Origin of the sequence: Streptomyces sp. ML-6, from assembly GCF_030116705.1 — a bacterium.
Lineage (GTDB): Bacteria > Actinomycetota > Actinomycetes > Streptomycetales > Streptomycetaceae > Streptomyces.
The window spans coordinates 2,478,077-2,708,762 of record NZ_JAOTIK010000001.1 but is presented as its reverse complement, the minus strand read 5'-3'; the positions used below and the strand labels follow the sequence as shown (position 1 = coordinate 2,708,762).

The 230,686-nt window shown below is 71.5% G+C and carries 194 protein-coding genes, 5 tRNA genes, 7 pseudogenes, 1 CRISPR repeat array and 1 riboswitch (2 of these 208 cut by a window edge); of the genes and pseudogenes, 104 read left to right on the top strand and 102 right to left on the bottom strand.

Annotation, left to right across the window (positions count from 1 at the left end; translation table 11 throughout):
* The 4 genes from OCT49_RS11755 to OCT49_RS11740 form a co-directional block, all read left to right on the top strand.
* Positions 1-301 carry the end of a WxL domain-containing protein gene (locus tag OCT49_RS11755; protein ID WP_283851832.1) on the top strand. 1,322 nt of this gene lie to the left of the window's left edge, so 301 of the gene's 1,623 nt are visible here — the last part of the coding sequence; its start codon lies off the left edge, out of view; it ends in the stop codon at positions 299-301.
* Positions 302-518: 217 nt separating this feature from the next.
* Positions 519-2,489: a hypothetical protein gene (locus OCT49_RS11750; protein WP_283851831.1), complete on the top strand. Its 1,971-nt coding sequence runs from the start codon at positions 519-521 to the stop codon at positions 2,487-2,489.
* A gap of 339 nt (positions 2,490-2,828) precedes the next feature.
* Positions 2,829-3,470 carry an IclR family transcriptional regulator gene (locus OCT49_RS11745; RefSeq protein WP_283851830.1) on the top strand — a complete coding sequence of 214 codons (642 nt, stop codon included), beginning with the start codon at positions 2,829-2,831 and terminating at the stop codon, positions 3,468-3,470.
* Positions 3,471-3,619: 149 nt separating this feature from the next.
* Positions 3,620-4,408 (top strand): YlbL family protein, encoded by a 789-nt coding sequence (locus OCT49_RS11740; protein ID WP_283851829.1) that lies wholly within the window; start codon positions 3,620-3,622, stop codon positions 4,406-4,408.
* Here the strand turns inward: OCT49_RS11740 and OCT49_RS11735 are convergent.
* From OCT49_RS11735 to OCT49_RS11700, 8 genes are all read right to left on the bottom strand, one after another.
* Positions 4,338-5,699 (bottom strand): MFS transporter, encoded by a 1,362-nt coding sequence (locus OCT49_RS11735; RefSeq protein ID WP_283855760.1) that lies wholly within the window; start codon positions 5,697-5,699, stop codon positions 4,338-4,340. The two genes, OCT49_RS11740 and OCT49_RS11735, sit on opposite strands and share 71 nt — an antisense overlap.
* Positions 5,700-5,725: 26 nt before the next feature.
* Entirely contained in the window at positions 5,726-5,956 is a 231-nt protein-coding gene (locus tag OCT49_RS11730; protein WP_283851828.1) for a hypothetical protein, read from the bottom strand.
* A 53-nt stretch (positions 5,957-6,009) separates the two neighbouring features.
* A complete protein-coding gene (locus OCT49_RS11725; RefSeq protein ID WP_283851827.1) occupies positions 6,010-6,618 on the bottom strand; it encodes an ArsR/SmtB family transcription factor in 609 nt (202 codons plus the stop codon).
* A gap of 116 nt (positions 6,619-6,734) precedes the next feature.
* The gene (locus tag OCT49_RS11720; protein ID WP_283851826.1) at positions 6,735-7,754 is read right to left on the bottom strand and encodes a glycine betaine ABC transporter substrate-binding protein; all 1,020 of its coding nucleotides are present in this window, start codon (positions 7,752-7,754) and stop codon (positions 6,735-6,737) included.
* On the bottom strand, positions 7,754-8,602 hold the full coding sequence (locus OCT49_RS11715; RefSeq protein ID WP_283851825.1) for an ABC transporter permease: 849 nt from the start codon (positions 8,600-8,602) through the stop codon (positions 7,754-7,756). The genes OCT49_RS11720 and OCT49_RS11715 overlap by 1 nt, the downstream gene beginning before the upstream one ends.
* A gap of 95 nt (positions 8,603-8,697) precedes the next feature.
* Positions 8,698-9,897 (bottom strand): ABC transporter ATP-binding protein, encoded by a 1,200-nt coding sequence (locus tag OCT49_RS11710; protein WP_283855759.1) that lies wholly within the window; start codon positions 9,895-9,897, stop codon positions 8,698-8,700.
* Between the two features lie 97 nt (positions 9,898-9,994).
* Positions 9,995-10,642: an ABC transporter permease gene (locus OCT49_RS11705; RefSeq protein ID WP_283851824.1), complete on the bottom strand. Its 648-nt coding sequence runs from the start codon at positions 10,640-10,642 to the stop codon at positions 9,995-9,997.
* Positions 10,643-10,657: 15 nt separating this feature from the next.
* Complete coding sequence (locus OCT49_RS11700) at positions 10,658-11,131, bottom strand: Lrp/AsnC family transcriptional regulator (protein ID WP_283851823.1); 474 nt, start codon at positions 11,129-11,131, stop codon at positions 10,658-10,660.
* Between the two features lie 135 nt (positions 11,132-11,266).
* Between OCT49_RS11700 and hppD the strand changes: the two genes are divergently transcribed.
* On the top strand, positions 11,267-12,412 hold the full coding sequence (gene hppD, locus OCT49_RS11695) for a 4-hydroxyphenylpyruvate dioxygenase (RefSeq protein WP_148838206.1): 1,146 nt from the start codon (positions 11,267-11,269) through the stop codon (positions 12,410-12,412).
* Positions 12,413-12,532: 120 nt separating this feature from the next.
* Here hppD and OCT49_RS11690 read toward each other — a convergent pair whose 3' ends face one another.
* The 3 genes from OCT49_RS11690 to OCT49_RS11680 all read right to left on the bottom strand — a co-directional run bounded on the left by OCT49_RS11690 (position 12,533) and on the right by OCT49_RS11680 (position 16,149).
* Positions 12,533-13,771 (bottom strand): MFS transporter, encoded by a 1,239-nt coding sequence (locus tag OCT49_RS11690; RefSeq protein ID WP_283851822.1) that lies wholly within the window; start codon positions 13,769-13,771, stop codon positions 12,533-12,535.
* 168 nt (positions 13,772-13,939) lie between these two features.
* Positions 13,940-14,560, bottom strand: coding sequence for a TetR/AcrR family transcriptional regulator (locus OCT49_RS11685; protein ID WP_283851821.1), 621 nt, complete (start codon positions 14,558-14,560; stop codon positions 13,940-13,942).
* Positions 14,561-14,673: 113 nt separating this feature from the next.
* A complete protein-coding gene (locus OCT49_RS11680) occupies positions 14,674-16,149 on the bottom strand; it encodes a tetratricopeptide repeat protein (protein ID WP_502963361.1) in 1,476 nt (491 codons plus the stop codon).
* A 97-nt stretch (positions 16,150-16,246) separates the two neighbouring features.
* On the opposite strand from OCT49_RS11680, the gene OCT49_RS11675 reads away from it, so the two are divergent.
* Positions 16,247-17,614, top strand: coding sequence for an FAD-binding oxidoreductase (locus OCT49_RS11675; RefSeq protein ID WP_283851820.1), 1,368 nt, complete (start codon positions 16,247-16,249; stop codon positions 17,612-17,614).
* A gap of 190 nt (positions 17,615-17,804) precedes the next feature.
* On the opposite strand, the gene OCT49_RS11670 is transcribed toward OCT49_RS11675, so the two are convergent.
* Positions 17,805-18,281: an SsgA family sporulation/cell division regulator gene (locus OCT49_RS11670; RefSeq protein ID WP_283851819.1), complete on the bottom strand. Its 477-nt coding sequence runs from the start codon at positions 18,279-18,281 to the stop codon at positions 17,805-17,807.
* Positions 18,282-18,492: 211 nt separating this feature from the next.
* On the opposite strand from OCT49_RS11670, the gene OCT49_RS11665 reads away from it, so the two are divergent.
* The gene (locus tag OCT49_RS11665; protein WP_283851818.1) at positions 18,493-20,325 is read left to right on the top strand and encodes an RDD family protein; all 1,833 of its coding nucleotides are present in this window, start codon (positions 18,493-18,495) and stop codon (positions 20,323-20,325) included.
* Between the two features lie 143 nt (positions 20,326-20,468).
* Positions 20,469-21,107, top strand: a complete 639-nt coding sequence (locus OCT49_RS11660) for an RDD family protein (RefSeq protein ID WP_283851817.1) — start codon at positions 20,469-20,471, stop codon at positions 21,105-21,107.
* Between the two features lie 189 nt (positions 21,108-21,296).
* Here the strand turns inward: OCT49_RS11660 and OCT49_RS11655 are convergent, their stop codons facing one another.
* Complete coding sequence (locus OCT49_RS11655) at positions 21,297-21,662, bottom strand: hypothetical protein (protein WP_283851816.1); 366 nt, start codon at positions 21,660-21,662, stop codon at positions 21,297-21,299.
* 368 nt (positions 21,663-22,030) lie between these two features.
* Between OCT49_RS11655 and OCT49_RS11650 the strand changes: the two genes are divergently transcribed.
* Entirely contained in the window at positions 22,031-24,430 is a 2,400-nt protein-coding gene (locus OCT49_RS11650) for an immune inhibitor A domain-containing protein (RefSeq protein WP_283851815.1), read from the top strand.
* A gap of 124 nt (positions 24,431-24,554) precedes the next feature.
* The gene (locus OCT49_RS11645) at positions 24,555-24,890 is read left to right on the top strand and encodes a hypothetical protein (RefSeq protein ID WP_283851814.1); all 336 of its coding nucleotides are present in this window, start codon (positions 24,555-24,557) and stop codon (positions 24,888-24,890) included.
* A 162-nt stretch (positions 24,891-25,052) separates the two neighbouring features.
* Here OCT49_RS11645 and OCT49_RS11640 read toward each other — a convergent pair whose 3' ends face one another.
* A complete protein-coding gene (locus OCT49_RS11640) occupies positions 25,053-25,637 on the bottom strand; it encodes a nicotinamidase (protein WP_283851813.1) in 585 nt (194 codons plus the stop codon).
* 267 nt (positions 25,638-25,904) lie between these two features.
* Positions 25,905-27,233, bottom strand: a complete 1,329-nt coding sequence (locus OCT49_RS11635) for a nicotinate phosphoribosyltransferase (protein WP_283851812.1) — start codon at positions 27,231-27,233, stop codon at positions 25,905-25,907.
* Positions 27,234-27,311: 78 nt separating this feature from the next.
* Between OCT49_RS11635 and clpS the strand changes: the two genes are divergently transcribed.
* From clpS to OCT49_RS11600, 7 genes are all read left to right on the top strand, one after another.
* On the top strand, positions 27,312-27,626 hold the full coding sequence (gene clpS, locus OCT49_RS11630; RefSeq protein WP_283851811.1) for an ATP-dependent Clp protease adapter ClpS: 315 nt from the start codon (positions 27,312-27,314) through the stop codon (positions 27,624-27,626).
* A 149-nt stretch (positions 27,627-27,775) separates the two neighbouring features.
* Complete coding sequence (locus OCT49_RS11625; protein WP_283851810.1) at positions 27,776-28,363, top strand: DUF2017 domain-containing protein; 588 nt, start codon at positions 27,776-27,778, stop codon at positions 28,361-28,363.
* 180 nt (positions 28,364-28,543) lie between these two features.
* The gene (locus tag OCT49_RS11620) at positions 28,544-30,046 is read left to right on the top strand and encodes an amino acid permease (protein WP_283851809.1); all 1,503 of its coding nucleotides are present in this window, start codon (positions 28,544-28,546) and stop codon (positions 30,044-30,046) included.
* 80 nt (positions 30,047-30,126) lie between these two features.
* Positions 30,127-30,558, top strand: a complete 432-nt coding sequence (locus OCT49_RS11615; protein WP_283851808.1) for a M67 family metallopeptidase — start codon at positions 30,127-30,129, stop codon at positions 30,556-30,558.
* 145 nt (positions 30,559-30,703) lie between these two features.
* Positions 30,704-30,829, top strand: a complete 126-nt coding sequence (locus OCT49_RS11610) for a putative leader peptide (protein ID WP_283856036.1) — start codon at positions 30,704-30,706, stop codon at positions 30,827-30,829.
* A 102-nt stretch (positions 30,830-30,931) separates the two neighbouring features.
* Positions 30,932-31,210, top strand: coding sequence for a MoaD family protein (locus OCT49_RS11605; protein ID WP_283851807.1), 279 nt, complete (start codon positions 30,932-30,934; stop codon positions 31,208-31,210).
* A complete protein-coding gene (locus OCT49_RS11600; RefSeq protein ID WP_283851806.1) occupies positions 31,210-32,160 on the top strand; it encodes a PLP-dependent cysteine synthase family protein in 951 nt (316 codons plus the stop codon). The genes OCT49_RS11605 and OCT49_RS11600 overlap by 1 nt, the downstream gene beginning before the upstream one ends.
* Positions 32,161-32,437: 277 nt before the next feature.
* Here OCT49_RS11600 and OCT49_RS11595 read toward each other — a convergent pair whose 3' ends face one another.
* Positions 32,438-32,944 (bottom strand): type II toxin-antitoxin system PemK/MazF family toxin, encoded by a 507-nt coding sequence (locus OCT49_RS11595; protein WP_502963460.1) that lies wholly within the window; start codon positions 32,942-32,944, stop codon positions 32,438-32,440.
* 183 nt (positions 32,945-33,127) lie between these two features.
* Between OCT49_RS11595 and OCT49_RS11590 the strand changes: the two genes are divergently transcribed.
* Positions 33,128-33,880: an MBL fold metallo-hydrolase gene (locus OCT49_RS11590; RefSeq protein WP_283851804.1), complete on the top strand. Its 753-nt coding sequence runs from the start codon at positions 33,128-33,130 to the stop codon at positions 33,878-33,880.
* 153 nt (positions 33,881-34,033) lie between these two features.
* On the opposite strand, the gene OCT49_RS11585 is transcribed toward OCT49_RS11590, so the two are convergent.
* Entirely contained in the window at positions 34,034-35,299 is a 1,266-nt protein-coding gene (locus OCT49_RS11585) for a PTS transporter subunit EIIC (RefSeq protein ID WP_283851803.1), read from the bottom strand.
* A gap of 259 nt (positions 35,300-35,558) precedes the next feature.
* Positions 35,559-36,869 (bottom strand): PTS transporter subunit EIIC, encoded by a 1,311-nt coding sequence (locus tag OCT49_RS11580; RefSeq protein ID WP_283851802.1) that lies wholly within the window; start codon positions 36,867-36,869, stop codon positions 35,559-35,561.
* A 153-nt stretch (positions 36,870-37,022) separates the two neighbouring features.
* Between OCT49_RS11580 and OCT49_RS11575 the strand changes: the two genes are divergently transcribed.
* The 4 genes from OCT49_RS11575 (at position 37,023) to rdgB (ending at position 39,442) form a co-directional block, all read left to right on the top strand.
* Positions 37,023-37,325 (top strand): PTS sugar transporter subunit IIB, encoded by a 303-nt coding sequence (locus OCT49_RS11575; RefSeq protein WP_283851801.1) that lies wholly within the window; start codon positions 37,023-37,025, stop codon positions 37,323-37,325.
* A 233-nt stretch (positions 37,326-37,558) separates the two neighbouring features.
* Positions 37,559-38,296: a ribonuclease PH gene (gene rph / locus OCT49_RS11570; RefSeq protein WP_283851800.1), complete on the top strand. Its 738-nt coding sequence runs from the start codon at positions 37,559-37,561 to the stop codon at positions 38,294-38,296.
* A gap of 102 nt (positions 38,297-38,398) precedes the next feature.
* Positions 38,399-38,794 (top strand): DUF8711 family protein, encoded by a 396-nt coding sequence (locus OCT49_RS11565; protein ID WP_283851799.1) that lies wholly within the window; start codon positions 38,399-38,401, stop codon positions 38,792-38,794.
* A gap of 45 nt (positions 38,795-38,839) precedes the next feature.
* A complete protein-coding gene (rdgB, locus tag OCT49_RS11560; RefSeq protein ID WP_283851798.1) occupies positions 38,840-39,442 on the top strand; it encodes an RdgB/HAM1 family non-canonical purine NTP pyrophosphatase in 603 nt (200 codons plus the stop codon).
* A 53-nt stretch (positions 39,443-39,495) separates the two neighbouring features.
* Here rdgB and OCT49_RS11555 read toward each other — a convergent pair.
* From OCT49_RS11555 to bcp, 5 genes are all read right to left on the bottom strand, one after another.
* Positions 39,496-39,571, bottom strand: a tRNA-Leu gene (locus tag OCT49_RS11555).
* A 12-nt stretch (positions 39,572-39,583) separates the two neighbouring features.
* Entirely contained in the window at positions 39,584-40,423 is an 840-nt protein-coding gene (locus tag OCT49_RS11550; RefSeq protein WP_283851797.1) for an HNH endonuclease, read from the bottom strand.
* Entirely contained in the window at positions 40,420-41,046 is a 627-nt protein-coding gene (locus tag OCT49_RS11545) for an HNH endonuclease signature motif containing protein (RefSeq protein ID WP_283851796.1), read from the bottom strand. Before OCT49_RS11545 ends, OCT49_RS11550 begins: the two co-directional genes overlap by 4 nt.
* A gap of 205 nt (positions 41,047-41,251) precedes the next feature.
* Positions 41,252-42,748, bottom strand: coding sequence for a glycine betaine/L-proline transporter ProP (proP, locus tag OCT49_RS11540; RefSeq protein ID WP_283851795.1), 1,497 nt, complete (start codon positions 42,746-42,748; stop codon positions 41,252-41,254).
* Positions 42,749-42,832: 84 nt separating this feature from the next.
* Positions 42,833-43,300 carry a thioredoxin-dependent thiol peroxidase gene (gene bcp / locus OCT49_RS11535; RefSeq protein ID WP_283851794.1) on the bottom strand — a complete coding sequence of 156 codons (468 nt, stop codon included), beginning with the start codon at positions 43,298-43,300 and terminating at the stop codon, positions 42,833-42,835.
* 143 nt (positions 43,301-43,443) lie between these two features.
* On the opposite strand from bcp, the gene OCT49_RS11530 reads away from it, so the two are divergent.
* From OCT49_RS11530 to OCT49_RS11520, 3 genes are all read left to right on the top strand, one after another.
* Positions 43,444-43,764, top strand: coding sequence for a DUF3618 domain-containing protein (locus tag OCT49_RS11530; RefSeq protein WP_283851793.1), 321 nt, complete (start codon positions 43,444-43,446; stop codon positions 43,762-43,764).
* A gap of 61 nt (positions 43,765-43,825) precedes the next feature.
* The gene (locus tag OCT49_RS11525) at positions 43,826-44,164 is read left to right on the top strand and encodes a GroES family chaperonin (protein WP_030923137.1); all 339 of its coding nucleotides are present in this window, start codon (positions 43,826-43,828) and stop codon (positions 44,162-44,164) included.
* 216 nt (positions 44,165-44,380) lie between these two features.
* A riboswitch (guanidine-III (ykkC-III) riboswitch) is annotated at positions 44,381-44,445 on the top strand.
* A gap of 39 nt (positions 44,446-44,484) precedes the next feature.
* Entirely contained in the window at positions 44,485-44,805 is a 321-nt protein-coding gene (locus OCT49_RS11520; RefSeq protein WP_124723313.1) for a DMT family transporter, read from the top strand.
* Here OCT49_RS11520 and OCT49_RS11515 read toward each other — a convergent pair.
* Positions 44,799-47,423, bottom strand: coding sequence for a transglycosylase domain-containing protein (locus tag OCT49_RS11515; protein ID WP_283851792.1), 2,625 nt, complete (start codon positions 47,421-47,423; stop codon positions 44,799-44,801). The two genes, OCT49_RS11520 and OCT49_RS11515, sit on opposite strands and share 7 nt — an antisense overlap.
* A gap of 172 nt (positions 47,424-47,595) precedes the next feature.
* On the opposite strand from OCT49_RS11515, the gene OCT49_RS11510 reads away from it, so the two are divergent.
* The 4 genes from OCT49_RS11510 (at position 47,596) to OCT49_RS11495 (ending at position 51,296) form a co-directional block, all read left to right on the top strand.
* Positions 47,596-48,396, top strand: coding sequence for an ABC transporter permease (locus tag OCT49_RS11510; protein WP_283851791.1), 801 nt, complete (start codon positions 47,596-47,598; stop codon positions 48,394-48,396).
* 97 nt (positions 48,397-48,493) lie between these two features.
* Positions 48,494-49,321, top strand: a complete 828-nt coding sequence (locus OCT49_RS11505; protein ID WP_283855758.1) for an ABC transporter permease — start codon at positions 48,494-48,496, stop codon at positions 49,319-49,321.
* Between the two features lie 32 nt (positions 49,322-49,353).
* The gene (locus OCT49_RS11500) at positions 49,354-50,427 is read left to right on the top strand and encodes an ABC transporter ATP-binding protein (protein WP_502963360.1); all 1,074 of its coding nucleotides are present in this window, start codon (positions 49,354-49,356) and stop codon (positions 50,425-50,427) included.
* 149 nt (positions 50,428-50,576) lie between these two features.
* Complete coding sequence (locus tag OCT49_RS11495; RefSeq protein ID WP_283855757.1) at positions 50,577-51,296, top strand: DUF1707 SHOCT-like domain-containing protein; 720 nt, start codon at positions 50,577-50,579, stop codon at positions 51,294-51,296.
* Positions 51,297-51,427: 131 nt separating this feature from the next.
* On the opposite strand, the gene OCT49_RS11490 is transcribed toward OCT49_RS11495, so the two are convergent.
* Positions 51,428-52,678 (bottom strand): SGNH/GDSL hydrolase family protein, encoded by a 1,251-nt coding sequence (locus OCT49_RS11490; RefSeq protein WP_283851789.1) that lies wholly within the window; start codon positions 52,676-52,678, stop codon positions 51,428-51,430.
* A gap of 147 nt (positions 52,679-52,825) precedes the next feature.
* On the opposite strand from OCT49_RS11490, the gene OCT49_RS11485 reads away from it, so the two are divergent.
* Positions 52,826-54,280: a DUF445 domain-containing protein gene (locus OCT49_RS11485; protein WP_283851788.1), complete on the top strand. Its 1,455-nt coding sequence runs from the start codon at positions 52,826-52,828 to the stop codon at positions 54,278-54,280.
* Positions 54,281-54,440: 160 nt separating this feature from the next.
* Here OCT49_RS11485 and OCT49_RS11480 read toward each other — a convergent pair whose 3' ends face one another.
* Positions 54,441-54,755, bottom strand: a complete 315-nt coding sequence (locus OCT49_RS11480; protein ID WP_283855756.1) for a hypothetical protein — start codon at positions 54,753-54,755, stop codon at positions 54,441-54,443.
* 230 nt (positions 54,756-54,985) lie between these two features.
* On the opposite strand from OCT49_RS11480, the gene OCT49_RS11475 reads away from it, so the two are divergent.
* Positions 54,986-55,564 (top strand): hypothetical protein, encoded by a 579-nt coding sequence (locus tag OCT49_RS11475; protein ID WP_283851787.1) that lies wholly within the window; start codon positions 54,986-54,988, stop codon positions 55,562-55,564.
* Between the two features lie 190 nt (positions 55,565-55,754).
* On the top strand, positions 55,755-56,567 hold the full coding sequence (locus OCT49_RS11470; protein ID WP_283851786.1) for an alpha/beta fold hydrolase: 813 nt from the start codon (positions 55,755-55,757) through the stop codon (positions 56,565-56,567).
* Between the two features lie 181 nt (positions 56,568-56,748).
* Here OCT49_RS11470 and OCT49_RS11465 read toward each other — a convergent pair whose 3' ends face one another.
* Positions 56,749-57,096 carry a hypothetical protein gene (locus tag OCT49_RS11465; protein ID WP_283851785.1) on the bottom strand — a complete coding sequence of 116 codons (348 nt, stop codon included), beginning with the start codon at positions 57,094-57,096 and terminating at the stop codon, positions 56,749-56,751.
* A gap of 212 nt (positions 57,097-57,308) precedes the next feature.
* Here OCT49_RS11465 and cpt point away from each other — a divergent pair, with 212 nt between their 5' ends.
* A complete protein-coding gene (cpt, locus tag OCT49_RS11460) occupies positions 57,309-57,842 on the top strand; it encodes a chloramphenicol phosphotransferase CPT (protein ID WP_283851784.1) in 534 nt (177 codons plus the stop codon).
* A 295-nt stretch (positions 57,843-58,137) separates the two neighbouring features.
* Here the strand turns inward: cpt and OCT49_RS11455 are convergent, their stop codons facing one another.
* From OCT49_RS11455 to OCT49_RS11420, 8 genes and pseudogenes are all read right to left on the bottom strand, one after another.
* Complete coding sequence (locus OCT49_RS11455) at positions 58,138-58,614, bottom strand: GNAT family N-acetyltransferase (RefSeq protein ID WP_283851783.1); 477 nt, start codon at positions 58,612-58,614, stop codon at positions 58,138-58,140.
* A gap of 106 nt (positions 58,615-58,720) precedes the next feature.
* Positions 58,721-59,692: a prolipoprotein diacylglyceryl transferase gene (locus OCT49_RS11450; RefSeq protein WP_283851782.1), complete on the bottom strand. Its 972-nt coding sequence runs from the start codon at positions 59,690-59,692 to the stop codon at positions 58,721-58,723.
* Between the two features lie 239 nt (positions 59,693-59,931).
* A complete protein-coding gene (locus OCT49_RS11445) occupies positions 59,932-60,072 on the bottom strand; it encodes a hypothetical protein (RefSeq protein ID WP_283851781.1) in 141 nt (46 codons plus the stop codon).
* 68 nt (positions 60,073-60,140) lie between these two features.
* Positions 60,141-61,430 carry an MFS transporter gene (locus tag OCT49_RS11440; RefSeq protein ID WP_283851780.1) on the bottom strand — a complete coding sequence of 430 codons (1,290 nt, stop codon included), beginning with the start codon at positions 61,428-61,430 and terminating at the stop codon, positions 60,141-60,143.
* A gap of 89 nt (positions 61,431-61,519) precedes the next feature.
* Entirely contained in the window at positions 61,520-61,831 is a 312-nt protein-coding gene (locus tag OCT49_RS11435; protein WP_283851779.1) for an ArsR/SmtB family transcription factor, read from the bottom strand.
* Positions 61,832-62,301: 470 nt separating this feature from the next.
* Positions 62,302-62,496, bottom strand: coding sequence for a DUF397 domain-containing protein (locus OCT49_RS11430; protein WP_283851778.1), 195 nt, complete (start codon positions 62,494-62,496; stop codon positions 62,302-62,304).
* Positions 62,497-62,603: 107 nt separating this feature from the next.
* Positions 62,604-62,774: pseudogene (locus OCT49_RS11425) on the bottom strand (DUF397 domain-containing protein); the annotation flags it as partial.
* 16 nt (positions 62,775-62,790) lie between these two features.
* Positions 62,791-63,203 (bottom strand): annotated as a pseudogene (locus OCT49_RS11420) (RNA-guided endonuclease InsQ/TnpB family protein); the annotation flags it as partial.
* Between the two features lie 540 nt (positions 63,204-63,743).
* On the opposite strand from OCT49_RS11420, the gene OCT49_RS11415 reads away from it, so the two are divergent.
* The gene (locus tag OCT49_RS11415) at positions 63,744-64,496 is read left to right on the top strand and encodes an LPXTG cell wall anchor domain-containing protein (RefSeq protein ID WP_283851777.1); all 753 of its coding nucleotides are present in this window, start codon (positions 63,744-63,746) and stop codon (positions 64,494-64,496) included.
* A 773-nt stretch (positions 64,497-65,269) separates the two neighbouring features.
* Here the strand turns inward: OCT49_RS11415 and OCT49_RS11405 are convergent.
* Entirely contained in the window at positions 65,270-65,458 is a 189-nt protein-coding gene (locus tag OCT49_RS11405; RefSeq protein ID WP_283851776.1) for a DUF397 domain-containing protein, read from the bottom strand.
* On the bottom strand, positions 65,458-66,303 hold the full coding sequence (locus OCT49_RS11400; RefSeq protein WP_283851775.1) for a helix-turn-helix domain-containing protein: 846 nt from the start codon (positions 66,301-66,303) through the stop codon (positions 65,458-65,460). Before OCT49_RS11400 ends, OCT49_RS11405 begins: the two co-directional genes overlap by 1 nt.
* Before the next feature lie 285 nt (positions 66,304-66,588).
* Between OCT49_RS11400 and OCT49_RS40085 the strand changes: the two are divergent.
* Positions 66,589-66,786: pseudogene (locus OCT49_RS40085) on the top strand (ATP-binding protein); the annotation flags it as partial.
* A 30-nt stretch (positions 66,787-66,816) separates the two neighbouring features.
* Positions 66,817-67,140: a hypothetical protein gene (locus OCT49_RS40080; protein ID WP_502963497.1), complete on the top strand. Its 324-nt coding sequence runs from the start codon at positions 66,817-66,819 to the stop codon at positions 67,138-67,140.
* A 68-nt stretch (positions 67,141-67,208) separates the two neighbouring features.
* Here OCT49_RS40080 and OCT49_RS11390 read toward each other — a convergent pair whose 3' ends face one another.
* Both OCT49_RS11390 and OCT49_RS11385 read right to left on the bottom strand, forming a co-directional pair.
* Entirely contained in the window at positions 67,209-70,268 is a 3,060-nt protein-coding gene (locus tag OCT49_RS11390; RefSeq protein WP_502963459.1) for a DEAD/DEAH box helicase, read from the bottom strand.
* Positions 70,269-70,436: 168 nt separating this feature from the next.
* Entirely contained in the window at positions 70,437-70,931 is a 495-nt protein-coding gene (locus OCT49_RS11385; RefSeq protein ID WP_283851773.1) for a GNAT family N-acetyltransferase, read from the bottom strand.
* A 257-nt stretch (positions 70,932-71,188) separates the two neighbouring features.
* On the opposite strand from OCT49_RS11385, the gene OCT49_RS11380 reads away from it, so the two are divergent.
* Together OCT49_RS11380 and OCT49_RS11375 are read left to right on the top strand one after the other, a co-directional pair.
* Positions 71,189-74,752, top strand: coding sequence for a hypothetical protein (locus OCT49_RS11380; protein ID WP_283851772.1), 3,564 nt, complete (start codon positions 71,189-71,191; stop codon positions 74,750-74,752).
* Between the two features lie 238 nt (positions 74,753-74,990).
* Complete coding sequence (locus OCT49_RS11375) at positions 74,991-75,173, top strand: hypothetical protein (RefSeq protein WP_283851771.1); 183 nt, start codon at positions 74,991-74,993, stop codon at positions 75,171-75,173.
* A 46-nt stretch (positions 75,174-75,219) separates the two neighbouring features.
* Here the strand turns inward: OCT49_RS11375 and OCT49_RS11370 are convergent, their stop codons facing one another.
* Complete coding sequence (locus OCT49_RS11370) at positions 75,220-76,221, bottom strand: SEC-C domain-containing protein (protein ID WP_283851770.1); 1,002 nt, start codon at positions 76,219-76,221, stop codon at positions 75,220-75,222.
* A 78-nt stretch (positions 76,222-76,299) separates the two neighbouring features.
* On the opposite strand from OCT49_RS11370, the gene OCT49_RS11365 reads away from it, so the two are divergent.
* From OCT49_RS11365 to OCT49_RS11340, 6 genes are all read left to right on the top strand, one after another.
* On the top strand, positions 76,300-77,097 hold the full coding sequence (locus OCT49_RS11365) for a class E sortase (RefSeq protein ID WP_502963359.1): 798 nt from the start codon (positions 76,300-76,302) through the stop codon (positions 77,095-77,097).
* 136 nt (positions 77,098-77,233) lie between these two features.
* Positions 77,234-77,392, top strand: coding sequence for a DUF3311 domain-containing protein (locus OCT49_RS11360; protein WP_349632825.1), 159 nt, complete (start codon positions 77,234-77,236; stop codon positions 77,390-77,392).
* Positions 77,389-79,023 (top strand): sodium:solute symporter family protein, encoded by a 1,635-nt coding sequence (locus OCT49_RS11355; protein ID WP_283851767.1) that lies wholly within the window; start codon positions 77,389-77,391, stop codon positions 79,021-79,023. The genes OCT49_RS11360 and OCT49_RS11355 overlap by 4 nt, the downstream gene beginning before the upstream one ends.
* A gap of 134 nt (positions 79,024-79,157) precedes the next feature.
* The gene (locus OCT49_RS11350; RefSeq protein WP_283851766.1) at positions 79,158-79,490 is read left to right on the top strand and encodes a DUF6412 domain-containing protein; all 333 of its coding nucleotides are present in this window, start codon (positions 79,158-79,160) and stop codon (positions 79,488-79,490) included.
* Between the two features lie 122 nt (positions 79,491-79,612).
* The gene (locus OCT49_RS11345) at positions 79,613-80,383 is read left to right on the top strand and encodes a YidC/Oxa1 family membrane protein insertase (RefSeq protein ID WP_283851765.1); all 771 of its coding nucleotides are present in this window, start codon (positions 79,613-79,615) and stop codon (positions 80,381-80,383) included.
* Between the two features lie 207 nt (positions 80,384-80,590).
* A complete protein-coding gene (locus tag OCT49_RS11340) occupies positions 80,591-81,451 on the top strand; it encodes a fumarylacetoacetate hydrolase family protein (protein WP_283851764.1) in 861 nt (286 codons plus the stop codon).
* A 123-nt stretch (positions 81,452-81,574) separates the two neighbouring features.
* On the opposite strand, the gene OCT49_RS11335 is transcribed toward OCT49_RS11340, so the two are convergent.
* Both OCT49_RS11335 and OCT49_RS11330 read right to left on the bottom strand, forming a co-directional pair.
* A complete protein-coding gene (locus tag OCT49_RS11335; protein WP_283851763.1) occupies positions 81,575-82,054 on the bottom strand; it encodes a heme-degrading domain-containing protein in 480 nt (159 codons plus the stop codon).
* Between the two features lie 81 nt (positions 82,055-82,135).
* Positions 82,136-83,257 carry a Gfo/Idh/MocA family oxidoreductase gene (locus OCT49_RS11330; RefSeq protein ID WP_283851762.1) on the bottom strand — a complete coding sequence of 374 codons (1,122 nt, stop codon included), beginning with the start codon at positions 83,255-83,257 and terminating at the stop codon, positions 82,136-82,138.
* A gap of 130 nt (positions 83,258-83,387) precedes the next feature.
* Between OCT49_RS11330 and OCT49_RS11325 the strand changes: the two genes are divergently transcribed.
* From OCT49_RS11325 to OCT49_RS11270, 12 genes are all read left to right on the top strand, one after another.
* Entirely contained in the window at positions 83,388-84,683 is a 1,296-nt protein-coding gene (locus OCT49_RS11325) for an ROK family transcriptional regulator (protein ID WP_283855754.1), read from the top strand.
* 737 nt (positions 84,684-85,420) lie between these two features.
* On the top strand, positions 85,421-86,506 hold the full coding sequence (locus OCT49_RS11320; protein ID WP_283851761.1) for an LAVTG motif-containing sortase-dependent surface protein: 1,086 nt from the start codon (positions 85,421-85,423) through the stop codon (positions 86,504-86,506).
* Positions 86,507-86,655: 149 nt separating this feature from the next.
* Positions 86,656-87,426, top strand: a complete 771-nt coding sequence (locus tag OCT49_RS11315) for a GntR family transcriptional regulator (protein WP_283851760.1) — start codon at positions 86,656-86,658, stop codon at positions 87,424-87,426.
* Positions 87,427-87,620: 194 nt separating this feature from the next.
* Positions 87,621-88,745 (top strand): TIGR03364 family FAD-dependent oxidoreductase, encoded by a 1,125-nt coding sequence (locus tag OCT49_RS11310; RefSeq protein WP_283851759.1) that lies wholly within the window; start codon positions 87,621-87,623, stop codon positions 88,743-88,745.
* 68 nt (positions 88,746-88,813) lie between these two features.
* On the top strand, positions 88,814-89,524 hold the full coding sequence (locus OCT49_RS11305) for a phosphonatase-like hydrolase (protein WP_283855753.1): 711 nt from the start codon (positions 88,814-88,816) through the stop codon (positions 89,522-89,524).
* A complete protein-coding gene (locus OCT49_RS11300) occupies positions 89,521-90,741 on the top strand; it encodes an ABC transporter ATP-binding protein (RefSeq protein WP_283851758.1) in 1,221 nt (406 codons plus the stop codon). The genes OCT49_RS11305 and OCT49_RS11300 overlap by 4 nt, the downstream gene beginning before the upstream one ends.
* Complete coding sequence (locus OCT49_RS11295) at positions 90,734-91,696, top strand: 2-aminoethylphosphonate ABC transporter permease subunit (RefSeq protein ID WP_283851757.1); 963 nt, start codon at positions 90,734-90,736, stop codon at positions 91,694-91,696. The genes OCT49_RS11300 and OCT49_RS11295 overlap by 8 nt, the downstream gene beginning before the upstream one ends.
* Positions 91,683-92,480 (top strand): ABC transporter permease, encoded by a 798-nt coding sequence (locus OCT49_RS11290; RefSeq protein WP_283851756.1) that lies wholly within the window; start codon positions 91,683-91,685, stop codon positions 92,478-92,480. The genes OCT49_RS11295 and OCT49_RS11290 overlap by 14 nt, the downstream gene beginning before the upstream one ends.
* Before the next feature lie 193 nt (positions 92,481-92,673).
* Positions 92,674-93,735 carry a 2-aminoethylphosphonate ABC transporter substrate-binding protein gene (locus tag OCT49_RS11285; protein ID WP_283851755.1) on the top strand — a complete coding sequence of 354 codons (1,062 nt, stop codon included), beginning with the start codon at positions 92,674-92,676 and terminating at the stop codon, positions 93,733-93,735.
* A gap of 219 nt (positions 93,736-93,954) precedes the next feature.
* Positions 93,955-94,743 carry an HAD-IIA family hydrolase gene (locus OCT49_RS11280; protein WP_283851754.1) on the top strand — a complete coding sequence of 263 codons (789 nt, stop codon included), beginning with the start codon at positions 93,955-93,957 and terminating at the stop codon, positions 94,741-94,743.
* Positions 94,744-94,898: 155 nt separating this feature from the next.
* Positions 94,899-95,465 (top strand): hypothetical protein, encoded by a 567-nt coding sequence (locus OCT49_RS11275; RefSeq protein ID WP_283851753.1) that lies wholly within the window; start codon positions 94,899-94,901, stop codon positions 95,463-95,465.
* Complete coding sequence (locus tag OCT49_RS11270; protein ID WP_349632783.1) at positions 95,462-95,662, top strand: sortase family protein; 201 nt, start codon at positions 95,462-95,464, stop codon at positions 95,660-95,662. The genes OCT49_RS11275 and OCT49_RS11270 overlap by 4 nt, the downstream gene beginning before the upstream one ends.
* 378 nt (positions 95,663-96,040) lie before the next feature.
* On the opposite strand, the gene OCT49_RS11265 is transcribed toward OCT49_RS11270, so the two are convergent.
* Positions 96,041-96,114 (bottom strand) — tRNA-Lys (locus OCT49_RS11265).
* A gap of 184 nt (positions 96,115-96,298) precedes the next feature.
* Between OCT49_RS11265 and OCT49_RS11260 the strand changes: the two genes are divergently transcribed.
* The 5 genes and pseudogenes from OCT49_RS11260 (at position 96,299) to OCT49_RS11240 (ending at position 103,934) form a co-directional block, all read left to right on the top strand.
* Entirely contained in the window at positions 96,299-97,738 is a 1,440-nt protein-coding gene (locus OCT49_RS11260) for a peptidoglycan-binding protein (protein ID WP_283851752.1), read from the top strand.
* Positions 97,739-97,763: 25 nt separating this feature from the next.
* Positions 97,764-99,349: pseudogene (locus OCT49_RS40075) on the top strand (SPFH domain-containing protein).
* Positions 99,350-99,508: 159 nt separating this feature from the next.
* Entirely contained in the window at positions 99,509-100,099 is a 591-nt protein-coding gene (locus OCT49_RS11250; protein ID WP_283851750.1) for a lytic polysaccharide monooxygenase auxiliary activity family 9 protein, read from the top strand.
* 219 nt (positions 100,100-100,318) lie between these two features.
* On the top strand, positions 100,319-102,931 hold the full coding sequence (locus OCT49_RS11245) for a S8 family serine peptidase (protein ID WP_283851749.1): 2,613 nt from the start codon (positions 100,319-100,321) through the stop codon (positions 102,929-102,931).
* Between the two features lie 61 nt (positions 102,932-102,992).
* Positions 102,993-103,934 (top strand): helix-turn-helix domain-containing protein, encoded by a 942-nt coding sequence (locus tag OCT49_RS11240; protein ID WP_283851748.1) that lies wholly within the window; start codon positions 102,993-102,995, stop codon positions 103,932-103,934.
* A 149-nt stretch (positions 103,935-104,083) separates the two neighbouring features.
* Here OCT49_RS11240 and OCT49_RS11235 read toward each other — a convergent pair.
* From OCT49_RS11235 to OCT49_RS11205, 7 genes are all read right to left on the bottom strand, one after another.
* Positions 104,084-104,157 (bottom strand) — tRNA-Lys (locus OCT49_RS11235).
* A gap of 96 nt (positions 104,158-104,253) precedes the next feature.
* Positions 104,254-105,012: an IclR family transcriptional regulator gene (locus OCT49_RS11230; RefSeq protein ID WP_283851747.1), complete on the bottom strand. Its 759-nt coding sequence runs from the start codon at positions 105,010-105,012 to the stop codon at positions 104,254-104,256.
* Between the two features lie 167 nt (positions 105,013-105,179).
* Positions 105,180-106,022 carry an ectoine/hydroxyectoine ABC transporter ATP-binding protein EhuA gene (gene ehuA / locus OCT49_RS11225; protein WP_283851746.1) on the bottom strand — a complete coding sequence of 281 codons (843 nt, stop codon included), beginning with the start codon at positions 106,020-106,022 and terminating at the stop codon, positions 105,180-105,182.
* Entirely contained in the window at positions 106,012-106,653 is a 642-nt protein-coding gene (gene ehuD / locus OCT49_RS11220) for an ectoine/hydroxyectoine ABC transporter permease subunit EhuD (RefSeq protein WP_283851745.1), read from the bottom strand. Before ehuD ends, ehuA begins: the two co-directional genes overlap by 11 nt.
* Complete coding sequence (gene ehuC, locus OCT49_RS11215) at positions 106,650-107,390, bottom strand: ectoine/hydroxyectoine ABC transporter permease subunit EhuC (RefSeq protein ID WP_283851744.1); 741 nt, start codon at positions 107,388-107,390, stop codon at positions 106,650-106,652. The genes ehuD and ehuC overlap by 4 nt, the downstream gene beginning before the upstream one ends.
* 19 nt (positions 107,391-107,409) lie before the next feature.
* Positions 107,410-108,312 (bottom strand): ectoine/hydroxyectoine ABC transporter substrate-binding protein EhuB, encoded by a 903-nt coding sequence (ehuB, locus tag OCT49_RS11210; protein ID WP_283851743.1) that lies wholly within the window; start codon positions 108,310-108,312, stop codon positions 107,410-107,412.
* A 253-nt stretch (positions 108,313-108,565) separates the two neighbouring features.
* Entirely contained in the window at positions 108,566-109,525 is a 960-nt protein-coding gene (locus tag OCT49_RS11205) for a D-2-hydroxyacid dehydrogenase (RefSeq protein ID WP_283851742.1), read from the bottom strand.
* 229 nt (positions 109,526-109,754) lie between these two features.
* Between OCT49_RS11205 and OCT49_RS11200 the strand changes: the two genes are divergently transcribed.
* Both OCT49_RS11200 and OCT49_RS11195 read left to right on the top strand, forming a co-directional pair.
* Positions 109,755-110,549: a maleate cis-trans isomerase family protein gene (locus OCT49_RS11200; protein ID WP_283855752.1), complete on the top strand. Its 795-nt coding sequence runs from the start codon at positions 109,755-109,757 to the stop codon at positions 110,547-110,549.
* Positions 110,550-110,742: 193 nt separating this feature from the next.
* Positions 110,743-111,843, top strand: a complete 1,101-nt coding sequence (locus OCT49_RS11195) for an LLM class flavin-dependent oxidoreductase (protein WP_283851741.1) — start codon at positions 110,743-110,745, stop codon at positions 111,841-111,843.
* A 64-nt stretch (positions 111,844-111,907) separates the two neighbouring features.
* Here OCT49_RS11195 and OCT49_RS11190 read toward each other — a convergent pair whose 3' ends face one another.
* Positions 111,908-113,800, bottom strand: a complete 1,893-nt coding sequence (locus OCT49_RS11190; protein WP_283851740.1) for a putative bifunctional diguanylate cyclase/phosphodiesterase — start codon at positions 113,798-113,800, stop codon at positions 111,908-111,910.
* Between the two features lie 383 nt (positions 113,801-114,183).
* Here OCT49_RS11190 and OCT49_RS11185 point away from each other — a divergent pair, with 383 nt between their 5' ends.
* Positions 114,184-115,425 (top strand): M6 family metalloprotease domain-containing protein, encoded by a 1,242-nt coding sequence (locus OCT49_RS11185; RefSeq protein WP_283851739.1) that lies wholly within the window; start codon positions 114,184-114,186, stop codon positions 115,423-115,425.
* An 88-nt stretch (positions 115,426-115,513) separates the two neighbouring features.
* On the opposite strand, the gene OCT49_RS11180 is transcribed toward OCT49_RS11185, so the two are convergent.
* From OCT49_RS11180 to OCT49_RS11145, 8 genes are all read right to left on the bottom strand, one after another.
* Positions 115,514-115,587, bottom strand: a tRNA-Lys gene (locus OCT49_RS11180).
* The gene (locus OCT49_RS11175; RefSeq protein ID WP_283851738.1) at positions 115,578-116,333 is read right to left on the bottom strand and encodes a hypothetical protein; all 756 of its coding nucleotides are present in this window, start codon (positions 116,331-116,333) and stop codon (positions 115,578-115,580) included. The genes OCT49_RS11180 and OCT49_RS11175 overlap by 10 nt, the downstream gene beginning before the upstream one ends.
* A 130-nt stretch (positions 116,334-116,463) precedes the next feature.
* Positions 116,464-116,805, bottom strand: coding sequence for a DUF8844 domain-containing protein (locus tag OCT49_RS11170; RefSeq protein ID WP_283851737.1), 342 nt, complete (start codon positions 116,803-116,805; stop codon positions 116,464-116,466).
* 125 nt (positions 116,806-116,930) lie between these two features.
* Positions 116,931-117,545, bottom strand: a complete 615-nt coding sequence (locus OCT49_RS11165; RefSeq protein WP_283855751.1) for a CatB-related O-acetyltransferase — start codon at positions 117,543-117,545, stop codon at positions 116,931-116,933.
* Positions 117,546-117,673: 128 nt separating this feature from the next.
* Positions 117,674-119,008 (bottom strand): AAA domain-containing protein, encoded by a 1,335-nt coding sequence (locus OCT49_RS11160; protein WP_283851736.1) that lies wholly within the window; start codon positions 119,006-119,008, stop codon positions 117,674-117,676.
* On the bottom strand, positions 119,005-120,615 hold the full coding sequence (locus tag OCT49_RS11155) for a hypothetical protein (protein WP_283851735.1): 1,611 nt from the start codon (positions 120,613-120,615) through the stop codon (positions 119,005-119,007). Before OCT49_RS11155 ends, OCT49_RS11160 begins: the two co-directional genes overlap by 4 nt.
* Positions 120,606-121,703, bottom strand: a complete 1,098-nt coding sequence (locus OCT49_RS11150; RefSeq protein ID WP_283851734.1) for a hypothetical protein — start codon at positions 121,701-121,703, stop codon at positions 120,606-120,608. The genes OCT49_RS11155 and OCT49_RS11150 overlap by 10 nt, the downstream gene beginning before the upstream one ends.
* On the bottom strand, positions 121,678-122,670 hold the full coding sequence (locus tag OCT49_RS11145; RefSeq protein ID WP_283851733.1) for a phosphatase PAP2 family protein: 993 nt from the start codon (positions 122,668-122,670) through the stop codon (positions 121,678-121,680). The genes OCT49_RS11150 and OCT49_RS11145 overlap by 26 nt, the downstream gene beginning before the upstream one ends.
* A gap of 242 nt (positions 122,671-122,912) precedes the next feature.
* Here OCT49_RS11145 and OCT49_RS11140 point away from each other — a divergent pair, with 242 nt between their 5' ends.
* The gene (locus OCT49_RS11140) at positions 122,913-123,509 is read left to right on the top strand and encodes a histidine phosphatase family protein (RefSeq protein WP_283851732.1); all 597 of its coding nucleotides are present in this window, start codon (positions 122,913-122,915) and stop codon (positions 123,507-123,509) included.
* Between the two features lie 76 nt (positions 123,510-123,585).
* Here OCT49_RS11140 and OCT49_RS11135 read toward each other — a convergent pair whose 3' ends face one another.
* Positions 123,586-124,950 (bottom strand): NsdA family TPR-like regulatory protein, encoded by a 1,365-nt coding sequence (locus tag OCT49_RS11135; protein ID WP_283851731.1) that lies wholly within the window; start codon positions 124,948-124,950, stop codon positions 123,586-123,588.
* 254 nt (positions 124,951-125,204) lie between these two features.
* Here OCT49_RS11135 and OCT49_RS11130 point away from each other — a divergent pair, with 254 nt between their 5' ends.
* Together OCT49_RS11130 and OCT49_RS11125 are read left to right on the top strand one after the other, a co-directional pair.
* Positions 125,205-125,648, top strand: a complete 444-nt coding sequence (locus OCT49_RS11130; protein WP_283851730.1) for a hypothetical protein — start codon at positions 125,205-125,207, stop codon at positions 125,646-125,648.
* Between the two features lie 220 nt (positions 125,649-125,868).
* Positions 125,869-126,903: a spermidine synthase gene (locus OCT49_RS11125; protein WP_283851729.1), complete on the top strand. Its 1,035-nt coding sequence runs from the start codon at positions 125,869-125,871 to the stop codon at positions 126,901-126,903.
* A gap of 22 nt (positions 126,904-126,925) precedes the next feature.
* Here the strand turns inward: OCT49_RS11125 and leuA are convergent, their stop codons facing one another.
* Positions 126,926-128,713, bottom strand: coding sequence for a 2-isopropylmalate synthase (gene leuA, locus OCT49_RS11120; RefSeq protein WP_283851728.1), 1,788 nt, complete (start codon positions 128,711-128,713; stop codon positions 126,926-126,928).
* Between the two features lie 174 nt (positions 128,714-128,887).
* On the opposite strand from leuA, the gene OCT49_RS11115 reads away from it, so the two are divergent.
* Complete coding sequence (locus tag OCT49_RS11115) at positions 128,888-129,580, top strand: FadR/GntR family transcriptional regulator (protein WP_283851727.1); 693 nt, start codon at positions 128,888-128,890, stop codon at positions 129,578-129,580.
* Between the two features lie 75 nt (positions 129,581-129,655).
* On the opposite strand, the gene OCT49_RS11110 is transcribed toward OCT49_RS11115, so the two are convergent.
* From OCT49_RS11110 to OCT49_RS11100, 3 genes are all read right to left on the bottom strand, one after another.
* Positions 129,656-129,728, bottom strand: a tRNA-His gene (locus OCT49_RS11110).
* A 126-nt stretch (positions 129,729-129,854) separates the two neighbouring features.
* Positions 129,855-130,457 (bottom strand): oligoribonuclease, encoded by a 603-nt coding sequence (orn, locus tag OCT49_RS11105; protein ID WP_283851726.1) that lies wholly within the window; start codon positions 130,455-130,457, stop codon positions 129,855-129,857.
* Positions 130,458-130,466: 9 nt separating this feature from the next.
* The gene (locus OCT49_RS11100) at positions 130,467-131,702 is read right to left on the bottom strand and encodes a helix-turn-helix domain-containing protein (RefSeq protein ID WP_283851725.1); all 1,236 of its coding nucleotides are present in this window, start codon (positions 131,700-131,702) and stop codon (positions 130,467-130,469) included.
* A gap of 1,000 nt (positions 131,703-132,702) precedes the next feature.
* On the opposite strand from OCT49_RS11100, the gene OCT49_RS11095 reads away from it, so the two are divergent.
* A complete protein-coding gene (locus OCT49_RS11095; RefSeq protein ID WP_148835546.1) occupies positions 132,703-133,224 on the top strand; it encodes a universal stress protein in 522 nt (173 codons plus the stop codon).
* A gap of 656 nt (positions 133,225-133,880) precedes the next feature.
* On the opposite strand, the gene glmS is transcribed toward OCT49_RS11095, so the two are convergent.
* The 3 genes from glmS to OCT49_RS11080 all read right to left on the bottom strand — a co-directional run bounded on the left by glmS (position 133,881) and on the right by OCT49_RS11080 (position 137,289).
* On the bottom strand, positions 133,881-135,710 hold the full coding sequence (gene glmS, locus OCT49_RS11090; protein WP_283851724.1) for a glutamine--fructose-6-phosphate transaminase (isomerizing): 1,830 nt from the start codon (positions 135,708-135,710) through the stop codon (positions 133,881-133,883).
* Positions 135,711-135,838: 128 nt separating this feature from the next.
* The gene (locus OCT49_RS11085) at positions 135,839-136,114 is read right to left on the bottom strand and encodes a hypothetical protein (RefSeq protein ID WP_283851723.1); all 276 of its coding nucleotides are present in this window, start codon (positions 136,112-136,114) and stop codon (positions 135,839-135,841) included.
* Positions 136,115-136,338: 224 nt separating this feature from the next.
* Positions 136,339-137,289 carry a DUF4429 domain-containing protein gene (locus tag OCT49_RS11080; protein WP_283851722.1) on the bottom strand — a complete coding sequence of 317 codons (951 nt, stop codon included), beginning with the start codon at positions 137,287-137,289 and terminating at the stop codon, positions 136,339-136,341.
* Positions 137,290-137,434: 145 nt separating this feature from the next.
* Between OCT49_RS11080 and OCT49_RS11075 the strand changes: the two genes are divergently transcribed.
* Positions 137,435-139,066, top strand: a complete 1,632-nt coding sequence (locus OCT49_RS11075; protein WP_283851721.1) for a beta-N-acetylhexosaminidase — start codon at positions 137,435-137,437, stop codon at positions 139,064-139,066.
* A 160-nt stretch (positions 139,067-139,226) separates the two neighbouring features.
* Here the strand turns inward: OCT49_RS11075 and OCT49_RS11070 are convergent, their stop codons facing one another.
* Positions 139,227-139,682 (bottom strand): MarR family winged helix-turn-helix transcriptional regulator, encoded by a 456-nt coding sequence (locus OCT49_RS11070; RefSeq protein WP_283851720.1) that lies wholly within the window; start codon positions 139,680-139,682, stop codon positions 139,227-139,229.
* A gap of 156 nt (positions 139,683-139,838) precedes the next feature.
* Here OCT49_RS11070 and OCT49_RS11065 point away from each other — a divergent pair, with 156 nt between their 5' ends.
* Complete coding sequence (locus tag OCT49_RS11065; RefSeq protein ID WP_283851719.1) at positions 139,839-141,296, top strand: MFS transporter; 1,458 nt, start codon at positions 139,839-139,841, stop codon at positions 141,294-141,296.
* Positions 141,297-141,579: 283 nt separating this feature from the next.
* Here the strand turns inward: OCT49_RS11065 and OCT49_RS11060 are convergent, their stop codons facing one another.
* The 4 genes from OCT49_RS11060 to OCT49_RS11045 are packed head-to-tail and all read right to left on the bottom strand — an operon-like array spanning position 141,580 to position 147,450.
* A complete protein-coding gene (locus tag OCT49_RS11060) occupies positions 141,580-142,746 on the bottom strand; it encodes an acyl-CoA dehydrogenase family protein (protein WP_148835539.1) in 1,167 nt (388 codons plus the stop codon).
* Positions 142,747-142,776: 30 nt separating this feature from the next.
* Entirely contained in the window at positions 142,777-143,718 is a 942-nt protein-coding gene (locus OCT49_RS11055) for a hydroxymethylglutaryl-CoA lyase (protein WP_283851718.1), read from the bottom strand.
* Positions 143,715-145,829, bottom strand: a complete 2,115-nt coding sequence (locus OCT49_RS11050) for an acetyl-CoA carboxylase biotin carboxylase subunit (protein ID WP_283855750.1) — start codon at positions 145,827-145,829, stop codon at positions 143,715-143,717. The genes OCT49_RS11055 and OCT49_RS11050 overlap by 4 nt, the downstream gene beginning before the upstream one ends.
* 13 nt (positions 145,830-145,842) lie before the next feature.
* Positions 145,843-147,450, bottom strand: coding sequence for a carboxyl transferase domain-containing protein (locus OCT49_RS11045; protein WP_283851717.1), 1,608 nt, complete (start codon positions 147,448-147,450; stop codon positions 145,843-145,845).
* 190 nt (positions 147,451-147,640) lie between these two features.
* On the opposite strand from OCT49_RS11045, the gene OCT49_RS11040 reads away from it, so the two are divergent.
* The 4 genes from OCT49_RS11040 to OCT49_RS11025 all read left to right on the top strand — a co-directional run bounded on the left by OCT49_RS11040 (position 147,641) and on the right by OCT49_RS11025 (position 151,893).
* Positions 147,641-148,249 (top strand): SACE_7040 family transcriptional regulator, encoded by a 609-nt coding sequence (locus OCT49_RS11040; protein WP_283851716.1) that lies wholly within the window; start codon positions 147,641-147,643, stop codon positions 148,247-148,249.
* 165 nt (positions 148,250-148,414) lie between these two features.
* Positions 148,415-149,449 carry a glycosyltransferase family 2 protein gene (locus OCT49_RS11035; protein WP_283851715.1) on the top strand — a complete coding sequence of 345 codons (1,035 nt, stop codon included), beginning with the start codon at positions 148,415-148,417 and terminating at the stop codon, positions 149,447-149,449.
* On the top strand, positions 149,446-151,002 hold the full coding sequence (locus OCT49_RS11030; protein WP_283851714.1) for a DUF6056 family protein: 1,557 nt from the start codon (positions 149,446-149,448) through the stop codon (positions 151,000-151,002). The genes OCT49_RS11035 and OCT49_RS11030 overlap by 4 nt, the downstream gene beginning before the upstream one ends.
* Before the next feature lie 105 nt (positions 151,003-151,107).
* Positions 151,108-151,893 carry a phosphatase gene (locus OCT49_RS11025; protein ID WP_283851713.1) on the top strand — a complete coding sequence of 262 codons (786 nt, stop codon included), beginning with the start codon at positions 151,108-151,110 and terminating at the stop codon, positions 151,891-151,893.
* 78 nt (positions 151,894-151,971) lie between these two features.
* On the opposite strand, the gene OCT49_RS11020 is transcribed toward OCT49_RS11025, so the two are convergent.
* From OCT49_RS11020 to OCT49_RS11010, 3 genes are all read right to left on the bottom strand, one after another.
* Complete coding sequence (locus OCT49_RS11020) at positions 151,972-152,886, bottom strand: acyl-CoA thioesterase (protein WP_283851712.1); 915 nt, start codon at positions 152,884-152,886, stop codon at positions 151,972-151,974.
* A 19-nt stretch (positions 152,887-152,905) separates the two neighbouring features.
* Positions 152,906-154,063 (bottom strand): acyl-CoA dehydrogenase family protein, encoded by a 1,158-nt coding sequence (locus OCT49_RS11015; RefSeq protein WP_283851711.1) that lies wholly within the window; start codon positions 154,061-154,063, stop codon positions 152,906-152,908.
* Positions 154,064-154,296: 233 nt separating this feature from the next.
* Positions 154,297-154,719, bottom strand: a complete 423-nt coding sequence (locus tag OCT49_RS11010) for a peptidase inhibitor family I36 protein (protein WP_283851710.1) — start codon at positions 154,717-154,719, stop codon at positions 154,297-154,299.
* A 658-nt stretch (positions 154,720-155,377) separates the two neighbouring features.
* Between OCT49_RS11010 and OCT49_RS11005 the strand changes: the two genes are divergently transcribed.
* The 8 genes from OCT49_RS11005 to OCT49_RS10970 all read left to right on the top strand — a co-directional run bounded on the left by OCT49_RS11005 (position 155,378) and on the right by OCT49_RS10970 (position 166,967).
* The gene (locus tag OCT49_RS11005) at positions 155,378-156,313 is read left to right on the top strand and encodes a thiopeptide-type bacteriocin biosynthesis protein (protein ID WP_283851709.1); all 936 of its coding nucleotides are present in this window, start codon (positions 155,378-155,380) and stop codon (positions 156,311-156,313) included.
* Between the two features lies 1 nt (position 156,314).
* Positions 156,315-158,951: a lantibiotic dehydratase family protein gene (locus OCT49_RS11000; protein ID WP_283851708.1), complete on the top strand. Its 2,637-nt coding sequence runs from the start codon at positions 156,315-156,317 to the stop codon at positions 158,949-158,951.
* Between the two features lie 11 nt (positions 158,952-158,962).
* On the top strand, positions 158,963-159,124 hold the full coding sequence (locus tag OCT49_RS10995) for a hypothetical protein (protein ID WP_283851707.1): 162 nt from the start codon (positions 158,963-158,965) through the stop codon (positions 159,122-159,124).
* A 153-nt stretch (positions 159,125-159,277) separates the two neighbouring features.
* Positions 159,278-160,507 carry a lanthionine synthetase LanC family protein gene (locus tag OCT49_RS10990; protein WP_283851706.1) on the top strand — a complete coding sequence of 410 codons (1,230 nt, stop codon included), beginning with the start codon at positions 159,278-159,280 and terminating at the stop codon, positions 160,505-160,507.
* A gap of 171 nt (positions 160,508-160,678) precedes the next feature.
* Entirely contained in the window at positions 160,679-161,188 is a 510-nt protein-coding gene (locus OCT49_RS10985; protein WP_283851705.1) for an SseB family protein, read from the top strand.
* Positions 161,185-161,793, top strand: coding sequence for a hypothetical protein (locus OCT49_RS10980; RefSeq protein WP_502963358.1), 609 nt, complete (start codon positions 161,185-161,187; stop codon positions 161,791-161,793). Before OCT49_RS10985 ends, OCT49_RS10980 begins: the two co-directional genes overlap by 4 nt.
* Positions 161,793-166,538, top strand: a complete 4,746-nt coding sequence (locus tag OCT49_RS10975; protein ID WP_283851703.1) for a putative T7SS-secreted protein — start codon at positions 161,793-161,795, stop codon at positions 166,536-166,538. Before OCT49_RS10980 ends, OCT49_RS10975 begins: the two co-directional genes overlap by 1 nt.
* 6 nt (positions 166,539-166,544) lie before the next feature.
* Positions 166,545-166,967, top strand: a complete 423-nt coding sequence (locus OCT49_RS10970; protein WP_283851702.1) for a DUF7919 family protein — start codon at positions 166,545-166,547, stop codon at positions 166,965-166,967.
* Between the two features lie 274 nt (positions 166,968-167,241).
* Here the strand turns inward: OCT49_RS10970 and OCT49_RS10965 are convergent, their stop codons facing one another.
* Positions 167,242-168,714, bottom strand: a complete 1,473-nt coding sequence (locus OCT49_RS10965) for a PucR family transcriptional regulator (protein ID WP_502963357.1) — start codon at positions 168,712-168,714, stop codon at positions 167,242-167,244.
* A 131-nt stretch (positions 168,715-168,845) separates the two neighbouring features.
* On the opposite strand from OCT49_RS10965, the gene speB reads away from it, so the two are divergent.
* Positions 168,846-169,814 carry an agmatinase gene (gene speB, locus OCT49_RS10960; protein ID WP_283851700.1) on the top strand — a complete coding sequence of 323 codons (969 nt, stop codon included), beginning with the start codon at positions 168,846-168,848 and terminating at the stop codon, positions 169,812-169,814.
* Between the two features lie 207 nt (positions 169,815-170,021).
* On the opposite strand, the gene OCT49_RS10955 is transcribed toward speB, so the two are convergent.
* A complete protein-coding gene (locus OCT49_RS10955) occupies positions 170,022-170,396 on the bottom strand; it encodes a type I-C CRISPR-associated protein Cas8c/Csd1 (protein ID WP_283851699.1) in 375 nt (124 codons plus the stop codon).
* 217 nt (positions 170,397-170,613) lie between these two features.
* On the opposite strand from OCT49_RS10955, the gene OCT49_RS10950 reads away from it, so the two are divergent.
* Positions 170,614-171,585, top strand: a complete 972-nt coding sequence (locus OCT49_RS10950) for a serine hydrolase (protein WP_283851698.1) — start codon at positions 170,614-170,616, stop codon at positions 171,583-171,585.
* Positions 171,586-171,824: 239 nt separating this feature from the next.
* Entirely contained in the window at positions 171,825-175,574 is a 3,750-nt protein-coding gene (locus OCT49_RS10945; protein WP_283851697.1) for an ABC transporter ATP-binding protein, read from the top strand.
* A 131-nt stretch (positions 175,575-175,705) separates the two neighbouring features.
* Here the strand turns inward: OCT49_RS10945 and OCT49_RS10940 are convergent, their stop codons facing one another.
* Positions 175,706-176,263 (bottom strand): hypothetical protein, encoded by a 558-nt coding sequence (locus tag OCT49_RS10940; protein ID WP_283851696.1) that lies wholly within the window; start codon positions 176,261-176,263, stop codon positions 175,706-175,708.
* Positions 176,264-176,583: 320 nt separating this feature from the next.
* On the opposite strand from OCT49_RS10940, the gene OCT49_RS10935 reads away from it, so the two are divergent.
* Entirely contained in the window at positions 176,584-176,910 is a 327-nt protein-coding gene (locus tag OCT49_RS10935; RefSeq protein ID WP_502963458.1) for a hypothetical protein, read from the top strand.
* A gap of 101 nt (positions 176,911-177,011) precedes the next feature.
* Positions 177,012-178,496 carry a S28 family serine protease gene (locus tag OCT49_RS10930; RefSeq protein ID WP_283851694.1) on the top strand — a complete coding sequence of 495 codons (1,485 nt, stop codon included), beginning with the start codon at positions 177,012-177,014 and terminating at the stop codon, positions 178,494-178,496.
* Positions 178,497-178,642: 146 nt separating this feature from the next.
* Here OCT49_RS10930 and OCT49_RS10925 read toward each other — a convergent pair whose 3' ends face one another.
* Complete coding sequence (locus OCT49_RS10925; protein WP_283851693.1) at positions 178,643-180,505, bottom strand: glycoside hydrolase family 3 protein; 1,863 nt, start codon at positions 180,503-180,505, stop codon at positions 178,643-178,645.
* 301 nt (positions 180,506-180,806) lie between these two features.
* Positions 180,807-181,730: a LysR family transcriptional regulator gene (locus OCT49_RS10920; RefSeq protein ID WP_283851692.1), complete on the bottom strand. Its 924-nt coding sequence runs from the start codon at positions 181,728-181,730 to the stop codon at positions 180,807-180,809.
* Between the two features lie 157 nt (positions 181,731-181,887).
* On the opposite strand from OCT49_RS10920, the gene OCT49_RS10915 reads away from it, so the two are divergent.
* On the top strand, positions 181,888-182,826 hold the full coding sequence (locus OCT49_RS10915; RefSeq protein ID WP_283851691.1) for an EamA family transporter: 939 nt from the start codon (positions 181,888-181,890) through the stop codon (positions 182,824-182,826).
* Between the two features lie 15 nt (positions 182,827-182,841).
* Here the strand turns inward: OCT49_RS10915 and OCT49_RS10910 are convergent, their stop codons facing one another.
* From OCT49_RS10910 to OCT49_RS10875, 8 genes are all read right to left on the bottom strand, one after another.
* On the bottom strand, positions 182,842-183,348 hold the full coding sequence (locus OCT49_RS10910; RefSeq protein WP_283851690.1) for a type II toxin-antitoxin system Phd/YefM family antitoxin: 507 nt from the start codon (positions 183,346-183,348) through the stop codon (positions 182,842-182,844).
* 790 nt (positions 183,349-184,138) lie between these two features.
* On the bottom strand, positions 184,139-184,585 hold the full coding sequence (locus tag OCT49_RS10905) for an NUDIX hydrolase (RefSeq protein WP_283851689.1): 447 nt from the start codon (positions 184,583-184,585) through the stop codon (positions 184,139-184,141).
* On the bottom strand, positions 184,582-185,229 hold the full coding sequence (tmk, locus tag OCT49_RS10900) for a dTMP kinase (protein ID WP_283851688.1): 648 nt from the start codon (positions 185,227-185,229) through the stop codon (positions 184,582-184,584). The genes OCT49_RS10905 and tmk overlap by 4 nt, the downstream gene beginning before the upstream one ends.
* Complete coding sequence (locus tag OCT49_RS10895; protein WP_283851687.1) at positions 185,226-186,767, bottom strand: B12-binding domain-containing radical SAM protein; 1,542 nt, start codon at positions 186,765-186,767, stop codon at positions 185,226-185,228. The genes tmk and OCT49_RS10895 overlap by 4 nt, the downstream gene beginning before the upstream one ends.
* A 15-nt stretch (positions 186,768-186,782) precedes the next feature.
* A complete protein-coding gene (locus tag OCT49_RS10890) occupies positions 186,783-187,583 on the bottom strand; it encodes a DNA glycosylase family protein (RefSeq protein WP_283851686.1) in 801 nt (266 codons plus the stop codon).
* A gap of 215 nt (positions 187,584-187,798) precedes the next feature.
* Positions 187,799-188,296 carry an exonuclease/endonuclease/phosphatase family protein gene (locus OCT49_RS10885; RefSeq protein WP_283851685.1) on the bottom strand — a complete coding sequence of 166 codons (498 nt, stop codon included), beginning with the start codon at positions 188,294-188,296 and terminating at the stop codon, positions 187,799-187,801.
* A 96-nt stretch (positions 188,297-188,392) separates the two neighbouring features.
* The gene (locus OCT49_RS10880; protein ID WP_283851684.1) at positions 188,393-188,782 is read right to left on the bottom strand and encodes a DUF6415 family natural product biosynthesis protein; all 390 of its coding nucleotides are present in this window, start codon (positions 188,780-188,782) and stop codon (positions 188,393-188,395) included.
* 204 nt (positions 188,783-188,986) lie between these two features.
* Complete coding sequence (locus OCT49_RS10875) at positions 188,987-189,574, bottom strand: hypothetical protein (protein ID WP_283851683.1); 588 nt, start codon at positions 189,572-189,574, stop codon at positions 188,987-188,989.
* A 235-nt stretch (positions 189,575-189,809) separates the two neighbouring features.
* Here OCT49_RS10875 and OCT49_RS10870 point away from each other — a divergent pair, with 235 nt between their 5' ends.
* Together OCT49_RS10870 and OCT49_RS10865 are read left to right on the top strand one after the other, a co-directional pair.
* The gene (locus OCT49_RS10870) at positions 189,810-191,090 is read left to right on the top strand and encodes an NsdA family TPR-like regulatory protein (RefSeq protein ID WP_283851682.1); all 1,281 of its coding nucleotides are present in this window, start codon (positions 189,810-189,812) and stop codon (positions 191,088-191,090) included.
* The gene (locus tag OCT49_RS10865; protein ID WP_283851681.1) at positions 191,087-191,629 is read left to right on the top strand and encodes a GNAT family N-acetyltransferase; all 543 of its coding nucleotides are present in this window, start codon (positions 191,087-191,089) and stop codon (positions 191,627-191,629) included. The genes OCT49_RS10870 and OCT49_RS10865 overlap by 4 nt, the downstream gene beginning before the upstream one ends.
* A 121-nt stretch (positions 191,630-191,750) precedes the next feature.
* Positions 191,751-193,249: a CRISPR direct-repeat array (repeat unit 29 nt; unit sequence GGGACCACCCCCGCACGCGCGGGGAACAC).
* A gap of 264 nt (positions 193,250-193,513) precedes the next feature.
* Here the strand turns inward: OCT49_RS10865 and OCT49_RS10860 are convergent.
* The 7 genes from OCT49_RS10860 to OCT49_RS10830 all read right to left on the bottom strand — a co-directional run bounded on the left by OCT49_RS10860 (position 193,514) and on the right by OCT49_RS10830 (position 201,527).
* Positions 193,514-194,305, bottom strand: a complete 792-nt coding sequence (locus OCT49_RS10860) for a sugar phosphate isomerase/epimerase family protein (RefSeq protein ID WP_283851680.1) — start codon at positions 194,303-194,305, stop codon at positions 193,514-193,516.
* A 40-nt stretch (positions 194,306-194,345) separates the two neighbouring features.
* Complete coding sequence (locus OCT49_RS10855) at positions 194,346-194,960, bottom strand: GAF domain-containing protein (protein WP_283851679.1); 615 nt, start codon at positions 194,958-194,960, stop codon at positions 194,346-194,348.
* Positions 194,944-195,822, bottom strand: coding sequence for a S8 family peptidase (locus OCT49_RS10850; protein ID WP_283851678.1), 879 nt, complete (start codon positions 195,820-195,822; stop codon positions 194,944-194,946). The genes OCT49_RS10855 and OCT49_RS10850 overlap by 17 nt, the downstream gene beginning before the upstream one ends.
* A gap of 2 nt (positions 195,823-195,824) precedes the next feature.
* The gene (locus OCT49_RS10845; RefSeq protein WP_283851677.1) at positions 195,825-199,127 is read right to left on the bottom strand and encodes an adenylate/guanylate cyclase domain-containing protein; all 3,303 of its coding nucleotides are present in this window, start codon (positions 199,125-199,127) and stop codon (positions 195,825-195,827) included.
* Between the two features lie 149 nt (positions 199,128-199,276).
* Entirely contained in the window at positions 199,277-199,477 is a 201-nt protein-coding gene (locus tag OCT49_RS10840; RefSeq protein ID WP_283851676.1) for an aroma-sacti cluster domain-containing protein, read from the bottom strand.
* A complete protein-coding gene (locus tag OCT49_RS10835) occupies positions 199,474-200,175 on the bottom strand; it encodes an iron-containing redox enzyme family protein (protein WP_283855749.1) in 702 nt (233 codons plus the stop codon). The genes OCT49_RS10840 and OCT49_RS10835 overlap by 4 nt, the downstream gene beginning before the upstream one ends.
* 245 nt (positions 200,176-200,420) lie before the next feature.
* On the bottom strand, positions 200,421-201,527 hold the full coding sequence (locus OCT49_RS10830; RefSeq protein ID WP_283851675.1) for a radical SAM protein: 1,107 nt from the start codon (positions 201,525-201,527) through the stop codon (positions 200,421-200,423).
* Between the two features lie 499 nt (positions 201,528-202,026).
* Between OCT49_RS10830 and OCT49_RS10825 the strand changes: the two genes are divergently transcribed.
* From OCT49_RS10825 to lanKC, 3 genes and pseudogenes are all read left to right on the top strand, one after another.
* Positions 202,027-202,182, top strand: a complete 156-nt coding sequence (locus OCT49_RS10825; protein ID WP_283851674.1) for a hypothetical protein — start codon at positions 202,027-202,029, stop codon at positions 202,180-202,182.
* Between the two features lie 270 nt (positions 202,183-202,452).
* Positions 202,453-203,770: pseudogene (locus OCT49_RS10820) on the top strand (MFS transporter); the annotation flags it as partial.
* A gap of 184 nt (positions 203,771-203,954) precedes the next feature.
* Positions 203,955-206,552 carry a class III lanthionine synthetase LanKC gene (gene lanKC, locus OCT49_RS10815; RefSeq protein ID WP_283851672.1) on the top strand — a complete coding sequence of 866 codons (2,598 nt, stop codon included), beginning with the start codon at positions 203,955-203,957 and terminating at the stop codon, positions 206,550-206,552.
* A gap of 132 nt (positions 206,553-206,684) precedes the next feature.
* On the opposite strand, the gene OCT49_RS10810 is transcribed toward lanKC, so the two are convergent.
* From OCT49_RS10810 to OCT49_RS10790, 5 genes are all read right to left on the bottom strand, one after another.
* Positions 206,685-208,685 (bottom strand): AfsR/SARP family transcriptional regulator, encoded by a 2,001-nt coding sequence (locus OCT49_RS10810; protein WP_283851671.1) that lies wholly within the window; start codon positions 208,683-208,685, stop codon positions 206,685-206,687.
* A 331-nt stretch (positions 208,686-209,016) separates the two neighbouring features.
* Complete coding sequence (locus tag OCT49_RS10805) at positions 209,017-211,935, bottom strand: ATP-binding protein (RefSeq protein ID WP_283851670.1); 2,919 nt, start codon at positions 211,933-211,935, stop codon at positions 209,017-209,019.
* A 70-nt stretch (positions 211,936-212,005) separates the two neighbouring features.
* On the bottom strand, positions 212,006-212,197 hold the full coding sequence (locus tag OCT49_RS10800) for a hypothetical protein (RefSeq protein ID WP_283856035.1): 192 nt from the start codon (positions 212,195-212,197) through the stop codon (positions 212,006-212,008).
* Positions 212,198-212,376: 179 nt separating this feature from the next.
* Positions 212,377-215,481: a type 2 lanthipeptide synthetase LanM family protein gene (locus tag OCT49_RS10795; RefSeq protein ID WP_283851669.1), complete on the bottom strand. Its 3,105-nt coding sequence runs from the start codon at positions 215,479-215,481 to the stop codon at positions 212,377-212,379.
* A gap of 240 nt (positions 215,482-215,721) precedes the next feature.
* Positions 215,722-216,882, bottom strand: coding sequence for a LacI family DNA-binding transcriptional regulator (locus OCT49_RS10790; protein WP_283851668.1), 1,161 nt, complete (start codon positions 216,880-216,882; stop codon positions 215,722-215,724).
* Positions 216,883-217,022: 140 nt separating this feature from the next.
* Between OCT49_RS10790 and OCT49_RS10785 the strand changes: the two genes are divergently transcribed.
* The 10 genes and pseudogenes from OCT49_RS10785 (at position 217,023) to OCT49_RS10745 (ending at position 230,145) form a co-directional block, all read left to right on the top strand.
* Positions 217,023-218,174, top strand: a complete 1,152-nt coding sequence (locus OCT49_RS10785) for a Gfo/Idh/MocA family protein (protein WP_283851667.1) — start codon at positions 217,023-217,025, stop codon at positions 218,172-218,174.
* Positions 218,175-218,298: 124 nt separating this feature from the next.
* The gene (locus tag OCT49_RS10780) at positions 218,299-219,444 is read left to right on the top strand and encodes a dihydrodipicolinate synthase family protein (RefSeq protein WP_283851666.1); all 1,146 of its coding nucleotides are present in this window, start codon (positions 218,299-218,301) and stop codon (positions 219,442-219,444) included.
* Complete coding sequence (locus OCT49_RS10775; protein WP_283851665.1) at positions 219,441-220,268, top strand: sugar phosphate isomerase/epimerase family protein; 828 nt, start codon at positions 219,441-219,443, stop codon at positions 220,266-220,268. Before OCT49_RS10780 ends, OCT49_RS10775 begins: the two co-directional genes overlap by 4 nt.
* A 173-nt stretch (positions 220,269-220,441) precedes the next feature.
* Positions 220,442-220,633 (top strand): annotated as a pseudogene (locus OCT49_RS10770) (ATP-binding cassette domain-containing protein); the annotation flags it as partial.
* Positions 220,634-221,207: 574 nt separating this feature from the next.
* A complete protein-coding gene (locus OCT49_RS10765; RefSeq protein ID WP_283851664.1) occupies positions 221,208-224,798 on the top strand; it encodes a DEAD/DEAH box helicase family protein in 3,591 nt (1,196 codons plus the stop codon).
* Positions 224,795-226,030, top strand: a pseudogene (locus OCT49_RS40070) (restriction endonuclease subunit S); the annotation flags it as partial. The gene OCT49_RS10765 and the pseudogene OCT49_RS40070, both read left to right, overlap by 4 nt.
* 57 nt (positions 226,031-226,087) lie before the next feature.
* Entirely contained in the window at positions 226,088-226,360 is a 273-nt protein-coding gene (locus tag OCT49_RS10760) for a hypothetical protein (RefSeq protein WP_283851663.1), read from the top strand.
* A 65-nt stretch (positions 226,361-226,425) separates the two neighbouring features.
* Entirely contained in the window at positions 226,426-227,970 is a 1,545-nt protein-coding gene (locus OCT49_RS10755) for a class I SAM-dependent DNA methyltransferase (RefSeq protein WP_283855748.1), read from the top strand.
* A 49-nt stretch (positions 227,971-228,019) separates the two neighbouring features.
* Positions 228,020-229,390, top strand: a complete 1,371-nt coding sequence (locus OCT49_RS10750; protein WP_502963356.1) for an AAA family ATPase — start codon at positions 228,020-228,022, stop codon at positions 229,388-229,390.
* Positions 229,387-230,145: an HNH endonuclease gene (locus OCT49_RS10745; protein WP_283851661.1), complete on the top strand. Its 759-nt coding sequence runs from the start codon at positions 229,387-229,389 to the stop codon at positions 230,143-230,145. The genes OCT49_RS10750 and OCT49_RS10745 overlap by 4 nt, the downstream gene beginning before the upstream one ends.
* Before the next feature lie 57 nt (positions 230,146-230,202).
* Here the strand turns inward: OCT49_RS10745 and OCT49_RS10740 are convergent, their stop codons facing one another.
* Together OCT49_RS10740 and OCT49_RS10735 are read right to left on the bottom strand one after the other, a co-directional pair.
* A complete protein-coding gene (locus OCT49_RS10740) occupies positions 230,203-230,427 on the bottom strand; it encodes a DUF397 domain-containing protein (RefSeq protein ID WP_283851660.1) in 225 nt (74 codons plus the stop codon).
* Positions 230,399-230,686, bottom strand: partial view of a helix-turn-helix domain-containing protein gene (locus tag OCT49_RS10735; protein ID WP_283851659.1) — the end only. Its footprint extends 552 nt past the window's final position; 288 of the gene's 840 nt are visible here — the last part of the coding sequence; the start codon falls outside the window, past its right edge; the stop codon is at positions 230,399-230,401. The genes OCT49_RS10740 and OCT49_RS10735 overlap by 29 nt, the downstream gene beginning before the upstream one ends.

Genomic DNA, 230,686 nt, shown 5'->3' with positions numbered 1-230,686 from the left:
CGGCTGGTCCCTCACCGCCACCCTCACCGACTTCACCGGCACCGGCGGGAACACCCTCCCGGCCGGGGCCGTGCGGTGGACGCCCAGGTGCGCGGCGCAGAACGGAAGCGTGGGGGTGCCGGTGGCCGGATCACCCACCGCGCTCGGCAGCGAGGCGGCGAGCCTGTGCCGGATGGGGCCGGACGGCTCCCGCCCGTTCACCGGCGGCCGGTTCGACGCCGACGCCGATCTCACGCTCACCCTTCCCGGATTCACCCGCCCCGGGGATTACGCCGCCACCCTGACCCTCACTCTGCTCTGAGAGCAGGCCCTTGAACGCGGGCACGAACCGGGCGCCCGCCCGCTCCCCATGCACCGGAGCGGGCGGGCGGCCGCCATTTCGGACCCGGAGCAGCCCCAGCCCACCCCGCAGCCACGGACGACCCCCATGGAGGAGCGACATGCCCGTCCGGAGAACGAGAAGAACCGGAAGAACCGGAAGAACGAGGAGCACTGGAAGAACTGGAAGGCCGGGCGCGGTGTTGCGCCGCGCCGTCGCCCTCACCGCGGGGGCCGTGCTCGTCTGGACCGGCGGAACCTTCGCCCTCGCCCCCGCCGCCCTGGCCGGCACCGTCACCCCCACCGTCCACTGCTCCCTGCCCGCCGGCCAGGGCGAGGCGACCGGGCCGCAGGAGATGAGCGTCGACCTCTCGCCGTCGATCGTCGACCCGGGCGGCAAGGTCCACGCCAAGGTCGCCCTCGGCCCGTCCCCCGCCACCAGCGGGCTCAGCCTGAACGACGTGCCCACCACCCCCAGCATCGACCTCGCCATGTCCGGCGGCGCCACCGGCACCGTCACCGTCACCGGACCCCAGGTCGAACTCGACATCCCGGCCGGCAAACCGATCGAGATCCCGCCCTACGAGGGGGACTTCCTCATCCCGGCCGACGCGAGCGGGCCGATCACCTTCACGCCGGTGCGCAACCTGACGCGCACCAAGGTGCTCGGCTCCACCTACGAGACCCCGTGCGACGTGGTGAGCGGCGGCGGCTCCGTCGGCACCGTGACCGCCGAGGGCACCGCGGGCCACCCGGCCACCCTGACCGCGCCCACCACCCCCGTCCGGCCGTCCACCGCCGTCGCCCTGACCGGCAGCCTGTGGACCGCCGGGGCCACCCCCGTCCCCTCGCTGTGCGCGGCGGACGGCGGCGGCTGCGACCCCGGCAAGTTCGCCTCCCACACCCTCGCGATCAGCGGATCGGGAGAACTGACCGGCAGCGCGGTGCTCGCCGCCGCGGGCGCCGTGCCCGACGGCTCGTACCTGGTGAAGGTCGGCGACGGTACGAAGGAAGCGACCGCGCCCCTGACCGTGCGGGCGTTCGTGCCCACCGGACCGCGGGCCATCACGCTCTCCCGCTCCGGCGCACCGCTCGGCAGCGTCGTACGGGTCACCGGCAGCAACTACTTCCAGGACCGGTGGATCAACACCGTCGGCCTGGACGCGAACGGGGCGACCCTCGACGAAACCGCCGTCTACGTGAAGAGCACCCCCGACGGAACGTTCGGCGCCGACTTCACCGTCTCCGATCCGGCCATCACCGCGATCCAGGTGGACGAGGGCAACGATCCGGCCACCGTGCTGACCACGCCGTTCACCGTGACCGACGCCTCCGCGAGCCTCTCCGCGGGCGCGGCGAAGGTGAAACCGGGCGGCACGATCGCCCTCTCCGGCGGCGACTGGCCGACCGGCGTCACCCCCGCGGCCGAGCTCTGCGCCGCCGACGGAAGCGCCTGCGACAGCGCCCGGATCAGCGGCTCCACCCTCCGGATCGGTACCGACGGGGCGCTCGCCGGCACCGTCACCGTGGCCGGATCCACCCCGCGCGCCGTGTACGCGCTCAGGGTCACCGCCGGGGGAGCGCAGGCCCTCACCCCGCTGACCGTCGCCCCGTCCTTCGTCGTCCTCACCCCGGCCGCCGGGCCCCGGGGCACCGCCGTCACCGTCGTCGGGCAGGGCTTCGCGAAGGTCGCCACCGTGTCCATCGTCGGCCTGCGGGCCGACGGCTCGAAGACCTCCGACCCGGCACGGACGAAGGTGGTCGGGCTGGATGGCGCGTTCTCGCAGACCTTCACGGTCGACGCCGCGGACACCGTCGCGATCCGCGTCCGGGAGGTCCTCGTCAACCCGCGCACCGAGACGGCGGCGTTCACCGTCCAGGACGGCACCGTGCCCGCCGGACCGGCCTTCGCGCTCTCGCCGCCCGAGGGCCCCGTCGGCACCGCCGTCCAGGTGACCGGCCGGGGATTCGCCCCCGTCGCCACGGTCTCGGTGACCGGCCGCACCGCGGACGGGAAGCAGACCTCGGACCCGTACGTCACCCGGGTCGTCGGACTCGACGGGACGTTCGCCCTCGACTTCACCGTCCGGGATCCGGCGACGAAGGCGATCCGGGCCTGCGAGGTGCTCGTGAACGGAAAAATTATTCAGCAGTCGTTCACCGTGGGTTGACGACGGTTCACCTGTGGTGCACGGATGATGGCCGGAGGCGTCGGCCGACCAGGACGCGCGTAGATGTTCGCTTATCGGTCGGCGCCGCGCTGACCGGCGGTTATTCTCCGGCGCTCCGGCACCGCTTCCGGCCACGCCCGGATTCTGGACGAGGTCTTCCGCTGAGCGGACTCGCTCGCTACTGTCCCAAAAAAACTGCACGCCCCGTGGCAGCACAGCCGCGGAGCGCAGCCGGTGCCATGGCCAGGCCGGCGGCCTCTCCGTGCGTCGTCGCTGGGACCGGCGGCACACATTCCGTGGGGATCAGCCGCCGCCGCTCACCACAGAGGAGAGGGCGTCGTGACCGCGGAGACCTCCCAGACGCTCGACCGGGGACTGAGAGTCCTCAAGCTGCTTGCCGACACCGATCACGGGCTGACCGTCACCGAGTTGTCCAACCGACTCGGGGTCAACCGGACCGTGGTCTACCGTCTGCTCGCCACCCTGGAACAACACGCCCTGGTGCGCCGCGATCTCGGCGGCCGGGCCAGAGTGGGCCTGGGCGTGCTGCGCCTGGGCCGCCAGGTGCATCCCCTCGTACGGGAAGCCGCGCTGCCCGCGCTGCGGTCCCTCGCCGAGGACATCGGGGCCACCGCCCACCTCACGCTGGTGGACGGCAGCGACGCGCTCGCGGTCGCGGTGGTGGAGCCGACCTGGACCGACTACCACGTGGCCTACCGGGCCGGTTTCCGCCATCCGCTGGACCGGGGCGCCGCGGGCCGGGCGATCCTCGCGGCCCGCCAGAAGCCGGTCGGCGAGACCGCCTACACCCTCACCCACGGCGAGCTGGAGGCCGGGGCGAGCGGTGCGGCGGCGGCACTGGTGGGGGTGACGGGCGTCGAGGGCAGCGTGGGCGTCGTGATGCTCGCGGACTCCGTGCCCGAACGGGTCGGCCCCCGGGTGGTGGACGCGGCCCGCGAGGTGGCGGACGCGCTGAGGTAGCCGCGGCGGGCGCGGTGGGCGAGGCGGGAGGTACGCGGATGGCGTCCGGCCCGTGTTCCGGGAGCAGCAGCCGTGGTGGGCGGGGCGGGAGGTACGCGGATGGCGCACCGTTTGGCGTCGGTGCCCGCCCCGGCGGTTAGATTGGGCGGGTGTTCACTCGTCAATCGCGCTCCCGGACCCTCGCCCTCTGCGCCCTGCCCGTCCTCGCCCTGTTCGGCGTGGCCGCCTTCGCGCCGCTGCCGTTCACCCTGGCGCAGCCCGGTACGACCGCGAACGTGCTCGGGAGCGATCACGGCACCCCGGTGATCAGCATCAAGGGCGAACCCACCCGCCCCACCAAGGGCGAGCTGCGGATGACGACCATCGTCGCGACCGGGCCCACCGCCGATGTCGGCCTCGGCGACGTGATCGACAGCTGGTTCCGTACGGACCGCGCGGTCCTGCCCCGTGACTCCGTCTACCCGACCGGCGGCTCCGAGAAGGAGATCGAGAAGCACAACCTGGAGGACATGCGGGAGTCGCAGGACGACGCCGTGGACGCGGCCCTCGACTACCTGGGCAAGCCCGAGGACTCGGTCGACGTCACCCTGCACCTCGCCGACGTGGGCGGGCCCAGCGCGGGCCTGTTCTTCGCGCTCGGCATCGTCGACAAGCTCGACGGCGACGGCCGCGGCGGCGACCTCACCGGGGGCCGCACCATCGCGGGCACCGGCACGATCGACGCGGACGGCAAGGTCGGCGCGGTCGGCGGGGTCTCGCTGAAGACCCAGGCCGCCCACCGGGACGGGGCGACCGTCTTCCTCGTCCCGAAGGCCGAGTGCCGGCAGGCGCGCGCCGAACTGCCCGAGGGGATGAAGCTGATCCCGGTCACGACCCTGAAGGGCGCGGTGTCCTCGCTCCGGAACCTGGCGCAGGGGCACAAGGTCCCGAGCTGCTGACCCCACCGGCCGACGGTCCCGGCACGTCGCCCGCCCCGCCCGCCTTCCCGGGAGCCCCGTCGGCCTCGTCGGTTCCGTGGGCCTCGTCGGCCTCGTCCATCGTGCGCCACGCGGGGAACACCAGCGGGCTCAGCGTCGCCAGCAGGTACGCCCCGCCCATCGCCAGCAGTGCCCCCTTCGCGCCCATGCTCTCCACCAGCAGCCCGGCCGCGAGACCGCCCACCGGCATGGCCAGTTCGCAGCCCGCCGTGAGGGCCCCGGCGACCCGGCTGCGCAGCTCCTCGGGCACCCTCCCGTAGATCACCGTCGTCAGGATCGGGTTCAGCACCCCGCCCGCCAGACCGCTCAGCACCATGGTCACGGCGAGCGGCGTCGTCGTCCCGGTCAGTGCCGCGACCAGGTACCTGGGCGCACCGCACAGCACCACGCACACCGTGAACACGGCCCGCCGCGAGAACCGGTGCCCCACCGCCCCGTACAGCAGCGCCCCGGTCAGTCCGCCCGCGCCGAACAGGGCGGTGAGCAGTCCGATGTCCCGGGCCCCGCCCAGCTCCTCGGAGGCGTGCACCGGCAGCAGCACGGCGCCCCAGCCCTGGTCGGAGCCGTTCATGAAGAGCACCACCAGCACGACGGCCAGCAGCAGCCGGTTGCCCAGCAAGTAGGCGTAGCCCTCGCGCAGTTCGCCGCGGTACGCCCGGAACGAGACCGGCTCGGCGGTCCCCCTCGGCTCGGCGGCGGGTACGCCCCGCAGCCCCGTCGCGACCAGCAGCGCGGACACCAGGAAGGTCGCCGAGTCCAGCAGCAGGACGGTCTCCGCGCCGACCAGTGCGATCAGCATGCCCGCCAGCGCCGCCCCGGCCATCCGGGCGCCGCGCGAGACCGCGTCGAAGAGGGAGGCGGCGCGCGCCAGGGTGGTGCCCGCGTGCTCGGCGAGGTCGGGGACGAGGACGTAGCGGGCCGTGTTGCCCGGGGTGTGCAGGAGTCCGTTGACCGCCATCAGCGCGCACAGCATCCAGAAGGAGAGGGCGCCCGCCCGGTGCAGCAGCGGGACGGCGGCGACGGACGCGCCGCACACCAGGTCGGAGGCCACGGACACCCGGCGGCGTCCGATCCGGTCGATGACGGGGCCGCCGATCAGCGCGGAGACGACGATCGGCAGGGTCGCGCAGAAGGCGACGACACCGGCGCGTCCCGCGCTGCCCGTGGTCTCCAGCACGAACCACGGCACCCCGATCAGGGTGAGTGAAGTACCGGCCGTGGATATGGAGTTGGCGGCCAGGACCGCGGCCATCGGCTTCCGGTTCCCCCCGTTCACGCCTAGACCGTTCGGGGCGGGCGGCAGGTGAGCGATTCCCGGCCGGGCAGTATGTGAAGCCCCAACTCGACCAGGATCCAGCCCAGTCGGGTACGAAGAGCCCGGGGCGAGGAGCGGACGGGGCGCCGGGTGCCGGTGGGCCCGGCCGCGCGGGCGGTACGGAACTCGGCGGCCCGCTCCCGCAGTTCGGTGGAGCGGAGGCGGTGCAGCGACAGGTGCGTTTCCGGATTCATGACGGATTCCTCTCGGTCTTCGGGGCCGGGCGGTATCGGTGCCGGTCTTCGGGTCAGTCGTTGGGGCGCGGGAAGACGTGCAGATGGGTGCGGACGACGGCTGAACCCTCGGTGCCCTCGGGGACCCGGCCCCGGTAGCTCTCGATCAGCTCGTGGATCTTCTCGGCCAGCTCCAGGGAGAGCTCCGGCGTCAGGCGGATCTTGAAGTCGCTCGCGTCCCAGCTGCGCAGCCACTCCTCGGGCCATTCGTGCATGGTGCCGAGCCAGGTGTTCAGCTCCTGGGCGTGCGTGGTGGCCATCTCGTGCAGCACGACCCCGATGGCGCCGCGCACCTCCGGGTCGGGGTCGCGGAGGAAGTCTCCGCTGCGGTCGAAGGCCATGCCCGCATGCTTGGCCCGCCACCACCGTTCGCGCCCCTTGCCGAGCTCGGGGTCGTCCTCGACGAAGCCGTGCGCGGCCAGCTGCCGCAGGTGGTAGCTGGTGGCGCCGCTGGACTCGCCGAGCCGGTCCGCGAGCTTCGACGCGGTGGCGGGGCCGAACTCCCGCAGCGCGGTGAGCAGGCGGATGCGGAGGGGGTGGGCGAGCACGCGCAGGGTGCGGGCGTCGACATGGTGGATGTTCAGGCCGGGGGGCGTGGTGCCGTCGGCTTCGCTCGTTGCCATGCCTCGACTCTAAGAGTTGCAAAATCGCTTTGCAACATCTCTTTGCAAGATTCCTTTGCAACTGCGGGGGCGATGGGCCGCACCGTCCCTGCGGGCAGGTCGCGAGGGGAGAGCCCTCATCCCTCCTCGATGAACCCCTCCTGGATCAGCCAGTCCTTCGCCACCTCGTGCGGGTCCTCTCCGTCCACGTCCACCTTGGCGTTGAGCACCTGGGCGACCTCGGTCGTCAGTTTCCGGCTGACCGGGTCGAGCAGCGCCGCGATCTCCGGGTACTTCTCGAAGGTCCTGGTGTGGACGACCGGTGCCGCGTTGTAGTTGGGGAAGAAGTGCTTGTCGTCCACGAGGACCTCAAGGTCCATGGCCCTGATCCGGCCGTCCGTGGTGAACACCTCGCCCAGCAGGCAGGAGCCGGACTTCGAGACCTGGGTGTAGATGATCCCGGCGTCCATCTTCTTGATGTTGGCGGCCGGGACCGACATCCCGTACGCCTTCTCCATCCCGGGCAGCCCGTCGTCGCGGGAGGCGAACTCGTTCTCCACGCAGATCGTCACCGCCGCCGGGTTCCGCTTCGCCAGGGCGGCCACGTCGGAGAGCGTCCGCAGGTGGTATTTGGCGTTGTTCTTCCGGCTGATGGCGAGCGCGTAGGTGTTGTTGAGGGTGGACTGCGGGAGCCAGGTCACCCCGTTGTTCCGGTCCTCGTCCCGGACCGCCTCCCACTGCTTCAACGGGTCGGGGATCGGCTTCGCGTGGCCCAGGTACGTGATCCAGCCGGTGCCCGTGTACTCGTACATCGCGTCCGCGTCGCCCTTGACGATCGCCTCGCGGGCGCTGATCGAGCCGGGCAGGTTCGTCCGGTCCAGCACCTCCGCGCCGGCGGCCTTGAAGACCAGGCCGATCATCTGGCCCAGGATGATGTTCTCGCTGAAGTTCTTCGACGTGACGGTCAGCGAGGCGCCGTCCAGGGGCCGCCCCCGGCCGACCGAGCCCGGCACCACGTCGTCCGCCATCGGCGAACCGCTCTTCAGCCCGCACCCGGCCAGCGCCAGCGCCCCCACCAGGGCTCCCGCCAGCCCGACGCGTACCCGCCGCGCGCCCAGTTCCCCCGCCGGCCCGACGCGTACCCGCCGCGCGCGCATCACCCCACCTCCAGTCCGTGCGGTGTCAGCGCCAGCTCGGCCAGTGAGGCCAGCCAGTCCACCAGCAGCGCCAGCACCACCGTCAGTACGGAACCGAGCACCAGGACCGGCATCCGCTGGGTCTGGATGCCCGAGGTGATCAGGTCCCCGAGGCCGCCGCCGCCGACGAACGTGGCCAGGGTCGCCGTACCGACGTTGAGCACCAGCGCCGTCCGCACCCCGGCCAGGATCAGCGGGACGGCGAGCGGCAGTTCGACCTTGGTGAGCGTCCCCATCGCCGACATGCCGATGCCGCGCGAGGCCTCGACCAGGGTCGGTTCGATCGCCCGCAGACCGGCGACCGTGTTGGAGAACACCGGCAGCACCGCGTAGATCACCATGCCGATGATCGCCGTCGAGGGGCCGATGCCCAGCCAGATCACCAGCAGCGCCAGCAGACCGATCGCCGGGGTCGCCTGCCCGACGTTGGCGACCGCCGTGACCACCGGGGCGCCCCGGCTGAGCCCGCGCCGGGTCAGCGCGATGCCCAGCGGAATGGCGATGACCAGCACCCAGAACGTCGAGATCGCGGTCAGCCGCACATGCTGCCACCAGCGCAGTTGCACATTGCCGCCAGTGAGCGAGTTCCGCGCGATCGAGTCCAGGTGGACGTGGGTGATCCACAGGTAGGTGATGACCAGTACGACCAACAGCGCGAGGGGCAGCGTCACCAGCTTGCGCCAGGTGATCCGGCGCGGCGGCCCGGCCGGCGGCGGGGCGGGCTCCTCCTCCTCGTCGCGGAAGGCATGGCCCTTGACGTCGTGTTCGCCGGGCGGGCGGCCCGCGTCGGAGGAGGGCTCGGAAGGCACCCGGGCCCCGGCACGCACCCGCTCCCCGGTACGCCCCCGATCCCCGGTACGCACTCGGCGCGAGGGCTCCCGGTCGTCCGCGGGCGAGCGGGGGGTCATCCGTCCGCACCGCCCTCCAGCTCCACCTCGGTCTGGTGGCTGCGCATCTCCTCCAGGTCGTGCTGGTGCTCGATCGCGGCGAGCCGGTCGGCCTCCAGCAGCTCGTGCACGGAGTTCATCAGCGTGTGCATGTCCACGACCCCGATGAACTCGCCGCGCCGCCCGGTGACCGCGACCCGGCCGCCGCTGTCGATCAGCACCGCCTCCAGCGCGTCGTGCAGCGTCGCGTCCCGGGTCACCGTGTCGTGGACCAACTGCCCGGCACGCGCCGGCGAACCGCGGGCCCGCATCAGGTCGCCGCGCCGCAGCCACTTGTACGGGCGGTTCCTGCGGTCCAGCATCAGCAGTTCGTTGTGCAGGCCGCTGCGCAGCTTGTTGAAGATCGACTGGAGCGGGTCGTCGACCGTCACCGTCGGGAACTGGGCGATCTCCACGTCCCGCACGCGGGTCAGGTTGAGCCGCTTCAGCGCCGCGCCCGCGCCCACGAACCCCGAGACGAAGTCGTCGGTCGGGTTGGTGAGGATCGCCTCGGGGGTGTCGAACTGCGCGATGTGCGAACGCTCCCGCAGCACCGCGATCCGGTCGCCCAGCTTGATCGCCTCGTCGAAGTCGTGGGTGACGAAGACGATCGTCTTGTGCAGTTCGTGCTGGAGCCGGATCAGCTCGTCCTGGAGGTGGTCGCGGGTGATCGGGTCGACCGCGCCGAACGGTTCGTCCATCAGCAGCACCGGCGGATCGGCGGCCAGCGCCCGGGCCACCCCCACCCGTTGCTGCTGCCCGCCGGAGAGCCGGCGCGGATAGCGGCCGTGGAACTCGCGCGGGTCGAGCCCGACCAGGTCGAGCATCTCCTCGACCCGGTCCTTCACCCGCGACTTGGACCAGCCGACCATCCGCGGCACCAGGGCGATGTTCTCGGCGACCGTCATGTGCGGGAAGAGCCCCGACGACTGGATCGCGTAACCGATCTTGCGGCGCAGTTTCACCGGGTCGATGTCGGTGACGTCCTCGTCGCCGATCCTGATCCGCCCCGACGACGGCTCGATCAGCCGATTGATCATCTTCAGGGTGGTGGACTTCCCGCAGCCGGACGGCCCCACGAAGATCACCGTCTCACCGGCCCTGATGTCCATCGAGACGTTGTCCACCGCGGGGCCGGGGTTGCCCGGGTACCGCTTGGTCAGGTCCTCCAGCTGGATGGTGGCCCCGGAAGTGGTCCTCGTCGTCGTGCTTCCGTCGGCGGCCGTCGTGCTTCCGCCGGCGACGCCGCTCCCGGACGCGGAGGCCCGGGGGGACTCAGACACGGATCCCCCTCGGGATGGTGAGCCGCCCCAGCAGTACGTACGCGGCGTCGAAGAGCAGGGCGAGGACGACGATGCCGAGCGTGCCCGCGAGGACCTGGTTGAGCGCGTTGGCGCTGCCCAGCGAGGCGATGCCGCGGAAGATCTCGTTGCCCAGGCCGGGGCCCGAGGCGTACGCGGCGATGGCGGCGATGCCCATCAGCATCTGCGTGGAGACCCGGATGCCGGTGAGGATCGGCGGCCAGGCGAGCGGCAGTTCGACCCGGCACAGCCGGGCCGGGCGCGACATCCCGATGCCCTTCGCCGCGTCGACCAGCGCGGGATCGACCCCGCGCAGCCCCACGATGGCGTTGCGGACGACGGGCAGCAGCCCGTACAGCGTCAGGGTGATCACCGTGGGTGCGACCCCGAGGCCGACCAGCGGGATCAGCAGACCGATCGCGGCGAGGGAGGGGATGGTGAGGATCGTCGCCGTGGACGTGATGGCCAGCGACCCGGCCCATCCGCTGCGATAGGTGACGACCCCGATCAGGACGCCCAGCACGGTGGCGATGACCATGCACTGGAACACGGCGCTGACGTGCTGGTACGCGTCGGTGAGCAGCTGTTGGTGCCGGTTGCCCAGATACTCCCAGAAGCTCACGCGCCACTCCTCGGCTCAGTCGTCGTCCTCCGCGGCCTGCTCGACGAGCGGGATGACCCGCAGCGGGACCGGGTTCTCCATGACGATGGCCGTGGAGGCCCGGACGATGCCATCAAAACCGACAACCCGGTCGATCACCCGTTGGAGATCGGCGTTGGAACGCGCGACGAGACGGCACAGCATGTCGCCGTGCCCGGTGGTGGTGTGCAGCTCCAGCACCTCCGGAACACCGGCCAAGTGGGCCCGTACGTCGGCTCCTTGGCCCTGTTTGATTTCCAGCGTCGCGAACGCCGTGACGGGGTACCCGAGCGCCGCCGGATCGACCGTCGGGCCGAAACCGCGGATGACGCCATTCGACTGAAGCCGGTCGAGACGGGCCTGCACCGTGCCCCGGGCCACGCCGAGCCTGCGCGACGCCTCCAGCACCCCGATGCGGGGCTCGCGGGCCAGCAGCACGATGAGTCTGCCGTCCAGTCGGTCGATCGTCATGAGTCATCCCCCGGAAGGTCGACGTGATGGTCATCATGTACAGATAGCCCGGTCATCATCCAGCTTCGCTGTACAAATTGACCAGGAAAAACGCAAACTATTGCGCACCTTGCGAAGCAGGGAGAGCCTTCGAACATGACTGAGACTCTGCACACCACCCCCGACACCGCTCGGCAGGCCGACCCCTTCCCGGTCAAGGGAATGGACGCGGTCGTCTTCGCCGTCGGCAACGCCAAGCAGGCCGCGCACTACTACTCGACGGCCTTCGGAATGAAGCTGGTCGCCTATTCCGGGCCGGAGAACGGCAGCCGTGAGACGGCGAGTTACGTACTGACCAACGGCTCGGCCCGTTTCGTCTTCACCTCCGTCATCAAGGCGGCCACCGACCGCGGCCGCTTCCTCGCCGACCACGTCGCCGAGCACGGTGACGGCGTCGTCGACCTGGCCATCGAGGTCCCGGACGCCCGGGCGGCCTACGCGTACGCGGTCGAGCACGGCGCCCGCGGCATCGAGGAGCCCCACGAGGTGAAGGACGAGCACGGCACCGTCGTGCTCGCCGCCATCGCCACGTACGGCAAGACCCGCCACACCCTGGTGGAGCGCTCCGGTTACGAGGGCCCGTACCTGCCCGGCTTCGTCGCCGCCGACCCGATGGTCGAGCCGCCCGCCAAGCGCTTCTTCCAGGCCATCGACCACTGCGTCGGCAACGTGGAACTCGGCCGGATGAACGAGTGGGTCGAGTTCTACAACAAGGTCATGGGCTTCACCAACATGAAGGAGTTCGTGGGCGACGACATCGCCACCGAGTACTCCGCCCTCATGTCGAAGGTCGTCGCCGACGGCACCCTCAAGGTGAAGTTCCCGATCAACGAGCCGGCGATCGCCAAGAAGAAGTCCCAGATCGACGAGTACCTGGAGTTCTACGGCGGCGCCGGCGTCCAGCACATCGCGCTCGCCACGAACGACATCGTCGCCTCGGTGCGGGCGATGCGCGCGGCGGGCGTCCAGTTCCTGGACACCCCCGACTCGTACTACGACACCCTCGGCGAGTGGGCGGGCGAGACCCGCGTGCCGGTGGAGATCCTGCGCGAGCTGAAGATCCTCGTCGACCGCGACGAGGACGGCTACCTGCTGCAGATCTTCACCAAGCCGGTCCAGGACCGCCCGACCGTCTTCTTCGAGATGATCGAGCGCCACGGCTCGATGGGCTTCGGCAAGGGCAACTTCAAGGCCCTGTTCGAGGCGATCGAGCGCGAGCAGGAGAAGCGCGGCAACCTCTGACCGCCGGTCCGCCGGTCCGCCGGTCCGCCGGTCTGCAGGTCCGGTGATCCGGCTCCGCCGGGCGGGGAACACCCGCCCGGCGGAGCCGTTCCCGTCGCGACACGTCATGCCGCCGACACGTCATGCCGCCGACGTGACGGGCTCCTCGGCTTGGGACCGCTCGCGGGCGCCGGTGCGCAGGTACGCGTTCCCGAGGGCGGGCAGGATCGCCGCGATCGCGAGGACGGCCAGCACGATTCCGAGGACGACCGGGGCGCGCAGTCCGTGGACCGGGATCAGTGCCGATCCCACGGCGGAGCCGAGGATGACCCCGAGGGTGATGAACGACGCGTGGACGGTGTTGACCAGCGGCGTGGTGCCGCCGGCCCGTTGCACCCGTACGGCCATCGCGGGGTTCATGGTCACGCCGGTCAGGCCGATGCCGAGCATGAACACCAGCGCCGGTGACGGGAGGTCGGTGAAGAGCGCGAACCCGGTCAGGAAGACCGCGTTGAGCCCGGTGCCGATCAGCAGGGTCGAGACGGTGTGCCGGTCGGCCAGGCGGGCGACGACCGTGTTGCCGAGCAGCGTCGCGGCCCCGTAGGCGAGCAGGAGCAGCGGCACCAGCCCCTCCGGGAAGCCGGTGACCTCGGTCAGGATCGGCGTGAAGAAGCTGAAGGCGGAGAACGTCGCCCCGATGATCAGGGTGCTGGAGACGAGCGCCAGCACGAACTGCGGCCGGCGGAGCACGGCGAGTTCGTCCCGCATCGAGCGCTTCTCCTCGGGGGCCTCGGATTCCGCGGGGTTCCGGACGAGGAGGACGATCAGGATTCCGGCGACGAGGGTGAGCAGGGAGATGGTCCAGAAGGCGGCCTGCCAGCCGAGCCGCCCGCCGACGAACGTCGCCAGCGGCAGTCCGAGCAGGGTGCCGAGCATCAGGCCGTTCATCGCGACGCCGTTCGCACGGCCGCGTATCCGCTCCTCCACCAGCCGCGCGCACATCGACACGGCGATGCCGAAGAACGCCTGCGAGGCGACACCGCTGATGATCCGGGCGACCACCATGACCGGGTAGGAGGCCGCCAGGGCCGCGAGGACGTTGCCCACGAGGAAGACGGCGACGATCGTCAGCAGCGCGGTCCTCGGCGGAACCTTCAGCAGGGCCACGGTCAGGACCGGTCCGCCGATGGTCATCGCGACGGCGAAGACCGTCACGAGGTAGCCGATCTGCTCGATCCCCGTGCCGAGTCCTTCGGCGAGTTGCGGCATGAGTCCGGCGACCGCGAACTCGCTGGTCACCATCGCGAAAATGCCCGCGGCGAGGATGTGGACGGCCAGGGGGACGGTTCTGGCCGGGGCGGGTGTGGTCGGTGGGGTCATGTCTCCGCTTTCTGTGATTGAGAATCCAAAACTCGGGTGCGCGAAGGCCCGGGCCGGGGTCCGGGGCGACGGGCCTTGGTTCAGGGGGTGGGTGCGGGCTCCGGGGTCAGGAGCGCGTCGGCCCCGGGGTCAGGAGTGGGCGGGGTCGGGAGTGTGCGGTGTCCGGAGTCAGGAGCGTGCGGGCTCCGTGGTCAGGAGCGTGTGGAGGCCGGCCAGGGCGATCCGGCGCAGGGTTTCCGCGTCCGCGCCGGTCTGTGCGGTGACCCGCAGCCCGGAGACGATGGTGTGGACCAGCATGGCGCCGTCCTCCGCGTCGACGTCCGGGGGGATGCTCCCGTCGAGCCGGCCGGCCCGGACGGCCTCGGCCAGCAGGGAGCTGCGGGCCCGCAGGTCGCGATCGAGGATGCGCGCGACGCGTTCGTCCCGCTCGCGCAGGTCCGGGTTCATGAAGCTCTGCACGACCATGCACCCGGCGGCGTGCCCCCGGCGGGCGGCCTCCCGCTCCTCGGCGATGACGACGTCGACCAGGGCCCGCAGCCGGTCCGCGCCGCGGAGTCCGTCGTCGGCGAGGATCGCGGTCTGCCGCTCGCGGATCGTGTCGACGTAGTGCTCCAGGGCGCGGACGAACAGCTCGTCCTTGGAGAGGAAGGCGTTGTAGAGGCTGCTGCGCCGTACGCCGGCCGCCTCGCAGAGCTGCTCGGTCGAGGTCTCGGCGAAGCCGTGCACCCGGAACTCGCCGGCTGCGGCGTCGAGTACGGCGGTCTCGTCGAACGTGCGTGGTCTGGCCATGCGAACCACCCTAACAGGAATTGGATCGTGGAATCCAAAACAGGTGCGGGCCCCGCCACCGTCCGTGGCCCGCCCCCGGAGCCGGGGGCGGGGGCCGGGGGCGGCCCGGCGTCCTACCGGCCGTCCGCCGGGGGAGCGGCCAGGTCGTCCAGGGCCTTGCGGGCGGCCGGACCGGCCAGGGGCGAGAACCGCGGATCGGTGCGCAGCGCCTCCTCCAGGTTGCGGCGCGCCGGACCGTACCGCTCCAACTCCCGCTGGATCATGCCCAGGTGATACGCGTACGAGGCGTTCTGCCCGCCCGTGTCGACCGCGCGGGCCGCGTACTCCAGGGCGGCGTCCGGGTCGCCGGAGCGGTACAGGGCCCAGCCCAGCGCGTCCGCCACCGCCGCGCTCCGGTGCGACCGCGCCCACTCGGCCTCCAGCACCTCGACCGCCTCGGCCGGGTTCCCGTGATCGGCCTCGAACCGGCCGCGCAGCAGCGCGTCGTCCACGCCCCGGGCGGCGTCGCGGGCGAGCGTCTCGGCGAGCCGGGCGTACTGGCTGCGGGCGTTCCCGCCCTGCCCCAGCGACTCGTACAACTCACCCAGCTCCAGCATGTACTCGGCCCGGGGGAGACCCGCCAGGGCCGCCTGGTAGTCGCGTTGCGCCTCGTCCGTGCGGCCGAGCGCCGCCAGCGCCGCGGCCCGGCCCGCGAGCGACGGGTGGTGGGTGCGGTCGGTCCGCAGCGCCGCGCCGTACTGCGCGATTGCCTCCTCCGGCTCGCCCCGCTTCCGGGCCAGCTCGCCCAGCAGGTACAGGCACTCCGCCTTCTGCGCCGGCGAGGTGGCCCGGTCCGCCGCGTCCTGCGCGTTCGCCAGCGCGTCCTCGCGCCACCCCCGGTCCAGGTACATCCTGGCCTTCTGCACGAGCGCCGGGACCCCGGAACGCAGCTCCGCGAACCGCTCCACCGCCCTGTTCGCCGCCTTGCTGTCGCCCAGGCCCCGGTAGGCCTCGATCAGCGCCGGATACACGGCCCACTGCTCCGGCGCCCGGGCCCGTACGGCCTCGCCCCACCTCTTCGCCGCCCCGAAGTCGTGCCGGGCGTTGGCGAGTGCCGCGAGCCCCACCCGGGCCGCGGTGTCCCCGCCCTCCCCGGGCCCGGCGTCCAGCGAGCGCTTCAGCGCCCGTTCGGCCCGGCCGTAGTACGCCGCGTCCGCGGAACGCCGCCCCCACTCCACGTAGGCCGTGCCGAGCACCGCCCAGGACCGCGCGTCGGACGGATGCGCGCCCACCCACCGCTGCCGGTCCCCGATCAGCGCCTTCAGATCGGCGAGCGCGACGGGGGAGCCCGCGGCCGTCGCGGCCAGCGCCCGGGTGACGGAGCCGGGCACGGGCGGGGGCGGGCCCTTCTCCCCCTCGTCGTCGTACACGGCCACCACCGCACCCGTCACCAGCACCGCCCCCGCCACCATGCCCAGGGCAGCCCTGCGCAGCGTCGTCCGCAGCGACGGGGGTTGCGGCAGCTCGGCCGACGGCACGGGAGAGCCGGAGGGGTCAAGGGGCGAGCGGTCCGGATCGGAGGACTGCGGAGACTGCGGCATGACGTCCATGCCGATCACTCTGCGTCAGTAATAAGAACACACCGCGTCTTGCGGGGGCTGCCGCGGACGGGTTCACACCAATGGGCCCGGGTGCCACGCTTGGATCATGAACGGTCTTCTCGAACGACTGAGCTCGGGCCTGCCCGCCGAGGCACTGATCACCGACCCGGACGTCACGACCTCGTACGCCCACGACATGGCGAGCTTCTGCGACGCCGGCACACCCGCCGTCGTCGTGCTCCCGCGCACCGTGGAACAGGTCCAGCACGTCATGCGCACCGCGACGGCCCTGCGCGTCCCGGTCGTTCCGCAGGGGGCGCGCACCGGCCTGTCGGGCGCGGCCAACGCCTCCGACGGCTGCATCGTGCTGTCCCTGGTGAAGATGGACCGGATCCTGGAGATCAACCCCGTCGACCGGATCGCCGTCGTCGAACCCGGGGTGGTCAACGCGGTGCTGTCCCGGGCGGTCGAGGAGCACGGCCTGCACTACCCGCCGGATCCCTCCAGCTGGGAGACGTGCACCATCGGCGGCAACATCGGCACCGCGTCCGGCGGTCTGTGCTGCGTGAAGTACGGGGTCACCGCCGAGTACGTCCTGGGGCTCGACGTCGTCCTCGCCGACGGCCGTCTGCTCACCACCGGCCGTCGCACCGCCAAGGGCGTCGCCGGTTACGACCTCACCCGGCTCTTCGTGGGCTCCGAGGGCAGCCTCGGCATCGTCGTCCGGGCCGTGCTCGCGCTGAAGCCCCGGCCGCCGCGGCAACTGGTGCTGGCCGCCGAGTTCCCGAGCGCGGCGACCGCCTGCGACGCGATCTGCCGGATCATGGAGCGTGGTCACACTCCGTCACTCCTCGAACTGATGGACCGCACCACGGTCCGGGCCGTCAACCGGCTGACCGGCATGGGTCTTCCCGACACCACCGAGGCGCTCCTGCTCGCCGCCTTCGACACCCCCGACCCCTCGGCCGACCTGGCCGCCGTCGCCGGACTCTGCACCGCCGCGGGCGCCACCGAGGTGGTTCCGGCGGAGGACACGGCCGAGTCCGAGATGCTGCTCCAGGCCCGCCGGACGGCGCTCACCGCGCTGGAGACCGTCAGCTCGGCCACGATGATCGACGACGTCTGCGTACCGCGCTCGAAGCTCGCCGCGATGGTGGAGGGCACCGCGGCCATCGCCGAGAAGCACGGCCTCACCATCGGCGTCTGCGCGCACGCGGGCGACGGCAACACCCATCCCGTCGTCTGCTTCGACCACACCGACGCCGACGAGTCCCGGCGGGCCCGCGAATCGTTCGACGAGATCATGGCGCTCGGCCTGGAACTCGGCGGCACGATCACCGGCGAACACGGCGTGGGCGTCCTGAAGAAGGAGTGGCTCGCGCGCGAACTCGGCGAGGTGGGCGTCGAAGTGCACCGGGGCATCAAGCAGGCGTTCGACCCGCTGGGACTGCTCAACCCCGGCAAGGTGTTCTGAGGCACGGACGGCCCGGCACCACCGCTCCGGGGCGCGGGCGGCGGGGCGCTGCTCCGGAGGCGGGCGGCGGGACACCTCCGCCCGCGCTCCCGTCCGTACGTCCTCACGCGTCCCTTCGCGCACTCCGGCCCGCGCTCCCTTCCGTACTTCCCTCCGTACTTCCTTCTTCCGTGCTTCCTGCCGGACTCCTTCACGCCTCGCCGTCCTGCGACTCGTCCGACGGCCACGGGTCGCACAGCCACAGGTCGTCGGCCGGCAGCGGGGCGAGCAGTTCGGCGAGGCCCTCGTCGATGCCGAGCCGCTCGGCCTCCGTGCCGGGCGGGACCACCCGCAGCGTCCGCTCCACCCACGCGGCCACCTGGGCGGAGGGCACCTCCAGGAGCGCGTTCCCGTCCGGCGAGGTCAGAGCGACGAAGATCACGTTCCGCTGGTCGACCTTGGTCGGCCAGATCCGCACGTCCCCGTGACCGCACGGCCGGAACACGCCCTCGACCAGCAGATCGCGGGCGAACGTCCAGTGGACGGGGAAGTCCGAGCCGATGTGAAAGGCGACGTGCACGGCGTACGGGTCCTCCGTGCGATACGTCAGCCGGGCGGGGACGGGGATGCTGCGCTCGGGCGACAGGACCAGCTTGAGTTCCAGCTCGCGTTCCACGACGGTGTGCATGAGGGCGTCCTTCCGGTGTCCGTGGACCGGTCCCATGACCGGCCCGCACAAGGAGAGAGCGCCCTCCCCGCCACCTATTACGCGACTTCGGGAAAAAATTTTTGGCGGGGGCGGAAAGTGGTCCAAAGCCCTGGAGCCGCCCGGGGGCGCACGGGCTTCTGGTAGATGTGGACCCGTCGCATTCATGCCTCGAAGAGATACGGGAACGGTGATGAGCGCCCCAACCCCGGTACCCGGTGACGAGAGCCCCCGTGAGGGCTACTACCCCGACCCGTCCATTCCCGGATACGTCCGGTACTGGAACGGCGCCTCGTGGGTGCCCGGCACGAGTCGGCCCGCCCCGGAACAGGGCGAGTCGGCGGCCGCTGCGCTCCCCGAAGCCGTGTCGGGCCCGCAGTCCCTGTCCCAGCCGCAGCAGCCGCAGTCCCAGTTGCAGTCGCAGTCCTCGGAGCCGCAGTCGTCGGAGCCGGCGCCGGCGGAGGAGACCGGTCCGATCTTCCTGGACGGGGAGCCCTCCCCGGGCAACCGCCCCGAACCGGCGAGCGCCTGGCAGGCCGACGCCTCCCGGCAGACCGGCTTCGGCGGGGAACACGACCGACGGGTCTCCTGGGGCGGCACCGGCCGATCCGGCGAACAGGGCGGCGTTTCCGACCCGTCGGAGCCCGGGGGCCCCGCCGCCGCGGAACCCGTCCGCGATCCTCGTACGCCCGCGGGCCGCGCCACGGCCGACCGGGTGCCCGAGGTCCGGGCCCCCGCCGACGGCGCGCCCGTGGACCCGCGACGTCCCGCAGCCGCGGACGGCGACCGGGCCCCCGAGCACACGGTCACGATCCGGGTCGGCCGCCAGGGCCGCGTCGGCGCCGACGGCAGTGGTGAAGGAGCGGGCGAGGCCGGGGCCGGAGCCCCGCCCTCCGACGGGACGATGACGATCCGTTCCCTCGGCGGGGGCGAGGCCGCTCCCGCCCGCGGGGCGGAACCGGACCCGGGGGAGGGGACGATGACGATCCGTGCCCTCACCTCCCGCGCGGGTGCGCGGCCCCCCGCCCCGGCACAGGGCCTGCCTCCCGCGCCCGCGCAGAACCAGGCCCAGGACCCGGCCCAGGCCCAGGACCCGGGCCGGGCCCAGGACCCGGCCCGGGCCCCGGCGCCTGTGCAGGCGCAGGCCCCGTTCCCCGCGCAGACCTCGGCCCCCGCCCCCGCTTCGGCTCCCGCCGAGCCCAACGGCCCCGCTCCGCAGGGCGGCGCGGCCCCGTGGGCGCAGCAGCCCGCCGGCGTTCAGTTCCCGGGGCAGCAGCACGGGGTGCAGCCCCAGCAGCCGGGACTCCAGCAGTCGGGGCTTCAGCAGCCGGGCCCCCAGCCAGGAGTTCAGCCGGGACCGCAGCCGGGCCTTCCTCAGCAGGGCCTTCCGCAGCCGGGACCGCAGCAGGGCCTTCCGCAGCCGGGACCGCAGCAACCCGGGCCGCAGTTCGGCGGTGCGCAGCCCGACCGGCCGGACCAGCCCGTCGTGCCCTGGAAGCCGCCGGTCGACGACCCGTTCCAGCAACTCGCCCAGGCCCAGGCCGCGGCGAGGCCGGCCGGGCTCGGCAAGCGGTTCGCCGCCCGGCTCATCGACACCGTGGTGCTGATGGCGCCGGCCGGCGCGGCAGGCTTCCCGCTCGTCTCGCGGGCCCTGGACCACATCGACGGGAAGATCGAGGCGGCGAAGCTGTCCGGCGAGACGGTCACCGTCTGGCTGATCGACTCCACCACGGCCGGTCTGTTCGGCGGGGCGCTGGGCGTGTTCCTCGTGCTGGGCGTCCTGCTGGAGGCGCTGCCGACGGCGAAGTGGGGCCGCACGCTCGGCAAGAAGCTCTGCGGGCTCGGAGTACGGGACATCGAGTCCCACGAGCCCCCGTCCTTCGGCGCCGCGCTGCGCCGCTGGCTGGTCTACGGCGTGCTGGGGCTCCTCGTGATCGGAGTGGTCGAGGTGCTGTGGTGCCTGATCGACAAGCCGTGGCGCCAGTGCTGGCACGACAAGGCGGCGCACACCTTCGTCGCGGGCTGACGGAGGGCCGGCGGGGCCCGGGGCCCTTCGGGCGGGGCCTGCCGGGGCGGGGCCCCTCGGGTCGGGCCCGCCGGGGGGAGCCCCGTTCGCCCGAACGCACCTGAGCCGTTGCGGGTGCCCCGGGGCCGGGGTGCACTGCCCCCATGAGCAACGATCAGCCGCCGTCCGGCCAACCGCCCGAGGACGACCCGTTCCGCAAGAAGCCGCAGGAACCGTCGCCGCCGTCGGGCTCGCCGTACGACAGTGCTCCGCCCCCGCCGCCGTACGATCCCGGCCCCTACGGCGGTGGCGGCCCGTACGGGGCGGACCCGCTGGCGGGCATGCCGCCGCTCGGCGAGCCCGGAAAGCGGATCCTGGCCCGGCTGGTCGACTTCCTGATCATCTCGATCCCGCTGTACCTGATTTCGTTGCCGTGGGGCGGCGTCGTCGAGGTGACGGACGACGACGGCAACGTCTTCAACCAGACGTACAACGGGCACCAGATGGTGTGGTCGCTGATCGGCCTCGTCGTCTACGTCGCGTACGACACGTACTTCACGCACAAGGACGGCCGGACCCTCGGCAAGCGCCTCATGAAGTTGCGGGTCGCGATGCTCGACGACGGCCGGGTGCCGGACACCGGAACGTCGTTCCTGCGGGCCGTGGTGCTGTGGCTGCCGGCCCTGCTGTGCTGCCCGTGCCTGTGGTGGCTGATCAACATCGTGCTCATGTTCACGGACAAGCCGTACCGGCAGGGCCTCCAGGACAAGGCGGCGAAGACGGTGGTCGTCCAGACCGACTGACGGGCCATGAACCGGACCGACCGGGCCCCGAACCGGATCGGCCGGGCCACGAAACGGGTCGGCCGGGCCGGGCCGCCGGAAGAGGGGCGGGCCCGGCCCGGGGACGGACCGGTGAGCGGACACCGGCCCGTCCTCGTCGCGCTGCCCCGGCGCGGTGAGCGGGGGAAGGACCCGCTCCCGCACGGGATTTCAGCGCCGCAGCGAAGGCCGGGTCGGCTGCCCGTCGGCAGGGGTCCCGGAGCGCTGCCCGGCCTCGCGGACCTCGCGGACCGGCGAACCGGTCGCCTCGCGGGTGAGGCCCTCGGCCTTCATGGCCGCGGTGACCGCGTCGTGGTTCGCACCGGTCGCGGCACCGGTCCGGACCGGCTTCGTCGTTTTCGCGCGTGACGGGTTGGGTACGGTCATGGCCACCAGCAGACCGAGCGCGAGTGCCGCGGTGCCGATGACGGTGATGCCGGCGCCCGACTCCGTGCGCGAGAGCAGCAGCATGGCGAGGGTCGAGAAGACGACGGTGACCGAACCGTAGGAGAACTGTGCGGCAGTGGGATGCGGCATGGCGGTATCCGTCCTCAAGGCATCGGATGGGCAGTCTCTCAACGCGGTCGCACTGTCAATCGACTCTACGACGGTGGATGCCCGAGCGGGGCAGGCAGTAAGCGCGGCCTAACCCGCAGGACCGGTGCACAGGGGGCGCACGGAGTCATTTCGTACCCCAACCGTGGCCCATGACGCGCCGGTTGCCCGGCCGGTGAACGTCCGGATAACGGAAATGATCTCCTGCATAGTGCACTTGGCCTGTTCAAGTCAAGACCTGTCTTTTTTCAAGTAACTCCGGTCGAATGTCGTCACTTGTGACGCGTACCTGCGCGCGGCCCCACCTCACTTCCGGCCGCAGCAGCGGGTGCCGGGGAGGACTGCATCAAGTGACCACAAACAGAGGGGCGCTTCGCGCTGCCGCGATTGTCGTGGCCATGGCCGCCACGGCCGCCACGGCGTCGACCTTCGCCACGGCCCAGGCCGACGACAAGACCTCGGGCGCGAAGAGCACCACCGTCGACCGCCGCGACCCGGGGTCGGCCAAGGGCAACGAGCACGACTTGAAGGGCCCGTTCAGCGAGCAGCAGGAAGCCCAGCGACAGGCCGCCCTGGAGCAGGTCATCGCGGGCGACAAGAAGATCACGAAGCGCGGCGGCTCCAAGGTCGTCAAGCTCGACGACAAGAAGTACGTCGAGCTCGGCCGGGAGAAGACCGACAAGATCTTCACGATCCTGGTGGAGTTCGGCGACAAGGTCGACAACACCACCATGTTCGACCCGGACGGCGACGGCCCCGAGCCCGCCGTCCCGAAGTACGGCGGCACGCCCGGCCCGCTGCACAACAAGATAGCCAAGCCGGACCCCAAGAAGGACAACAGCACCGCCTGGCAGGCCGACTACAACCAGGAGCACTTCCAGGACCTCTACTTCGGCGAGGGCAGGGGCAAGGAGTCGCTGAAGACGTACTACGAGAAGACGTCCTCCGGGCGCTACTCCGTCGAGGGCCAGGTCTCCGACTGGGTCAAGGTGCCGTACAACGAGGCCCGTTACGGCTCCAACTACTGCGGCTCGTCCAACTGCGCCAACGCCTGGGACATGATCCGGGACGGCGTGAACGCCTGGGCCGCCGACCAGAAGGCCAAGGGCCGTACGCAGGAGCAGATCAAGGCCGATCTCGCCCAGTACGACCAGTGGGACCGCTACGACTTCGACAACGACGGCGACTTCAACGAGCCCGACGGCTACATCGACCACTTCCAGATCGTCCACGCCGGTGAGGACGAGTCCGCGGGTGGCGGCGCCGAGGGCGAGAACGCCATCTGGGCCCACCGCTGGTACGCCTACGGCACCAACGCCGGCGCGACCGGCCCGGCCGACAACAAGGCGGGCGGCGCCGAGATCGGCGACACCGGCATCTGGGTCGGTGACTACACCGCGCAGCCCGAGAACGGCGGCCTGGGCGTCTTCGCCCACGAGTACGGCCACGACCTGGGCCTGCCCGACCTGTACGACACCACCAACACCGCCGAGAACTCGGTCGGTTTCTGGTCCCTGATGTCGGCCGGCTCCTGGCTCGGCCGCGGCAAGGGCGAGATCGGCGACCTGCCCGGCGACATGACCTCCTGGGACAAGCTCCAGCTGGGCTGGCTCGACTACGCCGAGGCCAAGGCCGCGACGAAGTCCGTCCACAAGCTGGGCGTGTCCGAGTACAACACCAAGAACAAGCAGGCGCTCGTCGTCACGCTGCCCGAGAAGCCCGTCACCACCGACGTCACCAAGCCGGCCGAGGGCGCCAAGCAGTGGTGGAGCGACCGGGGCGACAACCTGAACAACACCCTGTCCCGCCCGGTCGACCTGACCGGCAAGTCCAAGGCGTCCCTGGACCTCGCGGGCTGGTGGGACATCGAGAAGGACTACGACTACCTCTACACCGAGGTGTCGGAGAACGGCGGCACCAGCTGGACCGCGATCGACGGCACGGCCGACGGCAAGGCGATCCCGCGCGACGCCAGTGACAAGCCGGCCCTGACCGACGTCTCCGGCAAGTACCAGAAGCTCTCGTACTCGTTGGACGCCTACGCGGGCAAGAAGATCGACATCCGCTTCCGCTACGCCACCGACGGCGGCGCGGGCGGCCTCGGCTTCGCCGCCGACACCATCTCGGTCAACGCCGACGGCGCCGCGCTCTTCACGGACAACGCCGAGGGCGACGACAACGGCTGGACCGTCAAGGGCTTCTCCCGCGTCGGCGAGTCGTTCACCAAGAACTACCCGCAGTACTACATCGCGGAGAACCGCCAGTACGTCAGCTACGACAAGACCCTCGAGGTCGGCCCGTACAACTTCGGTTTCTCCAAGACCCGTCCGGACTGGGTCGAGCACTACCCGTACCAGAACGGTCTGCTCGTCTGGCTCTGGGACACCTCCCAGAAGGACAACAACGTCTCGCAGCACCCGGGCAAGGGCCTGATCCTGCCGGTCGACTCCCACGCCAAGCCGCTGAAGTGGGCCGACGGCACGGTCATCCGCAACAAGATCCAGCCCTTCGACGCCCCGTTCAGCTGGTACCGCACGGACGCCTTCACGCTGCACAACGCGGACGTCCCGGTCCGGATCAAGTCGCAGAGCGGCGTCCCGGTCTTCGACGACCGCAAGGGCACCTACTGGTACAAGGAGAACCCGACCGGAAGCGTTCAGGTTCCTGACACCAACACCCGGATCTCGATCCTCAGCGAGCCCCGCAACGGCTCGACGATCACCGTCAAGGTCGGTCCTTCGAGCAAGTAGTTTCACATAACCGCAGGTCAAAGCATGATCGGCCGTCGCCCTCTAGCGGGCGGCGGCCGATCGTGTTTAGGTGCGTCTTGACCAGATCCTTATTGACACTAAGTCTCACGGGGGAGCGCGGAGCATGGCAGGCGGAGGGTTCAGCAAGCTGCCGAACGGCAGGGTCGTGGTGGCGATCACACTGCCCAGCCCGACGGACGGGACGGGGCCGGGCACCCCGGTCCGGGTCCTGGTCCACGCGGCCAACCGGGCCCGCGCCCTGACCCGGCTGCGGAACCTGGGCCTGCGCGCCGTCTACCTCCGGGGCAACTCCGAACCGCCCACCCCCGACGAGATCACCGCCGTGCTGCACCACCCCGACGGGCTGCTGTGGCGCGCGAGGCCGGAGCAGGCCCAGGAGCTCTGGCACCCCATACGCACCCTGCTGCGCCCGGCGATACCGGCCCGGCGCCCGGCCTGAGAAACGGGCCGCCGGGGCCGCCGGGGCACGGGCCGGGGAGTGGTCCGGGAACGCGGGCCGGGAACGGGCCCGGAGCCCCTCCCGGGGCCCGGGAAGGCCACGTCGGCCCGGGACGGTCCTGTCGGCCCGGGACGACCTCGTCAGCCCAGGACGGCCCCCGTCTCACACCACCGGCTTGCCGGACAGCTTCACGCCCGCCCTGCGCAGCTCCTCCAGGGCCCGTTCCGTGGTGGTCTCGGCGACCCCCGCCGTCAGGTCGAGCAGCACGTGCGTCGTGAAGCCCGCCCGGACCGCGTCCAGGGCCGTCGCCCGTACGCAGTGGTCGGTCGCGATGCCGACCACGTCCACCTCGGTGACCTGGCGCTCCCGCAGCCAGTCGGCCAGCCCGGTGCCGTTCTCGTCCAGGCCCTCGAAACCGCTGTACGCGGCGGCGTAGGCACCCTTGTCGAAGACCGCGTCGATCGACCCCGAGGCGATCGCGGGGGCGAAGTTCGGATGGAAGCCGGCCCCTTCCGTGCCGGCCACGCAGTGGACGGGCCAGGAGTGCTCGAAGTCCGGCTGCGCGGAGAAGTGGTCGCCCGGGTCGATGTGGTGGTCGCGGGTGGCCACCACGTGGCGGTACCCGGGCTGGGACTCGCCGATCAGGTCGGTGATGGCGGCGGCGACATCGGCGCCTCCCGGCACTGCGAGGCTGCCGCCCTCGCAGAAGTCGTTCTGCACGTCGACGACGATCAAGGCGCGGTGCATGACGGGTGTCCTTAGGTGGGGGACGGTCGGCGGTCGTGGGGCGTCGCCCCGGGCCGGGGGCTGCGGCCCCCGGGTTTCCGGTCCCTCGGGGCGGGGGATTCGCACCCCCGGGTTCCCGAGGTCTCGGGCCGGAGGTTCGCACCCCCGGGTTTTCGAGCCTAGAGACTCCGGGCCCGCTCGGGCGAGGGGTCGGCGCCGGGCCTCTCGCGGCGCCACGGGGGAGGGGCGGCGGCCGGACGGGCCCGGCCGCCGCCCCGGGCGGCCCCGTCAGACGTACTCCGTGGGGATGACCGGCTCCCCGCGGGACAGCTGCAGCGCCGACAGCGGAAGCCCCGCCCGCGCCGCGATGTGCCGGTCGCGCGCCGCGTCCAGCGGCTCGCGGGCGACCACCTCGCCGCCCTTGACCAGCTCGACCAGCAACTGCCGGTCGGCCAGCTCCGCCGGTACGGGGCCGGTGCCGACCACCTCGGCCTCGGCCACCCCGTACTCGTCCACGCGGCGCGCGGCCCACTTGCGACCGCCCACCGACGACTTCGCACCGAGCGACTTCTTGGCCACCGGGCGCAGCGGCTCCGCCGGATCCGCGGACCCGGCGCGGGCGACCAGCTTGTAGACCATCGAGCAGGTGGGGTGCCCGCTGCCGGTCACCAGCTGCGTGCCCACCCCGTACGCGTCGACCGGCGCGGCGGCCAGCGAGGCGATGGCGTACTCGTCCAGGTCCGAGGTCACCACGATCTTCGTGCCGGTGGCGCCCAGCTCGTCCAGCTGCTGGCGCACCCGGTGCGCGACCAGCAACAGGTCGCCGGAGTCGATCCGCACCGCGCCCAGCCCGGTACCGGCGATCTCGACCGCCGTACGGACCGCCTCGGCGACGTCGTACGTGTCGACCAGCAGCGTCGTGCCCCGGCCCAGCGAGTCGACCTGGGCCCGGAACGCGTCGCGCTCGGTGTCGTGGAGCAGGGTGAAGGCGTGCGCGCTCGTCCCGACGGTCGGGATGTTGTAGCGGAAGCCCGCCGCCAGGTCGGACGTGGTGTTGAAGCCGCCGATGTACGCGGCGCGCGCCGACGCGACCGCCGACAGTTCATGGGTGCGGCGTGCACCCATCTCGATCAGGCCGCGCCCGCCCGCCGCCGTGGACATCCGGGACGCCGCGGCGGCGATCGCCGAGTCGTGGTTGAGGATCGACAGGATCACCGTCTCCAGCAGCACGCACTCGGCGAAGGAACCCTCCACCCGCAGGATCGGCGAGCCCGGGAAGTACACCTCGCCCTCCGGATAGCCCCAGATGTCACCGCTGAAGCGGTAATCGGCCAGCCAGGCGAGCGTGGGCCCGTCGACGACGCCCTGTTCGCGCAGGAAGGTGAGCATCTCGTCGTCGAAGTGGAAGTTCTCCACCGCGTCCAGCACCCGCCCGATGCCCGCGACGACGCCGTAGCGCCGCCCCTCGGGCAGCCGGCGCGTGAACGCCTCGAAGACCGAGCGCCGATCGGCCGTGCCGGCTTTCAGCGCGGCCTGCACCATCGTGAGCTCGTACTGGTCGGTGAAGAGCGCGGTCGACGGCACACCGACCCGACGCCCAAGGTCCGCAGAGTTCATGTTCCGGATGCTACCCCTATTTCGTCAAAGTGACGAGATCTCGGGTCGTTTGTGCGATGACCCCTCCCGGGTGGCAGCATGGGGTGGGTGAGCGTCGCCCCTACAGAGATCGAGCGTCCCGAGTCGGCCGAGGAGAGCCTCGTCGTCCCCGAGCCCGACGTGCCCTGGGTGACCCTGGTGCACAACGACCCGGTCAACCTCATGAGCTATGTGACCTACGTCTTCCAGACGTACTTCGGTTACTCCAAGGACAAGGCGCACCAGCTGATGCTGGACGTCCACCACAAGGGACGGGCCGTCGTCTCCAGCGGCAGCCGCGAGGAGATGGAACGCGACGTCCAGGCCATGCACGGCTACGGGCTGTGGGCCACCCTCACGCAGGACCGCGGCTAGAGTCCGCGTCCGGCGGGGCCCGCCGGGAGGGGCGCCGGCCGGACCGTGCGCGCCACCGGCCCCGGCCCGTGGACCCCGCACCGCCCCGCCGGGACCGCATCACACCGCACCGCCCGACAGACCGACCGACCCATCATCGGAGAGAACCCATGGCCGGCCACTTCGAGGCCACCCGAGGCGGCGGCGCGGCCGTCGCGCTCGACGAGGTGGAGATCGCGATCCTGCGCTCCCTCGCCGTGCAGCTGCTGGAACTGATCGGCCCCGGCGACGAGCCCGCCGAGGGCGAGGACCCGCTCGCCGCGCTCTTCGCGGAAGGGCCCAGCGAACCGCCCGCCGACCCCGCCCTGGCCCGCCTCTTCCCCGAGGCGTACGGCGACGAGGACGACGAACTGCGCGCCGCCTCCGCCGAGTTCCGCCGCTTCACCGAGAACGACCTGCGCACCCGTAAACGCGACGACGCCCTCGTCGTCGTACGCACCCTGGACGCGCTCACGACCGCCGGGAACGGCAGCGCCGTGCTCGAACTCACCGCCGACGAGTGCCGCAACTGGCTCGGCACCCTCAACGACCTCCGGCTCACCATCGGCGCCCGTCTGGAGGTCTCCGAGGAGGAAGAGGGCGAGGCCGGCTCGCTCTACCGGCTGCCCGACAGCGACCCGCGCAAGCCGATGGTCATGGCCTACCTCTGGCTCGGCGGGCTCCAGGAGACCCTCGTGGAGACGCTGATGCCGGAGTAGGCGCCGGGGCCGATGCCGATGCCGAAGCAGGCGCCGGGCGCCCCGTTCGTCATGGAAACAAAATGACGAACACCTCACCCGAACGGTCCCTGTCGCTGCGCCGGGACGCGTTTATCCGCTTTTCCTTGTGCTGACCGCCACACAATTCCCGGTGGACGGGCACGGCGAAAGGCGCGGCACATGACATCGGCGCAGATCGACGAGGGGAAAGGCGGCCGGCCGGCCGCACGGGACGAGTCCGCCGGACCGGCGGGCGAGGGATACCGGCGGGCCCTCGGCGCCCGCCAGATCCAGATGATCGCCATCGGCGGAGCCATCGGCACCGGGCTCTTCCTCGGCGCGGGAAAGGCGATATCCAAGGCCGGACCCAGCCTGATCCTGGCCTACGCCGTCGCGGGCCTGGTCATCTTCCTCATCATGCGGGCCCTGGGCGAACTCCTCATGTACCGGCCGGTCTCCGGCTCCTTCTCCGAATACGCCCGTGAATTCGTCGGCCCCTTCGCCGGGTTCGCCACCGGCTGGACCTACTGGCTCTTCTGGGTCGTCACCGGAATCACCGAAGTCACCGCGGCCGCCCAGTACATGACGTTCTGGTTCGACGTTCCCCCCTGGACATCGGCGCTGGTCTTCACGGTCATCCTGTACGGCGTGAACCTGATCTCCGTGAAACTCTTCGGAGAACTCGAATTCTGGTTCTCCATGGTCAAGGTGACCGCCATCGTCGGCATGATCCTCATCTGCGCCGGCATTCTCACCCTCGGCTTCTCCGACGCCGGTGACACCGCCTCCGTCACCCACCTCTGGGCCGACGGCGGCTTCTTCCCGCACGGCGTCAAGGGCACCCTGATGACCCTGCAGATCGTGATGTTCGCCTTCCTCGCCGTCGAACTCGTCGGCGTCACCGCGGGCGAGTCCAAGGACCCGAAGACCGTGCTGCCCAAGGCCATCAACACCGTGCCGTGGCGCATCGCCGTCTTCTACGTCGGCGCCCTCGTCATGATCCTCTCCGTGGTCCCGTGGTCCGCGTTCCGGCCGAAGGTCTCACCCTTCGTCGCCGCCTTCGAGGAGATGGGCCTCGGCGTCGGCGCCGGCATCGTCAACTTCGTCGTGCTGACCGCGGCCCTCTCCTCCTGCAACTCCGGCATGTACTCCACCGGCCGCATGCTCCGCGACCTCTCGCTCAACGGCCAGGGCCCCCACCTCTTCACCCGGCTCACCCGCAACGGCACCCCGCTCGTCGGCACGAGCTTCTCCGCCGCCCTGATGCTCGTCGGCGTCTGGATCAACTACCAGTGGCCCGGGGACGCCTTCACCTACGTCGTCTCCTTCGCCACCATCTCCGGCATGTGGGCCTGGATCATGATCCTCGTCTGCCAGATCCGCTACCGGCGCCTCGCCGACCGCGGCCTGCTCCCGCGCTCGGACTTCCGGGCCCCCGGCGCCCCGCTCACCAGCTTCCTCGCCCTGGCCTTCATCGCGGTGGTCGTCGTGATGATGGGCATCGACCCGAGCACCAGGATCTCGCTGTACTGCGCCCCGCTCTGGGCCGCCCTCCTCGGCGTCTCGTACCTGGTCCTCAGGGCCCGCGACCCGGAGGGCGGGGCGTTCACGAGGACCCGGCCCGGGGCCGGGGGCACGGCGCCCGCGGAGGACGGGAAGCGGGAGACCCGCACGGGGTACTGAGAAGGTCCGCCCGCGTCCACCATTCGGACCGCTCCGTACCACGCCTCGGTACGCCATGGACCGCGGCCTATCCTGGCGCCATGCTGACCATCACCCAGGCGCTCCACGACCAGATCGTCGCGCACGCCCGCGCCGACCACCCCGACGAGGCGTGCGGCGTGGTCGCCGGACCGGCCGGGACCGGCCGCGCCGAACGGTTCATCCCGATGCTCAACGCCGCCCGCTCGCCCACCTTCTACGAGTTCGACTCGGCCGACCTCCTCAAGCTCTACCGCGAGATGGACGACCGCGACGAGGAGCCGGTGATCATCTACCACTCCCACACGGCGACCGAGGCGTACCCCTCGCGCACCGACGTCACCTACGCCAACGAACCCGGCGCCCACTACGTCCTCGTCTCCACGGCGGACACCGACGACGCGGGCCCCTTCCAGTTCCGCTCGTACCGCATCGTCGACGGCGTGATCACCGAGGAGGACGTCGAGATCGTCGAGGCGTACGAGGCCGCCTGACCACCCCGCCCGGCCGCCGGGACGGGAGTCGCCCGGCGGCCCGGCGGACCCGGAACGACACAGATCGTCCAACTGTCGAACACCACCCATCCGCCATGTGAGATCACACTCGGGATTGCGGACCGGGAATCGATACGATGAGCCCATGGTTCTCCATGACGTGAGCGACAAGACGCCGGGCACCCTGCTCGTCGCGCGGCTGCACGTCGACCTGTGCAGGCTCTCCAGCGCGATCTGTACGAGCCGCCCGCCCGCCGGCCACGAGGTCTGAGCCGGGCCGCGGCCCGAGCAACGCACGCACGCACCAACCCCCGCGCGGGGGCAGAGCCGCGCGCCCCACGCCACTTCCCCGCTTCCGACAGGAGCCCACGCCATGGCCATCGAGGTCCGCATCCCGACCATCCTCCGCACCTACACCGACGGCGCCAAGTCCGTCGAGGGCAACGGGGAGACCCTCGCCGACCTCTTCACGGACCTGGACAGCCGGTACAACGGCATCCGTGAGCGCATCGTCGACGGCGACGAACTCCGCCGCTTCGTGAACGTCTACCTCAACGACGAGGACGTCCGCTTCCTCAACGGCATCTCCACCAAGCTGAGCGACGGCGACAACGTCACCATCCTCCCGGCCGTCGCCGGCGGAATGCGCTGATGCGGTACGACAGCCCGCTGGCGGCCGTGGGGAACACCCCCCTCGTCCGCCTCCCGCGGCTCTCCCCCTCCGACGACGTCCGCATCTGGGCCAAGCTGGAGGACCGCAACCCCACCGGCTCGATCAAGGACCGCCCCGCGCTCCACATGATCGAACAGGCGGAGAGGGACGGCCGGTTGACCCCCGGCTGCACCATCCTGGAACCCACCAGCGGCAACACCGGCATCTCGCTCGCCATGGCGGCCAGGCTCAAGGGCTACCGCATCGTGTGCGTCATGCCGGAGAACACCTCCCAGGAACGGCGCGACCTGCTCACCATGTGGGGCGCCGAGATCATCTCGTCCCCGGCGGCGGGCGGCTCCAACACGGCGGTACGCGTCGCCAAGGAGCTGGCCGCCGAACATCCGGACTGGATCATGCTCTACCAGTACGGCAACCCGGACAACGCGGGCGCCCACTACGCCACCACCGGCCCCGAGATCCTCACCGACCTCCCCACCGTCACCCACTTCGTGGCGGGCCTCGGCACCACGGGCACGCTCATGGGCGTCGGCCGCTACCTGCGCGAACACAAACCGGACGTCAAGATCGTCGCCGCCGAGCCGCGCTACGACGACCTCGTCTACGGCCTCCGCAACCTCGACGAGGGCTTCGTGCCCGAGCTGTACGACGCCTCCGTCCTCACCACCCGCTTCTCCGTCGGCTCGGCCGACGCCGTCACCCGCACCCGCGAACTCCTCCAGCAGGAGGGAATCTTCGCGGGCGTCTCCACGGGCGCCGCGCTCCACGCCGCGATCGGGGTGGGGAACAAGGCGGTCAAGGCCGGGGAACAGGCCGACATCGTCTTCGTCGTCGCGGACGGCGGCTGGAAGTACCTGTCGACGGGCGTCTACACGGCCCCGACCACGGAAGCCGCCATCGAAACGCTCCAGGGCCAGCTCTGGGCGTGACCACCGACGGGCCGCACGCGCGGCCACCGGCGGACCGCCGGAGCCGGCACCGGCACCGCCGCCGGGACAGCCACCAGGGCTCTCGCCGAGGAAGACCCGCACCACATCCGTCCGCCGGACGGGCCGGACACCCCGGCCCGCCCGGCGTTCGACATTCCGGCCCGCCCCGTCCGTCCGGGGTCCGTCCTCCGGGCCGGTCCGGCGCTCGACTTCCCGGTCCGTCCGGCATCCGGCACCCCGGGCCCACCCGCCCCGCGCACGCCGTACCGCCCCCGGCTCACCCCAGCCCCCGCACCCGCTCCCACACCCCCGGGTCCACGCTCCCCACCCGCCGCCGGAACCCCCGCACGGCCACCTGCCGCAACTCGTCCGTCTCCAGATAGCTCGCCCGGCCCTGAGCATCCCCCACCGTCCCCGCGGGCAGCGCGATCACCCCCGGCCGGTCCTCGTGGTACTTGCTGGTGATCTTCGCGACGAGCGCCGAGTCGCCCCGCACCGAGAGCACCAGACAGGGCCGGTCCTTCGCACCGGGCCCGTCCTCGTACGGCACCTCCGCCCACCAGATCTCACCCGGCCGGGGCCGCACCCCCCGCTCCGGGCCGGTCCCGCGACCGGGCGCCGCCGGAGGGCGGGTCCGACCGCCCGGACGCCTACCGGGCGGCGCCCCCGCCGACCCGCCGGAACGCCCGCGGGGCCGGCCACCGCTCCGCCCCCGGCCGTCGGCGACCGCCGCGACGAGTGCGAGCAGTACCACCAGAGCGAGCGCGAGCCACCACCAGGACATGTCCACGCCCCGACCGTACCGGCGATCCCGCCGCTTCCATCGAACCGGTGACAGCACAGGTGAGTTCCCCCACAACGGGCGGCCGTGAAGGAGCGACCGACACTTCCGCGCCTTACGCTCGACGAACCGCTCAACCGACCGTACGAACCCTCCCCGTTCCCACGTCCCGGAGGTTCACGCTCCATGAAGCTCACCGTCGTCGGCTGCTCCGGCTCGTTCCCCGCCGTGGGATCGGCATGCTCGAGCTACCTCGTAGAGGCCGACGGCTTCAGGCTGCTCCTCGACATGGGCAACGGCGCCCTCGGCGAGCTGCAGCGTCACATCGGTCTCTACGACCTCGACGCCGTTTTCCTCAGTCACCTCCATGCCGATCACTGCATCGACATGTGCGCGTACTTCGTCGTCCGCTACTACCGGCACGACGGCGGCCGTCCCACCCCCCTCCCGGTCTACGGGCCCGAGGGCACCGAGCAGCGGCTGACCACCGCCCACGCCGACACCCCGTCCGAGCACGCGATGAGCGAGGTCTTCGACTTCCACACGCTGAAGCCGGGAACGTTCGAGATCGGGCCCTTCTCGGTCCGTACGGAGAAGGTCCGCCACCCCGTCGAAACCTTCGGGATCCGCGTCGAGCACGGGGGCCGCTCGCTCGCGTACTCCGGGGACACCGGCATCTGCGAGGCCCTGGACGAACTTGCCGAGGGGGTCGACCTGTTCCTCTGCGAAGCATCGTTCCTGTACGGCAAGGAGGACATTCCGGACCTCCACCTCAACGGCCGCGAGGCGGGCGAGGTCGCCGCCCGCGCCGGGGTGGGGCGGCTCGTCCTCACCCACATCCCGCCGTGGACCGACGCCGACCGCAATCTGGCCGATGCCCGCGCGGTCTTCCCCGGACCGGCGGACGTCGCTGTCCCGGGCGCGGTCTACGAGGTCTGAGAGCCGTCCCCCGAGGGCCGTTCAGCACCCCTCTTTTTCTCTCCTCCCGGCCCCCGGTTCCCGGACGCGGCGAAGCCCCTCACTCCCGCCCGGGGATGAGGGGCTTCGCCGTGCGACGCGGATGCGCGGCGCGGGGTGCCGGGGGCGCGGTACCTACTTGGCCTCGGCCTTGAGGAGCTCGGCGAGCTCCTCGTCGGACTCGCGGCCCGGGGTCGGCAGGTTGAACTTCGTGATCGCGAACCGGAAGACCACGTAGTACACCGCCGCGAAACAGAGGCCGACCAGCACCAGCATCCACGGCTTGCTCGCGATGCCCAGGTTCAGGAAGAAGTCGACGGCCCCCGCCGAGAAGCCGAAGCCGTCCTTCATCCCGAGTCCCCAGGTCAGCGCCATCGAGACACCGGTCAGTACCGCGTGGACCGCGTACAGGACCGGGGCGATGAACATGAACGTGAACTCGATCGGCTCGGTCACACCGGTCACGAAGGCGGTGAGCGCGAGGGAGAACATCATGCCGCCGACGACCTTGCGGCGCTCCGGACGGGCACAGTGCACGATCGCCAGGCAGGCCGCCGGGAGGGCGAACATCATGATCGGGAAGAAGCCGGTCATGAACTGTCCGGCCGTCGGGTCACCGGCCAGGAAGCGGTTGATGTCACCGCTCTTGCCCTCGAACTCACCGGCCTGGAACCACGGGAACGAGTTCAGCAGATGGTGCATGCCGACCGGGATCAGCGCACGGTTGGCGACACCGAAGATGCCCGCGCCCACCGCGCCGGAACCGACCAGCCACTCGCCGAAGTTGTGCAGCCCGGTGCCCAGGACCGGCCAGATGTAACCGAAGACGATGCCGATGACCAGACCCGCGAAGGCGGAGAGGATCGGGACCAGGCGCCGGCCGCCGAAGAAGCCCGCCCAGGCCGGCAGCTTCGTGCGGTAGAACCGCTGGTAGAGCAGTGCGACGACGAGCCCCATCACCACACCGCCGAGGACCTTGGCGTCCACGGGGGCGTCCGTCATCACGATCTTGTCGTCGACGACCGTCGCGACCTGCGGCAGATTGCTGTCCGTGAAGGTGGCGAGCACCTTCTGGAAGACCAGGTAGCCGGTGACGGCCGCGAGCGCGGTCGAACCGTCGGACTTCTTGGCGAAGCCGATCGCGATGCCGACGGCGAACAGCAGCGCCATGTTGTCGAGGATCGCGTTGCCGCCCGCGGCCATGAAGGTCGCGATCTTGGTGAGGAAGCCCGGGAACGACTCCCGGCCGAGCATGTCCTCGTTGCCGAGCCGGACCAGGAGGGCCGCGGCGGGCAGCACCGCGACCGGCAGCATGAGGCTGCGGCCGATGCGCTGCATGACCGCCATCACGCCGGCGCCCTTCTTCTTGGTGACCGCGGGCGCGGTGTCTGCCGTGGACATCAACTTCCTCCATTGGACAAGGCGCCGCCCGGGTTTTCGACGGGGGGAGGCGGCGACTCGAAGAACGCGGCAGAGCGCCACGTGGTCTGGACCACTCGGTGGTGTAGACCAGTTGTAACACGGTGAGCAGCACATAAGGAACCTGCGATTCCGGATTGCTTCGCATGAGCAACGCCACACCCTCGACGGCATGACGAAGGCCCCCGGACCGCACGGTCCGAGGGCCTTCGCCGACCGGGCCACCGCCCCGGCCGAAGTGCTACTTCGTGAGGTTCCTCTCGATCTCCTCCTCCAGCTCGTCGGGCTCGCGCCCCGGCGTCTGGAGGTCGAACCCGGTGATCGCGAACCGGAAGATCACGTAGTACACGGCGGCGAACGCCAGCCCGATCGGAACGATCAGCCAGGGCCTGGTCGCCAGGCTCCAGTTGATGACGTAGTCGATCAGCCCCGCGGAGAAACTGAAGCCGTCCTTGACCCCCAACGCCCAGGTCACCGCCATCGACACCCCGGTGAGCACCGCATGGATCCCGTACAGCAGCGGCGCGACGAAGAGGAACGAGTACTCGATCGGCTCGGTGATGCCCGTCACGAACGACGTCAGGGCGACCGAGAGCATCATCCCGCCGACCGCCTTGCGGCGGTGCGGCTTGGCGCAGTGGTAGATCGCCAGCGCCGCCGCGGGCAGGGCGAACATCATGATCGGAAAGAAACCCGAGGTGAACTGGCCGGCCGTCGGATCACCCGCCAGGAACCGGTTGATGTCACCGTGCACGACCGTCCCGTCCGGCTTGGTGAAATCACCGAACTGGAACCAGACGAAGGTGTTCAGGAACTGGTGCAACCCGACGACCAACAGCGCACGGTTGGCGACGCCGAAGATGCCCGAGCCCACCCAGTCCAGGTCCACCAGCCACTTGGAGAAGCTCGTCAGACCGTCACCGATCGGCTGCCACAACCAGGCGCACAACGCCGCGAAGAGCAGACCGACGAACGCCATGATGATCGGGACGAGCCGACGGCCGTTGAAGAACCCCAGCCAGTCCACCAGCTTCACCCGGTGGTACCGCTGCCAGAACCAGGCGGACAGCAACCCCATCACGATGCCGCCGAACACCCCGGGATTCTGGTACGCGGCCGCCGTCACCTCGGCGTCCTTCGTCACACAGGTGCCGGACCAGGGACCGCCCGGGGTGAACGTCCCGCCCGGGGCGCAGTCCACCGGAAAGGCATGCAGCACCGCGTAGTACACGAGGAAACCGGCCACCGCGGCGAGCGCGGTCGAACCGTCCGACTTCTTCGCCATGCCGATCGCGACACCGACGCAGAACAACAACGGAAGACCGAGCCCCGAATCGAGCAGCGCACCACCCGCCGCCGCGAACACCTTGGCGACGTTGTTCCAGCCCAGCCCCTCCTCGCCGAATACGTCCGGCTGGCCCAACCGGTTGAGAATGCCAGCCGCGGGCAGCACCGCGATCGGGAGCTGGAGACTGCGCCCCATCTTCTGAAGGCCCTGGAAGAAGCCGTTCCACCAGGTCTTCCGCGGTGCTTCGGCGCTGGTTGAGCTCATCGGCATCCTCCCGGAACGGGGCACGTTCGGCAGTCGTTGCAAAATGGTGTAGACCAGTTGAGGTACGGTGCGTAACCCGCCCGGAAGACAGGGCGCCAGTGATCGTCATCATTGGGGACGGTTCACTCACCCGCTCGCGAAGCTGGGCCAAACGTGCGTTACGGTGACGAAACGGACCCACGGTGGGCCGTCACACGCACGGGAAGAACCAGGGAGAAGGCCATGGCCAGCAAGGCTGAGAAGATCGTCGCCGGGCTCGGCGGTATCGACAACATCGACGAGATCGAAGGCTGCATCACCCGCCTCCGCACCGAGGTCCACGACCCGAGCAAGGTCGACGAAGCCGCGCTCAAGGCCGCCGGCGCCCACGGCGTCGTCAAGATGGGCACTGCGATCCAGGTCGTCATCGGCACCGACGCCGACCCCATCGCCGCCGACATCGAAGACATGATGTGACGGGCCACCACGCCCCCCGCTGAGCCGGCCCGCCCGGCACCGCACAGGCCCCCGCCCACCCCGGGCCGGGGCCTGCGCCGCTGCCGGGCGGCCCTGCATCGGTGCCGGTGCCGGGCGGGCCCGGTGCCGGTGCCGACCGACGCGGGCCACCGGCCGTAGCCCCTCACCCACACCACCGGCCCCCGCCCCGCACCCGAACGGCCGCCACCCCCGCACCCGATAGGGTCGACGCCATGTCTCGTATCGACGGCCGCACCCCCGAACAGCTCCGCCCCGTCACCATCGAACGCGGATGGAGCAAGCACGCCGAAGGCTCCGTACTCATCTCCTTCGGCGACACCAAGGTCTTCTGCACCGCCTCCGTCACCGAAGGCGTCCCCCGCTGGCGCAAGGGCAGCGGCGAGGGCTGGGTCACCGCCGAGTACTCGATGCTGCCCCGCTCCACCAACACCCGCGGCGACCGCGAATCCGTACGCGGCAAGATCGGCGGCCGCACCCACGAGATCAGCCGCCTCATCGGCCGCTCCCTGCGCGCCGTCGTCGACTGCAAGGCCCTCGGCGAGAACACCATCGTCCTCGACTGCGACGTCCTCCAGGCCGACGGCGGCACCCGCACCGCCGCCATCACCGGCGCCTACGTCGCCCTGGCCGACGCCGTCGCCTGGGCCCAGCGCAAGAAGATCGTCAAGCACGGCCGCAAGCCGCTGACCGACACCGTCTCCGCCATCAGCGTCGGCATCGTCGACGGCACCCCCCTCCTCGACCTCTGCTACGAGGAGGACGTCCGCGCCGAGACCGACATGAACGTCGTCTGCACCGGCGACGGCCGCTTCGTCGAGGTCCAGGGCACCGCAGAGGCCACCCCCTTCGACCGCAAGGAACTGGGCGCACTCCTCGACCTCGCCACCGCCGGCTGCACGGACCTGACCACCCTCCAGAAAGAGGCCCTCGCCCGCACCCTCGGCGAGTGACCGAGCAACCTTGCGGGCGCCGTCCCGCGTCGTCATGAACACGGGCGCACGGTTCGAACCGTGCGCCCGTCCACATATCCGCACCCGGGGAGGAACCGCACCATGGCCAAGACCGCCCGCCGCCGTGCCACCACCGCACTGACCCTGACCGCACTCGCGCTCGGCCTCACCGCGGCAACCGGCTGCGCCGCCGTCGACAAGGCACTCGACTGCGTCCGCACCGCCGACGCCATCGCCACCAGCGTCGACAACCTCCAGCAGGCCGTCTCCAACGTGGCGAGCGACCCCACCCAGGCGTCCGAAGCCCTCGACGAGATCGAGAAGGAACTCGGCAAGCTCGGCGACGAGACCGACAACGCCGACCTCGGCAAGGCCGTCGACGACCTGGAGAAAGGCGTCGGCAACGTCCGCGACTCCATCGAGAAGGGCGACGCCACCCCCGACATCACCCCGGTCACCGACGCGGCCAAGGAGATCGGCAAGGTCTGCACCCCCTGACCACCCCCGGGCGGCCCTCGGAACACACCCCCGATACTGGGTGACATGACCCGCCTCATCCTCGCCACCCGCAACGCCGGGAAGATCACCGAACTCCACGCGATCCTCGCCGACGCAGGCCTCACCCACGAGCTCGTCGGCGCGGACGCGTACCCCGACATCCCCGACGTCAAGGAGACCGGCGTCACCTTCGCCGAGAACGCCCTGCTCAAGGCCCACGCCCTGGCCAGGGCCACCGGCCACCCCGCGATCGCCGACGACTCCGGCCTCTGCGTGGACGTGCTCGGCGGCGCCCCCGGCATCTTCTCCGCCCGCTGGGCCGGCACCCACGGCGACGACAAGGCCAACCTGGACCTGCTCCTGGCCCAGCTCTCCGACATCGACGAGGCCCACCGCGGCGCCCACTTCGCCTGCGCCGCCGCCCTCGCCCTCCCCGACGGCACGGAACGCGTGGTCGAGGGCCGCCTCACCGGCACCCTGCGCCACGCCCCCTCCGGCACGAACGGCTTCGGCTACGACCCGATCCTCCAGCCCGAGGGCGAGACCCGCACCTGCGCGGAGCTGACCCCCGCGGAGAAGAACGCGATCAGCCACCGCGGCAAGGCGTTCCGGGCGCTGGTCCCGGTGGTGCGGGAGCTGGTGGGGTGAGACGGCGAGTGGCCGTCACCTTCGAAACGAAGGTGACGGCCACTCTGTACCTGTGGGCCCGGTGGGACTCGAACCCACGACACACCGGTTCTAAGCCGGCGCCCTCTTAACCAGCTGGGGCACGGACCCATCGCCTTTACTCTACCGTGCGCCTCTGCGCCGCTTCGAGAAGGTTGCGGTCTGGCTGTGGCAGGAGGGGCACAAGTACCGCAAGTTCTCCGGGCGGTTGTCGAGCGAGTCACCGTTGATGTGATCGATCTCCAGGACGAGGCGGTTTCCTCGCCATATCTCGCCGGTGCCGCACCTTGCGCATCTGCGGGGAACCCTGATGTCGTCGAGGGCTCTTCGCAGGAGGGCCGTTTTTGTCCGGGACGTTCCGGATTCCAGGCGCCGAAGGATCTCGGCCGAGGGTTTGCGGTGCGGGGAACGCGTGCCACGACGATGGCCCTGCCCGGAGAAGTGAGCAGTCGACAGACCGTATGCCTCGATATCCCGTTTCAGCCGGGCACGCGCGCCGCCGTTGTCGGCCTGGCCCAGGATCTTCAGTACGCCGGCCAGGCTATGGGATGCGGTGACGGCAGCCGCCAGTTCCTGGCGCGGGGCGGAAGGTTTTCCGCATCTTCGCCCGCTGGTGAAGTGGGAGGTGTCGATGCCGAGACGGTCGATCTTTCTGCGCAGATAGCTGTAAGGGCTGTCGTCCGGGGGTAGACCCATGTACTCGAACATCTCCCGGATGCTGTGTGAGTGAGCAGCGGCTTCGGTGAGAAGTTCCTTCGGGTACGTGCGGCGCTCCCGGGCCGGCAGGGCCTCATCGGTGAAGTGGGAGGTGTCGATGCCGTAGTGCTTGAGCCGGTCGCGCACGTAGCGAAGCGGTCCGCTGCCCAGTGGAGCACCGAGGCGGCGCAGGACATCGACGAGGCTGGTTGCTGTGGCCGCGGTTCGTTCGAGCAGGTCGCGCGGGTACCTGTTCTGGCCGCTCATGTTTTTCCCCTGAGCTTGCGACCACGATAAGTGTCGGTCGCTGAATGGCAGTTGGGGCAGAGGAGCCGGAGGTTTTCCGGGCGGTTGTCCCACCAGTCGCCGTTGACGTGGTCGACTTCGAGCCGGAGCGGCAGGCCCATCCACTCTCCCTCGTTGCCGCAGGCGGCACACGAATCCTCGACTCCGTTGCGGACCAGTTCGCGGCGCAGCCGTTCGCCGGGAATCCTGCCGTCCGACGGGGAGCCGAGAACCAGCGGATTCCCCGGAGTCCCTTTGGGCCTGCGCGGAGGCACCCGCAGAAAGTGTGAGGTATCGATGCGAAGCGTCGCTATGCGACGGCTGATGTGCGTCTGATTTCCGCCCACAGGGCTGATGCCCAGCCTGCGTACCACCTCGGCCACGCTCTTGGAGCAGGCGACGAGTTCGCGCAGCGTCTCTTCCGTGTGGCGCACCCGTGTGTCGGCGAAGTGCGAGATGTCCACCCCCGCCTCGGCCATCTTCCGGCGCAGATAGCTCCGGCTCCCCGGCGTCGGTGTTCCCCCGCACCAGTGGACCGCGTCGTTCGCGTTCGTGGTTTCCCGTGCCGCCTCTTCGAGTAACTCACGGGTATATCGAACTGCCATGTTTCCCCTCCGTGTCCGGCCGCACGTTCGCGGCCTCGTACGGATCAACGAGCCGTTTATCGGGGCGTCACGTCCGATATCCGACAAGATGTGGAATAACCTGCACCGTTTCAAGGGGGACTGAAACGGCGCGGACCATTCCGGTGGGGCCGGGCTCGGGGCCGGGGCCAGGCTCGGGGCCGGAGGGCGGGCGGGGGCGTCCGGGTCAGAACTTCGGTTCGGGGGCCCGGGACGCGACCAGTTCGGCGGCCTCCTCATGGGTCTCCACCGACGGCGGGGAGCCGGCCAGGGGGCGTTGGGCGGTTTCCGCCATGCAGGCCACGGCGATCGCGCCGACCAGGGCCGCGGCCATGGCGTAGAAGGCCGGCATCAGGTTGCTGCCGCTCCAGCTGATCAGCGCCGTGATCACCAGCGGGGTCGTGCCGCCGAAGAGGGAGGCGGAGAGGTTGTAGCCCACGGAGAGGGAGCCGTAGCGGACCGGGGTGGGGAAGAGGGCCGGGAGGGCGGCGGACATCGTGCCGAGCATGCAGACCAGGGAGAGGCCCAGCATCAGCATGCCGGCCGTGATGGCGGGGATGCCGCCCTGGCGGATGAGGAGGAACGCGGGCAGGGAGAGGAGGAAGAAGCCGAGCATGCCGCTCATCAGGAGCGGTTTGCGGCCGAAGCGGTCGGAGAGCCGGCCGACCTGGTTGATGATCAGCATCAGGAGGACCATGACCGCGAGCAGGACGAGCAGTCCGTGGGTCTCGCTGTAGCCGAGCTCGTCGGAGAGGTAGGTCGGCATGTACGACAGCAGCATGTAGTCGGTGATGTTGTACGCGCCGACCAGGCAGACGCAGAGGATCAGCGACGGCCAGTACTGCCGGAAGATCTTGGCGAGGTCGCCCTTGGTGGTGGTCTCGACGTGGTCGGCGGCCTCCGAGGCGTGGACGGTGCCGCCCTCCAGTTTCTGGAAGGCGGGGGTCTCGTCCAGTCGCAGCCGCAGGTAGAGACCGACCAGGCCGAGGGGGCCCGCGACGAGGAACGGGATGCGCCAGCCCCAGGCATCCATCCGGGCGGGGTCGAGGACCGCGGTCAGTGCGGTGACGAGGCCGGCGGCGCCGACGTAGCCGGCCAGGGTGCCGAATTCGAGGAAGCTGCCGAAGTGGCCGCGGCGCTTGTCGGGGGCGTACTCGGCGATGAAGGTGGACGCGCCGCCGTACTCGCCGCCGGTGGAGAAGCCCTGGACCAGGCGGAAGAAGATCAGCAGGACGGGGGCCCAGAGGCCGATGGAGTCGTGGGAGGGGATGACGCCGATCGCGAAGGTGCCGACCGCCATCAGGATCATGGTGAGGGCGAGGACCTTCTTGCGGCCGATCCGGTCGCCCATCGGGCCGAAGAACATTCCGCCGAGGGGGCGTACGAGGAAGGCGACGGCGAAGGTGGCGAACGAGGAGAGGAGCTGGGTGGTGTCGTTCCCGGACGGGAAGAAGACGTGGCCCAGGGTGACGGCCAGGTAGGAGTAGATCCCGAAGTCGAACCACTCCATGGCGTTGCCGAGCGAGGCCGCCTTCACCGCCCGTTTGACCGCCTGGTCGTCGGTGATGGTGATGTCCGACCTGCGCAGCCGCGGGTTCCTCCGCTGCCGGATGGCGCGGAAGAGGGTGGGGTGGCGTCTGACCGCTGCGGGGTCGGCCGCCCGGTGGGGGTCGGTGGCCGCCATGGGCCGGTCCTTTCCTGGAGGGCTCCTCCAGGACAGGGTTCTGTGCGGTCATGGCGGCCGCAAACCGGGCGGCGCCGGGGTGTGTCAGATACCGAGATCCTTGATGATCTTGGCGACGTGGCCGGTGGCGCGGACGTTGTAGAGGGCCCGTTCGACCTTGCCCTCCTCGTCGACGACGATCGTGGAGCGGATGACGCCGGTCACCGTTTTGCCGTAGAGCTTCTTCTCGCCGAAGGCGCCGTACGCCTCGAGGGTCTCCTTGGAGGGGTCGCCGACCAGCGTGACCTTCAGGTTTTCCTTCTCGCGGAACTTGGCGAGCTTCTCGGGCTTGTCGGGGGAGACGCCGATGACGTCGTACCCGGCGCCGGTGAGCAGTTCCAGGTTGTCGGTGAAGTCGCACGCCTGCTTGGTGCAGCCGGGGGTGAGGGCGGCCGGGTAGAAGTAGACGATGACCTTGCGGCCCTTGTGGTCGGCGAGCGAGACCTCGTTGCCGTCGGCGTCGGGAAGGGTGAAGGCGGGGGCGGTGTCGCCGGGCTGGAGTCGCTCGCTCATGGTTCTCCTCGGGTGGCACATGGGATGACGGGACCGAGCGTAACGACCTGGGGGAGGAATAGGGGTGCCGCCGAGTGCGCGGGCGGTCGAGCTGACAGACTGTCGATGAAGGTTTACCGGACGAGGACCACGGAGGCGGCGCGGTGTCGGATGCCAGGACCCCTGCGCAGATCGAGGCGGACATCATCAGCAGGCGTGAGCAGCTTGCGGTGGTGCTCGATGAGATCGGGGTGCGGGTGCACCCGAGGACGATCATGGGGGATGCGAAGGTCAGGGCTGCCGAGGCCGTGGACCGGACGGCCGGGCGGGCGTTCGTCGCGGTGAACCGGGCGGTGTCGGACGTGAAGGCGCAGTTCGTGTCGGAGGACGGTGCTCCGCGCATGGAGCGGGTGATTCCGGCAGCGCTGCTCGGGGTGGGGGTCGTGGGTCTGGTGGTGGCGTCGAAGCGGCGCCGGAAGCGTTGACGCGGCGGTCCGCGCACCCCGGAGGCGTGCGGAGTCGCGAGGGACAGGTAGGTTGCGGGGCGTGAGCGAGAACACCGACGACAAGCTGCCCATCCGCATGCTGCACGACCGTGTGCTGGTCCGGTCCGATACGCCCGAGGGCGAGCGGCGTTCGGGGGGCGGCATCCTGATTCCGGCGACCGCCGCGGTCGGCCGTCGGCTGGCCTGGGCCGTGGTGGTCGCGGTGGGCCAGAACGTACGGACGGTGGAGCCGGGCGACCGGGTGCTGTACGACCCCGAGGACCGTGCGGAGGTCGAGGTGCGGGGTGTGGCGTACGTGCTGATGCGCGAGCGGGACCTGCACGCGGTGGCGGCGGACCGGTTCGAGGGTTCGGTGGATTCGACCGGGCTGTATCTGTAGCCGGCGGAGTTGCAGGGCCTGTCGGAGCTGCCAGGGCCCTGGGCGCCGGGGCTGGCGGTACGGGGCCGGGTCCGTGGGGCCGGCCGTTCGGCCGGGCCGTGTGGCCGGGTCGTGTCCGTGGCCCTGCACCGTCCTGTTCCGTCCCCCTGCGTCCGTCCCTGTTCGTGAAGGTGGGCATCCGGCCCGGTGACCGACGTCACCGGGCCGGATGCCTGCTTTTTGCTACGGTGGGACGACCCCGACGAGACGCGCCGTACCGGGTTTCGCAAAGACGACGCACCTGTGTTGTTCGCGTGTTTCGTCTCGTCGGAGGTGCCGTCATGGCGTGGGTCCTGCTCGTTGTCGCCGGTCTGCTGGAAGTGGCCTGGTCGATCGGGATGAAGTACACCGAGGGGTTCACCCGGCTGTGGCCGAGTGTGTTCACGGGGCTCGGGATCGTGGCGAGCATGGTGTTGTTGTCCCATGCGGCCAGGACGCTGCCGATCGGTACGGCGTACGGGGTGTGGGTCGGTATCGGTGCGGCCGGGGCGGCGGTGCTCGGCATGGTGGTGCTGAACGAGCCGGTGACCGCCGCCCGGATCTTCTTCGTCTGTCTGCTGCTGGTCGCCGTGGTGGGGCTGAAGGCGACCTCGGGTCACTGACCGGGGCCGGAGGCGGGGGCGGGCGCCGGGGCCGGGGTGCCCCGGCTGCCGGGGGCGAATCCGTGGCTGTCCGGGCCTCCGGTGTTCCCGCCGTCGGTGTTCCCGCTCCCGTTTCCGCCTCCGCCTCCGCCTCCGTTTCCTCCGCCGTTCCCGCTCCCGTTTCCTCCGCCGTTGCCGTTGCCGCCGGTGTTGTCCCCGCCGCCGTTCTGCGTGCCGCCGTTGTCCGTCGTGCCGTCGGTGGGGGTGCCGGTGTCGGTGCCTCCGGTGGCCGGTTCGCTGTTGCCGGGGACGGTGGGGGTGTTCGGCGGCGTGTCGCCGGGGGTGTCGGCCGGTGTGCTGGGGGTGGACCCGGTGGGGGTGTCGGTGTCCTGGGGGCCGGTTTCCTCGTCGGGGGGCGGGAGGGGTTCCTCGACGCCGCGCTCCAGGTCGAGGTCGAAGTCCCGGGCCTCGGTGCCGCGCAGGGCGGCCTCGGTGTACTGGGCCCAGGTCCGGGCGGGTGGGCCGCCGCCGTTGACGCGGGCCAGGCCGAGTGCCCCGTACAGCGGTTTCTGCACCCCGGTGTCAGGGTCCTGGCCCATGACGGCGATGACGGTGGTGAGGTCGGGGGTGTAGCCGGCGAACCAGGCGGCCTTGTCCTCCTCGGCGGTGCCGGTCTTGCCGGCGGCGGGGCGGCCCGCGGCCTGGGCGGCGGTGCCGGTGCCGCCCTCGACGACGCTTTGGAGGATCGCGGTCGTGGTGTCGGCGGCCTCGCGGGGGACGGCCTGTTCGGGGCTGCGGCGTTCGGGGAGTTCGATGTCCTCGCCGTTCTTGGTGACCTTCTCGACGAGGGTGTACGCGCCGTGCCGTCCGTGGTTGGCGAGGGTGGCGTACGCCTCGGCCATGTCGAGGACACTGGCGGTGGCGACGCCGAGCGCGTTGGAGGGGTACGCGGTGAGGTCGGGGGTGTTCTCGGGGAGGCCGAGGTCGATGGCGGTCTGTTTGACCTTGGCCGGGCCGACGTCCTCGGCCATCTGGGCGTAGACGGCGTTGACGGACTTGTCGGTGGCGGTGGAGACGGTGATGGGTCCGTAGCTGGTGTCGTCCTCGTTGGCGGGGGCGTAGCCGGTGGGGCCGTCGGGGCCCTGGACCATGCGTTTGTTGGTGCCGTCGTAGACGGTGTCGGGGGTGATGCGGCGGCCGTCCCGGGTGGTGGAGCGGTTGGCGACGGCGGAGGTGAAGACGAAGGGTTTGAAGGTGGAGCCGACCTGGTAGTCGCGGCGGGTGGCGTTGTTGACGTACTGCTTGGTGTAGTCGATGCCGCCGTACATGGCGACGACCCGGCCGGTGCGGGGGTCGATGGAGGCGCCGCCGACCCGGACGTTGCGGTCGGCCGGGCGGTCGGGGCTGGTCTGGGAGATGACGTTGTCGTCGACGGCTTCGACGAGTGCGTCCTGCTTCTTCCGTTCCAGGGTGGTGGTGATCCGGTAGCCGCCGGTGGCCAGGGTGTTCTCGTCGATGATCTTGTTGTTGGTGAGGTGGTCCTCGACGGCCTGGACGATGTAGCCGCGCTGTCCGGCGAGTCCGGTGGACGGCTTGACCTTTCCGGGTACGGGGAACCGCATGGCGGCGCGGTCGGCCGGGGTGAGCCATTTCTCCTTGACCATGCCGTTGAGCACGTAGTTCCAGCGGCCGAGGGCCGCGGCCTTGTTCTGGGGGTGGACGACGACGTCGTAGGCGCTGGGGGCGTTGAGGAGGGAGGCGAGGTAGGCGCCCTCGGCGGTGGTGATCCCGCCGACGTCCTTGCCGTAGTAGGCCTGGGCGGCGGCCTGGATGCCGTAGGCGTTGCGGCCGAAGTAGCTGGTGTTGAGGTAGCCCTCGAAGATCTGGTCCTTGGATTCCTCGCGGTTGAGCTTGACCGCGATGAAGAACTCCTTGGTCTTGCGGACGAGGGTCTGTTCCTGGCCCAGGTAGTAGTTCTTGACGTACTGCTGGGTGATGGTCGAGCCGCCCTGTTTGCCCTTGCCGGTGAGGGTGTTCCAGGCGGCGCGGGTCATGGCCTTGAAGTCGATGGCCCGTTCGGAGTAGAAGTCGCGGTCCTCCGCGGCGAGGACGGCGCGCCGGACGGCGAGGGGGACCTGGGCGAGCTTGACGTTCTCCCGGTTGACCTCGCCGGAGCGGGCGAGGGTGCTGCCGTCCTTGTAGAGGTAGACGTTGGACTGTGCGGTGGCGCTGGCGTTGGCGGGCGGGATGTCGACGAGTTGGTATCCCGCGATGAAGCCGCCGATCAGGAGCAGGGCGAGGAGGAGGACGGCGCCGAGGGTCATCCGCCAGGTGGGGACGGCGCGGCGCCAGCCGGTGCGTTTGGTTCGTTTGGTTCGCTTGGTTCGTTCGGGTTTCTTCGCCCTGCCGTTTTCGGGACCGGTGTCGTCGGTTCGGGGGGTTTCGCCGGGCCCCGGGGTGCCGCTGGCACCGGGGGTTCCGTCGGGCCCGTTGTTTCCGTTGTTTCCGTTGGTTCCGGGGGTGCCTTTGCCGTGGGCCGTCGGGGCGCCGTCGCCCGGGGTGTCGTGGTGGGCCGGGTCCCTGGGGGCCCACCTCCGGGGTTCGTGTTTCCCGTTCGGCTGCTGTGGCTCGTCGCTCATTTCCGTACGGACTCCTCGGACGCGGTCACTTCCCCCATAGTGCACTTTTATCCGTAATAACCACCGGATCGACCTCCGAAAAACGGTCGCGGCGACCGGCCCGGCTGCACTAGGGTCGTGCGCTTTGGTGTCCGAAGCCGTTGGGCACCCGATCTGATGGGTGGTGGATGCGGTGCGGCTTTACGCGGTGGTGGCGGCGGGAGGGTTCAGGCGTTACGCCACCTACCGGACCGCCACGGCGGCGGGCGTCTTCACCAACACCGTCTTCGGTTTCATCCTGGCGTACACCTACACGGCGTTGTGGGACGAGCGTCCGCAGCTCGGCGGTTACGACATGTCCGAGGCGCTGACCTACGTGTGGCTGGGGCAGGCGCTGCTGACGACCTGCGCCATGATGGGCGGCGGTTTCGAGGACGAGCTGATTGAGCGCATCCGTACCGGGGACGTGGCGGTGGACCTCTACCGGCCGATCGACCTCCAACTGTGGTGGCTCGCAGGCGACTTGGGGCGGGCGGCGTTCCATCTGCTGGGCCGCGGCATCGTGCCGCTGCTGGTGGGGGCGCTCGCCTTCGACCTGGCGCTGCCCTCCGAACCGCTGAGCTGGCTGGCCTTCCTCGTCTCGGTGACGCTCGGTGTCGTGGTCAGTTTCGCGATCCGCTATCTGGTGGCGCTCAGCGCGTTCTGGCTGCTGGACGGGGCGGGGGCGGCGCAGATGGCGTGGCTGGCCGGGATGTTCTTCTCCGGGATGCTGCTCCCGTTGACGTTGTTCCCCGGGGTGCTGGGGGAGGTGGCGCGGGCATTGCCCTGGTCCTCGCTGCTCCAGGTGCCGGCCGACGTGTTCCTCGGCAAGCACACGGGGTGGGGTCTGGTGGAGGCGTACGGGTTCCAGGCCGGCTGGGCGGTGGCGTTGCTGCTCGTGGGCCGGGCGGTGCAGTCGGTGGCGACGAGGAGGGTGGTGGTCCAGGGTGGCTGACACGGACGGGGCGGTGCGGACGGCCGACGGGGCCGGTGCGACCGATGCGACCGGAACGGCCGGCACGGCCGGAGGGGGCGCTGCGGGCGGGCCCGGGGTGGTGTTCGCCGAACGGCCGCGCCTCGCGGAGGGGCTGCGTGCGTACGGGCTGATCGTGATGATGTGGCTGCGCTCGACGATGGCGTACCGCGCCTCGTTCGCCATGACGGCGTTCGGGAACTTCGCGGCGACGGCCTTCGACTTCGTGACGATCCTGCTGATGTTCTCGCACGTGGACGCGTTGGGCGGGTACACCCTGCCCGAGGTCGCCCTGCTGTACGGGGCGTCGGGCACCGCCTTCGGCCTGGCCGACCTGCTGCTGGGGTCGATGGACCGGCTGGGGCGGCGGGTGCGCGACGGCACGCTGGACACCCTGCTGGTGCGGCCGGTGCCGGTGCTCGCGCAGGTGGCGGCGGACCGGTTCGCGCTGCGCAGGGTGGGGCGGATCGTCCAGGGGCTGCTGGTGCTGGGGTACGCGCTGGTGACGCTGGACATCGAGTGGACGCTGCTGAAGGCGGCGATGATCCCGGTGATGCTGCTGAGCGGGACGGCGATCTTCGCGGCGGTGTTCGTGACCGGGGCGGCGTTCCAGTTCCTGGCGCAGGACGCGGCCGAGGTGCAGAACTCCTTCACGTACGGCGGGAACACCCTGCTCCAGTACCCGCCGACGATCTTCGCGAAGGACCTGGTGCGCGGGGTGACCTTCGTGGTGCCGCTGGCCTTCGTGAACTGGCTGCCCGCGCTGTACGTACTGGGCCGGGAGTACCCGGTGGGCCTGCCGGACTGGGTGGCGTTCCTGCCCCCGGTGGTGGCGGGCCTGTGTCTGCTGCCCGCGGGCGCGGCCTGGCGCATGGGGCTGCGCGCGTACCGCAGCACAGGAAGTTGATCCACGACGACGAACGAGGCGGGGCGGTGGCCATGGACGCGGAAATCGATACGGGAATCGATACGGGAGCCGGAACGGGAGCACGTGTGGAGGCAGGGGAGGCAGGTGGGGAAGCGGGCGCGGAGAGCGGGCCCGGGAGCGGTTTCATCGAGCTGGACGGGGTGGAGAAGGTCTTCGACGTGCGTCGCAGGACCGGTTTCATGCGGGGCGAGCGTCGCCGGGTGCGGGCGGTCGACTCGATCAGCTTCCGGGTCGCGCGCGGCGAGATGGTCGGTTACATCGGCCCGAACGGTGCGGGGAAGTCGACCACGATCAAGATGCTGACCGGCATCCTCACCCCGAGCGCCGGCCGGTTGCGGGTGGCGGGCATCGACCCGTCCCGGGAGCGCACGAGGTTGGCGCACCGGATCGGGGTGGTGTTCGGTCAGCGCACCACGCTCTGGTGGGACCTGCCGCTGCGCGACTCGTACCGGCTGGTGCACCGGATGTACCGGATTCCCGACGCCCGTTTCCGGGAGAACCTGGAGCGCTGCGTCGAACTCCTCGATCTGGGGGAGCTGTTGGACGTTCCGGTGCGGCAGCTCTCGCTGGGGCAGCGGATGCGCGGCGACATCGCGGCGGCGCTGCTGCACGACCCCGAGGTGCTGTACCTGGACGAGCCGACGATCGGCCTGGACGTGGTGTCCAAGGCCAAGGTGCGCCAGTTCCTGCGGGACCTGAACGCCGAACGCGGTACGACGGTGCTCCTCACGACCCACGACCTGACGGACATCGAGCAGCTCTGCAAGCGCGTGATGGTGATCGACCACGGCCGGTTGATGTACGACGGCGCGCTCGCCGGTCTGCACGAGGTGGGCCGGAGCGAGCGGACGCTGGTGGTCGATCTGGAGCGTGAACTCCCGCCGATCACCCTGGAGTCGGCGCCCTCGGTCCGCAACGTGAAGGTGGAGGGGCCGCGGCAGTGGCTGGCCTTCCCCGCCTCGGAGTCGGCGGCCCCGCTGGTCGCCGGGATCGCCGCGGACTACCCGTTGGTCGACCTGTCGGTGCGGGAGCCGGACATCGAGGCCGTGATCGCGAAGATGTACGAGTCGGCCGCCGAGGAGTAGAGGAGTAGTCGCCGAGGGGTGGGGGTCGGCTTCCGGCGGGTGGTCGGGTCGGGGGACCGGCGGGCCGGGCCGGGGAACCGGCATGTGGAGCTGTGACGGGAGCGCACCCGTTCAATAGGCTGCGCGGTATGACAAGTGACCTTCCGGAAATGCGCGCCTCCGACACCGAGCGCGAGCACGTCGCCGAGACCCTGCGCGAGGCGGTGGCCGAGGGCCGGCTGGAGATGGAGGAGTTCGAGCAGCGGCTCGAAGCGGCCTACAAGGCGCGCACGCGCGGGGAGTTGGAGCCGCTGGTCCGGGACCTCCCGGCGCCGGGCACGGCGGTGGCTCCGGTGGGTGCCCGGGGTCCGGCGCGGACGGGTTCGGCGGCGGGCTGGGCGGACCGGGTCGGCAAGCCCGCCACGTCGGGCGGCGCGTTCGCGTTCTGGGGCGGGTTCGGCCGCCGGGGGAACTGGACGGTGGCCCGCAAGTTCACCGCGTTCTCGATGTGGGGCGGCGGTGAGATCGATCTGCGCGACGCGAACTTCGAGGACCGCGAGGTGGTCATTCGCTGCTTCACGATCATGGGCGGGATGCATGTGACGGTTCCGCCGGAGCTGAACGTCGAGGTCCGGGGCATCGGCATCATGGGCGGTTTCGGGGAGTCCTCGAAGGACGAGGGAGTCCCGTCGCCGGACTCCCCGCGGGTGCGGATCACCGGCTTCGCGCTGATGGGCGGCGTCGGTGTGGAACGCAAGCGGAGCAAGGCGGAGAAGCGGCGGCTGAAGGAAGCGGAGCTGGAACGGCTGCGGCTGCGGGAACTGGACCGCGAGAGCGGCCGGGACCGCCTGGAGAAGGGCCCCGGCTCCTCGGACCGGCCCGAGGACTGACGGACCGGAGGCCGAAGCGGGCCCGGCCGAGGAGGGCCAGGCCGAGGCGGGCGGTGTGGGGGTCGGTACGGGGTACGGTGCGGGGCTCTCCCGGCCCGTGCCCTCTCCGCCGTCTCCGCCCTCCCGGTCGTTCAGAGCGCGTCGGACACGGGGCGTTCGTGGACCAGGGTCGTCAGGTCCACCGTCGAGCCCAGCAGCCGGTAGCCCGCGTCGTTCAGGTGGAGATGGTCGCCGCTGTCGTAGGCCGGCCGGAGCCGTGTGGGGCGGTGCGGGTCACGGGCCGCCGCGTCGAAGTCGACGACGGCGTCGAAGACCCCGCCCGCCCGGATCAGTTCGTTGACCCGTTGCCGTACCTCCTCGCGCGCGGGGGTCCAGGTGCGGAACCCCTCGTACGGCATCAGCGTCGCCCCCACGACCCGGAGCCCGTGCGCCTGGGCGCGCCGCGTCATGGACCGCAGGGCGTCCGCGATGCGGTGCGGGTCGGTCTCCTGGGGGGCCTTCTGCACGTCGTTGATGCCGAGCGCGACGACGACGGTCCGTACTCCGGCGACCCCCAGCGCATCGCGGTCGAAGCGGGCGCTCGCCCGTACGCCGCGGCCATCGAGCAGGACGCGGTTGCCCGCGATGCCGGTGTTGGCCACCCCGTACCGGCCGCCCAGCCGGTCGGCGAGCACGTCGGGCCAGCGGCTGTTGGTGTCGGAGGTGGAGCCGGTGCCCGCGGTGAGCGAGTCGCCGATCGCCACGACCGTTCCGGCGGCGGCCCGGGTGCGCACGTCGACGGCGGTGAGGTAGCGCCAGCCGTCGGTCCGCCAGGTGCCCCACGCGGTGTCCACGTACGAGGTCTGGTGGCTGCCCGGGTGCATGGTGACGGGCCCCTCGGGGGCGGAGGTGCGCAGCGCGACCACGAGGTCGGCGTCGGCGGCGACCGGGACGACGACCGGGTCGCTGACGAGCTGCCCGCCCGCCGCGACGGTCGCGCGGGCGGCGCCCCCGAAGGTCACGGTGCGGGCGTTCACGGTGACGCGTTCCAGGCGCAGCGGGCGGGTGCCGAAGACGTTGGAGAGGGTGATGCGGGCCGCGTCGCCGCCGATGCTGGTGTGCACGACGTTACGGATGGTGCGCCGGTTCAGGGCACTGCCGTGGGAGGTGTCGGAGACCCCGGCGATGGGGGCCGCCGCCCAGGTGGCGGTCCAGAGCCCGGCGGAGTGCGCGGGCGCGGCGGGGCCGGGGGCCGCGGCCCGGGTGCCGGGGGCGTCGGCCGGTGCCGGCCGGCCGCCGGGGCCGGAGAACAGCAGGGTGCCCGCGAACGCCACGGCTGCGGCGAGCACGGCGGTGCCCGCCAGGAGGGCGATGAGCAGGGCGTACCCCTGGCGTCTGGGCATGGTCGGTGGATCTCCTCATGATCGATTGTGCTGGTCCCATGATGGGACAGGTCGTCGGGAACTCGGCGTGCGGCCCGGGAGTAGGTCAGGTAGGCACAATGGCGTACGGGGCACCGGGAGCGGGGCGTACGCGGACGGGTGGAGCGGATGGAACGGATCGATCGGACCGGACCGGAGGAACGACCCGGTTCGGAAGAGGACCGCACCGGACCGGAAGAGGCCGGGACCGGTTCGGAGCAGGACCGCACCGGACCGGCAGGGGCGCGGGGTGTACGGCGGCCGGGGCGGGCGGCGGGCGCGGCCCGTACCGTCCCCGGTGACCGCCCGGCTCCCCTCGCCTCGTTCGCGTACACGGCGGCCGACGAGGAGAAGCGGCGCGGCGTGCGCCGGATGAAGACCACGGCCACGGGTCTCCTCCTGCTGGTCGCGCTCGTGTACGTACTCGCCACCTGGGCGAAGAACGAGGGGGTGGGCGGCTGGCCGGGCTTCGTCGCCGCGGCCGCCGAGGCGGGCATGGTGGGCGCGCTGGCCGACTGGTTCGCCGTCACGGCGCTCTTCAAGCGCCCGCTCGGCCTGCCGATCCCGCACACCGCCATCATTCCCACCAAGAAGGACCAGCTGGGGGCCTCCCTGGGTTCCTTCGTCGGCGAGAACTTCCTCTCCGGCGACGTCGTGCGGGGCCGGATCCACGGCCTGGGCGTCGGGCGGAGGCTCGGTGCCTGGCTGGCCGAGCCGGAGCACGCGGACCGGGTCACCGCCGAGCTGTCGACCGCGCTGCGCGGCGCGCTGACCGTGCTGCGGGACGCCGATGTGCAGGCCGTGGTGGGCGAGGCGATCACCCGGCGGGCGAACGCGGTGGAGATCGGCCCCGGCCTCGGGAAGATGCTGGAGAAGGTCGTCGCCGACGGCGGCCACCGCCGGGTGGTGGACCTGGTCTGCACGCGCGCCCACGACTGGCTGGTGCTGCACGGCGACTCGGTGATGGAGGCGGTGCAGGGCGGGGCGCCGGGCTGGACGCCGCGGTTCGTGGACAAGCGGGTCGGGGAGCGGGTCTACAAGGAGCTGCTGCGGTTCGTCACGGAGATGCGGGACATGCCGGGGCACCCGGCGCGCGCCTCGATCGACACGTTCCTGACGGACTTCGCGTCCGACCTCCAGACGGACTCGGACACCCGGGCCCGGGTGGAGCGGCTGAAGTCGGAGATCCTGGGGCGCGGCGAGGTTCAGGACGTCATCGCCTCGGCCTGGTCGTCCGTGCGCTCGATGATCATCGCGGCGGCGGAGGACGAGCAGAGCGAGCTGCGGCTGCGCGCGCGGGCCTCACTGATGGGGCTGGGGGCGCGGCTGGCGACGGACGACCGGCTCCAGGCGAAGCTGGACGGCTGGCTGGAGGACGCGGCGGTCTACGTCGTCACGACGTACCGCACGGAGATCACGTCGCTGATCAGCGACACGGTCGCGAGCTGGGACGCGGAGCAGACATCGAAGAAGATCGAGGCCCACATCGGCCGTGACCTGCAGTTCATCCGGATCAACGGCACGGTGGTGGGCGCCCTGGCGGGCCTGCTGATCTACACGGTGTCCTGGGCGCTGGGGGCGTAGGGGCACAGGGGAGTGCGGAGGAGGGGCGGGGGCCGGTGGGCCTCCGCCCCTCCTCCGTGCTGTGCCGTGCCCTGCCCTGCATGCCGTGCCGTGCCGTGCCGCGTGTGGGACAGCGGGCCGACACGTACGCGGTTCGCAGCCCCCGTCGCGTACGCGTGCTTCAGGCCGCCCGGCGGGTGACCGCCCACGACGCGGCGGCCATGCCGCCCGCCACGGCGAAGACGGCGGGCCAGGCGCCGACCTTCTTGGCCAGCGGGTGCGAACCGGCGAACGCGGCGACGTACGCCGTGGTCAGCCCGACGGCCGCGCGCGGTCCCGCCTGCCGGTTCCACTCGTAGGCGGCGGCGGTGCCCGCGGCGGCGAGGGCCACCCCGCCCAGCGGCCGCTTCCTGGTCCACCGCGCGACGGCGTACCCGCCGACCAGCCCGCTCGCCGCCACCGCCGCTGCCGGAACCTTCGCCATCGCCGCCACCATCGCCTTCATGTCTCGGTAGTCCGGGCCGGGCCCGGGTCTTCGAGGCTAACCCGATGCCGGGGACAGCGGTCGCCGAGGGGGTGCACAGGCGTCCGCCCCGGGACGCAGGCCGGAGCAGGGCCGGGCCGAATCGACCCGGGCAGGACGGGGCGGGGCAGAACCGGTCCGGGCGGAGCAGGGCCGGTTCGGACCGGGCCGGTAGGGTCTGGCGCAACCGGACGAGGGGGCCCATGTTCAACCGTTCCAGCCGCATCCGCGGCGCCGCGAGAGCCATGACGACGGGGGCGGCGGGGGTGGTTCTCGGCACGCTCCTGGTGGGTTGTTCGACCGCCGACACCTCGCAGGGGCCGGGCGGTGACGTTCCCTACGTGGCACCGTCCGCGAACGCCGCAGCCGCCTCCCGGGCCGCCGAAGCGGCCGAGGCGGAGCGGAGCGCCGAGGAAGAGGCCGACGCGGTGGCGGAGGCGGAGGCCGCCGCCGAGGCCGCCCGCAACCGCCCCGAGGCCGTGCGCGACGCCTTCGCCGGGCTCCAGGCCACGCTGAACGACGACTGCACCCCGGGATCGTCGAACTGCGCCCACTTCCTGGGCCGGGTCCACGACGAACTGACGCGCCTGGACAAGGCGATGAAGGCGGACCCCAAGGGCCCCGGCCACTTCAAGGAGCCGATCGCCCGGATCGGCACCCTGCGCACGGCGCTGAACGGCGACACCTCCACGGCCAACCTGGAGAAGCACCGTTCCGAACTGATCGGGACCCGCGACCACATCAACGCCTGGATGCAGGGCCACCCCGAGGACTACCGCTGACACCGTTGCTGCCACTGCCACTGCCACTGCCACTGCCACTGCTGCTGCTGCCGCTGGCCCTGCCACTGCACCGTTGTTGTTGCCACTGCCGGTCGGCCGGGCGATGAGTTTTCCCGGCGGCCGGAGTCATACCTCCGTCATCACAACGGCACCCCGACCACGGGCTGCCGACGGAGGAAGGACCACCGGCATGACCACCATCCACACTCTTCGGGTACCCGGCGCGCACCTGCACTACGAGGTGCGCGGCTCGGGGCCGTTGCTGCTGCTCATGGGGTCGCCGATGGAGGCCGCGGCCTTCGCGTCGCTGGCCGACGCGCTCGCGGGCGACCACACCGTCGTCACCCACGACCCGAGGGGCATCTCCGGCAGCACCCTCGACGACCCCGACGAGGACACCGCGGTCGACCGGCGGGCGGACGATGTGGCGGCGATCCTGGACGCGCTCGGGGCCGATTCGGCCGACGTGTTCGGCAGCAGCGGCGGCGCGGTGACCGGGCTGGCGCTCGTCACCCGCCACCCCGGCCGGGTCCGGACGCTCGTCGCGCACGAGCCGCCCGTCATGGAGATCCTCCCCGACGCGGCCGAGCACCGCGCCCTGACCGAGGACATCATCGAGACCTTCCACCGGGAGGGCCAGGGCGCGGCATGGGCGAAGTTCATGACCGGCGCGGGCTTCGACGACGAGAGCTGCGAGGAGGCCCCCGCCGGCCCGCACGGCGAGCCCTCGGCGCAGGACGTCGCCAACGGCGACCGCTTCTTCGGCCACGACCTGCGGGCCACCGCCGGCTACCTGCCCGACGTCCCCGCGCTGACGGCCGCACCGACCCGGGTCGTCGTCGGGGTCGGCGTCGCCTCGAAGGACCTGATCACGTACCGGACGTCCGTCGTGCTGGCGGAACTGCTCGGTACGCGCCCGGCCGAGTTCCCCGGTGACCACGCGGGTTTCCTGGAGGACCCGGACGGGTTCGCCGAGGCCCTGCGCAGAACGCTGGCGGGCTGAGAACGACCGGTACGGGACGGGGGCGTACGCGTCGGGAGGGCCGGTACGGCCGGTACGGGCGCGGGGCCCGGTTCGTACCGGGCACGGCTTGTACCGGGGCGACGGCGGTCACATGAGGCGGATCGCGGCGCGACGGCCACTGCGGGCGGGGCAGCGGGCGGATCGCGGCGCGACGGCCGGATCAGCTGAAGACGACCGAACGCAGTTTCAGCCGGCTGGAGGCGTGGCCGCCCTCGGGCCGCAGAGTGAAGTAGTCGCCCTGGCAACCGGGTCCGGTGAAGACCGTCGCGCTGGAGTCGGTGAGGTTCTGCGGGGTGTGGGCCGGGTACGACGAGCTGGGGTCGGCGACCTCGGGCAGTGTGATGCACACCCGGCTCGGCGGGTCGATGAGGAAGCCCACCTGCGGCGAGCCGTCGAGACCGGTGTACGTGTACGAGAAGTCCCCGGTGGCCGCGTGGGCGGGGGCCGACAGGGCGACGACGAGCGCGAGCGCGCCGAGGGCGGTTGCCACGGTGGAACGAAGACGCATGGAAGGGCACTCCTTGGTGGGGGATCGGAACCGGCCCAAGTCTGTGCCGCTGAACTGCGGTCACCGTCGAAAGCCGGGCCCCACCACCCGGATGGCAGCTGCCGAATCGGTTCTTCCGACGCCAACCGGGGCATGCCCGTAACCTGCGCGGGAGTTCGGGAAGGACCGGGCCCCGCTCCTGGAACGTTGAATGCACGCTTTAGTGTGATCCGATGAAGACACGCATGATCGTGCTCAACGGCGGTTCCAGTTCGGGGAAGACCGGGATCGGCCGATGCCTGCAGGCGGTGCTGCCGGACAAATGGCTTCTGCTCGGGGTGGACACACTGATCGCCGCGATGCCCGTGTCCATGCAGGCGTCGGACGAGGGAATCGACTTCGCCCCCGACGGCGGGGTGGCCGTCGGCCCCGGGTTCCGGGAGCTGGAGGCCGCGTGGATCGAGGGCGTTGCCGCGATGGCACGCGCGGGGGCCGGGATCGTCGTCGACGAGGTCTTCTGCGGCGGTGCCGAATCCCAGCGGCGCTGGCAGCAGGCGCTCGACGGGGTGGGGGTGTTGTGGGTCGGCGTCCGGTGCGATGCCGCCGTCGCCGAGGGCCGTGAGACCGCGCGGGGCGACCGGATTCCCGGCATGGCGGCCTCGCAGGCGGAGATGGTGCACCAGGGCGTGACCTACGACCTGGAAGTGGACACGACGCGGCGGGAATCCATGGAGTGCGCGCGGATCATCGCCGCCCATGTGAGGTGAGGCCGCGTGGCACGGACCCGGGCGGGGCGGGTCCGCACGGTGTGATGACCGGCCCGCCCGTACGGCCGTCGGCCGGGGAACACCACCCCAGTGGTCATTTCCGGCCAGAGCAACACCTGCGGAACGAGCGACACCCACGGACGGGCCCCCGCCCTCACCTGCTCACTCGCACACCCGCCCGGCACGGATCGGCTGGGCCACCCCAGCCACTCCAGCCGTCCCAGCCACTTCACCCGCCCCAGCCACTCCAGCCGTCCCAGCCACTTCACCCGCCCCAGCCACCCCGACCGCCCGACTACTCGTCTTCGAGCTCCAGTTCACCCACGACCTGGTCCCCGCTCATCTCCCCGGTCAGCTTGAACCCGAGCCCGAGATAGAACCCCTCGGGCCCGTGCGCGCCGGGAACCCAGGTCACGGTCACACGGTTCCGCCCCCGCCGCCGGATCTCCTCGCACACCGCCTCCACGGCGAAACGGCCGTAGCCCCGACCCTGCTGACCGGCGGCGATGTTCAGTCGCCACAGCCCGGAACGGAGCCGGTCCCCGGGGTTGTCCGGGTCGAACCGGACGTCGAAGAAGGCCATCACGAAACCGACGAGCCGTTCACCGTCGAGGACCAGTCGGGGCCAGGCGATGTCGGGGGTCGCGTAGGCCTGGGCCAGCGACCAGGCGACCGGCTTCACCAGTCCCTCCTGGTCGGGCCGTACTTCCAGGGCACAGGCGGCCTCGACGTTGTCCGAGGTGATTTTTTCGAGGCGGAGCGATGAGGTCATGGCCGCAACCTACAGACCGGTGTTCTGCCTCATCCAACAGGTTTGCCGGGTGCCGGTGCCGCCGGATCAGCGGCACCGGCACCCGGCAATTCCCTTGTCGGACGCGTCAGTTGATGGGCGCCTGGTAGAGGCCCCGGCCGGCGCGGTGGGCCCGGGAGGTGGCGACGAGCCGGTCGAGGGTGCTGCGCACGGTGTTGATGCCGTTGGGGGTGAGCTCGCGCCCCAGGGCCTCCGTGACGTCACGGGCGCGGACGGCGGCGTCGCCGGACGCGGCCAGCACCTTCATGACCAGCTCGGTGAGGCTGCCGCTGTCGTCACCGGCCGGTGCGGCAGCCGTCTTCTTCGCAGCCGTGGCCGCGGCCTTGGCCTTCGTGGACCGGGTGGCCTTGGCGGCCTTGGTGGCCTTCTTGGCCTGCGTGGCGGCGGACTTCGTGCTCCGGGCCGCCTTGGTCACCTTGGCGGGGGCCTCGGAATCCGTGGCCTCGGCACCCTTGTCGGCCTCGGCCTCGGCCTCGGTGGACGCGGGAGTGTCGGTGACCGCCTTCTTGGCGGCCCGGCCGCGCTCGGCCTTCGGCTTGGCGGCGGCCCGCTTGCGGCCCTTGGGCGCGGCAGGAGCCTTGCGCGCACGGCGACGCGCGGGGGCGGACGCGGTCTCCGCCGATTCCTGGGCGGCCTCCGCCGACTCCTGTGCCACTTCCGCCGGTTCCTGTGCGGCCTCCACCGGCGCCTGCGCGGCCTCCTCCTGAACGGCGGAGTCGACGGAGTCCTGCGCCTGCCGCGGAATCCTGGCGGCGGGAATGCTCACCGTCCCGGCCTCGACGGCCTCGGCCCCGTCCGCTTCCGCCGCGGCCTTCGGCTCCGCGTCGTCGGCACTGTCGTCCGCGACGGGAACCGGAACCGGGGCGGACGACAGCGCGCGCAGCGCCGTCAGCGCGGTCCGTACCGACTCCAACCGTCCGGTGACGGCGGAAAGTTCCTTCTCCAGAGTCTGCTGGTGCTGTTCGAGGCGCGGAAGTTCCGCCTCCAGCAAGGTAGTTGTCGCTTCGATGGTGACCAGTGTGCTGGTCTCTGAGGTCATGTTGTCGCCCTTCTGTCCCGGCCGACCGTTGGTGATCGATGTACCGCAGGGTAAGGGGTGTTGTGTTGTGGCCGGAAATTGCCCCTTCGAAGCGAACTGTTCGATCACCGCCGTCAGCGCTGACCGACAGTCTCCCGAAACCCCGGGCGTCGCGCCCCGAAGTCGACGAATGACCCACTCGTTCGGCCGCATGCCCGTCACCGACGAGGCGGTTTTCGACCCCGTCGTCGTACCGGCCGTCAGCCGTCGCCGCCCGCATCACCACCACCGCGCGAGGCGGCCTCCACCATGCGCGTTGTGGTGCTGGAACCGTCCAGGGCCTCCCGGGCGATGGTCGCGTACCCGCAGGGAGGGGCGGTCTCCCGGAAGACGCGCAACAACAGGGGCGCCCAGGGCCGTCCGGCCGGTTTTGCAACAACCTGACACGCACCCCGTCCCCCCACCCCTCTCAGGTGCCCCCCTTCTCCACCTTCTCCACCTTCTTCCCCTTCGCCCCGGGCACCCGTCCACCAGCCCGGCCCCGCCCGCCACCGGCGGAGACCGGCCCCCGTCCATGCCCCTGTCCGCGCCCGCGCCCGTGCCCACGCCTTCGGTCCAGCCCCAGCCGCAGGGTTATGACGATCAGTGCGGCCACCGCGAACCCGATTCCGGTGAAGGGGAGTTGCCGGGTTCCCCAGCCGGCCATGACCCAGCCGCCGAGCGCGGTGCCCGCAGTGATGCCGAGATTCGAGAAGGAGATGAAGAGGCTGTTGCCGAACTCGGGCGCGTCGCCGGCGTCCCGCCCCAGCCAGCTCTGGCTCACGACGAGCCCGCCCGAGTGCACGGCGCCCCAGACCAGTACCGCCGGAACCATCGGCGCGAGCAGCGGGCCGATGGTGTACAGCAGTACGTACACCAGCAGGCACAGCACCGGGTAGGCGACGACGGTACGGACGAGGCCGCGGCGCAGCAGGCCGCCGAAGGCGAAGTTCCCGAGGATCATCACGATGCCGAACGCCATCAGCATGGCGCTGACCCAGGTGCCGTCCATGTGCGTGACCTGGCCCAGGAACTCGGCGAAGTAGCCGTAGATCGAGAACATCGCGGCGAAGACGAGGACGACGGACACGATGGTCAGCCATATGCGGGGCCGTTTCAGAATGCCCAACTGGTCGGCGTAGGAGAGTCGTTGGCCCTGCGCGACGGGCATGGGCGGGACGAAGCGCAGGATGCCGAGGAAGGCGGCCAGGTTGACGAGTGCACCGAACCAGAACGCCGCCGCCAGCGACAGGTGCTCCGCGAGGTACGAGGTCAGCGGCACCCCGAACGCGAAACCGACGGTGACCCCGGCGAACACGGTCGTCGTGGCCCGCGTCGCGTCCTCGGCGGGCACCGTCCGGGCCGCGGTCGCGAGCGCGACCGCGAAGAACACGGGGTGGAAGAGCGCGGGGACGACACGGAAGGCGAGCATCACCTCGTACTGCGTGGTGAGCGCGTAGACGGCGTTGGACACGGCGAACACTGCGATCGCCGAAGCGAGCACCTTCTTGCGGTCGATGCCGGAGGTGAGCAGCGTGGTGAACGGCCCGGACACCGCGATGACCAGGGCGAAGACCCCGACGAGCCAGCCGGCGGCGGACGGGCTGACGCCGAGTTCGGCCGAGACCCGGGGGAGTACGCCGACCATGCCCATCTCGGTGGTGATGATCCCGAACACGCCCAGGGCGAGCACGGGGACAGTGGGGGAGGTCTTTCGCATCGGAATGAACGAAACCTTTCTTCAAATCCAGAAAAGTAGATACATTGAGGCGGGGGTCGGGGCCGGGCGCGGGTGGCCGGACCCCGGGGTTACAGCTCGTCGCGGACGTACGCCGCGAACTCGGCGATCGCCGGCTCGTTGCGCCGGTAGTACGTCCACTTGCCGATGCGCTCCGAGGTGAGCAGCCCGGCGTCCTTCAGGGTCTGGAGGTAGCCGGAGACCACCGACTGGGCCAGTCCGGCGCGCTTCTGGATGTCGCCGACGCAGACGCCGACGTGGAAGCCGAGCCCCTGCTGCCGGTAGGACTCCTCGTCGAAGTGCTTCTCCGGCTCCCTCAGCCACTGCATGAACTGCAGGCGGGCGGGGTTGGCGAGCGCCTTGTGCACGGCCAGGGGATCCATCGTCCACCTCTTCCTCTCCGGCAATACGTATCCAGCTTTCGCGATATGTAGTGGCAAGTCAAATCGTGCGGCCGGCATCGAACAGCCTGACCGAAGGCACGCGCCGAACCGGTGAGCACGGATCGCCAGCTGGAACGAACCAGTCGCAGGGTTCTCGACCCTCCATGAGCGGGAACCGACCCTATCGGCGCGGACACCGTCCGCCTCGGCATCGTCCCCCTCCACGCACCGGCGAAGGTTCCCCCGGCCAGCCGGCTTCCGGAGCTTCGACAACCGTCTCGCGGTCACCGAGCCCCGGCACGCCGAGGCGGGGCTCGAAGACTCGGACACCTTCGCCCCACGTACCAGCGCATGCGGCAGGCCTTGAGCAAGTACGCCACGTTCGGGAACCGAGGCCCGGCACATGATCGCCGGGGTGCGCCGGAGTCCTGCCGTGCGCCGACCGGCAGCCCGCTCCGTCCGGTACCGGTCTACGGGGCGCGCAAGGACGTGAGGAACTGTGCCCACGCGTTGTGGCATATGAACATGTGGGGGCCGCGGGGCTGCTTGGAGTCCCTTACGCCGACGGCTGATTGCAGGATTGCCACTTCGACGCACTCGGTGCCGCTGCCACCGCTGTAGCTGCTCTTTCTCCACCGGAGCCCGGTGGAGGAATGATTCGTCATGGGTGCATCTCCTTGCGATGCGCAGGCGGCCGGGGCCTGTGAGCCGGCTGCTGTAGGGCCTTCCCGCGAGGCGGAGCGAGATGTCACCCGCGCAGGAGGTCGGCTTGTCACGCGTCGATCTGTTGTTGTCGTATCGCGGTGAGGAACCCTGCCCACGATGCGTTGCCGAACATCAGCACCGGGCCGTCAGGTGCCTTCGAATCGCGGACCGCGGTGGCCCGGGGGAGACGGGCGGTCTCGACGCACTCGGTTGTGCTCGCGCCGCTGTACGACGACTTGAACCAGTGGAGGGGCGTCGATCGGTGCGGACATCTTCGCGAGGGTCAGCTTCCCGTCACGGAAGCGGAAACCGCTGGTGGTGTACTCGGCGGACTTCCGCGACTTCTTCCGCGACTTGAAACGCGGGTACTTCGCCCGCTTGCCGAAGAAGTTGGTGAACGCCGACTGCAAGTGCCGAAGCACTGTTGCAACGGCACCGACGACACCTCGTTGAGGTAGGCCAGTTCCTCGGTCTTCTTCCACACGGTCAGCATCGCCGACGTCTGGTTGCAGTTCACCCGCTCCTGCCGCGCCCACGCTTCGGTGCGGGCGACGAGCGCCAGGTTGTAGACCTTGCGGACACAGCCGAACGGGCGCGACAGCTCAGCCGCCTGCGCATCGGTCGGATGGAAGCGGTACTTGAACGCCCGCTTCACGCAAGTGGTCATGACTCACGAGCTACCGCGTCAATTTGTGACCGACAGGTCGTCGACGGTGGGCGCCGAATCACCCTGGCGGTGTTTCGGCTGCTCCTGTCCCGCTCCGCAGGGGTCCGATTCCTTCCTGGCCCGAAGGTCGGGGCATCCAGAGAGGGGCGCAATGAAAGAGACTGTTGCTGAACTCGGGCGCGTTACTCCCGTCCCGTCCCGACCGGCTCCGGCGTGCGACGAGTCGGCCCGAATGTGCGGCTTTCCGGCCGGGCATTGCTGGGGCCAAGCGGCGTGAGTCACAAGCCGGCGACGTAAGGGCACATACAAGACAGCCAGAAGTTTGGTGGGTCGGCGGGTGACGGGCGATGGGCGGCGAGTGACGGTCGGAGCCCCGTTCCGGCGGCCTCGAACCCCCCGACCCCAATCGTTATGTTGGGCCAGTGCGACAAATCGCAGATTGAGTGACATAGGTGCATCGATGCGCCTTGACGGACCCATCAGGCCGACGGAGGCTGAGGCGCCCCCACGGAAGCCCATCTCCCACCTGTTGGAATGTCTATGCGCTCACTCGCTTCCGCAGGCACGCTCGCGGCAGCCGTCGCCACGACGATGCTGCTGGCCCCTGCCGCCCATGCCACCCCTCCCGGCGACAACGGCACCGTGAAGATTCACGACGCCAAGACCGGTGAGGAGCTCCGTAAGAACGAGCCCCACGTGTGCACCTTCTACCTCGACGCCTTCGGGTTCGACGGTGGTCAGAACGTCGACTGGCGCATCGAGGCGTGGGCCCCGACCGCCGGTGTCAAGGGCGAGGTCGTGAAGACCGGCTCGCTGAAGCTCGACGCAGAGGGACACGGCCGTACGCCGGACCAGTCCCTGCCGGACGGCCACTACAAGCTGTTCTGGAACTTCGACGGCGAACATGGCCGCGCCAAGCACAAGGTCTTCTGGACCGACTGCGACGGGGAGACGCCCGGTGGCGGCAAGCCGTCGCCCTCCACCAGCGAGTCGACCCCCGCCACCCCGTCCTCCCCGCCCTCCTCCCCGTCGGCCCCGTCCTCCGGCCCGGCGAAGCCGAGCGGAGAACCCACCCCGTCCACCCCCGGGGGCACCGTCCCCACCCCGCAGGCCTCCGTCTCCTCGCCGCCCGCGTCGGCCTCGCCGTCGCCGTCGTCGTCCGAGCCCACCAAGGGTGACCTCGCCGAGACCGGCACGGGCGCCCCCGTCGGCCTGCTCTCCGCAGCCGCCGCCGCCCTCGTGGCAGCAGGCGCCTACCTGGCCCTCCGCCGCCGCAAGGCCCAGCAGCACTGACGAGCCCACCGCTCCACCTGCCTTTGAGGCCCACTGCCCCCGCCCTCCGCCATGGAGCGCGGGGGCAGTGCCGTGCGCGGCCGGCATCGCACGGTTCGACCGAAGGCGTGTGCTGAACCGGTGAGCACGGATGACCGGAAGGCCCGGGCAGCTCTGGGCGCCGGGAGCTCCGCGTTACGTGCCCCGGCGGACGACTCACCGGCTCGCAACCGGCTGTACGTCCCGGACGGGCGCAGTCCAGGGGCGGCGCACTGGAAAACGGCCGACGGACAACAGCCCGCAAGGACCTGCCACCCGCTCCGGATGAAGTGGCAGGAGTGGCTGCACCGCCCGGGAAAGAAACTCCACGCCCTGATGCGGGAAGCCGCACCGCACACCACGATCTGCCCGCCCCGCATGCTCGCCGCCCACCTGGACCGCCTGGCCGGCACCATAGGCATGGTCACCGCCCGCCTTGGAACCGTCCCCCGCCATACACCGGCGAAGTTCCTCCGGCCAACGGCTTCCGGAGCTTCGACAACCGCCTCGTGGGCACTGCGGACTGCCCCACAGAGCTGCGTCTCGAAGCCTCCGACACCAACGCCACGCACCAGCGCGTGTGGCAGACCTTGAGCGAGTCCACCGTGTTCGGAGCCGAGGCCCCACGCGTGACCACCCGGGTGCACCGGAGTCTTGCTGTGCGTTGACTCACCGCCGCAGCCTGGAACTTGCTGCCTGGCCCCGATTGCCAGCCAAGACGATAGCTCTGGTCGCGTGTGCCTGCGGCGCCCTCCTTACACGGGCCGCCGCAGGCTTCGTACGAACTCGTTCCAGACGCTTCGCTGGACGGCTACATGCGGCCCTTCGGGGCGCTTTGAGTCGCGCACGCCGACGACGGTTGCCAGGTTGGCTACCTCGACGCACTCGGTGCCGCTGCCACCGCTGTACGACGACTTGAACCAATGCACGTTCTCGCAGTTCATCAGAGCTCCCTGCAGACTTGATCCAGGAACGCGGCAGACAGATCGATGTCCAACGCCTGCGCACGCAAGTACTCGAACGCCAATCTATAGCGCACAAGCTCCGGCTGCTTCTCCATGAAGAGTCCACCGCCGATGATGTCCACGTATACGACATCGAGTTCGGGTGCGGGGCCGCCAAGGACGACGAAGCTACCTACTGCCGCGGCGTGAGCGCCTGCCTTGAACGGCAGTATCTGCACAGTGACATGGGGCTGAGAAGCCTGCGCGGAGAGGTACTTCAACTGCTCGCGCATCACGTCGCGGCCACCCACGACGCGACGGATGACAGCCTCGTCAATCACCGCCCAGATGTGTGGGGGATCGGTCCGAGTGAGGAGATCCTGCCGCTTCATGCGGATGTCCACCATGTGGTGGATCTCCTCCTCTGTACACCGCATCTCTGACGCACGATGGACTGCCTCTGCATACGCTCGTGTCTGGAGTAGGCCGGGTACGTACATGCAGGCGTAGTGGTCTTCCCTGACCACCTCGTCTTCAAGAGTCAGCATGAGATTCATTGACTCGGGGATCGGGTCCGCGAGTGAGTGCCACCAACCCTGGACGCGCGCTCCCTTGGCCAGGTCGACCAGCAATTCACGTTCCTGGTCAGGAGCACCGTACGCGCGGCATAGGGCATCGACCACTGGCCACTTGACCGTGCCTTCCTTCGTTTCGTAGCGGCTCAAGGTCGCCTTGGAGATGCCTACCTGAGCCCCGGCCTCTTCCAGCGTGAGGCCCTTGCGGTCGCGGAGGCGGCGCAGGTCTGCGCCCAGTTGGCGCCTGCGGGTGGTTGGTCCGACTGGCATGGCTTGGTCCTTCGTGTTGATCCCCAGAGGGTGCATTGTGCGGGGCGCATTGAGCAAGACAGCGCACTTTGGGGGCGTGCGTCGTTTCTACGTGCTCCCACACACCTCTAGTGAGAGTTCCATTTTGAGAGTTCCAGTGACAGGGTGAGTGGCATCGGTACACACGGTGACCACAGAGGCGGAGGGGTGATCGACTTGAGTGAGTGTCGGTTTGGAGTAGACAGAAAGGCGTGGGACCTGGAGTTCCTGGCTGAGGCGGAAGAGCTCGCCGGTCTGCGGCGAGTGATGCGGTTACACCTGGAACTGTGGGGCCTGACAAGGGTCGTTTATACGGCGCAGCTCTGTGTCACCGAGCTGGTCACAAATGTGATCCGTCACGTAGGCCCGGGAACACCCTCACGCCTCGCTGTTTCTATGAACGGTGCTCGGCTTCGCATTGAGGTGCACGATCCCGACCTGGGAGCGTTGCCCACGCTCGTTAGGGCGACAGGGGAGGATGAGGATGGGCGAGGCATGGCCCTTGTGAACGGAGTCGCGGAGCGCTGGGGGGTCGTTCTGCGTGGTGATTCCAAGGCCACATGGTGCGAACTGGGTACCGGCCTCCGGTCGTCGAGCGATCACACCGATGGTCCTCAGGTGGCCAAAGCAGAGGCGCTGCTGGGATTCTGTGGACTGACATCTGCTCAAGTGGACTCACGGCCGGGGCGAGTGAATCTGGCTGTGGGCAAGGACATGGCGATTGGGCTCATCGCCGATCTTCTGCACTGGCTCAGTGCCCATGGATATGACCCGGACGACGCTTTGGAGCACGCTCAGATGAGGTTTGGAGAGAGCTGAGAGAGAAGTGCTGCAGACCTTCCGGCCCGACAGGCGGCGGGCCGGAAGGACATTATTTTCCGTTCAAGTCACCCCGTGGCAATGGTCGAGTAGGTCCACACGTCGGCTGGCATCTCGTGAAGAAGATTCCAGACGATTCCCATGGGCTTACTGCCCTTGTGCTCCATGTACTCGGCAGGACCAAGGAGCATCCATGGCTGAGGTCCGCCGATGTCCGTCTTCTTGTAGCGGCGGACGAAGAGGAGGACGTGGGTGCCCTTCTCTTTGTGGGTCTGGTAGCGGATTCCAGTGGGGGACGTTTCTGAGGTCTGGTTCTGCGACTCCCAGTGGAACTGGTGCTCGTTCCGGGCGTAGTCCTTGTAGCGAGTCTCTGGGGAGAAGTCCTTCTCGTCCTTTTCAAGGGTGATGAGTAGTGCATCGGTCTGGATGTCCTCGCACCACTTCACCCCCTCGCGGAAGTGACCGGGCATAAAGCCACCGACGTAGGACTGCCCGAGGGCGGGGAGGATCTCTTCGCGGCTATACGCGGCGTGCACTGACAGTGGCAGGCTCGCATGCTCGCCGAGTAGGGGGACGGGCACGTGGTCAGCCTGGTCTAGAACATGAGCGAGGACCTGGCTGAGCTCGTCACGGAAGGCGTGCTGCGGGCGAAGAGCGTCGAAGCCCTCCTGGTAGCTGTTGAATCCGCCGCCCAACGGCCACAAAGAGAAGAAGAACATGCGGGCGAAGGCCTGCTCTTGTTCGCTGAGTTCGCTGTATGTGGGGGCATCGTCGGCGAGAAGCTTGCTGTACGCAGCGACTCGAAGAGGGTCGTCAACGTGCAGGAAGGCTGAGACACGCTTCAGCAGTGAGGATTCTCCATCCGGTCCGGAATCAGGGAGGAGCTTTGCTCTGCGGAGCAGGCCTGTCCAGGAGTTTCCGTTACCCCGGTACAACTCCTTGAGCTCGCGGCGGCTCTCTTGGAGGTACTTGGCGAGCTTGGGCTCAGCGTAGTCGGCGACCTCGCGCGCGAGCTGATTGACGTTGACGCTGATCTGACTGCGGATGTTGTCAATGATCAGGTGCTTGGCCTTCGGCTCAAGGATGATCTGGCAGCCAGAGGGCAGCTGTGGGAAGTCGTGCTCAATGTTGGCGAGCAGACGGTTGCGAGTGAGGTTGGTCAGCGCACGGAACTGCTCCTCGAAGCGGAACTCCTTGCGGTGCTGGCCGATGAAATCCAGGACGGTTAGGACAGCCTTGTCCTCTGTTCGGCGCAGGCCTCGCCCCAGCTGCTGGAGGAACACGGTGGCGCTGGAAGTAGGACGCAAGAGAAGCAGGGTGTCGACATCGGGGATGTCGAGTCCCTCGTTGAACAGGTCAACAGAGAAAATAACTTGGATTGTTCCTGTTTTGAGCTGTTCCAGAGCACTTTTGCGCTCGTCACGTGGGGTCTCGCCCGACAGCGCGACGGCGTTGAGGCCGGCTCGACGGAAGAAGTCGGCCATGAAAATTGCGTGTGCGACCGAAACGCAGAAGCCCAGGGCGCGCATCGAGCCCGGATCGGTAACCTTGTCCCGCACGGCTTGCACGACGAGCCTGGCTCGCGCGTCGTTACCAGTGAAGAGATTGCTGAGGTCCGTGGAGTCGTACGAACCGCGCTTCCAGGCGATAGCACTCATGTCGGTGTTGTCGGTGACACCGAAGTAGTGGAAGGGGCTGAGCAGATCGTTCTCCAGGGCTTCCCAGAGGCGCATCTCTGCTGCGATCCGGCCGTCAAAGAACTCGTCTTGGATGTTCAGCCCATCCGTGCGTTCCGGGGTCGCAGTAAGACCGAGAAGTTCCTGCGGCTCGAAGTGATCCAGGATCCTGCGGTACGTCGGGGAAGTGCCGTGATGGAACTCGTCAATCACGATGACGTCGAAGTGGTCTGGGGCGAGGCGGTCTAGCGCACGTGAGTTGAGTGACTGGACGCTGCCGAAGACATGCTTCCAGTCATCGGGGATCTCCCCTCCGACGAAGAGTTCACCGAAGTTCGCGTCCACCAACACGTTTTGGTAGACGCGCAGAGACTGTTCCAGGATTTCCTTGCGATGAGCGACGAAGAGCAGCCGCAGGTCACGCCCTAGCGTCTGCTGCAGGCGTTTAAAGTCCAAGGCCGCCATCACTGTCTTGCCCGTCCCAGTGGCGGCAACAAGGAGGTTGCGGTGCCGATCATGGACGATGCGTTCCACTTCGAGGCGTTCAAGCATGTCGCGCTGGTGAGGGTAAGGGCGGACCTCAAGCCCAGAGAGCGTGATGACAGGGACTCCGCTCCGGCTGGAGCCGCCTGCCTGAGCAAGTGCCTCATCGAGTCGTGATGCGTCACTGTCGGGGTCGTACGGTTCGAAGGAGCGATCGTTCCAGTAGGCGTCGAATGTTGCCTCGAACTTGCGGATGACAGGAGGAGTGGCAACTGACGACAGCCGCACGTTCCATTCGAGACCGTCGAGCAACGCCGCCTTGGACAGGTTCGAGCTGCCTACATACGCGGTATCGAAGCCACTGTCACGCCGGAAGAGCCACGCCTTGGCATGCAGACGCGTCGATCGGAGCTCGTAGTTAACCTTCACCTCAGCGCCGAATTCGCGGACCAGACGGTCAAGCGCACGACGCTCGGTGGCCCCGATGTAGGTGGTTGTCAGCACACGGATGGGAACGCCGCGCTCACGTGCGGAGGAGAGCGACTGCTCAAGTACTCGCAACCCGTGCCACTTCACGAAGGCGCAGAGGAGATCAACGCAGTCTGCCGTAGCCAGTTCGGCTCGCAGCTCGAACCCCAGGCTCGGATCTTCGGGAGAGTTGGTGATCAGCGCTGTTTCGGAAAGGGGTGTCGCCGGACGAATCGCGTAGACACCAGGAGCTTCTTGCTCTGCGACTGCCAGCAGCTGCCGGGGTCCTTCGATGACGAGATCGACCCACTCAGTGGCACCTTCGATGGTGCTGAGGGAGTCCAGGATGTGGTTGGCAGCGACCACCTGCTCCGCAGGTGAGAGACCTTGGAAGACTCTACGCACGACGCTTGCGATGTGGCGCGTCAGCACGTTCGGCGCAGATTCAGCGCCAACTACTTCATCGATGGAGCGCCAGCCTGCGGAGTCAAACTGCTTCATGCGGTCTTCGAGGCGTTGGGTGATCAGCGTCTCGTAGAGCCCCACAACCGGGGCCGTGTTGTCTGCAGAGCCGTTAGGCACGACCGATTCCCCCTCGTCCCATTGCTATGCGTGCAGTTGTATCAAGCAGGGCCGACAAAGCACTGCCCGTCTATGACCTGAGAGCCTTCAGACGCCGCCCGTCATGTCCAGGACGTAGCGGAGCCCCGGGCGGTCGCTCAGCCAGATCTCTTCTCCCGTGGGGATGAAGCCCGCGCGGGTCAGGACCGTGCGGGAGGCCGTGTTGTCGAGGGCGGTTGCCGCGTGGAGGGTGGTGAGGCCGTACTCCGTGGCGGCCAGGGTGCAGAGGTGGCGGACGGTGGCGGTGGCCAGGCCCCGCTTGGTGGCCTTCTCGGCCATGCGGAAGCCCAGCTCCGCGGAGCCGTCCGTGACGTCGACCAGGTTGAACCGGCCCAGCACCTCCCCCTCGGTGTCCACGAGGAGGTGGAAGTGGCAGAGACCCTCGGCCTGCTCGGCGAGCCGGGCGGCGTGCAGGGCGTCGAAGTCGGTGAAGTAGGCGTCGCCCCGGTCCGGTACGGATGCGGCGAAATACGTGCGGTTCTCCTGCTCGAACGTGAGCAGGGCGGGGGCGTGGTCGGGGCGGAGGCGTTGAAGTTCGGGCATGGCAGAACCATATGCATTTCGCGTTGTTCGGGGGATTTCTTTGTTCGTGGGGCTCCGGGAGCGAGTGGTGGCCGCCTGGCTGTCGGGGTGTGCGCCCCTGTGTGTCCGTTCGCGCAGTGAGGGTGCCCGTTGAGGCAAGTCCCGTTGTAAATAACGGAGTTGCTCTTCCTCAGGCCCTTCGGGTCTCCGTATGTTTCTCCTTGGTGTGTTGTGCCGACACGGCGGAGTACGTGGTAGCGGACGGGCCGGGAGGGTGGATGCGGGCGGTTCCGGAGAAGGACCCCGCCCCTGCCCGTACCGAGGTCTCGCGTACGGAGGTTTCGCGTACGCAGGCCCCTGCGCCGAAGCGTCCGGTCGGTGACCGCCCCGCCCCCGTCCCCGGCGCCGATCCCCGCGGCCTTCAGCGGCTTCAGATGGCGGCGGGCAACCGGGCCGTGTCCCGCCTGGTGGCCCAGCGCTACACCGCCCCGGTCAAGCCCTCCCCCGCCCAGGCGCCGGGTTTCCGGCGGGTGAAGGCGGACGTGGCGGCGAAGAAGGTCCGCCTGGCCGCGCACGTCCCCGCCGCCGCCGAGTCGAGGTCCGCGCAGGACGCCGCCGTCGCACCCCCGGACGACAGGGAGGCGCAGGGCAAGGCGGCGAACGCGGAGAAGATGAACGACGCGAAGCCCGGCGAGTTCGACAAGCGGGCGTTCATCGACGCGGTGAACAAGGCGATCGACGCGCAGGCGCCGAAGAATCTCGACCAGGCCGACAAGTTCTCCAAGTCGGGCAGGGCCGACCGGATCAAGGACGAGGTCGACGGGAAGGTCAAGGACGGCAAGGACTCCTCCGCCAAGGACATCGACACCGCCACCAAGGCCCCGCCCGACACGGCGGCGGCCAAGGACAAGCCGGTCACCCCGATGACCCCCGACCAGGCCCCCGCCAACCCCGGCGCCCCCTCCGCCACAGACGCCATCCCGGACAAGCAGCCCGCCGCCGTCACGGACTTCTCCGCCGGCCCGGCCGCCAACGACCAGGCCATGGCCGACGCCGAGGTCACCGAGGAGCAGCTCGCCCGGGGCAACGAGCCCGAGTTCGACCAGGCCCTGGCCGCGAAGAAGAGCGCCGAGACCGACTCCGCGAAGGCCCCCGCCAGGGGCAGGACGGCCGAGAGCCGGCAGCTGAACGCGGCGAAGGCCAACGCCGCCGCCTCCGGCGCCCAGGCCATCAACACCCTCACCGCCACCCGTGCCACGGCAGGCAAACAGGTCGACGGCGGCAAGGGCGAAACCAAGTCCAAGGACGAGAAACGGCGCGCCGAGGTCACCGCGAAGCTGCAGAAGGTCTACGACGGAACGAAGAAGGACGTCGAGGAGACCCTCTCCGGCCTGGACAAGAAGGTCGACACCGCGTTCACGCAGGGGGAGAAGGCGGCCCGCGACGCGTTCACCGCCGACCACAAGCGCCGCATGAAGAAGTACAAGGACAAGCGCTATTCGGGCATGTTCGGCGGTGCGAAGTGGGCCAAGGACAAGCTGCTGGGCATGCCCAAGGAGGCCAACGCCCTCTTCCAGGAGGCCCGCAAGCTCTACGTCGCGAAGATGCAGACCGTCATCTCCTCGGTCGCCGACCTCATCGGCACCGAACTCGGCCGCGCCAAGGCCCGCATCGCCAAGGGCCGCACCGAGCTGAAGGCCGAGGTCGACAGACTCCCCGCCGACCTCAAGCAGTTCGGGCAGGAGGCGGCGAAGGACTTCGCGGGGAAGTTCGACGACCTGGAAACCACCGTCAACGAGAAGTCCGAACAGCTCGTCCAGGACCTCGCCCAGAAATACACCGCCGCCCTGAACAAGGTCGACGAGGAGATCAAGAAGCTCCAGGAGGCCAACAAGGGCCTCGTCGACAAGGCCAAGGACGCCATCGTCGGCGTCCTCAAGACCATCAACGAACTCAAGAACCTCCTCCTGGGCATCCTCGCCAAGGCCGCCTCCGCGATCATGAAGATCATCAAGGACCCCATCGGGTTCCTGAGCAACCTGGTCAAGGCGGTCGGCGCCGGACTCAACCTCTTCGTCACCAACATCGCCACCCACCTCAAGACCGGCCTCGTCTCCTGGCTGCTGGGCACCGCCGTCAAGGCCGGACTCGAACTCCCGCAGAAGTTCGACCTGAGGGGCATCATCCAGCTCATCGGCTCACTCCTGGGCCTGACCTGGGACAACATCCGCGCCCGCATCACCCGCAAGGGCGTCCCCGACCAGGCCATGACCGCGGTCGAGTCCTCCGTCCCCGTCGCGAAGAAACTCGCCACCCAGGGCCCCGCGGGCGCCGTCGAGGAGATCCAGGCCGAGGCCGGCGACCTCAAGGCCACCATCCTCGAAAAACTCACCAGCTACCTCATCCCCACCGTCCTCATCGCCGGCATCACCTGGATCCTCTCCCTCCTCAACCCCGCCTCCGCCTTCGTCCGCGCGGTCAAGGGCATCATCGACATCGTCACGTTCATCGTGAACCAGGGCGCCCAGATCGCCGACTTCGTCAACGCCGTCCTCGACGCCGTCATCGCCATCGCCAACGGCGGCACCGCCGGCGTCCCCAAAATGGTCGAAACCGCCCTCGCCACCAGCATCCCCCTCCTCATCGGCTTCCTCGCCGCCCTCCTCGGCATCGGCAACCTCGCCCACAAGGTCAAATCCGTCTTCCACGCCGTCGCCAAACCCGTCAACCGCGCCATCGACAAACTCGTCGACCTCATCGCCAGAAAAGGCAAAGCCCTCTGGAACAAACTCAAGGGCAAGGACAAGAACGGCAAGGACGGAAAAGGCGAGAAGCCCGGACAGGACAAGAACAAGAACGAGGGCAAGGGGAACGAGCGGCAGGCCATCGCCGAGTCGTCGAAGCTTCTTTCCGAGAACCCCGCCAAGGCGGATGCCCTCGACGGGATCTCCGCGATCGCCAGGCGGAACAAGGTCCCCTCGCTCCATCTGGTCAGCGAGAGCAGGACGGACCACTACGAGAAGGTGCACGTTCAGACGATGACCACCCCGAGCTACCAGCTCGGGCCGGCGCCGCCGTACGTGGCGCACTCCCTCGGTCAGCTCATCAATGTGTTCCAGAACATGTCCGACGACGACCTGTGGCGCTACTCCTTGGAGCAGAATCGTTTCCATCCTGCCGAGAACGCGAACGATTCCGCTGTGCGCGCAGAGCACGCGCGGAGAAGGCTGCGTTCCAAGCACAACCTGGACCGGCCCTTCCTCGATGCCGTGCTCAGCGTTCACGACGGCCTGCAGCCGCGGTTCAACACGCTGCGGGGAGAAGAGGGGCTCGGCGGCCACACCTATCAGAAGCACATCAAGGGCAAGGGCTATCTCGCAGGGTTCACCATCTCCAACGGCCGTACGGTCACCGGCGCCAAGGCCGCGCTCGCCGTACGTCTGATAGAGGGGTATCCGGGAGAAGGAGTTCCGCCCCGCTCCAGCTATTTCGAAAGCCTCTCGGAGGCGGATGGGGCGATTTCCGGGTGGCTGCAAGGGAATTGGCGCAACTCGATCAGATACCTGGTGGCCAAGGGCGGGAACCCCGCGCCGAACTTCCCGTCCGGAGTCGGGTTCGCCCTGGTGCTCAACAGTGCGGTGCCGGGCGCGGGGAACAAGCTCCCGCGATGGCTCGGCGGCACCTATCGGGGCCCTCTGTACCCGGGTGACCAGCGTGCCGAGCAGCCGGGCCTGCCACCTCTCACCGTCACTGAGGGGTCTTCGCGAGTTCTGGTGGTAATACGGAGCGATACGGGCATTCCGCAAGGCTGGTACATCCACACGTCTTACCCGAACAAGTGATAATTGACCGGGCAGGTGTTTTCTGGTGCCACCGAGAAAGCGTCGCAGCAAGCAAACGGAGGAGTACGGGTCTCCGGGTGATCCATACACCGGAGACTCGCCCGGAATCGAATGCTTCATCTCGTGGCTACGGGTCTACTGCCTGGACACCTCCCCGGGCGAGGCCCGAGCCTCCTGGCGTGCGATGGTCGGCCGGAGTCCGGATCAGGCGGCCGACGAGCTCCGGTGCGTCACGGCCGTGGCGGACAACCCGCCGGCCGATCTGGTTCCGGTCATGAAGCAGTACGGATCCGTCTATCTCTACCGCAAGAAGAAACACGTCCGTGTGCCGTTCAGCGACGCGGAGTATGTCGAATGGCTGCGAGGCATGGTGCACGATTTCCGCGAAATCGCGGAGGGAGCGGGCCCGGGGCCGCGTTGAGCGACACGCGTGCTCGACGCGGCCCCAGCCCCGGGACGCCGGTGCTTCACTCGCCGCCGTGACACTCCCGGTAGGGCCGGTCCGAGCCGCACCAGCAGGGGGCGTTGCGGGCCGGGGGCCAGGGGACCGCGCGGCCCCGGGCGGCGAGGGTGGTGGCGTACTGGGGGAGGAGTTCGGGGGCGGTGGGGGAGACGGCCTCGGAGGCGGCGAACGCCTCGTACGACGGGACCGTGCCGGTCACGAGACCGAGGTTGGGGGTGCCGGCCCGGTGGAGGTCCCGCAGGGCGGCCTCCAGGCGGGCCAGGTGCTCGGGGTGGGAGGGGTACTCGTCGCGCAGTCGCGGGTACGCGGTGAGGAGTTCGTCGAGCTCGGCGCTCGGCCAGTGCAGCAACGCGACCGGGAACGGGCGGGACAACTCCGTGCGGTACGCGCCCAGTTCGGCGCGCAGGCGGGTGATCTCGGCGCGGAGCTCGCCCGGGTCCGAGGAGCCCAGCGACCACAGGCGCTTGGGGTCGTGGAGTTCGTCCAGCGGGACGGCGGCCGTGTGGACGGTGTCGGCCAGTGTGTCCCACGCGTCGTGGTCGGCGCCCATCAGCCGGCGCACCCGGTGCCGGCCGAACAGCAGCGACCGGGTGGCGTACGGGACCTCCTCGCCGGGGGTGAGGAGCAGCGTCAGCGCGGTCGAGAAGCAGTCGTGGGCGGCTTCGAGCTCGTCGTGGTTCTCCAGGGTCCCGGCCGTGACCTCCCAGGCGGCGGGGTCGAGCGGGGCCGCGGCGCGGATGCCCTCGATGATCGCGCGGGCCTCCGCCTCGTGGCCGTACTCCCACAGGTTGGCCGCGTTCAGGGCCTTGACCAGGTGGGGGTGGTCGAGGTCGGGGGAGCCGAGCAGTTCGCCGTAGAGGGTGGTGGCGCGGGCGCGGTCGCCGGCGAGTTCCAGATGGGCCGCGGCGCGCAGGAGCAGCGGCTCGCGGTCCTCGGGATACCGCGCCGCGGTGCGCAGCAGGCGCTCGGCTTCGGTGGTGTGGTCGGCAGGCGTGTCGGGGCGCATGAATCACACCGTACTGCTGTACGGCTCCTGGGCGGAGGGGCGTTCGGGCCCTGGAGAGTTACGGGTGATGGGCCTATCGTGCGGGCCGTGCGGGAGCGGATACCGGTTGTGGTGCAGCGGAACCCGTGGGGGCGGAGGGCCGTCGCGCGCGGGCTCTGGACGGCTGCCGAGGTGGTGGTGACCCTCGGTGTCGTCCTGTTGTTGCTCGTCGTCCACCAGCTGTGGTGGACGAACCGGCAGGCCGGTGCCGGGGCCCGGGACGAGGTGCGGGCCCTCCAGCGGCAGTGGGCGGAGGACGAGGGGGCCGGTGAGGGGGAGGGGGACGGGCGGGAGGAAGTGGAGGGAGAGGCGGGGGAGGCAGGAGAGGCGGTTCGTGGTTCCGGTGGGCATTCCGGCGGCGGGCGGGCCGCGTCCGGGCCTCACCGGGACCGGGCGTACGCCGTCATCCGCATCCCCCGGATCGGGCTCGCCGCCCCCGTCGCGCAGGGGGTCGGCAAGCGCGGCGTCCTCGACAAGGGGTACGTCGGGCACTATCCGGGCACCGCGCAGCCCGGCCGGCCCGGGAACTTCGCGCTCGCCGGGCACCGCAACACGCACGGCGAGCCCTTCCGGTACATCAACCGGCTGCGGCGCGGGGACCGGATCGGCATCGAGACCCGGGACGCCGTCTACACGTACACCGTCGACCGGACGCTCGCCCGGACCGGCGCCCACGACAGCGGGGTCATCGCGGCCGTACCGCGCAGCGTCGTGAAGCCGTCCGCCGGGTACGACACGGCCGGCAGCTATGTGACGCTCACCACCTGCACGCCCGAATTCACCTCCCGGTACCGGCTCGTCGTGTGGGGAAGGCTCACGGATGTCCGGATGCGGTAGGGGTGTTTGACGCGGCAGTCGGCCGTCCGACGCGGCAGCCGGGCGCCTGGAGCGGAGGGGCCGGATGCCCGGACGCGGGGGCCGGGCCGCACTAAGGTTCCCTGACGTGCTCAGACGACGTCCGCAGTTGTTGTGGTTGCTGGTTCCCTACGTGCTCCACCTGGGGGCGCTGCCGCTCGTGAACCGGGTCCGGCCGGTGGTTCTCGGGCTGCCGTTCCTCTTCGTGTGGCTGCTCGGGGCGACCCTGCTGACCCCCGTCGCCGTATGGCTGACCCGGCGGGGGGACCGCCGGTGAACGCCACGGTCGCGACCTCCGTCTTCGGGGTCTTCATGGTCGTCACCGTCGCCCTCGGCCTGCTCGCGACGCGCGGCCGGCGGAAGGGGAGCGGGAGCGGGGAGGGCGGCGGCCTCGCCGAGTGGTCCGTGGGCGGGCGCAGCCTGGGGACCGTCTTCATCTGGGTGCTGATGGCCGGCGAGGGCTACACCAGCTTCAGCTACCTGGGCGCCGCGGGATGGGGCTACAACTACGGGGCGCCGGTCCTGTACGTGGTGGCGTACATGTCGTGCGGGTACGCCGTCGGCTACGTCGTCGGACCGATGCTGTGGGCGTACGCGCGCAGGCACGGGCTCGTCGGGATCACCGACATGGTGGCGCACCGCTTCGGCCGGCCCTGGCTCGGCGCCCTCGTCGCGGTGCTCGCGACCGTCTTCCTGCTGCCGTACATCCAGCTCCAGATCACCGGCATGGGCGTGGTCGTCTCGACCATCTCCTACGGCGCCATCGGCCTGAACCAGGCGTACTTCATCGCCTTCGCCGTCACCACCGGCTTCGTCGTGGTGAGCGGGCTGCGCGGCAGCGCGTGGGTGTCGGTGCTCAAGGACGTCCTCGTGATCGCCACGCTCGGCTTCCTCGTCGTCTACGTGCCGATGCACTACTTCGACGGGTACGGGCCCTTCCTCGACCGGCTCGTCGCGGAGAAGAGCGAGTGGCTGACCTTCCCCGGGCACGGGGACAGCGGGCTCGGGCAGGCGTGGTTCATCACCACCTCGTTCCTGAACTCCCTCACCGTGGTGATCTTCCCGACGACCGTCGCCGGTTACCTCGGCGCGAAGAACGCCGACGTGCTGCGCCGGAACGCGATGCTGCTGCCCGCCTACAACGTGCTGCTCTTCGTGCCGATGCTGCTCGGCATGGCGGCCCTCTTCGTCGTGCCGGGGCTGGCCGGGGCCGAGTCCAACCTGGCGCTCTTCGAGCTGGTCGTGGACTCGCTGCCGGCCTGGACCGTCGGTCTCGTCGGGGTGGCGGCGGCGCTCTCCTCGATCGTGCCGATGGCGGTCTTCATGCTGGTCATCGGCACGATGTGGGGACGCAGCGTGCTCTCGCTCGTACCCCGGTGGGAGCGGCGACAGAAGGGCGCCGCGCAGGTGGTGGTCGTGGCCGCGGGGAGCCTGGCGCTGCTGCTCACGTACACCGCCCCGAACACCCTGGTGCGGCTCTCCCTCATCTCGTACGAGGGGATGGCCCAACTGCTCCCCATGGTGCTGCTGGGGTTGGTGTGGCGGCGGCTGACCCTGCTCGGGGCGATGAGCGGGCTGGTCGTCGGGGTGGGGGCGGTGTGCGGGTTCGTGTTCACGGACAACGACCCGGTGTGGGGGGTGAACGCGGGCATCGTGGCGCTCGGCGCCAACCTCGCCGTCGCGCTCGCCGTGACGTACGCGGGGCCGCGCGAACGCGACGACCGGCCGGACGACGAGGTGCTGGCCCGGGACGAGACCGGGCCCGTGGCGCGGGACACGGAGCCCGGCGACGGGGACGGGGGCGGCAGTGGCAGTGGTGGTGACGGCGGTGGTGACGGCGACGCGGTCCGGACGGGTACGGGTACGGGGGCGGCGGGCGCAGGCACAGGGGCGGGTACAGGAGGTTGACGTGTCCGGGTCGGGAGACGGTACCGAAGGCGGATGGCGCTGTCGGACCCATCGTGTATAACGGCTGGAGAGCCGAACGCAAGCACGCACGCGGGCACACACATGTGTGAACGGGGAGAAGAGGGGAGGGACCGATGACCGGGGACACGAATCGTCTGCGCGATGGTCTCGCCCGGCTGCTCCGCCCCGCCGGACTGCTGCTCTTCCTCGTCACCGAGGTCCTGCTCGCCGAGGGCGGCAGCCTCTCCGCCGCGGTCGCGCTCGCCGCCACCGCCGCGGCCGGTTCCGCGCTCGCCGTCGCCTCGCTCATCAGCGCCCGCTGTGCCGCCCCGGTGCCCCGCACCCGGGTCCGTACCGCCATCCGGGACCGGGAGAGACGCACCGCGTTCCTGCCGCAACGAGACCCGGACGCCAAGGGGCGCAGACGCCCCCGAGCCCCCGGCCGCGCCCTCCCGACGGCCGCGTAGGGGTTCGTTCACGCCGGTGGGTGCCGAAGCAGGTGCCCGTCGACCGTCGCAGTCGCCCCTGCGGTTCGTCATGCCGATCACGTACTTCCCCCGGCACGACGAGACCCTCGGAGGGCTCCCCCATGTCCGTTTTCATGTCTGCGTTCGCCGCCTTGGTCGGCGCCCTGGCCGACGCGTTGGAACCGCTGTTCCAAAGCGCGTCCGCAGCCGCCGCCATCGTGCTGTTCACCGCGCTCGTACGGCTTGCCGTGCACCCTCTGTCGCGGGCCGCGGCGCGCGGGCAGAAGGCCCGCACCAGGCTCCAGCCGCAGATCGCCGAACTGCGCAAGAAGCACGGCAAGAACCCCGAGCGCATGCAGCGGGCGCTCATGGAACTGCACAAGAAGGAGAAGGTCTCGCCGCTCTCCGGCTGCCTGCCCAGCCTGTTGCAGATGCCCGCCTTCTTCCTCCTCTACCACCTCTTCTCCAGCAGCACGATCGGCGACGAGCCCAACGAACTGCTCGGCCACCAGCTCCTCGGCGCCCCGCTCGGCGAGCGCTGGCACGACGCGCTCTCGCACGGCGGGCCGTTCGGCGAGCAGGGACTGGTCTACCTCGGCCTGTTCGCGATCGTCGTCGCCGTGGCCACGTTCAACTACCGGCGCACGAAGCAGCAGATGGCCGCCAACCCCGTCACCCCGGCCACCGGCCCCGACGGGCAGCCGGTCCCGGGCATGGGCGCGATGACGAAACTGATGCCCCTGATGTCCTTCGCCACGCTCTTCACCGTGGCCTTCGTACCGCTCGCCGCCGCGCTGTACGTCGTCACGAGCACCACCTGGACCGCGGTCGAGCGGGCCTTCCTGTACCGGGACGTGCCGGCCGCCGGTGCCGCCGCGGCCACCACCGGGTGAGCGGGCAAGGAGAGGAGGGGAGGGGAGGGGTGCCGGGGCTGGGCGTTGGGGCTGGGCGTCCCCGGCGGAGAGCCGGAGCACGAGTGCCCCGGTCCAGGTTGTGAACAGGGTCTTGCAGAGTGATCGGATGTCTTGGACGATCGGACAAGCCTGCGGTGGCCGCCACCCATCCGACGGGCTCGATCTCGACCAAGGGGAGAAAGACCGTTGAAGCTGCTTCGTGTGGGTACGCCGGGTGCGGAACGACCCGCACTGCTGGACGAGGACGGAACCCTGCGCGACCTGTCGGGAGTCGTCGCCGACATCGACGGCACACTGCTCGCCGACGCGTCCGCGCTCGCCCGGGTGCGGGCCGCCGCGTCCGCGCCCGGCGAGCTGCCCGAGCTGGACGCCGACGGGCTGCGGGTCGGGCCGCCGCTCGCCCGGATCGGCAAGATCGTGTGCATCGGGCTGAACTACCACGACCACGCCACCGAGACCGGCGCGGAGATTCCCACCGAGCCGATCCTGTTCTTCAAGGCGCCGGACACCGTCGTCGGGCCCGACGACCCGGTCCTGGTGCCGCGCGGCAGCGTCAAGACCGACTGGGAGGTGGAGCTCGCGGTCGTCATCGGGCGCACCGCCCGCTACCTGGAGTCCGCCGAGGAAGGGCTCGCGCACGTCGCCGGGTACGCGACGGCGCACGACGTCTCCGAGCGCGAGTTCCAGATCGAGCGCGGCGGCACCTGGGACAAGGGCAAGAACTGCGAGACGTTCAACCCGCTGGGGCCGTGGCTGGTGACCGCGGACGAGATCCCCGACCCGCAGGCGCTGTCGCTGCGGCTCTGGGTCAACGGCGAGCTGAAGCAGGACGGCACGACGGCCGACCAGATCTTCCCGGTGGGCGAGGTGGTGCGCTACCTGAGCCACTTCATGACGCTCTACCCGGGCGACGTGATCAACACCGGCACCCCGGCCGGGGTCGCCCTGGGCCGACCCGAACCCAAGCCGTACCTGCGGGCCGGGGACGTCGTGGAGCTGGAGATCGAGGGGCTGGGGCGGCAGCGGCAGGAACTCAAGGACGCCTGACGGCGGGAGGGGCCGCGGGAGGGGCCGCGGGCGCGGTCCGGGGCGGTCTGCCGGAGGCCATGAAGGCGTAAAGATCGGAGGGGTGGGGTGCCGTGCGAGCGGCGCCCCACCCCTCCGTGGCGTTCAGCCGGCGAGCGTCGCCGCGAACCGCTCCAGCGCCTCGACCACCAGGGCGTGGTCCTCCGCCTGGGGCAGGCCCGAGACCGTCACCGAACCGATGACGCCCGCGCCCTCGACGGCGACGGGGAACGAGCCGCCGTGCGCGGCGTAGCCGCCCGGGTCCAGGCGCGAGGACTCCTCGAAGGTCGTTCCCTTCGCCCGGAACCGCATTCCGACCAGGTACGAGCTCTCGCCGTACCGCTCCACGACCTTGCGCTTGCGGTCGATCCAGGCGTCGTTGTCCGCGCTCGATCCCGGCAGCGCGGCGTGGAACAGCTGCTGAGCGCCGCGGCGGATGTCGATCGCGACCGGCGCGTGCCGTTGCCGGGCCATCGAGACCAGCAGGTCGCCGAGCGCGTACGCGTCGTCGTGGCCGAAGTGCGGCAGTGTCAGCCGGCGCTCCTGGGCGATGAGCTCGGAGATGGTCGGAGCGGTGGGGGTCATACGGGCTGCACCTCGGGGTCGGCGAAAGCGGATGCGGGGAGCGGTGTGGTGGGGGAGGACGGGGGTGGGGAGAGGGGGTGGTCAGGCGGGCAGGGACACGGTCACGCCCTCGCGGGCCGAGCGGCGGGCGGCCTCCAGGACATCAAGAGCCGCCGCGGCCTGGAAGGCGGTCACCGGATTGTCACCCTTTCCGCGCAGTGCGTCGGCGATCGCCGCGTAGTACGCCGGATAGTCGCCCGGCAGGCTGCGGACCGGGGTGCCACCTCCCGTCAGCGGGGACTCGCCCGAGCCGATCCGGCCCCACAGCTCCTCGGGCTCCTCGCCCCACGGCCGGTCGGCCGCCGCCGGACGGGCGCCCGCCCGCAGGTCGGCCTCCTGTGGGTCGAGGCCGTACTTCACATAGCCGGCGGACCGGCCCAGCACCCGGAAGCGCGGGCCGAGCTGCGCCGCCGTGGCACTGACGTACAGGTGCGAGCGGACCCCGTTCGCATGGGTGATCGCGATGAACGTGTCGTCGTCCGCGGCGGCGCCGGGGCGGCGCACGTCGGACTCCGCGTACACCCGCACCGCGGGCCCGAACAGCACGAGCGCCTGATCGACGACGTGGCTCCCCAGGTCGTACAGCAGCCCGCCGATCTCCTGCGGGTCGCCCGACTCGCGCCAGCCGCCCTTCGGCCGCGGGCGCCACCGCTCGAAGCGGGACTCGAAGCGCTGCACCTCGCCCAGCTCGCCGTCCGCGATCAGCCGGAAGAGGGTGAGGAAGTCGTTGTCCCAGCGGCGGTTCTGGAAGACCGAGAGCAGCAGCCCGCGCTCCTCGGCCAGGGCCGCGAGCCCGCGCGCCTCGGCCGCCGTGCCGGCGATCGGCTTGTCCACGACGACCGGCAGACCGGCTTCGAGCGCGGCGGTCGCGATCGGGACGTGGGTCCTGTTCGGCGAGGCGATCACGACCAGGTCGAGGTCGAGGTCGTCCGCGCGTTCCCACAGCTCCTGCGGCGACGCGGCGAACGCCACCTCGGGGAACTCGGCACGGGCCAGGTCCCGCCGCTCCTCGTTCGCGGTGACGACGGTGTCGAGGACGAGGCCGTCGGTCGCGGCGATCAGCGGGGCGTGGAAGACGGAACCCGCCAGGCCGTAGCCGACGAGTCCGACGCGCAGGGAGGGCCCGGACGGCTCGGAAACCCGGTGAGTTGCGGTGCCAGTCATGCCGACCACTTAAGCAACGCTGTTGCCGAAGTGCAAGCGACGGCGACAATGGGGTCGTGAACAGGAGCAACGGTGAACACGGCGAACAGGGTGAGCGGTGAACAGGATCAGCGGCGGCGCGAACCTGCCGATGCTGCGCGGCCACAATGCCGCGCTCGTGCTGGATCTGCTGCGGTCGGCGGGCGGGGAGGGCATCAGCAGGATCGAAATCGCCGAAGGCACGGGGCTCACGCCGCAGGCCGTCAGCAAGATCACGGCCCGGCTGCGGGCCGAGGGCCTGGCGACCGGGGCGGGCCGGCGGGCGTCCACCGGGGGCAAGCCGCGCACCGTGCTGCGCCTGGTGCCGGAGGCCGGACACGCGGTCGGCCTGCATCTGGACCGGGACGGGCTGACGGCGGTGCTCGTCGACCTGGCCGGCGCGGTCGTCGCGAGCCGCACCGCCCCGCTGGACCTCGGCGCCCCGGCGAACGAGGTGCTCACGGCCGCGGCGGACGCGGTCGCGGCGATACGGGGCGCGGTCACGGGTGCGAGTGAGGCTGCGGGCGCGGGCGCGAATACGGGGACGGGGGCGGGAAGCGGCGCGGGCGAGTGCGCGGGGCCGGGGACGGGGACGGGGGGTGGTGCGGGTTCGTGGGGAGGTGAGGAGCGGGGGCCGGAAGGCCGGGCGGTGCTCGGGGTCGGGGTGGCGGTGCCGGGGCCGCTGGACCACCGGGGCGGCGTGCTGCACCGGGTCACCGGGTTCCCGCAGTGGGACGGGTATCCGTTGCGGGACGCGCTCGCCGTACGGACCGGGCTGCCCGTCGTCGTGGACAAGGACACCAACGCCGCCGCCCTCGGGCTCGCCCTGCGGACGGCGGGCGGCGACGGCGCGGGGGGAGGTGGTGGCGCGGCGGACGGTGGCGACTTCGCGTATCTGCACCTCGGGACCGGGCTCGGCGCCGGGCTGTTCCTCGGCGGGGAGCTGCACCGGGGGGCCCGTACCGGGGCCGGTGAGTTCGGGCACCAGACGATCCGGCTGGACGGGCCGGAGTGCGGCTGCGGGGGGCGCGGCTGCATCGAGGCGCTCTGCCTCGCCGCCGTCGCCCGGGGCGATGTCGCCGAGGCGGCCCGGGTGCTGGGGACCGGCGCCGCCAACCTGGTCGGGCTGCTCGACATCGACCGGGTGGTGCTCGGCGGCCGTACCGTCGCGGCCGATCCCGACGCGTACGTACGGGGCGTGCGCGCCGTGATCGACGAGCGCACCCGGCGGGGCGGCATCGCGCCGGTGCCGGTCGCCGCCGTCGGGGGAGGGGACCGGCCGGTCGCGGAGGGGGCCGCCCAACTGATCCTGGCCCCGCTGTTCGGCCGGGCGGACGGCCCAGGCGGTGCGGACGGCGCGGACAGTGGGGATGGCGTGCATGGCGGGGGCGCGGGGCGCGAGGAGTGAGACGAGCGGGGCGGGGCGAACCATGAGGTTCAAGGGGCAGGTGAGCCGGAAGGGGGAACGCCACCGACACGCCGGAGGCTGGGCCGATCGAGCGGATTCGGGCAGCCGACCGGGCGGCATCGCAGCATGTCGGCGGGGAGCGCCTCGCGCGTGCGTGGCAGCGTCGCGGTTCCAGAACCGGTGAACTCCGGCCGTACGGGCCCGTGGGTGTCCGCGATGTCCTGGGCTGCCCGTGGGGCCCGGTCCGTGGCGCCCGACACGCCTGCCCGCGGTGTCGCCGGAATGCCCGAGCGGCTCTCCCCGCAAGGCCCTGAAGCGAAGGGCGGGGGACTTCCCGCCGGGGGCATCCGGCGCTTTTCGCCCGGGTGCGCCGGATGCCCAGGCCCCCCTCGGGCGAACGGCGACACGCCGCGGACGCCGCAGAAGCCGCGGCCGACCGCACAGCGAGCAGCGAAGGTGATCCCCAGATGTCCCCTGCACCACCCCCGTCCGGCACGCCCTCCGGAGTCCCCTCCACCCCCGGGACCTCCTCCGCCCCTGGGGCCGCCTCCGCTCCCGGAGCCTCCTCCGCCCCCGCTGCTGTCTCCACCACGAGTCCCGCCCCTACCTCCGTCCCCACCACGAATCCCGCCCCCGCTTCTGTCCCCACCACGAGTCCCGCCCCTACCTCCGTCCCCACCACGAATCCCGCCCCTGGCCCCGCTTCCATCCCCACGACGAGTCCCACCTCCGTCCCCGTGATCTCCGCCGCCTCCATCTCCGTGTTCGGCGCCCCGGGCCGTCCTCCCTCGCCCCCGCCGTCCCCCGGACGCACCCGGCACGGGCTCGCGCTCGGGCTGGCCGCGGCGAGCGTCGTTCCCGCCGTCGTCCTCGGCGGCACGTCCGCCTCCGCCGCCTCCGTCTCCTCGGCCACCCCGGTCTCGGCGCCGGAGAGCCCCGCCGCCGACCAGCAGTCCGCCTGCGGTGATCCGGCGGCGAGCGAGTTCCCGATCCGCACCCGTATCCACGGCGGCCGGGACACCTACGCGTCCGGCGGCGGTTACGGGACGTGGTTCCTGGAGCTGACCAACACCACCACCGAGCCGTGCCGGGCCATCCACCCCGTGCTCGTCCTCACCGACCAGGACCGGAGGCTGACCTCCGACCAGATCCAGCTGAAGTTCTCCGATCCGGCCCGGCCCGGTACGGAGCACCGCGTCACCTGGGAGACCACTGACCGGGACGAACACATCGGGGTCTTCGGGGGCGAGGACGGCGACGACTTCGCCGGCTTCACCGTCCCCGCCGGTGACACCCTCACCGTCCAGGTCCGGATGGCCTTCACCTCCGACACCCTCCCCGGGCGGATCACCGCCAACGCCGCGATCGTCCAGCGGCAGCGCGCGGGCGGCGACGGTACGACCGGCAAACAGGGCGGCGACGGTACGACCGGCAAGCAGGGCGGGGACGACGGGGCGTGGGTGGGCGAGTCCGACGACTATTCCTTCACCGTCGTCGACGACAGCCACACCGGTGACCTCGACGACTTTGACGACCTCGACGACCGATACGACCTCGACGACACCGGCGGGACGGACGAGTCCTGGCCCGACGACACCGCCGACATCGACACCGACGCCGACGCCGGCGACACGGCCGAGGCCGACGACGACACCCCGCGTCCGGTCGAGCCCGGTCGGCCCCCCGCCGGGGAGGATCCGCCGGAACTCGCCGAGACCGGGTCCGACCTCGCCCCGCTGTCCGGCCTCGCCGGGGCCGGTCTGCTGATCGGTGCCGGGGCCATGGTGATCCGGACCCGCCGCCCGCGCCGCCCCCGCCCATGAGCGGCCCGCCCCTGACCGGCCCGCCTCCGAGGGGCCACGCCCGTAGCCCGGAAACCCCTCGCACCCCGAGCAACTCCCGTACTCCGGAAGCTCACCGTCCCGCTCCTGAACGTTCATCCCCGTTCATGTCCGTCTGCCACCATCGGGCCGTGGACTACCCGCACGACCAGGCACCTGGCGCACCCATCCGTTCCGGCATCCCGGAGCACGGCCGCATCCCCAAGTACTACGCCGTGAAGGCCCGTGTCTCCGCGCTCGTGGAGGAGTTGGGCGAGGGCGGGATGCTGCCCACCGAACGCGACCTCGCCGAGCGGTACGAGGTCTCGCGCGAGACGGTGCGCCAGGCGCTGCGCGAGCTCCTGCTGGAGGGGCGGCTCGCCCGGCAGGGACGCGGCACGGTCGTCGCGGGGCCCAAGCTGGAGCAGCCGCTCTCGCTGGCGAGTTACACGGAGGGCGTGCGCCGCCAGGGCCGTACGCCGGGGCGCCACCTGATCGGACTGGAACGGTTCCCCTGCCCCGGGGCGCTCGCCCGCGACATAGGGGTGGCGCGCGGGGAGTCGGTCTGGCACCTGGAGCGGGTGCTGCTCGCCGACGACGAGCGGGTCGGGCTGGAGAGCACGTACGTCTCCGTCGCCCGAGTGCCCCACCTGGACCGGGACTTCGACCCCGACTCGTCCTTCTACGCCTATCTCCGCGACCGGCTCGGGATTCCCTTCGGGGACGCCGACGAGCGGATCGAGACCGTGCTCGCCACACCGCGCGAGGCGCTGCTCATCGGCACCCCGCCCGCGCTGCCCATGCTGCTGATGCACCGCATCTCGCGCGACACGGACGGCAAGCCGCTGGAACGCGTGCGGACCCTCTTCCGGGGCGACAGGTTCTCCTTCACCGCGCACCTGGGCGCGCAGGACGGGCACTGAAACACTTCCCCACCCGCCCCGGCGAGCGGTCGCAGTAGCGGCTCCACCTGGCCGGACATCCCACTTCGAGCCGGCCGAACACCCCACTTCGATAACGGGAATGTAACGGGTCTAGGCCAACTTTGAGGTCCAGTTCACCAACCCGTTGCCGTACGGATCAGTCCGGTCCACCGGTCCCGAGGAGCGTGGCCGTCGTGAGAGTCATCGTCGTAGGAGCCGGCGTGGTGGGAACCATGCACGCCTGGCACGCAGTGAACCGCGGCCACGAGGTCGTACAGATCGAGCGCGAGAGCGAGGCGCGCGGGGCATCGCTCCGCAACTTTGGACAGATATGGGTCAGCGGCCGGGCCGGCGGCGAGGAGCTGGAGACCGCGCTGCGCGCCCGTGAGCTGTGGGAGGGCATCGGGGCACGGGTCCCGGAGCTGGGCTTCCGGGCCTGCGGCTCGCTCACCCCGCTCCGTACCGAGCTGGAGATCGCGGTCGCCGATGCGGCCGTCGCCCGGCCCGACGCGGGGGCGCGCGGCTACAAGCTGCTCACCGCCGACGAGGCCCGCGCGATCAACCCCGCGCTGCGCGGTGACTTCACCGCCGCCCTGTGGTGCGAGCGGGACGCGGCGGTCGAGCCGCGCACCGCCCAACTGGCCCTGAAGAAGGAACTGTTGAAGTCGGGCCGGTACGCGTTCCTCGGCGGGCGCGAGGTCCGCGAGGTGGTGGGCACCGCCTCCGTCCGCGACGACCACGGCGACGTGCACACCGGCGACGCCGTGATCCTGGCCACCGGCGCCTGGCTCGGCGGCCTCGTCCGCGAACTGGCCGGCCCCGACCTCCCGGTGCGCCGCGTCCGGCTCCAGATGATGCAGACCGACCCGCTCGGCGAACCGCTCACCACCTCCGTCGCCGACGCGGACAGCTTCCGCTACTACCCGGCGTACCGGAGCGGGGCGCTCGACGCCCTCAACGCCGAGCAGGCGCAGGCCCCCACCGCGGCGGCGCACGGGATGCAGCTGCTGATGGTGCAGCGCCGCGACGGCGGACTGACCATCGGCGACACCCACGAGTACGAGCACCCCTTCTTCTTCGACACCGTCGAGGAGCCGTACGAACACCTCACCGGGGTCGTCGAGTCCTTCCTCGGCCGCCCGCTGCCGAGGATCCGCCACCGCTGGGCCGGGGTCTACGCCCAGTGCACCGACACCAGCCGGGTCGTCCACCGCCAGCAGGTGCGGGACGGCGTCTGGCTGGTCACCGGACCGGGCGGCAGGGGCATGACCTGCTCGCCCGCGATCGCCGAAACGACCGCCGACGAACTGGGCTGGTGAAGAAGTTGAGCAACACCGAGAACCTGAACACCGAGAACCTGAACACCGGGACGCCGAGCACCGGGAACCTGAACACCGGGACGCCGAGCACCGGGAAGCTGAACCTGGTCGTCCTCGACATGGCCGGCACCACCGTCGCCGACGGCGGCCTCGTCGAGCAGGCGTTCTCCGTCGCGGCCGAACGCCTCGGCGTGGAGCCCGGCTCCGCCGACCACGCCGAGAAGCTCGACCACGTGCGCGCCACCATGGGAGAGTCCAAGATCTCGGTCTTCCGCCACCTCTTCGGTGCCGAGGACCTGGCCCGGCGGGCCAACACCGCCTTCGAGGAGGCGTACGGCGAACTCGTCGACGGCGGCCGCATCGCACCGCTTCCCGGCGCCCGCGAGGCCATCGAGCGGCTCCGGGCCGAGGGCCGGACCGTGGTCCTGACCACCGGTTTCGCCCGCGTCACCCAGGACGCCATCCTGGCCGCGCTCGGCTGGCAGGACCTGGTGCCCCTGACCCTCTGCCCGGCCGACGCGGGCGGTCGCGGACGCCCCTGGCCGGACATGGTCCTCGCCGCGTTCCTGCGCACCGGTGCCGTGGACGACGTCCGGCGGATCGCGGTCGCGGGCGACACCTCGTACGACATGCTCAGCGGCGTGCGCTCGGGGGCCGGAATCGTGGCCGGGGTGCTCACCGGGGCCCACGACAAGGACCAACTGGCCCGGCACGGTGCCACGCACGTCCTCGGCTCCGTCGCCGAGCTCCCGGACCTGATCGCGCGGGCCGAGGCATGACCGGCGGAGAGCGGTCCGTCCGCAGCGGCATCAGGTTCGACCAGGTCAGCGTCGTGTACGGCGGGAACACCGTGCTCGACCGGCTCGACCTGACCGTCGAACCCGGCGAGGTCATGGCCCTGCTCGGCCCCTCGGGGTCCGGCAAGACCACCGCCCTGCGGGCCGTCGCCGGATTCGTCCGGCCCGCCTCGGGCCGGGTGTACCTGGGCGACCGCGACGTGACCGGGCTGCCGCCGCACCAGCGCGGCATCGGCATGGTCGTTCAGCAGTACGCCCTCTTCCCGCACATGCGGGTCCGGGACAACGTCGCCTTCGGGCTCAAGTCCCACAAGGTCGCGAAGGCCGAGATCCCCGCACGGGTCGCCGAGGCGCTCGAACTCGTCGGCATGGCCGCCTACGCCGAGCGCTACCCGCGCGAACTCTCCGGCGGCCAGCAGCAGCGCGTCGCCATCGCCCGCGCGCTCGCCATCCGGCCCGGCGTCCTGCTGCTCGACGAACCGCTCTCCGCGCTCGACGCCCAGCTCCGCTCCGGAATGCTCGCCGAACTGGCCCGGCTGCACCGCGAGTTGCCCGACGTCTCCATCCTGTACGTCACCCACGACCAGGTCGAGGCGCTCACCCTCGCCGACCGGATCGCGGTCATGGACAAGGCACGCCTCCAGGACTGCGGCACCCCGCAGGACCTGTACCGCCGCCCGCGCACGGAGTTCACCGCCTCGTTCGTCGGCAACGCCAACCTGCTGCCGGTGACCGTCGCCGACGGCACCGACACCGTCGACTTCGCCGGGCACGCGCTGGACGTACCGACCGGCGGGGCGGCCCGCGGGGCCACCGCCACCCTGTGCGTCCGGCCCCACCTGGTCGGGCTCGGCGACGGCCCCAACGCCCTGAGCGGCACCATCGCCGAGGTCCAGTGGCGCGGCTCCACCCACCGGCTGTACGTCGACGTGGCCGGCCACCGGGTCAAGGCCGACCTGCGGGAACTGCGCGAGACCCCGGCGCTCGGCGACCGGGTCACCGTGCACTTCGCGGCCGAGGACGCGGTGCTGCTGCCCGCGGGCACGGCGTCCGGAGCCGGAGCAGAAACCGCAACCGGGGCAGGAGCCGGAACCGCAAGCGGAGCAGGAACCGCAACCGGAGCAGGAACCGCGACCAAGGCCGGAGCCACAACCAAGGCCGAAGTCACGACCGGAGCCGGAGGAGGGACCGATGGCTAGCGCCGCCCACCCCGCCGCGTCCGGCGTCACGGCGACGAAGGCACCGCGCCCGCGCACCGGCAACGACGGGACCGGCCCGTCCGGGGCGACGCCCCCGGCCCCGGCAGGTCCGTCCGCCCCGGCCCGTGAGGCCCGGCGCGTGCCCCGCTTCGTCTGGGCGCTGCCGCCCGTCGCCGTCCTCGCCCTCGTCTTCCTCTACCCGCTGGCCCTCGTCGTCCAGCAGTCCGTCACCCCGGACGAGGGCGGCACCTCGTTCGCCCCGTACGGCGAGGTGTTCGCCTCCGAGGCGTTCCGCTCGGCCCTGACGACCACCGTCTGGCTGGCGGCCGGCTCCACGGCCGGCTGCCTCGTGCTGGGCTTCGTCCTGGCCATGATCATCGCCTTCGTGCCGTTCCCCGGCTGCCGGGCGGTCGCCAGGTTCATCGACGTCTTCCTCTCCTTCCCGTCGTTCCTGATCACGCTCGCCCTGCTGTTCATCTACGGCAACGTCGGCATGGCCAACGGCGTCTGGACGGACCTCACCGGGGCGTCGAGCGGTCCCTTCGACTTCCTGACCACCCCGTGGGGCGTCCTGCTCGCCGAGATCACCTACTTCACCCCGTTCGTGATGCGCCCGCTGCTCGCCGCGTTCTCGCAGCTCGACAGCGCGCAGCTGGAGGTGGCGTCCTCGCTGGGCGCGAAGCCGGCCCGGATCGTGCGGCAGGTGATCCTCCCCGAGGCGCTCCCCGCGCTCGCCGCGGGCGGCAGCCTCGTCCTCGTGATGTGCCTCAACGAGTTCGGCATCGTGCTGTTCACCGGCGCGAAGGGAGTCACGACCCTGCCGATGCTCGTCTACGGCAAGGCGATCCTGGAGTCCGACTACCCGACGGCCTGCGTCGTCGCCGTCGTCAACATCGTGATCTCCGTCGGCCTCTACAGCTTGTATCGGATGGTGAGCCGTCGTGTTGGTGCATAGCCGTACGGGGAAATGGGCCACCTGGGCCGTGTTCTTCGTGCTCTTCGTCCCGCTGTTCGCGGTGCCGCTGCTGGTCGTCCTCGCCGCGTCGTTCGCGACCAACTGGTCCGGGGCCTTCCCCTCCGGGCCGACCGCGAAGCACTACGCCGCCGCGACCGGCGGGGACTCCCTCCAGGCCCTGACCACCAGCCTGGTCACCGCCGTCGCCGCCAGCCTGCTCGCCCTCGCCCTCGGCTCCTGGGCCGCGCTCGCCGCCGCCTCGATGCGCAGGCGCGGCAAGCGGTTCCTCGACGCGCTGTTCATGCTGCCGGTCGCCGTGCCGTCCGTCGTGGTGGGCCTCGCCGTGCTCGTCGCGTTCAGCAAGCCGCCGATGCTGCTGAACGGGACGCGCTGGATCGTGATCCTGGCGCACACCATTCTTGTCACCGCGTTCGCCTATTCGTCGGTTTCGGCGGCGACGATGCGTCTCGACCCGATGTACGAGCAGGCGGCGGCCAGTCTCGGCGCGGGCCCCGGCCGGGTGCTGTGGCGGGTCAAGCTGCCGCTCCTGCTGCCGTCCCTCACGGCGGCGGCGGGGCTCTGCTTCGCCCTGTCCATGGGCGAGTTGAGCGCCACGATGATGCTCTACCCGCCGGACTGGACACCGCTCCCGGTGCAGATCTTCGCGGCCACCGACCGCGGTTCGCTCTTCACCGGCGCGGCCGTCGCCGTGGTCCTGATGGGAACGACGCTGCTCGTGCTGCTCGGCGTCTCCCGCATCCGCACCAGGGCCTCGTACCGCTGACACCCGGGGCCGGTCCGGAGTCCACCGGACCCAGGCCCCGGCAGCCGGCCCCACTCCCTCCGTCAGCACATCGACACCCCTCGTCGGCACGTCATCACCCCTCGACGATCCGCCGCCACCCCTCGTCGGCACGCCGACACCCCCGTACCGACTCCGGCCGGCTTCCGGCCGACATCCAGGAGATACGACTGTCATGCGCAAGAACCACCTCAAGCCCGTAGCCGCCGTCACCGGCTGCCTCGCCCTCGCCGCCACGCTCTCCGCCTGCGGCGGCTCGTCGGCCGCGTCCGACGAGAAGGTCGTCACCGTCTACAGCGCCGACGGCCTCAAGGGCGAGAACGGCGACGGCTGGTACGACAAGGTGTTCAAGGACTTCGAGAAGAAGACCGGCATCAAGGTCAAGTACGTCGAGGGCGGCTCCGGCGAGATGGTGCAGCGGGCCGTCCGCGAGAAGTCCAACACCCAGGCCGACGTACTGGTCACCCTGCCGCCGTTCATCCAGCAGGCCGACAGCAAGGGCCTGCTGGCCACGTACGAGCCAGTCGGCTCCGACCAGGTCGACGACGCCGACAAGGCGTACAACTCCAAGTGGACCTCGGTCGTCAACAACTACTTCGGCTTCATCCACAACAAGAAGGAGATGAAGCAGGCGCCCGTCACCTGGGAGGAACTGCTCGACGGGAAGTTCAAGAACAAGATCCAGTACTCCACGCCCGGGGTCGCCGGTGACGGCACGGCCGTGCTCATCAAGGCCATGAACGACTTCGGCGGCAAGGAGCCGGCGATGGAGTACCTGAAGAAGCTCCAGGCCAACAACGTCGGCCCGTCCGCCTCCACCGGCAAGCTGGCCCCCAAGGTGGACAAGGGCGAACTGCTCGTTGCCAACGGCGACGTCCAGATGAACTTCGCGCAGTCCAAGGACATGCCGAACCTCGGCATCTGGTTCCCCGCGAAGCAGGGCGGCAAGCCCACCACCTTCGCGCTGCCGTACGCGGCCGGCCTGGTGGAGAAGGCCCCGCACAGCGAGAACGGCAAGAAGCTGCTCGACTTCATGCTCTCCGAGCAGGCCCAGAAGGACGTCAGCGCGGTCGGCGGCGGCTTCTCCGCCCGCAAGGACGTCGAGGCCACCGACGCCAACGCCGTCGCGCTCGCCGGGCTGATGGACGGCGTGGAGGTCTTCGAGCCGGACTGGTCGGACATCGGCACCAACCTGGACGTGTACGTGGACGCCTGGAAGTCGGCCACCGGCAGCTGACCCCACCACACCGGACGGGCCCGCCGGACGGGGCCTGTCGCCCCGGGCGGGGCCTGCTGGGCGGCGGGCCCCGCCGGACGGCCCGGAACGGCTTCCCCGACGGTTCCCCGGGCGGCCGGAACCGGCAGGTCCGGGGCGGCCTAAAATCGGGGGCGTCGGCGCTGCACAGCGCGGTGCCGCCGGCGTCCCCGCACACGACGTACGGCAGGAGACCCACGCATGGCAGAGCGCAAGCCGATCTCGTCCTGGCTCACCGACATGGACGGAGTCCTGATCCACGAGGGCACGCCGATCCCCGGCGCGGACGCCTTCATCAAGCGGTTGCGTGACTCGGGCCTCCCCTTCCTGGTCCTCACCAACAACTCCATCTACACCGCCCGCGACCTGCACGCCCGGCTGAACCGCATGGGCCTGGACGTGCCCGTGGAGAACATCTGGACCTCCGCCCTGGCCACCGCCCAGTTCCTGGACGACCAGCGGCCCGGCGGCACGGCGTACGTCATCGGCGAGGCCGGGCTCACCACCGCCCTGCACGACATCGGCTACGTCCTCACCGACCACGACCCGGACTACGTGGTCCTCGGCGAGACCCGCACCTACAGCTTCGAGGCGCTCACCAAGGCGATCCGGCTGATCAACAACGGTGCCCGCTTCATCTGCACCAACCCCGACGAGACCGGCCCGTCCGCCGAGGGCCCGCTGCCCGCCACCGGCTCCGTCGCCGCCCTCATCACCAAGGCCACCGGCAAGGCCCCGTACTTCGCGGGCAAGCCCAATCCGCTGATGATGCGCACCGGGCTCAACGCGATCGGCGCCCACTCCGAGTCCAGCGCCATGATCGGCGACCGGATGGACACCGACGTGCTGGCCGGCCTGGAGGCGGGGATGCAGACCTTCCTGGTCCTCACCGGCCTCACCACGGTCGCGGACATCGACAAGTACCCCTTCCGGCCGTCCACGGTCGTGGACTCGATCGCCGACCTGGTCGCCCTCGTCGACGAGGGCTGAGCCGGACGAGGGCTGAGCCGGACGAGGTCCGAGCCCCACCAGGGCGGGGGCGGCACGGGGGAAGGGACACGGGCGGGTACGGGCAGGGCCCGGGTGGGGGCGCTGGGGATGCGAAAAACCTCCGCAGGCGCGAACCTGCACTGAGGAGGTTCACCATGCGTTCCCTTCCCCTCACGTTCTGTGTCGTCGCAGCCGTCGTGGCGACCCTGGCACCGGTCCCCGCCGCACTGGCCGACTCCGCGGCCGGGGTGGACCGGGAGGAGGGCCGGGGTCCGCGCGCCTCCCTCACGGTGACCCCGTCCACCGTCGGGCCAGGCGGCGAGGTGGACCTGCGGCTGGAGGGCTGCGGGGGGCGGAAGGCGGAGGGCACGGCCGACGTCCTCGTCTCCCCGGTGCGCTTCTCGCCCGCCGCGGACGGGGGCCTGTTCGCCGAGACCCGGATCGGCTCGGGCACCTCCCCGGGGGACCACGACATCCGCGTCGTCTGCGAGGACGGCAGGGGCACCGAGGCCGTCGGCACGGTCACCGTCACCGACCGGGGCCGGGCGACCCCGGTGGCCCCGGTGAGCGCGGGCGGCGGTGGCGCCTCCCTGGCCGAATGGGAGGCCCCGCAGGAGGGCCCCGGGACCACGCACACCCTGACCGGGCTGGTCCTGGCCGCCGTCGCGGCCGTCGCCGTGGCGCTGCGCAGCGTGCGCCGTCGCCGCCCGGCCGCGGAGTGACCGGACCCGCTCCGGACCGCCCCGCCGTGGTCGCCCGCGGCCCGGACGAGGACGGCGCGATCGAACCGCCCCCGTTCGACCACCCCCGGACCGTCGGTCGCTCCGGCGACGGCACCCGGCCCGGCGCGAAGGGCCCGGCCCTCCTCCTCGGCCCCGTCGACACCGAGACCGGGCCGGCCGGGCGGAGCTCCGGCTGATCACCTGAGGCGCCTCCAACTCCCGGATTACGCGGACCAGTACGGAGTCCGGCCGGCGGCTCCCGCCGGGAGCCGCCGGCCGGACTCCGTACTGGTCCGCGGACGACCGGAAGACCCACCGCAGCCCCCAACTGCCCGGCGCATCAGCGCGCATCGGCCTCGGTCGAGAGGGCGAAAAGGCGGGGTTCCCAGTTGTATGTGCGATGTGCGGAATCTTCGCGAAGGGGCGTGCGCGGGAGTCCGTGAGGGCAGCCTCCTTATCGCTGGGTGACGAACCGGTCACTGTGCGACATCCATGAGTTGGCTGCGCGTCGGTCGCGGAGGGTGGTGGGAACGAAGAAACCCCCTCACGCATGGTGAGGGGGTTTCGACTGTGCGTGCGCCGCCAGGGACTCGAACCCCGGACCCGCTGATTAAGAGTCAGCTGCTCTAACCAACTGAGCTAGCGGCGCCTGCTGACCTGCGTAACTCTACCCGAAGTCGAGGGGTGCTCCCGACCATTTCCCGGTCGCCCCGGCCTGTCGGATGGTCGTTTTTTCTCTTCTGTCCGTCAAAATGCGTTATGTCAGGAGAGTTGAGACACTGGCGCCCATGCCGACGGGCCAAAAGATCTTGACGAGTGCGGAGGGGAACCACATGACTGTGCCGTCCTTCGAGGAGTACGTACCCGCCGTCGACTGCGTCTGTGCGGGGTGCGCCGCGCAGCGGCGGGCCGCCGGCGCGCTGTCCGTGCGGGACGGCGGCCATCCGGCCGCCCACGGCGCGCGCCGCGCGATGGTGCTGGTCACCGCGGCCGGTGTGGTGCTGAGCAGCGGAGTGGCGGAGGCGGCGGGTGCGAGGGGTGCCTCGACCGTGACGGACATGACGGATGTGGCAGGCGCGTCGGCCGTAACGGATACGGACCTGGCAGACGCCCCGGCCGCCGCGGACTCGACGGTGCCGACGGACGCGACCGGAGTCCCGGCCGGCCCGGACCCGGAGAGTCCGCAGGGCGGTCCCGGACCGCTGCGCGGCGGCGGGACCGCGGGCCCGCCCTCGTCCACGACCACCACGCCCAAGCTGCGCAGCACCAGCCGGGCCGACATCATCAACCGGGCGAAGAAGTGGGTGTCCGCGCAGGTCCCGTACAGCATGGTGAAGTACTGGCCGGACGGTTACCGGCAGGACTGCTCCGGCTTCGTGTCGATGGCCTGGAACCTGCCGGGCAACGAGTGGACCGGCAGCCTCTCCGCGTTCGGGACGCGGATCGCGCGGGAGGATCTCCAGCCCGGCGACATCCTGCTCTTCCACAACCCGGCCGACCCCTCCAAGGGCTCGCACGTCACGATCTTCGGCGGCTGGACCGACTACACGCACACCCACTACACGGCGTACGAGCAGACGAAGCCGCACACCCGCAAGCGGACGACGCCGATGGCGTACTGGACCCACTCGGGCAGCTACGTCGCGTACCGCTACAAGGGCCTCACCGGCGGGAGCAGCGGCGGCAGCGCCGCGACGACGAAGTTCCCCGGCACGGGGATGTTCGGCCCCGGCGCCAGCAACCAGTACGTCACCCAGCTCGGCCGGATGCTCGTGCAGCGCGGCGGCAAGCGTTTCTACGGGGTCGGCCCCGGACCCGGCTGGGGCGACGCGGACCGGCGCGCCACCCAGGCGTTCCAGAGGGCCCAGGGCTGGAAGGGCAAGGAGGCGGACGGCATCCCCGGCCCCGACACCTGGCAGCTCCTGATCGCCGGGACCGGACACGACATCCCCGGCACAGGCACCGGAACCGGAACCGGAACCGGAACCGGCACAGGCGTCGGCACAGGCACCGGGCAGAGCAGCTCGAACCCGGATGCGAAGTTCCCCGGCCGGGGCTATTTCAGGCCCGGTCGATCCAACAGCCATGTCGAGAGGCTCGGCAGGCAGTTGGTGAAGAAGGGGTACGGCAAGCACTACGTGTCGGGCCCCGACCCCCGGTGGACCGAGGCGGACCGGCGCAATGTCGAGGCCTTCCAGCGGGCGCAGGGCTGGCGGGGCGGAGCGGCCGACGGCTACCCCGGCCCGGAGACCTGGCGGCGGCTCTTCGCGTGACAGCACGGACATGACGGAGGTGGGAATGCGATCCACGGTGGCGGACGGTTTCGGGAACCCGGACAGTTCCGGGAACCCTGAGGACGGAACGGGGCGGGAAGGACGGCGGGAGCGGCGGGAGCCGGTCCACGCGTGGGGTGCCGCCCGGACGGTGCCGCACGAGGACGCGGACTCCCCGGCGCCCGGGGCGGGCGCCGGGGGCACGGACCAGGGCGGGGCACCGGACGCCGGGCCGGACTCCGTGGTCGACCTCGTGCTGGACCTGGTGCCGGGCGAGAGCGCGGACCCCGCGTTCGGCGCGGCCTCGGCGGCGGTGTCGGTCCCGGCCGGGGCGGGCGGACCCGTCCTCGTACCGGATGTGTCCGTCCCCGTACCGGGCGGACCCGTCCCCGGGGCGCCCCGGCGCCGCACCGCGCCCGCCACCGTCTTCGACTCCCTGCCCGTCTCCGGCGGCGACGGGGCCGGGCAGTCCGGCGACGCGCCGTGGGGGACCGGGCGGCGCCACGCGGTCATCGCCACCGAGCGGACCGCGACCATCCCCGTGCACCTGCTCTTCCGCGAGGACGCCGCGCGGGTCGACGCCGCCGCGTTCCCCGGCGGGGTGACGCGGCGGGGAGCGGCGGCGACCGGCCGGCGGCCGGGGTGCGCCGGCCGCCCCTGCCCAGGGGGCCGCAGGTGCGGCCCCCGACGCGACCGGCGCCGAGCGGCGACCCGCGGCTCACCGAGCGGGCGGGGCCCGCGCTGCCCGGCTGGGTGGCGGTGCTCGCCGCACTGGCCGGCGCCGCGGGCGGCGGGGCCGTCCTCTGGTGGGTCGGCGCCCTGCCCGCCGCGGCGCTCGCCCGGTTCGGGATCGGCCCGCGCCCCTACGACGGGCTCGGGCCGGGCGCCTGGGCGGCGCTCGTCGCACTCCTCTCGTCGGTGCTGTTCGCGCTCGGCGGGCTGAGCCGCGGACGGGTCGGCCACGCCTGGGTGCTCACGCTCTTCGGCGAGTACCGGGGCAGCGTGCGGCGCACCGGGCTGATGTGGATCAGCCCGCTGCTGCTGCGCCGCCGGGTCGACGTGCGCCTGCGGCACTGGCGCAGCGAACCGCTGCCCGCCGTGGACGCCGACGGCACGGCGCTGCGCGTCGTCGTCCTCGTGGTGTGGCGGGTCAAGGACACCGTCCGGGCGGTGCTCGGGGTCGCCGACCACGAGGCGTACCTGCGCGAGCAGGTCGAGGCGGCGATGGCCCGGGTCCTCTCGCAACTGCCCGCCGACGCCTTCCACGAGGACGCGCACACCCTGCGCAACGCGGAGGCGGTCGGCGACGCGCTGACCCGGCTGCTGAAGGCGGACTGCGAGCCCGTCGGCATCGAGGTGTACTCGGCGCAGCCGACCGGGATCGAGTACGCGCCGGAGGTCGCCGCGGCCATGCAGCGACGGCGAATTGCCGCCATCGACGCCAAGCACCGCGACAGCGTGCTCACTTCGGTCGTCGACGCCGTCGACGACACGGTCAACCGGCTGACCGCGCGGGGAATCGTCGAGCTCGACGACTACGAACGGAAGTCCCTGGTCAAGGACTTGACGGTGGCCTTCTACACCGGACGCAGCGGCGGGGAGGGGGCCTGAGGGGCCCGGGAGCCCCCTGGGGCGGCCAAGCGGAATCGGACTCTCATTGGTCTGGACATGTTCATATTCCGTCAATAATCTAAGACTTGGTCTAGACCGCAGGACACGCGTGCAGCAGGGCTCATGGAACCTCCCCCACGTTCTCGAGGAGCGACAGCAATGCGTAAAAGGGCTAGTGCGGCAGTGGTCGGTCTGGTGGTGGCGGGCGTCTCGATGCTCGCGACGAGCAGTGCCGGGAGCCACGGTTACACCGACAACCCCATCAGCCGCCAGAAGCTCTGTGCCAACGGCACGGTGACCGGCTGCGGCAACATCCAGTGGGAGCCGCAGAGCGTCGAGGGGCCCAAGGGCTTCCCGGCGGCGGGCCCGGCCGACGGCAAGATCTGCTCCGGCGGCAACGGGACGTTCGCCCAGCTCGACGACCCGCGCGGCGGCAACTGGCCCGCCACGAAGGTGACGGCCGGTCAGGGCTTCAGCTTCCGCTGGCAGTTCACCGCGCGCCATGCCACGTCCGACTTCCGCTACTACATCACCAAGGACGGCTGGGACCCCACCAAGCCGCTCACCAGGGCGGACCTGGAATCGCAGCCCTTCATGACGGTGCCGTACGGCGGCAAGCAGCCGCCCGCGACCCTGACCCAGCAGGGCACCATCCCCACCCAGAAGTCCGGGAAGCACATCATTCTGAGCGTCTGGAACGTCGCCGACACGGCGAACGCGTTCTACGCGTGCTCCGACGTCCAGTTCTGACCCCGGCGCCCCGTCCCCACCGGTGAGCGCCGCACGACGGACGTCACGCCGAAGCGGCCGGTGCGGGCCCGAACCACGGGTCCGCACCGGCCGCAGCAGGTCTCCCGAAACCGCAGGTCAACGCGTTCGGCGGGGCGGGTGTCGAGAAACCGCCAAGGCGGAATCACGACGTGCGCACTGTGTTGACGCTCCATGGGGCGCCGCGTTTCATCAACCAATGTGTATAAAACAACCCTTGCCGCGACGACCGGCATCCTGACGCTCGCGCTCTCCCTACCGGGCGCCCCGGCCGACGCGGCCGTCGCCGCCGGACCGGACCGTGCGGTCACCCGCATCGTCACCCTCGACGGAGCGCCCGCCGCCCAGCGGTTCGCGTCCCCCGACCGGAAGGCGGCGCGCGGCGCGGTCGACCGGTCCCAGGAGGCCCTGCTCGACGCGGCGAAGGACGCGGGCATCACGCTGTCCGTCCACCGCCGCTACCGCAACGCCGTCAACGGCCTCGCGGTCGAGGTCCCCGCCTCGCAGGCCGAACGGCTGCGCACCCTGCCCGGGGTGGCCTCCGTCGCCGAACCGCAGGCGTACGAGACGCCGGAGCGCCCGACGCCGGTGCCCCGGGACGTCGTCGAGAAGGCCGTGGCACAGGCGCGCGCCACCACGAAGTCGTCCGGCACCACGGGCCGGGAGAACGTCACCGTCACCGATCTGACCGGCGTGCCGCAGGCGCACCGCGAGGGGCACACCGGCAAGGGCGTGACCGTCGGCATCATCGACAGCGGCGTCGCCTACGACCACCCGGCGCTCGGCGGCGGGGACTTCCCCAATGCCAAGGTGCTGGGCGGCTACGACTTCGCGGACGAGGACGCCGACCCGTACGACGACACGGACGCGCCCGCCGCCGGGCACGGCACCCACGTCGCCGGGATCGTCGCCGGTGACGACGAGCACATGCGGGGCGTCGCCCCGGACGCGACCCTGCGGTCCTACCGGGTCTTCGGCACCAAGAACCCGGCCACCGACGACATCATCGTCGCCGCGCTCGACCGGGCCGCCGCCGACGGCGTGGACGTCGTCAACATGAGCCTGGGCGCGAAGGGGGAACGCAGCAGCAGCGTGCTCTCCCTCGCGGTCACCAACCTCGCCGACTCCGGCGTGCCCACCGTCGTCGCCAACGGCAACGGATACGCGGGCCCCTTCAACGCGGGCGCCCCCGCGGTCGCCGACGGGGCGATAGCGGTCGGCAGCACGTACAACACCCACCACCCCTACCTGGCCTTCACCCTCGACGACGGATCGTCCGCCCCCGTGCCGTACGAGGCGTCCGGCCGCGCCGCCGCCCCTCCGCCGGCCGGCGACCACCCGATCACCCCGACGACGGGCGGCTGCGAGCCGCTGCCCGCGGGCAGCCTCGAGGGGCAGATCGCCCTCTTCGAACCGAGCGGCGACCTGTACTGCCGCACGATGGACCGGGCCCGCAACGCCGAGGCCGCCGGGGCCGTCGGGGGCATCTACTACGACCCGTCCTGGCCCGCGGAGTTTCCCGGCCCGACGTGCTGCGAGAGGACCGGCATCCCGCTGGTGGGCATCCGCGGCAGCGACGCCGCGCGCATCCTCGCCGCCCCGGCCGGCACCCGGCTCACCTGGGGCGCGTACGACGGGACGCCGATGACCCCGGGCACCGCCGGGCTGATGGACCACGGCTCCTCCTGGGGGCCGGGCAACGAGCTGGAGTTCAAGCCCGACCTCGCGGCCCCGGGCGGCCACATCCTGTCGACGCTGCCGCGCGGCCTCGACCGGTACGGCGTGATGTCCGGTACGTCGATGGCCGCGCCGCACGTCGCGGGCGTCGTCGCGCTGCTGCTCGAGGAGCGCCCCGGCCTCGGCTCCGAGGAGGTGCGCGCCGCACTGCAGAACACGGCCGCGCCGCTGGCCATGACGGACACCCCGGACCGCGGCCGCCAGCCCGTCGCCCAGCAGGGCGCCGGAATCGTCGACGCGGTCGCGGCCCTGGCCGCGGTCTCCGGCGACCGGCCGACCGCCACCCCGTCCCGGTTCGCCCTGGGCGACCTGGAGGGACGGCAGCGGCTGCGCACCGCGACCGTCCACAACCCCACCGACCGGCCCGTGACCTACCGGGTGGGCGCGAGCGCCGCCGTCTCCGCGGCCCCGCCGTACACCTCGGACTGGCAGCCCACGGACGCCGCGGGCTCGGTCGACGTCCACGGGCAGGACCGGATCACCGTGCCCGCGCACGGCGAACGCCGGGTCACCGTGGCCGTCCGGCAGCCGGCGGGCGTCGCACAGGGCACTCTGTTCGGCGGCTGGGTGGAGTTCACCCGGACCGGCGCCCGCACCCCGGAGATCCGGGTGCCCTACCTCGGTGTGGCGGGCGACTTCGACGCGGTCTCCGCGATCAACCCCTCCTTCACCAAGGTCAACACCACCCTGGACAACCCGGCCCTGCGCCCCGGCTACTTCGACTTCGGCAGGAACGTCCCCACGACGGTCGACCTCACGGACACCGCCACGGGCAACGACAAGGCATGGGTCATGCTGTCGCACGGCTTCCCGATGCACGAGCGGATGCGGCTCCAGGTCCTGAACGCCCGCGGCAAGGTGGTCGCCACCCCGTACGACGAACGCTGGGTGGCCCGCAACTCCGGTGCGGGAACCGGACAGGCCTTCTTCGACTGGGACGCCACCCTCGCCGACGGCTCGCCCGCACCCGCCGGCCGCTACCGGCTGAGGTTCGTGTTCGACAAGGCGCTCGGTGACGCCCGGCACGCCCCGGGCACGGAGACCTGGACCTCCCCGGAGGTCACCCTGGTCCGCTGACCGGGCGGAATGAGAGGATCCGGTCCGTCGGGCAGGTGCACGGGGACCGGAAGGGGCGAGCGTGGGACTGGCGGAGTTCGGGCTCACGGCCCAGGAAGAAGCCGTCTACCAGGCTCTGGTCGCGGTGGAGTCCGCCACCGCCCCCGAGATCGCGCGGGCGGTGTCCGGGTCCGGTCCGGCCACCGCCCGCGTCCTGGACGCACTGACCGGCCGCGGTCTGGTCAGCCGCCGGCCGGACGGCTGCTACGTGTCCGCGCCGCCCGCCCTCGCGCTCGGCGCGGAACTGGCCGCCCGCCGCGAGAGCCTGCACCGCGCCGAGCTCGCCGTCGCCGAGCTGGTGGAGACGTACCGGACCGGCACCATGGGCCGGGCCCAGCGCGAACTGCTGGAGATCGTGACGGGGCGGGACGCGGTGCGCCGGCGCTACGTCCAGCTCCAGCTCTCCGCCCGGCGCAGCATCGACGTCCTCGTCACCGGGGACGCCCGGGTCGTCGACGAGGACAGCACCGAGGAGTCGACGGCGATGGGGCGCGGCCTGCGGGCCCGCGCCGTCATCGACCGGAACTTCCTGAGCGAGCCGCGCGCGGCCGACAACATCGACGAATCCCTCGGGCGCGGGGTCCGGGTGCGGACGACCGACGAGATACCCCTCAAGCTGATCGTCTGCGACAACGAGGTGGCCATGCTGCCCCTGTACACCGGTGACGCCGGGGCCGACCCCAGCCTCGTCCTGCGCGGCGGCCTGGTGAACCTGGCCCGGGCGCTCTTCGAGTCCCTGTGGGAGCACGCGCGCCCCTACGGCGAACCGCTCCACGGCATCGACGGCCTGGACACCCGCATCCTGCGGCTGCTGCTCGCCGGCCTCACCGACACGGCCGTGGCCGGGCAGCTGGACCTGTCGACCCGCACCGTGCAGCGGCGCATCCAGGCACTCATGCAGCGCTCCGGGGCCTCCACCCGGATCCAGCTGGGGTGGTACGCCCGGCACCACGGCTGGGCCTGATCCCGGCCCGGCCGACCCCGGACCGGCTCCGGCGGCGGCTTCCGGTCCGGGCGAGGGCGGCGAAACCGGCGGCGACGACGAACCCGGCGGCGGCAAAAAACGCACTGGGCGGTCCACGTGTGTACGTGGACCGCCCAGTGCGTTGTCCGTGCGCCGCCAGGGACTCGAACCCCGGACCCGCTGATTAAGAGTCAGCTGCTCTAACCAACTGAGCTAGCGGCGCCTGCTGACTCGAAAATAATACCTGCTCCGGAGGGGTGTCGATGACACCGGTTCCAAACCGGGGCAAAGGCCCGCAAAAGGTTCAGGCCGGAGTGCCTCAGAGTGCCATCGACAGCATCACCGGGGCCGCCCGCCGGTTCAGCGTGTGCGCCGCCGCGCGCAGCCGGTGCGCGTCCTCGACCGGGAGGGACAGCGCCAGGCAGCCCGCCGACGCCCCGGCCGTCAGCGGCACCGCGGCGCACACCGTGCCGATCGCGTACTCCTGGAGGTCGAGCACCGGCACCGTCGCCGGCTGGCTGTCCAGCTTGGAGAACAGCACCTTCTCGTTGGTGATCGTCCGCGAGGTGAGCCGGGGCGTCCGGTGGCGGGAGATGTGGTCGCGGCGGCCGTCCTGGTCGAGCTGCGCGAGCAGGCACTTGCCGACCGCCGAGGCGTGCGCGGCGGACCGGAAGTCCACCCACTCGTTGACCGCGGGGGTGAGCGGGCCGTCGGCGTACTGCGTGACCCGGATCTCGCCGTCGACGTACCGGCTGAGGTAGACCGCCGCGCCGACCGAGTCGCGCAGCTGCGCCAGCGTCCGCTGGAGCCTGGCCTCCAGGGCCTGCCGGCGGGCCCGGCCGGAGCCGAGGCGCAGCAGCGAGGAGCCGATGACGTACGCGCCGTCGGTGATCTGCTCGACGTAGCCCTCGCGGCGCAGGGTCAGCAGCAGGGAGGAGAGGTGTTCGGCGGGCAGGCCCGTCTCGCGCGAGATCCGGGCGGCCGGCACGCCGTCGTCGTGGGCGGAGATCGTTTCGAGGACACGGAAGGCGTACTGCACCGAATGGAACGGCGTGGTCGGTTCGGGCATCAGCGCCACGGTTTCCCCCCAGCAGGTTGTGACCGCAAGCTCTGCCCACACGATAGCCGTCAAGGGCCCTTCGAGGGGCGGCTGTTGGTCAACCGGTGGGAGCGCCCCGGCTCGATGAGCTGGGGCGCATTCGCCTGGCATATGCCGAAGTCATTGGCATCCAACAAGTGGCGAGGTCACAGCACCGCGTCAAGGAACTCGCGCGTACGTTCGTGCTCCGGGTCGGAGAAGATTTTTTCCGGCGGACCCGATTCGATCACCCGTCCGGAATCGAACATCAGCACTGTCTTCGAGACGTCCCGGGCGAAGTTCATCTCGTGGGTCACGCAGAGCATGGTGATGTCGGTGTTCCTGGCGATGTCGCCCAGCAGCTCCAGCACCCCGGCCACCAGCTCCGGGTCGAGCGCCGACGTCACCTCGTCCAGCAGCAGGATCTCCGGCCGCATCGCCAGGGCGCGCGCGATCGCCACCCGCTGCTGCTGGCCGCCGGAGAGCTGGGAGGGGTGCGCGTCGACCTTCCCCGACAGCCCCACCAGGTCCAGCAGCTCCCGGGCCCGGTCCTCCGCCTCGTCGCGGTCCATGCCCAGCACGCTGACCGGGGCCTCGGTGATGTTCTGCAGCACCTTCATGTTGGGGAAGAGGTTGAACTGCTGGAAGACCATGCCGATCTTCTTCCGGGCTTCGCGCAGATGCTTCTCGGGCGCCGGTTTCAGCGCCCCGCCGGGCGCCCTGACGTGGGACAGCGGGGAGCCGTCCACCCAGATCACCCCGTCGCTGACCTTCTCCAGCGTCATCAGCAGCCGCAGGATGGTGGTCTTGCCCGAACCGCTGGGCCCGATCAGGGTGACGTGCTCGCCGCGCTCCACGGAGAAGTTCAGCCGGTCGAGGACGGTGTGGTCGCCGTACCGCTTCACGACGTCGTCGAAACGGACCAGCGGATGGCCGGTGCCCGGTGCGGCGGCCGACGTGGTTTCCCCGGGGGCCGCGGTCTTGCGCAGGGGGAGGGGTTCAGTGGCCAAGACGCTTCTCCAGCTTTCTCATCAGCAGCGAGGTGGGATAGCTCGCGACCAGGAAGACCAGGCCGGCGAGCGTGAACGCCTCGGTGTACGCGAAGTGGTCGGCGCCGTACTTGCGGGCCTCGAAGACCATTTCCTGCACCGTGATCACGGCGAGGAACGGGGTCTCCTTGAACATCGAGATCGCGTAGTTGCCGAGGGCGGGCAGCACGTTGCGCACCGCCTGCGGAAGGATCACCGCCCGCCAGGTGCGCCGGGGGGAGAGCGAGAGCGCCCGGCAGGCCTCCCACTGGCCCCTGGGCACGCCGTCGATCCCGGCGCGGTACACCTCGGAGGTGTACGCGGCGTAGTGCACGCCCAGCACCACGATGCCGACCGTCAGTGGCTCCACCGAGGTGAACAGGGCCGCCGCCCCGACCAGTTGGACGAGCAGCGGGGTGGACCTGACGAACTCCGTCACGGCCCGCACCGGCACCGTCACGAACCTGCTCGGGGCCCGGCCCGCGACCGCGACGGCCAGCCCGAGGACCGCGGCGACGAGCGTGCCCAGCACCGTGGCGAGCAGGGTGACCCGAAAGCCCTCGATCAGCAGCGGCAGGGCGTCCCGGGCCGCGTTCCAGTCGAAACCGTTCACCGGGCACCCCCCGAGGCGGAGGTGACGGCCTCGGTGGCGCTGCGGCTGCGCAGCAGCGAACCCGCCCCGGTGGGCAGCCCGAGCCGCCGCTTGGCGCCCCGCTCCAGCAGGTTCATCAGCAGGGTCAGGGCGTACGCCAGCACGAAGTAGACGGCCAGCAGGGTCACGTACGCGGTGAGCGTCTCACCGGTGCGGTCGCGCAGCTGCTGGACCACGGTCATCAGGTCGGCCGCGGAGATCAGCCACAGCAGCGGGGTGCACTTCAGCAGCTGGATCAGCAGATTGGTGAACGACGGGATCATCTGCACCCAGGCCTGCGGAAGGATCACCTTCCGCATCCGGTGCAGCGGCGACATGTTCAGCGCGACGGCCGCCTCGTACTGGCCGCGCGGCACGGAGTCGATCGCCCCGCGCACCACCTCGGCACCGTAGGCGCCGTAGTTGAGGCCGAAGGCGACGACGCCGCAGAGCAGCGGCTCCAGCTCGTACCCCGTCAGCGTCGGCATCGCGTAGTAGAGCCAGAACAGCTGGATGTAGAGCGAGGTGCCGCGGAAGAACTCCACGACCACGCGCGACACGCCGCGCAGCACCAGCAGCCGGCCGACCGACATCAGACCGAGGGCGAACGACAGCAGGAGCGCGGCCAGCGCGCCCAGCACGGTGGCTTCGAGGGTCACCCACAACCCCGAGCGCACCTGCGGGAGTTCGTCGAAGAAGGCGGAGAAGAAATCATTCATGCGGCGCGGCCCGTCCCCGTCAGCCCTTGCACAGATCGGCCGTCTTCAGCGTGGCCGGCGGGAGCTCGGTCGCCGAGAAGCCGTACTCCCGGAGCAGCTCCACGTAGCGGGACCGGTCCGAGACGATCTTCTTCAGCTCGCGGTTGAAGGCGTCCCGCAGCTCCTCGTTGCCCTTGCGGAAGACGGCGCCGCCGGGGCTGTACTGCTTCGCGCCGTCGAGCTCCGGCAGGAACGCCTCGGTGACCTCGGTCTCCGGGTTGGTCCTCGCCAGCCAGCGCAGCGAGATCCCGGTGAGCAGGAACGCGTCGACCCGGCCGCCCTTGACCGCGTCGGCGCCGTCCTGCGGCTTCTGCAACGTCTTGATCCGGTCCTCGGGGATGCCCGCCCCCTCGGCGTACTTGCCCTCCACGGCACCCGACATCACACCGACGGTGATCCCGGCCTCCTTCGCGGACGCCAGGTCGGTGACCTTCTTCGGGTTGCCCTTCTTCACCATCAGGGCGGTGGGCGAGATGAACTCGGGCTCGGAGAAGAGGGCGTTGGCGCAGCGCTCGGGCGTGATCGCCATGCCGGCGCTGACCACGTCGTACTTGCCCGCCTGGAGCCCGGGGATCAGGCCGTCCCACTCGGAGAGCGTCGGCTTGAGCTCGTCGACGCCGAGCGCCTTGAAGATCTCCCGGTGCAGGGTGGGCGCCTCGCCCTTGAGCTCCTTGCCCTCCAGGTAGCCGTACGGGGCCTCGTTGGCGTACGCCACCCGGACGAAGCCCTGCTTGCGAAGCTTGTCGAGCGCACCCGCACCGTCCGCGGAACCGGCGTCGGTCTTGCTGCACGCGGAGAGCAGTCCGGGGACGACGAGCAGTCCGCCCACGGCCGCCGATCGGTTCAAGAAGCCCCGGCGGGACAGGTTCGGGAAGTCAGCCATGGTTCGCAATCTCCTGGAGGGATCGAACGGTCCGGACAGGGGGAGCGCCTGCCCGATCCCGCACGTCTATGCAGAAAGCGACCGCATGTGACCGAACGGTGGCCGGAGCGTGACCTTCCCGTGTCTCCTCCGGGCGGGTTCGAATTCCGGGGCGGGGTGCCAAATGCCTTATGGAAAGAGGGAGATGGCGATCCGTCTGATCTGTTCGTCCGTCACTGCTCGTTGGCAGGACCGCAGTACGGCCCCGCCGGGCTCAATCGCCCCGTCCGGAGAAGGGCACGTACCCGCGCCGCTTGTCCACCACGTTCGGCAACGGGGCGCCGGACAGCCACAGTTCGTACATCGCCACGAACTGCTCGCCCAGCCGGTCCCGCCAGCCCACCGTGTCCCCGCTCATGTGCGGCGACACGATCAGGTCCGGCACGTCCCAGAGCGGGCTCGCCGGCCCCAGCGGCTCCTGCTCGAAGACGTCCAGCGCCGCCCCCGCGATCCAGCGCTTGCGCAATGCGTCGGCCAGGTCCTCCTCCACGACCATCGGCCCGCGCCCCACGTTGACGAAGCGGGCCGACGGCTGCATCAGCCCGAAGAACCGGGCGTCGAACAGGCCCCGGGTCGCCTCGGTCAGCGGTGCCGCGCAGATCACCCAGTCGGCCAGGGCCGCCAGCCGGTCCAGGTCCTCGGGGCCGTGGACGGTGCGCCGCGCGGTGCGCCCCACCAGCGCCACCTTGACCCCGAGGGGCATCAGCAGCCGGGCGATCTCCCGTCCGATCGGGCCCGCGCCGACGACCACCGCCCGGCTGTTCACGAGTGTCCCGCTCTCCCGGTGGCGCCACTGCCGACGCTGCTGGAGGTCCAGCGTGCCCGGGAGGTCCTTCGCGAACGCCAGCATCAGGGCCGTCACGTACTCGGCCACCGGCCGCTCGAAGATGCCCCGGGCATTGGTCAGCACCGTGTCGGAGGCGACCAGCTCCGGGCACAGCAGCCGGTCCACGCCCGTGCTCGCCGTGTGCACCCACGCCGGGCGGGGCCCCTCGCCGGGCCAGGCGGCCCGTACCGCGTCGGAGGCGAAGTCCCACACCAGCAGCACATCGGCCTCCGGGAGCCGGGCGGCGAGCCCGGCCCCGTCGGTGTACCGGATGCGGGCCCGGCCGGTCAGCCGGCCCAGCCGCGGTGACGGATCGGTGTCCAGGACGAGCAGGGTGGGCTCTGACATGGGGGGTGGTCGCTCCGTTCCGCTGCGCCGAGTCCGGGAAGGGCGGATGGACCACGCTCGCAGCCACGCCCCGCCCCGTCAACAGGTCGTGGTGGGGGTGGAGACGGATGGGGGAATACTGGGATGAAACGAAGAAAACGGGGGAGAGGTGAGCGGCGCCGCGCGCCCCGGACCGGTCCGGCCGGTTCCGGCCCGGGCGGGCAGGCGCGGGAAGGCGGGAAGCGTGGACATGACGACTGTCGGCTTTCTCTACCCCGGACGTTCCGCGGTGGACGACTTCCCGCGGATGGAGATCCTGCTCGACGCGGTCCGGCTCGTCGTGTACCGCACCGATGTCGACGAGGATTCCTACGGGGTCGACGCGCTGGTGCGGACCGGGGCGCCCGAGCGCCTGGCCGCCGGGGTGGAGGAGCTCCAGCGCTCCGGTGTCGAGGCCGTCGTGTGGGCGAGCGCGGGCGGCAGCTTCCTGTACGGCTGGGAGGGCGCCCACGAGCAGACCGCGACCCTGGCCAGGGCGGTGGGCGTGCCCGCCTCCAGCACCTCGCTCGGCTTCGCCCACGCGGTACGGGAGCTGGGCGCCGACCGGGTCGCCGTCGCCTCCACCTACCCCGAGCACATCACCGCCCTGCTGCTCGACTTCCTCCGCGCCGCGGGCGTCGGGGTGGCCGCCGCCGACTCCGCCGGTCTCGGCTCGGCCGCCGAGGCCGCGGCCTGGGGCCCGGACCGGGTGCGGGAGTTCGCCGTCGCCGCCGACCGGCCGGAGGCGGACGCGGTGCTGCTGCCCGACACGGCGCTGCACACCGCCGGTCACGAGGTGGAGCTGGAGGAGGCCCTCGGCAAGCCGGTCCTCACCGGGAACCAGGTGACGGTCCGGGAGGGGCTGCGGCTGGCGGGCCGGCGCGCCTGGTCCCCGAGGCTGGGCAGGCTCTTCGCCCGCCGGGAGGCGCCTCCGGCCCCGGTGGCGACCTGGGGCGAGGGCCGCGCTTGGGCGCACAGCGGGAAGCGCGGACACCGGGAGAGGTGACCGGTCCGCACGGAACACGTGGCCCGACGGGCGCGCGGCCCCGGATTCACGTTCCGTACGGCCTCCAGTCCCGCCCGGCCCCGCCGGTTCCGGATCGGGTTCCCCTTGCGCGGGAATAAGCGGAGACTCCCTCCTGTTCTGTTCTCCCGGACGTACGAGCAAGGCGCGGACGCATCACCGGAGAGGCCAGGACGTGGACGAGATTCGAGGCGACGAAATCCGTGGCAGGACGGCGGGAACGGCCCCGGTGCCGCTCTCCGTACTCGACCTGGTGACCGTGGGGCAGGGCCGCACCGCCACCCAGGCGCTGCGCACCTCCGTGGACATCGCGCAGCTCGCCGAGCGCCGGGGCTTCCACCGCTACTGGGTCGCCGAGCACCACTCCATGCCCGGCGTCGCCTCCTCCTCGCCCGCCGTGATCCTGGCCCACCTCGCCGCCCGCACCGAGCGCATCCGGCTCGGCTCCGGCGGGGTGATGCTGCCCAACCACGCGCCGCTCGTCATCGCCGAGCAGTTCGGCACCCTGGAGGCCATGGCCCCGGGCCGCATCGACCTCGGCCTCGGCCGGGCCCCCGGCACCGACGGGGCCACCGCCGCCGCGCTGCGCCGCAGCGACCGGCTGAACGAGGGGGCGGACGACTTTCCGCAGCAGCTCGCGGAGCTGACCAGGTTTCTGGACGACGACTTCCCCGACGGCCACCCCTACGCCCGTATCCACGCGGTCCCCGGCCCGGTCCAGGGCACGGCCGACGGCGGCGTGCAGTCCACGGCCCGGCCGCCGGTCTGGCTGCTCGGCTCCTCCGGCTTCAGCGCCCGGCTGGCCGGGGCGCTCGGCCTGCCCTTCGCCTTCGCCCACCACTTCTCGGCGCGGAACACAGTGCCCGCCCTCGACCTGTACCGGGAGTCGTTCCGCCCGTCCGCGGTGCTCGACACCCCGTACGCCCTGATCGGTGTCGCGGCCCTGGCCGCCGACGACGAGCGCGAGGCCCGCCGCCAGGTGCTCACCGGGGCCCTGTCCATGGTCCGCCTGCGCACCGGTCGCCCCGGCCTGGTCCCGACGCCCGAGGAGGCGGAGGCGTACGCCTTCAGCCCGATGGAGCGCGAGTTCGTCGACGGCTGGCTCGCCGACATCGTCCACGGCACCCCGGACGAGGTCCGCACCGGTCTCGACGCCCTGGCCAAGCGCACCGGCGCCGACGAACTGATGATCACCGCCAACGCCCACGGCGGGGAGGCCCGGCTGCGCAGCTACGAACTGATCGCCGACGCGTACGGACTGCCCACGGCCGTCTGACCCACGGTGGCCTGACCCACGGTGGCCCGGGTCGCGCCCAGAGCCTGAATCCCGGGATCCCGGGTCAGGCGGGCAGTTTTCCGCTGCCGATCAGCTCGGCGATCCGCTCCGGGGCCACCGCGCGCGAGTACAGCCAGCCCTGCCCGGTGTCGCAGCCGATCCTGCGCAGCCGTTCCGCCTGCCCGGCCGTCTCCACGCACTCCGCGGTGACGGTCAGGCCCAGGCGGTGCGCCAGCTGCACCATCGCCTCGACGATCGTCTCGTCGGCCGGACTCGGATGGGCGCCGTCGTCGTAGCGGAAGCCGCGGACGAACGAGCCGTCCAGCTTCAGCACGGAGACCGGGAGCCGGCTCAGATAGGCGAGGTTCGAGTAGCCGGTGCCGAAGTCGTCGATGGCGATGCGCACCCCCATGGCGCTGAGCGACTGGAGGGCCTGGAGCGGCCGGCCCGCCGAACCCATCACCGCGGACTCGGTCAGCTCCAGTTGCAGCAGTGCCGGATCGAGGCCGGTCTCGGCGAGGATCTCCGCGACATCGGTGACCAGGTCGGAGTCCCAGACCTGGCGCACGGCGACATTGACGCTGATGAACAACGGCGGCTCGGCCGGATGGTCGAGCTGCCAGCGCCGGGCCTGGCGGCAGGCGGACCGGAGCACCCACCGGCCGAGCTGGACGATCGAGCCGTCCTCCTCGGCGATCGCGACGAACCGATTCGGCGAGAGCATGCCGAACTGCGGGTGGTTCCAGCGCACCAGCGCCTCCACCCCGTGCACCACCCCGTCGGCCATGCCGACCAACGGCTGGTACTCGATGGTGAACTCGCCGCGCTCCACGGCGGGCCGCAGGTTCGAGGAGAGCGTCTGCCGGGTCATCCGGTGGGCGTTGCGCTCCGGGTCGAAGACCGTCCAGCGGGCCTTGCCGTCCGCCTTCGCCCAGTACAGCGTGGTGTCGGCGGCCTGCATCAGCCCGGTGGCCGAGGTCCCGGCCACCGGGCGTTCCACCACCCCGATCGACGCGGACACGGAGAGCCGCTGCCCGGCCAGGTCGAAGGGCTGCTGGAGCGCGAGGAGCACCGCGCGGGCCAGGTCGGTGAGCTGCTGCGTACCGGTGGAGTCCTCGACCAGGATCGCGAACTCGTCGCCGCCCAGCCGGGCCACGAGGTGCGAGCCGGGGCGGCGCGGGCCCTCCTGCTCCGCGCAGTCGGTGAGCCGCGCGGCGACGGCGGCGAGCAGCCGGTCGCCGACCCGGTGGCCCATCGTGTCGTTGACGGCCTTGAAGCCGTCCAGGTCCAGGTAGCAGACCCCGACCCGGCCGCTCCCGGATTCGGTGCCGTCGTCCTGGTGGGAGGGGTTCTCCAGGACGGCGGTGAGCCGCTCGAAGAACAGCGTCCGGTTGGGCAGCCGGGTCACCGGATCGTGCATCTGGAGGTGGCGCAGTCGTTTCTGCAGCTCGCGCCGGTCGCTGATGTCCGAGACGGAGAGCAGCACCTGCCCGGCCCCCCGCGTGCCGCCCGCGCCCGTGTCCGTACCTGTCCCGTGCTCCGGGCCCGGCATCGGTACGACGGTGACCTCGGCCCACAGCGAGCGGCCGTCGGGGTGCTTGAGCTGGTGGGTGCGGCGGAACCGGGAGCGCCGTCCGTGCAGCACCTCGCGGTACGCGTGCCAGGTGCGGCCGTCCGCCGCCAGGTCGAGCAGATCGGCCGCGGACTGGTGGGCCAGCGCCGTGGCGGGGCGGCCGAGGAGGTTGCCGAGGGCGTCGTTGGCGGTGACGACCAGGCCCTCGCGGTCGACCACCGCCATCGGGAGCGAGGCGGCCCGGAACGCCGCCCGGTAGCCGTGCGGCTCGGAGTCGCAGCCCCCGACGGGGGGCCACGGCCGGTCACGTTCCGTGGTCGACGGCCCCGCGGAACAGGGGGGCGTGCCCGTCGGGGGCTGCGGCCCTTCGGACGTTCCGCTCACCGTTCGCTCCTGCCGTGCAGTTCGGTTTTGAACAGGTGTGGCCGGACTGGCCCGCCGCGCGGACCGCCTCGACCGCAGGCGGAAACCGCGTGGGAAAGCCTGGTGAAGCATAGAGGCAGGGGCCAGGGCCGTTCCAGCGCCCCGACCCTTCCACGCCTCGCGTACGCCTCGCATGGGTCATTCGCGCGCCGATCTGATTTGCCCACAAGTGATTGTTTTTGAGTGTTTCTGCTTCCATGCAATGCCTTGATGATTGGTTGTGACTGTCCGTGAAGATCGGGGGTCCGGTCGGTCGCTGACTCGACTGGGGCAGCACAACAGGACGAAAGTCCTGAATCATCACAGGGTGGGGGCGTGATCGCATCTCGCACCCGGAGGTAGACGTGCCGCGTCAGCGCAGAACCGGGGGAGCGGAGAGGCCGAGTCTGCGCGGTGTGGGCGCGGCCCTGACCTCTCTTCTGGCGCTCGCCGCCACCTCCCTCGTCGCCGGACCTGCCGCGGCCGCCACCGGCGAGGCGGGCCCGTGCGCCCTGCCGCGCACCGAGGCGCACCACTCGCTCGGCGTGAGCGACTGGAACGACGCCTACCCCCGCCCCGACCGCCCCCTCGACGCGGTCATGATCTTCCTGTCCTTCCCGGACCACCGCCCCGCCGTCACCCCCGGCGAACTCGCCGCCGACCACTTCCCCGCCACCACCCAGTTCTTCCGGCGCGCCTCGTACGGGAAGTTCACCCTGCGCCCGCACCCGCTGCGGCAGTGGATCCGGATGCCCGAGACGTCCGACCACTACGGCATACGGCGCGACTGGGACAACGGCCGGCGCGGCGCCTATCTGCGCGACGCGGTGGCCGCGGCCGATCCGCAGGTCGACTTCTCCCGGTACGCCGTCGTCTACCTGGTCGCCGATCCGGACGCCCCGGGCGTCGACTCCGACGCCACCAAGGTCGTCAACTTCGACGAGCCGCTGCACGCCGACGGCACGGACATCCGGCGCGTCGTCACCGTCTTCGAGCGGCACCCGCCGGACCGCAACGTGCTGGCGCACGAGACCGGCCACGTCTTCGACCTGCCCGACCTCTACCACCGGCCGGCCGACGGCAAGGGCGACTGGGACACCCACGTCGGCGACTGGGACGTGATGGGCAGCCAGTTCGGACTCGCGCCGGATCTCTTCGGCTGGCACAAGTGGAAGCTGGGCTGGCTGGACCGCAGGCAGGTGGTCTGCGTCCAGAGCAGCCGGGACATCACCCTGGAACCGATGGCGGCCGTGCCCGCCCCGGGCGTCTCCCTCGGCACCCGGCTCGCGGTGATCAGGACCGGCGAGGACAGCGCTGTCGCCGTTGAGGCGCGCAGCTCCACCGGGAACGACAGCACGACCTGCACCGAGGGCGTCCTGCTCTACCGGGTGCACAGCAAGACCCCGTCCGGCGGCGGTCCGGTCGAGGTCATCGACACCCACCCCGAAACCGGCGGCTGCGGGGACCGGTCGGTCTACGCCCCGCTCGCGGACGCCCCGCTGCGGGTCGGCGAGGCGTACAGCGTCCCCGGCGGGCACACCAGGGTCGAGGTCGCGGACCGGACCCCGTCGGGCGCCTGGACCGTCCGGATCACCACCGGCGTGTAGCGCCCTTCGCGGCGTTCCTCCGCTTTCCCGCAGTTCTCCCGCGCATGAAAAAGCCCCCTCGCTTCCGCGAGGGGGCTTCTCCCGTCTGTGCGCCGCCAGGGACTCGAACCCCGGACCCGCTGATTAAGAGTCAGCTGCTCTAACCAACTGAGCTAGCGGCGCCTGCTGACGTCGTAGACCTTAGCACTCTGATCGGCGGGAGGAAAAATCGGTTCCCGGGCCGTCGCGGAGGGCGTCGACCTGGTCACCCGCACACAGGCCCAGAGCAGTACGTCGGGCCCGGGCAGCCAGGGGGTACGGGTGTCGGGGGCGACCACCCAGCGGGGGTCGGAAGCGGCGGGTGCGCAGGTCAGGGGTGGAACGGTGACCGCGTCCCCGGTGCCGTGGCAGAGCAGTGGCGGAACCTTTCCGTCGCTGCCGTCACCGTCCCCGTCGATGCCTCCCGGGGCCTCGGCGCCCTCGTCGTCCCACGGCTGCGGGGCCATGGCCGCCCGCGGCCCGGGGCCGCCGCCCCACTCCTCCCAGTCGAGCAGCGACGGCAGCCGCTGGGCGGTGCCGGGGGAGGCGAACAGCAGCATCCGGCCGCGGTGCGTGGCGACGGGGCCGGACCCCGGACCGTCGGACCACAGGTGCTCCAGCATCCGGCGCCCGAAGAGGGTGGGCACGTTCACCACGTCGAAGGCCGATCCGCACGGCAGCACCCCGGGCGAGGAGGGGCGGGCCTCCCACTGGGCCAGCGTGCTGCGCGGATAGGCGGCGGCACCGGCGAGCCAGGCGGCCCCGGCCGCCGTGACCTGGGACGTCTGATGCACCGGGCTCCGGTGGTGCGGGGCGGGCAGGACGCCGACGTCGTGGTGCGGGGTCTCGCCGGGACGGAGGATGGTGTCGTCTGGCAGCCATGCGGTCATGCGCCCATGTCTACCGGGAGTGATCAAGTTGATTCCGAGAGTTGCCGGAAATCGGGACAGGGCGGGGTGGCAAGGAGTATCTTGCGCGCGGGCATATGCCAGAGGTCGTAACCGGGGGCGTCGTACGCCGTCAGGAGAGCGTCCGGCCCAGCAGGCCCCGGCCGAACTCGACCATCTTCCTGGCGTAGTCCTCGGTCCACTCCGCGCGCTCCGCGATGTCCGCCGTCGTCAGCCGGTCGAACCGGCGCGGATCGGCGAGCCGGGCGGCGGCGATCGCCTGGAACTCGACCGCGCGGTCGGTCGCGGCCCGGAACGCCAGGGTCAGCTCGGTGGCGCGGGACAGCAGCTCCTTCGGGTCGTCCATCGACTCCAGGTCGAAGAAGTGCTCGGGATCGGCGACGGCCGCCGACGGCTCGAAGAGCAGGGGCGCCGGACGCATCCGCTGCCGTTCGTTCCGCTCGGGCTGTGGCATGTGGTGTTCCCTCCTCGGATGGGCCGGACGGCCACCCTCCATTGTCCAACGTCCCGCAAGTGGGCCCGGATCCCGGCCGCCACGCCCCCGGCCGGACCGCCGTTCGTACGGCCCTCCCGGCCGGGTCACCGGTGGGGGAGCGCGGACGCCGCTTTCTCCAGCTCGTCGACGCTGCCGGACATGATGGCGCGGACGTGCTCGGTGATGTGCTCGACGGGCCAGTCCCACCAGGCGACGGCGAGGAGCCGGGCGACGGTCTCCTCGTCGTGACGGATGCGGATCAGGCGGGCGGGGTTGCCGCCGACGATGCCGTAGTCGGGCACGTCGGAGGTGACGACGGAACCGGCGGCGATGATCGCGCCGTGCCCGATGCGCACGCCCGGCATCACCGTGGAGCCGTAACCGAACCAGACGTCGTTGCCGACGACGGTGTCGCCCCGGTTCGGCAGCCCGGTCAGCAGGTCGAAGTGCTCGCTCCAGGAACCGCCCATGGAGGGGAACGGGAAGGTGGACGGGCCGTCCATCCGGTGGTTGGCCCCGTTCATGATGAACCGCACACCGGTGGCCAGCGCGCAGTACTTCCCGATGACGAGCCTCTCCGGGCCGTAGTGGTACAGCACGTTGCGGGTCTCGAACGCGGTCGGGTCGTCCGGGTCGTCGTAGTACGAGAAGTCCCCGACCTCGATCAGCTCGGACTTCACCAGGGGCTTCAGCAGCACCACCCGAGGCTGTCCGGCCATCGGGTGCAGGACGGTCGGGTCGGCGGGGACGGCGGGGACGGCGGGTTCGGGCACGGGGTGATTCCTTGTCGTTCGTCGGTCGGCGGCCATCGTTTGTTGGTCGTTGGTCGTCAGTCGTCGGGCCCGGGTCAGGGACGCCAGGTCACCCGGCGCTCCGCCAGATGCGCCAGCACCGCGTGGTTCGCCTCCCAGCCGTCCGGGAACTTCACCGTGACGCCCAACTGCACCGGCTCCGTGGACGGGTGCTCGTCCAGCAGTTCCGTGACGCCCGCCCGGCACACCACGACGCAGGCGTGCCGGTGGCGCGAGGCCAGTACGCAGAGCCGGCCCGTCTCCAGGTGGAAGGCAGTGGCGTCGGGGCGGCCGGACAGCGGGTGCAGGACCACCGTCACGTCGAACTCGCGGCCCTGGAGCCGGTTCGCCGTGTCCACCGCGACGCCGCTCACGCCCAGCTCCGCGAGCGCCGCCCGGACCGCCGCCGCCTGGTCGCGATGGGCGGTGCCGACCGCGATCCGGTCCGCCGTCACCGGCACCGGGTCCGGCGAGCGCTCGCTGGTCGCCGCGCCGCCCCGGTCCAGGAGCCGGCGGACCACCAGCGCCACCGCCCGCACCGCCTCCGGATCGGTGCGCGGCGTGTGCCTGGCCGGGAGTTCGAGCAGTCCCCAGCCGGACTCCGCGGCCTCGTCCAGCACCCGGTCCGGGGCCGAGCCGTCCGACGCGACGCCGAACGACAGCCGCCGGTCGCCGTGGCCCGTCCCGCTGCGGAACGGGGTGTACGGGTAGAACGCGTCCGAGACCAGCGGGGCGGCGGACGCCGGTAGCCGCCAGGACACCGGCAGCCGGTGCTGCGGCAGTTGGGGATTGTGCGCGAGCAGGGTGGAGACCGCGCTCGCGGACGGGTCGTACGACAGCCCCGCCCACTGGTCCGCGCCCACGATCGAGAACGGGTCCAACTGCCCCGGGTCGCCGACGAACAACGCCCGCTCGAAGAGCCCCGCCACGGCCAGCAGCGCGTCCGAACGCATCTGGTACGCCTCGTCGACGATCGCGTGCCCCCACGGCTCCACGTTCTTCACGTGCGCCCACTTGGCGGCCGTCGAGATGACGACGTCCAGCCCGGCCAGATCGGCCGCCTTCGCCGACTTCCGTACGTTGGCCAGGCCGTCCAGCACCTTGTCGTACGGGTCGGAGTCGTTGCTGTGCAGCCGGCCCACCGGCAGCCCCGGGTCCTTCTCCGCCAGCCGCACCACCAGGTCGTCGACCTGGGCGTTGGTCTGCGCGACCACCATCAACGGATGCCCCGCAGCCGCGAGTTCGAGCGCGGCGCGCACCACGAGCGTCGACTTGCCCGCGCCCGGCGGGGAGTCCACCACGATGCCGCGCGACGTACCGCCGAGGGTGTCGGCGAGGATCGCGTCGGTCGCCTGCGCGGCCCGCGCGCCCGGGTCGAAAACGTCCGTCACAGCAGGTCCTCCGCGGTCACCGGGTCGGGATGCTCGGCGTGCCCGGCCGCCGCGCCCGGCGGACCGCCGTGCGTCCAGGGCGTCTCCTCCGGGTCCGGCAGCTTCGGGCCGCCGCGCTGGTCGTGCTCGAACAGGGTCCAGGCGATCCGGTCGCCCGGCTCGGGCACCGAACCCGGGGCGGGCTCCTTGCTCCGGCCCATCCGGTCGAGGACCCGCAGCACCAGCGACGGCGCGCCCCCGTCCTCCGGTTCGGCGTACGCCACGAACTCGGCGGTCTGCGGCCTGCCGTCCAGCGAGCGGTACACCTTGGTGCGCTCGCCCAGATGCGGACGCTCGTCCGTGCGCACCGTGACCAGGGGGCGCGGGGAGGGGCGCCTGGACTCGCTGTACGCCATCACCACCTCCGTCACCTCGCCCACGAACGCCTCCCCGGCCAGCCGTCGGCCGGCCAGCACCAGCGGATCGTCCAACGCCTCCTGGGCCTCCAGCTGGGCCTGCGCCGTCTCACGCGAGGCCAGTTTCTGTGCCGCCGTCACCGCGTCGTCCCGGCGCGGCTGCGGCGGCTCGCCGGAGCGCACCCGGTCCCGGTGACCGGTGAACGACCAGCGGTCCCTGGTCCAGCGGTCCTCGACCCGGGCCCCCTCGGGCAGCCCCCGCAGCAGGTCGAGCCCCCGCCACACCGCGTCCCACGCCGGCCGCATCACCCCGGCCAGCAACGCCCTGATCTCCCGCTCGGCGGCGGTCACCCCGGCGAGCAGGGCATCGGCCGCGAGACCGTCCTCGGCCGCCGCGAGCGCGGTGCGGGCCCGGTCGTACCGCTCGATGGCGGGCGCCAGCAGCCGGTTGTCGAACGCCGGGTCCGTGGCCGGACCGGCCGGCGGGCACCACAACTGGCCCTCCTCGTCCCGCTCCCGCTCCGCACGCAGCGCCGCCGACGCCCCCGAGCCGCCCGCCGGGACGTCGATCCAGGCGAGCAGCGCGCCCAGGTGCTGGTCCTCCAGGCTGCTCTGCCCGGTCGCCCAGTGCCGGTTCAGCAGATCCGTCGCGGCGAGCAGCAGGGAGGAGCCGGGCACCCGGGCCCGCTCCCCGTAATGCGTCAGCCAGCGGCCCAGCAGCGGTACGCGGGCGGGTGCGGGATACGGTGCGTCGGGGTCGTCCTCGGCCGTGCGCCGGAACCGCATGGAACGGCCCAGCAGCCGGACGAACTCCACGCCCGCCCGGCTCGGCACGATCAACTGCGGCGCGTCCGCGCACAGCTCGACCTCGACCTTGACCTTCTTCCCGGTCGCCGGATCGGTCTCGTTGCGCTCGGCCGGCTCGACGACGTCCTCGTACGCCTCGAGGTGCGGCAGCACCGCCTCGGCCAGCTCGGCGAGGAACGCGAACCGCAGGTCCCGGTCGCGCGGCTGCGGGACCGCCAGCAGCCGGGGGGCCTCCCGGTCCGTCCCGACGAGCGCGCCCAGCGGGGCACCGGCCTCACCGGCCGTGGTCAGCGGGACCAGGACGAGCGGCCGGTCGGTCAGATGCCGGTGCCGGACCGTCGTCAACGGCTGCGCCCGGCCGCTCTCCACGGCCTCCATCCGGGCCAGGGTGCTGATCAGCGACATGCCGCACCGCCCTCCAGCGCCTCGGCGCGCAACGCCGCCGCCCGTCGCAGGGCCGCGACCGTCGGGTCCGCCGGATCGCCCTCCTTGCCCGCGGCGGCGGCCAGCACCTCGCCCACCGTGGTCAGCCCGCCCAGCTCGCCGCGCACGCTCCGCCCCAACGCCTCCACCGCACCGGCCTCCTTGGCCCGCTCCCGGCAGTGGAAGGCCAGCTCGCAGGCGGCCAGGCACTCCGGGGCGTACGCCGCGTCGACCGATGCGACCGCGGCGTCCAACTGCTGTCGGGGGCACCCCGGATCGAAGGTGGTGCCCTCGGGCAGGGCCGCCGCGATGTCCTCCAGCCGGGTCAGCCGGGTCAGCTGACGCCGGGTGACCGCACGCTGCTTGCGCACGTCGACGACCGAGGCGGTGGGCAGGTTGGAGAAGTCCTTCGGGCAGACCAGCAGCACCCGGTGACCGACCCGGGCTCCCTCGGTCAGCTCCGCGATCCGCTCCAGCGCCAGGACGTAGACGGCGGACTGCCGGGCCGCGGCGCCGACCTTGGCCGCGTCGGCGGAACCGTCGAGCATGGGGAAGGACTTGATCTCGATGACCGTCCAGGTGCCGTCCGGATGCACCGCCACCGCGTCCGGCTCCAGATAGGCGGGGGAACCCGCCACGTCCAGGGCCAGCATCGGGTGGTCCAGCAGCGCCCAGCCGCCCGCCCCGGTCGCCTCGCGCAGGGCCAGGGCGGTACGCGCGGCGCGGCCCTCGGGACCGGCCGCCGTCAGATCGGGCACCAGGACCTCGCGCGGCTCCCCGGCGCCGCCGCCCAGCCGTTCGTACAGCAGTCGCATCAGCTCCGCGCCGCCGTCGCCCTTGACCTTGGCCTCGAAGGCGTTGCCCCGGACGAGGGCGAACTGCGACTGGCCGAAGGGCGCCGGTGAGCCGAGCGCCTCGGCCAGCGCGCCCTTGTCCACCCCGGCACCGTCCAGCAGGGCGCGGCGCCGGCACCCGGGATTGGCGGCGAGGGCGGCCAGCGCGCGGGCGTCCAGCGGGCGCGGGGCCACATCGGGGCCCCGCAGCTCAGCGAGCCGCCGCCGGAGCGTCACCGCCCCCCGCTCCCGCTCCGGCGGGGGCGGCGGAGGCGGCCCGGGACGCACGAGCGGCCGGGGGGTCTGCGTCGGCCGGTGACGCGGCGTCGGTGGAGTCTGCGGAGGAGGTCCGCTGGCCGGGGATTCGCTCACCCGCCGAAGTGTTGCATCCGACACTGACAATCGGGGACTTGGCCGGCGGGGCGATCTGCGGGAACCGGGTTCCGACCCGGTCCTTGACCCGGTCCGCGAGCCGCATCACGGGCCGGGCGAGCAGGGCCCCGACGCCCATCACGGCGGCGCCCGCGACCGCGTCGAGCAGGTAGTGGTTGGCCGTGCCCATCACCACGAACGTGGTGATCAGGGGGTAGGCGATGCCCAGGGCCCGCAGGTACGGGTTCCGGCAGTGGCGCCACATCAGGATCCCGCACCAGAGCGACCAGCCGACGTGCAGGCTCGGCATCGCCGCGTACTGGTTGGTCATCCCGCCCATGCCGCGCGGGGCGCTCGCCTCGGTGCCCCACCAGCCGTACGAGCTGTACTGCGCCATGGTGTCGACGAAGCCGTGCTTCGCCTCCAGCAGCCGGGGCGGGCAGGTCGGCATCAGCGTGAAGCCGATCAGGCCGAGCATCGTGGAGGTCATCAGCCAGGTGCGGGCCCTGCGGTACACCTCCTGCCGGCGGCGGAACAGCCAGACCAGGACGATCGGGGTGACCAGGTAGTGCAGGGACGCGTACGCGAAGTCGGAGGGTATGCCTATGGAGGGGTGGGCGGTGAGCAGCCGGTTGAGCGGGTGCTCGGCGTTGAGGTGGAAGGCCTTCTCCAGGCGCAGGATGGCCAGGCCGTTGTCGATGGCCGTGGACACGTCGCCGCGGGCCACCAGCCGACCCCCCGAATAGGCCGCGTACACCAGGACCAGCAGCGACAGCTCGGTCCACCATCGGGGCCGCGGGCGCGCCTCGGGCGCGGTGCTGGCATGCTGCATCCGGAAGCTCTCCATCATGTGTTCATGCGACCGACGGCGGGCGTTCAACCGTACGGTGCGAGTCGGTCGCGACTCCTCCGGGGTCCCGGCGGGGTCTCGTGCGCACGGATTTCTCCGCGTCCCGTGGGACGCCGGTTCGGCCCCGGAGGTTGCCTCACGATCACGTGAGCGATGATGGGAGAACCGGACGATCATTCTGTCGTGATCCCCGGCCCAAGATCTCGGTTTCAGGGAGAGCCGTCATGGCACCGCGTATCCTGCTCGCCCGGCACGGCCAGACGGAGTGGTCCGTCCGGGGCAACCACACCGGCAGGACGGACATCCCGCTCCTCGACACCGGGCGGGCCGGCGCCAAGCTCCTCGGCGAGCGGCTGCATCGCCGCCCATGGGCGGAGATCCCGGACCTGGAGGTCCGCACCAGCCCGCTGCTGCGGGCCGGCGAGACCTGTGCCCTCGCCGGGTTCGGGGACCGGGCCGAGCCGTGGGACGCGCTGCTGGAGTGGGACTACGGGGCGTACGAGGGGATGACCCCGGCCGAGATCAAGGCGATCCGGCCCGACTGGTTCATCTGGCGCGACGGCGTCCCGCAGGGCGAGACCCTGGCCGAGCTGTCCGCCCGCGCCGACGAGATCGTCGAGTGGGCCCGGTCCGCCGACCGCGACGTGCTGGTCTTCGCGCACGGGCACATCCTGCGGGCACTGGGCGCCCGGTGGCTCGGCGAGGACGTGTCGTTCGCGGCCCGCATCAGACTCGACCCGACGTCCCTGTCGGTACTGGGATGGGCGTACGGGGCCCCCGCGATGGAACGCTGGAACGACACGGGCCACCTGGAGCGGTGACCCACCCGGGCCGCCGGACCCGGGGCGTGGGCGTAGGCGTCATCACCGTGGTGCGCCGCTCACTTTGACGTGCCGCTCACTTCGGCGTACCGCTCGGCGTGTCGCTCACTTCGGCGTACCGCTCCAGGAACTCCCGTACCTCCGGGGTGCCCCGCTGCGGCCTCAGCGCCGTCACCGACCCGGCCAGCATCGCCCGGATGCGGGTCGACCGGACGCGGTCCAGCAGGTCGAGCACCCGGTGTCCCTCCGCCGCCGCCTCCGCGGCCCGGCCCGCGCGGCCCAGGTCCCAGGTCAGCTCGGCCCGGTACAGCGCCAGGTTCCGGGTGAAGTGCGGGTCCTGGAGCCGCACCGCACGCCGCGCGTGGTGGGCGGCCCGCGACCACTCGCCCAGCACCGACCAGCACTGCGCCTCCAGGAACTCCAGCTCCGCCTCCCGGAAGAAGCTCATCCACTCCGGGTCGGCGTCGGACCGGCCGCGCCCGAACGCGGTGTGCGCCCGGCCGATCGCCCGCTCGCAGCCGGTGCGGTCCCCGAGCCCCGCCCGGCCCCCGGCCTCCCGCAGCGCGAGCAGCGCCAGCAGCCGGGGCGAACCCAGGGGCCGCGCCGCCCGCTGCCCGGCCTCCGCCGCGCCGACCGACTCCCGGGGGCGTCCGGTGTCCCGGGCCAGGAACGAGGCGTTGCAGAACGCGTGCGCCTCCAGCGCCGCGTCGCCCGCGACCCGGGCCGTGGCCAGCGCCTCCGCGTAGTGCGAGCGGGCGTCCTCGAAGCGGCCCGAGTCATGGGCCAGCCAGCCCACCGAGATGGCCAGTTCGCCCGCCCCGGCGTGCAGCCGGCCGGCCGTGGAGCGCTTGGCGGCGACGCCGGAGTCGAGCAGCGCGTACGCGATCCGCAGCGGGTGCGAGGCCTTGCGGTACAGGCCGTCGGCGCCGTGCCGGTCGTCGAGCAGCCGGATCTGCCGTACCGCCTTCTCGACGGCGCTCACCTCGGCCTCACCCACCCGGCGCGGGGCGGGGCGGGCGGCAGCGGCGGCGGCGGAAGTGCCGCCGATGCCGAGGGTCGCGGTCGCCATCGTGGCGGTGCCGCTCGTCATGAACACGCGACGCAGCACGTCGCTCTCCTCGTCGGTGTCGCGGTGGGGCGCGGTGGGCGGTGGGGTGTCGACGGTGGCCCGCGCCCCCCTGCCGCGTACGGTCTCACGCGACGAGAAGCCCAGGTCCGCCAGGGTCGTGCCGGGGAACATGTGCAGGAAGACCCGCTCGTACGCGTAGTTGGGGCAGCGGATCTCCCCGGACTCCACGCGTCCGATGTACCGGGCGTCGCACGCCACCTGTTCGCCGATCTCACGGGCGGCCCTGCGTACCGCGGCGGCGAACTCCCCGGCGGAGCGCTGTCCGCGCAGCCGTCGGAAGGCGAGGTTGGGAACTGCCCCTGTCGACACCATGGACCGGAACCTCTCTTCTGCACCCGGGGTTCCCGCTTCCGGTGTCCCGGCGGATGTCCCGGCGGAGCAAGAACGTACCCGCTGTGACAAGGCCCACATGGAGCGTTTGCCTTCAAACCGGGCATCTCGCCCGTGATTTGCCATGAACTGCCACCCTTTGCGGCGGCGTGGCACCGTAGCCCTTGACGCAGTCGGCGCGTTGGTCCCTGCGGAGACGGAACCCGGCTCCGCCCGGCGATGAGAGGAGAGGTCCCTTGTTGCATCTCGGCACGGAGACCGACGCACGGACGAATGCGACGACCCCGGCCGCGACGGGTGCCCCGGCACCCGCGTCCACGGAGGACCACGGGGCCGCCCCCTGCGACCTGGTGACCGTCCCGGCCCGCCAGGGACTGGAGGCCGTGGACATCCTGCGCCGGGACACCGAGCAGGACATCGGCCCGGTCCTGCACGACGGCGCCTGCGACACCCTCGGCTTCCTCGTGCCACCGGGCACCGCCGAGGCGTGGGACGTACCCGGCAGCGCCTGTACCCGGACCGCCGGCCGCGGGCTGCGCATCCCCGCCGAGCCGCCGGTCACCGGGAGCGGCTGGCTGCTGCCGCCGGAGGACGACGCCCCGGTCACCGATCCCGCCGTGCTGCGGGCCGCCCTCGACCAGGCCGCCCGGCTCATCGAGGCCGCCGACAACTGCTGCTGACCGCCCGAGGGTCCTCCCGGGTCCGCGCCGCGGGCCGGGGCGTCCCCCGCCGGACCCGATCCCGGGTGGTCCGCCCCTCGCCGCACCGGGGCCGGGGCGTACACCGCCGGACCAGCTCCGGCCCGGTCCGCGCCCATAATGGCCGGGTGGGCGGGTTTCCCCGGCCTGGCCGGTCGCGTACCGGTCCGGAGCGAAGAGCAGTGAGCGGGCGCGAGCAGCAGTGGCACGTCGAGGAGCGTCGAGCGGGGGTGCGGGCGGTCGCGGGCGCCCGGACCGCAGGGCCGACGGCAGGGCCGACGGCAGGGCCGAACGCGGTGCGGGACGCGCCGGGCGCCGGGCGGAGCCCCTCGCCGAACCGGTGGACGGCGGCCTCGCCGAGCTGGTGCCCGACCGGGAGCGCCCGCGCGCCTGGACGCTGACGCTGGACGGTGCTCCGCAGTCCCACGTGGACCTCGACGACCCCACCTTCCTGTCCTTCGAGTACCAGCGCCGCATCGGGCACATCGCCGACCTCGTCGCCCCCGCCGGGCAGCCGCTGCACGTGGTGCACCTGGGCGGCGGCGCCTTCACCCTGGCCCGCTACATCGCCGCGACCCGGCCCCGCTCCACCCAGCAGATCGTCGAGGTGGACGCCGCGCTCGTCGGCTTCGTCCGCCGGGAACTGCCGCTGGACCCGCAGGCCAGGATCAGGGTCCGGGCCACCGACGCCCGCGCCGGGCTCGGGAAGGTCCAGGACGACTGGGCGGACCTCGTCATCGCCGACGTCTTCAGCGGCGCCCGCACCCCCGCCCACCTCACCAGCATCGAGTTCCTCACCGAGGTCCGGCGGGTGCTGAAGCCCGGCGGGAGCTACGTGGCCAATCTGGCGGACGGGCCGCCGCTGGCCCATCTGCGCGGCCAGATCGCCACCGCGGCCGCGGTCTTCCCCGAGCTGGCGCTCGCCGCCGACCCGACCGTGTGGCGCGGCCGGCGCTTCGGCAACGCGGTGCTGCTCGCCTCGGACCTGCCGCCGAAGGTCGCCGAACTGACCCGCCGGGTCGCGACCGACCCGCACCCGGGCCGCGTCGAGCACGGGCGGGCGCTCGCCGACTTCACCGGCGGCGCGGCAGAGGTGCACGACGCGACTGCGACCCCGTCCCCGGCCCCGCCGCCGTCGGCCTTCCGGCAGGACGGCGGAACACCGGGACGGGGGCGACCGGGCCGGGGACAACCGGGTCCTCCGCCCCGGCCGGGGCGGAGAACCCCGCACGGCTGAGCAGCCCGGTCGCCCCGCCCGGCTAAGCGGTACGGCTGCGAGCCTCTCCCGCCCGGTTCACCGCCGACAGCACCGCCAGGACCGACGCCGTGAGGGCGGACGTCTCCCGCCCGGCCCCCCAGCACTCCACCCCGTCGACCCGGCACCGCGCGTACGCCATCGCCGGACTGCCCGGCCCCGGGTCCGTCGCGTGCTCGGTGAAGTCGAGGACGTCCACCTCGATGCCCGCGGCGGCCAGTGCGTGGATGAACGCCGTCACCGGTCCGTTGCCCGTGCCCTCGTAGTCGCCCTCGCGTTCGTTCACCCGCAGCGTGCAGACGAAACGGTGCTCACCGGCCGGGTTCCGGTCCGTGGACCAGGACGTCAGGGCCACGGAACCGTCCCGCCCGGGAAGCAGGTACGTCGCGTCGAACAGCTCCCACAGCTCCTTCGGCGTGGCCTCCAGACCGCTGTCGTCGGTCACGGCCTGCACCGTACGGGAGAAGTCCGCCCGCAGCGGGACCGGCAGGTCCACCCCGTGGTGGGCCCGCAGCAGATGGGCGATGCCGCCCTTCCCCGACTGGCTGTTGACCCGGATGACCGCCTCGTACGTGCGCCCCACGTCCGCCGGGTCGATCGGCAGGTAGGGCACCGCCCACAGCTCGGAACCGGTGCGTTCGTGATGGGCGAGGCCCTTGCTGATCGCGTCCTGGTGCGTACCGGAGAACGCCGTGAACACGAGGTCGCCGCCGTACGGATGACGGGGCGGCACCGGCAGCCGGTTGCAGTGCTCGACCGTGCGGCGGATCTCGTCGATGTCGGAGAAGTCGATCATCGGGTCCACGCCCTGGGCGTGCAGGTTGAGGGCCAGATTGACCAGGTCCACGTTGCCGGTGCGCTCCCCGTTGCCGAACAGGCAGCCCTCCACCCGCTGCGCGCCCGCCAGCAGGGCGAGTTCGGCGCACGCGGTGCCGGTGCCGCGGTCGTTGTGCGGGTGGACGGAGAGGATCACCGAGTCCCGGCGGGCCAGATGGCGGTGCATGTACTCGATCTGGTCCGCGTACACGTTCGGCGTCGCGATCTCCACCGTGGCGGGCAGGTTGTGGATGACCGGCCGGTCCGGGGACGCGTCCCACAGCTCGGTGAGGCCGTTGCAGAGCTCCAGGACGAAGTCCGGTTCGGTGAGGACGAACACCTCGGGGGAGAACTCGAAACGGATGTCGGTCCCGGGCCGCTCCCGCGCCAGCCGGTCCATCAGCCGCGCGGCCTCCAGCACCGTGCCGCGCACCTCGGCCCGGTCGCGGCCGAGCACCAGGTCGCGCCAGACGGGGGCGGTCGGGATGTACAGATGGACGACCACGCGTTCCATCCCGTCGATGGACTCGAAGGTCCGCTCGATCAGGTCCTGCCTGGCCGCGGTGAAGACGACCGCGGTGACGTCGTCCGGCACCGCGTCGGTGCCGGCCAGGTGCCGGACGAAGTCGAAGTCCGTGCGGCTCGCGGACGGATAGCCGACCTCGATCTCCTTGAAGCCCATCGCCACGAGCAGGTCGAACATCCGGCGCTTGCGCGGCGTGTCCATGGGCTCGGCCAGCGCCTGGTTGCCGTCGCGCAGGTCCACGGGCACCCAGAGCGGGGCCCTCTCGATACGGGCCTGCGGCCAGGTGCGGCCGGTCAGCGGCACCTCGACGCGGTCGAAGGCCGGGCGGTAGCGGTGGGAGGGCATGGAGCCGGAGCGCTGCGGGTTCCAGCGGGGCGCGTCGGCGGGCACAGGGCCGCGCGGGGTGCGGATCGTGGGGAACGCGTGCATCGGTGACTGACGGTCGGACATGAGGACGGTCTCTTCTCGCATCGCCGGACGCGACCGGCACGGCACGGCACCCCGCGGCGGGGTGCCGGTCGCTTCAGGCCCCGCCGCGGCAGTCGAGAAGAAGGAGACCGTCGAGCGTCATGGCCGGTAGAGTAGCCAGACAACAAGTCCTCAGACAACCTGATAGGTGAACTCGTGTCCTCGCTCGGTCCGCTCCGCCCCAGCCCTCTGGTCGAACAGGCCGCGAACCATCTGCGCCGGAAGATCACCGAGGGGCACTGGCCGGTCGGCACGAAGATCCCCGGCGAGACCACCCTGGCCGGGACGCTGGGCGTGGGCCGCTCCACGGTCCGCGAGGCGGTGCGCACCCTGGCCGCGCTCGGGCTGCTCCGGTCCCGGCAGGGCTCGGGTGTCTACGTCATCGCCGACCGGGTCGCGGAGGACTGGCCGGCCCGGCTGCGCCGCGCCGCGGTCACCGACGTCTACGAGGTGCGCACGCTGATGGAGGTGCAGGCCGCCCGGCTCGCCGCCCGCCGCCGCACGGACGAGGACCTGATCGCCCTCGGCGCGGCGCTCGCCGCCCGGCGCGCGGCCGGGACCGGGACGGACGCGGAGTTCGTCGACGCGGACATCGCCCTGCACCGCGCCGTGGTGGTCGCGGCCCACAACCCCGTACTCACCGATCTCTTCGGCGAGTTCGTCCCCGTGCTGCGGGAGGGCCTCGTCAGCCTGGTGGAACTGCTCGGCCTGCGCCGCGAGGACCCGTGCCACGGCGACGCCGCCCATGCCGAACTGGTGCGGGCGGTGGTGGCGGGGGACGCGGAATCGGCGGGCCGGGCCGCGCAGTCCGAACTCGAATCCACCCTGGCCCGGCTCCGGGAGGCGTGAGCCGCGGGTGGCCCGGAAACGGGCGACCCGAACACGGGAAGGGCCCCGGTCATCGACCGGGGCCCTTCCCATCAGGGTGAGTAACGGGACTCGAACCCGCGACATCCTGGACCACAACCAGGTGCTCTACCATCTGAGCTATACCCACCATGCCCGGTCTTTTTCCGACCGGCCGAGAAAAAGTGTACAGGGTCCGAGAGGGTGCTCGCGCCCCAGTTGTTCAGCCGCCGGTCCCACCCCCCGAAAGGGCTATGACCAGCGGCTTCACGAGGACCTACGGTGCGGGTGGTGCGACCCGGGCCGCGATGGCCCTGGCGCGCTCCGAGTCCGGGCCGGGCTGCGGCACGAAGACCGCCTCGCGGTAGTACCGCAGCTCCGTGATGGAGTCGCGGATGTCCGCGAGCGCCCGGTGGTTGCCGTTCTTGGCCGGGCTGTTGAAGTACGCCCTCGGGTACCAGCGGCGCGCCAGCTCCTTGATGGAGGAGACGTCGACGATCCGGTAGTGGAGGTAGCTCTCCAGGGCCGACATGTCCCGCGCCAGGAAACCGCGGTCGGTGGAGACCGAGTTTCCGCAGAGCGGGGCCTTGCCGGGTTCCTTCACGTGCTCGCGGACGTAGTTCAGCACCTGGGCCTCGGCGTCGGCCAGGGTGGTGCCGCCGGCCAGCTCGTCGAGGAGACCCGAGGCGGTGTGCATCTGCCGCACCACCTCGGGCATGGTCTCCAGGGCCGCGTCCGGCGGGCGGATCACGATGTCCACCCCTTCGCCGAGCACGTTCAGCTCCGAGTCGGTGACCAGCGCGGCCACCTCGATGAGTGCGTCTTCCGCCAGCGAGAGCCCGGTCATCTCGCAGTCGATCCACACCATGCGGTCGTTCATGGCCCCACCCTACGGGGCACTCCGTTGCCCCGGCAGGGCCGGGCGTCCGGCCGCGTACGCGTCGAGACCCGGCTTCCCGTGCTCCGGCTGCCCCGCGCCCGCCGCCGGTGCGACGACGGGGTGGGGCCCCGGCGGGGCGGCCGGAGCCGCCGCGCGCCGGACCGGCGAGCCGCCCTGCGCGGGCACGATCGGCTCGGACGCCGGGACGACGGGTTCCGCGCCACCGCCCTGCGGACGACGGGCCCGGTAGGCGGCCCGGTACGCGGCGGGGGAGGAGCCCAGCTGACGCCGGAAGTGTCCGCGCAGCGCGACCGGCGAACGGAAGCCGCAGCGGCCCGCCACCTCGTCGACCGAGTACTCGGACGTCTCCAGCAGCCGCTGCGCCTGCAGCACCCGCTGGGTGATGAGCCACTGGAGCGGTGCGCTGCCGGTGAGCGAACGGAACCTCCGGTCGAAGGTCCGCCTGCTCATGTAGGCGCGCGCGGCCAGTGTCTCCACGTCGAACTGCTCGTGGAGGTGCTCCAGTGCCCAGGCCACGACCTCGGCGAGCGGGTCGGAGCCGATCTCCTCGGGTAAAGACCTGTCGAGGTAGCGCTCCTGACCGCCACTGCGCCGCTGCGGCACGACGAGCCGGCGGGCCAGTGCCCCGGCGGCCTCCGTGCCGTGGTCCGTGCGGACTATGTGCAGGCAGAGATCGATGCCGGCCGCCGTCCCGGCGGAGGTGAGCACGTCGCCGTCGTCGACGAAGAGCTCGCGCGGGTCGACGTGCACCGACGGGTAGCGCTTGGCCAGCGTCGGTGCGTACATCCAGTGGGTGGTCGCCGGGCGGCCGTCCAGCAGGCCGGCGGCGGCGAGCACGAACGCGCCGGTGCACAGACCGACGATGCGGGCACCCTCCTCGTGGGCGCGGCGCAGCGCATCCAACGCCTCGGGGGGTGGCGGCGAGGTGATCGAGCGCCAGGCGGGCACCACGACGGTGCCGGCCCTGCTGATCGCCTCCAGCCCGTAGGGTGCGGTGAGTTCGAGTCCCCCGGTGGTCCGCAGCGGTCCCTCTTCCCCGCCGCAGACGAGGAGTCGGTAGCGCGGAACACCCGCGTCCTGGCGGTCGATTCCGAACACGGAGAGCGGGATGGAACTCTCGAAGATGGGGCCGCCGCTGAACAGCAGCACGGCGACGACTTCCCGTCGTCGACGGCCACTGAGCTTCCGTACAGCCTCCGTTGCGGCGGCGGAGTCCTGGCTCATGACGCTAAGCCCCCCTCGGTGTTCGCGTCTTCCTGGTCCTTACGGGCCTGTCGCTCCTGCACTTTTCCCCTCGGTCCTGCACGAGTCCCCAGTCTTCGGTACCCAAGATCGAATCTACTGCGTCCCGTGGCACCGTCGTGACAAGTTCACCAACCGGCGTTATGTCGACAAGGCAACTTGGCGGGAAGCATTCGATCACGAAGCGTTTCATTCGTGGGCCGCGCAGGGAAGTGCGCCTCGCGCTCATGGCCCGTCCCCGTTGGGTGGAAGCGTACCGCGCGGTCTCTTCCTGCCTGGTGGCAAGGGGGTTGATCGGCCAATTCGGCAAGGAATCGGAACAGGTGCGAAGTTGGCTGAAAATAGATGGTTGTGCATACGTGATTCAGTCATTGAACCGGCGCACAACCCGAATGAACAGGCGCTTCTTTGCGCCCCTTCGGCAGGTCGGACGGTTGATCGTACGGAACGGCGCGACGGCGAGCGGACGCGGTCGGTTCCCGCCCGGCGGGCCGATGTCGTTTCCCGACCGGGCGGTCCGTCGAGGGCGGGGCCGACGAGACCGAGGGGGCACGAGGTGGGCGGCGGGGCATGGGGGAACACGTATTCGGCCGCCGATGGCCACCGATGCCCGCCGATGGCCATCGGCGGCCGGGGCCGGTCCGGACGATCCGCCCCGCGTCCGGCCGGCCCCGCCCCGGGTGCGGGGGGCCGCGCCGCCGGGGAGAGGTGACGGAGACGGCTCCGCCCGGTCACGGAGGGGAGCCGTCCGGGTCCCTCGTCGTCGGTGTACGGCACAACCGGCGTTGCGATCCGGGGCCGCCTCGGGCATGCTCCGTGAAACGTCGCGCACGCTTTGCGCGGGTCTGGGCAGTGGAGGAGTGGAGCCGTACCCTTGGGGGTAAGGGGTTGGGAAGATGATTCCCGGACACCGCAACGCCGCCCGCTGACGCACCTTCCCCAAGTCGCTCTCCTCACGAGGACTCTCTTCGCCGAGACACCGATGGCCGGTCACGAAATCCCCGAACCCGCGGACCGCAAGCAGGTAGCCGATCCCATGTCGGACCCGCAGACGGTCGAAGAAACACGTCATTCCTGCGATCCCGCGTTCCGCCACGGGGTCGTGGTCGGCTTCGACGGTTCCACCTCCAGCGAGCGCGCCCTCGCGTATGCCATCGGGATGGCCAGGAGATCGGGGTCCGGACTGATCATCGTCCACGTCGCCAACCGACTGCCGACCACGGTCTGGGCGGGCTGCGAACCGCCCGTCTTCGTGGACGTGCCGGACCACCGCACCGAGGTCCTCGGCCTGGAGCTGGCCTGCGCCGACTACCTCTCCGAGGTGCCCTGGGTGCTCGTCGAGCGGGGCGGCGACATCTGCCACGAACTGGAGGAGGTCGGCCGCGAGTACTCGGCCGACGCCATCGTCGTCGGCTCCACGCACGGGGTCGTCGGCCGCATCTTCGGCTCGGTCGCCGGCCGCCTCGCCCGCCGCGCCCAGCGCCCGGTCGTGGTCATTCCCTGAGGGCAACGCACCGCCGGGCCGTGGCTGTTCCCCGCGTGTGGTGTTCCGGGGCCGAGTGACGTGGGTCGTGTGCTGAGTGCCGGGTGCCGCTCGGCGGCGGTCGTTCCTCGATCGTCCTGCCGTCCGGCCGCGGTCGTTCCGCGAGTATTCTTCCGTTCGGACGTGATCGCTCCCCGACCGTTCCCCGATCGCCCCGCCGCCCGGTCGGGAGCGCGAGCCGGGCGCCTTCCGCCCGGTTGCGAGCTTTCCTCGACCGTCCTCCGCCTGGTCGCAAGCGCTTCTTGAGCGCTTCGCCGTCCCTCCCGCGAACCGGTGGGCCGCGCCCGGTCCCGACGTGGCGTCAAATCGTCTGCGAAAACCGACAGTTCGTCGGGGTACGGAGGCTGATCGCGGCCTCGCGGCGGGCGGGCGGAGGATGCCGGGGAGCGGGATGCGGCATGCCGCGGCGTGCCCGCCGGGGGCCGCGGGACCGGTACGGGCGGTTCCGACCCCGTTGCCTTCGGCCATCTCTTTCCGGGAAGCGCGGCCGGGAGACGCCCTTCGCCCGACGGCGCGCCCGTGGCGTCCCGCCGCACCACTGTGCGGCGGGACGCCAGGTCCGGAACGGTCGGAGGCGGTCCGGAACGGTCGGGACCGGAGCCGGGGCGGTGCGGGTCCTACTCGACGGTGACGGACTTCGCCAGGTTGCGCGGCTTGTCGATGTCACGGCCCATGGCCAGCGCCGTGTGGTACGCGAAGAGCTGGAGCGGGATGCCCATCAGGATCGGGTCCAGCTCGTTCTCGTTCTTCGGCACGACGATGGTGTGGTCGGCCTTCTCCTGCACCTGGTGGGCCACGGCGAGGATGCGGCCGCTGCGGGCCTTGATCTCCTCCATCGCGGCGCGGTTCTTCTCCAGCAGGTCGTCGTCCGGCACGATCGCGACCGTCGGCATCGCGGGCTCGATCAGGGCGAGGGGCCCGTGCTTCAGCTCGGACGCCGGGTACGCCTCCGCGTGGATGTACGAGACCTCCTTGAGCTTCAGCGAGGCCTCGCGGGCGACGGGGTAGCCGCGCACCCGGCCGATGAACATCATCGACTTGGCGTCCGCGTACTCGGCCGCCAGCCGCTTGATCTCGTCCTCGTTCGCGAGGATCTCGCTGATCTGGGCGGGGAGCCTGCGCAGCCCCTCGATGATCCGCTTCCCGTCGGCGACCGACAGGTCCCGGATCCGGCCCAGGTGCAGGGCGAGCAGCGCGAACGCGACGACCGTGTTGGTGAAGCACTTGGTGGAGACGACGCAGACCTCGGGGCCGGCGTGGACGTACGTACCGCCGTCGGCCTCCCGGGCGATGGCGGAACCGACCACGTTGACCACGCCGAGCACCCGCGCGCCCTTGCGCTTGAGCTCCTGGACGGCGGCCAGCACGTCGTACGTCTCACCGGACTGGGAGACCGCGACGTACAGCGTGTCGGGGTCGACGACCGGGTTGCGGTAGCGGAACTCGGAGGCGGGCTCGGCGTCCGCGGGGATGCGGGCCAGCTCCTCGATCAGCTGCGCGCCGATCTGGCCCGCGTGGTACGAGGTGCCGCAGCCCAGGATCTTGATCCGGCGGACCCCGCGCGCCTCGCGGGCGTCCAGGTTGAGGCCGCCCAGGTGCACCGTGGCGAAACGGTCGTCGATCCGGCCGCGCAGCACCCGGTCGACGGCGTCGGCCTGCTCGGAGATCTCCTTGTGCATGTACGTGTCGTGGCCGCCCATGTCGTACGACTCGGCCTCCCACTCCACGGTGGTCGGCGTGGCCGTCGTGGACGAGCCCTCCGTGGTGTACGTACGGAAGTCGTCGGCCTTGAGGGTGGCCATCTCGCCGTCGTCCAGGGTGACGACCTGGCGGGTGTGGGCGACCAGCGCGGCGACGTCCGAGGCGACGAACATCTCCTTCTCGCCGATGCCGAGGACGACCGGGGAGCCGTTGCGGGCGACCACGATGCGGTCGTTGAAGTCGGCGTGCATGACGGCGATGCCGTACGTGCCCTCGACCGAGCGCAGCGCCTCGCGGACCTTCTCCTCCAGGGTGTCCGCCCCGGCGCGGGCGATCAGGTGGACCAGCACCTCGGTGTCGGTCTCGGAGAGGAAGACGACGCCGTCGGCGACGAGCTTCGCACGCAGCTCGGAGGCGTTGTCGATGATGCCGTTGTGGACGACGGCGACCTTGTTGTCGGCGTCCATGTGCGGGTGCGCGTTCTCGTCGCTCGGGGCGCCGTGGGTGGCCCAACGGGTGTGGGCGATACCGGTGGTGCCGGTGAAGCGCTTGGGAACGCGGGCCTCCAGCTCGCGGACCCGGCCCTTCGCCTTGACCATCTTCAGGGCGGCGGGCTTCCCGGCCGACGCCTTGCCGGTGATGACGAGTCCCGCGGAGTCGTAACCCCGGTACTCCAGTCGCTGCAGCCCTTCCAGCAGCAGCGGGGCCACGTCACGCTTCCCGATGTATCCGACGATTCCGCACATGGATTCTCTGCCCCTCCATCGATGTACCTGTGGTGCTCGCCGCCCGGTCGGGCCGGCTGGTCCGACCGGTCCGGCTGGTCCGGCCGGCCGTGGACGGCCCGGTCGCGGACCGTTCGGCCGCGGGTTCCTCAGCCGTAGACGATGCGGCGCAGCTGCCGGAGCGAGAGCTCCGGGGGCGCGACCGCGCGGTGCGGCAGCTCGGCCGCGATCCGTTCGAAGATCTCCGTGTTGACCAGGCCGCCGGACTGCAGTTCGCGGTGGCGGCGGCGGACGAAGTCGTCGGTCGTCTCGTCGAAGTACGCCAGCACGTCGAGGATCACCCGGGCGGCTTCGCCGCGCTGGAGCGCGGTGCTGCGGACCAGGTGGTCAATGAGGTCGTCATGCGACGGGCGGCGTTCGAGCACTCGTTGATATTGCGGTGGACGGGGCGCTTCCGCAACAATTCTGCCCGATATCGGGCAGGAGAGGGTGTGATTGTGCTCTCGGGGGGTCGGGGAACCGCTGCGGGAGCGATCGTGGGGCCGGTGAGGGGAGTGATACCGGAGCCGGTGAGCTGGTCGCGGAGCCGCTACGGGGAAGGGGTGCGGGCGCCGCCGGCCGGGGCCGCGCCCGCGGTCTCCGGGAACGGTCACAGGCGCTTGAGCACGGCCTGCTTGGCGGCGGCGAACTCGTCGTCGGTGAGCACCCCGGACCGGTGCAGTTCGCCGAGCTCGCGCAGCCGGCGCAGCAGGGCGTCGTGATCGTCGCCGGACGGGGCGGACGGGGCGACCGGGGCGGGCGCGGCCGGAGGTGCGGACGGTACGGGGGCGGCCGGGGCCTCGATCCCCGCGGGGCCGGCGGCGGCGAGGGCGGCGCCCGTGCCCGTCGCCTTCCCCGTCGCGCCGGGCAGCCGCACCAGGACCGCCGCCGCGACCAGGGCCGCCATGTACTCCTTCTTGGACAGTCCCCACAGGTCCAGCGCGTACGGGTCGTGCTCGGCCGCCCGGACCACCGTGGGCGCCCCCTTCAGCACGAAGCGCAGGTGGCCGTTCTCCAGGCCGCTGGAGGGTGCCCAGTGAACGGCGGCCACGTCCGACAGCGGGAAGGAGACCGGGCCGCCCGAGAGCTTGGAGTCGTTGGTCTTCCAGTTCCAGGTGAGGCGGATGGTCTCCCCGTCGAACGAGGCCATGCCGTCCCCGCCGCCCCCGGCGACCGGCACCGAGGGCCCCGGCAGCAGGAAGCCGTCCACCGGGCCGGCGGGCACCTGCTCGACCAGCAGGGCGTTGCGCACCTCCTCGACGAAGTACTCCGCCACCCCGCTGCGGTCCTTCTCCACGGTGAGCTGGTAGGGGTCCGCCGCGTCCTTGAGCCGGCCGCCGGCCGCGCGCAGGACCGGGCACGCGCCGTCGCGCAGCCGCAGTCGCAGCCAGCCGCTCTTGCGGTCCGGTTCGAAGGAGATGCCCGCCAGTGCCCGCAACGGGACTGCGAGTTCCCCCAGCTCCTGCCGGAGCGGGTGGACGCCCTTGCCCCGGCCCGGTGTGATCCGCACCGTTTCGCCGTCGAAGGTCCAGGTTCCGTCGCGCTGGGTTATTTCCGCCATGCGGCAGATTCTGCCAGCCGTCCCGGGAGGGGGTGGCCCACGCCTTGACCATGCGTGAGACAGGCGATACGCATGGTGATGGCTCGGTTGCTCAGGTGATCCACGGATGATCCACAGGTGTGAACCCGTCGAAAGGGACCGGCTCGTGAGACTGCACAGGACACGATGCGTCGCGCTTCCCCGTCTGCTCGGCTCGCTGCTGCTCGTCACCGCGGCCGGGATCTCCGGCATCGGCGCGGCCCCGGAGGGACCGGCGGCGGCCGGTGGACCGGCCGCCGGCCCGCCCCGCCCGCTCGGGCAGATCGTGCCCGCACCCATGAGGGCGGAGCCCGGCGGCTCCCCGTACACCATCACCCCGGCCACCAGGATCCGGGTCGGCGGCGCCTCCGGGGAGGTCCGGCGGATCGGCGACTACCTGGCGGGCGTGCTGCGCCCGTCCACCGGCTACGCGCTGCCCGTCACCGGCGACGGCGGGGACGGCATCCGGCTCCGCCTGGTCGAGGGCAGCCCCGAACTGGGCGCCGAGGGCTACCGGTTGAAGGCCGACGGCGGCTCCGTCACCATCACCGCGCGCGGCCCCGCAGGACTCTTCCACGGCGTGCAGACGCTCCGTCAGCTGCTCCCGGCGGCGGTGGAGCGGAAGAGCCCGCAGAAGGGTCCGTGGAAGGTCGCGGGCGGCACGGTCACGGACGCGCCGCGCTACGCGTACCGGGGCGCGATGCTCGACGTGTCCCGGCACTTCTTCTCCGTCACCGAGGTCAAGCGCTACATCGACCAGCTTGCCCTCTACAAGATCAACAAGCTCCATCTGCACCTCTCCGACGACCAGGGCTGGCGGATCGCCATCGACTCCTGGCCGCGGCTCGCCACGTACGGCGGGCAGACGGAGGTCGGCGGCGGCCCCGGCGGCCACTACACGAAGAGCGACTACCGGGAGATCGTCCGGTACGCGGCCTCCCGTTACCTGGAGGTCGTGCCGGAGATCGACCTGCCCGGCCACACCAACGCGGCGCTCGCCTCGTACGCGGAGCTGAACTGCGACGGCGTCGCGCCGCCGCTGTACACCGGCACCCAGGTCGGTTTCAGCTCGCTCTGCGTCCCGAAGGCCGTCACGTACGACTTCGTGGACGACGTGATCCGCGAAGTGGCCGAGCTGACCCCCGGCGCGTACTTCCACATCGGCGGGGACGAGGCGCACTCCACCAGCCACGAGGACTACGTGGCCTTCATGGACCGGGCCCAGGCCGTCGTGGGCACGTACGGCAAGACCGTGATCGGCTGGCACCAGCTCACCGGCGCCACACCGGTGAAGGGCGCGATCGCCCAGTACTGGGGCTACGACCGGACGGGCGCGGCCGAACGCGAGCAGGTGGCCCACGCCGCCGCGAACGGCACGAAGCTGGTGCTGTCCCCGGCGGACCGCGGCTACCTCGACATGAAGTACGACGAGGACACGAAGTTGGGCCTGTCCTGGGCGGGTTACGTCTCCGTCGAGCGCTCGTACGACTGGAACCCGGCGGCGTACCTGGACGGCGTGCCGCAGGAGGCGGTGCTCGGGGTCGAGGCGCCGCTCTGGTCGGAGACCCTGACCGACAGCGCCGAGATCGAGCAGATGGCGTTCCCCCGGCTGCCCGGCATCGCGGAAGTCGGCTGGTCGCCCGCCGCCACGCACGACTGGGAGACGTACAAGGTGCGCCTGGGCGCGCAGGGCCCGAGGCTCTCGGCGCTCGGCGTCGACTACTACCGGGCGCCGCAGGTCCCCTGGGCGACGGAGTGAGCCGGGGCGGGCCGGCCCCGCCCTCGCACGGTCCGGGGTGAGCGGTCCGTCCCCGTCCGGGCCGGGGTGAGCGGTCCGTCCGCGGCCCCCGTCCGGATCGGGGTGGCCGGCCCGTACCGCCCCCGCACGGGCCGGGAGCGGGCCGTGCTCGCGGGAGGGGTCAGGGGCGCGGCCAGGGGCGGCCGGTCAGGCGCTCGATGTCGGTGTTGAAGCGGCGCAGGTAGGCGGCGAAGCCGGAGATGTCCTCGTCCGACCAGTCGGCCATGACCCGCTCCAGGGAGTCGGTCATGCCCTCGCGTTCCGCGTCGAGTGTCCGGGCGCCCTCGTCGGTGATCCGGAACTTGCGGGCCATGCCGCCCGCGGGGTCCGGGATGCGTTCCACGAGTCCGGCGCGCATGGCCGCCGCGGTCTGCCGGTTGAGGGTGGAGGCGTCGAGCCCGAAGGCGTCGCTGAGTTCCCCGATCGACATCGGCCCCTGCACGCGGATGCGGCTGAGCAGGATGTAGGCGCTGTGGTCCAGCAGGCCGCCCTTGCGCCGCCCGCCCCTGGTCCGCAGCAGGCTGTGGCGGCTGAGGAGCATCTGCTCGTATTCGACCTCATGGGTGGGCCTGGTCATGCTCCTGCCGTCTCCCGCCGTCGTCCGGGCATCCGGCGCGTTCCGGGTGCCGGTCACCATTCTCCCACGGCCTATGCAGCGTACATGTGACATGCATGATGCATGGAGTGTGTACGCTGCATACCCTTCTTCCGCTACACACCCGAGGAGTCCTGGATGGGCGCGCCCCAGCCATCGATCCGCACCGGTGGCGTCGTCGCCACACTGGCCATCGCCGGAGTCACGGCGGCGATCATGCAGACCCTGGTCACCCCGCTCATCGCGGAGCTGCCACGGATCCTGAGCACCACCCCCTCGAACGCGGCCTGGGTGATCACCGTCACCCTGCTGGTCTCCGCGGTCTGCGTACCCGTCTCCGGCCGGCTGGGCGACCTGGTCGGCAAGCGCCGGATGCTTCTCGTCTGCTCCGTGCCGCTGGTGGCCGGCTCGGTGGTGTGCGCGCTCTCGTCGTCCGTCGTCCCCATGATCGTCGGCCGCGGACTGCAGGGCATGGGCATGGGCGTGCTGCCGCTCGGCATCGCGCTGCTGCGCGACGTGGTCCCGGCGGAGAAGCTCAGCTCCTCCATCGCCCTGGTCAGCGCCTCCATGGGCATCGGCGGCGCGCTCGGCCTGCCGATCGCCGCGGCGGTCGCCCAGTACACGAACTGGCGGGTGCTGTTCTGGGGTTCGGCCGCGCTGGCCACCGGGGTCGCGGCGCTGATCTGGTTCCTGATCCCCGACGTGCCGGCCGGGGCCAGGGGGCAGCGGTTCGACGTGCTCGGCGCGCTCGGCCTCGGGGCGGGCCTGGTCTGCCTGCTGCTCGCGGTCTCCAAGGGCGCCGACTGGGGCTGGGGCTCGGCCACCACGCTCGGCCTGTTCGCCGCCGCCGTCGTGGTGCTGGTCGCCTGGGGCCGGTGGGAGCTGCGCACCCGCGACCCGCTGGTCGACCTGCGCACCACCGCCCGTCCCCGGGTGCTGATGACCAACCTCGCCTCCGTCTTCGTCGGCTTCGGCATGTACGCGAGCATGCTGATCGCGCCGCAGATCCTCCAGCTGCCGTCCGCCACCGGCTACGGCCTGGGCCAGTCGATGCTCGCGGCGGGCCTGTGGCTGGCGCCCGGCGGCATCATGATGATGATCGTCTCCCCGCTCGGCGGAAAGCTGATCGACGCCCGGGGCCCGAAGTTCACCCTGGTCTGCGGCATCCTGGTCGTCGCGGCCGGCTACGGCCTGGCCCTGGTGCTGATGGGCTCGGCGTGGGGCCTGATGGTGGTGGGCATGGTGACCAGCAGCGGTGTCGGCCTGGCGTACGGTGCGATGCCCGCGCTGATCATGGGCTCGGTCCCGCTGTCCGAGACCGCCGCCGCCAACGGCTTCAACACGCTCATGCGCTCGCTCGGCACGTCGATCGGTGCCGCGGTGATCGGTGTGGTCCTCTCCCGGATGACCGTCACCATGGGCGGCCACGCCCTCCCGTCCGAGGACGGCTTCCGCACCGGGCTCATGGTCGGCTGCGGCGTCGCCCTGGTCGCGGCCCTGGCCGCCGCCGCCATCCCGGCCATGCGCCGCGCCGGGGACGACGCCGAAGCCGAGGCCATCCCCGACCGGACCGTGTCGGCCACGCCGAGGTCATGACTCCCGAGCCCGGTGGCGACCGGGCAGGAAACGCCGAGGTCATGACTCCCGGGCCCGATCGCCACCGGGCAGGAAACCTCCGCGTCGAGCCCGGGTACGGGCGCGGGCGGTGCGGATCTCGTGCCCGGGGCCGCACTCCGGTGGCCGCCGTGCAGGTGCAGGCACTCGCTGTGTCCGGACCGCGTGGCTCCGGAGGACGGGTCGTGAGGCCCGCGGCGGACGGCGCGGGCATACGGAAAGGGGCGGGCCTCCGGAGAGACCCGCCCCTTCGCGTTGCCGTGCGTCAGGCCGGAAGGCCCAGTTCGCGGGCGATCAGCATGCGCTGGACCTCGCTCGTGCCCTCGCCGATCTCCAGGATCTTGGAGTCGCGCCACATCCGGGCCACCGGGTACTCGTTCATGAAGCCGTAGCCGCCGTGGATCTGGGTCGCCTCGCGGGCGTTGTCCACCGCCACCGTCGAGGAGTACAGCTTGGCGATCGCGGCCTCCTTCTTGAAGGGCTCGCCCGCCAGCATGCGCGAGGCCGCGTCGCGCCAGCCGATGCGGGCCATGTGGGCGCGCATCTCCATGTCCGCGATCTTGAACTGGATCGCCTGGTTGGAGCCGATCGGCCGGCCGAACGCGTGGCGCTCGGCGGCGTACTTCACCGACTCGTCGACACAGCCCTGGGCCAGGCCCGTGGACAGGGCGGAGATGGCGATCCGGCCCTCGTCCAGGATGCGCAGGAACTGGGCGTAGCCGCGGCCCTCCTCGCCGAGCAGGTTCTCCAGCGGGACGCGGACGTCGGTGAAGGACAGCTCGCGGGTGTCCGAGGCGTTCCAGCCGACCTTGGAGTAGGGGGCCGCGACGGTGAAGCCGGGGGTGCCGGACGGCACGATGATGGAGGAGATGAGCGGCGCGCCGTTCTCCTTGCGGCCGGTCACCGCCGTGACCGTGACCAGCTCCGTGATGTCCGTGCCGGAGTTGGTGATGAAGCACTTGGAGCCGTTGATCACCCACTCGCCGGTGGCCTCGTCGCGCACCGCCGTGGTCCGGCTGCCGCCCGCGTCCGAGCCGCCGTCCGGCTCGGTCAGGCCGAACGCGCCGAGCGCCTCGCCCGAGCAGAGCTTCGGCAGCCAGCGCTGCTTCTGCTCCTCGGTGCCGAAGCGGTAGACCGGCATCGCGCCGAGCGAGACGCCGGCCTCCAGGGTGATCGCCACGGACGAGTCGACCCGGGCCAGCTCCTCCAGGGCGATCCCGAGGGCGAGGTAGTCGCCGCCCATGCCGCCGTACTCCTCGGGGAACGGCAGCCCGAACAGGCCCATCCGCCCCATCTCCCGCACGATCTCGTACGGGAACTCGTGCCGCTCGTAGAAGTCGCCGATCTTCGGGGCGACGACGTCGTGCGCGAACTCCTCGACGGTGCGCCGCAGTTCCTCGTGCTCGGCAGTCAGCCGGTGGTCCAGGGACATGGCAGGGTCACTCCTTGTGGGGACGGGTGTCTATCGCACCGAGAGCGCGCGGACGGTACGGGACGGGCTGGGTCGGCCCAGTTGGTCGGCGAGCCACACGCTGGTGGCGGTGAGCGCGTCGAGATCGACCCCGGTTTCGATGCCGAGGCCCTGGAGCATCCACACGAGATCCTCGGTGGCGAGGTTCCCGGTCGCGCTCTTCGCGTACGGGCAGCCGCCGAGGCCGCCCGCGGAGGCGTCCACGGTGGTCACCCCGTGCCGGAGCGCGGCGAGGGTGTTGGAGAGGGCCTGGCCGTACGTGTCGTGGAAGTGCACGCCGATGGCGCCGGTGGGCACGCCCTCCTCGTTCAGCGCGGTGAGCAGGGCCTGTACGTGGCCGGGCGTGGCGACGCCGATGGTGTCGCCGAGGGAGAGCTCGTCGCAGCCGAGGTCCATCAGCGCCCTGGCGACCCGCACCACCTGGTGGACCGGGACGGGGCCCTCCCACGGGTCGCCGAAGCACATCGACAGGTAGCCGCGGACGTGGACGTCCTCGGCCCTGGCGCGGGCGACGACCGGCTCGAACATCGCCAGCGACTCGTCGACCGTGCGGTTGAGGTTGCGGGCCGCGAAGGTCTCGGTCGCCGAACCGAACACGGCGATCCGGCGGGCGCCGAGCGCCAGCGCCCGGTCCAGCCCGCGCTCGTTCGGCACGAGGACCGGCAGGGCGACGCCGTCGAGGTCCGCCAGCCGGGGGAACAGGTCCTCGGCGTCGGCCAGTTGGGGCACCCACTTGGGATGCACGAAGCTGGTCGCCTCGACGGTGGTCAGCCCCGACGCGGCCAGGCGGTGGATGAACTCCGCCTTCACCCCGGTCGGTACGACGGACTTCTCGTTCTGCAGCCCGTCGCGGGCGCCGACCTCGTGGATGCGGACCCGGGCGGGCAGATCCGGGGCCGGCACGGTCATGGGCAGGGTGCGGGACGTCGTCATGCCTGCTCCTCGGGGGCTTCGGCGGACCCGGTGGACCCGGTGGCCTCGGCGGGGGTCACCACGGCCAGGACCTGGTCCATGGCGACCGTGGTGCCCGCGGTGACGTCCAGTTCGGTCACGGTCCCGGCGTGCGGGGCGGAGATGACGTGCTCCATCTTCATCGCCTCCACCACGAGCAGGCTCTGGCCGGCCACGACCTCGTCCCCGACCGCCACCTTCACGACGGTCACGGTGCCCGGCATGGGCGCGGCGAGGGTGTCCACGCCGGAACGGGCGGCACCGGCCAGCGACGCCGCCACCGGGTCGTGGTCCTGCACGTGCCAGCTGTCGCCGTCGCGGCCCAGCCAGACCCCGTCCGGGGACGCGGCATGGGTGAACGCGTGCGTGACGCCGGCGAGTTCGATGACGAGGCGGTGCGGGGACAGCTCGATGACCCTGGCCGTCTCCCGGCTGCCGGGCATCGGGGCCAGAGGCCCGCAGGCACCCGTCGCGGGCTCCGGCGGCGCGTCCTCGCCGACGTGGCCGAACGTCAGCTCCGTGCCCGCCGGGAAGTCCCGCAGCGAGACCTGCACCGGGTCGTGGCCCGGGATGCGGAAGTCGCGCACCGTACGGGCCGGGGTGCCGCCCAGCCGCCAGCCGCTCGCCACCGAGAACGGGTCGACCCAGCCGGTGGCGTCGCCGGCGGGGGAGGCGCCGGGCGCCGCGGACCGGTGCAGCAGCGCCGCCGCCGCGTACACCTCCTCGGGCACGCCCTCCGGCACCAGGCCGGCCACCTCGCGCTCCACCAGACCGGTGTCCAGCTCGCCCGCCACCACCGCCGGGTGGGCGAGCAGCCGGCGCAGGAACCCGGCGTTCGTCGGGACGCCGAGGATCACCGTGTCCGCGAGCGCCGCCCGCAGCCGGCGCAGCGCGGCGGCGCGGTCGGGGCCGTACGCGATGACCTTCGACAGCATCGGGTCGTACAGGCTGCCGACCTCGCCGCCCGCACCGAGCCCGGAGTCCGTCCGCACGCCGTCGCCCTGCGGCTCGTGCAGCGCGAGCACCGCGCCGCCGGAGGGCAGGAAGCCGCGGGACGGGTCCTCCGCGCAGATCCGGGCCTCGACCGCGTGACCGGTGAGCGCGATGTCCCGCTGCGCGTACGGGAGCTTCTCGCCCGCCGCGACCCGCAGCTGCCACTCCACCAGGTCCAGGCCGGTGATCAGCTCGGTGACCGGGTGCTCGACCTGGAGGCGGGTGTTCATCTCCATGAAGCAGTACGAGGCGGGGTCGTCGCCCGGGACGATGAACTCCACCGTGCCCGCGCCGACGTAGCCGCAGCTGCGGGCCGCCTGGACGGCCGCCTCGCCCATCGCCGCCCGGGTCTCCTCGTCGAGCAGGACGGACGGCGCCTCCTCGATGATCTTCTGGTGGCGGCGCTGGAGCGAGCACTCGCGCTCGCCGAGGTGGATCACGTTGCCGTGGGTGTCGGCCAGCACCTGGATCTCGATGTGCCGGGGCCCGTCGATCCACCGCTCCACGAGCAGCGTGTCGTCGCCGAACGAGGCCCGTGCCTCGCGCCGGGCCGCCGCGATCTCGTCCGCGACCAGCGCCTCGTCGCGCACCAGCCGCATGCCCTTGCCGCCGCCGCCCGCCGAGGGCTTCAGCAGCACCGGCATCCCGATCTCCCGGGCCGCCGCGCCCAGTTGCTCGTCGGTGAGCCCGCTCCCGGAGGAGCCGGGCACGACCGGGACCCCGGCCGCCGCGACCGTCTCCTTGGCCCGGATCTTGTCGCCCATCAGCGAGATGGCGGCGGCGGACGGGCCGATGAAGACCAGCCCCGCCTCGGCGCACGACCGCGCGAAGTCGGCGTTCTCGGCGAGGAACCCGTAACCGGGGTGGACCGCCTGCGCGCCGGTGCGGCGGGCCGCGTCCAGGAGCGCGGGCACGCTCAGGTAGCTCATGGCGGCGGGCGCGGGCCCGATCCGTACCGCGGTGTCGGCCTCCCGGACGTGCCGGGCGTCCGCGTCCGCGTCGCTGAAGACGGCGACCGAACGGATGCCGAGCTCCCGCAGCGTGCGGATGACCCGTACCGCGATCTCGCCGCGGTTGGCGACGAGAACGGTGTCGAACATCGTCATCTGTTCCTCACATCCGGAAGACGCCGAAGCCGGGTTCACCCAGCGGGGCGTTGGCACACGCGGTCAGGGCGAGTCCCAGCACCTGCCGGGTCTCCATCGGGTCGATCACACCGTCGTCCCAGAGCCGGGCCGTGGCGTAGTACGCGTTGCCCTGGGTCTCGTACTGCTCGCGGATCGGGGCCTTGAACGCCTCCTCGTCCGCCGCGCTCCAGTCGTCGCCCAACTGGTCGCGCTTGACCGTCGCGAGGACGGAGGCGGCCTGCTCGCCGCCCATGACGGAGATCTTCGCGTTGGGCCACATCCACAGGAAGCGGGGGGAGTAGGCCCGGCCGCACATGGAGTAGTTGCCCGCGCCGTACGAACCGCCGACCACGACGGTCAGCTTCGGCACGCGGGTGCAGGCCACCGCCGTGACCATCTTGGCGCCGTGCTTGGCGATGCCGCCCGCCTCGTAGTCCCGGCCCACCATGAAGCCGGAGATGTTCTGCAGGAAGACCAGCGGGATGCCGCGCTGGTCGCACAGCTCGATGAAGTGGGCGCCCTTCTGGGCGGACTCGGAGAACAGGATGCCGTTGTTGGCGACGATCCCCACCGGGTGGCCGTGGATGTGGGCGAAGCCGGTGATCAGCGTCGTCCCGTACTCGGCCTTGAACTCGGCGAACCGCGAGCCGTCCACGACCCGGGCGATCACCTCGCGCACGTCGTACGGGGTGCGCGAGTCGACCGGGACGGCGCCGTACAGCCCCGCGGGGTCGACCTTCGGCTCCTCGACGGGCCGCACGGACCACGGCAGCGCGCCCCGGTCCGGCAGGGTCGCCACGATGTTCCGCACGATGCGCAGCGCGTGCGCGTCGTCCTCCGCGAGGTGGTCGGTCACCCCCGACGTACGGGAGTGGACCTCGCCGCCGCCCAGCTCCTCGGCCGTCACGACCTCGCCGGTCGCGGCCTTCACCAGCGGCGGCCCGCCCAGGAAGATCGTGCCCTGGTTCCGTACGATCACGGCCTCGTCGCTCATCGCGGGGACGTACGCCCCGCCGGCCGTGCACGAGCCCAGCACGGCGGCGATCTGCGGGATGCCGGCCCCCGACATCCGGGCCTGGTTGTAGAAGATCCGGCCGAAGTGCTCCCGGTCGGGGAAGACCTCGTCCTGCATCGGCAGGAACGCGCCGCCCGAGTCCACGAGGTACAGGCAGGGGAGACGATTCTCCAGCGCCACTTCCTGGGCGCGCAGGTGCTTCTTCACCGTCATCGGGTAGTAGGTGCCGCCCTTGACGGTCGCGTCGTTGGCGACGATCACGCACTCCCGGCCGCTGACCCGGCCGATGCCCGCGATCACCCCGGCCGCCGGGGCGGCGCCCCCGTACAGCCCCTCGGCGGCCAGCGGGGCCAGCTCCAGGAACGGGGAACCCGGATCGAGCAGGGCGTCCACCCGGTCCCTGGGCAGCAGCTTGCCGCGCGCCACGTGCCGGGCGCGGGACCTCTCACCCCCGCCCAGCCTGGCCGTGGCGAGCCGCGAGCGCAGCTCGTCGGCGAGCGCGTGATGTGCCGCCTCGTTGGCCTGCCAGGCCTCGGAGGCGGGATCGGCCGCGCTCGTCAGCACCGGTGCCTGCTGCATCGTGTCGAGCCCCCTTGCCCGTACCGCAGTAGTTAGTGACCGTTAACGTCTGCCCCAAGGTTAACGAGCGCTAACGGCCGTGTCCAGGGCTGTGGTCCGGCACCCCGGGACGGGGTCCGGGACGGGGCTCGGGGTCGGCACCTCGTACTTCGGTTAACGTTCGCTAACCCGACTGTCTAGAATCGAATCCATGACCACCAGGACGGACGCCCCCACCCGCCGCGAGCAGATCCTCAAGGAGGCCGCCCGCCTCTTTGCCGAGCGCGGCTTCCACGGCGTCGGTGTCGACGAGATAGGCGCGGCCGTCGGCATCAGCGGCCCCGGTCTCTACCGCCACTTCCCCGGCAAGGACGCGATGCTCGCCGAGCTGCTGGTCGGCATCAGCGAGCGGCTGCTGGCCGGTGGGCGGCTGCGGGTGTCGGAGGACGCGGCCGGCGAGAACGGCTCCCCGCGGGCCCTGCTCGACGCGCTCATCGCGGGCCACATCGACTTCGCCCTCGACGACCGTCCCCTGATCACCCTCCACGACCGGGAGCTGGACCGGCTGCGGGACGCCGACCGCAAGCGGGTCCGCCAGCTCCAGCGCCAGTACGTCGAGGTGTGGGTGGAGGTGGTCCGCGACCTCTACCCGGACCTGCCCGAGCACGAGGCCCGCGCGGCCGTCCACGCCGTCTTCGGCCTGCTGAACTCGACCCCGCACCTGGGCCGCCCCGGCGCCCAGCCGGACCGCGCGGACACGGCGGCACTGCTGCACCGGCTGGCGCGCGGCGCCTTCGAGGCGGCGGCGGTGCGCGCCTGAGGGCTTTCCCGGCCGCGCCTTGAACATATGAATTAACGCGGAAGGCGGAGGGGCTGCTGAATTCCTTCCCCCTTTTCTCCGCCGTGTCCCCTTCGGTCGGGGTGTCGCGAAGATCCACAGGCATAGGGTTCGAGTTGTCTCGCCCACGCCTGATGGGGAATTCACATGAAAGCATGTCAGGTTTCGGTCGTCGTCCCCTGTTTCGACGAGGAAGAGGTGATCGAGGCATTCCACCGTGCGCTGCTCGCCGTGCTCGAACCGATACGGCACACCTTCGAGATCTGCTACGTCGACGACGGCAGCGGCGACCGCACCGGAGCCCGGATCAATGCGCTCGCCGCCGAGGACCGGCGGGTCCGCTACGTCTCCTTCAGCCGCAACTTCGGCAAGGAGGCCGCCATGCTCGCCGGGCTGCGGATGTCCCGGGGCGAGGTCGTCGTCCTGATGGACGCCGACCTCCAGCACCCTCCCGAACTGCTGCCCCGCATACTGGAGTTGAGGAAAAGCGGATACGACCAGGTCGTCGCGCGCCGGGACCGTACCGGCGAGGGCGCCCTGCGCACGCTCCTCAGCGCCGCCTGCTACCGGGCCATGGGCCGCTGCATGGACGTCGAAGTCGTCGACGGCGAGGGCGACTTCAGACTGCTGTCGCGCAAGGCCGTGGACGCGGTGCTCGCCCTGCCCGAGACCGACCGGTTCTCCAAGGGGATCTTCTCCTGGATCGGATTCGACACCGCGTCCTTCACCTACCGGAACGTCCGCCGCGCGGCGGGGCGTTCGAAATGGGCCGGCCGGAATCTGATCGATTACGGGATCGGCGGGCTGGTCTCCTTCAACAACCGCCCCCTGCGCCTGGCCATCCACACCGGTCTCGCCCTCGCGCTGGCGGCCCTGGGATACGCGCTGTGGATCATCGTGGACGTCGCCCTGCACGGCGTCGCCGTACCCGGTTACACGACCCTGCTGACCGCCGTCGTCGCACTCGGCGGAATTCAGCTCGCGACCCTGGGCGTCATCGGCGAATACGTGGGACGCATCTATTCCGAGGTGAAACGCCGACCGCACTACGTGGTGCGGGAGACGAGCGAATGCCCGGACCGGGGCATGCGCCCGCCCGGCGTCCTGCCCGATGCCGAGTCCGATGCCGAGCCCGGTTCCTCGTCCGGCGTTCACGTGTACGAAGGGCGTCGGCGCACATGAGCACGGACACCGGCGCGGGCCCGTACGCGGAAAAGGACACGGGCGGGGGCGGTGCGGGCGGTGGTCCGCGTCCCGCGCGGCGGCGGGCGGCGTCGTGGACGGCGGCCCTCGCCCTGTTCCCGTTCGCGCTGCTCGGCGCCGCCTTCTGGTTCGGGAGGCTGGTCCGGCCGGGCGCCGACGACTGGTGCTTCCTCCCGGTCGTGCGGGACGAGGGCGCCCTCGGGATGCTCGCCAAGTTCTACCTGCACGACAACGGGCGCGTCGCCAACGCGCTGCTGGTCGTCGGGTACGGAGCCTTCGGCGTCCCGGGCCACCAGTGGTTCGCCCCGGTCAGCGGGGCGGTCGTGCTCGGCGTCCTGTGGGCGCTGACCGCCGCCGCGCTCGGCAGGGCGGGACTGACCGCGCCGCGCGGGACCGTGCCGCTCGTGGCCGCGACGGCGACGGCGGCCTTCCTGCTCGCCACGCCGGACACGTACAAGACGTTCTACTGGCCCGCCAACTCCGTCTCGCACACCCTCGCACCGGTGCTGGCCTGCGCCGCCGTGATTCCCCTGCTGCGCGCCCGCACCCGCCGGGGGCACGTCCTCGCCTCGGCCGCCGCCCTCCTGGCCGGGGTGTTCATCGGCACGCTGTCGGAGGAGACGGTGGTCGTCGCGGGCGTCGTGCTCGTCACCGTCCTGCTGACCGGGCTGCGCACGCCTCCCGGCCCCGGCCGGACCCGTCTCCGGTCCTGGTGCGCGGTCGCCCTCGCCGGGCTCGCGACCGGAACCGTCGTCCTGTACTTCTCACCCGGCGCGCAGGCCCGGCGCACACGCTTCGACGCCGACACCGGCTCCATGCTCGCCCCAAAGGCGCTGGGCGCGGCGCTGCGGGCCTTCGGGGAGATCCTGGGCACCGTCCTCACGACCTGGCCGTACCTGGGGGCGGTCGCCGTCGGCGTACTCCTCGGCCTGTCGGCGCGCGGGGGAGAGCGGCCGGCAAGGGGGCCGGGGGACGGGTCGGCGGACGGGCCGGGGGGCGGGCAGTCCCGGCGGGGTCCTCTTCGCACGGCCCTGGCGGGCCTCCTCGCGTTCCTGGTCTCCGGCTACCTCTGCGTCGTCGTCACCCGTCCCGTCTTCGGCGCGGACGTGACGACCGCCTCGCGCGTCTGGGGCGACTTCCTCCTGCTGTACGTGCTGCTGCTGACCGGCATCGGCGTCCTGCTGGGGCGGGCGGTAGCGGCACCGGTGGTGCCACGGGTCCGCCGCACGGCGCCCCGTACGGTCGTGGCGGCCGTCGCCGCCGCGGGGTGCGTCCTGGCCTGCGCGGGCCTGGCAGTTCCGCTGTTCCGGCTGGAGACGGAGATGGCGGTGCGCGCCCGCGACTGGGACCACCAGGACCAGTGGCTGAGGGAGCGGGCGGCGCAGGGGGCCCGGGTGCTGCCGTACGCGCCGGTGCCGGTGGGCGGGATGCTGGAGCCGTTCGGCGGGCACGGTCGGCGGGCGTGGCCGGCCTCGTGCGTGGCCCGGTACTACCACCTGGACGAGGTCACGTACTCGACGCGACTCCCCTGAAACGGGCCCGGCAAACGGGCCCGGCGCGACCCGCGTGACCGTTCCGGTACCTCCGTCGTGCAGGACATCCGGCACACTGCGCACACCTGACGGCACAATGGGTTCATGCCGATACCCAGCCGTGCCGCCCTCGTCGAACACCTCGTCCGTACGCGTATCGCCGGAGACGTCGCCACCCCGCGCGACAACAACCTCTCCCACTACCGCAAGCTCGCCAACGGCGACCGCCACTACTGGCTGGGTCTGGAGCTCGGGGACCGGTGGCGCGACGAGCAGGACGTGCTGGCGGTGATGGCCGAACGCTGCGGGGTCAGCGACGACCCGGAGCACCGGTTCGGGCAGGACACCATCGATCCGGAACTGACGGTGGACGCCCTGGAACGGATGGCGGCACGGCTCCGGAAGGCCGCGGCGGACTCGGAGCGGGTGCTGTTCGCGACCGGGCACCCGGGCGGGCTCCTCGACGTGCACCGGCAGACCGCGGCGGCGCTGCGGGCCGCCGGGTGCGAGATCGTCCGCATTCCCTCGGGGCTGATCGCCGACGAGGGCATGGTCTTCCAGTTCGCGGACGTCGCCGTGCAGGAGCGCGGCGCGACGCTCTGGCACACGCACTCGCCCGCCCCGATGGCCGCCATCCTGGACGGCCTGGAGCGGGAGGGCCGCCCGCTGCCGGACCTGGTGGTCGCCGACCACGGCTGGGCGGGCTGCGCGGGCCAGCGCGGCCTGGACGCGGTGGGGTACGCGGACTGCAACGACCCGGCGCTGTTCCTGGGCGAGGCGGAGGGCACGCTCCAGGTCGTCGTCCCGCTGGACGACCACGTGATGGACCCGCGGTTCTACGACCCGATGACGGACTACCTGCTGGACGCGGCGGGGCTGCTCCCGGGCTGATCCCGGCCGGGATGCTCCCGGGCTGCCCCGCGCTGATCCCGGCCGGCCGGCCCGTGTTCGGGTCGGAAACGGCCCGGATCAGGACCGGGGGACGCGGACCACGCCCTCCTGGATGACGGTGATCGCCAGCCGGCCGTCCTGCGTGTAGATCCGGGCCTGGCCGAGCCCGCGCCCGCCGTACGCGGACGGCGACTCCTGGTCGTACAGCAGCCATTCGTCGGCCCGGAAGGGCCGGTGGAACCACATCGCGTGGTCCAGGCTCGCCCCGACCACGTCACCGACCGCCCAGCCCCCGCGTCCGTGCGCGAGGAGCACCGAGTCGAGCAGCGTCATGTCGGAGACGTACGTCGCCATGCAGACGTGCAGCAGCGGATCGTCCGCGAGCTTGCCGTTGGTGCGGAACCACACCTGGGAGCGCGGCTCGCGCGGTTCGCCGACCGTGCCGAAGGGCGGGGCGTCCACGTACCGCAGATCGACCGCGGCCCGTGCCTCGATCAGCCGGTCCACGACCGTCGGATCGCTGAAGCGGTCCGCGTACCGGGGCAGCAGCTGCGCCGTGGTGGGCAGTGTCTCCGGATCCGGCGCGGACGGCATGCCCGCCTGGTGCTCCAGGCCCTCCTCGTACGTCTGGAAGGACGCCGAGAGGTGGAAGATCGGCTGCCCGTGCTGGACGGCGACGACCCGGCGGGTGGTGAAGGAGCGGCCGTCGCGGATGCGGTCGACGCTGTAGACGATCGGCGCGCCCGGGTCACCGGCCCGCAGGAAGTACGAATGCAGGGAGTGGGCGGAGGGAACTTCCCCGGCCGGGGCGGCGCCGGGCGCCCCCGGGGTCCGGGCGGGGACGGTGCGGCCCGCGGCGACCAGGGCCTGGGCCGCGACCTGGCCGCCGAAGACCCGGGGGACGAGCACCGAACGGCTCGTGCCCCGGAAGATGTCCCGCTCGATCTGCTCCAGGTCGAGCAGACCGAGCAGGGAATCCAGCGCTGAGCTCATGGCAGGAACGCAGCCGTTCTCACAGACCCATGGACTTGGCGATGATCGACTTCATGACCTCGTTGGTGCCGCCGTAGATGCGGTTGACCCGGTTGTCCGCGTAGAGGCGGGCGATCGGGTACTCGTTCATGTAGCCGTAGCCGCCGTGCAGCTGGAGGCAGCGGTCGATGACGCGGTGCGCGACCTCGGTGCAGAACAGCTTCGCGGACGCGGCCTCGGCCGCCGTCAGCTCACCGGCGTCCAGGGCCTCCAGGGCGCGGTCGGCGACGGCCTCGGCGGCGTCCACCTCGGCCTGGCAGGCGGCCAGTTCGAACTTGGTGTTCTGGAAGGACGCGACGGTCTTGCCGAAGACGGTGCGCTCCTGGACGTACTCCTGCGCGAACCGGATCGCGGCCTTGGCCTGCGCGTACGCGCCGTAGGCGATGCCCCAGCGCTCGGACGGCAGATTCTGGCCGAGGTAGTAGAAGCCCTTGTTCTCCTCGCCGAGCAGGTCGGCGGCGGGCACCTTCACGTCGACGAACGCCAGCTCGGCGGTGTCGGAGGTGCGCAGGCCCAGCTTGTCGAGCTTGCGGCCCAGGGAGTACCCCTCGGACTTGGTGTCCACGGCGAACAGGGAGATGCCGAAACGACGGTCCTCGGCGGTCGGCGCCGAGGTGCGGGCGCAGACGATGACGCGGTCGGCGTGGACGCCGCCCGTGATGAAGGTCTTGGAACCGTTGAGCACGTAGTGCGTGCCGTCGTCGGAGAGCTTGGCGGTGGTCTTCATGCCCGCGAGGTCGGAGCCGGTGCCCGGCTCGGTCATCGCGAGGGCCCACATCTCCTCGCCGGAGACGAACTTCGGCAGGTAGCGCTTCTTCTGGTCCTCGTCGGCGAGCATCTTGATGTACGGCAGCGCGAGCAGGACGTGCACGCCGGAGCCGCCGAAGTTGATGCCCGCGCGGGCGGTCTCCTCGTACTGGATGGCCTCGAACTTGTGGGTGTCCAGGCCGGCGCCGCCGAACTCCTCGGGGACGTTGATGCCGAACAGACCGAGGTCGGCGAGCTTGGAGTAGAACTCGCGCGGCACGATGCCCTGCTGGAACCACTCGTCGTAGTGGGGGACGACCTCCGCCTCGATGAAGGCGCGTATGGTCTCCCGGAACGCCTCGTGGTCCTCGTCGAATACCGTACGGCGCACGGGGTGCCTCCTTGATCAGCTTCGGTCGGCGGTCGCCTTCGGCCGGGGTCGGGTGCGGTCCGCCTCGACCGGCCTGGCTAAGCGCTTGCTCAGATACGTTCAAAAGTTACCCGGCAGTCACCGAAGCTGTCCAGGGTGATGCGTGGCACGCCCGGCCCCGGGCGTGCGGAAATCCTTCCCGGCCCACCGGCCGGGAAGGATCCTCGCCCGCTCCCTCTTCCCGCTCCCCGGCGCTACTGGGGCTTGAAGGAGCGGATCTGGTAGTTCCCCTGGAGGTTGCCGCCGTTGCCGGCCGGGGTGGAACCGACCCGGGAGTTGTAGTTGGTCTGGGTGTAGTACTGCACGCGGTGCCCGGTCGCGTTCCACACGGAGCGGACGTTCTGGCCCCGCTGGATGAACGAGCAGTCGTCGGCGGTGTTCGCCCGCTGCTTGTCCGACCACTGGCAGCGGGTGCCGCCCCCGTTCCAGTCGCTGTAGATGCAGAAGTACCCGGGGCTGCAACTGAAGGAAGCCCTGGCGTCGGCGCTTCGGGCGGTGTCGCTCGCCACGGCGCCGTTGCCGTTCCCCGTGGCTGCGGTCCCGGCCGCGGCGGGCCCGGTGGCCAGCCCCAGGGCCAGGGCGAGCGAGGCGGCGGCGAGCGTGGTGAAGCGGTTCATGACGGAGACCTCTTTCTGACGGCGACCAGGGCCCCGCGCCCTGGTCCCGGTCAGCGTGGCACGCCCGTGACCTGCACAGACAGGCGGAAACGGGGGCGCTCGAAGCCCGCCGCGAAGATCGCGGCGCTCCTTCGCGCACCGGCGTGAACGTCCGGCGTGAAGACCCTGCCCGGAGGTCGGTCCCGGACGTTCTGCACGGGCTGCGGGGAGGGGCGGGCGAGGCTGGTTCCCTCCGCTTTCGCTCTCCCCGTGGGCTGTGCGACGGCGCGGGTTTCCGCGCTCCCGGCGCACGGGTCACACCAAGCGCACACCCGTCCATAATCCGACTAATTGCGATATATCTTTCAGTCGGTGTTGACGCGGGAACTGACCTGTCGACGGGCCTGACCGGTTCGGCGCGGACGGGAAGGGGATCCGGTTCCGGCGCATCCGGTCCGGCCGACGAGCGGCTCGGGTTCCGGGCGGTGCGACACATCCCGTGAACCTGCGGACGAGACAGAACGAAGCAGGGCTTCTCCCGAGACCCGAACGAGGCCGCGGCGCCGACTCTGCGGATCCGTTCGGCGACCCCCGAGACCCCCGCCGGGCCGGAACAGCGCCATCCAGAACCACGACGCCCGGAACAGTGCCACTCCGAACCGCGACAACCAGGGCCGTGATGCCCGGAACCAAGCCGCTGCGGAACCGCACCACCAAGCCGCTGCGCAACCAAGCCGCTGCGGAACCACGCCACCACGTCACCACGACACACGGAGGTCCCATGCTGGAGGTGGAGCACCCGGAGACGAGCTGGGTACAGGTGAACCTGGCCCCGCGGTCGCACGCGTGGCCGCGCCTGTACGACCGGCTCGCCGGCACGGCGCGCGGCCTCCTCGACGCGGGCCTCGCGCAGGAGTTCTTCTTCATGCACAAGCCACCGGGCCTGCGGGTGCGGTTCCAGGCGCCCGGGGCGGTCGGCATCGTCCCGCTGCGGACCGAACTCCTCGACCGCCTCAAGGATTTCGACGGACTGGCCGCCCCTCCGGTGTGCGCGGTGTACGAGCCGGAGTCCTACCTCTTCGGCGGACCCGCCGCCATGCCGGGGGTGCACGAGGTGTTCACGGCGGACTCACTGGCCTGGCTCGACCGGCACGCCCGGCGCGCGGACGGCGAAGGGCACACCGTGCCGGACTGGCGCCTCTCCCTCGCCCTGCTCCGCGAACTCTTCGACGGCCTGCACATCGTGGGCTGGGAGCACCGGGGCGTCTGGGAAGCGGTGCGTACGGACACCGGGCGCAGCTTCCCCGGCGGCCTCCGGGACGACGCGCTCCGCCAGGCGGCCCAAGGCATCCGCACCTACTGGCAACGCCCCCGGGCGCAGTGGCCCGACGGGCTGCCCGAGGCCTGGCGCGGATGGGGGGAACAGCACGGGGAGGCGATGCGCCGGGCCGCGGACCACTGGCGCACCGGCTACTTCGAGTCCGGTGAGGCGGTACGCGGACCGCGCCGAGCCGCCGCCCACGCTGTGATCTTCCACTGGAACCGGGGCCGGCTGTCGCTCGCCCGCCAGAGCCTGCTCGCCGAGGCCCTGTTCGACGACGGGGCGGTGGACTGACGTGACCGGCCTCCGCGCCGTCCCCCCGGCCCCGGCCGGCCACCGGCTCCTGGGCGCCACCGCCCTGGTACGGGTATCCGGAATTCCCTGTTCGATGTGGATGGCCGCGGGCGGTTCGGGGCTGTTCGGCCGGGTCGCCGAGCACGCCGACGCCGTCGGGCAACAGGCCGAGCGCGCCCGGCGGCTGGCCGAGGGGCTGAGCGGGGTCGTTCCCGACCCGCGCCTGACGGACACCGAGCGCCGTGCCGTGCTGGCGCTGCGGCGGCGGCTGCACTCGGGGGCGGCACCGGACGTGACGGACTGCGGGTTCCTGGCGGCGCTGACCGCCGCGCCCGAGCGGGTCGTACGGGAGGCCGACGAGCTGTGCCGGGCCGCCGGGACGGCCGTCGCGACCCGGGAGGAGCTGGAGCGGGCCCTCGGGGACGAGCGCGAGCGGGTGGCCGCGCTGGCCTGGTCGCTGGTGTCGTCCAGCCCCGTCCTGCGGGAGTTCGTGGACACCGCGCACCCCGGGCTGGTGCGGGAGGTGACCGCCCGCCTGGCCCGCGGCGAACCGTGGAGCGGGAAGCAGCTGCGCAAGCGTTCCGCCTATCTGTGGCGGGCCGTGGGCCGGGCGGCGGCGAAGACCACGCCACGCGGCTGGGTGGGGCAGGTCGCCCCGGTCCCGGTCGGCGGCCCCGGCGCGGGCCACCGGCTCCTCGGCCCCGGCGCCGAACTGTCCGCGCTGGCCGCCTCCGCCGTGGAGAACGTCCACGCCGTACACACCCGGGCCGGTGCGCTGGACCTGCGCACCGCCGACCCGGCGACCGCGCTCGCACCCGCCCCGCTGCACCTCGCCGACACCGGCCACGAGGACGGGTCGGAACCGGCACTGCGCTGCTACGCGATCGACCCGGACGACCCGGGGCGGCTGCGCCAGGTCGCGGTCCGGCGCACCGCGCTGCTGGACCTGCTGCTCACGCTCTTCGCCGAAGGGCCGCGCACCCTCGCGGAACTGGAGCGCGCCCTGCCGGTCGCCGACGCCGTCGTGCTGCGCGGCTTCCTCGCCCACCTCGTGCGGCTCGGGGTGCTCCAGCTCTGCGCGGCCCCCCGCCGCCGCCACATCGCCTGGTCCCCGGCCGCCCGGGTGACCGGATGCGGCCGACTGCCCGGCCCGGGAGCCCGTTTCACGGACCCCGAGCCGGACGACTGGTTCCTCGACTCCTACCGCGGCCTGGACGCCCGGGTGCCCGATCGGGCTGCCGCCCGCGTCCAGCGCGCCCTGCGGACCGCCCACCGGCTGGCCGCGCTGCGCCGGACCGACCTGGCCGCGGGCGCCGACGCGCCACGGCCCGCGCCCGGTGTCGAGCAGCTGGACGAGCACCCGCGTCCGGTCGGCGAGATCCTGGCCGCACTGCTGTCGTCGGGCGAGCGGCCACCCGCGCCGGACCTGCGCCACCACCGGGCCTGGCACCCGGCGCACGACCCGGAATCCGGCTACGCCCGGCTTCTCACCCGTCTCGCCGCCCGCCGCGACGCGACCCGGGTGGACGTGGACGACGACCTCCTGGACGACCTCGGGGCGCCGCCCGCCGACGAGGTGATCCCGCCCTGGCCACTGGACTGCCTGCTGCGCCCGCTGTCCGGCCCGGGGCCCCTCGCGGTGCTGGACACCGCCTCGCCCGCCGGAATCCTCGACGCCCGGTTCACCGAGGCGCTCCAGACCCTGTACGGCGGCTACGACACCGTCGAGGCCTACCGCGACTTCCTGGCCGCCGTCGAGCGGGGAGCCGGTGTGCGGTTCGTCGAGCTGCTGGTACCCCCGGTCACCGAGCGCGCGGCCAACGCCGTCCGACGTCCCGTCACCACCCGTTGGTGGACCGGGGATCCCAACGCCTGCGCGTACTTCGGGCGCGGCGGACCGGAACAGCGCTACCTGCCGCTGGACCGCATCACCCTGCGAAGGTCGGGGCACCGGATCATCGCCGAGGTGGACGGCGAGCGGGTGATGCCCGTCCACCACGCCACCCGGCTCCCGATGCCGCCGTACGACCGGCTGGTGCGGCTGCTGCTGTCCGCCGGGCACCCCTGGGCGGGGACCGCCCTCCGCCTGGACGGTCTCGCCGCGGCCTTCCCCACGGGCGGCGACGTCGTCCGTCTGCCGCGGCTGACGGTGGGCACGGACCTGGTCGCCTCCCCGGCCGCCTGGCGGGTACCGAGAGCCCGCCTGTGGCGGCCCGGGGACGGGGACCTCGAACGGGTACGGGTGCTCGCCTCGCTCAGACGCTCCACCGGCCTGCCGCGATTCGTCTTCGTCCGGCCCGGGTTCGAGGCCAAACCGGTGCCGGTCGACCTCGAAGCCCTGACGGCGTTCAACGTCATCGACCGGGCGTGCGCCGCGCTGCCCGGTGACGAACTGGTCCTCGAGGAGATGCTGCCCGGTCCGGTGGCCGGCCCGCAGGGGCCGACGCTGGGCGACGCCCTTCACGGCGGCGCCCCTGTGGCTGCCGAGCTGATGCTCAGGACTCCGTTCGACCTGACGGCCGAGGAGCTGGCGGCCTCCGCGGTCGCCGCACTCACCCATGACGTCCCCGGCCCGCCCGCACCTGGTGCGGCGGTCGCCGGGGCGGTCCACACCCAAGAGGGAACAACCGAGAAATAGGAGGAAACACCATGCCCACCATGGAACTCACCGAGCTCGACGACCTCATCGCCGAGCTGGACGAGAGGGTCACCGGCGCCGAGCTGCCGGCGATGGACGGCGGCGCCGGCGACACCGGGGCGTGCTCCGGCCTCTGCACCGTCCTCATCTGCTCGGTCATCGGCGTCTGCTGACGACCTCCGTCCGGACGGCATGAGGCATGACGCCATGACGGCATGCCGGCACGACGGGCATGACGTCGGGGCGGTCGTGACCCCATGCGTCCACCGCTGAGCTGAACGGAGCCACCCGGAGCGCTCCGGGTGGCTCCTCGACGAGGAGACCCGATGCACGCAGACAGCCAGGCTCCGCCGCCCCGTGCGGCCCTCGACACCGCCGTCCGACTCCTCGACGACTTCTCCGGGGCGCGGGACGCCACACCCGATCCCGGCATCCCGGTCCTGGCCTGCCTGGTCGCGGAGATGTGCGGCCCGCGGGCGAAGACGTTCCGCCCGGTGGTGCCCCCCGACCCCGCGGCGGTGGCGGGCGCCGGACGCGCGGTGGCGGCATGGGCGCGGACCATCGGCCGCGGCCCCGGCCGACCCGGCCTGTACGACGGCGGTCTGGCCGGAACCCTGATCGGCCTGCGGCTCGGCGCCCGCCTCCACCCCCCGCTGCACCGCGTCGCCGACCGGCTGCGCGACCACCTGCTGGACAAGGCGAGGACGCGCCCCTGGCGGACCGAGGACGTCGCTCTGCCCGACTACGACCTCATCTGCGGACCGGCCGGCACGCTGCTGGCACTCTGCGCCGGGCCGCCACAGCCGAAGCGCGGCCAACTCCTCCCGTTCGCCGCCCACTTGGCGGCCCTGTGCGACAGCGATGACCTGCGCCGCCTGCGTGTCGGCCAGTACTCCGGCCACCCGTACCTGGGCTGGCTGCAGGGCCGGGTGAACACCGGAATGGGCCACGGCGTGGCCGGGCTCGTGGCCGGGCTCACCGCCGCGGTCCGCCACGTCGGCCCGGAGCAGGAGCTGCAGGACGCCCTGCGCCGCGCCACCCGTTGGCTGGTACGGCAGTCCTTCGACGACGCCCGGTCCGTACGGAGCTGGGACGGGGCCGGACTCGACGGCCCACCGCCCCCCGGAGCCCGCGCCCGGCAGGCCTGGTGCTACGGCGCCCCCGGCGTCACCTGGGCACTCTGGGACGCGTCCGACGCACTGGGCGACCGGGCGGCGGCCGACTGGGCGGCCACCGCCTTCACCACCCTCGCGGAGCGGTACGACGAGAGCTTCCACCTCTACGGCGACCCCCTGACCGATCAGCTCGCCCTGTGCCACGGCGCGGCGGGCGTGCTGGCCGTGGCGGACGCGTTCCACCGGCACGCCCACCTGCCGGCCGCCGCGACGCTCCGCGACCGCCTGTCCGGGCACCTGGGCCGGCGCCTTCCCGCCACCCTCGCCCCCGGCGTACCGCACACGTCCCTGCTCAACGGGACCGCGGGCGCGCTCAGCGCCCTGCTCACCGCCACCCACGACGCCTCGCGCGACTGGCTGCCCTGCCTCGGGCTGCGCTGAGGCCCGAAGACGAGGCCCCGAAGATGCTGCTGACGGTGTGGCTGGGGGTCGGGTGCTTGTCGGTCTGCTCACGGCTGGGGCCCGGCGCGGAGCCGCTGAGGCTTGAACCATGTCTGCCTGGCCATTTTTGCTCGTTGCTCCTGGAAAGCACACCGTGGCAGCATTCGGCGCGTGTTCGATAACGGGGATGACATGGCGGAGCCGTCTGTGCGGCGTTCGAAGCTCCTGGATCTGATCGACTGTCCTGCTCCTGAAGAGACTTCGGTGCCGGGTGAGGTGCCCGGGCCGGGCGCTGTTCTGAGGCCGGAGGGTGATCCGGTGGCGGTGGCTCGGCGTGAGTTTGCCGTGTTGCTGGGTGAATTCCGGCGGGCGGCGGTGCTGGTGCCGCTGGACGGTGCGGGGGATCTGTGGTCGGCGGAGCAGAACGGGGTGCGGTGGATCTGTGCGTTCTCGGACGAGGCGGCGCTGGCGCGGTTTGCCGCTGCCCGGGGTGGGGCCGGTCGGGAGTGGGTGTACCGGAGGGTGTTGGGGGCGCGGTTGCTGGATGTGATGGTGCCGTTGCTGCCGGGGCCTGCGGGGGTGGCGCTGGATGCGGGCGGTGAGGAGGGCGGGGTGTTGTTCCCGCCGGTGGCGGGGATCGTGCCGGATTCGGTGGCGGTGGATCTCGGGGGGACGCGGTGAGCGGGGATGGTTCGGATCTTCGGGTGCCGCCGGAGGCGTTGGCCGCGATTGCGAAGGGGATCGATCTGGCGCATGCCGAGCTGAAGGAGCTCGGGATGGTCGGTGAGGCGTCGGTGGGCCGTGGTTTTTCTGATCTGGGCCTGTCGGGGCTGGAGTTGGGGCATGGCGGTCTGGCGGCGGAGTTCGAGGCGTTCTGCGGGCGTTGGGAGTGGGGTGTGCGGGCGCTGACGCGGAGGGGCAACGACTTCGCCATGGGGGTCGGGTTGTCGGCGGGTTCGTTCGCGGAGCAGGAACGGTACGTCAAGGACTCGTTCAAGATCGGTGTGAACTCCCTGAACGGGAATCCGCACCTGTCCGAGGACGAGGTCAAGGAGATGAGCTGGGACACGGTCCGGAGCCAGTCGGCGTACGACGACCCGGACTTCAGTGAGGAGTCGGGGCGGAAGGCGTACGAGGAGGTCCAGCAGGCCTGGCGGGACACCGGCGGGGAGCTGGGGATCGGGGGGCCGGATGCCGCAGAGGACTCCTGGATGACGGATCCGGCGTTGCGGGAGGCGGTCGCCGGGGCCGGGCGTTCGGAGCAGGAGCGGGGGAGGGGGGACTGATGGTGGACTGGGGGAGGCTCGGGGACGGGCTGGTCGACGGGGCCGGCAAGCTGGTCGACAAGGGCAGGGAGCTCGCGGGCCGGGCCGTCGACGCCGGTACCGATGTTCTGGGTGCGGGCCTGGACAGGGTCGGGGCGCACGGCTGGGCCGACGGGGTCGAGGACTGGGGGGATGCGACCGCGTCCGCGCTGGGTGCGGAGGTCGGTGAGAAGCAGCTCGGGCAGAGCGAGGAAGCGGACGAGCTGATCCACGGCAGGCCGGAGAAGATCGCTGCCACGGTGAAGAACCTCCGTGACTTCCAGCGGGCTTTCGATCTCGTCGGTGCCGGGATGAAGAGGCTCGACTCCGGCCACTGGAAGGGCGAGGCCGCCGACGCGTTCCGGGAGAAGTTCCGGACCCTGCCGACCGACTGGCTGCGTGCGGCCGACGCGTTCGAGGACGCGGCCGGGGCGCTGGAGACGTATGCGCGGACGGTGACCAGTGCTCAGGACAAGGCCCGCGAGGCCATCGCCCTGTACAAGGAGGGCAAGCGGGACTACGAGAGGGCCGCCGCCGCGTTCCGGGAGAAGGCACAGGCGTACAACGCGGTCCGCAACACCGACCATCCGCTGCCGCACCCGGGGGAGTTCACGGACCCGGGACTGGCCAAACGCCGGCTCGCGCAGGAGCTGCTGCAGCATGCCCGGCAGGTGCGCGACGAGGCGGCCGGGACGGCCAGGGGCGCGGTCGGTGCGGCGATGGCTCATGCGCCGGAGGAACCCACCGGCCTGAACCGGCTCAGGCAGGAGGTCTACGACCACGCCGCGGGACAGGGCATCGAGCTCGCCCACTTCGGCGGTGGTGTCATCAAGGGCGGCGCGGGACTGGTCAACTTCCTCCGCTCGGTCAACCCGACCGACCCCTACAACCTGACCCACCCGGCCGACTACTACAAGGGCGTCCACATGACGCTCGCCGGTCTCGTCTCCACCGGGGCCAGCCCCGACCGGGCCCTCAAGAACGCCTGGGATTCCGCCAAGGGCGACCCCTCCGAATTCATCGGCCGCCTCGTCCCCGAACTGGCCGGCACCAAGGGCAGCGGCCTCGCACGCGGGGGCCTGCGGACCGGGGCGAAGGACCTCCCCGACCGCCCGAACAACACGAACCGGAACGGACACGAGAAGAACCCCGACTCCACCTCCCAGCAGTGCAGCAAGGTCAAGTGCGCCGGAGACCCCGTCGACGTCGCCACCGGGCGCATGCTGCTGCCGCAGACGGACATCGTGCTGCCCGGCTCGCTGCCCCTGGTCTTCGCGCGCGTCTTCGACTCCTCCTACCGGGCCGGCCGCTGGTTCGGCACCGGCTGGTCGAGCACGGTCGACCAGCGCCTGGAGATCGACGCGGAAGGCGTCGTCTTCAGCTGCGACGAAGGCAGCCTGCTGGCCTACCCGCACCCCGCACCCGGCGTTCCCGTCATGCCCACACACGGCCGGCGCTGGCCCCTGGACCGGGTCGACGGCGGCTACACCATCACCGACCCGGAAACCGGCCACGTCCGGCACTTCACCGACCAGCCCGACGGCGAACTGGCACTCCTGACCCAGATCGACGACCGCAACAACCGCTGGATCACCTTCGAGTACGACGAAACAGGCGCCCCCACATCGATCGTCCACCACGGCGGCTACCACCTGAAACTCACCACGCACGACGGCAGGATCACCGCCCTGCACCTGGCAGGCGCCGCACCCGACGGCACCGACCAGGAAATCCTCCGCTACGGCTACACCGACGGCCACCTCACCGAAATCACCAACTCCTCCGGAAAACCCCTGCGCTTCGGCTACGACGAACAGGGCCGCATCACCTCATGGACGGACACCAACAACAGCCGCTACGCATACGTTTACGACGAACACGACCGCTGCGTGCACCAGGCCGGCACCAACGGACACCTCGAAGCCCGCTTCACCTGGGACGACACCGACCCCGACACCGGCCTGCGCATGACCTCCATGACCGACGGCCTCGGCCACACCACGCGCTACATGATCAACGACCGCTCCCAGGTCGTCGCCGAGATCAACGCACTGGGAGCCGTCACCCGCTTCGAACACGACCGCCACCACCGCCTGCTGTCCGTCACGAACCCGCTCGGCCACGCCACCCGGTCCACATACGACGAGAATGGCCGCCTCACCTCCGTGGTCCGCCCGGACGGCCGGGAACTGACCGCCGAATACAACACCCTCGGCCTGCCCGTGCGAATACGAGGCACGGACGGCCTCGTCACCCGGCAGACCTACGACGAACGCGGCAACCGCACCTCGGTCACCGACGCCTCCGGCGCGACAACGACCTACACGTACGACAACGCCGGACACCTCACATCCGTGACCGACACGCTCGGTAACACTACCCGCATCCGCAGCAACGCTGATGGGCTGCCTGTCGAGATCACCGACCCGCTCGGTGCCACCACCTGCGTTACACGTGACGCCTTCGGCCGTCCCGTCATCCTCACCGATCCCCTTGGTGCGGTCACCCGCCTCGAATGGACTGCCGAAGGCAAGTTGTCCCGCTGTACAGACGCGAATGGCTCCACGCAGTCATGGACGTACGACGGCGAAGGCAACTGCCTCACGCACACCGACGCCATGGGAGGCATCTCCCACTTCGAGTACACCCACTTCGACCGCATGGCTGCCCGCACCAGCCCGGACGGCGTGCGCTACGAATTCGTCCACGACCACGAACTCCGCCTCACTCAGGTCCTCAATCCTCAGGGCTTGACCTGGAACTACAGCTATGACGCGGCTGGCCATCTCATAGCCGAGACCGACTTCGACAACCGCGCACTCGCATACGAACGCGATGCGGCAGGCCGCCTCACCGCACGCACCGACGTCCTCGGTCAGACCATCCGCTACCAGCGGGACAATCTCGACCGCATCGTCTCCAAGGATGTCGCAGGCGCGGTCACCACCTTCGAATACGACATCTTCGACCAACTAGCCGGGGCAATTGGCCCGGACACAACCCTCACCTATCTTCGCGACCGGCACGGCCGCCTTAAATCGGAGACCATCAATGGTCGTACCATGTCGTATGAGTACGACGCCCTCGGCCGTCGTACCAGCCGCAGAACACCCAGCGGCGCGCACAGCACCTGGGCCTACGACACTGCAGGCCGTCCCACATCACTCACCACCTCCGGCCACACCCTCACCTTCGAACACGACGCGGCAGGCCAGGAAACCACCCGCCACATCGGCAACGCCCTCACCCTGACGAACCAATACGACCCCAGGGGCCACCTCACCACCCAGCAGATCACCGGCTCGGACAACAAGAGCATCCAACGCCGCGACTACACCTACCGCGCCGACGGCCACCTCACCGGCCTCACCGATCTACTCTCCGGCCCCAAAACCTTCGACCTCGACCCGGCTGGCCGGGTCACCGCCGTCCACGCCACCAACTGGGCCGAGCGCTACACCTACGACGCAGCCGGCAACCAGACCGAAGCTTCCTGGCCCACATCCCACCCCGAGCAGGAAGCAGCGGGTCGGCGCACGTACTCCGGCACGCGTATCACTCAAGCCGGACGCGTCCGCTACGAACACGACGAGCTGGGCCGCGTCACCTTGCGACAAAAGCGCCGACTATCCGGCAAACCGGATACCTGGCGATACGAGTGGGACACGGAAGACCGACTCACGTCTGCGATCACTCCAGACGGAACACGGTGGCGGTACACGTACGACGTGTTGGGGAGGCGCACAGAGAAACTGCGCCTGGCCTCCGACGGTGAAAGCGTCGTCGAGCGTGTCATCTTCACGTGGGACGGTGCAATGCTGTGCGAACAGACGACACTTGATGTCGATTCGCCCCGTCCGGTTACGCTGACCTGGGATCACCGAGGTCTGTACCCGGTAGCTCAAACAGAACGAATCACTGCTTCTGACACTTCCCGGGAAGAGATCAACTCACGTTTCTTCGCAATCGTCACCGATCTCGTCGGCGCGCCAAGTGAACTTATAGATGAACGGGAAGATGTCGCCTGGCGTACCCGTAGCACCTTGTGGGGTTCAACTGCCTGGGCGGTAGATAGTAGCGCCTACACGCCGCTCCGATTCCCGGGCCAGTATTTTGACCCGGAAACCGGCCTGCACTACAACTACTTCAGGCATTACGACCCCGAAACCGCCCGCTATTTCAGCGTCGACCCGTTAGGGCTGAACGCCGCCCCCAACCCGACCGCCTACGTGCACAACCCTGGCGCATGGAGCGACCCTCTCGGCCTCGCGCCCTGCCAACCGAAGAAGGAAACGGGGTCGGTGGACAGGAAGGGTAACGCTCCCGACTTTGCCGCGGGTAAGGATGGAGTGGTCCAAGATCTACGCGGGATGGGGCGCCCTGATGGCCAACTAGTCTTCAGTGGGCATGGCGGAATCTGGGAGGGTGACGGGACTCCGGTCACGGTTCCTGAGGGGGTGAGCGTCCATATGTACAGTCGTCACGGAGAGCCGATCAGTGATGTGCTGGGGAATCAGATTGAGACTGGCTCACCCACCCCTGTCGAGGTCTACGGACCGGGTGAAAAGCTGCCAAACTACACCCTGTTCGAGCCTGATGGGCTAAAGATTCTCGGAGTTCCCAGGAATGTTACTGTGACATCCCCGGCCAACCTCTCTGAATTATTGAGACCCAACATGGGGAATATTCACTGGGCGGCATGCAGAAGTGTGATTTTTGGAGGATGAGGTTACGTGACCACGTATAGCGATCTGTCTCCTTACACTTACGCCACTGAAACCATCCCGCCCGGCGCGAATGCGCTGAACATCGGATGGCTCGGCGGCGACAAAAATTTCACGAAGGGAGATGTGCCGGAAGGCTTTCTTGACGCCTTTATTCTGCTTGCCCGAGACAACTCCTCTGCAAGGATGCGCGGGTTTCATGCCTGCTCGTTGCCTCACGAAAACGGTAAGCTCTCATACCCCTATCGCACCGAAATGGATGGGGTCAGGATTGCGCTGGGGGCCGCAGAAGTGCGCGTCTATTCCGCGGACGGAGAACTGCTGATCGCGCCGGATCTTGCTTATCACTACGTCAAGGATCACAACTACCTGCCACCTCGGAAATTCATCGAAGCTGTCCTGGCGCGGAGGATTTATCTCGGCGCGAGCTGACGCCGCTTCCGTGCCCTTTGCGCGACCCTGCGGGCGCTTGCGACTACTCGGCGGCGCGCAGGGCAACGGCCTGTTGGTCGACGCGGGATGGGTTCGGCCCAAGGCAGGCCGGACGCTCATGCTGGGCCCGTTCGCCGTGGAGGTGGGGCAGCCCTTGGCGGCTCCGGCGAACCGCGATGTGTGCGGCACCTTGCTCAAAGCCGCTGGGGTCGTGGCGAGTGTCGGCGACGCCACCCGCACCCCTGCCCCAATCCGCCGGTGCCCCGCGCCCGGGTCAGTGGTGCCGCAGTGCGAACCACAGCTCCGTCCGTACGTCCATGTCGTCCAGGTCCACGTCCAGCAGGGCCGCGCAGCGGGTGATGCGCTGGCGGACCGTGTTGCGGTGGATGCGCAGGGCCGTGGCCGTGCGGTCCCAGTTGCCGTGGAGGCTCAGCCAGCAGCGCAGGGTCTCGGCCAGGGGTTCGGTGAGCGGGGCCAGGAGGGTGCGGGCGTGGGCCTCGGCCCGGTCGGGAGGGACCAGGGCGGCCAGGCCCGTACCGGCGTCGGTGCGGTGGTGGACCAACGGGGTGCGGGTGGCCGCGGCGCGGCCCAGGGCGTGGGCCGCCTGGGCGTCGGCGAGGCCCAGGGCGGTGAGGGGAGCGGGGGCGGAGGCGCCGAGGGTCCAACCGGGCTGCGGGACGATCCGGTCGTCGCCGGGCACCAGCACCCGCACCGCGTCCCCGCCCCGGCCCGCGTCGACCAGGGCCGAGCCCAGGGCGGCGCCCAGCGCGCCGGCGGTGAGCGGGTCCACCGGGCCGTCCCCGCTGCGCCGGGCGTGCACTACCGTCCACTGTTCCGCGCCGCCGAGCAGCGGGCCGACGTCCTGCGGGTCCGCGCCCAGCAGCATCCGTACGAGGGCGGCCGACCGGCCCGCCGCGTCGGCGCCCTGGTGCGGGGCGGCCAGCAGCGAGAGCAGGACGACCGCGACCCCGGCGATCGTGTGGTCGCCCGCCTCCCGCCGGTCCGTCGCCAACTCCAGGACCAGCCCCTGGCCGCCGCCCAGCGCGTACGCGGACAGATGGGTGCCCCGCAGCGTGTCGGTGGCGGACGACGGGGCGGGGCGCGCCCCGGCGGAGACCACCCGGGCCAGCCCGGCCAGCGCCGCACCGACGTCCGGGGCGGGACGGGGGCCCGAGGCGTGCAGCTCCTCGCCGTCCGCGGCGAGCAGCACCGCCCGGCCGCCCAGCCGCACCGTCAGCTGGTGCAGCACCGCGGGGACCGGGTCGGGCCGGGCCGCCGCCGTCGCCAGGGCCTGCTGGGCGTGCGTCACCCGGCGCAGCTCCCGGTGCCGGGCCTCGGCCATCAGCCGCCACACCGCCCGGGCTATCGCCGTGAACGGAGTCCCGGGCGGCACCTCCACCAGCGGCAGACCGTGCCGCTCGCACGCCTCGACCAGCGCCCCCGGCACCGTGTCGAACACCGGCGTCACCCCGAAACCGAGCGCCGCCGCCCCCGCCTCCACCAGCCGGGCCACGTACCCGTCCGGGTCCTTGAGCAGCACCCCGGCGCTCAGCACCAGCTCACCGCCGAGCAGATACGGGTACGGGTCGGCCATCTCCGAGGTGTGCACCCACAACAGCTCGGCCCCGTCCGGGCCCGCGATGCGGCGCAGCCCCAGCTCCTCACGGGCGAGCAGCGCGGTGAGCGACACCGGGGGAGTGGGCGGCGGGGGCAGCGCGACCGGGGCTTCCATGGACGATCCATCCATCGACGGCTTCAGTTATGGAGGAAACGTACACTTCAGTGCCGTGTGCGGGCCACCTACCGTCTTCAGTACGGACCGCGTCACCACGCACCCCCCCCCCACGAGGCACGCACCACCACGAGAAAGGCACCCCCATGAGCAGTAGCGAAACGCCGCGCGGCCCCATCGACTCCTCCCGCGTCCCGCGGTACGCCGGACCCGCGACGTTCGCCCGGCTGCCCCGCCTCGATGAGGTCGGCACCGCCGACGTCGCCGTCGTCGGCGTGCCCTTCGACACCGGTGTCTCCTACCGCCCCGGCGCCCGCTTCGGCGGCAACGCGATCCGCGAGGCCTCGCGCCTGCTGCGCCCGTACAACCCGGCGCAGGACGCCTCCCCGTTCGCGCTCGCGCAGGTCGCCGACGCCGGGGACATCGCCGCGAACCCGTTCAACATCAACGAGGCCGTCGAGACGGTCGAGGCCGCCGCCGACGACCTCCTGGCCACCGGCGCCCGCCTGATGACGCTCGGCGGCGACCACACCATCGCGCTGCCGCTGCTGCGTTCCGTCGCCAAGAAGCACGGCCCGGTCGCGCTGCTCCACTTCGACGCCCACCTCGACACCTGGGACACCTACTTCGGCGCCGAGTACACCCACGGCACCCCGTTCCGCCGGGCCGTCGAGGAGGGCATCCTCGACACCTCCGCGCTCTCCCACGTCGGCACCCGCGGCCCGCTCTACGGCAAGCAGGACCTGGACGACGACGCGAAGATGGGCTTCGGCATCGTCACCTCCGCCGACGTCATGCGGCGCGGCGTCGACGAGGTCGCCGACCAGCTGCGCCAGCGGATCGGTGCCCGGCCGCTGTACATCTCCATCGACATCGACGTGCTGGACCCGGCGCACGCGCCCGGCACCGGCACCCCCGAGGCCGGCGGCCTGACCTCCCGCGAACTCCTGGAGATCGTCCGCGGCCTGTCCTCCTGCAACCTGGTCTCCGCCGACCTGGTCGAGGTCGCCCCCGCGTACGACCACGCCGAGATCACCTCCGTCGCCGCCTCCCACACCGCGTACGAGCTGACCACGATCATGTCCCGGCAGATCGCGGAAACCCGCGCCAAGTGAGTCACGGCCGACCTGGCCGACCTGGCTGATCCGGTCGGCCCGGCTGACCGGGCCGACCCGGCTGTTCGAGCCGACGCACCTCCCCTGTGATGCCCTGACGTACCCGTAGAGGGCCCGTGTCCCCGCCCGCGCACCCGATCCCGGGGCGCGGGCGGGGCCGTTCCCGGGCGGGGGTGTTGCCAAGCGGGACCGTTTCCCCTCCCCGGTTCACTTTCCGGCCGGGTACTCCTTCGCGATGAGCGCCGCCTGCTCCTCGCGGCCGCGGTGGAAGTCCTCCCGCTCCTCGGCGCTCAGGTACGCGGGCACCTCCCGGGCCTCGGGCAGGAAGTCGGGGATCGACCGGAAGACCGGATCGGCCGCCGCGCCCCGGCCTCGTATCCGCGCCCGCACCAGGTAGTGGCCGACCTGCCGCAGGGGATCCCGCAGCGCGGGCTCCGGCCGGGTGGCGGCCCTCTCCACGCACTGCGGCCTGCCCAGTTCGTGGTGCTCGTTCTCCGCGAGCCGCTGCAACGCGGCGATCACCGCGTAGAGCCTGCCGCAGCGGTACGCCTCGGCGTACCGGACGGGTCGGGCGCTCGTCATGGTTCCTCGTTCCTCCTGCCGTCGGGACGGACCGCACGAGGCCATCGATACCCGGCCACGACCGCGAGGAACGCCCCGCCGCCCCCGAGAGGGCCGGGATTTCCGAGGCGAACACCACGACCTGATGCGCACAACCTTTCGACTGCTCGGAAGTCGTTACTGGCGGGTGCGCGAGGTGCGCGTTCCCGTACACATCAGTCCAGGGGGGACACATCGCATGAAGGACCGATCTCGTACATCCCGTCGCGCACAGGCCCCGCTCGCCGTCGCGCTCACCGCGGGCGTGCTCGTGCCGGTGGCGGTCGGCGCGGCACCGGCCTCGGCCGCGACACCGGCCGTGAGCTGCACGTCCGGCAAGGCCGGGCTCGCCGCCAAGCTGTCGAAGGACATCACCGCCGCCCTCAAGGGGCGGAAGTCGACCACGGCGGTGGCCCTCTACGACCGGAAGACCAGGACCAACTGCACCCTGCGGGCGACGACGAAGTACGACTCCGCCAGCGTCGTGAAGGCGACCGTGCTGGCCACGCTGCTCTGGGACAACAAGAAGCACAACCGCTACCTCACCCAGCGCGAGACCAACCTCGCCACCGCCATGATCACCAAGTCCGACAACAACGCGACCACCAGCCTGTGGAAGCAGCTCGGCGTGACCAAGATCAAGGCGTTCCTCAAGGCCGCCGGCATGAAGAACACCGTGCCCGGCTCCGGCGGCTACTGGGGGCTCACCCGGATCACCGCCCAGGACGAGCTGCGGCTGCTGCACCTGCTGACCGTGAAGAACTCGGTGCTGAGCGACAACGCGCGGGCCTACGAGCTGGGGCTGATGAAGAAGGTCGTCTCCTCGCAGCGCTGGGGCACCCCCGCCGGGGCGCCGTCCGGGGTGACCGTCCAGGTCAAGAACGGCTGGCTGCCGCGCGCCACCCACGGCTGGCGGGTGCACAGCATCGGCGCCTTCACCGGGAAGGGGCACGACTACGCGATCACCGTCCTCACCCAGGACAACAAGACGATGAACGACGGCATCAACACCATCCAGGCCGTCGCCCGCGCCGTGCACAAGGACCTCAACCCGGCCGTCGCCGCGAGGACGACCACGACCGTCGCCCCGCCCGCGGCCCCGCAGGAAGCCGTGCCCGCGGTGCCGGAGGCCCCGGCGGTACGCATGCTCACCGCCACGCCGCAGCCGTAGCTGTAGCTGTAACCGCAGCCGCAGCCGCAGCCGCAGCCGCAGCCGTAGCTGTAGCTGTAACCGCAGCCGCAGCCGCAGCCGCAGCCGTGCCGCGCCGCCTGCCGGAGGGCGTGCGACGGTCCTACGACCGTCGCACGCCCCTTCTGCATCTCTGGGCCCGCGTTTGTAACAGCGGGATGAAATCCGCAGCCCACCGCGTTGGTGACTTCCGGTAGAGCAGACCGAACGGGGAGGTACCGGTGACGGACGCAGCGGACACGGAGGGCGTGGCACGGGCCCCGGGATGGGCCCGGCGGCTGTGCGGTTACGCATGGCGCTACCGGCTCAACGTGCTGCTGGCGCTCGGCTCGTCCCTCGCCGGCATGGCGGTGATGGCCCTCGTCCCGCTGATCACCAAGGTGATCATCGACGACGTCGTCGTCGATCGCACCCGCTCCCTCGCCCTCTGGACCGGCCTCCTCATCGCCTCCGCCGTGGTCGTGTACGTCCTCACGTACATCCGCCGCTACTACGGCGGCCGGCTCGCCCTCGACGTGCAGCACGACCTGCGCACCGAGATGTACGGAACGATCACCCGGCTCGACGGGAAACGGCAGGACGAGCTGTCCACCGGGCAGGTCGTCGGGCGTGCCACCAGCGACCTCCAGCTGATCCAGGGACTCCTGTTCATGCTCCCGATGACCATCGGGAACCTCCTGCTCTTCCTCATATCCCTGGTCGTCATGGCGTGGCTCTCCCCGCTGCTGACCCTGGTGGCGATCGCCGTCGCCCCCGCCCTCTGGTACATAGCCCGCCACTCCCGCAACCGGCTCTTCCCCGCCACCTGGTACGCCCAGGGACAGGCGGCGGCCGTCGCCGGAGTGGTCGACGGGGCCGTCTCGGGGGTCCGGGTCGTCAAGGGGTTCGGGCAGGAGGAGCAGGAGACCGGCAAGCTGCGCGAGGTCGGCCGGAAGCTGTTCGCCGGACGCCTGCGGACGATCCGGCTGAACTCCCGCTACACCCCCGCCCTCCAGGCCGTCCCCGCCCTCGGCCAGGTCGCGATGCTGGCCCTCGGCGGCTGGCTCGCCACCCGGGGCGAGATCACCCTCGGCACGTTCGTCGCGTTCTCCACCTACCTCGCCCAGCTCGTCGGCCCGGTCCGGATGCTCGCCATGGTGCTCACCGTCGGACAGCAGGCCCGGGCCGGCGTCGAACGCGTCCTGGAGCTGATCGACACCGAGCCGACCATGAAGGACGGCACCAAGGAACTCCCGGCCGACGCCCCCGCGAGCGTCGAGTTCGACGACGTACGGTTCGGCTACGACGACGAGCGCCCCGTCCTCGACGGGTTCTCGCTGACCATCGAGCCCGGCGAGACCGTCGCCGTCGTCGGCGCGTCCGGCAGCGGGAAGTCCACCGTCTCGCTGCTGCTGCCCCGCTTCTACGACGTGACGCACGGCGCCGTCCTGGTCGGCGGCCACGACGTCCGCGAGCTGACCCAGTCCTCGCTGCGCGCCGCCATCGGCCTCGTACCGGAGGACAGCTTCCTGTTCTCCGACACCGTCCGCGCCAACATCGCCTACGGCTTCCCGGACGCCACCCAGGAGCAGATCGAGGAGGCGGCCCGTGCCGCCCAGGCCGACCGGTTCATCGCGGAGCTCCCCGAGGGCTACGACACCAAGGTCGGCGAGCACGGGCTCACCCTCTCCGGCGGCCAGCGCCAGCGCGTCGCGCTCGCCCGCGCCATCCTCGCCGACCCCCGGCTGCTCCTCCTCGACGACGCCACCTCCGCCGTCGACGCCCGCGTCGAGCACGAGATCCACGAGGCGCTGCGCCAGGTGATGGCCGGGCGGACCACGCTGCTGATCGCCCACCGCCGCTCCACCCTGAACCTCGCCGACCGGATCGCCGTCCTGGAGCACGGCCGGCTCGCCGACCTCGGCACGCACGAGGAGCTGGAGCGCCGCTCCGCGCTCTACCGGCGGCTGCTCACCGACCCGGACGAGCTGGGCGGCACCTCGCCCGGCCACCAGCCGCGGGCCGTCGAGGCCGCCCCCGAGGACGACCGCGCCCTCCAGGAGGAGCTGGACGCCGAGTTCGACGCCGAGCGCGGCATCAGCCCCCGGCTGTGGGTCCGCAAGGAGGAACCGCGCGACACCGGCGCCGCCGGCATGCCCGCCACCCCCGAGCTGCTCGCCCAGGTCGAGGCGCTGCCGCCCGCCACGGACACGCCCGACATCGACGAGGCCCGGGCCGTGCGCCCCGAGGACTCCTACGGGCTGCGCAGGCTGCTGCGCGGCTTCGGGCTGCCGCTGCTGGTGAGCCTGGCGCTGGTCGCGGTCGACGCGGGTGCCGGGCTGCTGCTGCCGGTGCTGATCCGGCACGGCATCGACCAGGGCGTCTCGCAGCTCGCGCTCGGAGCGGTCTGGGCGGCGTCCGCGCTGGCCCTGGTGGTCGTCCTCGTGCAGTGGGCCGCCCAGATCGGCGAGACCCGGATGACCGGCCGCACCGGTGAGCGGGTGCTGTACTCGCTGCGGCTGAAGATCTTCGCGCAGCTCCAGCGGCTCGGCCTGGACTACTACGAGCGCGAACTGACCGGCCGCATCATGACCCGGATGACGACGGACGTGGACGCGCTGTCCACGTTCCTGCAGACCGGTCTGGTCACGGCCTTCGTCTCCGTCGTCACCTTCTTCGGCATCATGGTCGCGCTGCTGGTCCTGGACGTGCAGCTGGCCCTCGTGGTCTTCGCGACGCTGCCGGTGCTGATCGTCGGCACGTTCTTCTTCCGCCGCAGGAGCGTCAAGGCGTACGAGCTGGCCCGGGAACGCATCGGCGTGGTCAACGCCGACCTCCAGGAATCCGTCTCCGGGCTGCGGATCGTGCAGGCGTTCCGCCGCGAGCACGACGGCGCGGAGCGGTTCGCGGAGCGCAGCGACCACTACCGCGAGGCCCGGATCCGCGGCCAGTGGCTGATCTCGGTCTACTTCCCGTTCGTGCAGCTGCTGTCCTCGGTGGCCGCCGCGGCCGTCCTGATCGTCGGGGCGGGCCGGGTCGACAACGGCACCCTCACCACCGGCGCGCTGGTCGCGTACCTGCTCTACATCGAGCTGTTCTTCGCCCCCGTGCAGCAGCTGTCCCAGGTCTTCGACGGCTACCAGCAGGCCACCGTCTCCCTGGGCCGCATCCAGGAACTGCTGCGGGAGCCGACCTCCACCGAAACCGCCGACGAACCCCTGGAGGTGCCGTCGCTGCGCGGCGAGATCGCCTTCGAGAACGTGTCCTTCGGGTACGGGGGCGACGGCGGCGGCGAGGAGGCGCTCACCGGCATCGACCTGCGAATACCGGCCGGCCAGACGGTCGCGTTCGTGGGCGAGACCGGCGCGGGCAAGTCCACCCTCGTCAAGCTCGTCGCCCGGTTCTACGACCCCACGGGCGGCCGGGTCACCGCGGACGGCACCGATCTGCGCCGCCTCGACCTCACCGCGTACCGGCACCGGCTCGGAGTGGTGCCGCAGGAGGCGTACCTCTTCCCGGGCACGGTCCGCGACGCCATCGCGTACGGGCGGCCCGAGGCCACCGACGCCGAGGTGGAGGCGGCGGCGCGGGCGGTCGGCGCCCACGACATGATCGCCACCCTGGACGGCGGCTACCTGCACGAGGTCGCCGAGCGGGGCCGCAACCTCTCGGCCGGCCAGCGCCAGCTGATCGCACTGGCCCGCGCCGAACTCGTCGACCCGGACGTCCTGCTGCTCGACGAGGCGACCGCCTCCCTGGACCTGGCCAGCGAGGCACTGGTCAACCAGGCGACCGACCGCCTGGCCGGCCGCCGCACCACCCTGGTCGTCGCCCACCGGCTGACCACGGCCGCCCGCGCCGACCGGGTCGTGGTGATGGACCACGGCCGGGTCGTCGAGGACGGCACCCACGACGAACTCCTCGCCGAGGACGGGCGTTACGCCGTGCTGTGGCGCACCTTCATCGGGGAGGACGAGCCCGCCGCGGTCTGAGGGCACGGGGCCGGGGACGGGGCCGACTGTGCGAGGCCGCCGGGCCCGACTGCACGGGGCTGCCGGGACTTCCGGCGGTCCCGCGTACCTCGGCTGGTCCCGGGCGGGGTTCGTGCAGCCCCGGGCTGGGCTCAGTCGCCGATGTCGGAGATCCGACCGGTCGCCAGGTCCGACCGCACGGTCAGGTACGAGTACGTGGGGTGCTCGCCGCGGCTCCAGGTGAGCCGCACCGTCGACCAGGTGTGACCGGTGGCGCTGTCGCCCGGCGTGACCAGGAAGGCGAGCGGAACGTTCTGGGCGCGGAGCACCCCGTCCGCGTGGTTGCGCCGCTCCCAGGCGTCCAGCCGGGACCGCAACTGCGGGGTCAGGTAGAACTTCCGCAGGACGGTGGTGAGTTCACCGCCGCCCTCCGCCGACACGGCGTCGATGTAGGCGCCGTAGAAGTGGGCGACCTGCTGGTACGCCGGGGCGCCGAGGTTCCCGTGCGCCGCCGGTGCCTGCTGGGTCTGTGGTGCCTGTCGGGTTTTCGACGCCTGCTGTGCCTGCGGGGTTTTTGACGTCTGCGGTGCCCCCGGGGCCGCCGCGACGACCGGGCCCGCGGCGACGGCGGTGAGCAGAGCGGCGGCGAGCAGCGTCCGGCCGAGGGCGCGCCGGCTCCGGGACCCCTGCGCGGTGCGGAGTTGAAGCATGACAGTTCCTGCCTTTCGTATGGCTCTGTCCTGTTGGAGCCATGCTGTGGTGATTCGGTTGCCCTGGGGTGTGGCACGCCGGATGCAACCTTCGGATGGACTCCTGCGTCGTACGCGTGTATGCGTGTGTACCGGGCCGGGGTGTAAATGTTCGATTGGCGATGGGGTTACTGGTGAGCAAAAGGGCCGTCAAGTCCGGAAAGGCTGAAATAGCTGGTTCCTCCCATGGGGGTGGGAGAACCGGCACGGTCACCGGAGGGGCCAAGGGCTTCGGGAGAGTGGCGCGTTCGATCGCTCTGCCGTTGGTGGTCGCCGTCGGCATGGTCCTCGGCGGCCCCGCCGTCGGCAGCGCCGACGCCGCATCGGCCTGCACCGGACGCCTGGCGAAGACGGTCCCCTTCAAGACCGGCAAACTGCACGTCTACAAGAGCCGTTCCTACGCCTGCGCGATGGCCGTCGCCAAGAAGCCGGGGCCGCGCCGCTCGATGTCCGTGACGATCCAGGCGCGCGGCGGCAGCCCCGTCACCGACCGGGGCAAGTACACCAAGCAGGCGGGCCCGGTGACGGTCCACGCGCTGAACAGATGCGTCAGGGCCTCGGCCGGCATCTCGGGCGGATCGGCCTCCACCGGCTGGATCCTCTGCTGACGACGGAACACCCCGCGGCCGATCGGCCCCGTCAGGGTCTGGCGGCGGGGGTGCCGCCCCGCTAGGTTCACGGCGAACGTTGTGAATCTTGGGGAGGGTGTATGCGCAAGGCGCTCAGAGGGTTCCTGTCGCTCGCGTTGCTCGTCGGCACGGTGGGCGCGACGGGCGTCTCGGCCGGGGCGGCCACCGCCGCGGAACCGGCCGGGCCGGTGAGCCGGTCCGGCCAGGACGGCACCGCCACCGACGACGGCACCGCCACCGACATCAAGGACCGCATCCTGGCCATTCCCGGGATGAGCCTCATAGAGGAGAAGCCCTACGCGGGCTACCGCTACTTCGTCCTCAACTACACCCAGCCGGTCGACCACCGGCGCCCGTGGAAGGGCACCTTCCAGCAGCGCCTCACCCTGCTGCACAAGGACACGTCCCGCCCGACGGTCTTCTACACCAGCGGGTACAACGTCTCCACCAACCCCAGCCGCTCCGAGCCGACCCGGATCATCGACGGCAACCAGGTCTCCCTGGAGTACCGGTTCTTCACCCCGTCCCGCCCGGCGCCCGCCGACTGGTCCAAGCTGGACATCTGGCAGGCCGCCAGCGACCAGCACCGCGTCTTCACCGCCCTGAAGCGGATCTACAGCAAGAACTGGCTGACCACCGGCGGTTCCAAGGGCGGCATGACCGCCACGTACTTCGAGCGCTTCTACCCCCGGGACATGGACGGCGTCGTCGCGTACGTCGCGCCCAACGACGTGGTGAACAAGGAGGATTCGGCCTACGACCGGTTCTTCGAGAACGTCGGCACCAAGGAGTGCCGCGACCGGCTGAACGGGGTGCAGCGCGAGGCGCTGGTGCGCCGCGAGCCGCTGGAGAAGAAGTACCGGGAGTACGCCGCGGCGAACGGCTACACCTTCGACATCACCGGTTCGCTGGACCGGGCGTACGAGGCCGTCGTCATGGACTACGTCTGGGCGTTCTGGCAGTACAGTCTGCTGTCCGACTGCGACACCATTCCGGCCGACGCCGCCTCCGCGTCCGACCAGGAGATCTGGGACTCGATCGACTCCATCTCCGGCTTCTCCGCCTACGCGGACCAGGGCCTGGAGAGGTACACCCCGTACTACTACCAGGCGGGCACCCAGCTCGGTTCGCCCGACATCAAGCAGCCATGGCTCGGCAACCTGAGCCGGTACGGGTACCAGCCGCCGCGCAACTTCGTGCCGCGGTCCATCCCGATGCGGTTCCAGCCGTCGGTGATGCGCGACGTCGACAAGTGGGTCAAGCGGCACGCCCACCAGATGCTGTACGTCTACGGGGAGAACGACCCGTGGGGCTCGGAGCGCTTCCGGCCCGGCGCGGGCTCCCGTGACAGCTACGTCATGACCGTGCCCGGCGGCAACCACGGCGCCAACGTGGCCGGGCTCGGCGAGGCGGACCGGGCCAAGGCCACCGCGGCCATCCTGCGCTGGGCGGGCGTCGCCCCGGCCGCCGTGCAGGACGACCCGGCGAAGGCGAAGCCGCTCGCGAAGTTCGACGCCCGGCTGGACAAGCAGGACGTGATGAACGAGCGGCGCCTGCGCCCGTGACCGACCCCGGCGCCGGTCCCCGGAACGTTCCGGGCACCGGCGCCGGGCACCGGCCGTCGCGCTGCGGGGGCCGGACACCGGCTGCTGCGCTGTGACGGCCGGCACCACCGGCTATTGCCCTACGACGCCTGGCACCTGTCGCCCTCTCAGTACTTCAGGCCGTACCCCACCGGGTACAGCACCCGGGTCGGATCGTCCGCGCGCTGCACCGGCACCGGCAGGGCGCCCCGCGGCTCGGCGCGACCCGCGATGACCCGGGCCGCGGCCCGGAGCTCGACGTCGGTCCAGGAGTACGTGGCCAGGTTCGCCGCGAACCCGGTCCCGGCCAGGTGGGCGACGTCGTACGGGTTGCGGATCGCGACCGTGATCACCGGGACGCCGGTCGCGGCCAGGGCGCTCACCAGGGTGCGCTGCGAACTGGCCGCCGAGACGTTGTACGTCGCCACGACCACGGCGTCCTTGCCCCGGGCCGCCGCCACCGCCTCGTCGATCTTCGCCCTGGTGGGCGCGGTGCCGGTGGACAGCGCGGTCGCCGCGTGTCCCAGCTCCCCGAAGGCGGTGGCCAGGGTGGTGGTCGGCGGTCCCGTGGTGCCGGAGGGGGAGGCCGGGTCGGCACCGACCACCAGCAGGTTCTTGTGGGAGCGGCGGGAGAGCGGCAGCACCGCGCCCTCGTTGGCGAGCAGGGTGGTGGTGCGCCCGGCGATCCGGTCGGCGGCGGCGAGGTGCGCCCGGGTGCCGACGGTACGGTCCACTCCCCGGCGGCTCACGAACGGGTCGTCGAACAGCCCGAGCTTCGCCTTCAGCCGCAGGATGCGCAGGATCGATTCGTCGAGCCGGGCCTCGGTGAGTTCACCGCTCTTCACGGCCGCCAGGACGGCGTTCCAGGCGATGTCCAGGCGCGGCGGGTTGAGCAGCTGGTCGACGCCCGCCTTCAGGGCGAGGACCGGCACGCGGTCGTCGCCGTACTTCTCCCGCACCCCCTTCATGTCGAGCGCGTCGGTCACCACGACGCCGTCGTAGCCGAGTTCCTCGCGCAGGATGCCGGTGAGGATCGGGTGGGACAGCGTGGCCGGGTCCTCCGCCGGGTCCAGGGCCGGGACGACGATGTGCGCGGTCATGATCGAGTCGATGCCCGCGGCGATCGCGGCCCGGAACGGCGGCGCGTCCAGCTCCGCCCACTGCTCGCGGGTGTGGTTGATGACGGGCAGCCCGGTGTGGCTGTCGGTGCTGGTGTCGCCGTGGCCCGGGAAGTGCTTGGCCGTCGAGGCGATCCCGCTGCTCTGGTACCCCTTCACCTGAGCGGCGACCATCGCGGCCACCGACTGCGGGTCGGAGCCGAAGGAACGTACGCCGATGACCGGGTTGGCCGGGTTGACGTTGACGTCGGCGTCCGGCGCGTAGTTCTGGTTGATGCCCATCGCGGCCAGCTCGGCGCCCGCGATCTGCCCGGCCCGGCGGGCGTCGGAGCGCGAGCCGCCCGCGCCCAGCGCCATCGCGCCCGGCATCAGGGTGGCGGGCTCGCCGACCCGGCAGACGATGCCGTGCTCCTGGTCGGTGGAGACGAGGAGCGGCAGCGGGGTGGGACCGGCGAGACCGGCGCGCTGGATGCCGTTGGAGAGGTCGGCGATCTGGTACGGGTCGCGGGTGTTGTGCGCCCAGGCGAAGTAGATGATCCCGCCGACGTGGTACTTGGCGATCAGCTCGGCGGCGGTACGGACCCCGATCTCGGCCAGGTTGGCGTCGATGTCGGCCTGGTCGGGCTCGGTGGCGGAGTGCCCGTACACCCGCATCACGAAGAGCTGCCCGACCTTCTCCTCCAGGCTCATCCCGGAGATGATCCGCTTGAGCCGCGCGGTGGCGGCGGCTGAATGGTGGTGCCCGCCATGGCCACTGCTCGCGGCCCGCGGGGCGGCGACGGCGCCGGGGGCGACGCCCGCGCCCGTGGCGACGGCTGCGACCGTCGCGGCGGTGGCGGTGAGGAGGGTGCGTCTGGAGGGGCGGTGGGGCACGTGAGCTCCTTCGGCCGTACTCGGGAACGAGAGGATGGTGAAAGAAACTTCCAAGGAGCACGGATATCCAGAAAATAACTTCCGGTCAAGGGTCTGGACCGTTTTTGGCCCGCTCCGCTCAGCCCCGTCGCCGCCGGACCGGACCGCACCGGGCCGCACCGGTCTGGATTGGTCCGGATCAGTACGGATCGGGGCAGACGGGATCAGGAGGGCTCGGGAGGGTCCGGGAGGGATCGGGAGGGCTCGGGAGGGGCGAGGCGGGCCCGATCCCTCCCGGCAGATCGAGCTGGGGGCAGGCGGATCAAACAGGGGCGGGCGGGGTCAGCCCCACCGCGACCCCGTGCGCCTGGAGCGAGGCCACCGCCGCCGTGATCGCGGGCCGCCGGGCCGCCTCCGTGCGCCACAGCGCGTACAGCCTCCGCACCGGTACCGGATCGAGCGGCACCGCCACCACCCCCTCGGGCAGCGCGCCCCGCCCCAGCCTTGGGATCATCGCGACCCCGAGACCCGCGGCGAGCAGGGCCAGCTGGGTGTGGTTCTCCTCCGCCTGATGCCGGATGTCCGGCTCGTAACCCGCCGCGCGCAGTGTCCGTACGAGCCAGTCGTGGCAGACCGTCCCCGGCGGCTGGCAGATCCACCGCTCCTTCGCCAGCTCCTCGCGCCGCGCCCCCTTCCGCCCGGCGAGACGGTGCCCCTCGGGCACCAGTAGATCGCAGCGGTCGTCGCCGATCACCGCCTGCGCCACGCCCTCCGGCGCGGGCAGCGGGGCGATGTCCCAGTCGTGCGCGACCGCCAGATCGATCACGCCCTTGGCCACCAGATCGACCGAGAGGTGCGGGTCGACCTCGGTCAGCCGCACCTCCAGGGCCGGATGGTCCCGGTCCAGCTCCGCCAGTACACCGGGCAGCAGCCCGCGCGCGGCGGACGCGAACGCACCGATCGACAGCCGCCCCGTCGGCAGCCCCCTGCGCTCCTCCAGCGTCGTCTCGGCGCGCTCCACGATCGCCAGCAACTGCTGGGCCGTAGCGGCCAGATGGAGCGCCTCCTCGGTCAGCGCGACACCGCGCCCGCGGCGTTCCAGGAGCGTCGTGCGGGTCTCCCGCTCCAGCTTGGTGATCTGCTGCGAGACCGCCGACGGGGTGTAGCCGAGCGCGGCGGCGGCAGCCGCGACGGAACCGTGTACGGAGACCGCGTGCAGGGCGCGCAGCCTGGCCAGATCGAGCACCGGAACCTCCCGGAGGCAGGGGCCGCCCTTGCGGAGGCCCTCGGCGATTCGACACCGTTCCGGCGGCGCCTCATCGGCGATTCATCAGCAACACTCAATTCCACCATGAAGAAATCCGTGCTGGTGCTACATGGTCGGTGCGGGTGATCCTCGGTGCATGCGTCCCCTCCACATCGCCCTGGCCGCCCTGGTGGCCGCCGTCTGGGGTGTCAACTTCGTCGTCATCGAGGTCGGCCTCGGGCACTTCCCGCCGCTGCTCTTCTCGGCCCTGCGCTTCCTGGCCGCCGCCCTGCCCGCGATCTTCTTCGTCGGCCGGCCCAAGGTGGCCTGGAAGTGGATCGTGGGCGTCGGGCTGGCCCTCGGGGTGGCGAAGTTCGGGCTGCTCTTCATCGGCATGGACCGGGGGATGCCCGCCGGTCTGTCGTCCCTCGTGCTCCAGGTCCAGGCGGTCTTCACCGCGCTCTTCGCCGCCGTCGTACTCGGCGAACGCCCGGGGAAGGTGCGGGTGCTGGGGATGGGGGTGGCCCTCGCCGGCATCGGGGTCGCGGCGGTCGACGAGGGAGCGAGGGGGCCCGTGCTCGCCTTCGTCCTGGTGATCGCGGCGGCGGCCTGCTGGGGCGTGTCCAACGTACTGACCCGCAAGGCCGCCCCGCCGGACCCGCTCAACTTCATGGTCTGGGTCTCGACCGTGCCCGTGCTCCCGCTGCTCGGCCTCTCCCTCCTCTTCGAGGGCTGGGACCGCGACGCGGAGGCGCTGGCCGCACTCGACTGGAGCGGCGTCGGCATCATCGTCTACGTCGCCTGGATCACGACCGTGTTCGGCTTCGGGGCCTGGGGCTACCTGCTGAGCCGGCACCCGGCGTCGTCGGTGGCCCCGTTCACCCTGCTCGTCCCGGTCTTCGGAATGTCCTCGGCCGCGCTGCTGCTGGGGGAGTCGGTGAGCCCGCTGCGGTGGTGCGCGGCGGCGCTGCTGGTGGGCGGGGTGGCCCTGACGTCCCTGGCCGGAACGCGCAAGCCCCGGTCCGCGTCGGAGCCGACCCCGGAGGCCGCCCCCGACGCGGGCGACCCCCAGCCGGCCGCGAGGGCCGGCCGGTGACCCGGTGACGCAGGCTCACTGCCCGCCGACCGGTGGCTGTCGCGCCAGGAACTCTTCGAAGGCCGCCGCCTGCTTGGGACTCATGTATCCCTGGCGCGCATGCATGGCCCTGTTCTCCAGCCACTCCACCTCGCGGGCGTCCACCTGCACGACCACCACCGCTCCACCCCGGGCAAAGCTCACCCGCCGACCGTCGGCGCGCACGTACCGGGTGTAGGGCCCGTACTCCTCCGGCTCGGCCAACGGCTCGACCCGGAGCCGCCCGACGTCCCGCGCCGCTCCGTCCGGTCCCTCTTCCTCGCCCTCGCCCTGCGGTATCGGCCCGGGAACGGGACAGTCGGCGCGGACCCAATGCTCCAGCTCGGCCACCTTCCCCGCCGGTAACAGCACACTCACCGCCCCACCGTGCTCGGTGAATACGACACGTTCCCCGGTGGACTCGACCAGCGAGACGAGGCGCCCGTAGTCGATGGGCTTCGAGGCGTAGTGACGCTCAACGACGATCTTCACAACGTCTTCCACGCCCCAGGACGCTACCGAGAGGGACTGACAGAACTGACAGAGCGGACGGCTCCCGCCCCGCGCGCCGGCCCCGTCAGTCGAAAGCGCGCAGCAAGAGCCGTACCGTGCCTGCGATTCCTCGCCCTATCAATCTGAACAGACCTGTTTCCAGCGCAAGTTCACCGGCATCGGCAGCTATTTCCGCACGGTCCGAGCCATGTCGACAGCGAGGACAGGACCGAGGCCATCGGTGCTTCTGTCCCCCACACTTCCTGCAGTTCGTCATGACGGCCATTCTCCCCTCTCCGCCATGCGACCAGGTCGCGCAGCCGAACGACCTGACAACCCTGCCATCAGCGTGTCCGCCGCCCTGCGGGGTTGAATCACCCCCGCATGCGCGGGGACCACGTACCGGCGGATGCGCCGAACCTGCCCGACGACGAATCACCCCCGCACGCGCGGGGACCACTACTCGCCGTGCGGGACGTTCTCCCGCCGCACCGAATCACCCCCGCACGTGCGGGGACCACAGCCGGACGCCGAGGGGCGGCACGTGGTTCAGGGAATCACCCCCGCACGTGCGGGGACCACAGTTCGTGACCTGCGCCTTTATCGCGGCAGGGTGCGAGTTTTTACTTACTTCCAAAGATCCCGGCATAGTCCCTAAAAGGTGCATTCTTTTCAGGTGGGAGGCAGAGGCCCGTGCGGAGCGGTTATCCCAGCTTGCCTTCACCACAACAATCACTTCTCATGGCTGAACTCGGTCTGTAAGACGAAGGCGCTGCCGCCAGCTCTGTCATCGGCTGAGGTTTCAGCTCCAGCCGTGTTCGGTCAGGGTGCCGCCGAGGCCGCCGAGGTGGGCGAGAAGTCCTGCCCTCGGGTACTCGATGATGTCCTCGGGCAGGTCGTGCACGGGGTGCCACTCCACAGCCAGGCACTTGTCCGGCTCCCTGTTGAAAGGCTCACCGATCCACTCAGCCGCCTCGAAGAAGAACCCGATGCGGGAGACGGTGCTGTTCTGCTTGTGGTGCACGGTGTGCACCAGCCGCAGACGGTCGGGGTCGACCGATACGCCGACCTCCTCGAACAGTTCGCGGGCGGCCCCCGTGGTCAGGGGCTCGCCTTCGTCGAGTTTGCCGGAGGGCAGGTGCCATCGGCCGTGTCCGTACTCTCCGCCGCGCTGGGAGAGGAGCACCTTGTCACCCGTGCGGAGGATGACGTGGACGTCGATGACGGGTTGCGCGAGTTGCGGTGTCATGGTTCCTGGGGGTTGGTTGGCGGTGGTGGAGCAGTCGACGCTACCGATGGATCCGGGATCGCGTCGGCGATTGCGGCGGCCACCTCTGTGGGGGTGACCGATCCGTTGTCCACGACGAGCACAGGCACGCCGGCTGACCGAAGGGCCCGGGTCGCTTCCTCGTAGAGGGCGACTTCGCGGCCGGGCGCGGTCGGGTCGCGGTGGAACCGGTTGTGGGGGCCGCGCGCGGCTATCCGCTCGGCGATGAGGCCGGGGTCCGCGGTCAGGATGACCGCGAGGTCCGGCATCAGGACGTGCGCGTTCAGAGCGAGGAGGAATGGCAGCGGCACACCGTCGAGCTGCTGCATGACGAGGGTCGAGGCGACGTACCGGTCGGTGATCACCATCTGTCCGGCGGTCAGTCGGGGCTCGATCTCGTGCTCGGCGTGCTCGTACCGGTCTGCGGCGACCAGGCAGGCCAGGGCGTGCCCGCGGATGTGGGCGAAGTGGGCGCTGACGAACCGGCCGACGTCGCTGGTAGTCGGCTCCACCGTCCGGTGCACGTCGATGCCCCGGCCGGCCAGCTCGTCGTATAGGGCCTTGATGGTGGTGGACTTCCCGGCGCCGCTGGGGCCGTCGATGCTGACGAACATCCCGCGGGTCATGCCGCCGCCCCCTGCGTGCGGCTGTTGCGCTGGTGCTGCTCTCGGGTGAGCGTCGCGAGGGTGGAGCGGATACGTGGCAGCGGGACGCCGCCGAACTGAACATTCACGGAAAAGTTGAACTCGTCGCGCTGGCGCATGGACTCGTCGGCGCCGTCCTGGGTGAGGTCGACGTCTCCGTAGGCGAGAAGGTCGTCGGGGCGGTGCCCGTCGTCCAGGAGTGTCTGCCAGACGGGGGTCCCCGGGTAGGGACGGAACTCGAACACGCTCGCCCGTACGTCGCCGGGATGGTGGTCGGCGATGTCCCACAGGGTACGGATGTGGCGAACAGTCGCGGCAAGGTCGTCGGGCCCCTCCCCGGGGAAACCCAAGATGAAGTAGCCCTTGACGCTGATGCCGTGCGCGACCAGGCGGCGGGCGACGCGCTCCGTCATGGCCGCGTCGATCCGCTTGTCCATCATCTTCAGGATGCGGTCGCTGCCGGACTCGATCCCGAGTGCGACCTCCCGCAGCCCGTTGGCCACAAGCCGGTCCAGCTCCGCGTCGGACAGCCGGTCCAGCACGTTGATACGCCCGGTGGCGTCCCACACGTACCGTTCCCCGATCCGGTGCCGGGCGAAGGCATTCATCTGCTCCTCGATGACGCGGCCGACGCCGAGGAACAGGTCGTCCACGAACCGGAAGGCGGTCACCCCGTACCCGTCATGGAGCTGATCGAGTTCGCCGATGATGTTCTCGGGGTCGCGGACGCGGATCAGGAGGTCGGGGTTGGCACTGACGGCGGCCCCGCAGAACGTGCAGTTGTACGGGCAGCCCCTGCTGCCGACGATGTTCGCTTCCACGTGGCCGGTGCGCGCGGCCGTCTTCAGCAGGGTGGTGCCACGGCTCGCCGCCAGGCGTCGGTCCGTCTCCGTGGGCGCGGCCCGACAAGGGTCCTGCGGCAGGAACGTCCGGTCGACGTGGGGCAGGGCGTTGATGTCCGGGCCGAGGAGCTGCGGGTCCGGGCGGCCGGACGGGATGCCGGCGGCCCGGGTGCCGAGCAGCGTGTCGCGCCACAGCACCCCGGGCAACTCCCGGCGCCGCTGCTCGTCCTCCAGCAGCGCGGCGACGCGCAGTTCTCCCTCGCCCAGGATCAGCGCGCGCAGGTTGGCCATGCGGGGGTCGGCCAGGATCCGGTCCGGCATGGCCTTGGCGTGGTGCCCGCCGACCATCAGCGCGATGTCCGGGTCGAGCAGGGCGGCGATCCGTGCGGACATCTCGTAGGTGGGGGCGAGCAGGTTCATCGCCGCCCACCGCGGCCGGGCCTGGTTGACGAGGTCCGCGGTCTGCTCGATGCCGAGCCCGTGCGCCTCCGCGTCGAGGACCCCCACGGCGAACCCGGCCTGCTTCGCGTAGGTGGCGATGTACGCCATGCCGAGCACCGGCAGCGTGTAGTCGTTGGTCCGGGGCCTCAATGCGTAGTCGCGCAGCGGGGCGTTCACGAACAGGGCGTCGAGCCGGTGCGCCGGGTCGGCGCCGGAGATGAGGGGTAACTGCTGCATCGGTCCATCCTTTTCTCAAGGGGCGTGGGAGCCCCAGGTGAGCGTGGACAGGGTCAGGGTGTGCAGAGCAGTACGGTCGGGACCGGCCCAGCCGGTCCACATCGCGCCGAACGACTTGTCCTTCTTGTCCGGCCAGTTATGGGTGGGGGCGATCTTCGCTGCCCAGGTCCGCACGGCGAGGTCGTCGTGCGGGTACATGCTGAAGTCGCCGGTGAAGTCGGCTGCGGCTGCGGCTGCGGTCCACGGGCCGATGCGCGGGATCCGCACCAACTTGGTCACGAGGTCCGGCGCGTTCAGGAGCTGCCACCGCCCGGCGTTCGCCGCGTAGGCCGTGGCAGCGGCCCGCAGCGCTGTCGAGTGGAACCGGGCCCCGACCGCCGCGAACTCGTCGTCGCCCAGCTCAAGGACACGCTCCGGGGACGGAGCGAGGTGGAGGTCCCCGGACGCGGTGCAGACACGCGTGCCGTATGACCGGCACCAGTTCCGGTAGAGCTTGCGGGCCTGCCCGGCCCGCACGACCTGCCGCAGCACCGCCGTGGTGATCGCGTCCCACAGCCACGGGGTGGCCAGCCTCTGCGAGACGCCCAACTCGGCCAGGCCCTCCCGCAGCTCGGCAGGAACATCGGCGGGCAACCGTACGGGATCGGTGGTGACGAACTCCGGCTTCACGTCCTCGGTGCCGTCCACGCAGTCCATGTGCGGGCCATTTCGGTCCCACGACAGGACCCAGACCCCGGTGGTCGCGTGCACGGCTCGCACACGGCCACCAGCCTCAGTCTCGATCCATGCGGGGTGATCGGTCGTCAAGACACTCATGGGGGTGCTCCTCGCGTTGTGCGCTTGGTTTCGCCGTAGCTTCTCGCATCACAAAGGTCCGGTCCCCTCTTCCCTCCCTCGGCTTCCTGCGCCGGCTCATCCCAGCCGATCAGGATCGACGTGCAGAGGCCAGACGGCCGATGCGACGTCCGCGTAGCAGGGGAGGTGGTTGGAGACCTCGCGAGTTTCGGGCATGTCCAGGACCCGGAAGCCCTTCAACCACGGTCCCGCGCCCCGTACTCGGCCAGCAAAGCGACCCCGCGGGCACGGCCGGCCGGTGAGAGCGGATCGAGGTGCGCGTTGAAGTCGGTGAGCTTCCAGCCCGTGACCCGGCCCGTCAGATCGGCCCTGGCGAGCGTGTGACGAGGCGCCCCTTCAACGGCAACAGGAACGAAGTCCCTGACCTCCAGCCGGCGAGGGGTGACCAGCGTTATCAGGGACCCGCGGCTGTTCGACGGGGTCAGATGCCACTCCATGCCCAGCGCCTGACCGGTCGCCTTGGCCATCTTGAAGTCGTCCCGGTCGTAGTGTGTGGCCTCCTGGAGACACACCACATCCGGCCGCAGCAACAGCAGCAAAATGATCTGCTGTTCCCAGCGCACGGTGTCGACCCCACCGAGTCCCGTCCTGTCGAGGCCGCCCCCGCGCAGGTTGTACGTAACGACGCGAAGAACGCCTTCTTCCTTGCCCGTCGGCACATCCTCGAATGCCACCTCTACTCACCTCCCGAGAGGGCGATACCGGATACCGAGTCCGTAGGACCTGCCGGGCTGCGGGAAACGGAAGAACTCACCGTGCTCTCCTTCTCCTCATGGCCTCTCTCGGAGGCACTGGTTCTCGACCAGGCGCTCCAGGAACGCATCGAGCCTCCAGGCCAGTTGCCGCAGGTGCCCGACAGCTTCGGAGTGGTCCTCGCCCAGCGCTGCCGACCGGGCGTCCTGTGCGCGCTTCACGAGGTCAGCGACCTCCGGATCCCGTTGGTCGGCCTGCGAGGTGACCGCGAGTTGCACCATGTGCCGCAGGTGACTGCGCAGCCGCGTCCCGAGGGCCTCGACCTCGTCCTTGCTGGGCACGTAGTTGTCGAGCACGGCCGCGACGTCGTCGAGGCGGTTACCGTCCACGTACGGCTGCCACGTCTGGGCCTTGCCGAGCATCCAGCTGAGCCGGGCGGGGTCAGAGGGCTGATCTGCCTTCCTCACGGGGTGGTCCCGGCGCGGGGCAGCGGGCGACAGGGTCACCAGCCCGGCCCCGAGAACACCCAGACGCCACGAGTGCAGAAGAATCCGCATGCGCGCTTCAGGGTTCGCGCTCGCTCGCACGGCGCACCAGCGAGGCAGTCCGCGCACGCCAAGGTGTGGTCCAGCAACGTCAGGTACGTCGACTCGGCGGCATCCTCTGTCGGCCTATCCACGGCCGTCCTCCTTAGCCTCCACGGCCAGGCGCTGCCTGGCACTTCGCTGGTGGCTGCCGTAGGCGACGAGCAGTGCGACGGCGCCCGGGGCGCACAGGGCTCCGGGGCCGTCCATCGGTACGCACCAGTAGGACCTGGACGGGGTCGGTTCGGTCCGGTGGGGGCTCGGGACGCCGAGAAAGCAGCCGGGGCCGAGACACTCGACGCCCGGGACCGGGCCGGCCCATTGCGGCAGCCGTGACATGTTCGCCGGAACGAGTGCGTAGTACCGCTGGGAGGACGTGTCGATGAACACGGCGCCGCCCCGGAGCACTTCCTTCAGGTAGGCGTCGATGCGCTCGGGGTCCTTGGTGCCGGCGGCGGCCTGCACGATGTCGGCCTGGATGCGGACCGCAGCGAACACCACGCCGCAGCGCAGGAGCGCGATGCCCTTCGAGACCCACTGGTCGCGAGCCTCGCGCAGGTCCGGGGCCGCGCTGAGCAGCCAGTAGGTGACCGCCGGCCCGCGGCCCTTCGCGGGAGGTACGGACACGGGACGGCCGTTGAAGCCGGGCTGGGAGGGAGCGTTGAGACTCGTCATCGGTTTGGAGCCTTCGTGTCGTCTCGGCGCCTGGCCTGCATTCGGACGGGGGACGAAATGCAGGCCAGGCCGTCAACAGCCACCGCTGCGCATGCACTGGGTGGCTGACATGCAGACAACTCGACTGCCAGCACCGATGGTTAGGGCTTTCCGGGAGGAACCCGAGAAAACCCCCTAGGGCGATTTGACCCCGGGTTTACCTGACTGAAAGAGAGCATGGGGCTACGGTGAGTCGATGAGTGCCGCGCGCAATGCCGCTCTTGAGGCGTGGATGGCCGAGCACGGCCACAGCTCCAACAGCCTGGCCGAGGCGGTGAACACCGCCCTTGAACACCTCACAGGACGCCTTGGGGGCCTGGACGGATCGTCGGTCCGGGCCTGGAAGGCAGGACGTGTCAGATGGCCCAAATCAGCTACACGTAGAGCACTTGAGGAGGTATCCGGCCTGTCTGTGACCGATTTAGGGTTCGTGCCACGGGGTCGGACTCTGCCCACCCCCGCCCCACCGCAGCAGGAGGACGCAATGAAGCGCCGCACCCTCGTCGGCGGCATCGCGGCGGCTGCCGCAGCGGCCGCAGCCCCAGGCACTGCCGCACCACGCCGGATCGGCATGAGCGATGTCGAACGTCTACAGCAGCGCTTCGCCGGGATCGTCGCCAGCGACCACCGCCGGGGCGGGCAGGTGGACATCGAACAGCGCGCCGCCGCGCTCGCCGATGAGGCCCTGACCCTCCAGAACGCCGGCGCCGCCACCCAACGGGTACGCCGCAACCTCTACGCTGCCGCAGCAGCATTCCGCTCCTCCGCGATGTGGGCTGCCGTGGACGGCCGACGCTACGACGTCGCGGAAGGCCACATGCGCAAGGCGCAGACCCTCGCCGAGATGAGTGGCGACCAGGCCATCAAGTTCCGGATCTGGAGCCATGCAGGCACCATGTACCGGCACATGGGCCGCCCCGCCGACGCCCTCGCTGCGAACGATGTGGCCCGCAGTCTCCACATCACCCGCCGAGACCCCCAGTTCGCCGCCCTCGGCCTCGCCCGACAAGGTGCCATCCAGGGCGCAGCACACCAGCAGTCCAACGCCAACCGCTCGTTCGACCAGGCCCAGTACGCCATGCTGCGCGCCGACCCCGACGACCACCGTCCGATGTGGATGCTTGCTTTCTGGGACCAGGCCGAGCTGCATGCCCTGGCGCTCTCGGCGCATCTGTCGCTCGGCAACTATCCGACCGCCGAGTTCCACGCCCACCGCTGCCTGGCCAACCTCCGGCCTCACATGATTCGGTCCCGGGCCATCACCACGACTCGTCTCGCGCACGCCCAGCTCGCGCAGGGCGATGCCGACATGGCCACCGTCACCGCGATGAAGGTCCCCGCCGAGGCCGCCACCGAGCACGCCCGGGTCAGTCGGATGCTGCGCGAGTTCACCGCCGCCCTGCGCGCTACCGCACCGGGCAGCGCCGCCGTGCAGACCTGGGCCGAACACACCACCACCTGGAGGGCCGCCGCATGACGACGACACCCGCAATCGAACTCCGCGCACATACCGACCTCGACCCCGTTCGCGGGGACCTCCTGGACGTGTACGCCGAGGTCCGCGCCCCTCTCCTTCACCTGCCGAACTACGCGGTCCACGCCTTCGGCGAACGGCTGGACCGGCACGGCGCCGGCCCCGAGTTCACGGCCGTCCTCGCCTACGTCGGCGGGCAGCCGGTCGGCTACGCCTACAGCAACACGATCCGGCACGGCGACCGGTACTGGCAGCGCACCACCCCGGAACCATCGGAGGAGTACACCGAGCACCCCGTCGTGGCGTTGAAGGAGCTCGGTGTTGTGGAGGCATGGCGGAAGACCGGAACGGCCCGCGTTCTCCACGACGCCCTGCTCGCCACCCACGACGACAAGCCGTACGCCACCCTCATGGTCAATAAGTTGGCCGGCGACGGGGCCGTCCACCGGCTGTACGAGTCGTGGGGATACCGCGATCTTGGGCAGAGTCAGCCGTCCCCGGCGTCGCCGGTGCTCACGGTGATGATCCGCCCCACTCACTGACCTGTCGGCCGTTGCTGGGCTGCCCCCGGCCAGGTGCGAACCGCTGTTGCCCCAGGCGAAGCCACAGCTCGGAGGTACGCGTCACCCGGCGGGCCCGCTGGGCGGAACAGCCCATGAAAAGGGGACCACCCCCGCACGCGCGGGGAACACCCGGGCCGGGTGGTGTGCAGGGGGTCCATCGGGGGACCACCCCCGCACGCGCGGGGAACACTCGTGGCGGCCTGGGCCTCTGCGCACCGAGGAGGGACCACCCCCGCACGCGCGGGGAACACTGGTGGAGGGGGCGGTGACGGTGCTGAGGTCGGGGACCACCCCCGCACGCGCGGGGAACACTTGAGTTCGCGCATGTCGTCACGTCCCCTCGGGGGACCACCCCCGCACGCGCGGGGAACACTTGAGTTCGCGCATGTCGTCACGTCCCCTCGGGGGACCACCCCCGCACGCGCGGGGAACACGGGTGGGCCGCTCCCCCGGCGCCCTGACCACGGGGACCACCCCCGCACGCGCGGGGAACACCGGCCGGCACTGTGCCGCCCGTGCTTGCGCAGGGGACCACCCCCGCACGCGCGGGGAACACGGTCGTGGAGCCACTTGCGATGCATGGCCAACGGGACCACCCCCGCACGCGCGGGGAACACCCGGCCACACCGCCAACGTGAGCGCCGTAGGCGGGACCACCCCCGCACGCGCGGGGAACACCCGGGGAAGCGCTGGTACCCGATCGACGCCCTGGGACCACCCCCGCACGCGCGGGGAACACGACGCACGGGCCATGTCGGCAAGCTTGGTCACGGGACCACCCCCGCACGCGCGGGGAACACCACATCTGCTGCTGCGCAAGTGCATACGGATCGGGACCACCCCCGCACGCGCGGGGAACACCACCAGGTCGCCAGGCTGGAAGTGGTCGGGCTGGGACCACCCCCGCACGCGCGGGGAACACCAGAAGACAATGCCGCTTAGGGTTGGAGAAGTGGGACCACCCCCGCACGCGCGGGGAACACGATGCGGACGTTCACGAACGCACCACCGCCGCGGGACCACCCCCGCACGCGCGGGGAACACTCCATTCCGTACTCCCCTGTCCGCAGCCGGGTGGGACCACCCCCGCACGCGCGGGGAACACCCCGGCACCGGTTTCGACTTCCGTCAGTCGGCGGGACCACCCCCGCACGCGCGGGGAACACTCGTTGCGGAGGCTCAAGCCGCAGTGGAGGCCGCCGCAGGGACCACCCCCGCACGCGCGGGGAACACCGGTTGCCCCACGCCCCGGGGTGGGCGCCCTGGGGACCACCCCCGCACGCGCGGGGAACACGCTCAGGGCCTGTCCGGGACCGACGTGGATGGGGGACCACCCCCGCACGCGCGGGGAACACGGCAGCTCCTCGTAGGAGCGCTGGTAGCGGGCGGGACCACCCCCGCACGCGCGGGGAACACACGCCCTGCCGGGACACGCGGGACAGGTTCCGGGGACCACCCCCGCACGCGCGGGGAACACTTCACATGCGCGTTGTAGAGGTCGTAGAGCCGGGGACCACCCCCGCACGCGCGGGGAACACCTCCGCCAGCTCAGCAACTTCCCCACCGGCCACGGACCACCCCCGCACGCGCGGGGAACACAGTTCGTGACCTGCGACGTTATCGCGGCAGGGTGTTGATTTTACTTACTTTCAAAGATTCCGACATAGCGGACGCAAGGGGCATTCTTTTAGGTGGTGGATAGGGAGCCCGGGCAGAGCAATTGTCTCAGGCCGCCTTCGCCCCGCCAGTTCTTCCTCATGGCTGGACTCGGTCCGCAAGGTGGGGGCTTGGGCCTGTTCCACGGCAGAGAGCGGAATGCCCCACCTGCGCAGGGAACACCCCACCAGCAGGGCGCCGGGACGGCTACCGCCCCCGCGGCGCGCCCAAGCTCAGCAGATGCTCCCGCCCCGCCGTCAGGAGGTCCGGCAGGGGAGGGGCGGCCGGGTGCCAGCGCTTCTCGTATTCCCAGCAGACCCAGCTGTCCGGGTCCAGGGTGGCCAGGCAGGCGGCCAGGGGCAGTGCTCCGGCGCCCAGGGGGAGCGGTTCGGTGTCCTCGGCGGACGCGATGTCCTTCACCTGGACGTAGCCCAGGTACGGGGCCAGTACCGCGTGGCTCGCGGCCGGGGGCTCGTCGGCGAGCCAGGTGTGCATGATGTCCCACAGCGCGCCGATCCGGGCGTGGCCGACCGTTCCGACGATCCGGGCGACGTCCGCGCCGGCCCGGTGGGAGTCGTGGGTCTCCAGCAGGATGCGTACGTTCCGGTCGGTGGCGTGCGGGGCGGCGGCGGCCAGGCGGCGGGCGGCGTTCGCGTCGGCCTCGGCGGGGGGCAGGCCGCCGCCGCCCGGGAAGACCCGGACGTTCTCCGCGCCCAGGTCGTGCGCCAGGTCCACCAGCCCGGCCAGCTCCTCCAGCACGGGCGCGTCGTCGCCCTCGGCGGCGGCCCTGACGTACCCGGCGACGGTCAGGATCCGTACGCCGGCCTTCTCGAACTCCTCGGCCACGGCGGCCCGTTCGGAGGCGGAGAGGCCCGGGTGCACCGGCTCCTCCGGGTGGGCCCGCAGCTCCACCCCCTGGTAGCCGTGGTCGACGGCGAGCCGGACGACATCGGCGATGGGCAGCCCCGGCACTCCGAGGGTGGAGAAGGCGAACTTCACCTGGGTGGTCCTTCCGTCGTCGGCTTCCTGCCCCCGGGGCTCAGCAGGGCTCCCGGAGCAGCTGCTCCAGACTACCCAGCAGTCGCAGCGCGTCCGCCCGCTGACGTGGCCCCAGCCCCGCGCCGAGTCCCTGTGCGCCGGCGGCGGGGGCGTGCGCGGCCATCCGCAGCGCCGCCGCGGCCTGCCGGGCGAACATGGCGAGCAGGTCCAGTTCCCGCATGTCCGTCCGGGCGCGCGGCGACGGATCGAGCACCTCCAGTACGCCGAGCACCTGCCCGTCGCTGATCAGCGGGGCCGCCATCAGGGAGTCGGGCACGAACTCGGTGGACTCGGCGAGCGAACGGTCGAAGGAGGTGTCCGTGGTGAGGTCGTCCACCACCATCGGCTCGCCCGAGGTCGCCACCCAGCCCGCGATCCCGCGGCCGGCCGGAAACCTGCGGCCCACCAGGAACTCCTCGCCCTGGCCGGACACCGCCTGGAAGACCAGCTCGTCGGCCTCCTCGTCCAGCAGGAAGACCGAACTGGCCTCCGCCCCGAAGATCGCGCGGGCCACGTCGACGATGGACTGGAGGAGTTCGCGCCGGTGCGGGTCGACCGGTGGGACCGTTCCCGCGGCGGACGCCGACGCGGACACTGGTTCAGTTCTCGGAGTCATCGCAGACCTCTCCTGCCGGGGTGGGAAGCCGCGGACCGAACCGCACGTTGGCCGCGGAGAGATAAAGGGCGTTCTTGAGCTGGAAGGCCGTCATCCTCGGATGGGACGAGAGGAGACGCGCGCACAGTCCGCTGATGTACGGGGTCGCGAAGCTGTTCCCGGTGGTGCGGATCGAGGTGCCGCCCAGCCACGGCACCGTCACGTTCTGGCCGGGGGCGAAGAACTCCACCGGCGGTTCGGGGTTGTATAGGTGCAGGTCCGGGTCCTCCTCCTGGTGGCTGCCCACGGAGATCACCGAGGCGAACCGCCACGGGTAGCTCTCCACCGGGGAGTTGTGCGCCGAGGCGACCACGACCGTCCGGTTGAAGTAGGCGCGGTCGGCCAGCGAGTGCAGCTCCTCGGCGAACCGGGCCCGGGTGGTGGACAACGACAGGTTCACCACGTCGAAGCCCTGCTCGACCGCCCAGCGCAACCCGGCCAGCAGCACGTCCCCGGTACCGGAGAACCGCTCGCCCAGCACCCGTACGCTGTGCAGTTCGCACTCCGGGGCGGTCCGCCGGATGATGCCCGCGCAGGCGGTGCCGTGCCCGCAGGAGTCCCCGGTGTCGGTCGGCCGCACCTCGGTCCCGCCGGTCTCCGGGTCCTTGACCACCACCCATGAGCCGGCGACCGGGCCGACGCCCGGATGGTCGCGTTCGACGCCCGAGTCCACCACGCAGACCCGTACGCCCCGCCCGGTGCCCGGTACGGTCCCGTCCTCGTGCCCCGGGCCCGGGTCCGCGAGAACCGCCACGTCGTCGGGTCCGCGTCCCCGCAGACTCCAGGTCAGTCCCGGCCCCGGGGCCGTGTCCGTGGTCGTCATCCTCAGCTCTTCTCCGTCGTGGCCGCCGCCGGTCCGGCGACGAGCCGTGCGGCCCACCGTTCGCCCGGCAGATGTCCCTTCTCCGCGAACCCCTCCCGGGCCTCCCGCGCCGCCGCCGAGGCCCCCGCCGCGTCGCCCAGCAGCGCCAGCGTCCGCGCCCGGTCCAGCGACGCGGTGGCCCGTACCAACGGGGAGTCGGTCAGCAGGGAGTCCCGCACGGCCCGGTCCGCGTGACGCAGGGCCGCCCCCGCGTCCCCGGCCCCCGCCGCCAGCCGGGCCCGCAGCCCCGCCAGGTCCACCCGGTCGGAGTGCGGCAACGGCCGCTCCTCCCCGACCCCTTCGAGCCACGGACCCGCCTCGCCGGGCCGGCCGTCGTCGAGCAGCAACCGGGCCGCCTCCAGCGCGATGGCCGGCCGCATGGACCGGGCCCCGGCGCGCTCCGCCGCCCGGTCCGCCCGGACGAGCAGGTCCAGGGCCGGGCCGGTGCACCCGAGCAGCGACTCGACCGTCGCCCGGAACACCGGAAGGAAGACCTCCGCCTCCGCGTACCCCAGCTCGTCGGCCAGCCGTTCCGCCTCGGCCAGGCACTCCCGGGCCCGGTCCGCCCGGTCGTGGAGCGCGTACAGCACGGCCAGCGGGCAGTTCAGGGTGGTCCGGACGGCCGGGCGGCCTGCGCCGTGCGCGGCGAGCAGGCCCCGGCAGCGGGTCACCGCGACCGGTACCGGCTCCGGCCCGCGCCACAGCGAGATCCCGATGGCGCCGAGCGCCGCCGCCCGCTCCGGCTCCGCCTCGGCCCGCACCGCGTGGTCCAGGGCCAGGGTCAGATCGCGGTCGGCCTCCTCGTGCCGGCCCGCCAGCTGCAACCGCTGGGCCAGCCGCAACCGGGCCCGCGCCTGTCCGATCCAGTCCCCGGCGGACTCGAAGAGCGGCAGCACCGACCGGGCCGTGGCCGACACGCTCACCGAGGCCGGGTCCAGCACCGCCAGCGCGAGCCGGGCGTGCGCGGCCTCCACCGGCGCGGTCCCGATGGCCAGCACCTGCCGCAACAGGCGCTCCCCGTCCTCGGCCCGGCCGAGCGCCAGCCGCACCTCGCCGAGCCGCCGCAGCGCCGGTGCCGCGGCCGGGTCACCCGCCGGATGCAGATCCACGGCACGCTCCAACAGGCCCTGCGCCCAGTGCAGATCGGAACGGGCCAGGGCCTGCGCACCGGCCGAGGCGAGCGCGGCGGCGGCCCGGACCCGCAGGGCGGCGGCCCGGTCGTCGGCCAGCCCCAGCTCGGTGCGGTACCGGTACGCCCGCTCCAGATGCCCGCCGACCGCCGCCTCGCCCGCCGCCGTCACACTGGGCAGCTCGGACGCCCAGGCGTGCCGCTCGGCCTTGGCCCGCTTCGACAGCGAGTCGTACGCCACCTCCTGGACCAGGCCGCTGCTGAACCGGTGCCGTCCCGCGCCCGGTTCGCCGCCCGGCGCGGCCTCGACCAGCCGGCGTCCGCGCAACCGGGCCAGCGCGCGGGCCACCCGGCCCCGGTCGTCCTCCGGGGCGGACCCCTCGGGGTGCGCGGCCGGTACGGGGCGGGCCGTGTGCTCCGCCTCCCGGGCCGCCCGGGTCAGCCGGACGAGTTCCGGGGCGGTGAAGTCCCGGCCGACGACAGCGGCCAGGTCCAGGGTGGCGCGTTCGGCCCGTTCCAGCGTGCCGATCCTGGCCCCCAGCAGCGCCTGGAGGGTCGGCGGCAGCGCCGAGCCCCGTACGTCCCGCGCCCCCTCCGGCACCGGGCCCGCCGCATCCGGGCCCGCCGGGACGAGGAGCTGCTCCAGATAGAGGGGGTTTCCCTCGGCCCGCTCGTAGAGGTCGTGACTGTAGGAGTCGGTGTCGTGCGGGGTACGGGGGTGGGGGACGCGGCCGTACGTGCCCGGAGCGGCCCCTGTGGCGGGGGAGGCCGAGGCGGTCAGTTCGCGGACCAGCAGGGCGGCCTCGGCGCGCGGCAGGCCGGTCAGCGGCAGGATCCGGGCAGGGTCCGCGGCCGGGTCGGCGGCGGCCGGCGGCCCGTCCGGGCGGCCCGGACACACGATGAGCCCGCCCGCCCGGCCCAGCGGCCCGGCCAGCCGGTTCACCGTCCGCACCAGCAGCGGTTCGGCCCAGTGCCAGTCGTCGACGACCAGCAGCACCGGCCGCCGCTCCGCCGTCCGGGACAGCACGGTGATCAGCGCGGCGCACATGTCCTCGAACGGGGCGTTGGGCGTGCCGTCGTGCAGCAGGCCGCCGCGCAGCAGCTCCCACGCGTCCGCCACCGCGGCCCCGGACCGCCCGGACACCCCGGCCGACGCCTCCCGCACCGCTTCCCGCAGCGCTTCCCGGGCGACCGGCGAGCCGAGCACCTCCCGTACCGCGTCGGCCAGCGGCGCCAGGGTGCCGTGGTCCCCGTAGCTGCGGCAGCGGCCGGTCCCGACGACCGGCCGCCCGGGGCCGTCGAGGCCGGCCAGCCACTCGCGCGCCAGGCGGGTCTTGCCGATCCCGGCGTCACCGACGAGGCGGACCAGCCCCGGGCCCGCCCCGCGCGCCGTGTGCTCCAGGGCCTCGTCCAGCGCCGCCCGCTCCGCGGCGCGGCCGATGAACGGCACGTCGAAACGGCGCAGCAGCTCCGGGTCGTCGGCGCCGAGCGCGATCAGCCGGTACGCGGACACGCTGTCGCTCTTGCCCTTGAGCCGCAGCGGGCCCGTCTCCTGGACGACCACCGTCGGACCGGCGGCCTCCAGGGTCTGCGGGCCGATCAGGATCTCGCCGGCCGCCGCGTTCTGCTCCAGCCGGGCCGCCACGTTCACCGTCTCGCCCGAGATCAGCGCCTGCCGGGTGCTCGCATCGGAACTCGCCACCACCTGACCGGTGTTGACGCCGATCCGAATGTCGAGCCGGATGCCCAGGGTGGCTTCGAGCTCGGTGTTCAGTTCCGCCAGCGCCTCCCGCATGCCGAGCGCCGCGGCGAGAGCCCGCCGCGCGTCGTCCTCACGCATCACCGGCACCCCGAACACCGCCATCACGGCGTCGCCGATGAACTTCTCCGGGGTGCCGCCGTGCGCCTCGATCTGCTCGCTCATCACCGCGAAGTAGCGCAGCGTCACGGTGCGCAGGGTCTCCGGGTCCAGCAGCCCGGACAGCGCCGTGGAACCCACCAGGTCGCAGAAGACCGCGGTGACCAGCTTGCGTTCGTCCTCCGGCGCGGCGGCCACGGGCGACGGGCACGGGGTGCCGCAGAACGGGCAGAACCGTGCGGCGGCGGGCAGCTCGTGCCGGCACGATGTGCAGTTCATCAGCGCTTCCTCTCTGCTTGGCCCGGCCGGAGCGGCGGGCCCGGTCACGGGAACCGGCCCGCCGCGCGACGGGTCCCGACGGAGCAGGACCCGGGCGGCCCCGGGGCGGCCGGCGGATCGCCGGCCGGCCCGGAACCCGGTGGGCGGCCTCAGAACAGGGCGCCGCCCGCGATCTCGCCGTGCGCCTCCACCTCGGGCCCCACCGCGTCGAGCCGGCTCTTGATGTCGAGCAGCACGGTGAGTTCCTCCGGTGCGAGGTCGTTCAGTACCTGCCGCTGTTCGTCGGTGAGCAGATCGACGGCGAACCCGGCGCCGTACAGCACGGCGAGCCGGTCCGGTGGTTCGGTCATGTCGGGCCTTCCCTCGGGACGGACCGCCCGGCTCCCCGCACCGGCGGCGCCGGTCCGGTGCGCCCGAGCCGGACGAACAACTGGGTGAGCGCGTCCGTGGTGTGCAGGGCGCTGACGGCCACGGCCGCCTCCTGGCCCCGCGACAACGGCAACCGGTCGAGCAGTGCGTACAGTTCGTCGGCATGGCCGCCGTCGAGCCGCGCGTGCTCGTGCACGGTGCGGAAGGCCGGGGCGGGCAGTCCGGTCAGCCGGGCCAGCCGGGGCGCGAGGCCCGCCGCCGGGGCGTGCCCCTCCAGCACGGCGATGTAACCGAGCAGCGCCACCGGGTGGTGGTGCTCGATCCAGTAGTACTGGGCCCCCACCAGGGAGGCGACGAGCGGCGGCGGGACCGGGTCCAGCGCGGCCCGGGGGCCGCTGCCCGCCGCCGTCAGGTCCTCCAGCAGCCAGGTGTCGTGCTCCGCCTCCTCCCGGATGTGCTCCTCCAGGTAGGCGGCCAGCGGCGCGCCCAGCGGATCGCCGCGCCGGGCCAGCAGCCCGGCCCGTTCGGTGGCCCGCTCCATCAGCGGTACGGAGGCCCGGATGACCGTGTGCATCGCGCACAGGTACGACCGGTAGCGGGACAGCAGCCCCTCGGGCCGCCACAGCCCGGCCGTCGAGGCGCGCAACGCCGGTTCGGCGAAGGCGAGTTTGACCCGCAGTCGTTCGGAGGCCGAAAGCCCGCGCCCGCCGCGCGCCCCCGGTACCCGGGCGGCGGCGGACGGGGCGGTGTCCCGGACGGGTCGAGGAGCCCGGCCGGGAGTCGATGAGGCCCGCCCGGGAGCCGATGCCGGGCGCGACGCCGCGACGGGATCCGGGGCGGGATCCGGGGTACGTCCCGGGAGTTGCGCCGCGACGGGTTCCGCGACCGGCTCCGCGGCGCGTCCCGGGGGCCGGGCCACGGGGCTCATGTCCCGGCGCCTTCCGTCGCCGGGGGCGGGGACAGGTCGCCGCCCCGGGCCGCCACCAGGCCGGCGTACGCGGCGCAGCCGTGGCGGCGCACCAGCGTCACCGGCCCCTGCTCGTGCTGCCGGCGGGCGGCGGTCAGGTCGAGCAGCGCGCCCGCGGCGCCCGAGGCCAGCGCGTCGGCCGCGGCGACCACCTCCGGCAGTTCGCCCAGCCGCCGGCAGTCCCCGCAGTAGGAACCGGCCGGGGTGCCGGGCGACCAGCGCTGCCGCAGATGGGCCGGGCCGACCGTGCGCACGAGCCGCAGCAGCGGCGACCCCAGCGCCCGCGCCCGTACGGCGGACCAGTCGTCCCGGGCGATGTGGCCGAGCCGCAGATGGGGCGGTACGGGGCGGCGGTCCACGGTGTCCTGGTTGCAGCAGGCCAGCACCGTGCCGTCGAAGGCGACCACCGGCCAGGCGGCCATCGCGCACGGCAGCGCGCCCCCGCCGTCCGGCACGGTCCGCGCCGGGCGGGCCCAGGACGCCGCCCGGCCGAACGGCCGCACCTCGTTGACCAGGGACGGCACCGTTCCGCCGAAGGTCCGGTCGATGTCCGCGGTGACGTCCGCGAGGTACGGGTCGTCCTCGCCGGTCCCGGTGAGGTGGAAGCTGACCGCCACCCCCAGCTCGCGGATCTCGCGCACCGCGCGGAACACCGCGGCCCGGGGCACCTCCCGCTCGTGCGGCAGGTCGAGGCTGGCGGAGAAGTGGTCGAGCGTGCGCACCACCCGCCGCATCGGGGCCGAAAGGCCGTGGGACCGGGCGAAGAACATGCCGCTGAGCAGCGCGGTACGGGTGCCGGCGGCCCGTGCGGAACGGGTGAGCGAGGCCACCAGGTCCGGCCGGAGCAGTGGTTCGCCCCCGGTCAGCATCATCACGTCGGGCCGGTCGGCGGCGGTGAACGAGAAGACGAAGCGTTTCAGCGCGTCCGCCTCCGGTTCCTCCCGCACCTGCGGCCCGGAGCCGGTGGAGCAGTGGGAGCAGCGCAGCGGACAGCGGCGGGTGAGGGTGACCAGCACTCCACCGGCCGGGACCGGCCGCAGTCCGACGAGTTCGGCGAGTTCCACCGGCCGTCTCCTTCGGGCGTAGGGGTGCGGCGCGCGGCCGCCGTGCGCGGATACAGCGTTCGTGGTTCGTGCGCGGGTACAGCGTTCGTGGTTCGTTCGTGCGCGGGTACGGCGATGCGTTCCGGGCGCACGGGCCCGGATGCGACGGCCGTTCCGGGCGTACGGGCCCGGCAGGCGGACAGCGCGTCCGCCGTGCGCGGGTACAGCGTCCCGCCGGGCGGTTCGGCACCGGTCCGGAACCGGTTCGGAACCGGTATGGCCGCAGGCCGGGCCGGGTCCGGCGGCCCGCCACCGGGCCCGTGGAACACCCGTACGCCCCCGGTCGACCCCCGGTGAACTGCCGCGATACCGCCGCCATACCGGCGTCGAGCCGTTTGCCAGGCCGGGGCTCCTAACTTTCTGGTCAGCGGCAGGCACCCGCCGGCCGCAACCGGAAGAACCGGGGTCCGCCCCGGAACGACCGGAGACCGCAGAGTCATACGAGTGGACGGAGACCACCATGGCTGAGAACACCAAGCCGGCCGGCGACAACAACGAGACCCCCGAGGTCGAGGCGCACTCCGTGCTGGACCTCCAGGAGACCGCCGTCAACGTCGACCGCGAGATCGACGGCAGCTGCGTCAGCGTGGTCAGCGTGGTCATGTCGGAGCAGTAAGGACTGATGACCGGGCCGTGGCGCCACCCGGGGAATGAACCTTCCCCCGTGGCGCCCGGCCGGCCGAAACGGGGCGGCTCCGTCACACGGAGACCGCCCCGCCTCGATTTTCCGGGCCGGACCCCGCGTTCACCGGGCCGGACCCCGCGTTCACCGGGCCCAGCGCTCACCACGGGTCCAGCGCTCACCGGGCCGCCACCCCGCAGGGCCGTCGCCTTCGCCGGGCCACCGGCCGAGCCCTGTCCCCGCATCACCGACCGGGAGCCGACGATGGCCGCCTCGCTACGAAACAACCGGGACTTCCGACTGCTGTGGATGAGCGGTCTGTTCGCCATCCTCGGCACCCAGATGACCGCACTGGCCCTGCCGCTGCTCGTGCTCCGCGAGACCGGATCGGCCGTGCAGGCCGGTGCGATCAGCACGGTGTCCGTCACCGCGGTCCTGATCACCATGCTGCCCGGCGGGGTGGTGGCCGACCGGGTGGAGCGCCGCAGGCTGATGCGCCTGTGCGACCTGGGCAGTTTCTGCGTCGTCGGCGCCCTCGTCGTGGCCGTGTGGCTGGGGCACGTACCGCTGCCCCTGGTGCTGCTGGTCGCGGGCGCGGGCGCCATCATCGGCAGCCTCTACGGGCCCGCCGCGTTCGGGCTGATGCGGACCGTCGTGCCCCCCGAGGACATGGGGACCGCGACCGCCCGGCTCCAGGCCCGTACCTCCACCGCGCGGCTGGTGGGGCCGATGGTCGGGGGCGCCCTGTTCGGGCTGCACCCGGTCCTGCCGTTCCTCGCCGAGGCCGTCGGGCTCCTGCTGTCCACGATCTGCGTGGCCCTGGTGCGCACCCGGTCCAGATCCGAGACCAGGTCCGGATCGGCTTTCAGCAAGGCCGAGTTGACCGCCGGGCTCTCGTTCCTGTGGGGGCTGCCCTATCTGCGGACCGTGCTCCTCGTCTTCGGACTCGGCATGAACTTCGCCTTCGGCGCCCTGACGTTCACCGCGCTGACCGTCTTCTCGAGCGGCGGAAGGTCCGGGCTCGGCGGCGGCACCGTCGTCACTTTCATCTCGGTCGGGGCTCTCGTCGGCGCCCTCCTCGCCCCCCGGCTGCGCCCCGAACGCCACACCTGGGTGCTGATCGCCGCCACCTGCTGGCTCTGTGTGGGGAGCGCCCTCGCCATGTCCTGGGTCCGGGTCCCGCTGTTCGCCGGACTGCTCTGCGCCGCCTGCATGTGCCTGTCGACCGTGGCCAGCATCGGCTTCCTCTCCACCCTGCTGACCGTCACCCCCGGCGACCGGGTGGGCAGGGTGCAGAGCGCGGCCGGCTTCCTCTCCTCGCTGGTCCAGCCGTTCGGGCCGCTGGCCGCGGGCGCGCTCCTCACCGCCTTCGGCAGCCGGACGACGTTCGGGGCGATCGCCGGGGTCCTCGCCGTGTCCGCCGCCGTGGTCACGTTCGCCCCGTCCGCCCGGCCGGGCCCGGAGGTGGTCGAGGCGGCGGCGGCCCTGGGGGCCTCCAGACGTTCCGGCACGTCCAAACGCTCCGGCGTCTCCAAGCCGTCCGGGCAGCAGTCGGACTCCTCCAGCCCCTCCAGCCCCTCCGACTCCTCCAGCCCTTCCGACTCCTCCAGCCCTTCCGACTCCTCCGACTCCTCCGCGGACGAGGTCCTCGCGCACGGAACTCCCGAGGACAGCGCCAAGATCCCCGAGGACCGCACCGGGCCCCCCGAGGACCGCACCGGGGCCGGCAGCCCCCGCCCCTGACCACGAACCACAGGAGGTATGCCGTGCCCGGCATCCAGGAGACCCAGCTGTACTGCCTCGCCGACCGCCGCTACTACGAGACCCCGGCCCGGCTGCCCGACGAGGACACCCGCTACCCGCTCGACCGCGCCGAACCGCCTGCCGGCTGGCGGCGCGGCACCACCGGCCTGTGGACCGCGCTGCACCCGGCGTCCGCCGAACTGCCCGAGCAGGGCTGGAAGATCCACATCTCCACCGTGCCGGAGGAGGCCGAGCGCACCCTCGCCGACACCGCCCGCATCTGCCTGGAACAGGGCGTGACGTTCAAGTTCCTGCGCAGCAGCCGTGCCCTGCGGCTGATGTCGGCGAAGTACATGAACCGTTCCAGCGCGGGGAAGTTCATCACCGTCTACCCCGAGGACGAGCCCGCGTTCCTGAAGTTGCTCGACGCCCTGAGCAAGGCCCTGGAGGGGCGCAGCGGGCCGTACATCCTCAGCGACCTGCGGATCGGGAACTCTCCCGTGTACGTCCGCTACGGCGCGTTCGTCGAACTCTGGTGCCGGGACGACGAAGGGGAACGGGTCCGCGCGATGCGCCACCCGTCCGGCGAACTCGTCCCCGACACCCGGGGCGTGGCCTTCCGGATACCGGAGTGGGTCACCGTTCCCGAGCCGCTGCGCCCCCACCTCGCCGCCCGCGCCGCCGCCCACGACGACGACTTCCCGTACGTGGTCACCAAGGCACTCCAGTTCTCCAGTGCGGGCGGCATCTACCTGGCCGAACACCGCACCACCAAGCAGCAGGTGGTGCTGCGCGAGGCCCGGCCGCACTGCGGACTCGACCCCGCCGGGCACGACGCCGTCACCCGGCTGCACCGTGAGCACCGGGCCCTGACCCGGCTCGCCGGACTCGACTGCGTGCCCGAGGTGTACGGCGTCCGCACGGTCTGGGAACACCACTTCCTGATCGAGGAGTACATCGAGGGCACCACCCTGTTCGACGAGATCGTCGCGCGTTTCGCGCTGGCGCGCGGCGAACGCACCCCCGCCGAACTCGACGCCTACTCCCGCTGGGCGCAGTCCGTCACGGACGGGCTCGGCCGGGCCCTCGACCTCATCCACGCCCGCGGCCTGCGGTTCGCGGACGTGCACCCCGCCAACGTCATCATCCGCCCCGACGGCCGGGTGGTCCTGATCGACTTCGAGTACGCCACCGATCTCGACGACCCGGACACCCCGCCGGCGGGCGCCCCCGGCCTCCAGGCGCCGCCCGACCTCAACCGGAACGGCGCAGAGGCGGACGCCTACGGGCTCTGGGCGATCTGGCTGCACACCCTGATGCCGCTGATGGAGGTGGCGGACCACGACCGCGGCAAGGCCCTCACCCTGGAGCGCTGGGCCCGCGCCCGCTACCGGCTGGGGCCCGACGCGGGGCCGCCGCGACCGGCCGTGCTCGCCCACGGCCTCCCGGACGACAGCGGCGAACCGACCGTGGACGCGCTGCTGCGCGGCCCGGCACCCGACTGGCCCGGCATCCGCGAACGGCTCGTCGCCGGCATCCGCGTCGGGGCCACCCCGGACCGCACCGACCGGCTCTACCCCGGCGACCTGACGGGCTTCACCACCGGCGGCGCCTGCGCCGCGCACGGTGCCGCCGGAGTGCTGTACGCCCTGGACCGCCTCGGCGCCCCCGTCCCCGACGAGCACGTCGACTGGCTGGCGCGCACGGCACTGCGCCGCAGCCCGGACGCCCCCGGTGGGCTGTTCGACGGGCTGCCCGGCATCGCGCTGGTGCTGTCCCGGCTCGGCCGCCGCGAGGAGGGGCGCGAACTGCTCGACCGGGCGCTGCGGGCCCCCGCCTCCGCCTCGGCCGACCTGCTCACCGGCCGGGCGGGAACGGCACTAGCGGCCCTGCGATTCGCCTCCGACGGAAACGGTGACGACGGAACGCCCGACCAGGAACTGCTCGACCGGGCCGTGCGGACCGCCTGGGAACTCGACTCGCTGGTCCGCGGCGAGGACATCGACGGCCGCCTGACTGCCCCGCACTCCGCCGGACTGCTGACCGGCCTCTGCGGAGCCGCGCTCCTCCAGCTCGAACTGTACGGGCACACCGGTGAGGACTGGCTGCTGGACGCCGCCGGCGCGGCACTCACCAGGGAGGCCGGGCACTGCGTGCTCATGCCGGGCGGCAGCGTGCAGGTGAAGGACGGCAAGCGCCATCTGCTCTACCTGGACCAGGGCAGCAGCGGCGTGGCCCTGCTCGCGCAGCGCTACCTGGCCCACCGGGAGGACCCGGCGCTCGCCGGACTGCTGCCGGGCATCGGACAGGGCTGCGTCCTGGAGTTCGTCCGCGAACCGGGGCTCTTCCGGGGCCGCGCCGGGCTGGTGGCCACCGCCCACCAGCTGTCCGCCCGCCGGCTCGCGGGCGGCGAACCGGACCCCGAGGTGCTGGACTCGGTACGCAACCTCTCCTGGCACCTGGTCGCCGAGGAGGACCGCCTCCTGGTGCCGGGCGCACGGCTGCGGCGTTTCTCCGCCGACCTCGCGACCGGCGCGGCGGGGCTGCTGCTCGCCCTGCACACGGTGTTCGCCGCACCGGACGAACGCCCCGATCTGCTGGACGTGTTGACGCTGGGGTGACGAACGGTCGCCGTACAGAAGCACCACCGCAACGCCGTACCGGAGCACCACCGCAACGAAGCCGATCGCCCCGCACCGTGCAGTGCGGGGCGATCGGCTTCAGTACGTCGGTGCCGGGTGCCGGGTACCAGGTCACCCCACCGGTATCGCCGTGCGGGGCGCCGCTCCCGAAGGGGCATCGGCCCCCGGAGCCGACACCGGCACCAGAGTCGAGACCGGGATCGACACCGGGGCAGGGGCCGACACCGGCACCGGCACCGGAGTCGGCTCCGGCTGCGGGGCCGGGGCCGGTTCCGCGGCGGTGAGTTCGCGGGCGTACAGGCCCGTCAGGCGCGGCAGTTCGTACAGCACGGAGTGCGCGGTGACCTCGCCGCTGGGGGAGGTCACCACCCCGGCGTCGATCAGCGACTCCACCGCCCGCAGCGCCTGCCGTTCGCCGCAGCCCAGTGCGGTCATGGCCTCCGGCAGGGTGAACGGCCCCTCGTGGACGGCGGAGGCCAGCCGGGCCAGCGCCAGCCCGCTCCCGGGCGACAGGTCCTGCCAGCCGGAGGCCAGCCGGGCCCGTACCGAGATGTCGCCGGCCACCAACTCGTCCAGTGCCCCGGCCGGATCGGCCAGCCGTTCCGCGTACTCGGCCAGCGGCAGGTGCCGCAGCACCGCCAGCCGCATCCCGCTCACCCGCACCGCCAGCGGAAGCAGCCCGCAGGCGTCGGCTATGCGCAGGGCGGCGGCCCGGTCCAGGCCCACCCGCCCCGCCCCGATCAGCCGGCCCAGCAGCGCCAGCGCCTCGGCGGGGGCCAGCGGCGGCAGCGCGATCCGGTGCACCGGCGCGAGCCCGGCCAGCTGACCGCGCGCCGTCAGGACGAACGAACTGCCGCCGGTGCCCGGCAGCAGGGCCCGTACCGCCGCCTCGTCCGGCACGTCGTCGAGCACGACCAGCGAACGGTGCGTGGCCAGCCAGTGCCGCCCGTGTTCCGGGTCCGTCATCGGCTCCGCCCGGTGCGGGTCGCCGGTCAGCCGGGCCAGGTCACCGAGGAGCGCCGACGGGGGACGCACCGCGCCCTGCTCGTCGCGGACCCGGATGTGAATCCGGCCGTCCGGGAACCGGTCCGCCAACAGATGCGCCGCCCGCACCGCGAGGGCTGTTTTCCCGATCCCCGCGGCCCCGGTGACCGCCACCACCCGGCCGTTCTCCCCGCCCAGGACGTCCAGCAGCTCCCGCAGCTGCTCGCCCCGGCCGGTGAAGTCGGGCGTCCCGGCGGGCAGCACCGTCCGCAGCGCCTCGGTCCGGCGCGCCGGGGCCGCCGCCCGCGGCCGGTCCGCACCGTCCCGGCCGGTCAGCATCGCCCGGTGCCGGGCGGCGATGGCCGCACCCGGCTCCAGCCCCAACTCCCTTGCCAGCAACTGGCGGTAGTCGTCGTACACGGCGAGCGCCTCGGCCCGGCGGCCGGTCCGGTGCAGGGCGTCCATCCACGCGGCCCGGAGGCGTTCGCGCAGGGGGTGCTGTTCGGCGAGGTCCCGCAGCCCGTCCACGACGGCGGGCGCCCGCCCCAGCGAGATCTCCGTCTCGGCCCAGTCCTCGTGCACGGTCAGGCACCGGGCCTCCAGCCGTTCCGCCTCCGCAGCCACCTCCGGCGAGTCCCGCAGATCGTGCATCGGCGGCCCCTGCCACAGGTCCAGTGCCCGGCGCAGCAGACCGGCGGCAGCCCGCGGATCGCCGTCGTCGGCGGCCCGCCGGCCGGCCGCGGCCAGCGAACGGAACCGCAGGGAGTCCAGCTCGTCCTCGCCGACCCGCAGCAGGTAACCGCCGCAGGAGTGCACCAGCCGTTCCCCGCCGCCACCGCCGCCGTCCGGCCCCCCGGGACATCGCGCGCCGAGCAGCGCCCGCGCGGAACTGATGTACACCTGGAGGTTCTTGCGCGCCGTGCGGGGCGGCGCGTCCGGCCACACCGCGTCGGTGAGCACGTCCACCGGTACCGGTGTGTTGGGCCGGCTGAGCAACATGGCCAGGACCAGCCGCTGCTTGCGCGGCCCGAGGAGCAGCGGCCGTCCGTCCAGGGACCCGGAGAGCGGTCCGAGGACCGAGAGAGTCAGCGCACCGGACGACGGGGTACGGGAGGGGTTTCGGGTCATGGACGGGCCTCCGAAGAACGGGGGACTGGGGCGGCTTGCCGGTCATGTCCCTGGATGGTCCGCCGGGAACGGTGCCCCCCACATCGGTGCCGCACCCGCATGTTCCGTGACAGGACCCGACCAAAACCGCTCCGCACCCCCATGTTGGGCCCGCACACCCGTATTCCGTGCCTGACGCGGACATCACGGGCCTCTCGAACCACCGCCCATCACCCCATCACCCCATCACCCCGTCACCTCGCCACCCCGCCCCCTCATCTCGCCCCCCGCTACCCCTCCTCAACCCGCCCCCGATCCGTCATCCCGCCGTCGTCCGGGTGCGCTCCGTCGTTCAGTCGCGTTCCGCCGCGCACTCGGCGGAGAACTCGCACAGGGCCGCCCGGTCCGCGCGTCCCGTCTTGTTCAGCAGGCTCGCCATGTGCTTCTCCACCGTGCGTGGCGAGATGGACAGCCGCCGGGCTATCTGCTGGTTGCCCGGCCGTTCCGCCAGCAGGACGAAGACCTCGTACTCGCGCGGCGTCACACCGCTCGTCCGCAGGGCGGCCGGAATGCGGTCCCAGCCGCCCCGGTGCTGCCCGACGCTGGCCCCCGCCTGCCGCAGCTCCGCCCGGCACGCCGCCGCGACCGGCTGGATGCCCGCCCCGTAGAAGTACTCCTCCGACGCCCGCAGCCACCCCACCGGCTCGCCCCACTTCTCGGCGAGCGCCGCGCCCGCGACCAGCCGCAGCCCCAGATGGCGGGCGAGGGGGAAGGCGACGGCGTCGGCGACGGCGGAGCGGACCGTCCGGGCGGCACACTCCGCGTCGCCCTCCCGGCCGTGCAGGACACCGTCGGCCAGCCGCAGGAACAGCTGGTTCCACGCCAGGTCCGCGCCGGGGCTCTCCAGGATCGAGCCGAGCTCCGCCCGGCCGTCCTGCCCGTCGAGGACCCGCAGCAGCGGACGCAGGCCGTAACGCCCGCTCAGATAGAAGAAACTGGGGTTCTCGCGCTCCCAGGCCAGCGAGGCGTCGAGGTCGGCCAGCGCCCGCTCGCGGTCCTCCTCCAGCAGCGCCGCGAAGGCGCGGCACAGCCCCAGTTGCAGCGGTACGAGCAAGGACTCCTCGCCGCCCGCCCGGCGGAACCGGACCATGGCCCGGTCCAGGTCCCGTCTTCGGCCCCGGTGCGCGGCGAGCGTCGCCGAGGCCAGCAGCAGGTAGCGGTGCGCCCCCAGGTTGCGGACCCGTGCGCTGGCGGCCACCGAACGCTCGATGATCTCGTGCGCCCCGTCCCACTCGCCGCGCATCACCGCGTTCATGGCGAGCAGCCCGTCCACGGTCTGGGTCGGCACCAGCGCACCCAGCGACTGGGCGGCGGTACGGGCCGTCTCCAGCCGGGCCGGGTCGCCGGTGCGCATGAACGTGTTGGCGCCGAGCCGGACCAGCGCCTCCACCCGCCACACCGGCAGGGAGTGCTGCTCGGACACCGCGAGCATCCGCTCCAGGCACGCGTCGGCCTCGTCGAAGCCGCGCTCCCGGGACAGCAGGGCCAGCAACTGCCACGCCTGGCACGCCACCACGGGAAGGCTGCGTTCCTCCGCGACGGCCGCGGCCCGGCGCGCCGTGTCCTGCGCGCGTGCCCGCTGCCCGTGGTCGACATGGCCGGGCAGCAGGGCCAGATGGCCGTCCACCACGTCGAGCGCCGCCTGCTGCTCGGGGCGGATGGCCGTACCGAGAACGGCCCGCGCGGCCCGGATCTGCCCGGCCGCCTCCTCCATCCGTTCCGCCATCACGGCCGCCCAGGCGATCCGGATGTGGGTCTCCCCGCGCTGCTCGGAGGCCTCGGAGCGCGGGGGCACCGGCGGAAGCTCCCCGGTCAGCGCCAGGGCCGTGTCGAGCTCGCCGGCCTCGGCATGGGCGACCGCGAGCGATTCCGTGATGCTCCGCAGATCGCCCTCGTGGGCGAGCGAACGGGCCCGTTCCAGCAGGGTGACCGCGGAACCGGACGCACCCGACGTCAGCATCCGGCGGCCGACGGCGGCGAACTGCCGGGCGGCACCGTGCCGGTCACCCCCGGCAAGTTGCAAAGTAGCCATCAACTGACGCTGCTCGTCACCGAGTTCATGTACCACGGCGGCCAGCGACAGGGCCGCGCGACGGGCCGTGGCGGCCCGCTCGGCCGGTGCCAGCGAGGCCACCAGCGCCTCGGCGGTCAGCGCGTGCCGGAAGGTGTAGCGGTCGGGGTCCGCCCCGTCGGGGGCGATGATGTTCGCCTCGACGGCGGAACGCAGATGGCTGAAGAGCGTACGGTCGTCGAACCCGGTGACGGTCTGGAGCACGGTCACCGAGAACCGGTTTCCCAACGTGGCCGCGCACAGGAGCAGTTCGCGCACCGGTTCGTCGAACCGGTCCAGCCGTCGCGACCAGCTGCGCACCACCCCGGTCGGCACCGACGCGTCCGGGTTGACGTGCTCCTCCCACCGGTCGCCGGCGCGGCGCAACTGGCCGGAGTCGAGCAGGTCGGCGAGCAGCACCTCGACCAGATACGGATTGCCGCCCGCCCGCCCCGCCAGCCGTTCGTGGGTGGTCCGCGGCACCTCGTCCGGGGCGGCCTCCAGGCACGAGGCGGTCATCTCCCGCACGTCCGCGTCGCCGAGCGGGGCCAGCTCGCGCACGGTGGCGACCTGCCGCCGCTCCGCCGAACGCACCAGGTCCAGGGCGACGCCGGGCTCCGGACGCAAAGTCCCCAGCAGCAGCACCGGCAGGTCCGCCACGTTGTCGATGACGTACTCCACCACCGCGATCGTCTCGGTGTCGGAGTCGTGCAGGTCCTCCAGCAGGATCACGCACCCGTGCTCCTGGCCGAGCACCGACAGCAGCCGCAGCAGCGCCTCCGCCAGCTCTATCACCGTCTCCGGATAGCCGGGGGAGGAGCCCTGGCGCCACTCCGGCACCAGCCGGGCCAGCGCCGGACGGTAGGGGTCCAGCTCCGGGTCGGTGGGCGTGCCGGCCGCCCGGAACCGGGAGGACAGCGCCTCGATCAGCGGGCGGAACGGCACCACGAGCCCGGTCGACGTGGCCCTGCCGCGCAGCACCGGCATGCCGCGCTCGTACGCCCGGTAGGCGCACTCGCCGGCCAGCCGTGATTTGCCGATGCCCGCGTCCCCCACGAAGAAGACCGCACGCCCCGAACACCGCGAGGCGGCGTCCAGGGCGTCGCTCAGCAGGCCGGTCTCAGCGGCTCGCCCGACAATCACCGACGAAGTGGCACGCATGTACGCAGGCTACTCGAGGCACCGCCCGCTGGTCAGCGCGTCAAATGTCTTGATCTGAAAAGGAGTTAAGTCAGTTCCAGGTCATGGTGGTCCACGGCAGGTCCGTGGTGGAGCCGATGTTGCCGTCGGTGGAGCTGAGGATGCTGCTGCGCAGACCGAGTCTGCCGCCCGCGCCCAGGGTGATCCTGCCGGCGGGGTGCTCGTCGGCGAAGTCGTCCATGGCGTCGGTGGAGAGGATGGCGGAAGCTTCGGTGCTCTGCATGATCTCTGCCTCTTCTGTAGGGGGTTGTCGTTCCGTGAACCGTGTGGTGATGAGCGGTGCGAGGAAGGAGGAACGGAGGAGGAGGGACGGGTAGGACGGACGGGGGGAGAAGGGACGGATGGGACGGGGAGGAGGGACGGTACGGGGCGGGCGAGTGGTCAGTGGAGTGCGGCTGGTGGTCAGTGGGATGAGGCGGGTGTGACGGGTGCGGTGGGCCCGGCGAGCAGCAGCAGCGACGGCACCCGGTCGGGGAAGCCCGCCCGCAGCAGCCCGTGCCCGATGCCCGCGAGCCCGGTCAGCAGCCCCGGGTGCGGTACCTGACCGGGGGTGCCGCAGCGCGGCTTCGCCCGGTCGGCCGCCGCGAGCAGCGCCCCGGCCCGCTCCACCCACCGGGTGCGCGCACCCGAGGGCTCGCCGAGGCGCAGCAGTTCGAGGACGCCGAGCTCGCCGTGGCACAGGCTGTCGTCCGGCGGCGGCTCGGACCGTGCGATGTCCGCCGCCGCCTCGCGCGCCCAGGCGGACAGCGCCGGGTCGGCCCGCGCCGCCGGGCTGTCCAGCACGGCCAGCGCCACGCCCGTCCGGCCCCGGCACCAGGAGACGTCCGGCCCCACCGCACCGGTCGCGGCCCGCAGCGCGGCGAGCCCCGAGGCGCGGTACGGCTCGCCACCGCCCGCCTCGGCGAAGCGCAGCAGCGCCCAGCCGATCCCGGCGGACCCGTCGGCGAACCCCGGCGCGTCCGGCAACGGCGCCTCGCGCAGCAGCCCGGCGCAGCGTTCCGCCCCGCGCCACACATCGGCCCGTCCGGTGGTCCGGTACCCGGCGAGCAGACCGACCAGCCCGCCGGCCGTGCCCCCGCGCACCCCGTACTCGCTCTCGGCACTCGCCGCGGCACCGGTCAACCGCAGTGCGGGCAGCACCAGTTCACCGAGGCGCGGGTCGTCCAGCGTGTCCGAGACCTGGGCCAGTACGTACGCGATCCCGCCGAGCCCGGCGAACGCGCCCGAGCCCACCGGGCCCAGGTCGTCCGGGCGTGCGTGCAGCGAGTCCAGCAGCCCGGCGAGGGGCGCCAGCGCGTCCCGGGCGGCCGCCGCGTACCGGTCCGCCCCGGTGAGCGAGGCGAGCTGGGCGAGGAAGCACGCCGTACCGGTGTAGCCGCCCGCCACGTCGGCGGCCATCGGGCCCAGCCGCCAGTAGCGCTCGCCGAGCAGCTCCAGACCGATCCAGTTCAGCCGGGTGGGCCCGGAGTAGGCCTGGGAGACCAGCTGGTCGCCGACCGAACGGGCCGCCGCGAGCAGCTGCTCCGGCTCCGGCGCGGTCGCGGCCGTACGGGCCCGGCGCGGGCCGGGACCGGGGGAGTGGGCGGGTTCGCGGGAGGTGGTCACCATCGCGGCGCGGATGATCCGTTCCTGGTCCTGCCGGTCCACCGTGTCCATGGCCGCCAGCTTCTCCCGGACCAGGGACAGCCCGGTCCTGGCGAGCGTCCCGGGCAGCAGCCGGCCGTTCCCGCCCCACAGGTCGGTGCGTTCGGGCAGGGCGGTGAACAGGGGCACGTCCCCCGCCCAGAGCTGGGCGATCTCCTCGTCCAGCAGGCCGGGCAGCGCGGAGGAGCCCAGGACGTCGGTGCCCAGCAGCGCGAGCACCTCGTGCCGTTCGGCGGCGTCCCTCATCAGGTCCGGGTGCGTGGACTCGTCCAGGAGCGAGGAGTACACCCAGGTGGGCCGCGCCACCACCCGCACCTCGTCGTGCGCGAAACGCTCCAACAGCCCGCCGGGACACAGGAGTTCAGTACGGGCCGCCTTGATCGCGGTGTAGCCGGCGCGGAATCCGGCGCACAGCGCGCGGGTGAAGGCGGACGGGTCGGCGGGCGTCCTGGTCAGCCGGGGCCGGTTGGCCGACTCGCCGAACCGGGCCGTCCGGCGCACCAGCCGCATCCGGTCGGTCCCCGCGTCGGCCCAGTCGGGGCTGCGCACCGGGGACTCGGCCGCCTGCCCGCCGCCGATGCCGGACATGTCGAGCGCCGTCTCGTCCCCGACGAGCAGCTGCGGCAGCAGCCCCACCCGGTGCACCGAGTCGTGCAGGGCGCGGGCCGCCGGATCGTCCGAACCCGCGGCGGGCAGCGGCGGGTGGAACAGCGTCTCCACGTCGACGAGCACCGGGTGCTCCCCGTCCGCGATCAGGTTCTCGTGGTGCAGGTCGGTGCCGTCCAGCGCGTGCAGCAGGGCCAGCAGGGCCCCCTGGCGCCGGTAGAAGACCTCGACCTGACGGGCCGAGCGGCAGGGCCGTTCCGCGACGAACTCCACCCAGCCGTACGACCCCCGGTCCAGCAGGGCGAGCGTACGCAGACCGGGCGTGCCGGGCAGCGCGTTGAACCACTGGACCAGTTCGTTGAAGTGCCGGTGCGCGGCGAGCGGGCGAGGCTTGTAGACCAGCCGGGCGCCGTCCTCGAACCGGAGCAGCATCACGGTGCGCCCGCCCCGGTGACCGTCCCCGGCCCCCGGCACGACCCCCACCAGCCGCCCGGCGCCCGCGCCCGCCCCGGAGGAAGCCCCCTGGGACGGGGTTCCTCCGGGGGCGGTGCGGACGCCCGGCAGCACCGGACGGTCCGCGGCGAACCGTACGAGCATCTCGGTCAGCGCGGCGGCGGCGTCGAGCGCGGCACGCGCCAGGATCCGGGCCAGTACGGGGTACGCGGTGCAGAGCGCGGCCAGCCCGGACCGGGAACCGGTCAGCCGCAGGAAGTCCGTGAACCGGTCCTCGGGGGCCGCCCCGGCGAGCCGGCCGCCCCGCCGCGCCGTGTGCAGCTCCAGGACCAGGGTCCGGGCGGCGAGCCGGGCGAGCCGCCGGGCCAGATGGCGCTCGAAGTCGTCGCGCACGGCGTCCAGATCGGTGCACCGGCCCACCCGGGGCGGCAACCCGTCCAGCATCCGTCGCGCCGCGCAGGCGGTGAACGGGGCGAGGACGCACTCGAACCCGCGCAGCCCCGGCCGGTCCTCCCCGTCGGCGATCTCCGCCCTCTCGGGGGCGGCGGAGACCGCGTCCTGGACGAACAGCGCCCAGTCCGGGGTACGGGCGCGGGAGCGCTCCTCGGTCAGCGCGGGCCGCCACCACCGGTCGTCCGCCCAGGAGACCCCGGGGGGCCCGGGGGGTCCGGAGGCCGCGGGCATCGAGGGCCGCTCGGCCTCCAGCAGGCCGACCGCATCGGCGGGGTGTCCCGCTGCCGCGGACGGGCGTGACGCGGAAGAGACGCACAGCCGTTCGTCGGCGCCCGTATCGATCTCCGTCATCGCACCTCCTCGGTCCGGCGCCGGCATCGACCGGTCCGCCGAACCCCATCCTTCCGGTGGAGGCTCCGCAAGGCATGGGGGCAACGCCCCCATCTTTCTGCCGGAACCCGGACGGAGACCGGAACGGGCCCCGGTCCAGCCCCGGTCCATCATCGAACTGGCCCCGGTCCAGCCCCGGTTGAGGCCGCGTCCAGAAGTGTCGTGGCCGTGTCCGGGGCCGTCACAGGACCTTCCGCCCGCTCACCGCCCCCGCGGCGGCGCCGTCGAGCCGCGGACCATCAACTCGGCCGGGATCGTGGCGATTCCGCCGGGCGGCGGGGTCTCCTTGCCCATGGCCAGCCGCCCCGCCCGGGCCCCCGCCTCGAAGAGCGGCAGCCGTACCGTCGTCAGCGCCGGCACCGCGTCCACCGAGAACGGCAGGTCGTCGAAGCCCGCCACCGAGACGTCCTCGGGGATGCGCAGCCCGCGGTCCCGGATCGCCGCGCTCGCGCCCAGGGCCACCGTGTCGTTCGCGGCGACGACGGCCGTCACCTCCGGTTCGCGGCGCAGGAGTTCGACCGTGGCCTCGTAGCCCGACCGCCGGTCGTAGGGGCCGTGGACGACGAGCCGTTCCTCGTACCCGCCGGGCGGACGTGCCCCCGTGTGCGTACCGTCGCCGACGGGCCGTTCCCCGTACCCGCCGGGCGGCTGCGTCCCCGTGTCCGTACCGTCGCCGACGAGCCCCGCCGCGCGCATCGCCTTCAGGTGTCCCTCCAGGCGGTGGCGGGTCGTCGTGCGCTCCGAGGGGCCCGCGACGTAGCCGATCCGCCGGTGGCCCAGCGCGAGCAGGTGCTCGGTGAGGCGACGGCCCCCGCCCCGGTTGTCGAAGGCCAGCGTGGCCACGACCGCCTCGTTGTCCGGCAGCGGGGGCCGCCCGCACAGCACCACCCGGGTGCCCGCGTCCGCGAGCCGGGTCAGCTTGGCGGACATCGCGGCCCGGTGCGCCGGGTCCTCCACGGCACCCCCGGTCAGCACCACGGCCGCGGCGCGCTGGCGCTGGAGCAGGGTGAGGTAGGTGAGCTCGCGCTCGGGCGAGCCGCCGGTGTTGCAGACCACGGCGAGCTTCTCGCCGCCGGCCCGGCCCGAACCGTCCCCCGGCCCGCCGATCTCGGTCTGCGCCGCCCCCGCCATGATCCCGAAGAACGGGTCGGCGATGTCGTTGACCAGGATGCCGACCAGGTCGGACGTGGCCGCCGCGAGCGAGCTCGCCGGGCCGTTGAGCACGTAGTCCAGCTCGTCCACCGCGCGCAGCACCCGTTCCCGGGTGGAGGCGGCCACGGGGTAGTTGCCGTTCAGCACGCGGGACACGGTCGCCGGGGACACCCGGGCGCGAGCCGCCACATCCGCCAGGGTGACTGTCATCGCTTTCCTCCGAGGAGTGACGAGGGGGGACGGGGAGCGGGAGGAGATGCGGGGGAGCCCCCTCTTGTCCGGATTGCTGTCGGCAGGCTAGCGTCATCACCGATAGAAAGCGCTTGCTACGGTTGCATGGAGGAAGTTTCGTGACACGCAGGACAGTGCGCATCGCCATGAACGGCGTCACGGGTCGCATGGGGTACCGGCAGCACCTGGTGCGCTCGATCCTCGCGATCCGCGAGCAGGGCGGCCTCGACCTCGGCGACGGGGACGTGCTGTGGCCCGAGCCCGTGCTGGTCGGCCGCCGCGCCCACGCGCTGGAGGAGCTGGCCGCCAAGCACGGCCTGACCGAGTGGTCCACCGACCTCGACGCGGTGCTCGCCGACGACAGCATCGACATCTACTTCGACGCCCAGGTCACCTCGGCCCGGGTCGAGGCGATCAAGAAGGCGATCGCGGCGGGCAAGCACGTCTACACCGAGAAGCCCACCGCCACGGACGTCGAGGGCGCCCTGGAGCTGGCCCGCATCGCCCGCGACGCCGGCATCAAGCACGGCGTCGTCCAGGACAAGATCTTCCTGCCGGGCCTGCTGAAGCTGAAGCGCCTCATCGACGGCGGCTTCTTCGGCGAGATCCTCTCCGTGCGCGGCGAGTTCGGCTACTGGGTCTTCGAGGGCGACTGGCAGGAGGCCCAGCGCCCGTCCTGGAACTACCGCGCGGAGGACGGCGGCGGCATCGTCGTCGACATGTTCCCGCACTGGGAGTACGTGCTCCACGAGCTGTTCGGCCGGGTCACCACCGTCCAGGCGCACGTCCAGACGCACATCCCGCAGCGCTGGGACGAGCAGGGCAAGCCGTACGCCGCCACCGCCGACGACGCCGCGTACGGCGTCTTCCAGCTGGAGGGCGGCGCGGTCGCGCAGATCAACTCCTCCTGGGCGGTCCGCGTCAACCGTGACGAGCTCGTCGAGTTCCAGGTGGACGGCACGCACGGCTCCGCCGTCGCCGGCCTGCGCAACTGCCGCGTCCAGCACCGCTCGGCCACCCCCAAGCCGGTCTGGAACCCCGACCTCCCGGTCACCGAGTCCTTCCGCGACCAGTGGCAGGAAGTCCCCGACAACGCCGTCTTCGACAACGGCTTCAAGGCCCAGTGGGAGCTCTTCCTGCGCCACGTCGTGCTCGACGAGCCGTACACCTGGGACCTGATGGCCGGCGCCCGCGGCGTGCAGCTCGCCGAGCTGGGCCTGAAGTCCCACGCGGAGGGCCGCCGCCTCGACGTCCCCGAGCTGTCCCTGTGAGGACCGCCCTCCCGCACGGCCGTCCCGGATCCGCTTCCGGGACGGCCGCCCGTCCGTCCCGGAGCCCGGGACCTTCCCCGCGACGACCCGACTCCCGCACCGCGCCCCGGAGCTGATCCGCGTTATGACCATCCACCTCCCGCAGGGCCCGTACGAGCCCCGCACCACCCCGCTCGACCTGGCACCCGGCGGCAGCCCGCTCGCCTCCCGCACGGTCTTCTCGGCGGCCCACGTCGTCGCCGACCCGTACGCCGACATCAGCCCCGACTCCCCGGCGGCCGTCGACTGGGACGCCACCCTCGCCTTCCGCCGCCACCTCTGGTCGCACGGCCTGGGCGTCGCCGAGGCGATGGACACCGCCCAGCGCGGCATGGGCCTGGACTGGGCGGGCGCGGCCGAACTGATCCGCCGCTCCGCCGCCGAGGCGAAGGCGGTCGGCGGCCGCATCGCCTGCGGCGTCGGCACCGACCAGCTCCCCGCCGGGCCCGCCTCGCTCACCGAGGTGCGCGCCGCGTACGAGGAGCAGCTCGCCCTCGTCGAGGAGAGCGGCGCCCAGGCCATCCTGATGGCCTCCCGCGCGCTCGCCGCCGCGGCAAAGGGGCCCGAGGACTACCTGGAGACGTACGCGCACCTGCTGCGCCAGGCGTCCGAACCGGTCGTCCTGCACTGGCTGGGCCCGATGTTCGACCCCGCGCTGGACGGCTACTGGGGCTCCTCGGACCTCGACGCCGCCACCGACACGTTCCTGAAGGTCATCGCCGAACACCCGGACAAGGTCGACGGCATCAAGATCTCCCTGCTCGACGCGGAGCGCGAGATCGACGTCCGCCGCCGCCTCCCGGGCGGGGTGCGCTGCTACACCGGCGACGACTTCAACTACCCCGAGCTGATCGCGGGCGACGACCAGGGCTTCAGCCACGCCCTGCTCGGCATCTTCGACCCGCTGGGCCCGCTGGCCGCCCACGCGGTACGGGTGCTGGACACCGGCGACGTCCAGGGGTTCCGGAACCTCCTCGACCCCACGGTCGAACTGTCCCGCCACCTCTTCCAGGCCCCCACCCGCTTCTACAAGACGGGCGTGGTGTTCCTCGCCTGGCTGGCCGGCCACCAGGACCACTTCACCATGGTCGGCGGCCTGCAGTCCGCCCGCTCGCTGCCGCACCTGGCGAAGGCGTACGAACTCGCCGACCGGCTGGGCCTGTTCCCCGACCCGGAACTGGCCGAGTCCCGCATGCGCACCCTTCTCGCGGTCAACGGAGGCACCCGATGAGCGACGGCCGTCTCTCCATCAACCAGGAGACCATCAAGCAGTGGTCGCTGCCCGAACTGGCCGAGGGCTGCGCGAAGGCGGGCATCGACAAGGTCGGCCTGTGGCGGGGCCCCGTCCAGGAGTACGGCCTCGAGCGCACCGCCGCCCTCCTCGCCGACCACGGCCTCGCCGTCACCAGCCTCTGCCGGGGCGGTTTCTTCACCGCGCTCGACCCGGCGGAACGGGCCCGCGCCCTGGACGACAACCGCGCCGCGATCGACGAGGCGGCGGCCCTGTCCACGGACACCCTGGTCCTGGTCTCCGGCGGACTCCCGGCGGGCAGCAAGGACCTGAACGGCGCCCGCGAACGCGTCGCGGACGCCCTGGCGGACCTGGCCCCGTACGCGGCCGAACGCGGCGTGCGCCTCGCGATCGAACCGCTGCACCCGATGTTCGCCTCGGACCGCTGCGTCGTCTCCACCCTGTCCCAGGCCCTGGACCTCGCGGAGCGCTTCCCGGCCGAACAGGTCGGCGTGGTCGTCGACACGTACCACATCTGGTGGGACGACCAGGCGCCCGCGCAGATCGCCCGCGCGGGTGCGGGCGGCCGCATCCACTCCTTCCAGCTGGCCGACTGGATCACCCCGCTCCCGGCCGGGGTCCTGCTCGGCCGGGGCCAACTCGGCGACGGCGCGGTGGACTTCCGGTCCTTCCGCTCGCTCGTCGAGGCCACCGGCTTCGACGGCCCGATCGAGGTGGAGATCTTCAACGAGGACCTCTGGGCCCGCGACGGCGCCGAGGTCCTCGCCGAAGTGGCCGCCCGATACGCCGAACACGCCTGCTGACAAGCCCCTTTGCCTCCAGGGTAAAGAGATCGTCAAGGCGTGCAACCGTTCGGCACCCCGCCGAGTCGTATCTGGCGTCGGGTGCTTCCGGGGAGGGATCTGGGGGATCGGGAAGCCCTGACGGAGGGGGAAAGCGAGGGGGGTCCGGTCGATTCGACCGGGCCCCGTTTCGTATGTCCGGGGGCTCCGCTGCCGGAGGCATCGGCATCGATCTGCGGATCCCCTCCGGCACCGTGTTCGCCCTGCTCGGGCCGAACGGCGCCGGCAAGTCCACCACTGTGCAGATCCTGTCCATGCTCATCGCCGCCGACGGCGGGCGGGCCCAGGTCGCGGGCCACGATGTCGCCACGGCGCCGGACGAGGTGCTCCCCCACCGGCAGCGAGCCGGCCGGGAGCGAACGCCCCGCCCTCATCGGCCGTCGGCCCGGGGACGAGGTTCTCGTACGCCTTCCGCGAGTCCATCAGCTCCGGCAGACGCTCCGCTGCCCACGCGCAGCAGGCGGCCATCGGTGCGAGCAATGAGCGGCCCAACGGAGGGTACGGATGACGGGGCCGTCCCGCTTCATCGCCCGGAGTGTCTCGGTCAGCACCTTCGGCGTGATGTCGTGCGGCGGGACCTCCACACCCGACATGGCCGTCCTCGAAGGTGTGCTGGAGCGCATCACATACGTCAGGGCTGCGCGACGATCCTGCCCGCCACCATCCGGGGCCTCCGCCGCTACCTCGACGCCGGGCTGATCAAGGGCATCGGTCAGGCTACGGGGAGCCGTTCGTCGTCAGGCCTCCGCGGAGCCGATCCGAGGCGCCGGACCCGAAGTGATGTCCGCCGCGATACCGGCCCTCGCCGGTATGAAGAACCTGGCAAACACCAGGCCCGTTCTTCCTGCACTTTGTAGACTCGATCATCTTGACGATATGTACCGGTGGGGTGGGAACAGCGTGGACGACCGGCTTCGGGACCTGGCCAAGGCATCACCGAACTTCGGGGTGTTGTATCAGCATCAGCCGCTCCTCGCCCTGTACGGCGCCCAGGCCGAACTCAACGTCTTCAGCAATCCGAACGCCGCCCAGGTCCAGGCGGGCCAGTTCGGAGAGGTGCTGGCCGAGGATCTCGTCACGCGTACGGGCATCCGTGTCGCGGGCACCCGGCAGATCGACCGGCTGCGGGCCCTCACCGACATCGGCGCACTCACCCCCGCCGTGCGCGACGCCTTCGACCGGCTCCGCCGCGACCGCAACGAGGCCGCGCACGCCCACCTCTTCGACACCACCCGCGCCCTCGAGGCCGTCCGCCTCTGCTACGAGCTCGGAGTCTTCTACCACCGCGCCCTGACCGGCAAGCGCACGGTCACGGCCTTCGTTCCGCCTGCCATGCCCGTACTCACGGACCCGGCGGAGGTCGCCGAACTGCGCCGGGCGCTCGACGGGTACCGCGACGCACTGGCCCAGTCCCGGGTCAAGCTGAGCGAGTCCACCGACCGCCTCGCGGCCGAGAGCCGGGCCCGCGCCGAGGCCGAAGCCCTGATGGTCAGTGCTCAGCAGGCCAAGGCAGCGTTGGCCACCCGGCTCGTGGACATGGAGGCCGAGATCGTCAGCCTGCGATCCGCGCAGCAGGCCCAGTACGAGACCGACCGCAAGCAGCCGCGCCGGGTGAACGCCGCCGCCCGTGACGCCATCGTGCACCGTGCCCAGCGCCCGGCCCCTCTGAACGAGGTCCAGGCCCGGCAGAAGATCGATGTCATGCTCGCCGAGGCCGGCTGGCTCGTCCAGGACCGCGCCGACCTGAACCCGATCGCCGGACAGGGCGTCGCGGTACGGGAGTTCACCCTCGCGACCGGACGCGCGGACTACGTGTTGTATGTCGACGGCCGGATCGTCGGCGTCATCGAGGCCAAGCGCGAGGGGGACCACCTCTCCAGCGCCCTCTCCCAGAACGAGCGCTATGCCAAGGGTGTGCTGAAGGAGCACAGTCTGGCCGTCTGGCGGGAGTCCGAGCCCTTCGCCTTCCGCTACGCCACCACCGGAACCGAGACCTACTTCGTCAATCGCCTGGACCCCGAGCCCCGGTCCCGCGAGGTGTTCTCCTTCCACCGTCCCGAGACCGTCGCCGCTTGGATGGAGCGCGCGGAGGACCGCCGGGCTCCGACCTTCCGGGTCGGTCTGCGGCGCATGCCGAAGCTGGAGCCGTACGGTCTGCGCCTCGCGCAGATCGATGCGATCAGCGGCCTGGAGCAGTCCCTCGCCCAGGACAGGCCCCGCGCCCTGATCCACATGGCGACCGGCGCGGGCAAGACCTTCACGGCTGTCACCGAGACCTACCGACTGCTTCGCCACGCGGGGGCCCGCCGTGTCCTCTTCCTCGTCGACCGCAACAACCTCGGTCGTCAGGCGTTGTCGGAGTTCCGCAACTACACCACTCCCGACGACGGCAGGAAGTTCGCCGACCTCTACAACGTCGACCGGTTGGGCGCGGCCGGACTCCAGGACACCTCGTCCGTCGTGATCTGCACGATCCAGAAAATGTACGCCCTGCTCAAGGGCGAGCAGCTGACGGACGACGACGCCCGCGACGACGCGACGGACGCCGGACAGCAGCAGACGGGCACGGCTTCCGCCGACAGCGCGGGTGACGACCCCGAGATGAACTACGCCACCGACCGCCCCATCGAGGTCGAGTACCAGCCGGACGTGCCTCCGGAGTCCTTCGACCTGATCGTCGTGGACGAGTGCCACCGCTCCATCTACGGACTGTGGCGAGGCGTCCTGGACTACTTCGACGCCCACCTCGTCGGCCTCACCGCGACCCCGACCGCGCAGACCCGGGGCTTTTTCGACCAGAACACGGTCTCCGAGTACACCTACGAGCAGGCCGTCGCCGACGGCGTCAACGTCGACTTCGACATCGTCCGCGTCAACACCGACCTGCGCGAGCAGGGCGGCGCGAAGATCGAGGCCGGGACGACGGTCCGGATCAAGGACCGCAAGACCAGGGCCCAGCGGTACGTGGAACTCGACGACGACCTCACCTACACCACCAACCAGATCGGCCGGTCGGTGATCACCGTCGATGAGATCCGCGCGGTGCTCACGACCTACAAGAACAACTGGCAGCGCTGGTTCCCGGGCCGCAAGGAACTCCCCAAGACCCTTGTCTTCGCGGTCGGCGAAGACCACGCCGAGGACGTGCTCAAGCAGGTCAAGGAGGTGTTCGGGCGCGGCGACGACTTCGCAAAGAAGATCACGTACAAGAGCCGTCAGAACGGCGACAACCCCGACGACCTGATCAACGATCTCCGCAACTCACCCCGGATGCGGGTGGCCGTCACGGTCGACATGATCGCCACGGGCACGGACGTACGGGCCCTGGAGTGCGTGATCTTCCTGCGGTCGGTACGCAGCGCGGTCCTCTTCGAGCAGATGAAGGGACGCGGGGCACGCACCATCGACGCCACCGAGCTGCGCGAGGTCACCCCGGACGCCGACGACGACGTCACGAAGGACCGCTTCGTCCTGATCGACGCGGCGGGCGTCACCACCTCCCCGCTGGTGGACGCGCGGCCCATGATCCCGGCGACGGGCAAGCAGGTCTCGCTGGCCAAGCTGCTCGACAAGACGGGATCGAGGTCGATCAGCGCGGAGGAGGCGGAGATCCTCCAGCGGCGTCTGTCGCGACTGAGCCAGCAGCTCAAGCCGGAGGAGCGGGACCTCCTGGCCAACACGGCGGGCGGCACGACCCTCTCCGAGATCGCCCGCGGAATCGTCGACGCGGTGGACGTCGACGCCCAGGACACGGCGAGGCGGCAGGGCGGTGCGGAAGCGGCCCGCAGGCTGGTGCAGGACGCCGTGGCCGTTCTCACCGGCAACCCGGAGCTGCGCCGCCAGATCCTGGAGATCCGCCGGGACAAGGACCTGACGTACGACGAGACGACGGCCGTCACCGTGACGGAGGTCGAAGAGGTCCCGCGCGAGAAGCGCGCCCGCGAGAACCTGGACGAGTGGGGCGACCTGCTGAAGAAGCAGCGCGACCGCAACGCGGCGATCCGGCTCGCCCTGGGCAGCGGAAACCCGGTCTCCCCGGCCGAGGCCCGGGACGCCCTCAAGGAACTCGCGGCGACGATCCGGGCCTCCAGGCGGGCCTGGACGCCCAACGTTCTCTGGGGCTTCCACGAGGACCTGAACCAGGCGGTGGCCCGCCCGGGCCGCGAGGCGGGCATCCCGGATCTGATCAGCCTGATCCGTTACGAGCTGGGCGCGGACAGTGAGCTCCGCCCGTACCGTACGGTGGTCGAGGAGCGTTTCGAGGGCTGGCTGCTGCGGCAGCGACAGGCGGGCGTCGTATTCACGGACGAGCAGCTGTGGTGGCTGGAGAAGATCCGGGACGTCGTCGCCAGCGATGTCGGCATAGAGCCGGCGGAGCTTGCCCACGAGCCGTTCACGGAGCGCGGCAAGGGGCGCGGCTTCATGATGGCGTTCGGCGGGAAAGAGCCGGCGCTGGATCTGTTGACTGAGCTGAATCGGGAACTGGCTTGAGCGAGAAGGAACTTCCGGCGGGGTGGGCGTGGGCCTCTATCGAAGATCTATGCCAAGTAAATCCCAGGCACCCTGAATCTTCGCCTGACGAAAACACTGAGATCTCTTACGTTCCGATGGCTTCCGTAGAAGCCGGAACGGGTCGCCTATCTCCAGATCAATCAAAGTTCTACGGAGATGTGAAAAATAAATCTCTGACCCGATTCCAGGAAGGTGATGTCCTCTTCGCCAAGGTTACGCCGTGCATGGAGAATGGGAAAATCGCAGTAGCACGCGGGTTGAGAAATGGTTTGGGTGTAGGCAGTACGGAGTTTCACGTATTGCGACCTCGGCGAGGAGTTTCCTCATCGTATATTGCTCATTTTCTGCTGCAGACCTCGATCCGGCGTGACGCAGAGCGAAGCATGTCTGGAGCTGTTGGGTTGAGGCGCGTTCCGCGTGATTACTTGGCTTCGCTAAGGCTGCCAGTTCCACCCGCCGCGGAGCAGCGTCGCATCGTAGAAGCCCTCGAAGGTCACATTTCTCGGCTGGACGCTTCTTTCGAACTGATGCGCAAAATCCAAGTGCGTTCGCGAACGCTGTTGCGCTCTGTGGTCGAGCAGGCGCAAAGCGGGAGTTTGGTGAGTCCCGAAGATTCTTGTGAGTCGGTTGACTTCCTACTCGAAAATCTAGCGGCGCTGTCCAGGGCGGCGCCACTCGGGAGCAAGCGTAAGAGTATTACGTTCCATCCGTTGAGCGGACAAGTTTCACCACCTGCCCATTGGTCAGTTCAACCCTTGGGTAGGTTGTGCTCGCTTATTGAATACGGGACTTCTGCTAAAGCGCACCTCGAAACATCTGCCGACGACGTCCCCGTTTTGCGTATGGGTAACATTCAGGATGGTCAAATCGACTGGACGAATCTGAAGTATCTTCCAGGGGGTCACGATGATGTCAAAAGGCTTGCGCTGAAATCTGGGGACATCCTGTTCAATCGCACCAACAGTGCAGAGCTTGTCGGGAAAGCTGCGGTCTATCGCCCCGTCAGTGGGCAGGCTACTTTTGCCTCTTATCTAATTCGATGTCGTCCCTGGCCAGGAGTTGATCCGGATTGGGTCGCTCTGTGTATTAACAGCGTTGAGGGGCGTCGGTACATCAACTCAGTGGTCTCACAGCAAGTTGGTCAGGCCAACGTGAACGGGACGAAGCTGTCCTCGTTTCCGATCCCACTCCCGCCACCTGACGAACAAGTTCGGATTGTGAAGAGTGTGGCGGAGTGGAGGGATTCGGTGGCACGGGCGGGGACAGTGGTGTCTCAATCGTTGACGCGGGCGGGGCACCTCCGGCAAGCCATCCTGGCCCGTGCCTTCGATGGCGGGCTTCTTCCCCAAGACCCCACCGACGAACCCGCCACCGCTCTCCTCGCCCGCATCCAGGCCGACCGCGCCGCCCAGCCCAAGGCGAAGCGCACCCGCCGCACCCCCGCTGCGCCCCGCAAGGCAAAGGCCCCCGCCACAACCGCGCCCGCGCCGGAACCCACCCCCGCCCCCACCCACGCCGTACAGCAGGAGTTCGACCTGTGACCGCGCCCGCGTCCACCGCCACCCCCGACCAGGGCCCCCGCCCCGCCCCCGTCGAAGACAACATCGTGCTCGCCCCGCAGGCGGCCGCCCAGACCAACACCCTGGTCGCCAAGCTCTGGAACTACTGCAACGTCCTCCGCGACAACGGCCTCTCCACCATCGAGTACGTCGAGCAGCTCTCGTACCTCCTCTTCCTCAAGATGGTCGACGAGATCAACGACGACCCCTTCTCCGAGGCGGACGCCGCCGAGATCGTGCCGAAGGCGTACGACTGGAAGTCCCTCGCCAGCAAGAAGGGCCAGGCGCTCGAACTCCACTACCGCAACGTCCTCGACGCCCTCGGCACCCGCCCCGGCACCACCCTCGGCACCATCTTCGCCAAGGCCCAGAACCGGATCACCGAGCCCGCCCTGCTCGAAAAGCTCGTCGTCGACCTCATCGGCAAGCAGGACTGGACTGTCGGAGACGCGGACCTCAAGGGCGACGCCTACGAGGGATTGCTCGCCAAGGGCGCGGAGGACACCAAGACCGGAGCCGGCCAGTACTTCACGCCTCGCCCGCTCATCGACGCGATCGTCGAGGTGATGCGTCCCCGCCCCGAGGACACCATCACCGACCCCGCCTGCGGAACCGGCGGCTTCCTCATCGCCGCGCACTCCTACATCCGCAAGCACCACATGAAGGACCTCACCCGCGAGCAGCGCCTCGCCCTCGGTGACGGCAAGATCTGGGGCAACGAACTCGTCCCCGGCACCGCCCGCCTCGCCGCGATGAACCTCCTGCTCCACGGCATTGGCAGCAGCGAGGGCAAGAGCCTGATCGACGTCGGCGACGCGCTCGCCACAAAGCCGAGCGGCAAGCACGCGTCACTCGTCCTCGCCAACCCGCCCTTCGGCAAGAAGTCCGCGATCACCGTGATCGGCTCGGAAGGCAAGGCGGAAAAGGAGGACATCTCCTACGACCGCGACGACTTCCGCGCCACCACCACCAACAAGCAGCTCAACTTCCTCCAGCACATCATGTCGCTGACAGCCATCGACGGTCGCGCTGCCGTCGTCCTCCCCGACAACGTCCTCTTCGAGGGCGGCGCGGGCGAGAAGATCCGCCGACGCCTGCTCGACGAGTTCGACCTGCACACGATCCTGCGCCTGCCCACCGGCATCTTCTACGCGGGCGGCGTGAAGGCCAACGTCCTCTTCTTCGACAAGAAGACCCCACGCGCGGACGGCAAGCCGCACACCACCAAGGTCTGGGTCTACGACCTCCGCACGGCCAAGCACTTCACCCTCAAGCAGCGCCCGCTGACCCGGGCGGACCTGGAGGAGTTCGTCCAGGCGTACGGCGAGAAGCCCGCCGACCGTGTGGACACCTCCGCCGAGGACGGCGGCCGCTTCAAGGCGTACACGTACGAGGAACTGGTCAAGCGCGACAAGGTCAACCTCGACCTCACCTGGATGAAGGACCCGGCCCTTGAGGATGCGGACAGTCTCCTGCCCCCCGAGGTGATCGCCGCCGAGATCGTCCAGGACCTCCAGGCGGCTCTCAGCGAGTTCGCGGCGATCGCCGAAGCACTGGGCGGCGAGGTCCCGGCCGACGCGGAACCGGAATAGCCCGCACCTCTCACATCGGACGGAACCCGCCCCCATGTACGTCTCCCGCGTGGCCATCGAGAACATCGGGCCGTTCCAGGGCCCGCGCACCGTGGACCTGGTGCTGAGCCGGCCGGACGGCTCGCACGCCGGCTGGACGGTGCTCGCGGGGCGCAACGGGGCAGGCAAGACGACGCTGCTCCGCGCCCTGGCCCTCGCCCTGAGCGGGCCGGTGCCCGCCCTGGGGCTGGTTCAGGACTTCGAGGACTGGGTCACGTGGGACGCATTTGAGGGCCGTGCGGAGGTCGCCATCGTCAGGGACCCCCACTTCGACGGTTTTGGCACGCCGGAGGTGATGAGCGATGCCTTCCGGGCGGGCCTCCGGTGGGTCAGCCCGGACACGAGGTCATTCGACAGACGGTCACTCGGACGTAGACGTGGGAAGCCGGCTCTCGCAGAGATCAAGTATCCCGAGACGCAGGACAACCCGGCCGCCCGGAACGGCCCATGGGCGGACAACCCGGAGGGATGGTTCTGCGCGGGGTACGGGCCGTTCCGGCGGTTGTCGGGCGGGTCTGCCGACGTTCAGAGGCTCATGCTTGCCTCCGGGCCGGTAGCCAGACAAGCGAGCCTTTTTCACACAGAGGTTGCCCTCACCGAAGGGGTTGCCTGGCTGACCGCACAGCACTTGCGGGCGTTTGAAGGGCACGAGGGCGCTGCTGAGCTCAAATGGGCGGCGCTGAACATTTTGCAGGACGGCCTCTTGCCGGACGGATACCGGATCGCGGATGTGGACTCCGAGGGTCTGTGGGTCGAGCGGAATGGCCGTCGGTACCCACTGAGGCAGATGAGTGACGGGTTCCGCGCGGTCGCGGCCCTCGTCGTGGACATCCTCAAGCAGATGCACGACACGTTCGGTGACTTTCCGGTTGACCTGGGCAGGGCGCCAGGGGTGGTGATCATCGATGAGATCGATGCGCACCTCCATGTCTCCTGGCAGCGCCGCATCGGCCCCTGGCTGACCACACACTTTCCGAACATCCAGTTCATCGTCACGACCCACAGCCCGTACATCTGCCAGGCCGCCGATCCGGGCGGTCTGATCCGGCTGCCGGGTGCGGACGAGGACGCCGCGCCCGAGGTCGTACCGGAGGAGCTGTACGAGCGGGTCGTCTACGGCAGTGGTGATGACGCGGTCCTGTCCGATCTCTTCGGCCTCGACACCCCGTACTCCGAGCGGGCCGAGCACGCCCGCGCCGAATTCGTCGCGCTGGAGTCCAAGGTGTACGAGGGAGACACGTCACCGCACACGGTCGAGCGGTACCAGGAGCTCAAGCACCTGCTCAGCAGCTCCCCGGCGACGCGTGTCCAGGAGATGTCCGTCCAACTCCACCGCATCGCCGGAGAGATCGAGGACGGAGAAGGCGGCGAGACGGAGTGATCCGGCTGGAACGTGCCGATCTGCCACCGGATACAACGGCACACCTCAGGACGTACACCCGGCAGATCGAGAAGACGGCTGAGAGCGGCCGCAAGGCCAAGGCGGCCGAGCTGTGGTCCCACACCACGGTCCGCAGGCATGTACGCGACGGCCTGCTGGCCACCCTCGCCGACATGGCGCCAGGCCATCCGCGCTGCATGTACTGCGGGGACAGCCAGGGCACGGACATCGACCACTTCGAGCCGAAGAGCCTCGCTCCGACGCGTACCTTCGAGTGGCTCAACCACTTACTGGCCTGTGCGTACTGCAACAGCAACCAGAAGAGGAATGCCTTTCCCCGGTCCGAGGAGGACGGCAGCCCGCTCCTTGTCGACCCCACACTCGAAGACCCCCTGGACCACCTGCGGCTGGTGCTGCCGCTGTGCACGTACAAGGGCCTGACGCCCCAAGGCGAGGCGTGCATAGACGTGTTCGGACTCAACTCACGCGGTGTCCTCGTCGATGGGCGGCGAACGGCTTACGAGACCGCCAAGCAGTCGATCGAGTTGTGGCGCATCGCCACGGACCGGGGGCAGCACGACAGGGCTGCGAAAGTCGTCCGGGTGGCCTGGGACCGCCCGCTCGCGGACGTTCTCGCCGGGATGTTCCACCAGTCCGGCCATCCGGCCGCGGATCTGCTGTTCAGCGGCGAGGAGGAGATCCTCGGGCTCCTCCGGCACCAGGAACTGCGAGAGGCGTTTCTGTCCCGCGCGTGACGGTGCCCCGGCGAACCTGGCTGTGGTGAGCGCGGGTTCGCCGGGATGTGATGTCGCTCAGGCGTCGAAGCGGCCGCTCTTGACCGCGCCGACGAACGATGCCCAGCCGTCGGCGGAGAAAACGACGGCGGGCCCGTCGGCAGCCTTGCTGTCACGGACGGGGACGGAGGCGTAGCCGCGGGCGGCTTCGAGGCAGTCCCCGTTGGAGCCTCCGCTGTAACTGGACTTGAACCACCCGGTCAGGGACTGGGAGTCAGCGTAGGGGCGGTTGCTGCTGTGCATTCTCGTGCTCCTCTGCGATGGCCCGAATGAGATCGATCGAAGCCCGTTGGGACGCCGCGTCACTCAGGGCGAGAGTGTAGGACGCCTGGCAGGCGGCCACCAACGCCGGATCATCCATCAGATTTCCGGTCTGAAGGCCCTCTACGTACGCGAGAGGAGGGCCGTCCGCGAATTCGAGCACATAGAGCGCGCTCTCCATGAGCGCGTGGGCCCCCACGGCGAAGGGCAGTACGTGCAGACGCAGGCGCCCGGAGGCGGC

What these genes read in the sequence shown, in the direction of transcription:
- OCT49_RS10870 (WP_283851682.1), top strand. Translation starts at nt 189,810, where the DNA reads ATGAGTGCCGCGCGCAATGCCGCTCTTGAGGCGTGGATGGCCGAGCAC.
- OCT49_RS10935 (WP_502963458.1), top strand. Translation starts at nt 176,584, where the DNA reads ATGGTCCTCGGCGGCCCCGCCGTCGGCAGCGCCGACGCCGCATCGGCC.
- tmk (WP_283851688.1), bottom strand. Translation starts at nt 185,229, where the DNA reads ATGACCCGCGGGATGTTCGTCAGCATCGACGGCCCCAGCGGCGCCGGG.
- OCT49_RS11330 (WP_283851762.1), bottom strand. Translation starts at nt 83,257, where the DNA reads ATGACTGGCACCGCAACTCACCGGGTTTCCGAGCCGTCCGGGCCCTCC.
- OCT49_RS11095 (WP_148835546.1), top strand. Translation starts at nt 132,703, where the DNA reads ATGGCCGGTCACGAAATCCCCGAACCCGCGGACCGCAAGCAGGTAGCC.
- OCT49_RS11645 (WP_283851814.1), top strand. Translation starts at nt 24,555, where the DNA reads ATGGCAGGCGGAGGGTTCAGCAAGCTGCCGAACGGCAGGGTCGTGGTG.
- orn (WP_283851726.1), bottom strand. Translation starts at nt 130,457, where the DNA reads ATGAACGACCGCATGGTGTGGATCGACTGCGAGATGACCGGGCTCTCG.
- OCT49_RS11625 (WP_283851810.1), top strand. Translation starts at nt 27,776, where the DNA reads ATGGCCGGCCACTTCGAGGCCACCCGAGGCGGCGGCGCGGCCGTCGCG.
- OCT49_RS11400 (WP_283851775.1), bottom strand. Translation starts at nt 66,303, where the DNA reads ATGCCAGTCGGACCAACCACCCGCAGGCGCCAACTGGGCGCAGACCTG.
- OCT49_RS11485 (WP_283851788.1), top strand. Translation starts at nt 52,826, where the DNA reads ATGGAACGGATCGATCGGACCGGACCGGAGGAACGACCCGGTTCGGAA.
- bcp (WP_283851794.1), bottom strand. Translation starts at nt 43,300, where the DNA reads ATGAGCGAGCGACTCCAGCCCGGCGACACCGCCCCCGCCTTCACCCTT.
- OCT49_RS11100 (WP_283851725.1), bottom strand. Translation starts at nt 131,702, where the DNA reads ATGAGCCAGGACTCCGCCGCCGCAACGGAGGCTGTACGGAAGCTCAGT.
- OCT49_RS11585 (WP_283851803.1), bottom strand. Translation starts at nt 35,299, where the DNA reads ATGTCCACGGCAGACACCGCGCCCGCGGTCACCAAGAAGAAGGGCGCC.
- OCT49_RS10915 (WP_283851691.1), top strand. Translation starts at nt 181,888, where the DNA reads ATGCGTCCCCTCCACATCGCCCTGGCCGCCCTGGTGGCCGCCGTCTGG.
- OCT49_RS11205 (WP_283851742.1), bottom strand. Translation starts at nt 109,525, where the DNA reads ATGTCAGAGCCCACCCTGCTCGTCCTGGACACCGATCCGTCACCGCGG.
- OCT49_RS11390 (WP_502963459.1), bottom strand. Translation starts at nt 70,268, where the DNA reads ATGAAGCAGTTTGACTCCGCAGGCTGGCGCTCCATCGATGAAGTAGTT.
- OCT49_RS11580 (WP_283851802.1), bottom strand. Translation starts at nt 36,869, where the DNA reads ATGAGCTCAACCAGCGCCGAAGCACCGCGGAAGACCTGGTGGAACGGC.
- OCT49_RS11675 (WP_283851820.1), top strand. Translation starts at nt 16,247, where the DNA reads ATGAACGGTCTTCTCGAACGACTGAGCTCGGGCCTGCCCGCCGAGGCA.
- OCT49_RS11260 (WP_283851752.1), top strand. Translation starts at nt 96,299, where the DNA reads ATGACTGTGCCGTCCTTCGAGGAGTACGTACCCGCCGTCGACTGCGTC.
- OCT49_RS11065 (WP_283851719.1), top strand. Translation starts at nt 139,839, where the DNA reads ATGGGCGCGCCCCAGCCATCGATCCGCACCGGTGGCGTCGTCGCCACA.
- OCT49_RS10955 (WP_283851699.1), bottom strand. Translation starts at nt 170,396, where the DNA reads ATGACGAGCGCCCGACCCGTCCGGTACGCCGAGGCGTACCGCTGCGGC.
- OCT49_RS10950 (WP_283851698.1), top strand. Translation starts at nt 170,614, where the DNA reads ATGAAGGACCGATCTCGTACATCCCGTCGCGCACAGGCCCCGCTCGCC.
- OCT49_RS11080 (WP_283851722.1), bottom strand. Translation starts at nt 137,289, where the DNA reads ATGGCGGAAATAACCCAGCGCGACGGAACCTGGACCTTCGACGGCGAA.
- OCT49_RS11005 (WP_283851709.1), top strand. Translation starts at nt 155,378, where the DNA reads ATGCCCGGAACCAAGCCGCTGCGGAACCGCACCACCAAGCCGCTGCGC.
- OCT49_RS10795 (WP_283851669.1), bottom strand. Translation starts at nt 215,481, where the DNA reads ATGACGGAGATCGATACGGGCGCCGACGAACGGCTGTGCGTCTCTTCC.
- clpS (WP_283851811.1), top strand. Translation starts at nt 27,312, where the DNA reads ATGGGGTGGGTGAGCGTCGCCCCTACAGAGATCGAGCGTCCCGAGTCG.
- OCT49_RS11135 (WP_283851731.1), bottom strand. Translation starts at nt 124,950, where the DNA reads ATGGTGTCGACAGGGGCAGTTCCCAACCTCGCCTTCCGACGGCTGCGC.
- OCT49_RS11600 (WP_283851806.1), top strand. Translation starts at nt 31,210, where the DNA reads ATGCGGTACGACAGCCCGCTGGCGGCCGTGGGGAACACCCCCCTCGTC.
- OCT49_RS11565 (WP_283851799.1), top strand. Translation starts at nt 38,399, where the DNA reads ATGGCCAAGACCGCCCGCCGCCGTGCCACCACCGCACTGACCCTGACC.
- OCT49_RS11500 (WP_502963360.1), top strand. Translation starts at nt 49,354, where the DNA reads ATGGACGCGGAAATCGATACGGGAATCGATACGGGAGCCGGAACGGGA.
- OCT49_RS10850 (WP_283851678.1), bottom strand. Translation starts at nt 195,822, where the DNA reads ATGACGACCACGGACACGGCCCCGGGGCCGGGACTGACCTGGAGTCTG.
- OCT49_RS10990 (WP_283851706.1), top strand. Translation starts at nt 159,278, where the DNA reads ATGCACGCAGACAGCCAGGCTCCGCCGCCCCGTGCGGCCCTCGACACC.
- OCT49_RS11700 (WP_283851823.1), bottom strand. Translation starts at nt 11,131, where the DNA reads ATGACGATCGACCGACTGGACGGCAGACTCATCGTGCTGCTGGCCCGC.
- OCT49_RS11730 (WP_283851828.1), bottom strand. Translation starts at nt 5,956, where the DNA reads ATGAATCCGGAAACGCACCTGTCGCTGCACCGCCTCCGCTCCACCGAA.
- OCT49_RS11350 (WP_283851766.1), top strand. Translation starts at nt 79,158, where the DNA reads ATGACCGGGGACACGAATCGTCTGCGCGATGGTCTCGCCCGGCTGCTC.
- OCT49_RS11680 (WP_502963361.1), bottom strand. Translation starts at nt 16,149, where the DNA reads ATGGACGTCATGCCGCAGTCTCCGCAGTCCTCCGATCCGGACCGCTCG.
- OCT49_RS11050 (WP_283855750.1), bottom strand. Translation starts at nt 145,829, where the DNA reads ATGTTCGACACCGTTCTCGTCGCCAACCGCGGCGAGATCGCGGTACGG.
- OCT49_RS10965 (WP_502963357.1), bottom strand. Translation starts at nt 168,714, where the DNA reads ATGGATGGATCGTCCATGGAAGCCCCGGTCGCGCTGCCCCCGCCGCCC.
- proP (WP_283851795.1), bottom strand. Translation starts at nt 42,748, where the DNA reads ATGGCGGCCACCGACCCCCACCGGGCGGCCGACCCCGCAGCGGTCAGA.
- OCT49_RS11520 (WP_124723313.1), top strand. Translation starts at nt 44,485, where the DNA reads ATGGCGTGGGTCCTGCTCGTTGTCGCCGGTCTGCTGGAAGTGGCCTGG.
- OCT49_RS11055 (WP_283851718.1), bottom strand. Translation starts at nt 143,718, where the DNA reads ATGACGACGTCCCGCACCCTGCCCATGACCGTGCCGGCCCCGGATCTG.
- OCT49_RS11010 (WP_283851710.1), bottom strand. Translation starts at nt 154,719, where the DNA reads ATGAACCGCTTCACCACGCTCGCCGCCGCCTCGCTCGCCCTGGCCCTG.
- OCT49_RS10855 (WP_283851679.1), bottom strand. Translation starts at nt 194,960, where the DNA reads ATGACTCCGAGAACTGAACCAGTGTCCGCGTCGGCGTCCGCCGCGGGA.
- OCT49_RS11685 (WP_283851821.1), bottom strand. Translation starts at nt 14,560, where the DNA reads ATGGCCAGACCACGCACGTTCGACGAGACCGCCGTACTCGACGCCGCA.
- OCT49_RS11140 (WP_283851732.1), top strand. Translation starts at nt 122,913, where the DNA reads ATGGCACCGCGTATCCTGCTCGCCCGGCACGGCCAGACGGAGTGGTCC.
- OCT49_RS11455 (WP_283851783.1), bottom strand. Translation starts at nt 58,614, where the DNA reads ATGACCTCATCGCTCCGCCTCGAAAAAATCACCTCGGACAACGTCGAG.
- rph (WP_283851800.1), top strand. Translation starts at nt 37,559, where the DNA reads ATGTCTCGTATCGACGGCCGCACCCCCGAACAGCTCCGCCCCGTCACC.
- OCT49_RS10940 (WP_283851696.1), bottom strand. Translation starts at nt 176,263, where the DNA reads ATGCTTCAACTCCGCACCGCGCAGGGGTCCCGGAGCCGGCGCGCCCTC.
- OCT49_RS11660 (WP_283851817.1), top strand. Translation starts at nt 20,469, where the DNA reads ATGAGCAACGATCAGCCGCCGTCCGGCCAACCGCCCGAGGACGACCCG.
- glmS (WP_283851724.1), bottom strand. Translation starts at nt 135,710, where the DNA reads ATGTGCGGAATCGTCGGATACATCGGGAAGCGTGACGTGGCCCCGCTG.
- OCT49_RS11345 (WP_283851765.1), top strand. Translation starts at nt 79,613, where the DNA reads ATGTCCGTTTTCATGTCTGCGTTCGCCGCCTTGGTCGGCGCCCTGGCC.
- OCT49_RS11480 (WP_283855756.1), bottom strand. Translation starts at nt 54,755, where the DNA reads ATGGTGGCGGCGATGGCGAAGGTTCCGGCAGCGGCGGTGGCGGCGAGC.
- ehuC (WP_283851744.1), bottom strand. Translation starts at nt 107,390, where the DNA reads ATGAATGATTTCTTCTCCGCCTTCTTCGACGAACTCCCGCAGGTGCGC.
- OCT49_RS11620 (WP_283851809.1), top strand. Translation starts at nt 28,544, where the DNA reads ATGACATCGGCGCAGATCGACGAGGGGAAAGGCGGCCGGCCGGCCGCA.
- OCT49_RS11720 (WP_283851826.1), bottom strand. Translation starts at nt 7,754, where the DNA reads ATGCGCGCGCGGCGGGTACGCGTCGGGCCGGCGGGGGAACTGGGCGCG.
- OCT49_RS11735 (WP_283855760.1), bottom strand. Translation starts at nt 5,699, where the DNA reads ATGGCCGCGGTCCTGGCCGCCAACTCCATATCCACGGCCGGTACTTCA.
- OCT49_RS11170 (WP_283851737.1), bottom strand. Translation starts at nt 116,805, where the DNA reads ATGCCACAGCCCGAGCGGAACGAACGGCAGCGGATGCGTCCGGCGCCC.
- OCT49_RS10780 (WP_283851666.1), top strand. Translation starts at nt 218,299, where the DNA reads ATGACCATCCACCTCCCGCAGGGCCCGTACGAGCCCCGCACCACCCCG.
- OCT49_RS11385 (WP_283851773.1), bottom strand. Translation starts at nt 70,931, where the DNA reads ATGCCCGAACTTCAACGCCTCCGCCCCGACCACGCCCCCGCCCTGCTC.
- OCT49_RS11515 (WP_283851792.1), bottom strand. Translation starts at nt 47,423, where the DNA reads ATGAGCGACGAGCCACAGCAGCCGAACGGGAAACACGAACCCCGGAGG.
- OCT49_RS10805 (WP_283851670.1), bottom strand. Translation starts at nt 211,935, where the DNA reads ATGCGTGCCACTTCGTCGGTGATTGTCGGGCGAGCCGCTGAGACCGGC.
- OCT49_RS11070 (WP_283851720.1), bottom strand. Translation starts at nt 139,682, where the DNA reads ATGACCAGGCCCACCCATGAGGTCGAATACGAGCAGATGCTCCTCAGC.
- OCT49_RS11450 (WP_283851782.1), bottom strand. Translation starts at nt 59,692, where the DNA reads ATGACCTCAGAGACCAGCACACTGGTCACCATCGAAGCGACAACTACC.
- OCT49_RS11470 (WP_283851786.1), top strand. Translation starts at nt 55,755, where the DNA reads ATGACCACCATCCACACTCTTCGGGTACCCGGCGCGCACCTGCACTAC.
- OCT49_RS10975 (WP_283851703.1), top strand. Translation starts at nt 161,793, where the DNA reads ATGGTGGACTGGGGGAGGCTCGGGGACGGGCTGGTCGACGGGGCCGGC.
- OCT49_RS11250 (WP_283851750.1), top strand. Translation starts at nt 99,509, where the DNA reads ATGCGTAAAAGGGCTAGTGCGGCAGTGGTCGGTCTGGTGGTGGCGGGC.
- OCT49_RS11370 (WP_283851770.1), bottom strand. Translation starts at nt 76,221, where the DNA reads ATGCGCCCCGACACGCCTGCCGACCACACCACCGAAGCCGAGCGCCTG.
- OCT49_RS11025 (WP_283851713.1), top strand. Translation starts at nt 151,108, where the DNA reads ATGCCGATACCCAGCCGTGCCGCCCTCGTCGAACACCTCGTCCGTACG.
- OCT49_RS11495 (WP_283855757.1), top strand. Translation starts at nt 50,577, where the DNA reads ATGCGCGCCTCCGACACCGAGCGCGAGCACGTCGCCGAGACCCTGCGC.
- OCT49_RS11725 (WP_283851827.1), bottom strand. Translation starts at nt 6,618, where the DNA reads ATGGCAACGAGCGAAGCCGACGGCACCACGCCCCCCGGCCTGAACATC.
- OCT49_RS11175 (WP_283851738.1), bottom strand. Translation starts at nt 116,333, where the DNA reads ATGACCGCATGGCTGCCAGACGACACCATCCTCCGTCCCGGCGAGACC.
- OCT49_RS10930 (WP_283851694.1), top strand. Translation starts at nt 177,012, where the DNA reads ATGCGCAAGGCGCTCAGAGGGTTCCTGTCGCTCGCGTTGCTCGTCGGC.
- OCT49_RS11200 (WP_283855752.1), top strand. Translation starts at nt 109,755, where the DNA reads ATGACGACTGTCGGCTTTCTCTACCCCGGACGTTCCGCGGTGGACGAC.
- OCT49_RS11590 (WP_283851804.1), top strand. Translation starts at nt 33,128, where the DNA reads ATGAAGCTCACCGTCGTCGGCTGCTCCGGCTCGTTCCCCGCCGTGGGA.
- OCT49_RS11665 (WP_283851818.1), top strand. Translation starts at nt 18,493, where the DNA reads ATGAGCGCCCCAACCCCGGTACCCGGTGACGAGAGCCCCCGTGAGGGC.
- hppD (WP_148838206.1), top strand. Translation starts at nt 11,267, where the DNA reads ATGACTGAGACTCTGCACACCACCCCCGACACCGCTCGGCAGGCCGAC.
- OCT49_RS10895 (WP_283851687.1), bottom strand. Translation starts at nt 186,767, where the DNA reads ATGCAGCAGTTACCCCTCATCTCCGGCGCCGACCCGGCGCACCGGCTC.
- OCT49_RS11280 (WP_283851754.1), top strand. Translation starts at nt 93,955, where the DNA reads ATGGCAGAGCGCAAGCCGATCTCGTCCTGGCTCACCGACATGGACGGA.
- OCT49_RS10810 (WP_283851671.1), bottom strand. Translation starts at nt 208,685, where the DNA reads ATGACCCGAAACCCCTCCCGTACCCCGTCGTCCGGTGCGCTGACTCTC.
- OCT49_RS11440 (WP_283851780.1), bottom strand. Translation starts at nt 61,430, where the DNA reads ATGCGAAAGACCTCCCCCACTGTCCCCGTGCTCGCCCTGGGCGTGTTC.
- OCT49_RS10845 (WP_283851677.1), bottom strand. Translation starts at nt 199,127, where the DNA reads ATGAACTGCACATCGTGCCGGCACGAGCTGCCCGCCGCCGCACGGTTC.
- OCT49_RS10825 (WP_283851674.1), top strand. Translation starts at nt 202,027, where the DNA reads ATGGCTGAGAACACCAAGCCGGCCGGCGACAACAACGAGACCCCCGAG.
- OCT49_RS11165 (WP_283855751.1), bottom strand. Translation starts at nt 117,545, where the DNA reads ATGGCCGGACAGCCTCGGGTGGTGCTGCTGAAGCCCCTGGTGAAGTCC.
- OCT49_RS11275 (WP_283851753.1), top strand. Translation starts at nt 94,899, where the DNA reads ATGCGTTCCCTTCCCCTCACGTTCTGTGTCGTCGCAGCCGTCGTGGCG.
- OCT49_RS11040 (WP_283851716.1), top strand. Translation starts at nt 147,641, where the DNA reads ATGACCACCAGGACGGACGCCCCCACCCGCCGCGAGCAGATCCTCAAG.
- OCT49_RS11405 (WP_283851776.1), bottom strand. Translation starts at nt 65,458, where the DNA reads ATGAACTGCGAGAACGTGCATTGGTTCAAGTCGTCGTACAGCGGTGGC.
- OCT49_RS11335 (WP_283851763.1), bottom strand. Translation starts at nt 82,054, where the DNA reads ATGACCCCCACCGCTCCGACCATCTCCGAGCTCATCGCCCAGGAGCGC.
- OCT49_RS11610 (WP_283856036.1), top strand. Translation starts at nt 30,704, where the DNA reads ATGGTTCTCCATGACGTGAGCGACAAGACGCCGGGCACCCTGCTCGTC.
- OCT49_RS11295 (WP_283851757.1), top strand. Translation starts at nt 90,734, where the DNA reads ATGGCTAGCGCCGCCCACCCCGCCGCGTCCGGCGTCACGGCGACGAAG.
- OCT49_RS11285 (WP_283851755.1), top strand. Translation starts at nt 92,674, where the DNA reads ATGCGCAAGAACCACCTCAAGCCCGTAGCCGCCGTCACCGGCTGCCTC.
- OCT49_RS11435 (WP_283851779.1), bottom strand. Translation starts at nt 61,831, where the DNA reads ATGGATCCCCTGGCCGTGCACAAGGCGCTCGCCAACCCCGCCCGCCTG.
- OCT49_RS11605 (WP_283851807.1), top strand. Translation starts at nt 30,932, where the DNA reads ATGGCCATCGAGGTCCGCATCCCGACCATCCTCCGCACCTACACCGAC.
- OCT49_RS11615 (WP_283851808.1), top strand. Translation starts at nt 30,127, where the DNA reads ATGCTGACCATCACCCAGGCGCTCCACGACCAGATCGTCGCGCACGCC.
- OCT49_RS11380 (WP_283851772.1), top strand. Translation starts at nt 71,189, where the DNA reads ATGCGGGCGGTTCCGGAGAAGGACCCCGCCCCTGCCCGTACCGAGGTC.
- OCT49_RS11490 (WP_283851789.1), bottom strand. Translation starts at nt 52,678, where the DNA reads ATGCCCAGACGCCAGGGGTACGCCCTGCTCATCGCCCTCCTGGCGGGC.
- OCT49_RS11430 (WP_283851778.1), bottom strand. Translation starts at nt 62,496, where the DNA reads ATGACGAATCATTCCTCCACCGGGCTCCGGTGGAGAAAGAGCAGCTAC.
- OCT49_RS11475 (WP_283851787.1), top strand. Translation starts at nt 54,986, where the DNA reads ATGTTCAACCGTTCCAGCCGCATCCGCGGCGCCGCGAGAGCCATGACG.
- OCT49_RS10840 (WP_283851676.1), bottom strand. Translation starts at nt 199,477, where the DNA reads ATGACCGAACCACCGGACCGGCTCGCCGTGCTGTACGGCGCCGGGTTC.
- OCT49_RS11635 (WP_283851812.1), bottom strand. Translation starts at nt 27,233, where the DNA reads ATGAACTCTGCGGACCTTGGGCGTCGGGTCGGTGTGCCGTCGACCGCG.
- rdgB (WP_283851798.1), top strand. Translation starts at nt 38,840, where the DNA reads ATGACCCGCCTCATCCTCGCCACCCGCAACGCCGGGAAGATCACCGAA.
- OCT49_RS10790 (WP_283851668.1), bottom strand. Translation starts at nt 216,882, where the DNA reads ATGACAGTCACCCTGGCGGATGTGGCGGCTCGCGCCCGGGTGTCCCCG.
- OCT49_RS11655 (WP_283851816.1), bottom strand. Translation starts at nt 21,662, where the DNA reads ATGCCGCATCCCACTGCCGCACAGTTCTCCTACGGTTCGGTCACCGTC.
- OCT49_RS10865 (WP_283851681.1), top strand. Translation starts at nt 191,087, where the DNA reads ATGACGACGACACCCGCAATCGAACTCCGCGCACATACCGACCTCGAC.
- leuA (WP_283851728.1), bottom strand. Translation starts at nt 128,713, where the DNA reads ATGTCCGACCGTCAGTCACCGATGCACGCGTTCCCCACGATCCGCACC.
- OCT49_RS10875 (WP_283851683.1), bottom strand. Translation starts at nt 189,574, where the DNA reads ATGACGAGTCTCAACGCTCCCTCCCAGCCCGGCTTCAACGGCCGTCCC.
- OCT49_RS10740 (WP_283851660.1), bottom strand. Translation starts at nt 230,427, where the DNA reads ATGCACAGCAGCAACCGCCCCTACGCTGACTCCCAGTCCCTGACCGGG.
- OCT49_RS11465 (WP_283851785.1), bottom strand. Translation starts at nt 57,096, where the DNA reads ATGCGTCTTCGTTCCACCGTGGCAACCGCCCTCGGCGCGCTCGCGCTC.
- OCT49_RS11145 (WP_283851733.1), bottom strand. Translation starts at nt 122,670, where the DNA reads ATGCAGCATGCCAGCACCGCGCCCGAGGCGCGCCCGCGGCCCCGATGG.
- OCT49_RS40080 (WP_502963497.1), top strand. Translation starts at nt 66,817, where the DNA reads ATGGCCCTTGTGAACGGAGTCGCGGAGCGCTGGGGGGTCGTTCTGCGT.
- ehuB (WP_283851743.1), bottom strand. Translation starts at nt 108,312, where the DNA reads ATGGCTGACTTCCCGAACCTGTCCCGCCGGGGCTTCTTGAACCGATCG.
- OCT49_RS11640 (WP_283851813.1), bottom strand. Translation starts at nt 25,637, where the DNA reads ATGCACCGCGCCTTGATCGTCGTCGACGTGCAGAACGACTTCTGCGAG.
- OCT49_RS11300 (WP_283851758.1), top strand. Translation starts at nt 89,521, where the DNA reads ATGACCGGCGGAGAGCGGTCCGTCCGCAGCGGCATCAGGTTCGACCAG.
- OCT49_RS11550 (WP_283851797.1), bottom strand. Translation starts at nt 40,423, where the DNA reads ATGAGCGGCCAGAACAGGTACCCGCGCGACCTGCTCGAACGAACCGCG.
- OCT49_RS11415 (WP_283851777.1), top strand. Translation starts at nt 63,744, where the DNA reads ATGCGCTCACTCGCTTCCGCAGGCACGCTCGCGGCAGCCGTCGCCACG.
- speB (WP_283851700.1), top strand. Translation starts at nt 168,846, where the DNA reads ATGAGCAGTAGCGAAACGCCGCGCGGCCCCATCGACTCCTCCCGCGTC.
- OCT49_RS11060 (WP_148835539.1), bottom strand. Translation starts at nt 142,746, where the DNA reads ATGTCCCTGGACCACCGGCTGACTGCCGAGCACGAGGAACTGCGGCGC.
- OCT49_RS11670 (WP_283851819.1), bottom strand. Translation starts at nt 18,281, where the DNA reads ATGCACACCGTCGTGGAACGCGAGCTGGAACTCAAGCTGGTCCTGTCG.
- OCT49_RS10905 (WP_283851689.1), bottom strand. Translation starts at nt 184,585, where the DNA reads ATGACACCGCAACTCGCGCAACCCGTCATCGACGTCCACGTCATCCTC.
- OCT49_RS11325 (WP_283855754.1), top strand. Translation starts at nt 83,388, where the DNA reads ATGCTGCGCGGCCACAATGCCGCGCTCGTGCTGGATCTGCTGCGGTCG.
- OCT49_RS10995 (WP_283851707.1), top strand. Translation starts at nt 158,963, where the DNA reads ATGCCCACCATGGAACTCACCGAGCTCGACGACCTCATCGCCGAGCTG.
- OCT49_RS11595 (WP_502963460.1), bottom strand. Translation starts at nt 32,944, where the DNA reads ATGTCCTGGTGGTGGCTCGCGCTCGCTCTGGTGGTACTGCTCGCACTC.
- OCT49_RS11155 (WP_283851735.1), bottom strand. Translation starts at nt 120,615, where the DNA reads ATGTCGCTGATCAGCACCCTGGCCCGGATGGAGGCCGTGGAGAGCGGC.
- OCT49_RS10800 (WP_283856035.1), bottom strand. Translation starts at nt 212,197, where the DNA reads ATGCAGAGCACCGAAGCTTCCGCCATCCTCTCCACCGACGCCATGGAC.
- OCT49_RS10775 (WP_283851665.1), top strand. Translation starts at nt 219,441, where the DNA reads ATGAGCGACGGCCGTCTCTCCATCAACCAGGAGACCATCAAGCAGTGG.
- OCT49_RS11545 (WP_283851796.1), bottom strand. Translation starts at nt 41,046, where the DNA reads ATGGCAGTTCGATATACCCGTGAGTTACTCGAAGAGGCGGCACGGGAA.
- OCT49_RS10890 (WP_283851686.1), bottom strand. Translation starts at nt 187,583, where the DNA reads ATGAGTGTCTTGACGACCGATCACCCCGCATGGATCGAGACTGAGGCT.
- OCT49_RS11045 (WP_283851717.1), bottom strand. Translation starts at nt 147,450, where the DNA reads ATGCAGCAGGCACCGGTGCTGACGAGCGCGGCCGATCCCGCCTCCGAG.
- OCT49_RS11035 (WP_283851715.1), top strand. Translation starts at nt 148,415, where the DNA reads ATGAAAGCATGTCAGGTTTCGGTCGTCGTCCCCTGTTTCGACGAGGAA.
- OCT49_RS11030 (WP_283851714.1), top strand. Translation starts at nt 149,446, where the DNA reads ATGAGCACGGACACCGGCGCGGGCCCGTACGCGGAAAAGGACACGGGC.
- OCT49_RS11690 (WP_283851822.1), bottom strand. Translation starts at nt 13,771, where the DNA reads ATGACCCCACCGACCACACCCGCCCCGGCCAGAACCGTCCCCCTGGCC.
- cpt (WP_283851784.1), top strand. Translation starts at nt 57,309, where the DNA reads ATGAAGACACGCATGATCGTGCTCAACGGCGGTTCCAGTTCGGGGAAG.
- OCT49_RS11020 (WP_283851712.1), bottom strand. Translation starts at nt 152,886, where the DNA reads ATGAGCTCAGCGCTGGATTCCCTGCTCGGTCTGCTCGACCTGGAGCAG.